This is a genomic window from Erwinia sp. GW821-FHT03D09 (genome assembly GCF_059420805.1).
This window is the reverse complement of record NZ_JBWKUK010000004.1, coordinates 57,275-275,351: the sequence shown is the minus strand read 5'-3', so window position 1 is coordinate 275,351 and position 218,077 is coordinate 57,275. Positions and strand designations below refer to the sequence as shown.

The 218,077-nt window shown below is 54.9% G+C and carries 194 protein-coding genes, 2 tRNA genes, 9 pseudogenes and 1 other annotated feature (1 of these 206 only partly in view); of the genes and pseudogenes, 99 read left to right on the top strand and 106 right to left on the bottom strand.

The genetic code is table 11. The annotated features are described in order from the left end of the window. The 3 genes from AC07U6_RS05835 to hrpA all read right to left on the bottom strand — a co-directional run. A partial coding sequence (locus AC07U6_RS05835; protein WP_494764790.1) for a two-partner secretion domain-containing protein occupies positions 1–9,063 on the bottom strand: 9,063 nt, incomplete at its 3' end. A 14-nt stretch (positions 9,064–9,077) separates the two neighbouring features. Continuing rightward, positions 9,078–10,793, bottom strand: a complete 1,716-nt coding sequence (locus tag AC07U6_RS05830) for a ShlB/FhaC/HecB family hemolysin secretion/activation protein (RefSeq protein WP_494762791.1) — start codon at positions 10,791–10,793, stop codon at positions 9,078–9,080. Positions 10,794–11,028: 235 nt separating this feature from the next. Next, positions 11,029–14,928 carry an ATP-dependent RNA helicase HrpA gene (gene hrpA, locus AC07U6_RS05825; protein ID WP_494762792.1) on the bottom strand — a complete coding sequence of 1,300 codons (3,900 nt, stop codon included), beginning with the start codon at positions 14,926–14,928 and terminating at the stop codon, positions 11,029–11,031. Positions 14,929–15,160: 232 nt separating this feature from the next. On the opposite strand from hrpA, the gene AC07U6_RS05820 reads away from it, so the two are divergent. Further along, positions 15,161–15,766 carry an FMN-dependent NADH-azoreductase gene (locus tag AC07U6_RS05820; RefSeq protein WP_494762793.1) on the top strand — a complete coding sequence of 202 codons (606 nt, stop codon included), beginning with the start codon at positions 15,161–15,163 and terminating at the stop codon, positions 15,764–15,766. A 130-nt stretch (positions 15,767–15,896) separates the two neighbouring features. Here AC07U6_RS05820 and AC07U6_RS05815 read toward each other — a convergent pair whose 3' ends face one another. The 3 genes from AC07U6_RS05815 to AC07U6_RS05805 are packed head-to-tail and all read right to left on the bottom strand — an operon-like array spanning position 15,897 to position 19,036. After that, positions 15,897–16,220, bottom strand: coding sequence for a YdbL family probable chaperone protein (locus AC07U6_RS05815; protein ID WP_494762794.1), 324 nt, complete (start codon positions 16,218–16,220; stop codon positions 15,897–15,899). A 10-nt stretch (positions 16,221–16,230) separates the two neighbouring features. After that, positions 16,231–16,422, bottom strand: a complete 192-nt coding sequence (locus AC07U6_RS05810; RefSeq protein ID WP_494762795.1) for a YnbE family lipoprotein — start codon at positions 16,420–16,422, stop codon at positions 16,231–16,233. Beyond that, entirely contained in the window at positions 16,406–19,036 is a 2,631-nt protein-coding gene (locus AC07U6_RS05805) for a YdbH family protein (protein ID WP_494762796.1), read from the bottom strand. Before AC07U6_RS05805 ends, AC07U6_RS05810 begins: the two co-directional genes overlap by 17 nt. A 194-nt stretch (positions 19,037–19,230) precedes the next feature. On the opposite strand from AC07U6_RS05805, the gene AC07U6_RS05800 reads away from it, so the two are divergent. Further along, positions 19,231–20,217, top strand: coding sequence for a 2-hydroxyacid dehydrogenase (locus tag AC07U6_RS05800; protein ID WP_494762797.1), 987 nt, complete (start codon positions 19,231–19,233; stop codon positions 20,215–20,217). A gap of 35 nt (positions 20,218–20,252) precedes the next feature. Here the strand turns inward: AC07U6_RS05800 and AC07U6_RS05795 are convergent, their stop codons facing one another. Then, the gene (locus tag AC07U6_RS05795; protein WP_494762798.1) at positions 20,253–20,519 is read right to left on the bottom strand and encodes a putative hemolysin; all 267 of its coding nucleotides are present in this window, start codon (positions 20,517–20,519) and stop codon (positions 20,253–20,255) included. A 186-nt stretch (positions 20,520–20,705) separates the two neighbouring features. Between AC07U6_RS05795 and AC07U6_RS05790 the strand changes: the two genes are divergently transcribed. Together AC07U6_RS05790 and AC07U6_RS05785 are read left to right on the top strand one after the other, a co-directional pair. Further along, a complete protein-coding gene (locus tag AC07U6_RS05790; RefSeq protein ID WP_494762799.1) occupies positions 20,706–21,362 on the top strand; it encodes an MgtC/SapB family protein in 657 nt (218 codons plus the stop codon). A gap of 104 nt (positions 21,363–21,466) precedes the next feature. After that, positions 21,467–21,754, top strand: a complete 288-nt coding sequence (locus AC07U6_RS05785) for a putative quinol monooxygenase (protein ID WP_494762800.1) — start codon at positions 21,467–21,469, stop codon at positions 21,752–21,754. A gap of 75 nt (positions 21,755–21,829) precedes the next feature. Here AC07U6_RS05785 and dbpA read toward each other — a convergent pair whose 3' ends face one another. Next, positions 21,830–23,209, bottom strand: a complete 1,380-nt coding sequence (gene dbpA / locus AC07U6_RS05780) for an ATP-dependent RNA helicase DbpA (protein ID WP_494762801.1) — start codon at positions 23,207–23,209, stop codon at positions 21,830–21,832. A gap of 139 nt (positions 23,210–23,348) precedes the next feature. Here dbpA and AC07U6_RS05775 point away from each other — a divergent pair. The 3 genes and pseudogenes from AC07U6_RS05775 to AC07U6_RS05765 all read left to right on the top strand — a co-directional run. Continuing rightward, a pseudogene (locus AC07U6_RS05775) lies at positions 23,349–23,571 on the top strand (tyrosine-type recombinase/integrase); the annotation flags it as partial. 47 nt (positions 23,572–23,618) lie between these two features. Next, a complete protein-coding gene (ttcA, locus tag AC07U6_RS05770; RefSeq protein ID WP_494762802.1) occupies positions 23,619–24,548 on the top strand; it encodes a tRNA 2-thiocytidine(32) synthetase TtcA in 930 nt (309 codons plus the stop codon). Positions 24,549–24,571: 23 nt separating this feature from the next. Beyond that, complete coding sequence (locus AC07U6_RS05765) at positions 24,572–25,267, top strand: helix-turn-helix transcriptional regulator (RefSeq protein WP_494762803.1); 696 nt, start codon at positions 24,572–24,574, stop codon at positions 25,265–25,267. Positions 25,268–25,274: 7 nt separating this feature from the next. On the opposite strand, the gene ynaL is transcribed toward AC07U6_RS05765, so the two are convergent. Together ynaL and zntB are read right to left on the bottom strand one after the other, a co-directional pair. Then, entirely contained in the window at positions 25,275–25,421 is a 147-nt protein-coding gene (ynaL, locus tag AC07U6_RS05760) for a proline-rich small protein YnaL (RefSeq protein ID WP_494762804.1), read from the bottom strand. A 275-nt stretch (positions 25,422–25,696) separates the two neighbouring features. Further along, a complete protein-coding gene (zntB, locus tag AC07U6_RS05755; RefSeq protein WP_494762805.1) occupies positions 25,697–26,680 on the bottom strand; it encodes a zinc transporter ZntB in 984 nt (327 codons plus the stop codon). A gap of 339 nt (positions 26,681–27,019) precedes the next feature. Between zntB and AC07U6_RS05750 the strand changes: the two are divergent. Further along, positions 27,020–27,223 (top strand): annotated as a pseudogene (locus tag AC07U6_RS05750) (amidase family protein); the annotation flags it as partial. On the opposite strand, the gene AC07U6_RS05745 reads toward AC07U6_RS05750, so the two are convergent. Next, entirely contained in the window at positions 27,210–27,287 is a 78-nt protein-coding gene (locus AC07U6_RS05745) for a hypothetical protein (protein WP_494764791.1), read from the bottom strand. The pseudogene AC07U6_RS05750 and the gene AC07U6_RS05745 sit on opposite strands and share 14 nt — an antisense overlap. Positions 27,288–28,033: 746 nt before the next feature. Here AC07U6_RS05745 and AC07U6_RS05740 point away from each other — a divergent pair. Next, positions 28,034–28,621: pseudogene (locus AC07U6_RS05740) on the top strand (PTS transporter subunit EIIB); the annotation flags it as partial. Continuing rightward, positions 28,608–28,967 carry a glucose PTS transporter subunit IIA gene (locus tag AC07U6_RS05735; RefSeq protein ID WP_494762806.1) on the top strand — a complete coding sequence of 120 codons (360 nt, stop codon included), beginning with the start codon at positions 28,608–28,610 and terminating at the stop codon, positions 28,965–28,967. The pseudogene AC07U6_RS05740 and the gene AC07U6_RS05735, both read left to right, overlap by 14 nt. Positions 28,968–29,412: 445 nt before the next feature. Here the strand turns inward: AC07U6_RS05735 and AC07U6_RS05730 are convergent, their stop codons facing one another. Then, entirely contained in the window at positions 29,413–31,032 is a 1,620-nt protein-coding gene (locus tag AC07U6_RS05730; RefSeq protein ID WP_494762807.1) for a peptide ABC transporter substrate-binding protein, read from the bottom strand. A gap of 206 nt (positions 31,033–31,238) precedes the next feature. Between AC07U6_RS05730 and mpaA the strand changes: the two genes are divergently transcribed. Then, complete coding sequence (gene mpaA / locus AC07U6_RS05725) at positions 31,239–31,949, top strand: murein tripeptide amidase MpaA (RefSeq protein ID WP_494762808.1); 711 nt, start codon at positions 31,239–31,241, stop codon at positions 31,947–31,949. On the opposite strand, the gene ycjG is transcribed toward mpaA, so the two are convergent. Continuing rightward, entirely contained in the window at positions 31,926–32,909 is a 984-nt protein-coding gene (ycjG, locus tag AC07U6_RS05720; protein ID WP_494762809.1) for an L-Ala-D/L-Glu epimerase, read from the bottom strand. The genes mpaA and ycjG overlap by 24 nt on opposite strands. A 118-nt stretch (positions 32,910–33,027) precedes the next feature. Between ycjG and tpx the strand changes: the two genes are divergently transcribed. Further along, a complete protein-coding gene (gene tpx / locus AC07U6_RS05715) occupies positions 33,028–33,531 on the top strand; it encodes a thiol peroxidase (protein ID WP_200543691.1) in 504 nt (167 codons plus the stop codon). 46 nt (positions 33,532–33,577) lie between these two features. Here tpx and tyrR read toward each other — a convergent pair whose 3' ends face one another. From tyrR to pspA, 7 genes are all read right to left on the bottom strand, one after another. Continuing rightward, entirely contained in the window at positions 33,578–35,143 is a 1,566-nt protein-coding gene (gene tyrR / locus AC07U6_RS05710; protein ID WP_494762810.1) for a transcriptional regulator TyrR, read from the bottom strand. 113 nt (positions 35,144–35,256) lie between these two features. Beyond that, positions 35,257–36,312, bottom strand: a complete 1,056-nt coding sequence (locus AC07U6_RS05705; protein WP_494762811.1) for a TIGR01620 family protein — start codon at positions 36,310–36,312, stop codon at positions 35,257–35,259. Further along, positions 36,309–37,706 (bottom strand): YcjX family GTP-binding protein, encoded by a 1,398-nt coding sequence (locus tag AC07U6_RS05700; RefSeq protein WP_494762812.1) that lies wholly within the window; start codon positions 37,704–37,706, stop codon positions 36,309–36,311. The genes AC07U6_RS05705 and AC07U6_RS05700 overlap by 4 nt, the downstream gene beginning before the upstream one ends. Before the next feature lie 52 nt (positions 37,707–37,758). Continuing rightward, positions 37,759–37,989, bottom strand: a complete 231-nt coding sequence (gene pspD / locus AC07U6_RS05695; protein ID WP_494762813.1) for a phage shock protein PspD — start codon at positions 37,987–37,989, stop codon at positions 37,759–37,761. Between the two features lie 26 nt (positions 37,990–38,015). Further along, complete coding sequence (gene pspC / locus AC07U6_RS05690) at positions 38,016–38,366, bottom strand: envelope stress response membrane protein PspC (RefSeq protein WP_494762814.1); 351 nt, start codon at positions 38,364–38,366, stop codon at positions 38,016–38,018. After that, a complete protein-coding gene (gene pspB, locus AC07U6_RS05685; RefSeq protein WP_105594712.1) occupies positions 38,363–38,590 on the bottom strand; it encodes an envelope stress response membrane protein PspB in 228 nt (75 codons plus the stop codon). Before pspB ends, pspC begins: the two co-directional genes overlap by 4 nt. Before the next feature lie 35 nt (positions 38,591–38,625). After that, the gene (gene pspA, locus AC07U6_RS05680) at positions 38,626–39,291 is read right to left on the bottom strand and encodes a phage shock protein PspA (RefSeq protein WP_494762815.1); all 666 of its coding nucleotides are present in this window, start codon (positions 39,289–39,291) and stop codon (positions 38,626–38,628) included. A 187-nt stretch (positions 39,292–39,478) separates the two neighbouring features. On the opposite strand from pspA, the gene pspF reads away from it, so the two are divergent. The 9 genes from pspF (at position 39,479) to AC07U6_RS05635 (ending at position 48,623) form a co-directional block, all read left to right on the top strand. Further along, on the top strand, positions 39,479–40,468 hold the full coding sequence (gene pspF / locus AC07U6_RS05675; RefSeq protein ID WP_494762816.1) for a phage shock protein operon transcriptional activator: 990 nt from the start codon (positions 39,479–39,481) through the stop codon (positions 40,466–40,468). 305 nt (positions 40,469–40,773) lie between these two features. Then, the gene (sapA, locus tag AC07U6_RS05670; RefSeq protein ID WP_494762817.1) at positions 40,774–42,402 is read left to right on the top strand and encodes an ABC transporter substrate-binding protein SapA; all 1,629 of its coding nucleotides are present in this window, start codon (positions 40,774–40,776) and stop codon (positions 42,400–42,402) included. Next, a complete protein-coding gene (gene sapB / locus AC07U6_RS05665) occupies positions 42,399–43,364 on the top strand; it encodes a putrescine export ABC transporter permease SapB (RefSeq protein WP_494762818.1) in 966 nt (321 codons plus the stop codon). The genes sapA and sapB overlap by 4 nt, the downstream gene beginning before the upstream one ends. Before the next feature lie 151 nt (positions 43,365–43,515). Continuing rightward, a complete protein-coding gene (locus AC07U6_RS05660; protein WP_494762819.1) occupies positions 43,516–43,671 on the top strand; it encodes a hypothetical protein in 156 nt (51 codons plus the stop codon). Next, positions 43,656–43,919: an MchS3 family protein gene (locus tag AC07U6_RS05655; protein WP_494762820.1), complete on the top strand. Its 264-nt coding sequence runs from the start codon at positions 43,656–43,658 to the stop codon at positions 43,917–43,919. The genes AC07U6_RS05660 and AC07U6_RS05655 overlap by 16 nt, the downstream gene beginning before the upstream one ends. A gap of 641 nt (positions 43,920–44,560) precedes the next feature. Continuing rightward, the gene (gene sapC / locus AC07U6_RS05650; protein WP_494762821.1) at positions 44,561–45,451 is read left to right on the top strand and encodes a putrescine export ABC transporter permease SapC; all 891 of its coding nucleotides are present in this window, start codon (positions 44,561–44,563) and stop codon (positions 45,449–45,451) included. Then, positions 45,451–46,443, top strand: coding sequence for a putrescine export ABC transporter ATP-binding protein SapD (gene sapD, locus AC07U6_RS05645; protein ID WP_494762822.1), 993 nt, complete (start codon positions 45,451–45,453; stop codon positions 46,441–46,443). Before sapC ends, sapD begins: the two co-directional genes overlap by 1 nt. Then, positions 46,443–47,249, top strand: coding sequence for a putrescine export ABC transporter ATP-binding protein SapF (sapF, locus tag AC07U6_RS05640; protein ID WP_494762823.1), 807 nt, complete (start codon positions 46,443–46,445; stop codon positions 47,247–47,249). Before sapD ends, sapF begins: the two co-directional genes overlap by 1 nt. 228 nt (positions 47,250–47,477) lie before the next feature. After that, positions 47,478–48,623: a CMD domain-containing protein gene (locus AC07U6_RS05635; RefSeq protein ID WP_494762824.1), complete on the top strand. Its 1,146-nt coding sequence runs from the start codon at positions 47,478–47,480 to the stop codon at positions 48,621–48,623. A gap of 147 nt (positions 48,624–48,770) precedes the next feature. Here the strand turns inward: AC07U6_RS05635 and AC07U6_RS05630 are convergent, their stop codons facing one another. From AC07U6_RS05630 to AC07U6_RS05615, 4 genes and pseudogenes are all read right to left on the bottom strand, one after another. Continuing rightward, positions 48,771–49,667, bottom strand: a complete 897-nt coding sequence (locus AC07U6_RS05630; protein WP_494764501.1) for a LysR family transcriptional regulator — start codon at positions 49,665–49,667, stop codon at positions 48,771–48,773. Between the two features lie 105 nt (positions 49,668–49,772). Continuing rightward, positions 49,773–50,024, bottom strand: a pseudogene (locus AC07U6_RS05625) (PTS sugar transporter subunit IIB); the annotation flags it as partial. 8 nt (positions 50,025–50,032) lie between these two features. Then, positions 50,033–50,158, bottom strand: a complete 126-nt coding sequence (locus AC07U6_RS05620; protein ID WP_494762825.1) for a hypothetical protein — start codon at positions 50,156–50,158, stop codon at positions 50,033–50,035. After that, positions 50,140–50,298: a hypothetical protein gene (locus AC07U6_RS05615; RefSeq protein ID WP_494762826.1), complete on the bottom strand. Its 159-nt coding sequence runs from the start codon at positions 50,296–50,298 to the stop codon at positions 50,140–50,142. The genes AC07U6_RS05620 and AC07U6_RS05615 overlap by 19 nt, the downstream gene beginning before the upstream one ends. A gap of 241 nt (positions 50,299–50,539) precedes the next feature. Here AC07U6_RS05615 and AC07U6_RS05610 point away from each other — a divergent pair, with 241 nt between their 5' ends. From AC07U6_RS05610 to pdeR, 4 genes are all read left to right on the top strand, one after another. Next, on the top strand, positions 50,540–52,846 hold the full coding sequence (locus tag AC07U6_RS05610) for an FdhF/YdeP family oxidoreductase (protein WP_494762827.1): 2,307 nt from the start codon (positions 50,540–50,542) through the stop codon (positions 52,844–52,846). A 110-nt stretch (positions 52,847–52,956) separates the two neighbouring features. Continuing rightward, entirely contained in the window at positions 52,957–54,906 is a 1,950-nt protein-coding gene (locus AC07U6_RS05605; RefSeq protein WP_494762828.1) for an exoribonuclease II, read from the top strand. A gap of 175 nt (positions 54,907–55,081) precedes the next feature. Further along, positions 55,082–57,163, top strand: coding sequence for a carbon starvation CstA family protein (locus AC07U6_RS05600; RefSeq protein WP_494762829.1), 2,082 nt, complete (start codon positions 55,082–55,084; stop codon positions 57,161–57,163). A 254-nt stretch (positions 57,164–57,417) separates the two neighbouring features. Then, on the top strand, positions 57,418–59,403 hold the full coding sequence (gene pdeR, locus AC07U6_RS05595) for a cyclic di-GMP phosphodiesterase (protein WP_494762830.1): 1,986 nt from the start codon (positions 57,418–57,420) through the stop codon (positions 59,401–59,403). Between the two features lie 19 nt (positions 59,404–59,422). Here the strand turns inward: pdeR and AC07U6_RS05590 are convergent. Together AC07U6_RS05590 and araD are read right to left on the bottom strand one after the other, a co-directional pair. Beyond that, a pseudogene (locus AC07U6_RS05590) lies at positions 59,423–60,282 on the bottom strand (crotonase/enoyl-CoA hydratase family protein). A gap of 176 nt (positions 60,283–60,458) precedes the next feature. After that, on the bottom strand, positions 60,459–61,157 hold the full coding sequence (gene araD, locus AC07U6_RS05585; RefSeq protein WP_494762831.1) for an L-ribulose-5-phosphate 4-epimerase: 699 nt from the start codon (positions 61,155–61,157) through the stop codon (positions 60,459–60,461). Between the two features lie 316 nt (positions 61,158–61,473). Between araD and osmB the strand changes: the two genes are divergently transcribed. Continuing rightward, on the top strand, positions 61,474–61,689 hold the full coding sequence (osmB, locus tag AC07U6_RS05580) for an osmotically-inducible lipoprotein OsmB (protein ID WP_494762832.1): 216 nt from the start codon (positions 61,474–61,476) through the stop codon (positions 61,687–61,689). 167 nt (positions 61,690–61,856) lie between these two features. Here the strand turns inward: osmB and yciH are convergent, their stop codons facing one another. From yciH to pgpB, 5 genes are all read right to left on the bottom strand, one after another. After that, positions 61,857–62,183 carry a stress response translation initiation inhibitor YciH gene (yciH, locus tag AC07U6_RS05575; RefSeq protein WP_494762833.1) on the bottom strand — a complete coding sequence of 109 codons (327 nt, stop codon included), beginning with the start codon at positions 62,181–62,183 and terminating at the stop codon, positions 61,857–61,859. Continuing rightward, complete coding sequence (gene pyrF / locus AC07U6_RS05570) at positions 62,183–62,899, bottom strand: orotidine-5'-phosphate decarboxylase (protein WP_494762834.1); 717 nt, start codon at positions 62,897–62,899, stop codon at positions 62,183–62,185. Before pyrF ends, yciH begins: the two co-directional genes overlap by 1 nt. A 299-nt stretch (positions 62,900–63,198) precedes the next feature. Beyond that, entirely contained in the window at positions 63,199–64,368 is a 1,170-nt protein-coding gene (lapB, locus tag AC07U6_RS05565; protein ID WP_494762835.1) for a lipopolysaccharide assembly protein LapB, read from the bottom strand. A 6-nt stretch (positions 64,369–64,374) separates the two neighbouring features. Then, entirely contained in the window at positions 64,375–64,683 is a 309-nt protein-coding gene (locus AC07U6_RS05560) for a LapA family protein (protein WP_494762836.1), read from the bottom strand. Positions 64,684–64,854: 171 nt separating this feature from the next. Further along, positions 64,855–65,616 carry a phosphatidylglycerophosphatase B gene (gene pgpB / locus AC07U6_RS05555; protein ID WP_494762837.1) on the bottom strand — a complete coding sequence of 254 codons (762 nt, stop codon included), beginning with the start codon at positions 65,614–65,616 and terminating at the stop codon, positions 64,855–64,857. A 229-nt stretch (positions 65,617–65,845) separates the two neighbouring features. On the opposite strand from pgpB, the gene ribA reads away from it, so the two are divergent. Continuing rightward, on the top strand, positions 65,846–66,436 hold the full coding sequence (gene ribA, locus AC07U6_RS05550; protein WP_494762838.1) for a GTP cyclohydrolase II: 591 nt from the start codon (positions 65,846–65,848) through the stop codon (positions 66,434–66,436). Between the two features lie 108 nt (positions 66,437–66,544). Here ribA and acnA read toward each other — a convergent pair whose 3' ends face one another. The 4 genes from acnA to topA all read right to left on the bottom strand — a co-directional run bounded on the left by acnA (position 66,545) and on the right by topA (position 74,394). Continuing rightward, positions 66,545–69,229 carry an aconitate hydratase AcnA gene (acnA, locus tag AC07U6_RS05545; RefSeq protein WP_494762839.1) on the bottom strand — a complete coding sequence of 895 codons (2,685 nt, stop codon included), beginning with the start codon at positions 69,227–69,229 and terminating at the stop codon, positions 66,545–66,547. A gap of 675 nt (positions 69,230–69,904) precedes the next feature. After that, positions 69,905–70,069 (bottom strand): YmiA family putative membrane protein, encoded by a 165-nt coding sequence (locus AC07U6_RS05540; RefSeq protein WP_494762840.1) that lies wholly within the window; start codon positions 70,067–70,069, stop codon positions 69,905–69,907. Between the two features lie 490 nt (positions 70,070–70,559). Further along, entirely contained in the window at positions 70,560–71,534 is a 975-nt protein-coding gene (gene cysB / locus AC07U6_RS05535) for an HTH-type transcriptional regulator CysB (RefSeq protein WP_494762841.1), read from the bottom strand. Positions 71,535–71,796: 262 nt separating this feature from the next. Then, positions 71,797–74,394, bottom strand: coding sequence for a type I DNA topoisomerase (gene topA / locus AC07U6_RS05530; RefSeq protein ID WP_494762842.1), 2,598 nt, complete (start codon positions 74,392–74,394; stop codon positions 71,797–71,799). Between the two features lie 398 nt (positions 74,395–74,792). On the opposite strand from topA, the gene AC07U6_RS05525 reads away from it, so the two are divergent. Continuing rightward, on the top strand, positions 74,793–75,044 hold the full coding sequence (locus tag AC07U6_RS05525; protein WP_494762843.1) for a DUF2498 family protein: 252 nt from the start codon (positions 74,793–74,795) through the stop codon (positions 75,042–75,044). Positions 75,045–75,074: 30 nt separating this feature from the next. Here the strand turns inward: AC07U6_RS05525 and sohB are convergent, their stop codons facing one another. Then, the gene (gene sohB / locus AC07U6_RS05520) at positions 75,075–76,124 is read right to left on the bottom strand and encodes a protease SohB (protein WP_494762844.1); all 1,050 of its coding nucleotides are present in this window, start codon (positions 76,122–76,124) and stop codon (positions 75,075–75,077) included. Between the two features lie 222 nt (positions 76,125–76,346). On the opposite strand from sohB, the gene AC07U6_RS05515 reads away from it, so the two are divergent. Both AC07U6_RS05515 and cobO read left to right on the top strand, forming a co-directional pair. Next, positions 76,347–77,108, top strand: coding sequence for a YciK family oxidoreductase (locus AC07U6_RS05515; protein WP_494762845.1), 762 nt, complete (start codon positions 76,347–76,349; stop codon positions 77,106–77,108). Beyond that, entirely contained in the window at positions 77,108–77,698 is a 591-nt protein-coding gene (gene cobO / locus AC07U6_RS05510; protein ID WP_494762846.1) for a cob(I)yrinic acid a,c-diamide adenosyltransferase, read from the top strand. The genes AC07U6_RS05515 and cobO overlap by 1 nt, the downstream gene beginning before the upstream one ends. 51 nt (positions 77,699–77,749) lie before the next feature. Here cobO and rluB read toward each other — a convergent pair whose 3' ends face one another. Further along, complete coding sequence (gene rluB, locus AC07U6_RS05505) at positions 77,750–78,649, bottom strand: 23S rRNA pseudouridine(2605) synthase RluB (protein ID WP_494762847.1); 900 nt, start codon at positions 78,647–78,649, stop codon at positions 77,750–77,752. A gap of 706 nt (positions 78,650–79,355) precedes the next feature. Between rluB and AC07U6_RS05500 the strand changes: the two genes are divergently transcribed. Next, on the top strand, positions 79,356–79,982 hold the full coding sequence (locus AC07U6_RS05500) for a serine protease (RefSeq protein WP_494762848.1): 627 nt from the start codon (positions 79,356–79,358) through the stop codon (positions 79,980–79,982). Positions 79,983–80,033: 51 nt separating this feature from the next. Here AC07U6_RS05500 and AC07U6_RS05495 read toward each other — a convergent pair whose 3' ends face one another. Then, entirely contained in the window at positions 80,034–80,654 is a 621-nt protein-coding gene (locus tag AC07U6_RS05495; RefSeq protein ID WP_494762849.1) for an L-threonylcarbamoyladenylate synthase, read from the bottom strand. A 52-nt stretch (positions 80,655–80,706) separates the two neighbouring features. Continuing rightward, positions 80,707–81,630 (bottom strand): RNase RNM, encoded by a 924-nt coding sequence (gene rnm / locus AC07U6_RS05490; RefSeq protein ID WP_494762850.1) that lies wholly within the window; start codon positions 81,628–81,630, stop codon positions 80,707–80,709. A 111-nt stretch (positions 81,631–81,741) separates the two neighbouring features. Next, positions 81,742–81,840, top strand: a sequence feature (Trp leader region). Between the two features lie 23 nt (positions 81,841–81,863). On the opposite strand from rnm, the gene AC07U6_RS05485 reads away from it, so the two are divergent. From AC07U6_RS05485 to AC07U6_RS05460, 6 genes and pseudogenes are all read left to right on the top strand, one after another. Continuing rightward, complete coding sequence (locus tag AC07U6_RS05485) at positions 81,864–83,426, top strand: anthranilate synthase component 1 (RefSeq protein WP_494762851.1); 1,563 nt, start codon at positions 81,864–81,866, stop codon at positions 83,424–83,426. Next, positions 83,426–85,018, top strand: a pseudogene (gene trpD, locus AC07U6_RS05480) (bifunctional anthranilate synthase glutamate amidotransferase component TrpG/anthranilate phosphoribosyltransferase TrpD). Before AC07U6_RS05485 ends, trpD begins: the two are co-directional and overlap by 1 nt. Positions 85,019–85,020: 2 nt before the next feature. Then, a complete protein-coding gene (gene trpCF, locus AC07U6_RS05475; protein WP_494762852.1) occupies positions 85,021–86,385 on the top strand; it encodes a bifunctional indole-3-glycerol-phosphate synthase TrpC/phosphoribosylanthranilate isomerase TrpF in 1,365 nt (454 codons plus the stop codon). Positions 86,386–86,472: 87 nt separating this feature from the next. After that, positions 86,473–87,663, top strand: coding sequence for a tryptophan synthase subunit beta (gene trpB, locus AC07U6_RS05470; RefSeq protein ID WP_494762853.1), 1,191 nt, complete (start codon positions 86,473–86,475; stop codon positions 87,661–87,663). Beyond that, a complete protein-coding gene (gene trpA / locus AC07U6_RS05465) occupies positions 87,663–88,466 on the top strand; it encodes a tryptophan synthase subunit alpha (RefSeq protein WP_494762854.1) in 804 nt (267 codons plus the stop codon). The genes trpB and trpA overlap by 1 nt, the downstream gene beginning before the upstream one ends. A gap of 152 nt (positions 88,467–88,618) precedes the next feature. Beyond that, positions 88,619–88,933 carry a BON domain-containing protein gene (locus AC07U6_RS05460; RefSeq protein ID WP_494762855.1) on the top strand — a complete coding sequence of 105 codons (315 nt, stop codon included), beginning with the start codon at positions 88,619–88,621 and terminating at the stop codon, positions 88,931–88,933. A gap of 52 nt (positions 88,934–88,985) precedes the next feature. On the opposite strand, the gene ompW is transcribed toward AC07U6_RS05460, so the two are convergent. Next, on the bottom strand, positions 88,986–89,618 hold the full coding sequence (gene ompW / locus AC07U6_RS05455) for an outer membrane protein OmpW (RefSeq protein WP_494762856.1): 633 nt from the start codon (positions 89,616–89,618) through the stop codon (positions 88,986–88,988). Between the two features lie 275 nt (positions 89,619–89,893). Here ompW and AC07U6_RS05450 point away from each other — a divergent pair, with 275 nt between their 5' ends. From AC07U6_RS05450 to yciA, 4 genes are all read left to right on the top strand, one after another. Further along, positions 89,894–90,313 (top strand): YkgJ family cysteine cluster protein, encoded by a 420-nt coding sequence (locus tag AC07U6_RS05450; RefSeq protein ID WP_494762857.1) that lies wholly within the window; start codon positions 89,894–89,896, stop codon positions 90,311–90,313. A 23-nt stretch (positions 90,314–90,336) separates the two neighbouring features. Then, positions 90,337–91,074 carry a YciC family protein gene (locus tag AC07U6_RS05445; protein ID WP_494762858.1) on the top strand — a complete coding sequence of 246 codons (738 nt, stop codon included), beginning with the start codon at positions 90,337–90,339 and terminating at the stop codon, positions 91,072–91,074. A gap of 75 nt (positions 91,075–91,149) precedes the next feature. Then, entirely contained in the window at positions 91,150–91,689 is a 540-nt protein-coding gene (locus AC07U6_RS05440) for a septation protein A (protein ID WP_494762859.1), read from the top strand. 13 nt (positions 91,690–91,702) lie between these two features. Continuing rightward, the gene (yciA, locus tag AC07U6_RS05435) at positions 91,703–92,125 is read left to right on the top strand and encodes an acyl-CoA thioester hydrolase YciA (protein ID WP_105595212.1); all 423 of its coding nucleotides are present in this window, start codon (positions 91,703–91,705) and stop codon (positions 92,123–92,125) included. A gap of 92 nt (positions 92,126–92,217) precedes the next feature. Here the strand turns inward: yciA and tonB are convergent, their stop codons facing one another. Next, positions 92,218–92,928, bottom strand: coding sequence for a TonB system transport protein TonB (gene tonB / locus AC07U6_RS05430; protein ID WP_494762860.1), 711 nt, complete (start codon positions 92,926–92,928; stop codon positions 92,218–92,220). Between the two features lie 205 nt (positions 92,929–93,133). Here tonB and AC07U6_RS05425 point away from each other — a divergent pair, with 205 nt between their 5' ends. Further along, positions 93,134–93,430, top strand: coding sequence for a YciI family protein (locus AC07U6_RS05425; RefSeq protein ID WP_105595214.1), 297 nt, complete (start codon positions 93,134–93,136; stop codon positions 93,428–93,430). Between the two features lie 157 nt (positions 93,431–93,587). Continuing rightward, positions 93,588–94,346: a thiol:disulfide interchange protein DsbG gene (dsbG, locus tag AC07U6_RS05420; protein WP_494762861.1), complete on the top strand. Its 759-nt coding sequence runs from the start codon at positions 93,588–93,590 to the stop codon at positions 94,344–94,346. Between the two features lie 94 nt (positions 94,347–94,440). Here dsbG and AC07U6_RS05415 read toward each other — a convergent pair whose 3' ends face one another. Next, on the bottom strand, positions 94,441–94,614 hold the full coding sequence (locus tag AC07U6_RS05415; RefSeq protein ID WP_494762862.1) for a YciY family protein: 174 nt from the start codon (positions 94,612–94,614) through the stop codon (positions 94,441–94,443). A gap of 184 nt (positions 94,615–94,798) precedes the next feature. On the opposite strand from AC07U6_RS05415, the gene cls reads away from it, so the two are divergent. Beyond that, positions 94,799–96,259, top strand: a complete 1,461-nt coding sequence (cls, locus tag AC07U6_RS05410; RefSeq protein ID WP_494762863.1) for a cardiolipin synthase — start codon at positions 94,799–94,801, stop codon at positions 96,257–96,259. Between the two features lie 51 nt (positions 96,260–96,310). Next, a complete protein-coding gene (locus tag AC07U6_RS05405) occupies positions 96,311–96,634 on the top strand; it encodes an HI1450 family dsDNA-mimic protein (RefSeq protein ID WP_494762864.1) in 324 nt (107 codons plus the stop codon). Between the two features lie 19 nt (positions 96,635–96,653). Here AC07U6_RS05405 and AC07U6_RS05400 read toward each other — a convergent pair whose 3' ends face one another. The 7 genes from AC07U6_RS05400 to AC07U6_RS05370 all read right to left on the bottom strand — a co-directional run bounded on the left by AC07U6_RS05400 (position 96,654) and on the right by AC07U6_RS05370 (position 104,718). Continuing rightward, the gene (locus AC07U6_RS05400) at positions 96,654–97,514 is read right to left on the bottom strand and encodes an ion transporter (RefSeq protein ID WP_494762865.1); all 861 of its coding nucleotides are present in this window, start codon (positions 97,512–97,514) and stop codon (positions 96,654–96,656) included. A 136-nt stretch (positions 97,515–97,650) separates the two neighbouring features. Beyond that, the gene (gene oppF / locus AC07U6_RS05395; RefSeq protein WP_494762866.1) at positions 97,651–98,652 is read right to left on the bottom strand and encodes a murein tripeptide/oligopeptide ABC transporter ATP binding protein OppF; all 1,002 of its coding nucleotides are present in this window, start codon (positions 98,650–98,652) and stop codon (positions 97,651–97,653) included. Next, on the bottom strand, positions 98,649–99,665 hold the full coding sequence (locus tag AC07U6_RS05390; protein ID WP_494762867.1) for an ABC transporter ATP-binding protein: 1,017 nt from the start codon (positions 99,663–99,665) through the stop codon (positions 98,649–98,651). The genes oppF and AC07U6_RS05390 overlap by 4 nt, the downstream gene beginning before the upstream one ends. 10 nt (positions 99,666–99,675) lie before the next feature. After that, positions 99,676–100,584 (bottom strand): oligopeptide ABC transporter permease OppC, encoded by a 909-nt coding sequence (gene oppC, locus AC07U6_RS05385; protein ID WP_105595221.1) that lies wholly within the window; start codon positions 100,582–100,584, stop codon positions 99,676–99,678. A 13-nt stretch (positions 100,585–100,597) separates the two neighbouring features. Beyond that, complete coding sequence (oppB, locus tag AC07U6_RS05380; RefSeq protein WP_494762868.1) at positions 100,598–101,518, bottom strand: oligopeptide ABC transporter permease OppB; 921 nt, start codon at positions 101,516–101,518, stop codon at positions 100,598–100,600. A gap of 86 nt (positions 101,519–101,604) precedes the next feature. After that, positions 101,605–103,245: an oligopeptide ABC transporter substrate-binding protein OppA gene (gene oppA, locus AC07U6_RS05375; RefSeq protein WP_494762869.1), complete on the bottom strand. Its 1,641-nt coding sequence runs from the start codon at positions 103,243–103,245 to the stop codon at positions 101,605–101,607. An 825-nt stretch (positions 103,246–104,070) separates the two neighbouring features. Further along, entirely contained in the window at positions 104,071–104,718 is a 648-nt protein-coding gene (locus AC07U6_RS05370; protein ID WP_105595224.1) for a YchE family NAAT transporter, read from the bottom strand. 472 nt (positions 104,719–105,190) lie between these two features. Between AC07U6_RS05370 and adhE the strand changes: the two genes are divergently transcribed. Continuing rightward, positions 105,191–107,869 carry a bifunctional acetaldehyde-CoA/alcohol dehydrogenase gene (adhE, locus tag AC07U6_RS05365; protein WP_494762870.1) on the top strand — a complete coding sequence of 893 codons (2,679 nt, stop codon included), beginning with the start codon at positions 105,191–105,193 and terminating at the stop codon, positions 107,867–107,869. Positions 107,870–108,026: 157 nt separating this feature from the next. Here adhE and AC07U6_RS05360 read toward each other — a convergent pair whose 3' ends face one another. Next, complete coding sequence (locus tag AC07U6_RS05360) at positions 108,027–108,650, bottom strand: thymidine kinase (RefSeq protein WP_494762871.1); 624 nt, start codon at positions 108,648–108,650, stop codon at positions 108,027–108,029. 299 nt (positions 108,651–108,949) lie between these two features. Between AC07U6_RS05360 and hns the strand changes: the two genes are divergently transcribed. Then, on the top strand, positions 108,950–109,357 hold the full coding sequence (gene hns / locus AC07U6_RS05355; RefSeq protein WP_494762872.1) for a histone-like nucleoid-structuring protein H-NS: 408 nt from the start codon (positions 108,950–108,952) through the stop codon (positions 109,355–109,357). Positions 109,358–109,471: 114 nt separating this feature from the next. On the opposite strand, the gene AC07U6_RS05350 is transcribed toward hns, so the two are convergent. The 5 genes from AC07U6_RS05350 to rssA all read right to left on the bottom strand — a co-directional run bounded on the left by AC07U6_RS05350 (position 109,472) and on the right by rssA (position 114,975). Next, the gene (locus AC07U6_RS05350) at positions 109,472–110,479 is read right to left on the bottom strand and encodes an NAD-dependent epimerase (protein WP_494762873.1); all 1,008 of its coding nucleotides are present in this window, start codon (positions 110,477–110,479) and stop codon (positions 109,472–109,474) included. A 13-nt stretch (positions 110,480–110,492) separates the two neighbouring features. After that, positions 110,493–111,833, bottom strand: coding sequence for a UDP-glucose dehydrogenase family protein (locus AC07U6_RS05345; protein WP_494762874.1), 1,341 nt, complete (start codon positions 111,831–111,833; stop codon positions 110,493–110,495). Positions 111,834–111,857: 24 nt separating this feature from the next. Continuing rightward, positions 111,858–112,766, bottom strand: a complete 909-nt coding sequence (gene galU / locus AC07U6_RS05340; protein WP_494762875.1) for a UTP--glucose-1-phosphate uridylyltransferase GalU — start codon at positions 112,764–112,766, stop codon at positions 111,858–111,860. Between the two features lie 191 nt (positions 112,767–112,957). Further along, positions 112,958–113,971, bottom strand: a complete 1,014-nt coding sequence (gene rssB / locus AC07U6_RS05335) for a two-component system response regulator RssB (RefSeq protein ID WP_494762876.1) — start codon at positions 113,969–113,971, stop codon at positions 112,958–112,960. 95 nt (positions 113,972–114,066) lie between these two features. Beyond that, a complete protein-coding gene (rssA, locus tag AC07U6_RS05330; protein WP_494762877.1) occupies positions 114,067–114,975 on the bottom strand; it encodes a patatin-like phospholipase RssA in 909 nt (302 codons plus the stop codon). Positions 114,976–115,138: 163 nt separating this feature from the next. On the opposite strand from rssA, the gene AC07U6_RS05325 reads away from it, so the two are divergent. From AC07U6_RS05325 to AC07U6_RS05300, 6 genes are all read left to right on the top strand, one after another. Next, entirely contained in the window at positions 115,139–115,600 is a 462-nt protein-coding gene (locus AC07U6_RS05325) for a YchJ family protein (protein WP_494762878.1), read from the top strand. Positions 115,601–115,639: 39 nt separating this feature from the next. Next, positions 115,640–116,488 carry a formyltetrahydrofolate deformylase gene (gene purU, locus AC07U6_RS05320; RefSeq protein WP_494762879.1) on the top strand — a complete coding sequence of 283 codons (849 nt, stop codon included), beginning with the start codon at positions 115,640–115,642 and terminating at the stop codon, positions 116,486–116,488. 144 nt (positions 116,489–116,632) lie between these two features. After that, a tRNA-Tyr gene (locus AC07U6_RS05315) sits at positions 116,633–116,717 on the top strand. Between the two features lie 118 nt (positions 116,718–116,835). After that, a tRNA-Tyr gene (locus AC07U6_RS05310) sits at positions 116,836–116,920 on the top strand. 166 nt (positions 116,921–117,086) lie between these two features. Beyond that, positions 117,087–117,893 (top strand): exodeoxyribonuclease III, encoded by an 807-nt coding sequence (gene xthA / locus AC07U6_RS05305; RefSeq protein WP_494762880.1) that lies wholly within the window; start codon positions 117,087–117,089, stop codon positions 117,891–117,893. Beyond that, the gene (locus tag AC07U6_RS05300) at positions 117,893–118,288 is read left to right on the top strand and encodes a pyrimidine (deoxy)nucleoside triphosphate diphosphatase (protein WP_494762881.1); all 396 of its coding nucleotides are present in this window, start codon (positions 117,893–117,895) and stop codon (positions 118,286–118,288) included. The genes xthA and AC07U6_RS05300 overlap by 1 nt, the downstream gene beginning before the upstream one ends. A gap of 124 nt (positions 118,289–118,412) precedes the next feature. Here the strand turns inward: AC07U6_RS05300 and AC07U6_RS05295 are convergent, their stop codons facing one another. The 3 genes from AC07U6_RS05295 to AC07U6_RS05285 form a co-directional block, all read right to left on the bottom strand. Next, positions 118,413–120,383, bottom strand: a complete 1,971-nt coding sequence (locus tag AC07U6_RS05295; RefSeq protein WP_494762882.1) for a DNA topoisomerase III — start codon at positions 120,381–120,383, stop codon at positions 118,413–118,415. A gap of 18 nt (positions 120,384–120,401) precedes the next feature. Further along, positions 120,402–121,448: a selenide, water dikinase SelD gene (selD, locus tag AC07U6_RS05290; RefSeq protein ID WP_494762883.1), complete on the bottom strand. Its 1,047-nt coding sequence runs from the start codon at positions 121,446–121,448 to the stop codon at positions 120,402–120,404. Between the two features lie 153 nt (positions 121,449–121,601). Next, positions 121,602–122,153 (bottom strand): NAD(P)H nitroreductase, encoded by a 552-nt coding sequence (locus AC07U6_RS05285; protein ID WP_494762884.1) that lies wholly within the window; start codon positions 122,151–122,153, stop codon positions 121,602–121,604. A 191-nt stretch (positions 122,154–122,344) separates the two neighbouring features. Here AC07U6_RS05285 and sppA point away from each other — a divergent pair, with 191 nt between their 5' ends. The 3 genes from sppA to pncA all read left to right on the top strand — a co-directional run bounded on the left by sppA (position 122,345) and on the right by pncA (position 125,940). Continuing rightward, a complete protein-coding gene (gene sppA, locus AC07U6_RS05280) occupies positions 122,345–124,207 on the top strand; it encodes a signal peptide peptidase SppA (RefSeq protein ID WP_494762885.1) in 1,863 nt (620 codons plus the stop codon). Between the two features lie 90 nt (positions 124,208–124,297). Continuing rightward, entirely contained in the window at positions 124,298–125,311 is a 1,014-nt protein-coding gene (gene ansA / locus AC07U6_RS05275; protein WP_494762886.1) for an asparaginase, read from the top strand. A 14-nt stretch (positions 125,312–125,325) separates the two neighbouring features. Then, positions 125,326–125,940, top strand: a complete 615-nt coding sequence (gene pncA, locus AC07U6_RS05270) for a bifunctional nicotinamidase/pyrazinamidase (protein WP_494762887.1) — start codon at positions 125,326–125,328, stop codon at positions 125,938–125,940. Positions 125,941–126,012: 72 nt separating this feature from the next. On the opposite strand, the gene AC07U6_RS05265 is transcribed toward pncA, so the two are convergent. Together AC07U6_RS05265 and msrB are read right to left on the bottom strand one after the other, a co-directional pair. Further along, on the bottom strand, positions 126,013–126,291 hold the full coding sequence (locus AC07U6_RS05265; protein WP_494762888.1) for a YeaC family protein: 279 nt from the start codon (positions 126,289–126,291) through the stop codon (positions 126,013–126,015). A gap of 10 nt (positions 126,292–126,301) precedes the next feature. Next, positions 126,302–126,712: a peptide-methionine (R)-S-oxide reductase MsrB gene (gene msrB / locus AC07U6_RS05260; protein ID WP_205064395.1), complete on the bottom strand. Its 411-nt coding sequence runs from the start codon at positions 126,710–126,712 to the stop codon at positions 126,302–126,304. A gap of 341 nt (positions 126,713–127,053) precedes the next feature. On the opposite strand from msrB, the gene gapA reads away from it, so the two are divergent. Together gapA and AC07U6_RS05250 are read left to right on the top strand one after the other, a co-directional pair. Further along, complete coding sequence (gene gapA, locus AC07U6_RS05255) at positions 127,054–128,049, top strand: glyceraldehyde-3-phosphate dehydrogenase (protein WP_494762889.1); 996 nt, start codon at positions 127,054–127,056, stop codon at positions 128,047–128,049. A 79-nt stretch (positions 128,050–128,128) separates the two neighbouring features. Beyond that, a complete protein-coding gene (locus AC07U6_RS05250; protein WP_494762890.1) occupies positions 128,129–129,001 on the top strand; it encodes a D-hexose-6-phosphate mutarotase in 873 nt (290 codons plus the stop codon). Between the two features lie 76 nt (positions 129,002–129,077). On the opposite strand, the gene AC07U6_RS05245 is transcribed toward AC07U6_RS05250, so the two are convergent. Both AC07U6_RS05245 and AC07U6_RS05240 read right to left on the bottom strand, forming a co-directional pair. After that, the gene (locus tag AC07U6_RS05245) at positions 129,078–129,929 is read right to left on the bottom strand and encodes an aldo/keto reductase (RefSeq protein WP_494762891.1); all 852 of its coding nucleotides are present in this window, start codon (positions 129,927–129,929) and stop codon (positions 129,078–129,080) included. A gap of 81 nt (positions 129,930–130,010) precedes the next feature. Then, positions 130,011–130,760 carry a MipA/OmpV family protein gene (locus AC07U6_RS05240; RefSeq protein ID WP_494762892.1) on the bottom strand — a complete coding sequence of 250 codons (750 nt, stop codon included), beginning with the start codon at positions 130,758–130,760 and terminating at the stop codon, positions 130,011–130,013. Positions 130,761–131,193: 433 nt separating this feature from the next. On the opposite strand from AC07U6_RS05240, the gene yeaG reads away from it, so the two are divergent. From yeaG to AC07U6_RS05220, 4 genes are all read left to right on the top strand, one after another. Then, entirely contained in the window at positions 131,194–133,128 is a 1,935-nt protein-coding gene (gene yeaG / locus AC07U6_RS05235; protein WP_105595249.1) for a protein kinase YeaG, read from the top strand. A gap of 129 nt (positions 133,129–133,257) precedes the next feature. Beyond that, positions 133,258–134,538: a YeaH/YhbH family protein gene (locus tag AC07U6_RS05230; protein WP_494762893.1), complete on the top strand. Its 1,281-nt coding sequence runs from the start codon at positions 133,258–133,260 to the stop codon at positions 134,536–134,538. 252 nt (positions 134,539–134,790) lie between these two features. Continuing rightward, positions 134,791–136,518 carry a potassium/proton antiporter gene (locus AC07U6_RS05225; RefSeq protein ID WP_494762894.1) on the top strand — a complete coding sequence of 576 codons (1,728 nt, stop codon included), beginning with the start codon at positions 134,791–134,793 and terminating at the stop codon, positions 136,516–136,518. A 110-nt stretch (positions 136,519–136,628) separates the two neighbouring features. After that, positions 136,629–137,819 (top strand): multidrug effflux MFS transporter, encoded by a 1,191-nt coding sequence (locus AC07U6_RS05220; protein ID WP_494762895.1) that lies wholly within the window; start codon positions 136,629–136,631, stop codon positions 137,817–137,819. A gap of 10 nt (positions 137,820–137,829) precedes the next feature. On the opposite strand, the gene dadX is transcribed toward AC07U6_RS05220, so the two are convergent. Together dadX and AC07U6_RS05210 are read right to left on the bottom strand one after the other, a co-directional pair. Then, positions 137,830–138,900, bottom strand: a complete 1,071-nt coding sequence (gene dadX / locus AC07U6_RS05215; protein WP_494762896.1) for a catabolic alanine racemase DadX — start codon at positions 138,898–138,900, stop codon at positions 137,830–137,832. Between the two features lie 30 nt (positions 138,901–138,930). Continuing rightward, positions 138,931–140,232, bottom strand: a complete 1,302-nt coding sequence (locus tag AC07U6_RS05210) for a D-amino acid dehydrogenase (RefSeq protein ID WP_494762897.1) — start codon at positions 140,230–140,232, stop codon at positions 138,931–138,933. A 524-nt stretch (positions 140,233–140,756) separates the two neighbouring features. Between AC07U6_RS05210 and AC07U6_RS05205 the strand changes: the two genes are divergently transcribed. Then, a complete protein-coding gene (locus AC07U6_RS05205; RefSeq protein WP_494762898.1) occupies positions 140,757–142,295 on the top strand; it encodes a SpoVR family protein in 1,539 nt (512 codons plus the stop codon). 86 nt (positions 142,296–142,381) lie between these two features. On the opposite strand, the gene fadR is transcribed toward AC07U6_RS05205, so the two are convergent. After that, the gene (gene fadR, locus AC07U6_RS05200) at positions 142,382–143,101 is read right to left on the bottom strand and encodes a fatty acid metabolism transcriptional regulator FadR (RefSeq protein ID WP_494762899.1); all 720 of its coding nucleotides are present in this window, start codon (positions 143,099–143,101) and stop codon (positions 142,382–142,384) included. A 311-nt stretch (positions 143,102–143,412) separates the two neighbouring features. Between fadR and dsbB the strand changes: the two genes are divergently transcribed. Then, positions 143,413–143,943 (top strand): disulfide bond formation protein DsbB, encoded by a 531-nt coding sequence (gene dsbB / locus AC07U6_RS05195; RefSeq protein WP_494762900.1) that lies wholly within the window; start codon positions 143,413–143,415, stop codon positions 143,941–143,943. 55 nt (positions 143,944–143,998) lie between these two features. Here the strand turns inward: dsbB and ycgN are convergent, their stop codons facing one another. The 4 genes from ycgN to AC07U6_RS05175 all read right to left on the bottom strand — a co-directional run bounded on the left by ycgN (position 143,999) and on the right by AC07U6_RS05175 (position 146,624). Continuing rightward, a complete protein-coding gene (gene ycgN, locus AC07U6_RS05190) occupies positions 143,999–144,448 on the bottom strand; it encodes a cysteine cluster protein YcgN (RefSeq protein ID WP_494762901.1) in 450 nt (149 codons plus the stop codon). Positions 144,449–144,511: 63 nt separating this feature from the next. Continuing rightward, a complete protein-coding gene (locus AC07U6_RS05185; RefSeq protein ID WP_494762902.1) occupies positions 144,512–145,171 on the bottom strand; it encodes a fumarylacetoacetate hydrolase family protein in 660 nt (219 codons plus the stop codon). A gap of 57 nt (positions 145,172–145,228) precedes the next feature. Next, positions 145,229–146,266: a lytic murein transglycosylase gene (locus AC07U6_RS05180; RefSeq protein WP_494762903.1), complete on the bottom strand. Its 1,038-nt coding sequence runs from the start codon at positions 146,264–146,266 to the stop codon at positions 145,229–145,231. Between the two features lie 82 nt (positions 146,267–146,348). After that, entirely contained in the window at positions 146,349–146,624 is a 276-nt protein-coding gene (locus tag AC07U6_RS05175) for a YcgL domain-containing protein (RefSeq protein WP_105595260.1), read from the bottom strand. Positions 146,625–146,781: 157 nt separating this feature from the next. Between AC07U6_RS05175 and minC the strand changes: the two genes are divergently transcribed. The 3 genes from minC to minE are packed head-to-tail and all read left to right on the top strand — an operon-like array spanning position 146,782 to position 148,628. Next, complete coding sequence (minC, locus tag AC07U6_RS05170) at positions 146,782–147,501, top strand: septum site-determining protein MinC (RefSeq protein WP_494762904.1); 720 nt, start codon at positions 146,782–146,784, stop codon at positions 147,499–147,501. Between the two features lie 41 nt (positions 147,502–147,542). Then, entirely contained in the window at positions 147,543–148,355 is an 813-nt protein-coding gene (gene minD / locus AC07U6_RS05165) for a septum site-determining protein MinD (RefSeq protein WP_494762905.1), read from the top strand. A 3-nt stretch (positions 148,356–148,358) separates the two neighbouring features. Then, positions 148,359–148,628: a cell division topological specificity factor MinE gene (gene minE / locus AC07U6_RS05160; RefSeq protein WP_494762906.1), complete on the top strand. Its 270-nt coding sequence runs from the start codon at positions 148,359–148,361 to the stop codon at positions 148,626–148,628. Between the two features lie 55 nt (positions 148,629–148,683). On the opposite strand, the gene rnd is transcribed toward minE, so the two are convergent. The 7 genes and pseudogenes from rnd to AC07U6_RS05125 all read right to left on the bottom strand — a co-directional run bounded on the left by rnd (position 148,684) and on the right by AC07U6_RS05125 (position 155,856). Continuing rightward, entirely contained in the window at positions 148,684–149,793 is a 1,110-nt protein-coding gene (gene rnd / locus AC07U6_RS05155; RefSeq protein WP_494762907.1) for a ribonuclease D, read from the bottom strand. Positions 149,794–149,963: 170 nt separating this feature from the next. Beyond that, positions 149,964–151,652, bottom strand: coding sequence for a long-chain-fatty-acid--CoA ligase FadD (gene fadD, locus AC07U6_RS05150; RefSeq protein WP_494762908.1), 1,689 nt, complete (start codon positions 151,650–151,652; stop codon positions 149,964–149,966). A gap of 215 nt (positions 151,653–151,867) precedes the next feature. Further along, positions 151,868–152,464, bottom strand: a complete 597-nt coding sequence (locus AC07U6_RS05145; RefSeq protein WP_494762909.1) for a Slp family lipoprotein — start codon at positions 152,462–152,464, stop codon at positions 151,868–151,870. A gap of 57 nt (positions 152,465–152,521) precedes the next feature. Then, on the bottom strand, positions 152,522–153,223 hold the full coding sequence (tsaB, locus tag AC07U6_RS05140) for a tRNA (adenosine(37)-N6)-threonylcarbamoyltransferase complex dimerization subunit type 1 TsaB (RefSeq protein WP_494762910.1): 702 nt from the start codon (positions 153,221–153,223) through the stop codon (positions 152,522–152,524). Positions 153,224–153,292: 69 nt separating this feature from the next. Continuing rightward, positions 153,293–155,191, bottom strand: coding sequence for a DNA repair helicase YoaA (gene yoaA, locus AC07U6_RS05135; RefSeq protein ID WP_494762911.1), 1,899 nt, complete (start codon positions 155,189–155,191; stop codon positions 153,293–153,295). Between the two features lie 109 nt (positions 155,192–155,300). After that, entirely contained in the window at positions 155,301–155,603 is a 303-nt protein-coding gene (locus tag AC07U6_RS05130; RefSeq protein WP_494762912.1) for a type II toxin-antitoxin system RelE/ParE family toxin, read from the bottom strand. Beyond that, positions 155,590–155,856, bottom strand: a pseudogene (locus AC07U6_RS05125) (type II toxin-antitoxin system ParD family antitoxin). Before AC07U6_RS05125 ends, AC07U6_RS05130 begins: the two are co-directional and overlap by 14 nt. 153 nt (positions 155,857–156,009) lie before the next feature. Between AC07U6_RS05125 and AC07U6_RS05120 the strand changes: the two are divergent. Further along, positions 156,010–156,354 carry a RidA family protein gene (locus AC07U6_RS05120; protein ID WP_200543865.1) on the top strand — a complete coding sequence of 115 codons (345 nt, stop codon included), beginning with the start codon at positions 156,010–156,012 and terminating at the stop codon, positions 156,352–156,354. A gap of 35 nt (positions 156,355–156,389) precedes the next feature. On the opposite strand, the gene AC07U6_RS05115 is transcribed toward AC07U6_RS05120, so the two are convergent. Continuing rightward, positions 156,390–156,620 (bottom strand): YoaH family protein, encoded by a 231-nt coding sequence (locus tag AC07U6_RS05115; RefSeq protein WP_494762913.1) that lies wholly within the window; start codon positions 156,618–156,620, stop codon positions 156,390–156,392. A 116-nt stretch (positions 156,621–156,736) separates the two neighbouring features. Here AC07U6_RS05115 and pabB point away from each other — a divergent pair, with 116 nt between their 5' ends. The 4 genes from pabB (at position 156,737) to AC07U6_RS05095 (ending at position 162,079) form a co-directional block, all read left to right on the top strand. After that, complete coding sequence (gene pabB, locus AC07U6_RS05110) at positions 156,737–158,107, top strand: aminodeoxychorismate synthase component 1 (protein WP_494762914.1); 1,371 nt, start codon at positions 156,737–156,739, stop codon at positions 158,105–158,107. Further along, positions 158,094–158,681: a CoA pyrophosphatase gene (locus AC07U6_RS05105; protein ID WP_494762915.1), complete on the top strand. Its 588-nt coding sequence runs from the start codon at positions 158,094–158,096 to the stop codon at positions 158,679–158,681. The genes pabB and AC07U6_RS05105 overlap by 14 nt, the downstream gene beginning before the upstream one ends. 170 nt (positions 158,682–158,851) lie before the next feature. After that, positions 158,852–160,216, top strand: a complete 1,365-nt coding sequence (locus AC07U6_RS05100; RefSeq protein ID WP_494762916.1) for an L-serine ammonia-lyase — start codon at positions 158,852–158,854, stop codon at positions 160,214–160,216. 300 nt (positions 160,217–160,516) lie between these two features. Further along, the gene (locus AC07U6_RS05095) at positions 160,517–162,079 is read left to right on the top strand and encodes an EAL domain-containing protein (RefSeq protein ID WP_494762917.1); all 1,563 of its coding nucleotides are present in this window, start codon (positions 160,517–160,519) and stop codon (positions 162,077–162,079) included. Positions 162,080–162,110: 31 nt separating this feature from the next. Here AC07U6_RS05095 and AC07U6_RS05090 read toward each other — a convergent pair whose 3' ends face one another. Next, a complete protein-coding gene (locus AC07U6_RS05090; protein ID WP_494762918.1) occupies positions 162,111–163,676 on the bottom strand; it encodes a TerC family protein in 1,566 nt (521 codons plus the stop codon). A gap of 570 nt (positions 163,677–164,246) precedes the next feature. Between AC07U6_RS05090 and manX the strand changes: the two genes are divergently transcribed. From manX to AC07U6_RS05070, 4 genes are all read left to right on the top strand, one after another. After that, on the top strand, positions 164,247–165,206 hold the full coding sequence (gene manX, locus AC07U6_RS05085; RefSeq protein ID WP_494762919.1) for a PTS mannose transporter subunit IIAB: 960 nt from the start codon (positions 164,247–164,249) through the stop codon (positions 165,204–165,206). Between the two features lie 56 nt (positions 165,207–165,262). Next, on the top strand, positions 165,263–166,063 hold the full coding sequence (locus AC07U6_RS05080; RefSeq protein WP_494762920.1) for a PTS mannose/fructose/sorbose transporter subunit IIC: 801 nt from the start codon (positions 165,263–165,265) through the stop codon (positions 166,061–166,063). Between the two features lie 15 nt (positions 166,064–166,078). Next, complete coding sequence (locus AC07U6_RS05075; RefSeq protein WP_494762921.1) at positions 166,079–166,921, top strand: PTS mannose transporter subunit IID; 843 nt, start codon at positions 166,079–166,081, stop codon at positions 166,919–166,921. Between the two features lie 66 nt (positions 166,922–166,987). Further along, positions 166,988–167,446 (top strand): DUF986 family protein, encoded by a 459-nt coding sequence (locus AC07U6_RS05070; RefSeq protein ID WP_494762922.1) that lies wholly within the window; start codon positions 166,988–166,990, stop codon positions 167,444–167,446. On the opposite strand, the gene rlmA is transcribed toward AC07U6_RS05070, so the two are convergent. The 5 genes and pseudogenes from rlmA to AC07U6_RS05045 all read right to left on the bottom strand — a co-directional run bounded on the left by rlmA (position 167,427) and on the right by AC07U6_RS05045 (position 170,637). Then, positions 167,427–168,281 (bottom strand): 23S rRNA (guanine(745)-N(1))-methyltransferase, encoded by an 855-nt coding sequence (gene rlmA / locus AC07U6_RS05065; RefSeq protein ID WP_494762923.1) that lies wholly within the window; start codon positions 168,279–168,281, stop codon positions 167,427–167,429. The genes AC07U6_RS05070 and rlmA overlap by 20 nt on opposite strands. A gap of 167 nt (positions 168,282–168,448) precedes the next feature. Next, the gene (gene cspE, locus AC07U6_RS05060) at positions 168,449–168,658 is read right to left on the bottom strand and encodes a transcription antiterminator/RNA stability regulator CspE (protein WP_001062678.1); all 210 of its coding nucleotides are present in this window, start codon (positions 168,656–168,658) and stop codon (positions 168,449–168,451) included. A gap of 37 nt (positions 168,659–168,695) precedes the next feature. Beyond that, positions 168,696–168,814: pseudogene (locus tag AC07U6_RS05055) on the bottom strand (DUF2627 domain-containing protein). Between the two features lie 518 nt (positions 168,815–169,332). After that, positions 169,333–170,337, bottom strand: coding sequence for an MBL fold metallo-hydrolase (locus AC07U6_RS05050; RefSeq protein ID WP_494762924.1), 1,005 nt, complete (start codon positions 170,335–170,337; stop codon positions 169,333–169,335). A gap of 24 nt (positions 170,338–170,361) precedes the next feature. After that, complete coding sequence (locus tag AC07U6_RS05045; RefSeq protein WP_494762925.1) at positions 170,362–170,637, bottom strand: YebO family protein; 276 nt, start codon at positions 170,635–170,637, stop codon at positions 170,362–170,364. Positions 170,638–170,875: 238 nt separating this feature from the next. On the opposite strand from AC07U6_RS05045, the gene AC07U6_RS05040 reads away from it, so the two are divergent. Next, on the top strand, positions 170,876–171,112 hold the full coding sequence (locus AC07U6_RS05040; RefSeq protein ID WP_494762926.1) for a YobH family protein: 237 nt from the start codon (positions 170,876–170,878) through the stop codon (positions 171,110–171,112). 45 nt (positions 171,113–171,157) lie between these two features. Here the strand turns inward: AC07U6_RS05040 and kdgR are convergent, their stop codons facing one another. Further along, a complete protein-coding gene (kdgR, locus tag AC07U6_RS05035) occupies positions 171,158–171,949 on the bottom strand; it encodes a DNA-binding transcriptional regulator KdgR (RefSeq protein ID WP_494762927.1) in 792 nt (263 codons plus the stop codon). A 188-nt stretch (positions 171,950–172,137) separates the two neighbouring features. Between kdgR and AC07U6_RS05030 the strand changes: the two genes are divergently transcribed. Continuing rightward, a complete protein-coding gene (locus tag AC07U6_RS05030) occupies positions 172,138–173,517 on the top strand; it encodes an MFS transporter (RefSeq protein WP_494762928.1) in 1,380 nt (459 codons plus the stop codon). Between the two features lie 143 nt (positions 173,518–173,660). Here the strand turns inward: AC07U6_RS05030 and htpX are convergent, their stop codons facing one another. From htpX to AC07U6_RS05010, 4 genes are all read right to left on the bottom strand, one after another. Next, positions 173,661–174,542, bottom strand: coding sequence for a protease HtpX (gene htpX / locus AC07U6_RS05025; protein WP_494762929.1), 882 nt, complete (start codon positions 174,540–174,542; stop codon positions 173,661–173,663). Between the two features lie 213 nt (positions 174,543–174,755). After that, positions 174,756–176,801, bottom strand: coding sequence for a carboxy terminal-processing peptidase (gene prc, locus AC07U6_RS05020; protein ID WP_494762930.1), 2,046 nt, complete (start codon positions 176,799–176,801; stop codon positions 174,756–174,758). A gap of 19 nt (positions 176,802–176,820) precedes the next feature. Next, on the bottom strand, positions 176,821–177,528 hold the full coding sequence (gene proQ / locus AC07U6_RS05015) for an RNA chaperone ProQ (protein WP_494762931.1): 708 nt from the start codon (positions 177,526–177,528) through the stop codon (positions 176,821–176,823). A gap of 96 nt (positions 177,529–177,624) precedes the next feature. Continuing rightward, positions 177,625–178,125 (bottom strand): GAF domain-containing protein, encoded by a 501-nt coding sequence (locus tag AC07U6_RS05010; protein WP_494762932.1) that lies wholly within the window; start codon positions 178,123–178,125, stop codon positions 177,625–177,627. A gap of 209 nt (positions 178,126–178,334) precedes the next feature. Here AC07U6_RS05010 and yebS point away from each other — a divergent pair, with 209 nt between their 5' ends. From yebS to rsmF, 3 genes are all read left to right on the top strand, one after another. Further along, positions 178,335–179,579 (top strand): membrane integrity lipid transport subunit YebS, encoded by a 1,245-nt coding sequence (gene yebS / locus AC07U6_RS05005; protein WP_494762933.1) that lies wholly within the window; start codon positions 178,335–178,337, stop codon positions 179,577–179,579. Continuing rightward, positions 179,548–182,181: a PqiB family protein gene (locus tag AC07U6_RS05000; protein ID WP_494762934.1), complete on the top strand. Its 2,634-nt coding sequence runs from the start codon at positions 179,548–179,550 to the stop codon at positions 182,179–182,181. Before yebS ends, AC07U6_RS05000 begins: the two co-directional genes overlap by 32 nt. A 118-nt stretch (positions 182,182–182,299) precedes the next feature. Further along, a complete protein-coding gene (gene rsmF, locus AC07U6_RS04995) occupies positions 182,300–183,736 on the top strand; it encodes a 16S rRNA (cytosine(1407)-C(5))-methyltransferase RsmF (RefSeq protein ID WP_494762935.1) in 1,437 nt (478 codons plus the stop codon). Between the two features lie 243 nt (positions 183,737–183,979). Here rsmF and yjbD read toward each other — a convergent pair whose 3' ends face one another. Continuing rightward, a complete protein-coding gene (yjbD, locus tag AC07U6_RS04990; RefSeq protein ID WP_494762936.1) occupies positions 183,980–184,273 on the bottom strand; it encodes a DUF3811 domain-containing protein in 294 nt (97 codons plus the stop codon). Positions 184,274–184,511: 238 nt separating this feature from the next. Here yjbD and AC07U6_RS04985 point away from each other — a divergent pair, with 238 nt between their 5' ends. Next, positions 184,512–185,306 carry a spermidine synthase gene (locus tag AC07U6_RS04985; RefSeq protein ID WP_494762937.1) on the top strand — a complete coding sequence of 265 codons (795 nt, stop codon included), beginning with the start codon at positions 184,512–184,514 and terminating at the stop codon, positions 185,304–185,306. 99 nt (positions 185,307–185,405) lie between these two features. After that, the gene (locus AC07U6_RS04980; protein ID WP_494762938.1) at positions 185,406–186,521 is read left to right on the top strand and encodes an AI-2E family transporter; all 1,116 of its coding nucleotides are present in this window, start codon (positions 185,406–185,408) and stop codon (positions 186,519–186,521) included. A 187-nt stretch (positions 186,522–186,708) separates the two neighbouring features. On the opposite strand, the gene AC07U6_RS04975 is transcribed toward AC07U6_RS04980, so the two are convergent. The 4 genes from AC07U6_RS04975 to copD form a co-directional block, all read right to left on the bottom strand. After that, complete coding sequence (locus tag AC07U6_RS04975) at positions 186,709–187,092, bottom strand: bleomycin resistance protein (protein ID WP_494762939.1); 384 nt, start codon at positions 187,090–187,092, stop codon at positions 186,709–186,711. Between the two features lie 83 nt (positions 187,093–187,175). Beyond that, positions 187,176–187,427, bottom strand: a complete 252-nt coding sequence (locus tag AC07U6_RS04970; protein WP_494764789.1) for a hypothetical protein — start codon at positions 187,425–187,427, stop codon at positions 187,176–187,178. A 603-nt stretch (positions 187,428–188,030) separates the two neighbouring features. Then, positions 188,031–188,366, bottom strand: a complete 336-nt coding sequence (locus AC07U6_RS04965; protein ID WP_494762940.1) for a YebY family protein — start codon at positions 188,364–188,366, stop codon at positions 188,031–188,033. Positions 188,367–188,420: 54 nt separating this feature from the next. After that, a complete protein-coding gene (gene copD / locus AC07U6_RS04960) occupies positions 188,421–189,299 on the bottom strand; it encodes a copper homeostasis membrane protein CopD (protein ID WP_494762941.1) in 879 nt (292 codons plus the stop codon). Positions 189,300–189,489: 190 nt separating this feature from the next. On the opposite strand from copD, the gene AC07U6_RS04955 reads away from it, so the two are divergent. The 3 genes from AC07U6_RS04955 to exoX all read left to right on the top strand — a co-directional run bounded on the left by AC07U6_RS04955 (position 189,490) and on the right by exoX (position 191,236). Further along, on the top strand, positions 189,490–189,720 hold the full coding sequence (locus AC07U6_RS04955; RefSeq protein ID WP_494762942.1) for a DNA polymerase III subunit theta: 231 nt from the start codon (positions 189,490–189,492) through the stop codon (positions 189,718–189,720). A 79-nt stretch (positions 189,721–189,799) separates the two neighbouring features. Continuing rightward, on the top strand, positions 189,800–190,558 hold the full coding sequence (locus AC07U6_RS04950) for a carbon-nitrogen hydrolase family protein (protein ID WP_494762943.1): 759 nt from the start codon (positions 189,800–189,802) through the stop codon (positions 190,556–190,558). 12 nt (positions 190,559–190,570) lie between these two features. Then, on the top strand, positions 190,571–191,236 hold the full coding sequence (exoX, locus tag AC07U6_RS04945; protein ID WP_494762944.1) for an exodeoxyribonuclease X: 666 nt from the start codon (positions 190,571–190,573) through the stop codon (positions 191,234–191,236). Here the strand turns inward: exoX and AC07U6_RS04940 are convergent. Next, positions 191,233–193,296: a S9 family peptidase gene (locus AC07U6_RS04940; RefSeq protein WP_494762945.1), complete on the bottom strand. Its 2,064-nt coding sequence runs from the start codon at positions 193,294–193,296 to the stop codon at positions 191,233–191,235. The two genes, exoX and AC07U6_RS04940, sit on opposite strands and share 4 nt — an antisense overlap. A gap of 195 nt (positions 193,297–193,491) precedes the next feature. Between AC07U6_RS04940 and AC07U6_RS04935 the strand changes: the two genes are divergently transcribed. Next, positions 193,492–194,313, top strand: coding sequence for a sugar phosphate isomerase/epimerase family protein (locus AC07U6_RS04935; protein WP_494762946.1), 822 nt, complete (start codon positions 193,492–193,494; stop codon positions 194,311–194,313). A 16-nt stretch (positions 194,314–194,329) separates the two neighbouring features. On the opposite strand, the gene AC07U6_RS04930 is transcribed toward AC07U6_RS04935, so the two are convergent. After that, a complete protein-coding gene (locus AC07U6_RS04930; protein WP_105594249.1) occupies positions 194,330–194,626 on the bottom strand; it encodes a YebG family protein in 297 nt (98 codons plus the stop codon). A 139-nt stretch (positions 194,627–194,765) separates the two neighbouring features. Here AC07U6_RS04930 and purT point away from each other — a divergent pair, with 139 nt between their 5' ends. Beyond that, the gene (gene purT / locus AC07U6_RS04925) at positions 194,766–195,944 is read left to right on the top strand and encodes a formate-dependent phosphoribosylglycinamide formyltransferase (protein ID WP_494762947.1); all 1,179 of its coding nucleotides are present in this window, start codon (positions 194,766–194,768) and stop codon (positions 195,942–195,944) included. Between the two features lie 318 nt (positions 195,945–196,262). Here purT and AC07U6_RS04920 read toward each other — a convergent pair whose 3' ends face one another. Together AC07U6_RS04920 and zwf are read right to left on the bottom strand one after the other, a co-directional pair. Then, entirely contained in the window at positions 196,263–196,901 is a 639-nt protein-coding gene (locus AC07U6_RS04920) for a bifunctional 4-hydroxy-2-oxoglutarate aldolase/2-dehydro-3-deoxy-phosphogluconate aldolase (protein ID WP_494762948.1), read from the bottom strand. A gap of 220 nt (positions 196,902–197,121) precedes the next feature. Next, positions 197,122–198,597 (bottom strand): glucose-6-phosphate dehydrogenase, encoded by a 1,476-nt coding sequence (gene zwf, locus AC07U6_RS04915; RefSeq protein ID WP_205064346.1) that lies wholly within the window; start codon positions 198,595–198,597, stop codon positions 197,122–197,124. A gap of 387 nt (positions 198,598–198,984) precedes the next feature. Here zwf and AC07U6_RS04910 point away from each other — a divergent pair, with 387 nt between their 5' ends. From AC07U6_RS04910 to AC07U6_RS04900, 3 genes are all read left to right on the top strand, one after another. Beyond that, positions 198,985–199,851 (top strand): MurR/RpiR family transcriptional regulator, encoded by an 867-nt coding sequence (locus AC07U6_RS04910; RefSeq protein WP_494764502.1) that lies wholly within the window; start codon positions 198,985–198,987, stop codon positions 199,849–199,851. Between the two features lie 121 nt (positions 199,852–199,972). Beyond that, the gene (gene pyk / locus AC07U6_RS04905) at positions 199,973–201,415 is read left to right on the top strand and encodes a pyruvate kinase (protein WP_494762949.1); all 1,443 of its coding nucleotides are present in this window, start codon (positions 199,973–199,975) and stop codon (positions 201,413–201,415) included. Positions 201,416–201,787: 372 nt separating this feature from the next. Then, positions 201,788–203,020 carry an MFS transporter gene (locus tag AC07U6_RS04900; RefSeq protein WP_494762950.1) on the top strand — a complete coding sequence of 411 codons (1,233 nt, stop codon included), beginning with the start codon at positions 201,788–201,790 and terminating at the stop codon, positions 203,018–203,020. Between the two features lie 123 nt (positions 203,021–203,143). On the opposite strand, the gene lpxM is transcribed toward AC07U6_RS04900, so the two are convergent. From lpxM to znuA, 3 genes are all read right to left on the bottom strand, one after another. Further along, the gene (gene lpxM / locus AC07U6_RS04895) at positions 203,144–204,115 is read right to left on the bottom strand and encodes a lauroyl-Kdo(2)-lipid IV(A) myristoyltransferase (protein WP_494762951.1); all 972 of its coding nucleotides are present in this window, start codon (positions 204,113–204,115) and stop codon (positions 203,144–203,146) included. A 183-nt stretch (positions 204,116–204,298) separates the two neighbouring features. Then, positions 204,299–205,624 (bottom strand): murein DD-endopeptidase MepM, encoded by a 1,326-nt coding sequence (gene mepM, locus AC07U6_RS04890; RefSeq protein WP_494762952.1) that lies wholly within the window; start codon positions 205,622–205,624, stop codon positions 204,299–204,301. A gap of 12 nt (positions 205,625–205,636) precedes the next feature. Continuing rightward, positions 205,637–206,584 (bottom strand): zinc ABC transporter substrate-binding protein ZnuA, encoded by a 948-nt coding sequence (znuA, locus tag AC07U6_RS04885; protein WP_494762953.1) that lies wholly within the window; start codon positions 206,582–206,584, stop codon positions 205,637–205,639. Between the two features lie 76 nt (positions 206,585–206,660). Here znuA and znuC point away from each other — a divergent pair, with 76 nt between their 5' ends. Together znuC and znuB are read left to right on the top strand one after the other, a co-directional pair. Beyond that, positions 206,661–207,419: a zinc ABC transporter ATP-binding protein ZnuC gene (gene znuC / locus AC07U6_RS04880; RefSeq protein ID WP_494762954.1), complete on the top strand. Its 759-nt coding sequence runs from the start codon at positions 206,661–206,663 to the stop codon at positions 207,417–207,419. Further along, positions 207,412–208,197 carry a zinc ABC transporter permease subunit ZnuB gene (znuB, locus tag AC07U6_RS04875; protein WP_494762955.1) on the top strand — a complete coding sequence of 262 codons (786 nt, stop codon included), beginning with the start codon at positions 207,412–207,414 and terminating at the stop codon, positions 208,195–208,197. Before znuC ends, znuB begins: the two co-directional genes overlap by 8 nt. Positions 208,198–208,324: 127 nt before the next feature. Here znuB and ruvB read toward each other — a convergent pair whose 3' ends face one another. The 6 genes from ruvB to aspS form a co-directional block, all read right to left on the bottom strand. Continuing rightward, entirely contained in the window at positions 208,325–209,329 is a 1,005-nt protein-coding gene (gene ruvB / locus AC07U6_RS04870) for a Holliday junction branch migration DNA helicase RuvB (RefSeq protein ID WP_494762956.1), read from the bottom strand. Positions 209,330–209,337: 8 nt separating this feature from the next. Then, complete coding sequence (gene ruvA, locus AC07U6_RS04865; protein WP_494762957.1) at positions 209,338–209,952, bottom strand: Holliday junction branch migration protein RuvA; 615 nt, start codon at positions 209,950–209,952, stop codon at positions 209,338–209,340. 83 nt (positions 209,953–210,035) lie between these two features. Next, entirely contained in the window at positions 210,036–210,560 is a 525-nt protein-coding gene (gene ruvC / locus AC07U6_RS04860; protein WP_494762958.1) for a crossover junction endodeoxyribonuclease RuvC, read from the bottom strand. Positions 210,561–210,624: 64 nt separating this feature from the next. Then, on the bottom strand, positions 210,625–211,368 hold the full coding sequence (locus AC07U6_RS04855) for a YebC/PmpR family DNA-binding transcriptional regulator (RefSeq protein ID WP_105594263.1): 744 nt from the start codon (positions 211,366–211,368) through the stop codon (positions 210,625–210,627). A gap of 180 nt (positions 211,369–211,548) precedes the next feature. Next, positions 211,549–211,983 carry a dihydroneopterin triphosphate diphosphatase gene (gene nudB, locus AC07U6_RS04850; protein ID WP_494762959.1) on the bottom strand — a complete coding sequence of 145 codons (435 nt, stop codon included), beginning with the start codon at positions 211,981–211,983 and terminating at the stop codon, positions 211,549–211,551. Beyond that, the gene (gene aspS / locus AC07U6_RS04845) at positions 211,983–213,764 is read right to left on the bottom strand and encodes an aspartate--tRNA ligase (protein WP_494762960.1); all 1,782 of its coding nucleotides are present in this window, start codon (positions 213,762–213,764) and stop codon (positions 211,983–211,985) included. The genes nudB and aspS overlap by 1 nt, the downstream gene beginning before the upstream one ends. 363 nt (positions 213,765–214,127) lie before the next feature. On the opposite strand from aspS, the gene AC07U6_RS04840 reads away from it, so the two are divergent. The 6 genes and pseudogenes from AC07U6_RS04840 to AC07U6_RS04815 form a co-directional block, all read left to right on the top strand. Continuing rightward, positions 214,128–214,694, top strand: coding sequence for a hydrolase (locus AC07U6_RS04840; RefSeq protein ID WP_494762961.1), 567 nt, complete (start codon positions 214,128–214,130; stop codon positions 214,692–214,694). Positions 214,695–214,788: 94 nt separating this feature from the next. Further along, complete coding sequence (locus AC07U6_RS04835) at positions 214,789–215,613, top strand: DUF72 domain-containing protein (RefSeq protein ID WP_494764503.1); 825 nt, start codon at positions 214,789–214,791, stop codon at positions 215,611–215,613. An 84-nt stretch (positions 215,614–215,697) separates the two neighbouring features. After that, the gene (locus AC07U6_RS04830; RefSeq protein ID WP_494762962.1) at positions 215,698–216,093 is read left to right on the top strand and encodes an MAPEG family protein; all 396 of its coding nucleotides are present in this window, start codon (positions 215,698–215,700) and stop codon (positions 216,091–216,093) included. 92 nt (positions 216,094–216,185) lie between these two features. After that, a complete protein-coding gene (gene cmoA, locus AC07U6_RS04825) occupies positions 216,186–216,926 on the top strand; it encodes a carboxy-S-adenosyl-L-methionine synthase CmoA (RefSeq protein WP_494762963.1) in 741 nt (246 codons plus the stop codon). Further along, positions 216,926–217,891 carry a tRNA 5-methoxyuridine(34)/uridine 5-oxyacetic acid(34) synthase CmoB gene (gene cmoB, locus AC07U6_RS04820; protein ID WP_494762964.1) on the top strand — a complete coding sequence of 322 codons (966 nt, stop codon included), beginning with the start codon at positions 216,926–216,928 and terminating at the stop codon, positions 217,889–217,891. The genes cmoA and cmoB overlap by 1 nt, the downstream gene beginning before the upstream one ends. 180 nt (positions 217,892–218,071) lie before the next feature. Next, positions 218,072–218,077: pseudogene (locus tag AC07U6_RS04815) on the top strand (iron-containing alcohol dehydrogenase) (it continues 630 nt past the right edge of the window).

Below are 218,077 nucleotides of genomic sequence, written 5' to 3'. Positions count from 1 at the left end.
TGTCTCCGTGTGCGTCAGGCTGCTGCCGTTCTCGTGGCCCCGGCTCCGGTCTGCGCTCGCCGAGAGGCTCAGCCCCGCTGCGCCACCGCCCACCGACAGCCCTGCGCCCACGCTACCGCCGTGGCTGCTGCTGTGCCCACTGCTCTGCGTGCTGTTTTTGCCCGAGGTCAGGCTGATGTCCCGGCTGGCTGACAGCGCCATATCCTGCCCGGCTTTCAGCTGCGCGCCCTCCACATTCAGGTCGCCCGCCGTCGCCGCAATATGCATATCGCGACCCGCCTGCAGCCGACTGCCGGAAGCGCTGTGCTCTTCCTGCCGCTGCTCCGAGGTCGATTTCTGCTTACCGTAGCTCAGCGTCAGTCCGGCGATGTTGCCGTCGCTGCTGTTGCCTGTGGCTTCCGCCGCCAGCTGCGCCGCCTGAGCGGCCTGATAGCCGGTCAGCGCCGCCTGCGTGCCCTTCAGCGCCGCCAGACGACCGCTCTCCTCTTTTTTCGCCGCCTTCACCTGATGCACCGCGGTGTTCAGCGCACTGCCCACCGTACCGGATAACCCCAGCGTCAGGCCACTGCTTTTCGACTCGCTTTTCGTCAGCGAGGTGTGGCTGTTCTCCGCCGACGTGATGCTGACGTTTTTACCCTGCACCGTCAGATCCTGACCGGCCACCAGGTCGCTGCCGTGAACGGCCGCCGCGTTCCCCGCCTGCAGCGTCAGGCTCCCCGCGCTGCTGCCCGCCACGCTGCCTTTCTGCACGTTGCTGCTGTCGTCACGGGTCAGTTTCTGCGACGAATGCCCCAGCGAGAAACCAATCCCGCCGGTGCCGCCGAAGCCGGACTTTTTCTTCTGCTCAGCCGAGGCGGAGTGATCGGACTCGGCGGCGGTGGTCAGCGTCAGGTTATTGCCCGCACTCAGCGTCACGTCGTGCGTGCCCAGCAGGTTGCTGCCCGATGCGGTCAGATCGTGGCCCGCCGTCACCTTCAGCGTGTCGCCGGAGACGGTGCTGCTGAGCGCGCTCTGCTGGTGCGTCTCGCTCTGGATCTTATGCGTGGTTTTCGACAGGAACCCGTGTTTTGTCCACTTCGCCCGGGAGGACTGATCCCACGTCTCCTCCCCGCTCATCAGGTTCAGATTATTGCCTGCCAGCAGCGTGGCGTCGCCGCCTGCCGTCACATCCGCCGCGCGCAGGTTCATATCGCGCCCCGCCTGCATCAGCAGGCTGCCCCCGGCGCTGATAACGGAACCGATCTCACGGCTTTCCAGCGTGCGGTCGTAGTTCTCGCTGTTGCGGGTGTAGTCGGTGGCGTGAGCGGTTTTCACCGTGTCCAGGGTGATATCGTTGCCCGCGGTCAGCCGGGTGGTGCTGTCGCGGCCCTGACTGCTCACCACGCTGGCCGTCAGCTGAATATCATGACCGGCGTTCAGCGACAGCAGGCCGCCGTCGTTCGTCACCCCGATCCCCGCCTGGCGGCCCCGCCAGCTCTCGCTGCCCCGCTGTTCACTGCCGGTCAGGCTGAGAATATCATTTCCGGCCTGCAGGGTGAGCTGGTCACCGCCTTTCAGCTGCCCGCCCCGGTTGACGATATCCCCGGTGGCCACCAGCTGCGTGATGTTGCCGCTGATATCGCCGGTGTTCAGCAGGCTGCCCGCCGAGACAGACGTCAGTTCGCGCCCGTTAATGCTGCCGCCGTTAATCACCTTGTCGGCGGTGTTGATGCGCACGCTGTTACCCGCCAGCAGGGTGCCGTTGCCCTGCAGATCGCCGGCCTGCACGCGGGCATACAGCTTCGGCACGCTGACCACCTGCGTGGTCCCGTCGGGCAGGGTGACCGTCTGGTTCACCATCAGCACCATATCAGCGGTCACCTGCGCCATCTGTTCCGCAGTGAGGTCCGCGCCCGGAGAAATGGTAAAGCGTTCGGTGAAGGATTTGCCGCTGCTGAGCAGCGCCCGGTACTGGCTTTCATCGTCGCTGTAGCCGGAAAGATAGCGCTGGCCGGTGGCCTTCATCACCTGATCCCGCACCAGCGACTGCTCGTAGAAACCGTCTCCCAGCCGCTTTTGCAGCTGGTCCTGGCTGTAGAAGGCGCTGCTGCTCAGCGCCTGCTTACCGTCGGTAAAGCGCGGATCGGTTTCAACCAGGTAATGGCTGTCTGAGCCAGGATGCAGGCTGAACAGGCTGTTATCCGGCAATTTCACCGGCCCGGTCACGCTGCGCAGCACCCAGTTATCCTGCGAAGGAGACGTCACCGGCAGCCCGCTGTGCGTATCATCAATCTGAGCGCCGTCCTGCGTGCTGCCGGTATTGCCCGCCGGGGTGGCCGTCAGGTCCGTTGCTCCGGTAAGCGCGGCATCCGTCATGCCGTCTGCGGTTTTCCGCATTTGCAAATCGGCAGCGCCGCTGCCGTCGGAAAGGGCATCCGACACGGGTTTCAGCTGCGTATCCCCGGACGGACCCGACGGCAGCGGCACCTCGCTAACCAGCGTCTGCTGCCCGAGCCGGGCCAGCGCTTCCGGGCCGTTCAGCCCCGATGCCTGCCCGCCCGCGCCGGAGGTTGGCTGCTGTTGGGCGATCGTCCGGCCTTCACCCGCTCCCTGCCCCTGCTGCTGAACGGTCAGATGCAGCGGCAGATCGGTTTCCTGCACCGGCGCCTGATAAACGCCTTGCCCTTCAAAGTGGGTCTGCTTGTGACTCTTGCGTTTACCCGCTCTGACAACCACGCCGTCTTTAGTGATTTCCTGCCGGACGGTGGTTTCATCATTATCGACGCTGCCGTTAATCAGCAGATCCTGCCCGGCCACCACCTGGCTGTCCTTATTGTGCAGATCGCCGTTCAGCGTTAAATCGCCGCCGCTGCGGATCACCGCGCTGTCCTGGCCGCTGACCTGCTGCTCTTTGACGCTCTGCGTATAGGAGAAAATGTCGAATCGCCGCCCGTCGCCGGAGACGCCAGGCAGATTAAAGCGGATGATATCCTTATCGTTATCCTGCCAGAGGTAGATGTACTGTGGCTTACCGTCAACGTCGATGGTGATACGGTTACCCTGCTCATCCAGCGCGTAGCTGCGCCCGTCCTGATCGAAGTCAAAGGCAACAGGGCTGGTTTCGTCCTTGTTGAATTCAACCAGATACCCTTTGAAGCTGTAGTGCTGGCCGTCCGTCCTTCCGCAGCCCTCGATCCATTTTTCCCCGGTGCACATCTCAACTTCCAGCACGTTCGGGGTAACGGAGATGGTTTTCAGATCGCTGCTAACCGTTAAGTGAATATCGCGGTTTTCCGTCTTCGCGGCGTCAATGCCAAGATCGCCCATCGCCTCTATGGTGGCGCTCAGGTTCTCAACCAGCGATGCCTGGCCGATCGGTTCGCCCGCAGCGTTCAACCTGCCGCCGATGCTCAGCCCGCCGTTACTGTAGATCAGACCGTGATCCTGATTGCTCAGCCGATCGGTGGCGATCGTCAGATCGTCGCGGGCGGCAATTGTCGCGGCCGTATCCCCTGACTTATCATTGAGCAACGTGCGCGCATCAATCACCAGCCGGTCACCGTACAGTCGCCCCGTTCCGGTGTTGTGCAGCGTGTCGGTACGCAACAGCACATCGCCACCGTCGATCAGCCCCTGATTGAGGATGCCGGACGCGTTAATGTGGGTCGTGCCCGCATTGATGTCGCCGCTCTGCTGATTGTTCAGCTGTCCGGTGGTCAGCGTCAGTTGCTTGCCCGCGCTCAGCGCACCGCTGTTGGTCAGTGCGTTGCCGTGGGTATTGAAAGTCAGATCGTCACCCGCGGCCAGCGTCCCGCTCTGGTTTACAGCGGAAGTGATATCCAGGCCAAGACTGCCGCCGCTGACGATCCGCCCTGCACCGTCAAACTGCCCAAGCCACAGGCTGGCATCGCCGTTGGCAACGATGTCGCCGCCCGCGTTGCTCAGCGCCAGTTTTGAACCCGGCTGGCCCACGGTCAGGCTGTTCTGCGATGAAATCAGGCCGTTCTGATTATTGAGCTGCTCGCGCACGTTGGCCTGCAACGTATCGCCCGCACGCAGGGCACCGTCCTGATTGTTGAGGCTGCCGGCGCTCAGCGTCAGATCCTGCGCCTCAATGCCCTGTTTGCTGCCGCGCGTATGCTGATTGTCAATCTGGCTGGCGCTCAGGTTCAGCGCCTGGCCGGCTTTAATCAGCCCCTGCTGATTCTGCACGTTCTGCCGGACCGCCAGCTGTGCATTTCCGGCGGCAAACAGCAGGCCATCGGTGTTGTCCAGCGAATCCACGTGGGCCATCAGATCCGCACCGGAGAGCATCTGGCCGTGCTGATTGTCAACGCGGCTCCCCTGTACAGTCAGACCTGCGCCCCCCTGGATCAGGCCCTGCTGATTACTCAGGCTGCCGCTGTTGATGGCAAGCGATCCGTCTGCCAACAGTTTTCCCTGCTGGTTATGCAGATCGGCACCGTGCGTATCCAGGTTAAGATCGCCGCCGGACTGGATCGCGCCATTCGTGTTATCCAGCGCGCCGCTGGCGATCTTGCTGCCCGCAGCGCTGCCGATACTTCCCGCGCGGTTACTCAGGCTCTTGAGGTTAAGATCCAGCAGCTTTCCGGCAATCAGTCCGGCCTGGTTTATCACATCGCCTGCGATCAGATTCAGCGCACCACCGCTGCGCAGACCGGTCTTCTCACCGTTGGTGTCGCTGTTGTCGAGCTGCTGGCCGTGGGTATCAATACGCAGGCCATCGCTGCCCTGAATTAATCCCGCCTGGTTATTTAACCGCTGGCTGCTCAGATCGAGGGAATCTGCCAGCAGCACCCCTTTGCGGTTATCGATATCGCCGCTGCTCAGGGTCAGCCCCCCGCTGGCGACAATGCTGCCCAGCTGGTTATCCAGAGGACCGGCGATCGTCAGCAGCCCGTCTCCCTGAGTGGACTGAAGGGTTCCGCGCACGTTGGTCAGGCTCAACGAATCAAGTGACAGATCGCCGCTGCTTTGCAGCGTTCCATCGCTATTGTCCAGGTTCTGCCCGGCGTGTACCGTCAGCGTTTCATCAACGGCGGTCACTATGCCCTGCTGGTTATTCAGCCCGTCGGCGCTCAGCGTCACGTTTTTACGGGCGGCAATGCGGCCCTGCTGATTATTCAGGCTCTGCGCGGTACTGACCGTCAGCGATTCGTTTGCCGAGAGGATTGACGCCTCACGGTTGTCGAGGCTGGTGCTGCTAATCTGTACCGGTCCGGCGGCTTCCAGCGATCCCCGCTGATTATCGATCGCGCCGCTAACCTTAACCTGGAGCGCGCCGTTTCTACTGCTGACGGCACCGTCCTGGTTGCCCAGCGATGCTGCGTGCAGCTCGGTCGCCCCGCCGCTGACAATCTGCCCCTGCGCATTATTCAGCTCGTTGCGTACGGTAATCTGATTTTTCCCTGCCACGGCCAGCACTTTACCGCTGCGGTTATCCAGCGATGCGCCGGTAAGCGCGACGCTATTTCCGCTTTGCAGCACGCCGTGCTGGTTATCAATCCCCGCATCCAGCCGGGCATTCAGCACACCGTCCACGCTGGTGATGGTCCCTTCACGGTTGTCCAGCGATTGGGCGTCAAGCTGCACATCTTTCTGCGCCGCCAGGCTGCCGAGCTGATTGTTCAGGGTTCCGGCTGAAAGGGTTAACGATCCGCTGGTTGACGCCAGCTGGCCGTTACCGTTATCAATGCTGTCAGCCTTCAGCAGCAGATCGTCTTTCGCCAGCAGTTTTCCCTGCCGGTTTGTCAACGCGTTCTGCACCTTCACGCTGGCGCTGCCGCCCGCCGCCAGCAGAGAACCGCCGTCGTTCTTCAGCGCTGAGGCCGTAACGTGCAGGCCCTGGCTGCTCTGCATCGTGCCTTGCTGATTATCGAGGGCCTGCGTGAGCGATGCCGTTAAGTCACCGTCTCCGGCGCTAATCAGCCCCCGCCCGTTACCGAGCGTGGTTCCGCTCAGGTTCAGTGTATGCAGGCTGTCGATCTCCCCGGCAAGATTGTTCCACGCCAGCCCCTGGCCAGTGAATGTCTCGCCGCTGAGTAAACCGTTATGGTTATCCACATTGCCTGCGCTCAGCGTCAACGCACCGCCGGCACGGATACCCCCGGTTTCGGTGAGCGTATCGGCGTTAATCAGCACCCCACCGTGGGTGTTAATATCCAGCGCATCGCTGGCCTGAATCAGCCCGCCCGCGTTGTTCAGCTCGCGGGTGGCAATCTGCATCGCGTCACCGGCCAGCAGCTGGCCCTGGCTGTTTTTTACGCTCGCGGCATCCAGGGTTAAGCGCTGGCTGCTTTCAATACCGCCGCCCTCGTTATTAATCTGGCCCGCCGTGTTCAGGGAGCTGTCTCCGTTGGTAGCAGCAATAACCCCGTGCTGGTTATCAACCGATCCGGCATGCAGCTCCAGCGAGGTGCCTGCCAGCAGGTTTCCCGCCAGGTTAGTCAGCGCGCCGCTGACCTGGCCGATAATCTGCGCCGTAGCCGACAGTACGGTGCCGCCGTTGTTATTAAGCGAGGCGGCCTGAAGGGTCAGCGCCTGTTGGCTTTGCAGCGTACCCAGCCGGTTGATCAGCTGGCCGGTCAGCGTCAGCGATGCCACCCCTTCGTCGGCACTTACCATGCCCTGCGTATTATCCAGTGAGCTGCCGTTCAGGCTCAGCCGGTCGCTGGCCGCCAGCACACCCGACTGGTTGTCGATATGAGCGGCGGAGAGATCCAGGCTCTGCGCCTGCAGCTTGCCCTCCCGGTTATTGAGGTCGCCGGTGTTAAGCGCCAGCGCCTTTCCGCTGAGAATACCCAGCCCGTCGGTGTTAGTTTGTGCGTTAATCAGCTCACCGCCGCGCAGATCGAGGCGGAGAGCTCCCGGCGTGGCGATGCGTCCGGCGGTGTTATCCAGCGAGGAAGCAGCCAGCGTCAGCCCGCTTCCCCCTTCCAGGGTTCCCCCGCGATTGTTCAGCGCGTCCGCACGGACGTCAAGATACTCGCCAATCAGCGTGCCTGAAGCGTTATCAAGCTGACCGGTCGCCACCCGAAGCTGACCGTTGCTTGCAATGCGTCCCCGGCTATTGTCCAGGCTGCCCGCACGCAGATCGATGGCCCCCGCGCTCTCAACCGCGCCTTCACGAGCGTTAAGATTGCCGGTCGCCTGAATCTGCATCTCACCTTTGCCGGTCTGAAGCAGCTGGACGTTCTGCATCGACAGCGTTGTTCCCTTCACGTGAACCTGCCGCCCCTGCGTCAGGCCACCGTCCAGCAGGATCTGCTGGCCGCTAAGCGTCAGATCCTTAGCCGCAAGAATTTTGCCCTGCGCGCCGCTGATATCATCGCTTTGGATTACCACGCTGCCGTTTTCGGAGCCCAGCTCGCCACCGGTATTGTCCAGAAAATGGCTGCTGAGGGAAAAGTCCCCGGCGCTGGCCAGCGTGCCGCCGCGGTTATTTATCCGCTGGCTGTTCAACGCCATGCCCTGCTCGCCGCGCGAGATCAGGGCTCCATCCGTGTTATCGATTTTTTCAGCCGCATGGATGTTCAGCTGATCCGCAGCGATGGCGCTCCGCCGCGTGGTTAAGGTGTGTGCCGTGCTCAGCGTGGCCTGCCGTGCGTCAATCAGCGCATCGTCAGCGTTGATATCCCCTTCACGGGCGGTCACGGCAACCGTTGCCGCCCGGCTCTGGCTACCGGAGAGATCCACATCGCGGCCAGAGGCGATAAAGCCGTCGTGGCTCAGATGCGTGCCGTGGCTGGCAAGCCGCTGTTCCGCATTGACCGTCAGCTGCCCGCGACGCGTTGCTTTTCCGCTGCCGTCGATCCCCGCGCCCATCACGCTGCCGGTATCCGCTTCTATGCTCCGTGCGGTGACGCTGGCGTTACCGCCCGCCGTCAGCGCCGATCCGGCCTGGCTGTGGAGCCGTCCGCCGCTGTCCAGCTGCAGATGACCGTCGGCGCTGAGCGTCCCCTTATTCGTCACATCCCCCTGGCTGGCAATCTGCAGGTTGCTGCCGGTCGAGATATGCCCCTGGTTATCGAGCTGGGCTGTTTTCAGCGCCAGATCCTGCTGCGCATAAAGCGTGCCGCTGTTGGCGATTTTCCCCTGCGCATTGAGAGTGAATTTTCCCTGCATCGCGCCGATTTCCCCGGCATTGCGCACCCCCACGCCCCGCTCGGTTCCCACCAGCGTGATGCGCCTGCCGTACATGCCGCCCAGCGACGACGTGTCTACCGCAAACTGCGGCCGGCCTTCAGCATCGTCTGCTTTCACCACCACGACGTTGCCGTCGGCATCCGTCTGGTTACGGCCGGTAGTCACCTGCAGATCGCCCGCCTGTAATCGGGCGTTCACCTCCACCGCGCGGGCAATCAGATGGGTATAATCCTGACGGCTGCCGTCCATACCGCCGCCGCTGATGGTGATCCGCCCGCGATCGACGTCATAGCCCGCCACCTGGCCGTTTTTCATCTGTACGCGCCCGGCCGCCAGGGTGTTGTGCCCGGCGTTAATAAAACCGCATCCGCTACAGGTGATCCCTGCCGGGTTAGCGATAATCACATCCGCTTTCTTGCCCGCCACCTCAACAAAACCGTGGAGCTGGCTGGGGTTCATGCTGTTGACTTCGTTGAGAATAACTTTGGCCGATCCCTTAGCCAGCCACGGGTTACCCGCGACCTGACCGGCCAGCTGGGTCTGGGTGCTGTGCTGGCTGTTATTTAAAATCGCCCCCCGTTCGCCAACGTCAAACTGGCTGTATTTATTGTGGGAAAGTCCCTGGCCGTTAGGCGTCTGAATATTGATCTGCGGCAGGCCGTTACCGGTTTGCAGTACGGTTGGTCGCTGCCCGCCGGGCGCACCGCGATCGGCGGTAATCGTGCCCGCCTGCGCGGCGCTGACCAGTCCCCCGGCCAGCCATAACGCCACGGTAAGAGGCCGCAGAACGGCCACGCAGGGAGCAATGCCGCCCGGACCTCGCGCCGTATCGCCACCGCGGCAGCGGGCCAGCTCGGAAACAACCACCAGCATGCAACGGGCGCGATTAAAAATGATGCGGTAACAGTGTTTGTTCATGATTCATCCCTGTATCAATACTGCCAGCTGACGCTGAAGCCAAAGGTTACCGGGTCGGTTTTAAAACCCTGTGGCTTATAGATCGGTATGCCGCTGAAGGCATCGTAGCTGGCTCCGAGCGCGGAGATACTGCCCCGCAGACCTGCCACGCCGCCCGCCAGCTGGTGCCCCAGCAGCGTGGAGCCGTCGCTACGGCCGCTCACTTCGCCGTAATCGGCGCCGAGATAAAACTCCTGCTGCGGCAGCGGTGTACGCCATGCCAGGGTATTTTGAACGTACCAGCCGCGGCTGGCGCTGAGGGTGCGTTCGCCATCAAAACCACGCACCGTCCAACGGTTTCCGATAGCGATTTGATCCGGCGAGGTCAGCGGCGTAGAACTGGCCTGCTGCAGGTAGTTAACCTGGTAAGAAAAGTTCTGATTTCCCACCGTAAACGGCCAGTTCAGGCCCGCCGTAAGGGTGAGGATTTTACTTTTTTCGGTGGCATCGTAACCGTCTTCATAGTGCTCTTCGTAAGCGGGCAGCGCGCCAAACCAGCGGGTACCACGCTGGAAGCTGACGCCGCCGTCAACGGTCACGTCGCCAAAGTAATGACGATGATCGAGCCCAAGCAGCCAGGCACTGGTGCGCCGGCGCTGAACTTCAATTTCGGTGCGGTCGATATAGTTGCGGATCTCGCGAACCAGCACGCTGCTGCGCATCGTCGTTTTGCCGCTGGCGTTGCGCTGGATCACACGGCTCAGGCCAACGTTCAGGTTTTTACTCTTACCCGAATAGCGAATGTCGCCATTGAATCCCGCCACGTTTTGCACATAGTTGTACTGCCCGGCGTTGACCTCAAACAGCCAGTAGCCCAACGGCAGCGAGTAGTGGCCGTTAATATTTTTGCTCTGTTCGTGGCTTTTGAAACCGAGATCGTGGCTGGCGGAAACGTACAGCAGATCGCTGAGGGCGAACGGATTATCCAGCGCCAGCATGGCGCCGCCCTGATAGCGCCCGGTGCTCTTCGTGCCGGAATCATCGGCCCACAGATTAACCCGCCAGATTTTGCTTTGTTGTCGGCTGATGATCACATCGCTTTCGCCGGGATTATCGCCGGGAACGATCTCCATATTGTCCTGTACCGTCGGCAGGCGCTGCTGATTCTCCAGCCCCTGCTCAATATCGCGCAGATCCAGCAGTGCGCCTTCACGGGCGGGAATCGAGGTATAGAGCACGGCGCGTGTATTGGAGCCGTCGGCATAGCGAATATGGCGAATCATACCCGGCACAAGGGCAACGATTAGCGTTCCGCTACTGAGATCCTGCTCGGGGATCAGCACCCGCGACGTTACCCAGCCGCGATCGACCAGCCGGTTTTGCAGCCGGCTCATCAGCTGGTTGATGCCCTTAACGCCAAGACAGTGCCCTTTCGCGCCGTCGGCCACCCGCTGTGCCGGAAACCAGTGCGGAAAGGCCTCTCTGCCCATCAGCTGAACGTGGTTAATCGGAAAACAGGGCGTTTCCTGTGGAAACGGGCCTTCGGCGTCGGGTTGCTGCTGTTCAGACAGGGTAATATCCGGCGCATCAGGGGTTAACTGCGCCTCTTTCGCCGACTGCTGGGTTTTAATGTGCTGCTGATGCTGATCGATAAACGGGGCAGCCTGAGCGGTGGAGTGAAAACAGGTGATAACAGAAAGCGTCGCCAGAATAATATGGCGACACCGAGGGGCATTTGCGATCCTTGCCAAAAGTTACAGCTCCATTGAGTACAACAAACTTGAACAAGTATTAATGTATTTAGGTTTGTGAAACCTGTACGGAGCGCAAAACACCCATAAAATCGTAATTTATCCATAAGCCAGGCAGCTGAATAGTATCCATTTGCATCAGCCGTCTCGTGCGCGGTCGCACAACGTTAAGCAGATTCAAACCCGGCAAACGTAACGAGAGCGATCGCCATCACGATCGCTCTCCCTTTAATGACTAGACGACGAGCTGTTCCATCGCCTGGGTAATCCGCTTTTCCGAAACGGGATACGGCGTGCCCAGCTGCTGCGCAAAGAAGCTGACGCGCAGTTCTTCAATCATCCAGCGAATATCCTGCACGTCGTCATCGTCGCGCCGCTGCGGCGGCAGTTTGTTAAACCAGGTGTTCCACGCCTGCTCAACGTTTTGCACCTTGATCATCCTGGCGCGGTCGCTGTGGGGGTCCACCGCCAGCTTCTCCATGCGCCGTTCAATCGCCTGCAAATAGCGCAGCGTGTCCGCCAGCTTTTTCCAGCCGTTGCCGGTGACAAAACCGCGATAAACCAGCCCGCCCATCTGCGCTTTGATATCGGAAAGCGCCAGCGCCATGGTCATATCCACGCGCCCTTTCAGCCGCTTGTTGATGTTGAACACCGCGGTGAGGATCTGCTCGACCATTTTGGCGATCTCCACCACCGTGTCGTTCAGCTCGGCGCGCACCACATCGTGCAGCCGGGTATAGCCGGATTCCTGCCAGCTCGGGCCGCCGTGTTCGGCAATCAGTTTATCAATGCCGCAGGCGATGCAGTCGTCAATCAGATCCAGCACCTTGCCGTACGGGTTAAAGTACAGCCCCAGCTTGGCCTTGTTCGGCAGCTTCTCGTGCAGGTATTTGATCGGCGACGGCACGTTCAGCAGCAGCAGGCGACGCTGGCCACGCCACATCGCTTTCTGCTGTTCGTGCTGCGAGTCAAACAGCCGGATGGCCACGCTGTCTTTTTCATCCACCAGCGCCGGCCAGGCTTTCACGCTGTAGCTGCCGCGCTTCTGCTCGAAGTGGTCCGGCAGATCGCCGAAGCTCCAGATATGCAGACCGCTCTGCTCAAGGCCGTCGTCGGCTACCTGCGACAGCGTTTCCTGCACTTTACCCTTCAGTTGCAGCTTCAGCGCATCCAGGCCTTTACCTTCCGCCAGTTTACGGTTGTTTTCATCGATCACCCGGAAGGTGATTTTAAGATGCTCGGGCACCTGATCCCACTGCCAGGCTTCACGGTCCAGCGTCACGCCGGACATGCGGCGGAATTCGCGTTCCAGCGATTCCAGCAGCGGCAGCGCCAGCGGTTCAGCGCGGCCGAGGAACGCGTCGGCGTAGTTTGGGGCGGGAACAAAGTTACGGCGTAACGGCTTCGGCAGCGATTTAATCAGCGCGATAACCAGCTCGCGACGAATCCCGGGGATCTGCCACTCAAAGCCTTTTTCTTCCACCTGATTCAGCAGCGGCAGCGGCACGTGAACGGTCACGCCGTCGGCGTCCGCGCCCGGTTCAAACTGGTAGCTGAGCTTAAGCTTCAGGTTACCCTGGTGCCAGAAGTTAGGGTAATCCAGCTTGCTGACGTTCTCCGCGCCCTGGCGTATCAGCATCTCTTTAGCAAAATTCAGCCGCTCCGGCTCCGCGCGGCTGGTATTTTTCCACCAGCTGTCGAAATGGCGGGCGGATACCACGTCGTGCGAAATACGCTGGTCGTAGAACTCGAAGAGGATCTCATCATCCACCAGAATATCGCGGCGGCGGGATTTATGTTCCAGCTCTTCCACTTCTTCACGCAGCTTAAGGTTAGCTTTGAAGAAGCCGTGGCGCGTCTGCCAGTCGCCTTCCACCAGCGCATGGCGGATAAACAGTTCGCGCGACAGCACCGGATCGATCTGGCTGTAGTTGACCTTGCGGGCCGCGACGATCGGCAGTCCGTAAAGCGTCACCTTCTCGACGGCGATAACCGTGCCCTGCGCTTTCTCCCAGTGCGGCTCGCTGTAGCTGCGCTTAAGCAAATGCTGCGCCAGCGGTTCAATCCACTCCGGCTCAATGCGTGCGGCAATGCGCCCCCACAGGCGGCTGGTTTCCACCAGCTCGGCCACAATCGTCCACTTCGGCGGCTTTTTAAACAGCCCGGAACCGGGGAAGATGGCGAAGCGGGCATTGCGCGCGCCGGTGTACTCCTGCTTGTCGCTGTCTTTCTGTCCGATATGCGACAGCAGGCCGGTCAGCAGCGCGGTATGCACTTCACGGAAAGGTGCCGGTTCGCTGTTGACCGGCAGGCCCTGTTCACGCACCACCTGACGCAGCTGGGTATAGATATCCTGCCATTCACGCACGCGCAGATAGTTGAGGTAGTCCAGCTTGCACTGGCGGCGGAACTGGCTGGATGACAGCGCTTTCTGCTGCTCCTGCAGATAGTTCCACAAGTTAACAAAGGCGTTGAAATCCGACTCTTTGTCAGCAAATCGCTGATGTTTCTCGTCCGATGCCTGCTTTTTATCTGCCGGACGCTCGCGCGGGTCCTGAATAGACAGCGCGGAGGTAATAATCATCGCCTCACGCACGCAGCCGTATTTTTGCGCTTCCAGCACCATTTTCGCCAGGCGTGGGTCCACCGGCAGCTGAGCCAGCGATCGACCGGATGAGGTCAGTTTATAGTGCTGATTATCATCCAGGGTGATCGCTCCCAGCTCTTCCAGCAGGCGAACGCCGTCCTGAATATTGCGCTGGTCCGGCGCTTCCACAAACGGGAAGGCGGCGATATCACCCAGCCCGAGCGAAGTCATTTGCAGAATGACCGAGGCCAGGTTGGTGCGCAGGATTTCCGGGTCGGTAAACTGTGGGCGGCTGAGGAAATCATCTTCGGAGTACAGACGAATACAGATCCCTTCGGAGACGCGGCCACAGCGCCCTTTACGCTGGTTAGCTGACGCCTGCGATACCGGTTCAATCGGCAGCCGCTGAACCTTGGTGCGGAAGCTGTACCGGCTGATGCGCGCCGTGCCCGGGTCGATCACGTATTTAATGCCCGGCACGGTCAGCGAGGTTTCCGCCACGTTGGTGGCCAGCACAATGCGCCGCCCGACGTGCGACTGGAAGACGCGATTCTGCTCGGCGTTCGACAGGCGCGCGTAGAGCGGCAGCACCTCGGTATGCGGCAGATCGCGCTTCATCAGCGCGTCGGCAGTGTCGCGAATTTCTCTCTCGCCGCTCATAAAGATCAGAATATCACCCCGGCTCTCCAGCCCCAGTTCGTCAACGGCGTCGAATATCGCCTGCAGCTGATCGCGGTCGGTATCGTCGGCATCTTCCACCACCGGGCGATAGCGCACCTCCACCGGGTAGGTGCGGCCGGAGACTTCAATCACCGGCGCGTTGTTGAAATGGCGTGAGAAGCGCTGCGGATCGATGGTCGCCGAAGTGATGATCACTTTCAAATCGGGGCGCTTCGGCAGCAGCTCGCGCAAATAGCCAAGCAGAAAATCGATGTTCAGGCTGCGTTCGTGCGCCTCATCAATAATGATGGTGTCGTACTGCATCAGCAGGCGGTCCTGCTGGATTTCCGCCAGCAGAATACCGTCGGTCATCAGCTTCACCTGCGTGGTGTCCCCGACCTGATCGTTAAAGCGAACTTTATAACCCACACAGCCGCCCAGCGAGGTTTCCAGCTCGGCAGCAATGCGGTCGGCAACGGTGCGCGCGGCCAGGCGACGCGGCTGGGTGTGACCAATCAGGCCACGAATGCCGCGCCCCAGCTCCATACAAATTTTCGGCAGTTGAGTGGTTTTCCCCGAGCCGGTTTCACCGGCGACAATCACCACCTGGTGGTCGCGGATGGCATTGGCGATGTCCTGCTTCTTCTGGCTGACCGGCAAATTTTCAGGGTAGTTAATGCGCGGCACGGCGGCACGGCGCTGGGCAATGCGCAGCTCGGCGGCGGTAAATTCCTGGTTTAGCTCTTCGGTAATCGCCTGTAGTGAAGCCGGGCTTTTAACCTTTTTTGCCCCGTGCAGCCGACGCTGCAGGCGCTGGCTGTCGCGCAGCATCAGCGAGTCCAGGCGCGGCCAGAACGCGGTCAGGGCAGATTGTGGTGTATCAGACATAGGTCAAACTCACTTTATTGCGCGGTTAACCGACAACATGGATGTATTGTGATAAAAAAATTTTGCGCATAGTAGCACAGACAAGAACTTAGCGTTTGACCTGCGCGACTATTCTTATTCAATATTTTCGAACATTGATAACAAAAACTCGCACTTACACTCACCAACATATCGCAGTAGAGTGTTTCACATCAGGCGGACAGCTTTCCGCGACTTAACAGGAAATAAGGACATGAGCAAAGTACTCGTTTTGAAATCAAGCATCCTCGCCGGTTATTCTCAGTCAGGCCAGTTGGCCGATCATCTGGTCTCAGAGTGGGAAGCCACTCATCCTGGCGATGAAGTCACCATCCGCGATTTAGCTGCAAACCCAATTCCGGTGCTGGACGGTGAGCTGGTTGGCGCGCTGCGCCCTTCCGACGCTGGACTGTCTCCCCGCCAGCAGGAAGCGCTGTCACTGTCCAACGAACTGATTGAAGAACTGCAGGCGCACGACACCATCGTTATCGCTGCACCAATGTACAACTTCAACATTCCTACCCAGCTGAAAAACTACTTTGACCTGGTTGCCCGTGCAGGTATCACCTTCCGCTACACCGAAAACGGTTCTGAAGGCCTGGTGAAAGGTAAAAAAGTGGTGGTTCTGACCAGCCGCGGTGGCATCCATAAAGATACCCCGAACGATCTGCTGACCCCGTACCTGACCCTCTTCCTGGGCTTCCTGGGCATGACCGACGTGCAGTTCGTGTTCGCTGAAGGTATCGGTTACGGTCCGGAAGTGGCGCAGAAAGCCGCTAACGATGCGAAAGACGCTATCTCTAAAATCGTTGCAGCCTGATTGTAAACCACCGATGCTCTGCCGCCGGTCGTGAAATGTCAACGCGATGCCCCGTGCATCGCGTTTTTTTTCGGCTCGATAGTGTCTTAACTACGGAAAGGTCTTCGCTACGATAGTGCCTTTATGACAGTTATTTTTTCAGCCACTGACCGTTAATTCCGCGCACATACTCCCCCGGCTTTGCCCGCGTTACCAGTTTCTGCCCGGCGATTCTGGCCACCTCGGCCGCCGTCATATTATTCTGCTCTGCCAGCAGCTGATACTGCCTGCTGCGGCCTTCGTTGATCTGTTTTACCAGCGTCTGAGTTTCCGCATCAGCCTGTCTGGAGGCGATATAGCCGTTAAGCGTTTCGCCCACCCGGCCCTGTTGCCTCGCTTCGTCAAGCGTCAGCGCTATTGTAGCGGAAGACATCAGCAGACAGCCCAGCAGTAGTGCTCTGTTCAGCAGTTTCATCGTTTTATCCTCAGAACAGACCGCTTTGGTTTTTTAACAGCGCTTCCACGTCTTTATCGACCTTGATATGAATTTCATGCTCGATTTTAACGTTCATATTGATGGTGATCGGTTCTTTCGGCGCCGCCACTTCAATGCGCGGAACACATCCGCACAGCGACAGCATCGCGCCAGCCATCAGCAGGCTATTCAGGGCTTTCATCACGTTTTTCCTTCTGTGGCGGCAGGGTAGCGTTGTCTTCCACCCAGGACTGCAGGTTATCGCCAAAGCGCAGGCTGCGCCAGAGTTGAAACAGGTTTTCCCGCTGGGAATAATTGAGAGCAACGCGCTGATCGCGGTTGCTAAATCGGCTGGTGCCGTCAACTTTTGCCGTCAGGCTCATCCAGCCGAGGTTATCGAGGTCAAGCGTTGCCCAGCAGCGGGAAATTTCCATATAGCGCAGCCAGTCGATAGCGGCACCGGCAGCGATGTTATTGCTGCTGATGGCATCAGCCATGTCTTTATCCATGCGCACGGTCAGCGGTCCGCTGTTGGCGATCCAGCCGTCTTTCACCAGCCACTGGCTGTTATTGAGGAACAGGGGCAGCTCGCCGTTGATATGGCCGGACAGGGCAATCTGTTTAAGCTTCATCGCCGTAATCAGCTGTGACAGCGCGAGATGCTGCACGCGGATTTTTGCCGCTTCGGTCTGTGGCATTTGCAGGCGGTCCAGGCTCAGCGTACCGCCCAGCATATCAAGGCTGACGTTGCTCAGGCTCAGCGGCTCAGCTTCGCTCCACGGATACCAGCCGCGCAGATCGGCGGTGACATTTTGCATGGTAAACTGGTTTTTGATCTCGCCAATGCGCAGCGAAACCGGGCCGTGGGTGCCAAAGTACCAGCGGTGGGGCTGTAAGCGGAACGGCAGCGAGAAATCCACGCCGTTAAATTCATTATCCGGCAGCAGCGCGCGTCCGTTGCGGACCAGCCAGTGACCACCGGCCTTCAGCCCCTGATCGGCGGCGGCAGAAAATGCCACCTGCGCCTTCAGTGTGCCGCTCTGGATCGACAGTCTGAGATCCGGGCTGAGCAGCGGCTGAAATACCCGCAGCGACTGTTCCGGCCACCAGGCCTGGCCGCGCAGGCGTTCGCCGTCCCAGCGGCCACGCACCTGCACCGGTCCGATTTTTTGCGCCTGTAATGCACCGTTAAACAGAAATGCGGTCGGATCGCGGCCCTTAACCGCCAGAGTTAAGGTTGACGGCGGCAGATACCCCCCGGTACTGAAGCGGGTTTCCCGCGCCTTTAACGCCAGTTCACCGTTAAAGGAAGCGTGTTGCTCATCGCGCTGCCAGCCAACCGGTTTCACCAGCGTCAGGCGCGGCGCAGTCATTTCAACGCTGCCGTAGCTGATACGGTCGAAGCCGGTGGATAGCGTGGAGAGTTCAATCAGCGAATCCTGCCAGCGCCCGGTGCCCGTCACATCCCATTTCGCTGCCAGCGGCTTCAGCCGTCCGTCACCCCAGTAGCGCCAGTGCCATTCGCCTTTATCCGGCCAGAAATCGCTGGCGCGACCGTCAAGGTGCAGGCGGAAGTTTCCCATCTGCACGTCGTGCGCGCTGAGTATCGCCTGCAGGCGACCCTCGATACCGGCGGAAGAAATCTTCACCCCGGCCAGTGGCCAGCGGGCTTCATCCACTTCCAGCGTCGAAAGCAGCCGGCCTTTCATTCGCAGCAGCGCACCGGGCAGCATCGCCAACTGCGGATCGACCAGCGGTCCACGAAGTTCGCCCACCAGGCTGGCGTAAAACTGCAGTGCGTCAAGTTTGCTTTCGCCATTAAGCCGCAGCGGCAGGCTGCTTTGCTGCCAGTCAAGATGCCCCGGCCCCAGCGACAGCACCACATTGCCTTTGCCACCGCGCCCGGAGGTCAGCAGATTCAGACGACCGCTGAGCCGGCTTGCCTCAAGCCCCTGCTGCCAGCCTTCGGCCAGCAGCGAGATCCCACCAGAGAGCGGCTGGCTGCCCCACGGCCAGCTCCAGCTGCCCTGCTGTATCTGAATGTTCTGCGGGGAGATTTGCCACGGCAGCTCCAGCAGCGGCCGTGGCTGATTCGCCGCACTGACCCTAAGCGTGCCGCTCTGCTGCTGCCAGTCCAGCTGCACGCTCAGCGGTTCCGCAATGGCTTCCAGCGCCAGGTTGCCGTGCAGCACGCCGCTTTGTGGCAGCGCATCGGGAACGCGCGGCAGCGTCAGCGTGCCGTCAAGCGTTACCGGCTGAGGGATACCCGGTGCCTGTACGGTCAGGGTTTTGAGCGTCAGCTGCTGCTGCCGCAGTTCAGCCTCCAAAGAGAGGTTATCGCCTGAGTAGCGCAGCTGCTGGCTGTCGGGTTCAAAATTGAGCTGGAGTTGTCCCGCCCACTGCGGCCAGGGTTTGAGGGTCAGCTGGCGGATAGTCACGCTGGCACCGGGCAACATCTGCTGCCAGTCGGCCAACGTGCGGGGGGCATCCTGCTGGTCACCGGCCGGGAGTTTGGCCGCACACTCGCTGTCGATAATCACGCTGTCAGCGTCGGCCAGCCAGCGCTGATGGCGGTAGCTGAGCGAGACGTTTTTCACCGCCACCAGTTCGCAGCCGCCGATGCTGTAGTGAACGCCGGGGAGACTCAGCGCACCGTGCTGCCAGCGCGGCACGCCATCAAGGGAAATGGTGGTATCGTTCGGCAGCCACAGCCCTGCCAACCTGGGTAGCCACTGCGTTACCGTGAGTAAAAGTCCTGTCAGCAGCAGGATCGCTGCCAGCAGCGCGGCAAGCGCACGTTTCCAACCCCTGTTCATGGCAGCAAAATCCTGTTCGGTCCGTGATTATCAACGAAATGATGGCATGGAATCGCCTTATCGTGAAGTTTTTCACCCTTTAGCGGTGATTCTGCTGCTTTTTATAGCAGTAGCCACTATCCGGTTCTCCCCCAGGTGAGAATAGTTGATAAACTGAAGCTATTCATTCTGCAGTGGAAAAAGGAACTAAAACGATGAAACTTGCGGTGTACAGCACCAAACAGTATGACCGGAAATACCTGGAACAGGTGAATCAGGATTTCGGTTTCGAGCTGGAATTTTTCGACTTCCTGCTGACTGAACGTACCGCGAAGAACGCCACGGGATGTGACGGCGTGTGTATTTTCGTCAACGACGACGGCAACCGTAAGGTGCTGGAAGAGCTGGCGGAACTAGGGGTGAAGTTTATCGCGCTGCGCTGCGCCGGGTTCAACAACGTGGATCTCGATGCGGCCAAAGAGCTGGGAATGCAGGTCGTTCGTGTGCCGGCCTATTCACCCGAAGCGGTGGCTGAGCATGCCGTCGGCATGATGATGACGCTGAACCGCCGCATTCACCGCGCTTATCAGCGCACCCGCGATGCCAACTTCTCGCTGGAAGGCCTGATCGGTTTTAATATGCATGGCCGTACCGCCGGTGTGATCGGCACCGGTAAGATCGGCATCGCCACCCTGCGCATCCTTAAGGGATTTGGCATGCGCCTGCTGGTTTCCGACCCTTATCCTAACCCGCTGGTGCTGGAGCTGGGTGCGGAATATGTTGATGTGAAAACGCTGTTTGCCCGGTCGGACGTGATCAGCCTGCACTGCCCGCTGACGCCGGAGAATCATCATCTGCTTAACGAGAGTGCCTTCACGCAGATGAAAGATGGCGTGATGATTATTAATACCAGCCGCGGCGGACTGATCGATTCTCAGGCGGCCATCGACGCACTGAAAAAACAGAAGATTGGCGCGCTGGGGATGGATGTTTACGAGAACGAGCGGGATTTATTCTTTGAGGATAAGTCGAACGACGTGATTCAGGACGACGTTTTCCGCCGTCTCTCCGCCTGCCACAACGTGCTGTTTACCGGCCATCAGGCGTTTCTGACCGCCGAAGCGCTGACCAGCATCGCACAGACCACACTACAAAATCTGCGGCAACTGGAAAAAGGCGAGCCCTGCGCTAACCAGCTCTGACCCAACGATCGCCCCCGCTGCCGACAGGCGGGGGTTTAACGGGCACAGGTGCCGTTAAGTAATGCACTCTCGCCACAGCGGCGCCCGTTCGCCAGCTGGCACATTCCTACCGAAGAGCCATCCAGCTGCCACGAAAGCGCCAGCGTTCCACCTGCATTCTCACAATTACTTGCTGCCAGATCGGCCATCTGTACTCTTGCCGGGACGTGTGCGGCGGTTGCCTGCTGTGGCGGTTCGTTGTCGCTGCTACAGGCCGACAGCACCAGCGTTGCCGCTGCAAGCAAAAAAGTGGCTGCTTTCATTGTGTAAACTCCGATCGGTGAAGGGTCAAAGGTGCCAGCCAGCATATGCCAGGTTTTGCGGCAGGTCGATAGCTGTCATCCAATTTTACAAAATCAAAATTGATAAAATATCAATACCCTCCGGTCTTAATTTACAATCGAAAAGAAAAACTCAAGGAAAGTCTAAATAATACAGGAGGATAGAAAGTGGTTCTCGACTTATTACTGCGCATCGCCCTCGCCGGTGCGCTGGGCGGTCTGATTGGCATGGAACGGCAGCTGCGCTCGAAAGAAGCCGGGCTGCGCACCCACGTGCTGGTGGGGATGGGCAGCGCGATGTTTATGATCGTGTCTAAGTATGGCTTTAACGATATTTTGGCGGCCTCGCATATCGAGCTGGACCCCAGCAGGATCGCCGCTCAGGTCGTCAGCGGTATGGGTTTTCTGGGGGCTGGCACCATCATCATTCAAAAGCAGATTGTCAAAGGACTGACAACCGCCGCCGGGCTGTGGGTCACGGCGGCTATTGGTTTAGTGATCGGCAGCGGCATGTATGAGATCGGCATTTACGGCACGTTACTGGCACTGGTGGTGCTGGAAACCTTCCGTCGCATCAGCTACCGGTTTATCGGACGCAACCTCACCCTGATCTTTCAGCTTAAACCGAAAAGCGTGCCGCTGGTGTTGATTGCCCTTCAGCACCGCGAGGTGCGCACCGGTAAAGTGATCCTCACTAATCGCGACGGTGAAACAGGATTATGCGAAATGATGGTGGAGGTGACATTGTCACGAAAAGTGGCACTGGAAAAAATGTATGACGTCCTGCTGGAGATAAACGGCGTACAGTCGCTGGAAATTCATTAGCCATAAATGCTCATGGCAAAAATAGCTGGAACGGTTACTCTTAGGGCCATGCCTGTTCGCAGCTGGTTCTGCGCCAGCAACGTTGTCTTTTAAAGGAAATTATAATGACCGAGAAATCCGTACTGATTATCGCCACTTTTTCCGCTAAGCCGGGCAAAGGCGATGCGTTATTTGACGCGCTGAATCCCTGTGTGGCACCCAGCCGCCTGGAAGCCGGTAACGTGCATTACGATCTGTACCGCAGCGTAGAAAACCCGGACGCCTTCCTGTTCCATGAAACCTGGAAAAGCCACGCGGCTATCGAAGAACATGAAAAGCAGCCGCATTTCCTGAAACTGATTGCCAGCGTTGAATCCCTGCTCGCCGTGCCGCCGGTGATTACCAAAATTTAATCGGCCTTTCGATCAGATATAAAACGGCCCCCGGATTTCACCCCGGGGGCCGTTTTTTTTGTGCGGCTGACGGCTTTACTTGACGATGCGGGCGCGGCAGGTTTTCCCTTTAATTTTCACCTGCGTAAGCTGCTGCATCACCTTGCGCACCAGCTCCTGACGAATTGCCACGTAGGCAAGCGTAGGCGCGATATCAATTTTACCAACCTGGTCGCCGCTCAGTCCGCCGTCACCGGTCAGCGCCCCCAGGATATCACCCGGGCGAATCTTGGCTTTACGCCCACCGTCGAGGCTGAGGGTGGTCATTTCTGCGCGCAGCGGTTTTGGCGCCACGGACTTCAGCTCGCCAACGTTAGCCCACGTCAGACGCTGCTGCAGGAAATCTTCCAGCGCATGGGCACGCTGCATTTCATCCGGCGCAACCAGGCTGACCGCATAACCCTCTGCACCAGCACGGGCGGTACGACCAATGCGGTGGACGTGAACTTCCGGATCGAATGACAGCTGGTAGTTCACCACCATTGCCAGCGATTTGATATCCAGTCCGCGCGCCGCGACGTCGGTTGCCACCAGCACCCGGCAGCTGCCGTTGGCGAAGCGCACCAGCACACGATCGCGCTCGGACTGCTCCAGATCGCCGTGCAGAGCCAGCGCGCTGATCTGGGCATTCTCCAGCGAGGCGGCAATGTCATCACACTCGCGTTTGGTGTTGCAAAACACCACGCAGGAAGCGGGCTGCCGCTCGCTGAGCAGGCCGATCAGCGCGCTCATTTTCTCACGCGCGCTGGCTTCATAGAAAGTCTGCTCAATGGCCGGCAAATCGGAGACGTCGCCGGTTTCCACCGTCAGCGGATCGCGCTGCACACGCTGGCTGATGCGGGCGATATCCTCAGGCCAGGTGGCGGAGAACAGCAGCGTCTGGCGCTGCGGCGGGCAGTAGCTGATGATCGCGTCGATATCATCGCGGAAGCCCATCTCCAGCATACGATCGGCCTCATCCAGCACCAGCGTAGCCACGCCGTCCAGCTTCAGGGTTTCACGCTTAAGATGTTCCAGAATGCGCCCCGGCGTACCGACTACCACATGCGGCGCATGCAGCAGCGAATCGCGCTGCGCGTTCATCGGCTGGCCGCCGCACAGCGTCAGGATTTTAATATTGGCGGTAAAGCGCGCCAGGCGACGCAGCTCTTTCGCTACCTGATCCGCCAGTTCACGCGTCGGGCACAGCACCAGCGACTGGGTAACATACTGGCTGACGTCCAGCCGGTGCATGACGCCAAGGCCAAACGCGGCGGTTTTTCCGCTGCCGGTTTTTGCCTGCGCGCGCACGTCACGCCCTTCCAGGATCGCCGGCAGCGATGCGACCTGCACCGGTGTCATGGCCAGATAGCCAAGTTCATTAAGGTTTTCAATCTGGCTGGCGGGCAGCAGGTTCAGGGTAGAAAAAGCAGTCACGGGTATAATCTCTGATAAATCGGGCGGGAATTTTGCCGCTGATTGTAGCAGATAATCCGCGGGAAACGTTACTTTCAGGGGCAAGACGGTACAGCGACAGGGTTTGAGGCCTCGCACAGTTATTATTGCGCAAATATTGTACAATGCACATGTAAAACAAGCTGGTATTCGCCGCCGGAATCCGTACCATACGCGGCATACTTTTGCCTGCTGGCTTCTTGTCAGCCGGTGCAAACCCGTCCTTTATCGCGAATCAGATGGGACATGAAAACGCGCAAATGGTGTATGAAGTTTACGGGACGTGGATTGAAGAACTTAACGGCGATCGGGTATTGATGCTGAACAATAAGTTAGCCCTGTAAAAAACTTTGCCCCTTATATGCCCCTTTTGGTTTAGAGATACTGAAAAATGAAATCAAATCAATCAGATAACAAGAAAGAGCAGTACAACCTCAACAAGCTGCAGAAGCGTCTGCGCCGTAACGTCGGCCAGGCGATTGCTGACTTTAATATGATCGAAGAGGGTGACCGGATTATGGTATGCCTTTCCGGCGGCAAGGACAGCTACACCATGCTGGAAATTCTGCGCAACCTGCAGCAGAGCGCGCCGGTTTCCTTCTCGCTGGTGGCGGTGAACCTCGATCAAAAGCAGCCGGGTTTCCCGGGGCATATTCTGCCGGAATATCTGGAAGCCCAGGGCGTGGAATATAAGATTGTCGAAGAAGATACTTACGCCATCGTTAAAGATAAGATCCCGGAAGGCAAAACCACCTGCTCGCTCTGCTCACGTCTTCGCCGTGGCATTCTGTACCGTACGGCAACCGAACTGAGCTGCACCAAGATCGCTCTGGGACATCACCGTGACGATATCGTGCAGACGCTGTTTCTGAACATGTTTTACGGTGGGAAAATGAAAGGCATGCCGCCGAAGCTGATGAGCGACGACGGTAAACATATCGTCATCCGTCCTCTGGCCTACTGCCGCGAGAAGGACATTGAGCGTTTCGCCATCGCCCGTGAATACCCGATTATCCCGTGCAACCTGTGCGGCTCGCAGCCTAACCTGCAACGTCAGGTGATTGGCGATATGCTGCGCGACTGGGATAAACGTTATCCGGGCCGTATTGAAACCCTGTTCAGCGCCATGCAGAACGTGGTGCCTTCGCACCTCGCTGATACTGAACTGTTTGACTTCAAAGGCATCGTCCACGGCAGCGAAGTCGTTGACGGCGGCGATCTGGCCTTCGATCGCGAAACCCTGCCAATGCAGCCCGCTGGCTGGCAGCCGGAAGACGAAGACGACGCGCCCGTTCGTCTTGATATCCTGCAGGTAGGCTAAGCTCAACGTTTCAAGGGGGGAGCGTGTCGCGATCGCAACGCCTGCTGGATCTGCTCCAGCTACTGCGCAACCACCGCTTCCCCGTCCCCGGCGCCCAGCTCGCCAGCACACTCGGCATCAGCCTGCGCACGCTCTACCGCGATATCGCCACGCTGCAACAGCAGGGTGCCGATATTGCCGGTGAGACGGGTCTGGGCTACGTGCTGAACCCGGGGTTTACGCTTCCCCCGCTGATGTTCAGCGAAGAGGAGATTGAGGCGCTGGTTTTAGGCTCCCGCTGGGTTGCCAGCCGCACCGATACCGGCCTGAGCCAGTCGGCAAAAAGCGCGTTAAGCAAGATCGCCGCGGTGCTTCCCACTGAGCTGCGCTACAGCCTCGACAGTAACGGTCTGATGGCCGCACCTTCTGCCAACCCGCAGGTTGAAAACGTGGATTTTGTCGCCATCCGGCGGGCAATCAGACACGAACTGACGGCCACCCTCACCTACCGTGACGGCAAGGATCACTCCTCCCGTCGTGTTATCTGGCCGTTCCTGCTGGGCTATTTCGATAACCTGCATATTCTCGGCGCGTGGTGCGAACTGCGCGGTGACTTCCGCCATTTCCGCACCGACCGCATTATCTCCCTGCAATTACACTCCACCCGCTATCCCCGCTGTCGCGCCGCGTTGATAAAGCAGTGGCGCGAACAGCAGTTCCCGGACAGGCCCGCTCAATAATCCGGCGTTAGTAACGAGCGGGAGGATCGATAATCGGCTCGGGATCGACCGGCGGCGGATCGGGCATTGGCTGCGGCGTGGGTATTGGCCCGGGAACGGGTACGGGATCGCTCAGTGGTTCAGAACCGCGAATAGCATCAGGCTGCTTAATCATTTTACTGTCCCCTCTGTTTTCAACGCGTGAACATTAAGCGTAGGACATCTGACCGGGCTGGCAAACGGGCAAAAAAAAGCCGGCTCAGAGCCGGCGTCGTACGAATTAAATGTGCTATGCATTAATTCTAAAAATGAAGTAAGACAATTATGGAGCGCAACGCCCATCGCTTGACGTTGCATTCACCTGCGGAAGAGATTTTGCCCTCAACACCGTTGCCAGTTATTGACGTCGATCAGTTTTAAACGCCTTTATCGGACAATAATTTACTCTCTTCACAGCCATTTACGTCTTCGTAACCACCACGCAACGCCCAACACCAGGACAGCTAACAACAGGCAAAACAGACCGAAGCCAAAACGCCAGCTGCCGCCCGGAATGCCGCCAAGGTTGACGCCGAACAGCCCGGTCAGGAACGTGGTGGGCAGGAAAACCACCGCCATCAGCGACATGGTATAGGTGCGGCGGTTCATCGCTTCTGCCATCACCGAGCTGATTTCATCGGACAGTACCCCGGTCCGCGCCACGCTGGCATCCAGATCGTCCAGCCCGCGCCCCAGCCGGTCGGCAATGTCCTGCATACGGCGGCGGTCGTCATCGCTCATCCACGGCAGGCGCTCGCTGGCCAGCCGCGAAAACACGTCCCGCTGCGGGGCCATATAGCGGCGCATAATAATCAGCTGCTTGCGGATCAGCGCCAGCTCGCCGCGCGGCGGCACCTGCTGGTCCACAACGGCATCCTCGAGTTCGATGATTTTATCATGCAGATCCTCAATAAATTCGCTGGTGTGATCGGTCAGCGAATCGCACACGTCCACCAGCCAGCTGCCGCCGTTGTGCGGACCGTTACCATTTTGCAGATCGGTCAGCACTTCATCAATGGCAAACACTTTGCGCCGCCGGGTGGAGACAATCAGCCTTTCGTTGATAAACACGCGGATAACCACCAACTGATCGGGCCGCGATTCGCTGTTCAGATTCACACTGCGCAGGGTGATCATCGTTCCGTCGCCAAGGCGACTGACTCGCGGGCGCATGCTGTCGCCGCCCAGTGCATCGCGTACATTGTCCGGCAGCAGCGGTGTGGTGGTCAGCCATTCGGCGCTTTCGGGATGGGTGTAATTCAGGTGCAGCCAGCACGGATGGTCACACGTGAGTACTTCGCTGTCGGCTATCGGGATCATCCCACCGTGACCATCCAGCTGACATGAGATAATCGCATCCGATACCTGTAAGGATTTACCTGCAATAACGTCCACTTTCTGCCCCGCTTTCAACATAATCAATACGATACAGTCTAGCGTGCGGACCAGCAGTTGCAAAATATTGCACGCGGTCACAATGGTTAGAAAACATGACAGCGGCAACGCCGCGTGCAACACACATCGCTGTCCTTGCACTGGCAATTCTGGCACACCCTCTGTCCGCCGTAGCATAGCCGGCTTTGTCGCCCTGATTTACGTTGGTGATAAGCGTAGTGTCTGCGTTCGCAGACATCATTCCCCTCAGGAGACCAGGCCACGATTAACAACCTGCATTATAAAAGCTTGCTGGAAACAGGCCGACTGATTCAGTCGAAAGAGATCGCATCCGTTGAAGTGACCACCGCCCTGCTGGATCGCATTGCCTCGCTGGATGCTGATTTGCACAGTTACTTTTACGTGATGCGCGACAGCGCTCTGCAGCAGGCGGCTGAAGCCGATCGCGAAATCGCGCAGGAGATAATACGCGGCCCGCTGCACGGCGTCCCCCTCGCGCTGAAGGATTTGATCTGGACCAAAGATGCCCCTACCAGCCACGGCATGCTGATCCACCAGGCGCAATTCCTGCTGCTATACCCAACGCAGATAATGCAGACCCCTGAATAAATGAACGACGACTAATAGCTATAGCGCCCTCGAAGTGAAGTAGTAAGGTTAATAAGAAGATTTACGGGTTACGGACAGAAGCAATCAGAGACACGCAGACGGCGCTGTCTGCACAGATTTGAAAGGCGGGCCACATCTTTGGGGCCGATTGTATCAAGCAATTAGCGGGCTATTTTTTGTGTTTCATGGCAAACGCAGCTATTCCGCGGCTGGATCTCGCCTGAAAATAAAGTATTTAACTGCGGAATTAAAAATGCGCACCAATAAATGACACTCAGCGCCAGGCTGGTGTACGAATATCTTTATCGAGAGATAAACGAACTGGCATTTATAACAAAAGACATGGCTAAGACAACAAAGAAAATATCACCTGAACGTCAGGGTGGAAAAATTAACCTATTTTATATTCTGCCATTTTCATCAACGAAGCCGATTCTTTTGTATTAAAAATAACTCAATGATGCTGCCGCCTGTCGTCCTCTAACAAGGCTGTTGACGGACAACAACTCTGGCTGGAAAAAGGTGAGCCCGTTCACGGAATCCAGTTTTTGCCGTTTCCCCCCCTTGTCAGCCTGCCGTAACTGAGGAACTATTTGCGTTAACAAATCAGGATTGCTACTGAATTTCAGGCAAAACCTAAACAGCTTTTTATGGACCCTGGGTCCGTCTGAAGCTGTTTAGGTTTTTTTTTGGCCTGAATTCAGTAACGGCCCGTTGACAAGATGTCAGAACCAGGAGCATACGATGAAGTACCAGGCGTTATCAGAAGAGATCCTGCAAGGGGTTGGCGGCAAGGCGAATATCAGTTCGGTGATACATTGCGCAACCCGACTGCGTTTTAAACTGAAGGACGGCAGTAAAGCCGATACTGCCGGGCTGAAAAAGAACCCGGGAGTGATTATGGTCGTGGAAAGCGGCGGCCAGTATCAGGTGGTGATCGGCAATCACGTCAGTGATGTTCATCAGGCGCTGCTGTCCGTGGCGGGTCTGGGTGACGGGAGCGGTAACGGTAGTGATGAACAAAAAGGCTCGCTGTTTGCCCACCTGATTGACGTTATTTCCGGCATCTTCACCCCGTTTATCGGTGTGATGGCCGCGTCAGGCATTCTGAAAGGCCTGCTTTCCCTCGCCCTGGCGCTGAATGTAATTAGCGAAAACGCCGGCCTGTACAAAATCCTGTTTGTCGCCAGCGATGCGCTGTTCTACTTCCTGCCGGTGGTGCTGGGCTACTGCGCGGGCAAGAAGTTCGGTGGCAATGCCTTTACCACCATGACTATCGGCGCAGCACTGGTGCACCCGCTGATGCTGGCTGCTCTGAATGCCGGGCAAAGCGGTTGGCATTCAGCCCACCGTGGGCCGCGTGCTGTCACCGGTTAACGGCACCGTTGCTTCACTGTTCCGAACCCGTCACGCCACTGGCCTTGAGGCCGATAACGGTGCGGAAGTGCTGATCCACGTGGGCATCGACACGGTGAAACTCGACGGCCTGCACTTTACCGCACACGTCCGCCAGGACGATCGCGTCAGCGTCGGCGACCTGCTGCTGGAGTTTGATATCGAGGCGATACGTGCCGCCGGTTATGACCTGACCACGCCGGTGCTGGTCAGCAACAGCGATGACTATATCGGAAAGAATTGCTCTCTGAACAATGGGAACGTGACAGTATCCAAAAGCTAACGGAACGGCTGTCGGCTGCCGGTTGTTTCTTTGATCGGCAGGGCAAGGGTAGCCATGAAATATGGTGTAACCCTGTTACACAGAAAAATTGTCTGTGCCGTTTACCATCGTTTCGAAACATACTGCAAATGGTATTTTGAAACAGGCAGGAATAGAAAAAGCATTTTGACACCAGCCCGTCCAAAACCAATTACCCGCCTGCCACCCCTCCCGGCTTTACTTCTCATCTCACCAGGTATTCCAGCCACAAGGTTCTGATACCACCCTTTAGCGGCCAACTGGATTATGCCGATGCCTGTATAGAAAGCCATCCAGCGAAGGTCACATGCTGGAAAACGTTCATTGCCCACAAGGCGGCATAATCTACGAGAAAGGCCACCAGCAAATGCTGATGGCCTCTGTGTTTTTCAATCGTTGTGGATCGTCTTTGATAACTGGTTAATCACTAGTGCTTCAGAATATACATCGTGCGGCTGTAGGCGACGTCTTCCGGGTTGGTAATGGGATAGCCCTTCACGTACGGTTTAATCAGTCGGCCATTGGTGTACTGATAAATCGGTGCAATCGGCGCGCGTTCGGCAATCATCTGCTCGGCACGGTTATAGTCGTCGTTACGCGCTTTCGCAATGGTCTCCCGGCTGGCTTTCTCCATCAGCGCATCGTATTCCGGGCTTTTAAAGCGGGCGATATTGCCGCTGTGGGCCGAGGTCAGCAGGCTGAGGAACGTAGACGGTTCGTTATAGTCACCCACCCAGGAGGCGCGGATAATATCGAAATTCCCGCTGTTCCGGCTGTCGATGTAGGTTTTCCACTCCTGGTTTTGCAGCTTAACGTTGACGCCCAGATTTTTCTTCCACATCGACGCCACGGCAATAGCGATTTTCTGATGCGTTTCCGATGAGTTATACAACAGGGTCAGGTCCAGCGGCTTCGAGGGGCCGTAACCTGCGGCCGCCAGCAGGGATTTGGCCTGTGCGTTAAGATCCGCCTGGCTGTGCTGCTGCAGGAAACTTTCCTTCGGTGCAAATCCGGCGGTCACATCCGGGGTGAAGTGCCAGGCCGGTTTTTCGCCGGTGCCCAGTACCTTTTCGGCAATGATTTTACGATCGATACTCCACGACAGCGCCTGCCGCACGCGCACGTCCGCCGTTGGTCCCTTCTGGGTATTGAAGGCGTAATAGTAGGTACCCAGCTGATCCGGGGTATACACCTCGCCCGGCAGCTGTTTTTTCAACAGCCCATACAGCTCTTTCGGGAAGGACTCAGTGATATCGATGTCCCCGGCGCGATAGCGTTTGGTGGCGCTCGACTCTTCGCTAATCGGCACAAAGGTGACTTTGTTCAGCACCGAGTGGGCGTTATCCCAGTAGTTCGGGTTGCGCACCAGCACCAGTTTTTCATTTACCACGCGGCTTTCCAGCTGATACGCGCCATTGCCCACCAGATTGCCGGGGCGCGTCCATTGATCGCCAAACTGCTCGATGACTTTTTTCGGCACCGGGAACAGGCTGAAATTCGCCGTCAGGCTGACAAAATACGGCACCGGTTTATCCAGCGTCACTTTCAGGTGGGTCGCATCGGTTGCCGTCACCCCCAGCTTGTCCGGGGTCATCGTTCCCTTGACGATCGCACCGGCGTTTTCAATACCCGCCAGTTCGGCAAACCACGCGAAGGTTGAGGTATTTTTCGGATCGACCAGACGCTGCCAGCTGTAGACGAAATCGTCGGCGGTAACCGGATCGCCGTTGGACCAGCGGGCATCTTTACGCAGGGTAAAAACCCAGGTTTTGTTATCGTTGCTTTGCCAGCCGGTGGCGACGCCGGGAATGATTTTTCCGCTGGCATCCTGGTTGGTCAGCCCTTCAAACAGATCGCGGATCACCGGGATTTCCGGCAGTCCCACAGCCTTGACCGGGTCCAGCGAAGCCGGTTCATCTTTGATATGGCGCACAATTTCCTGGCTGGCCGCCAGCGGGGTTCCGGGCGGCACGTCGGCAGCGCGCGCGGCAGAGGAAATACACAGCGCCAGAACGGCGAGCGCGGGAACAGAAAAAGCCTTCTTCATAAAGACATCCTTAGCTGTCAGCAGCAGACGATAAGCGGCGGGTCTGAAATATTGCAGAAACTGTAGCGCAGTTTGTCGCGGAACAGGCATATTTTTCAACGGGCTGTGTCAAAAGCCTCACTTTTTTCTTTTCTGCCTGCCACCCACTCTCTGCTACGCTGATTTGAGTATAGTGTCAGCATGACGCGTTTTTTCTGGAGCCCATTATGTCGTTACTTCATCCCCGCCCGCTGCGCGGCCGCCTGGACACCAACGGGAAGCAGTACGGTCAGTCGCTGCTCGGCGCGCCGCTGTTGTGGTTTCCGGCCCCGGCCGCCGATGAGAAGAGCGGGTTAATTCTTGCCGGCACCCACGGCGACGAAAACGCCGCGGTCGTCACCCTTTCCTGCGCCATGCGTTCTTTGCAGGACCAGCACCGACGCCATCACGTGGTGCTGGCGGTGAATCCGGACGGCTGCCAGCTGGGGCTTCGCGCCAACGCCAATGGCGTTGACCTTAACCGCAATTTCCCGGCGGCCAACTGGCAAAACGGTGACACGGTTTATCGCTGGAACAGCGCGGCGGAGGAACGGGATGTCGTGCTTTCCACCGGCGATCGTGCCGGTTCAGAACCGGAAACCCAGGCGCTGTGCCAGCTCATCCATCAGCTGAAGCCACAATGGATCGTTACCTTCCACGAACCGCTGGCCTGCATTGAAGATCCGCACGAAAGCCCGCTGGGGCAGTGGCTGGCGGAACAGACCGAACTGCCTCTGGTGACCAGCGTAGGCTATGCCACCCCCGGTTCGTTCGGCAGCTGGTGCGCCGATCTTAACCTGCCCTGCATTACCGCCGAACTGCCGCCGATTTCGGCCGATGAAGCTACCGAACGGTATCTGGCGGCGATGGTGGCGCTACTTTGCTGGCAGCCGCGATAGCTCGATGCGCCCGCAGCTGAACGGCAGCGCGGGCTCTGCATCCACCGCCAGCCAGGTCGGACCGTCGAGATCGACAAAGCGAGCCTGTGGTACCAGCGGTAGCGCGGCGCGAATGGCGCGTGAAGTACAAAGCATGCAGCCGAGCATGATGTCGAAGCCCTGCTGACGGGCTTCTGCCGCCAGCGCCAGCGCTTCGGTCAGGCCACCTGTTTTATCCAGCTTAATATTGACCATCTCGTAGCGACCGCGCAGCCGGGGCAGATCCTCTCGCGTATGGCAGCTCTCATCGGCGCAGATTGGCAGCGGGTGAATAAAGTTTTCGAGCGCGGCATCTTCGTCGGCGAGCAGCGGCTGCTCCAGCATCGCCACGCCGAGATCGGCCAGCAGCTGGCAGCGTGCCGCCAGGCCTTCGGCATGCCAGGACTCATTGGCGTCAATAATCAGCGTGGCCTGAGGGACCGCCGCGCGGATCGCCACCAGACGTTCAGCAATCAGATGATTGTCCAGCTTGATTTTTAACAGTCTTGCACCGTTCTGCCACAGCGCCAGCGCGCTGCTGGCCATCATTTCCGGTACGTCAATGCTGACGGTCTGCGCCATATCGATAACCTGCGGTTCCGGCTCTGCGGTCAGCTGCCACAGACTGCGCCGGGTAAGCTGCGACTCCAGCTGCCACAGCGCGCTGTCAATGGCGTTGCGCGCCGCGCCTGCAGGCAGCACCTGCTGGAGCCGGTCACGGGTCATTCCCTGTTCAAGCTGCGGGATGATACTGCTACTCAGAGCCAGCACCGATTCTTCACTCTCGCCGTAGCGTGCATAGGGCGAACATTCGCCCTGCACCCTGATGCCATGCTCTTCCATCTCTACCACTACTACGCCCACTTCATTGCGGGTGCCGCGGGCGATGACGAACGGCGTATGCAACGGCCAGCTTTCCGGGTACACCTTCACTGCTCTCATGCTCATGTCCTTATATGCCCTGGGCTTTTAATTTTGTTATCGTTTTTTACTGTCTCATAGCTCCAGCATGACATACACTGAAAGCGTTTAAACACCATTAACATTAAAAGGATAGTCTATGTCTCAGACCGTACATTTTCAGGGTAACCCGGTTTCCGTTGACGGCCAAATCCCTGGTCCAGGCCAGAGCGCGAAACCCTTTACCCTGGTCGCGAAAGACCTTGCCGATGTCTCTCTTTCGCAGTACGCAGGTAAACGTAAGGTGCTGAATATTTTCCCAAGTATTGATACCGGCGTTTGTGCGGCATCGGTGCGTAAATTCAACCAGCTGGCTAACGATCTGGACAACACCGTGGTGCTGTGCATTTCTGCAGACCTGCCGTTTGCTCAGTCCCGCTTCTGCGGTTCTGACGGTCTGAGCAACGTGGTAACCCTGTCCACCCTGCGCGGCGGTGAGTTCAAGAAAGACTACGGTGTGGCTATTGCTGAAGGTCCGCTGGCCGGTCTGACTGCCCGCGCGGTGGTGGTACTGGATGAGCAGGATAACGTGCTGTACAGCGAGCTGGTGAATGAAATCACCACCGAACCAGACTACGATGCGGCGCTGGCTGCACTGAAGTAACTGTGTTACAGGCCAGCCGCCCGGCTGGCCTTCTGTTGTTTCCCGACTACTCGCTATCCGTTTTCTTCTGGCTCAAGCCATATTCGCGCAGCTTATTGGCAATCGCGGTGTGCGATACGCCCAGCCGTTTCGCCAGCTTGCGCGTGCTGGGATAAGAGAGATAAAGACGGGTCAGAACCGACTGCTCAAAGCGGCTGGTAATTTCGTCCAGTGAACCTTCAATAGCCTCATCGCCCAGCGGCATTTCCATCGCATACTCCGGCAGCGCAATATCCTGCGGACGCAGCTCATGGCCTTCCAACTGAGCCAGCGCGCGATATAAAGCGTTTTTTAACTGGCGCACATTCCCCGGCCAGGTGTACCGCGTCAGGAAGCCGTTCAGCTGCGGCGACAGTTTCGGCCTCGCCATTCCCTGCTCGTCGGCAAAGCGGGCGACAAACATTTCCGTCAGCGGCAGGATATCCTGCGGACGGTCACGCAACGGCGGCAAATTCAGCGTCAGCACGTTGAGTCGATAGAACAGATCTTCACGGAATTCCCCACGCTGCACCAGCTCCATCAGGTTACGCTGGGTGGCGCAGATCACTCGCACATCGACGTGAACCTCATGCTCTTCCCCCACGCGGCGGAAGGTGCCGTCGTTCAGGAAGCGCAGCAGCTTGGTTTGCATACTCGGCGACATTTCACCGATTTCGTCCAGTAGCACCGAGCCGCCGCTGGCCTGCTCGAAGAAGCCTTTTTTACCTTCCAGCGCGTTCGGATAGGCGCCGGCCGCGTGGCCAAACAGCTCGCTTTCGGCCACATCGTCCGGCAGCGACGCGCAGTTCAGGGCCAGAAACGGCTTTTTACCACGCGCGCTGCGCAGATGGCAGGCACGCGCCAGCATATCCTTACCGGTGCCGGTATCGCCGACAATCAGCAGCGGCGCGTCCAGCATCGCCAGCTTGCGGGCCTGGTCAACGACCTGACGCATTTTGCTGCTGACGGCAACGATGTGCTGGAAGTCGCTGTCATCGTTCACCGCCAGGTTTTGTAACTGCTGCCCCATGCGGGCGGTGGATTTCAGCAGTACCACCGCACCCGCAGGCGTGGTGGCATTGTTTTCCTCGTCGCGGGCGTAAATCGGCGTCACTTCCATCAGGAAATCGCGCCCCTGCAACACCACATGGTGCGCCTGTGCCTCAATGTGCTCACTTTCCAGCCAGCGCTGGAAATTAAAGCCGGGGATCAGCGCGCCCGCGCTGTAGTTACGCATTTTCTCTTCATTGAGATCGAATAACGACTGCGCGGCCGGGTTCGCCAGCTCTACTTTGCTTTTTAAATCAATGGAAAATACCGGCTCCGGGAGGGCAACAAGCAGCGCGCTGAGCGCACGGTGCTCGCGTTCAGACGGCAGAAACGCGACCGTACGCACGTCGGTCACGCCGGGGATACGGCGGATTTCCGCCATCAGCTGGCTGAACTGTTCGAAGCTGATGGTAGAAAAGTTCAGATAGATGCGGCCGATGGCGGCAATTTCGATACCGCGCAGATCGATGCTGCGTTCTACCAGCAGATCCAGCAGTTCACGGGTCAGACCAATTCGGTCCTGGCAAAATACTTCGAGACGCATGGATGTAAACCCTTATTGTTGCGGTGTCTGGCACTGCCACAATAATACGCTATCCCACGGCTTCTCAGAAGTATTCTGTCAGTAAAAGTTGACAGCAACTGTAATCAGCCGTGTTATTTTTCCCGATCGGGCGAACGTTTCAGGCTCTCTTTCAGCTGGCCTACCAGTTCGCGGCGGAAATCCCCCAGGCGAGGCTTATCATCTTCAAGCCACGGCAGCGGGCGGCAGAGTTCCATCGCTTTGATCCCGAGACGCGCGGTCAGCAGTCCCGCGCCAATGCCCTGCGCGGCACGCGCCGACAGCCGCGCCGCCAAATCCTGCGACATCCAGTCCATGCCCACTTCCCGCACCAGCTCCGATGCGCCGGCGAAAGCAATATTCAGCAGCACCAGTTTAAACAGGCGCAGACGACTGAAATAACCCAGCTCAATGCCATACAGCTGAGCGATGCGATTAACCAGACGCAGATTGCGCCAGGCGATAAAAGCCATATCCACCAGCGCCAGCGGACTGACGGCGATCATCAGCGTCGATTCCGCGGCGCAGCGGCTGATTTCGCGCCGCGCCTGGCGATCCAGCTGCGGCTGCACCAGTCGGGCATAAAGCGCCACCACTTCGCTGTCGTTGTGCGTTTCATGCAGCGAAGCCTGCCAGCGCTGTAACGCCGGGTTGCCACTGTCCAGTCCGGCCTGCTGCGCCAGCTTCTCGCAGAAGGTACGGCCCTTGCCCATTCCATGGCTGTGCAGCAGCTCGCGGCCGATATCACGCTCGGTCGCCCGCTCGCGCAGGCGGTAAAGCCGACGCCACTCCACGATGAGCGAACCCGCACCGGCGGCGACTATCAGCCCGCTGGCCACGCTGCCGGCAAGGGCAATCCAGTCCTGCGCGATCCAGGCCTGATGGGTCCACTGCACGCCCTGCGCCACCACGCTGATACCAAACAGGCCCAGCCCGGCGGTGACCATTTTGCGCCACAGGCTGCGCTCAGGACGCAGCGCGGCTTCCACCGCCAGCTCGCCCGCGCCCTCTTCCTGCACGTCAACTTCCGGCTCAACGGCAATAAACCGATCCTGCTGTTCGGCAAATTCCCGCTGCTGCCGCAGGACCGTCGCCTGCTCTTTGGCCAGTGGTTCGGCAAAATCCATGCGCGGTTTAATCGGTGTATTCATCGCAGCTTATCTCCCAGTAAAAATTCCAGCGCGGCATCCATACGAATATGCGGCAGCGGTCTGTCGATATCCAGCGCCTGCGGACGGAACTGCTCAAAATGAAAACCCTGCTGCTGCCAGAAGGCACTGCCGGGAAGACGGGGCGGCACCTCGCCCGGATAGACCGTCAGCGGGACACCATCGGCCAGTCGGTGACCGCGTAACGCCGGGATGCTTTCTCCCTGATGCTCAACGTAACCGCTCTGCGTTGCCTGCACCGAGGCCAGGCCAACGCAGTCCATGGTGATACCTTCAAACGCGGCGTTTTGCCAGGCGTCCTGCACCAGCTGCTGCAGGAGTGAGACCAGATTAGCGTGCTGATCGGCGGTGACATGATCGGACTTGGTGGCGGCGAACAACAGCTTATCGATCACCGGGGAGAACATCCGGCGGAACAGCGTACGCTGGCCGTACGAGAAGCTTTGCATCAGCTGAGTCAGCGCCAGACGCATATCGTTAAACGCCTGCGGTCCGCTGTTCAACGGCTGTAAACAGTCAACCAACACAATCTGACGATCGAAACGCAGAAAATGATTCTTGTAGAAATCCTTCACCACGTGCTGGCAGTAGTATTGATAGCGCGCACGCAGCATACCGATATTACTGCCGGCATCCGCCTGCGCCAGCCGGGTTTCACCACCCTCTGCCACTTCCGGCCAGGGGAAAAACTGTAGCGCAGGGGCGCCGGCCATTTCGCCGGGCAGCACAAAGCGGCCGGGCTGAATAAAATGCAACCCCTCCTGCTTACAGCGCTGAAGATATTCGGTCCACGCGGCGGCGATCTCCGCCAGCCGGTTTTCGTCCGCCGGGGCCAGCGGGTCCAAACCGCTGCACAGCTGCTGCCATTTTTGCGACCACTGGGCACGATCACCCTGCAACAGCCCGGTCATCTGCCGCGACCAGCTGAGATAATCCTGCGCCAGCATCGGCAGGTCGAGCAGCCATTCGCCAGGATAGTCTACGATTTCGAGATACAGCGTGGAGGCATCGGTAAAATGGCGCAGCAGCGAATCACGCGAGCGGTAGCGCAGCGCCAGGCGCATTTCGCTGACGCCGCGCGTTGGGGTTGGCCAGTCCGGCGGCGTGCCGTGCAGCTGCGCCAGCCCTTCATCGTAGGTAAAGCGTGGGATGCCCAGATCGCGCTGCGGTACGCGCTTCACGCCCAGCAGCCGCTGCTCGCGCACGGCGGTAAACAGCGGCAGTCTGGCGTCGGTGTTTACATTCAGAAGCTGGTTGACCAGCGAGGTGATAAAAGCGGTTTTACCGCTGCGGCTCAGGCCGGTAACGGCGAGGCGCAGATGGCGATCCACGCCGCGATTCACCAGCGACATCAATTCATTTTGCAGTCGTTTCATCAGGAGCCAGCTACCTCAGGTGTTTGATTGTCCTTAGTTTAACACACTGGCGCTAGCGGGCAGGTTTCATCCATTTTGCTACAGCCCCCCGCATCACGCAGCGGAGCAGTGGTTCCAGCGCCCACGCCAGTAAAATTTTCAACGGTTTGCGCGCCACGGATTTTACCGCCCAGCCGCTCAGGCCCGCCGGGCCATAGGTAATGGCGCTGATCAGTATAAATTTCCCCGCCTTTTTTAGCGCGGGGGCAGCCTGATGACGCAGGATCGATTTCCCGTGACGCATAGTTTTCTCCACGTGAGTAGACACAATCAAAGCTGGCTGAAGCGGCTACGCACGGTAAAGGTTTCTGACGTGACGTAACGCTCCACCTCGCGCAGCTGCTGTTCGCCGCCGCGCAGCTCGCGGCTAAGCTCATCCAGCAGCTGGGATGCATTCAGCGACGACTGGTTGTCCAGTTCGCTCTGCGGCATCTCATCCAGCACCAGAGCCAGCGCCGCATAGGCGACCAGGGTAAATACAAACAGCCCGAAGAACATCGACAACACCACAATCACCCGTACCAGCCGCACCGGAATATCCAGATAGTTAGCAATCCCGGCGCAGACGCCCTTTAGCTTGCCCTGCTGCGGAATACGGTAAAGCTTATGGCGATGGTTCATGGCTGCCTCCAGTTCGGATGCTCGGCGTCGAGAATCGCTTCCAGCGCCTGAATGCGCTCACGCATTTTTTTCGCATCGCCGGTCAGCTGTTGCAGCCGCTGCAGGTCCCCCTGCGACAGATCGCCACCGCGGTTCTGCCGGTTGCTGTAGTGCAGCCACAGCCAGATCGGCGCGACGAACAGCACAAAAATAGTTAACGGTATAGCAAGAAATAACGCGCTCATTGATTCTCCTTAATACAGGCCCGTTGACGGTTAGCTTACTCGCTGCGGCTCATTTTAGCTTTCAGGGCCGCCAGCTGCTGGCTGATTTCATCGTCCGCCTGCAGTTCAGCAAACTGCTGGTCGAGGGTTTTCTTTTTACCAAAGCTGTGGCTTTCGGCTTCCGCTTCCATATGGTCGATGCGGCGCTCGAACGACTCAAAGCGCGCCATCGCTTCATCGATTTTACCGCTGTCCAGCTGGCGACGAACGTCACGAGAAGAAGAAGCCGCCTGGTGACGCAGAGTCAGCGCCTGTTGGCGAGCACGTGTTTCATTCAGTTTGTTCTCCAGTTCACCGATTTCGCCTTTCATGCGGGTCAGGCTCTCTTCCACCTGGCTGGATTCCTGCTGCAGCACGGCGATCAGGTCGGTTAATTTCTGTTTTTCAATCAGCGCAGCGCGAGCCAGATCTTCTTTATCTTTGCTCAGTGCCAGCTCGGCCTTATCCTGCCACTCCGCCTGTTGGGTTTCCGCCTGGTCAATGCGGCGCAGCAGCTGTTTCTTTTCGGCCAGCGCGCGGGCGGAGGTGGTACGCACTTCCACCAGCGTATCTTCCATTTCCTGAATCATCAGGCGAACCAGCTTCTGCGGATCTTCGGCCTTTTCCAGCAGCGCGTTAATATTGGCGTTCACGATGTCGGCGAAACGAGAAAAAATTCCCATAATACAATCCTCTTCAATTAGATCCCGGCGTCTGCCGTTTAAACACGTTGATCGTGCGGTACGGGATAACACTATTCAAAAGGCGTGCCAGTTTTTATATTATTGATTTTTAATGGCCATACGTATTTACAGCCGCCAGGATAAACTCTACAGTGGTTAATCTCGCTAAATCCTGGTGAATTTCATTATGAGCGATCGTTCCGACACCCTGCTGGGGGAATCAAACAACTTTCTGGAAGTGCTGGAGCAGGTTTCCAGACTCGCGCCGCTGAATAAACCGGTGCTGGTGGTGGGTGAACGTGGCACGGGGAAAGAGCTGATAGCCAGCCGCCTGCATTACCTGTCATCCCGCTGGCAGGGGCCGTTTATTTCACTGAACTGCGCGGCGCTGAATGAAAATCTGCTGGACTCCGAACTGTTCGGCCATGAGGCGGGCGCGTTTACCGGTGCGCAGAAGCGCCATCTGGGCCGCTTTGAGCGCGCGGACGGCGGTACGCTGTTTCTTGATGAGCTGGCTACCGCGCCAATGCTGGTGCAGGAAAAGCTGCTGCGGGTGATTGAATACGGCCATCTTGAACGCGTTGGCGGCAGTCAACCGTTGCAGGTCAGCGTACGGCTGGTGTGCGCCACCAACGACGATCTGCCGCAGCTGGCGCGTGAAGGGAAATTCCGTGCCGACCTGCTCGACCGGCTGGCGTTTGACGTCGTGCAGCTGCCGCCACTGCGCGAGCGCCGCAGTGATATTCTGGTGATGGCACAGCACTTCGCCATGCAGATGTGCCGCGAACTCGGTCTGCCGCTGTTCCCCGGTTTTTCATCCGGCGCGCAGCAGGAGCTGCTGGCTTACGGCTGGCCCGGTAACGTGCGCGAGCTGAAAAACGTGGTGGAGCGTTCGGTGTATCACCATGCGGACAGCGAGCGGTTGCTGGATACCATCATCATCAACCCGTTCAGCAAAACGTCACCAGGGGAACAGGCCGAAGCGGACAAAGGCGATCCCCTGCCCGACCTGCCTTTTGACCTTCGTCACTGGCAGCAGCGTCAGGAGCGCCTGCTGGTAGAAAAAAGCCTCGCTCAGGCGCGATTTAACCAGCGGCGGGCCGCAGAATTGCTGGGCGTTAGCTACCACCAGCTGCGGGCGATGCTGAAAAAGCACGCGATCGGCGGGGATGAATAACGGACAAAAAAAAGCCCACTCAAGATGGGCTGAAAAATACTGGAAGCAATGTGAGCAATGTCGTGCTCTTCTCCGGTAGAGCCACCGGTGAAGCGCAAGCCAATAATAATCATTCTCACTTCTTTTTGTAAAGTACTTTGTTGAGAATCCTTCTCATTACCGTAGTGATATTGGGTGTATTTTGAACACCCCTGGTAACAGTATGCTCTTTTGCAGGCGAATTAGCCGTCAGTTATCCTGCCGGGCTGTAGCCATACGGTGAGAGTGCGGTACACTCTGCTTATGCCTTAAATATCAGACCAATTATGCGCAAACTATTTTCCACCCTGTTACTCAGCCTCGGCGTTTTCAGTGCCCAGGCGTGGTCGGCAACGCCCGGCGATATCCGCCAGAGCGGGTTTGTCTACTGCGTTAACGGCGTTATGAACACCTTTAATCCGCAGATGGCCAGCGGCGGTCTGGTGGTGGATACCCTTGCCGCGCAGTTTTACGACCGTCTGCTGGATGTTGATCCTTATACCTACCGGCTCATCCCCGAGCTGGCTGAAAGTTGGGAAGTACTGGATAACGGCGCGACCTACCGTTTCCATCTGCGCCAGAAGGTCGCCTTCCAGAAAACCGCGTGGTTTACGCCAACAAGGCCGATGAACGCCGATGATGTGGTCTTCAGTTTCGATCGCGTGTTTAATCGCCAGCATCCCTGGCATAACGTTAACGGCGGCAGCTATCCCTACTTTGACAGCCTGCAATTTTCCGACGCGGTACAAAGCATAAAAAAACTGGATAAAAATACCGTTGAGATCCGCCTGAACAGCCCGGATGCTTCGTTTCTGTGGCATCTCGCCACCCACTATGCGCCCGTCCTTTCGGCGGAATACGCCGAAAAGCTGACCAAAAGCGATCGTCAGGAGCAGTTGGACCGCGAACCGGTCGGCACCGGGCCGTTTATGCTCAGCGAGTATCGCGCCGGGCAGTATATTCGCCTGCAGCGTAACGAAAATTACTGGAAAGGCACCCCGCGCATGTCGCAGGTGGTGATCGATCTCGGCGCGGGCGGCACCGGGCGCTTGTCCAAACTGCTGACCGGCGAGTGCGATGTGCTGGCCTATCCCGCCGCCAGCCAGCTTTCCATTCTGCGTGACGATCCGCGTCTGCGCCTGACGCTACGACCGGGGATGAATACCGCCTTTCTGGCCTTTAATACCCGCAAGCCACCGCTCGATCGCCCTGAAGTGCGCCAGGCGCTGGCGCTGGGGATTAATAATGAACGCCTGATGGAGTCGATTTTTTACGGTACGGCGGAAACCGCAGCCTCGATTTTGCCGCGCGCCTCCTGGGCCTACGACACCGATGCGCGCATTACCCCCTACAACCCGCAAAAGGCCCGCGAAGAGCTGAAAGCGTTGGGGATCGATAATCTGCATCTCAATCTGTGGGTGCCTTCCGCATCGCAGGCGTGGAACCCCAGCCCGATGAAAACCGCTGAACTGCTGCAGGCCGATCTGGCGCAGATCGGCGTGCGGGTGACCATTGTGCAGGTTGATGGCCGCTTCCAGGAGGCGCGCCTGATGGAGATGAACCACGATCTGACCCTGACCGGCTGGTCCACCGACAGTAACGATCCTGACAGCTTCTTCCGGCCGCTACTGAGCTGCGCGGCGATCGCTTCGCAGACCAACTACGCTCACTGGTGCAACCCCGAGTTCGACGATCTCGTCCACCGGGCGCTGCTTTCCCAGCAGCTGGCCACCCGTATCAACTATTACGATCGCGCCCAGGCGCTGCTGGCGAAAGAGCTGCCGGTGCTGCCGCTGGCTTATTCACTGCGCCTGCAGGCCTACCGCTATGATATTAAGGGACTGGTATTGAGTCCGTTTGGCAATGCGTCATTCGCCGGCGTCCATCGCGACAACGGTGAGGAGACTTCACCGTGATTATTTATACGCTGCGCCGGCTGGTGCTGTTTATCGTGACCCTGTTTATGCTGACGCTGATCGGCTTCAGCCTGAGCTATTTTACCCCCCATGCCCCGCTACAGGGCGCATCGTTGATCGACGCCTGGACCTTCTGGTTCAAAGGCATTCTGCAGCTGGATTTTGGCGTTTCGAGCATTAACGGCCAGTCGATTAACCAGCAGCTGCGTGAGGTTTTCCCGGCTACGCTGGAGCTGTGCTTTATGGCCTTTGCGCTGGCGATGCTGGTGGGCATCCCTCTGGGAATTGTGGCCGGTGTGATGCGTAATAAGTGGCAGGATAAGCTGCTGAGCGCCCTTGCTCTGCTGGGTTTTTCCCTGCCGGTATTCTGGCTGGCGCTGCTGCTGACACTGTTTTTCTCGCTCAATCTCGGCTGGTTGCCGGTGTCGGGCCGTTTCGATCTGCTGTATCCGGTGAAAAGTATTACCGGTTTTGCGCTGATTGATGCGTTTCTTTCCAATTCACCATGGCGACATGAGATGATTGTCAGCGCCCTCACCCATATGATCCTGCCGGTTGCCGCGCTGTCGGTGGCCCCCACCACCGAGGTGATCCGCCTGCTGCGCATCAGTACCCGTGACGTCATGGAGGAGAACTACGTTAAGGCAGCCGCCACGCGCGGGCTGTCGCTATTTACTATTATCCGCCGCCACGTGCTGCATAACGCCGTACCGCCGGTAATTCCGCGCCTCGGCCTGCAGTTCTCTACCATGTTAACGCTGGCGATGATTACCGAAATGGTCTTCAACTGGCCTGGCCTGGGCCGCTGGCTGATTAACGCCATCCGCCAGCAGGATTACGCGGCGATTTCCGCCGGGGTCATGGTAGTCGGCGCGCTGGTGATCGCGGTGAACGTGCTGGCCGATATCCTCGGGGCGATGACGAATCCGCTGAAGCATAAGGAATGGTATGCACTACGCTAGGGTATAAGTTCTGGTTACAAGTTCGCAGAATGTAAAATTCGTCGGCGGGGTAAAGTCCCGCCAATGCTATTTTAAAAACAACAACCATAGACTCGACACCAAGAAAAATATATTGATTAATTATAGTGTAAACCCGTTCAGGGAGAGCAGGATGAAATGGATAAAAATTTATTTTATTAGCACCTTTAGCATGACAACCTTATCAACGCATGCCAATGAAATAAATATAGAGAAAGAGTTAGCATCAGTTGAGGTTTTTTCTCTTGGCTTCAATGGTTTTGTAGCAAAAAAATGCCAGAACAACTGATCTATGAAAAAGTTCTTAATAACGACAATGCTGTTTTAATTTTTAAAAAAATAATACAAACCCTTGATTCCACGCCGGAAGACAAGGCCTATGCCGCCTGTGGGCTTTGGGCGAAAAATCAGTTGGATAATATTCACCCAGATAAAAAACTCGATAAAAAAACGGTTACTGTGTTAAAGGGAGACGTACTAAGAAAGGAAAAATTTAGCAGTTTAATAAATGGAATTAAAACCAATGGATGTAATTAAAGGAGTGCCATAATGGAAGTTTTAAATACGAAATCAAATGAGCAGGTATCTGGTGTAATGAATTGACAGGGTGGCAGGGAGTCAACGAATATTATAGATCTTCGCGGAAAAGATATGGGCTCATGGATCGATGCAGCAAACAGCTGCTGGAAACCGTGAACATCCTCCAGTATTATGTATCCAGCAGGGATTTATACTCTTAACTTCAGATTTTAATAACGTGACCTAAATTAAAATCATCGTTGAATTCCGCTAATTTAGGCGAAATTCAATAACTAATCATTTAAAATCTTCCTTTGCGCTGACATTCAGCCAGTCATTTCCTGAGGCCCATGCTTTCGTTGTTAGCGAACTCTGTCGCAAACAGGCCGATAAGCAGGAGCATCGCAGTCGTTTGTTTATCCGCTTCCCGTGTTGTAGGGGCTTCTTACCGTACCGTGGATTTCTGGAGGAATAACGCCCCCGTCTCTTGCTTGTGACACTGTAATAGACGGATAATCATCTATGCTGAAATGTACGGGTTCACTCTGCAATCGAATGTCACCAGAATGGGTGTGCCTTAGGCGTGATTTCAACGTAAGATGATGATATGAAAATAGAGTTTAATATAACTTCGCACAAAAAAACGCCAGCGGACACTCATGTCCGCCGATAATATCTACGCAGAGAAGCGCCCGCCCAGTCCGCTGCGCCATACGTGGCGGCTGTTCTATCACGACACCACGGCGATGATTGGCCTGTACTGCTTCGGTGCCGTCCTACTGCTGTGCATCTTTGGCAATCTGATTGCGCCTTACGGCATCGATCAGCAGTTCCTCGGCTATCAGCTGCTACCGCCGTCCTGGTCGCGCTACGGCGACGTATCCTTTTTCCTCGGTACCGACGATCTGGGGCGCGATTTGCTCAGCCGGATGCTGAGCGGCGCCGCGCCCACCGTGGGATCGGCGATTGTGATCACCATGGCTGCTGCGATTTGCGCCATGCTGTTGGGGGTGCTGGCGGGGTTGACGCACGGTCTGCGTTCGGCGGTGATGAACCACGTGCTGGATACCCTGCTCTCCATTCCTTCCCTGCTGTTGGCGATCATCGTGGTCGCCTTCATGGGGCCAAGGCTGGAAAATGCCATGCTGGCGGTGTTTCTGGCGATTCTGCCGAGGCTGGTACGCGCCATTTATAGTGCGGTACACGATGAGCTGGAAAAAGAGTACGTGGTGGCATCCCGGCTCGACGGTGCCAGCAACCTTGATATTCTGTGGCACGCGATTTTACCGAACATTCTTGCGCTGCTGGTAACTGAGTTTACCCGTGCGCTGTCGATGGCCATTCTCGACATTGCCGCACTTGGCTTTCTCGACCTCGGCGCGCAGCTGCCTTCGCCAGAATGGGGCGCGATGCTGGGGGATTCCCTCGAATTGATTTATGTTGCACCCTGGACCGTGATGTTACCCGGCGCAGCGATTATGCTTTGTGTACTGATCGTCAACCTGTTGGGTGACGGCTTGCGCCGGGCCATCGTTGCGGGAGTCGAATAATGCCGCTGCTCGATATTCGTAATCTGACCATAGAATTTATGACCGCCGACGGCCCGGTCAAGGCGGTCGATCGCGTCAGCATTACCCTGACCGAGGGCGAGATTCGCGGGCTGGTGGGCGAATCCGGTTCAGGTAAAAGCCTGATCGCCAAGGCGATATGCGGTGTGACCAAGGATAACTGGCGCATTACCGCTGACCGCATGCGTTTTGATGATATCGATCTGCTGCATCTTTCACCCCGCGAGCGGCGTAAACTCGTTGGCCAAAACGTGTCGATGATTTTTCAGGAGCCGCAGTCCTGCCTCGATCCATCCGAAAGGATTGGCAGACAGCTCAAGCAGGTCATTCCTGGTTCAACGTGGAAAGGCCGCTGGTATCAGCGTTTTCGCTGGCGCCATTATCGAGCCATTGAACTACTGCACCGGGTCGGCATTAAAGATCACAAAGATATTATGCGCAGTTTCCCCTACGAGCTGACCGACGGCGAATGTCAGAAGGTGATGATCGCGATCGCACTGGCCAACCAGCCCCGCCTGCTGATTGCCGACGAACCCACTAACGCCATGGAGCCGACAACCCAGGCGCAGATTTTCCGCCTGCTCTCAAGGCTGAATCAGAACAACAACACCACCATTCTGCTGATCAGCCACGACCTGCAGATGCTGAGCCACTGGGCCGATAAGATTAATGTGATGTACTGCGGCCAGACGGTAGAGACAGCGGTCAGCGAAGAACTGATTAGCGCGCCTCATCATCCGTATACTCAGGCGCTGATCCGCGCGATGCCGGACTTTGGCCGCTCACTGCCGCACAAAAGCCGGCTCAATACCCTACCGGGCGCCATCCCGTCGCTGGAGCATCTGCCGATTGGCTGCCGGCTGGGGCCACGTTGCCCTTACGCGCAGCGCACCTGTATTGAAACGCCGCGGCTGAGCGGTTCGAAGAATCATCTGTACGCCTGCCACTTCCCGCTGAATACGGAGCAACAGTAATGGACGAAACGCTACTGGAAGTGCGCAATCTCAGTAAAACCTACCGCTACCGTACCGGGCTGTTTCGCCGACAGCACGTTGAAGCGGTTAAAGATGTCAGTTTTACCGTGCGTGAGGGCCAGACGCTGGCGATTATCGGTGAGAACGGCTCGGGTAAGTCAACGCTGGCTAAAATGCTGAGTGGAATGATTGAACCCTCCTCCGGTGAAATGATGATTGACGATCATGCCCTGGAGTACGGTGATTATGGCTATCGCAGCCAGCGTATTCGTATGATATTCCAGGACCCCTCTAACTCGCTCAATCCTCGTCAGCGCATCAGCCAGATTCTGGATCTGCCCCTGCGACTCAATACCGAACTAAGTGCCGAGGAGCGTGAGAAGCGAATTATTGACACCCTGCGCAAGGTCGGGCTGCTGCGCGATCACGCCGCCTACTATCCGCATATGCTGGCCCCGGGGCAGAAGCAGCGTATCGGCCTGGCCCGCGCGCTGATCCTCCAGCCCCGGGTGATCATTGCCGATGAGGCGCTGGCCTCGCTGGATATGTCGATGCGTTCTCAGCTGATTAATCTGATGCTGGAGCTGCAGGATCGACATCGCATCGCCTACATCTATGTGACTCAGCACCTCGGCATGATGAAACACATCAGCGATCGGGTGCTGGTGATGCATCAGGGTGAAGTGGTTGAGCGCGGCAGCACCGCAGATGTGCTGGCCTGCCCGCTACACGAACTCACTAAGCGCCTGATTACCAGCCATTTTGGTGAACCACTGACCGCCGATGCCTGGCGCAAAGACCGTTAATCCTTCATCCCTCCTTTTATCAAATACTTTCGGACGCACGCGGTGAAACTGCCGCGTTGTCCCGGTGTCCCTGCTGTTTCTAAGCCCTTATATCTTCCAGCTATTTAATAGCACCGATCATTATTTTGCTCGCTACAGCGCTTACGTCACGATATTCATGCCATTCAGATCGGCGGAGCCTTTGACCTTAACGGCCCCGACGGTCAGTTAACTTCAAAAGGAATGACCATGGAACAACGCCGTTTTCCCGGCAACAGTCACTGGTATCATGAAACCCAGACCAGTCTGCCCGCTCAGCGCAGTGCGCTGGTGCCTGAGGCCGCCGATATTACAGACCGTTTTTTACTTGGTCTGACCCAGCAGGCGGAAGGAGAATTAAAGACTATCGTGCAGCGCGCGCAGGCGCTGCATCTGGCGTCGCGCGATCTGTATCAGCTGCTGTTTCCCAGCCAGCTGCCCACCAGTCTGACGCATACCCTGACGCTGTACGACCGCATCAGTACCGCGCTGACCGTGGCGCAGGTCGCGGGAATTCAGCGCCTGTGCAACCACTATGCGGCGCGTCTGAACCCGCTGCCGGGGCCGGACTCCTCGCGCGAAAGCAATCGCCGCTTAACGCAGATCACCGAATATGCCCGCCAGCTTGCCGGGCAACCGACGCTGATTGATTCCGCGGCTCTTCAGCGCCTGGATGAGGTGGGGTTAACCGCGCCAGATATCATTACCTTCAGCCAGATTATCGGCTTCGTCAGCTACCAGGCTCGGGTTGTAGCGGGTATCCATGCGCTAATGGCACTGCCGGTGCGCTGGATGCCGGGCGTGAGCGTCCCGCCCGATGCGGATTCACTCTCGGCCGGAGAATGGCAGCCCGCACTGGCACCGCTCGAACCGCGCTATGCCGCTGCCGACCAGCTTGAAGCACTCACCTTCTGTTCGCCGCTGATCCAGCCTGAAAGTTTTGTCTGGCTGCTGGCACAGGATGGCGACGTGCTGAACGGCTGGGGACATCTGCTGTCGGCACTGGAGAAACAGCACGCGTCGGATGATACCGCTCTTGCGGCCGCGGTGGCTGCACGTATTAACGGCAGCAGCGTTTGCTTTGCTCACTATCCGCCAGGAGAGCTGCGCGATGCGCTGTGGGAAAATGTCGATCGGGCGTTAAGCATCGCCACTGAACGGCAAAAAGCGATTATTCTGCTGGCATCCCAGCTGACCCGGGCACCCGAACGCTTTAGCGCTGCGCATGTACAGCCGCTGCGCGAGGCTGGTTTATCCAGCGCAGAGATTTTCGACGCGATTCTGAGCGTGGCCGCCGCAGGCTGGTCAAATCGTCTGATGCAGAGCCTGGGTACCGTCAGTCTGGAAAATCACTGATGTCTCAGCGGCTTGATGCAGACCTGATGGCAATCATAAGATTCAACCGCAGATGCCGTAACCTGATGGCCTTCCCGAACCCCAGCAAGCGACGTTAACAAGCCGATAGCACTCTGAAATTCAGTAAAAGATGTTGCCGGCCTGCTATCAGCCAACCAGCAGATGCCGGACTTCATCAAAGAAGTGCTGCGCCAGCGGCGTGGCCCGTCCCGGCTCAGCAATCACCACCGCGCCGTGCCGCGACATCGGCGGCATTAGCAGCGGGCGCCGACTGAGATCGCTGATTGCTTCCGGGATCAAATGCCCGACCGGGGAAATCAGGCAGCCCAGCCCCACCTGCACGCCCTGAATTAACTGGAAGATAGAGGTTGTTTCCATTACCACGCGTAAATTAATCCCGGCGTCGAGGAAGTGGCTGTCCAGATAGCGGCGGAAATAGCGCGTGCGGTCAGCCAGGCACAGCGGCAGCGACCCCATCTCTTCCAGAGCCAGCGGCGTGTCTCCCGCCAGCCGAGGGAAATGCTGCGGATGCCAGATAACCTCAACGCCGCGATCGTCGAGCATCTCTGCCTGGAAATGCAGTTCACGCAGCGTTGCCAGCTCAAAGAAACCGATGCCGACATCCACCGTATGGCTGTTCAGTGCTTCCAGCAGCTGGTCTGCGCTGAGCACCGCGATACGATAATCGAGCTGGGGGTAGCGATCGGATATCACCTTCAGCAGCTGCGGCAGGGAAATACTGCACTGCGGTACCACACCGATACGCAGCGTGCCGCTGACGCCGTGCTTCAGCGATTCCACTTCCAGCTTCAGCCCCTGATAAACCGAAACGATTTCCCGCGCCCACGACAGCACGCGCTCGCCCTCTGGCGTAAAACCGTCAAAGTTATTGCTACGATTGATCAGCGAAAGCCCAAGCTCGCGCTCCAGATTTTTCAGGCGCATGGAGAGGGTCGGCTGGCTGACAAAACTGGCCTCGGCGGCACGGCCAAAGTGGCGTTCACGCTCCAGATTACACAGGTAAATGAGCTGCTTAATGTCTATTTTCTTTATATTCCATAGAGATATAAAACTAAGTATTATCCGGAAGTATAGCGACGTACTATTCCAGGTACAAACACAACCTTTCCGGTTAATCATACTGGCACGTCAGGCCATCCCCAGCGCGCTTTTCACCTCTCCGGCGATTTTCTCCACCTGCGGACCGTAGATCACCTGCACATCCGTATCGCTGACGCGGTTCACGCCGTTGGCCCCGGTGCTCATCAGCGTGGCGTCCACCACCTCTTTCATATCTTTTACCCGCACGCGCAGACGGGTAAAGCAGCAGTCAACATCTTCGATATTTTCCGCACCGCCCAGGCCGCTGATAATCACTTTGATCCGCTCTGCGGCCTCCACCGGCGGCGTCACACAATGCCGAGGCCGACGGTGGGCCAAATAACCGCCAGCAGCACGCCCACCAGCGGCAGGTTGGCGAACAGCGCGCCCGCAACTTTACGGATAAAACCGATGATCAGCTGCGGCACCTGCATCGCGGAAAGGCCTCGCCGGTGATGGCCGGATTTTGCATCGCCGCCACCACGCCCAGAAAGATCCCGGCGGCAGCAATCACCGAAATCGGCATCATTAGCGCTTTACCAAATGCATGAACGCTGCTGGCAATTTTTTTCATCTGGCCTCTCCCGCCCGGCTTAGTGAACGCTAAGTATTAGACGACAGCGGAGGGATCGCCGTACCGCAGGGAAAAACCGGCGACTATTTTTTGAACAGCATCGCAATTTTAACAATTCCACGATAAATACTAACTATCGCTTCATCGCTGCAATCAATTAGACAATTCCGCCTCCTGACATCACACTTAGCCAAAAGCAGTCATAACTTCTTAACATCATTTCAACATAAGCCTGCATATCATGAAATTTAAAGAAGCGATTAAACCCTACCAGGCCGCGGCCGGTGGTTGGGGTTCACTGGAAGCCACCACCCGTTTTGTCTTCGACAGCAAACAAGTGTTAAAAAACATGCGCAACCTGATGCGCATGAACAAGGCAAAAGGCTTCGACTGCCCCGGCTGTGCCTGGGGCGATGATAATAAAAGTACCTTCAGCTTCTGCGAAAACGGGGCCAAAGCGGTCACGTGGGAAGCCACCCGCCGCAATATTGGTGCCGACTTCTTTGCGCAGTACAGCGTGACGTCGCTCTATCAGCAGAGCGACTACTTCCTGGAGTATCAGGGCCGCCTGACCGAGCCACTGCGCTATAACCGCCAGACCGACCGCTACGAGCCAATTAGCTGGGAAGATGCGTTTGCCCTGATCGCCCGTCATATTAAAGCGATGGACAATCCGCACCAGATGGAGCTGTACACCTCTGGACGCGCCAGTAATGAAGCGTCCTGGCTTTATCAGCTGTTTGGCCGCCTGAACGGCAGTAACAACTTCCCCGACTGTTCCAATATGTGCCATGAGGCCAGCGGCAGCGGCCTGAAGCGCAGCATCGGCGTAGGTAAAGGCACCATTCGCCTTGATGACTTCGATCATGCCGATGCGATTTTCGTCTTTGGCCAGAATCCGGGAACCAACCACCCGCGTATGCTGCACAACCTGCGCCACGCCGCCGATCATGGCGCCAGGATTGTCACCTTCAATACCCTGCGCGAGCGTGGCCTGGAGCGTTTTGCTGACCCGCAGAAGCCGCTGGAAGTCGTGACCAGCATGGCCGGTCAGATCAGTTCCACCTACTACCAGCCGAATCTGGGCGGCGATATGGCAGCCGTTCGCGGTATGGTAAAAGTGCTGGCGGAAAATCACCGTGCGCTGATCGCCGCCGGTGAGAAAGGGCTGTTTGATGAAGCCTTTATCAATGCCAAAACCGAAGGCGTGGATGCCTACCTGGCCGAAGTGGAGGCCACCGAATGGCCGCAGATCGTCCAGCAGTCCGGCCTGAGCGAGCAGCAGATCCGCGAAGCGGCGGCGATTTATCAGAGCGCCGATCGGGTGATCTGTACCTGGGCGATGGGTATTACCCAGCACAAACACTCCGTCGATACGGTGCGTGAAATCGTCAACCTGCAGCTGCTGTTTGGCCAGCTGGGTAAAAAAGGTGCGGGGCTTTGCCCGGTGCGCGGCCACAGTAACGTTCAGGGCAACCGTACGATGGGGATTGACGAGAAGCCGCCAAAAGCGTTCCTCGATAGCCTGGGCGAGCATTTTGGTTTTGAGCCACCGCGCGAACCCGGCCACAACACCGTGGAAGCGTTGGAAGCGATGCTGCGCGATGAAATTAAGGTTCTGATTGCTCTGGGCGGTAACCTCGCCGCTGCAGCACCGGACAGCCCGCGCACCGAAGAAGCACTGCGCCGCTGTGGCCTGACCGTGCAGATCAGTACCAAACTGAACCGCAGCCACCTCTGCCCGGGCGCGGTTGACGCACTGATCCTGCCGACGCTGGGCCGTACCGAGCAGGATATTCAGGCAACCGGTCCACAGTTTATTACCGTAGAAGACTCGTTCAGCATGGTGCATGCTTCGGAAGGCGTCGGTAAACCGATTGCTGATACCCAGCGTTCTGAAACCTGGATCGTCGCCGGTATCGCCAACGCGGTGCTGGGCAATGAGAAAGTGGACTGGCTGGGTCTGGCGGCGGATTATAATCTGATCCGCGAACATATCGCCGCCACTATTCCTGGCTTCGCGGATTTCAACGCGAAATGCGATATCAAAGGCGGCTTCTATCTCGGTAATGCCGCCGCGGAGCTGCGGTTTAATACCCCGCATGAGAAGGCGCAGTTCAGCAATGCAGCACTGCCGGCTTCGCTGTTCCCCCCGCTGGATGCCGAGGTGCCGTTCACGCTGCAAACTCTGCGTTCGCACGACCAGTACAACACCACTATTTACGGTCTGGACGATCGCTATCGCGGCGTTTACGGCCAGCGTGAGGTACTGTTTATCAATGCGCAGGACATGGAAAAACTGGGCTTTGCCGCCGGGGATAGTGTCGATATCGAAACCGTGTGGAACGACGGTATTACCCGTAAAGTTCATGGCTTCAAGCTGGTGCCCTACAACATTCCTGCCGGGAATCTGGCCGCCTACTATCCGGAAACTAACCCGCTGGTGCCGTTATCCAGCTTCGGGGATATCAGCGGTACGCCAACCTCGAAGTCGGTGCCGGTGAAAATTTCTCTGTCACCGATTAAGCACAAGCTGCGGATTGCGTAAGTGCGGGGGCGGCCGGAAAAATGGCCGCCCTTTTCATGCCGGACTTGCCGCGAAGCGGTTAATCGCGTAAAACTGTCTGCCGCTCTTAGGCCACGAAAACTGTTGAAATTATGTTCCAGGATAACCCGCTGCTCGCGCAGCTTAAAGAGAAACTCCACTCCCAGACACCTCGCGTTGAGGGTGTGGTAAAAGGCACGGAAAAAGGCTTTGGCTTCCTGGAAGTCGATGCTCAGAAAAGCTACTTTATCCCGCCACCGTTCATGAAAAAAGTGATGCACGGTGACCGCATTTCAGCGGTTCTGCAAACCGATAAAGATCGTGAAGTGGCCGATCCGGAAACCCTGATCGAGCCGTTCCTCACCCGCTTTGTTGGCCGGGTGCAGCGGAAGGACAATGACGACCGTCTGTCTATTATTCCCGATCATCCTCTACTCAAGGATGCTATCCAGTGTCGCGCCGATCGTAGCGTGAAACATGATTTCCAGAACGGTGACTGGGCGGTAGCCGAGATGCGCCGCCATCCGCTGAAAGGCGACCGCACTTTCTACGCCGAGCTGACCGAATTTATCACTACCGGCGATGATCATCTGGCCCCGTGGTGGGTGACACTGTCACGTCACAATCTGGAGCGTGAAGCGCCGGATGTCGCGACCCCGGAAGACATGCTGGACGAGAATCTGCAACGTGAAGATCTCACCGCCCTGAATTTCGTGACTATCGACAGCGCCAGTACCGAAGATATGGACGATGCGCTGTACGTGGAAGAGACCAGCGATGGCGAACTGCTGCTGACGATTGCCATTGCCGACCCCACTGCCTATGTGAAACCGGGCAGCAAGCTGGATAAAATCGCCGCCGAACGTTCGTTCACCAACTATCTGCCGGGCTTCAATATCCCGATGCTGCCACGTCAGCTGTCGGACAATATCTGCTCGCTGCGCCCGAGCGAACGCCGCCCGGTGCTGGCCTGTCGCGTGAAAATCGCCGCAGACGGCACACCGGCCAGCGACATTCAGTTCTTCGCCGCCTGGATCGAATCCAAAGCCAAACTGGCTTACGATAACGTTTCAGACTGGCTGGAAAATGACGGTGCCGGTGAATGGCAGCCGGAAAATGAAGCAATTGCTCAGCAGATCCGCCTGCTGCATCGTCTGTGCCTGGCACGCAGTGAATGGCGTCAGACCCATGCGCTGGTGTTCAAGGATCGCCCTGACTTCCGCTTCCTGCTGGGCGAAAAAGGCGAAGTGCTGGATATCATCGCTGAACATCGTCGCATCGCCAACCGCATCGTTGAAGAGTCCATGATTCTGGCCAATATCTGTGCCGCTACCGTGCTGCGCGATAATCTGGGCTTCGGCGTTTATAACGTGCATTCAGGCTTCGACCTGGTTAACGCCGAGCAGGCCGCTGCCGTGCTGGCCAACCACGGCATTACCGCCAACCCGGCGGCGATTGCCACGCTGGAAGGCTTTCGCGAGTTGCGTCGCGAGCTGGATGCCCTGCCTACCCAGTTCCTCGACAGCCGCATTCGCCGCTTCCAGTCGTTTGCCGAAGTCAGCATTGAACCCGGCCCGCATTTTGGTCTGGGTCTTGAGGCGTACGCAACCTGGACATCACCGATTCGTAAGTTCGGCGATATGATCAACCATCGCCTGCTGAAAGCGATTATTAAAGGTGAAGCGGCTGAACGCCCTGCTGATGAACTGACGGTAAAAATGGCCGAGCGCCGCCGCCAGAACCGCATGGCGGAACGTGATGTGGGCGACTGGCTCTACTCGCGTTTCCTGCAAAAAGCGGTGGGAACCGACCAGCGTTTCAGCGCCGAGATTATCGACGTCTCGCGTGGAGGTATGCGCGTTCGCCTGCTGGACAACGGTGCAGTCGCGTTTATCCCGACTCCGTTTATTCACGCGGTGCGTGATGAGCTGGTGTGCAGCAATGAAAACGGCTCTGTGATGATTAAAGGCGAAGTGGCTTATCGCGTTACCGACGTTATTGAGGTCACCATCGCCGAAGTGCGTATGGAAACCCGTAGCGTGGTAGCACGCCCGGCAGCTTAAAGCTGACTGCGGGATAACTGACCCGGTTATCCCGCATTATTTCTCTCTTCCCTGCGTAAAAAAATCCCCGACAGTTCACACTTCCCGATTGATAACCTTTCTTTTACATTTAATTACACTATTTTTAACTTGCTGATTCCCTCTCCCCTTTGCGGTTCTTACAAGGAGTAATGTGATGAAAAACGTCAAGGCAAGTTTGCTCTGGATTGCCGTGGCCATCGTCGGTGCCTGCGCATTTGCCATGCTGGCATTGAATCGAGGCGAACCGGTTAACGCACTTTGGCTGGTGGTGGCTGCCGTTGCCTGCTACAGCATTGCTTATCGATTCTACAGTCTGTTTATTGCCCGCAATATTTTTGAGCTGGACGATCGTCGCATGACCCCCGCCGAGCGTAAAAACGACGGTCTGGACTACGTTCCCACCAATAAATGGGTGCTGTTCGGGCATCATTTCGCCGCGATTGCCGGCGCCGGGCCGCTGGTTGGGCCGATTCTGGCCGCCCAGATGGGCTTCCTGCCCGGTACGTTGTGGATCTTGATCGGTGTAATGCTGGCCGGTGCGGTGCAGGACTTCCTGATCCTGTTTATCTCCACACGCCGCGACGGACGCTCGTTAGGGGAAATGGCCCGCCAGGAACTGGGCGCGTTCGCCGGGGTAATCACCATGCTCGGTGCGCTGGGCGTGATGATTATTATTCTTTCCGCGCTGGCGCTGGTGGTCGTGAAAGCACTGACCGACAGTCCGTGGGGCATGTTTTCTATCGCCGCCACCCTGCCGATTGCCCTGTTTATGGGCATCTATATGCGCTTCCTCCGCCCCGGCCATGTCGCCGAAGTGTCGCTGATAGGCTTCGTACTGATGATGGCGGCGATTATTTACGGCGGTGATATCGCCCTGCATCCTTTCTGGGGGCCGTTCTTTACCCTGAAAGGCACCACCCTGACGCTGGTGCTGGTGATCTACGGCTTCGTGGCTTCAGTTTTGCCGGTGTGGCTGCTGCTGGCACCGCGCGACTATCTTTCCACCTTCCTGAAAATCGGGGTAATTGTTGGTCTGGCAGTGGGGATTATTTTTGCCATGCCGGAAATGAAAATGCCGGCGGTAACGCGCTTTATTGACGGCAGCGGACCGGTATTCTCCGGCGGACTGTTCCCGTTCCTGTTTATCACCATTGCCTGTGGTGCGATCTCGGGCTTCCACGCGCTGGTTTCCAGCGGCACAACGCCGAAGCTGGTGGAACGTGAAAGCCATATTCGCATACTCGGCTACGGCGCGATGCTGATGGAGTCCTTTGTGGCCATTATGGCGCTGATCTGCGCCTCGGTGCTGGACCCGGGCATCTACTTTGCGATGAATGCCCCGGCGGCGCTGATTGGCACCACGGTAGAAAGTGCGGCGCAGGCGATTAACGGCTGGGGCTTTGTCATCACGCCGGAGATGCTGACCGCGATTGCCCGCGACGTAGGAGAAACCTCGATTCTTTCCCGTGCAGGTGGCGCACCGACCTTTGCCGTTGGCATGGCGCATATCATCACCGAGGTATTTAACAGTCGGGCGATGATGGCCTTCTGGTATCACTTTGCCATCCTCTTTGAGGCGCTGTTTATCCTGACGGCGGTTGATGCCGGTACTCGTGCCTGCCGGTTTATGGTGCAGGACCTTGCGGGTACCGCTATCCCGGCGCTGGCGAATAACCGCTCCTGGTTCGGCAATATTATCGGCACGACGGTGGCCGTTTCCGGCTGGGGCTTCTTCGTCTACCAGGGCGTCATCGATCCGCTGGGCGGCATTAATACCCTGTGGCCGCTGTTCGGCATCGGCAACCAGATGCTGGCTTCGATGGCGCTGATTCTGGGTACCGTGGTGCTGTTTAAGATGAAAAAACAGCGCTATGCCTGGGTGACTATTTTGCCGACTGCCTGGCTATTCGTTACCTCAATGACTGCCGGATGGCAGAAAATCTTCCACGAAAAACCATCGATTGGTTTCCTCGCCCAGGCGAAGAAATTCTCCACCGGTATCGATCAGGGCGTGGTGATTGCCCCGGCGAAAAGCGTGGCGGATATGCAGACTATCGTGATGAGTAACCAGATTAACGCTGCGCTATGCGGCTTCTTTATGCTGGTTGCTGCCACCATGTTGATTTCGTCCTTCTTTGTTATCCGTCGTGCGCTGCAAAACAGTCAGCCGACCACGCACGAAAGCGAGATTGTTCTGCGTAGTGAAACGGCACAGAGTACGGCAAATCGTCTCTGACTTCACCGGCCAAAACGCTGTCCATGCCCGGCATTTATTGCATTATTTTTCTGAGGGCATGTTAAACAATCTGCCAATTGCGTTATTGCTAATGATGAGTTTCCCCGATCTAACGGTCGGGGAGATTTTTTATTTATCCTGATTTAATCAGCCTGGATTAATTGCTATTGTGTCTCGGGATTCTGCAACCGGCTAATAGTGTTGCTAAAATAAGAAGATACCATCTGCACTGCATCACCAAGGAGAAAGAATAAATGACCGATGAACGGGGGCAAACGCTGCTATACGCCTGGTTTGGCACCAGTAGCCCTTATTGGCATTTACGCTCTGACAGCGATGCGCTGCACTTCGCCCAGGAAGAGAATGGCGAAATCAATATCGCCATACCGCTGGATGCCGCACAGGCCCGCATGATTCGCGAGATGACGGTGGTCACATCCAGCATTAACCTGACGCTCTCACTCTACGGCACTGCGCTGTCCATGCATCTGGTCGGCCGCAAAGTGAGTCTGTCCCAGTGGGCGGGCACCGCCTCGGCCTGGGGGGACACCTCAGCGGTGGCGCGCGATCTCGCACTCGGGCTGTCCTTCGCCGAGCAGGTAGTGTCCGAAGCCAATTCGGTGATCGTCATCCTCGATCAGCACGGCAATATCCAACGCTTTAACCGCCTGAGTGAAGAGTATGCCGGCCTGAAAGAGCAGGAAGTGATCGGTTGTAACGTGTTCCAGCTGTTTATGACACGACAGGAAGCCGCGTCTTCTCGCCGCAATATCAGCACCTTCTTTCGGGAAGGCAGCTCCTATGAAGTCGAACGCTGGATCAAAACGAAAATGGGCCAGCGTTTATTCCTGTTCCGCAATAAATTCGTCCACAGCGGCAGCGGAAAAAATGAAATTTATCTGATCTGTTCGGGGACGGATATTACCGAAGAACGCCGGGCGCAGGAGCGCCTGCGTGTTCTGGCCAATACCGATACGATTACCGGCCTGCCAAACCGTACGGCGATTAACGATCGTATTACGGAGGTACTGGAGAATCGCGCAAACGAACAGGTGGGCGTGGTGTATCTGGATCTGGATAATTTTAAAAAGGTTAACGACGTTTACGGCCATATGTTTGGCGATCAGTTGCTCCAGGCTGTTTCACTGGCCATTCTGAGCTGCCTCGAGAAGAATCAGACTCTGGCCCGCCTCGGCGGCGATGAGTTTATTGTGCTGGCCGAAGATACGACTCAGGCTGCGCTGGAAGCCATCGCTTCACGTATTATCGACCGGCTGAAGCAGACCTTCCGCATCGGTCTGATTGAGGTTTATTCCGGCTGCTCAATCGGTATCGCCATTGCTCCACAGCACGGCGAGGATCGTGACAATCTGATCCGCAACGCCGATACGGCGATGTATACCGCCAAAGAGAACGGTCGCGGCCAGTTCAGCGTATTCTCTACCGAAATGAATCAGCGGGTGTTTGAATACCTCTGGCTGGACACCAACCTGCGCAAGGCGCTGGAGCTGAGCCAGCTGGTGATCCACTATCAGCCGAAGCTGGATGCCGACGGCACGGTCAGCAGCGTTGAGGCACTGGTCCGCTGGCTTTCTCCGGAACGCGGCCTGGTTCGCCCCGATCGCTTTATCTCCTACGCCGAGGAGTCCGGGCTGATTGTACCACTCGGCCGCTGGGTGATGCTGACGGTGCTGGAACAGATCCTTGAATGGCGCAAGCAGGGGATTTTCCTGCGTGTGGCGGTCAATGTTTCCGCCCGGCAACTTATCGATCAGAGTATTTATACCGACCTCAAGCTGGCGCTGGACGAAGCCGGGCTGGAGAGCTGTCCGATTGATATCGAACTGACCGAAAGCTGCTTGATGGAAAATGAAAGCCAGGCGCTGGTGCTGATGGCTGAATTCCAGCAGCTGGGCGCGTCGGTGCATCTTGATGACTTCGGCACCGGCTATTCATCACTATCGCAGCTGGCGCGCGTGCCGATTGATGCCATCAAGCTCGACCAGAGTTTTATTCGTGATGTAAACGAGAAATCCATTTCACAAACGCTGGTTCGTGCAATTGTTGCCGTTGCCCGTGCGCTGGATTTACAGGTCATTGCCGAAGGAATTGAAACCGAAGAAGAAGAGGCATTCGCACTGGCCTGCGGCGTTGACGTGCGTCAGGGTTATCTGTACGCGAAGCCAATGCCCGTTGATGAGCTCGAGCACTGGCTTACGCAATATCTTGTTAAAGCCTGATTACTGTTGATTAACGCACTTAACCCGCTTTCAACAAGGTTTGAGCGCTGCGGCGGTTTTGTAAATTAACCAAACGCTCCATATAGGCGATATCCTTTGGTTCCAGGCTGAAGGCGAAATCAACCCAGTCTTCCGTGATGTCCATCAGTTCGGCACGAGTTAGCTGAAGCACGCGCGGCCGCGCTTTCAGCATTGCCCGCACCCCGTTCAGTTTCGGCCGCAGCGTGTCAATAAAGGTACGCGTGCTGCGATAAGCCTCGTCCGGCTGGAACAGACGATCAACCAGCCCGCGCGTTTCAAACCACTCTGCGGTGTGCGACTCGCCTTCACAAATCAGCTCCTCTGCCAGCTTCATGCCCGCCCGGCGGGCAACCAGCGAATAGCCGCCCATGCCCGGGAACAGGTTAAAGGCGATTTCAGGGAAGCCCATCCGCGCGGTGTTCTGCGCCAGAATAAAGTGATGCGCCAGTGCCGCTTCAAATCCGCCGCCCAGCGCACTGCCCTCATAGTTACCGCACCGGTATCAAAGCCTCTTGCCGCCGCGTGAATGCAGTCCACACCGGCGCGCGCATAAGCCCGCAGCGCCTCGCGGCGGCCATTTTTGATCGACTCGACAAAAAAACTGAGATCGCCACCGGCATTAAACATGCCGGGGACCAGTGAGCCGGTAACCCAAAAATCGATAGCCAGTCCCGAGCGCTGTGCCGCATAGCTGAGATCCATGATCTCCTCTATCAGCTGATGGTTGAAGCTCGGGCGCGGCTGCGCCCGCAGCAGCATCCACATGGTCCGGCGCTCCTCCTCATAGTAAGCGGAGAGCTGGGTCATCTGTCCGGCTTCACTGAACAGTCTGCAGGTAGTCTGGTTTACAACGGTCATATTATTATCCTCGATTAGTCATGCGTTAACTACGCAGATCCAGCCTAATCGACAGGATGTTTACACTAAATGGCTGTTTGATTATTAAAGTAAATCAGTAAATTTTCAGACAAAAAGTGACAATAAACCGCCAGATAAATTGAGTAACCTCACTCTTAAATCACCGGCGATGAACATCACTTCTGGCCGTAGTAGGCCCCGGCACCGTGTTTACGCAGGTAGTGTTTATCCAGCAGGGTTTGCTGCATCACAGGCAGCTCGGGCGCAAGCTGCTGGCTGAAGATCCCCATACAGGCAACTTCTTCCAACACGACGGCACTGTGTACAGCATCGTCTGCGCTTTTTCCCCAGCAAAATGGGCCGTGCGAGTTGACCAGCACGGCGGGAATAGCCAGCGGATCGATTTCACGGTCGCGCAAAGTTTCAATAATGACCTGCCCGGTTTCCCACTCGTACCGTTCTTTGATTTCAGCATCGGTCATCTTGCGCGTGCAGGGTACGGCACCGTAGAAGTCATCGGCATGCGTTGTCCCCCAGGCGGGAATATCCCGGCCGGCCTGCGCCCAGATAGTGGCATGGCGGGAGTGAGTATGGACAATCCCACCAATATCCGGCCATGCCAGATACAAAGCGCGGTGAGTATCGGTGTCTGAAGATGGCCGTTTAGCACCTTCAACCGCCCTGCCGCTTTCCAGTTCCACCACCACCATATCGTCACGCTGCATCTGCTCGTAGCTCACCCCGGAAGGTTTAATCACCACCAGCCCCTGCTGGCGATCGATGGCGCTGACGTTGCCCCAGGTGAACGTGACCAGGCCGTAGTGCGGTAGCGCGAGATTAGCTTCCAGTACCTGCTGTTTCAGTTGTTCAAGCATCGTTGACTCTCCGATTAGGTCCGTGAGTCATTGTCGGCGCAGGCGATAAAAGCGGGTATGGGGATAATAGCTGGATAAAGGCAGTTTCCGGCTGTCCGCAGCGTTCTGTGCGGCAGGGCAGCGGTAATATTCGGAATTATTACCTCGGCAGTAAAGCAACAGCTTCTATAATTAATACAGATAGCTAGCTGTAGTGATAGTCAGCTCACTAACTAATAGCAGGATCGCCGGAATAATCGACGGTTCCAGGCCGAAAATCCGGGTATCCACTATACTTGATCGGGTAATCAGTCGCTGCAATTGAGGAGTATTCACAATGATAAATACGACAAAGCGCATTACCGCCGCGATGCTGGCGGCAACTCTGGTTCTTTCTCTCAGTGCCTGTTCAAACTGGTCTAAGCGCGATCGCAACACGGCAATCGGCGCAGGTGCCGGTGCAATAGGTGGTTCGATTCTGACTAACGGTAGCGGCTTAGGTACCGTGGGTGGCGCGGCCGTCGGGGGTATTATCGGACATCAGATCGATTAATTCGCTTGCACACAATATCTCTGGCTACCGCAGCGAAAAGGAAACATTTGAGGCCGCATTTGCGGCCTCATGTTTGCTGAATCTGCATCTTGCTTAAACACTGCTTTCCACTTTGACGCTAACGGCAGGCCTTTGATCAGATGATGCTCAGCATACAAGACCGTGCATCAGCCTCCAGCGAGTTTAACCTTATGGCCTTTGGCTTCCAGCAACGTTTTCAGCAAATCGCGCTTGTCACCCTGAATTTCAATCACACCGTCTTTCACCGCACCGCCGCAGCCGCATTTTTTCTTTAGTTCGGCAGCCAGCTTTTCCAGCTCGGCATCGTCCACATCAATCCCCGAGATCAGACACACGCCCTTCCCTTTACGACCGCTGGTCTGACGCTGGATGCGAACAATGCCGTCACCTTTAGGGCGCTGCGGTTTCTCTTTAACTTCGTCAATACGGCCGGTTGTGGTTGAATAGACCAGCCTGCTGTTATCGTCAGCCATTATGCCTCCTGAAGTGAGGAAAGGATCGCTTGCAGCGTCGCCGCCGGATTAGCCGCCAGGGTAATCGGACGCCCGATCACCATATAATCAACGCCGGCCTGCACCGCCTGCTGCGGAGTCATAATGCGGCGCTGATCGCCCGCATCGCTGCCCGCCGGGCGTATCCCCGGGGTAACCAGCTTAAATTCCTGACCGATAACCTGCTTAAAGCGGCTGGCTTCCTGCGCTGAACACACTACGCCATCCAGCCCACATTGATGGGTCAACCGTGCAAGGCGCTCGGCCTGATCGGCAGGAGACAGCTCAATCCCCAGACCGCGCAGGTCGTCCGCATCCATACTGGTCAGCACGGTTACAGCGATCAGCAGCGGGGCTTCTTTGCCAAACGGCAGCAGTGCTTCGCGAGCCGCATTCATCATCCGGGCGCCGCCGCTGGCGTGAACGTTGACCATCCACACGCCCAGATCCGCTGCTGCGGCCACCGCATGCGCCGTGGTATTCGGAATATCATGGAACTTGAGGTCCAGGAAGACGTCGAAACCGCGCTGCTGCAGATCGCGCACCAGCTGCGGACCGAACAGGGTAAACATCTCTTTCCCCACTTTCAGGCGGCAGCTGCCGGGTTCAATCTGGTCAACAAAGGCCAGTGCAAGGTCGCGATCGGCATAATCTAACGCTACCACAATCGGTGAGCCGGTAAGCTGAGGTGAATGCATCAATAAACCCTCTTTAAGTGGAGCACCGCATGGCGCAAACAGGATAGTCGCAGGAATTCAGCCAGGCATTACAGGCTGTTGGCTGAAAACGGAAACGGCAGGCATTTTACCTGCGGATAGCGCAAATTCACAGTTAACCCCTTGAGAATTATTAGCGATGGGCGACGACTATCTCTTTCCGCCCTGCCAGGCTTTACGCCTCCAAGGTTACTGGCATCGTACAACTGCAGAAAGAATTAGTATGTTGTAACTAAATAAAGATCAGAATGAGGACAATTAATTGGCGCTAAGCGCCAGAATTATTGTCCATCCAGGCCGCGAATCGGCTTCACCGAAGACCAGGTACGACACGACGGGCAGTGCCAGTAAAGCGCATGGGCGGTGAAACCGCATTTGTGGCAGCGATAGCGCGGCTTGGTGCGGATTTGCTCGCCCACCATATCGCGCAGCACCGTCAGACTTTCTTTCGCCCTGCCGTCTTCGGCTTCCTGCAGGTTAAAATCCATCAGCCGGTGGAAGACGCGCATAGTAGGATGCCGCTGTAGCTGGCGGGTGATATAGGTTTGGGCCACGTCCGCCCCTTCATCGCAGTCCAGGATGCCAGCAAGGTAGAGTTCAGCGGCCGCACCGGTATTCTCCTCCACGCAGCGCTTAAGGTAATCGCTCCAGGCCTTCGGCTGGTTGAGGTGTTCGAAGCAGGTTTCCAGCATTTCCAGCGTCTCACTGACCAGTTCCCGATCCTGTTCGATAACCCGCTGCAGGTGCACCACGGCTTTGGCATAATCGCCTTTCGCCATAAAAATACGCCCCATCATAATGGAGATGCGGGCGCTGTTGCGATCGGCAGCCTCACCCTTTTTGAGCAGGTTCATCGCACGATCAAGATCGTCACTGCCCATGGCCTGTAGCGCCAGCTCGCAGTAGAAATGGGCGATTTCCATTTTCTTCTGCTCCTTGCCCAGCTTCACCAGCCGTTCCGCGACTTCGATCGCATTCGGCCAGTCGCTGGTGGACTGATGGATGATCAGCAGCTGCTGGAGCGCGCCAATGCGAAAATCGGTTTCTTCAACCAGTTGCCCAAACATCTGTTCAGCACGATCGTACAGCCCGGCCACCATGTAATCACGCCCAAGCTGCTGGATCGCAAGCAGCCGTTGATCGTAGGTCAGAGAAGCACTTTCCATCAGGGACTGGTGGATGCGGATGGCGCGATCAACTTCACCACGGGAACGGAAAAGGTTGCCCAGCGTCAGATGAGCCTCAACCGTACCGCTGTCTTCCTTGAGCATGTCAAGAAACAGATCGACGGCTTTGTCCTGTTGATTCGAAAGCAGGAAGTTCACCCCGGCCACATAGTCACGTGACAGGCGACTCGCCTCCTGTTGCTTATCCTGTTGCGCACTTCTGCGCCCCATATACCAGCCGTAGGCGGCGGCTACGGGGAGTAACAGAAACAACAGTTCCAACATAAATGATTATTCCTTGACGGCTGACGTTCTTGACGCCGTCCCGGCAGCATCCATCTGCCCGATCTGATGCTGCAGTCGCTTAAGCTTACGCTGGCTGTTAGCCAGTGCTACGCGAATACGTAGCCAAAACAGACCACATATTGCCCATCCCAGCAGGAAGCCCACGGCAAACAGCGAAGCCAGCAGTGTAGAGATACGGAATTCACCCTGCGCCAGCAGATAGTTGAAGGTGACGACCTGATCGTTGTGCGCACCTAAAGTGACTGAAATGACGAAGATCGCCAGAACCACTAAAAAAATCAGCAAATATTTCACAGTTCATCCCGTAATCTGATGTTAATCAGATGAATTATGCCAAAAAAAACGCCCTGATGCTTGTGTTGATACTCGCAGATTTTAGGCGCCGCACTAATTCCCTGCCCCCATCACGCCGTTTTGCAAAGTCGTTGATCGTTATGGGGGTAAAAAGTCGGTTTACAATCAGCGTCACTCATTTTCTCGCTGGTTGATTTCCTGCTGCTCCTGCGGCAGCACGCTTAGCGAACCACAGAAGCGCTGCGCAAGCCATGTCGCCAGGGTAATAAACAGCCAGCTTAACAGCGTGGATACGATAAGATCCTGCGGCCAGTGCATCCCCAGCATCAGCCGGCTGCCCATCACCAACGAGGCCCAGCACAGAAGCAGTGCAATAGTGACATAGCGGCGACGCGGCCACAGCAATCCTACACCAAGCAGTGCCCAGCTGGCAGCAAACATGGTGTGCCCGGAAGGGAACGAAAATCCGGTTTCAAACGCCCAGTGCCGCTTCAGCCAGCCGGGCAGCAGTATGTTATCGGCCACCGCCTCTTCGACCAGGTGGCTACGCTGTTTGCGCTTTAATTCATAAAAGTATTCATTGCTTACACCCTCAGCCTTTTCCAGCCACAAAACGTAAGGCCGAGGCTCCTGCACCCGCTCTTTGATCAGGCTTTTGGTGTACTGGCCCACGAGAATAGTACCGACCAGAATGGCCAACAGAAATACCGCTGGCTTGAAGCGGAAACGCAGGCACCAGAGAAACCAGCCGCACAGCAACATGCTGGTAATAACGCCCCACGGACGGGTGACGGTCTCGGTAAACCAGAACAGGATCAGATATCCCCAACCCATTTCGCCGGGCTGCCACTGCCAGTCGGAAAGCGCGACCAGTACGGGCATTATCAGCAGGAGAAGCATCCCGATTGTGGTTCGTCTGAGAATTTCAGGCATATTTCTTCCTTAAAAAGTTCGGTTATTGATCTTAATTGATATAACAATAGTAATAAAAATAATAACATATACGTTGCGATGGTGATAATTGTGCGTTATCACTGGATAGCTCAAACATGTTAACCTTCGCACCGCGGGTTATGGCAAAATACCACGCATTGTTAGCCGTCAGGCAACTGACACCGCGCCATCTGATGATAGCGTACACCTGAAGTTTCTGGAGAGTCACATGCAGCTTAAACGGGTGGCAGAAGCCAACCTGCCCACGCCCTGGGGCGATTTCCTCATGGTCGGTTTTGAAGAACTGGCAACCGGGCACGATCATGTTGCGCTGGTTTTTGGCGATGTTTCTAACAGCGAGCCGGTACTGGCGCGCGTTCATTCCGAATGCCTTACCGGTGATGCGCTGTTCAGCCTGCGCTGCGATTGCGGTTTCCAGCTGGAAGCCGCACTGACGCATATTGCCGAGCAGGGCCGCGGGATTCTGCTTTATCACCGCCAGGAAGGGCGCGGTATTGGTTTGCTGAATAAAATTCGCGCCTATGCTTTGCAGGATAAAGGTTACGATACAGTAGAAGCCAATCACCAGTTAGGTTTTGCCGCCGATGAGCGCGACTTTACCCTGTGTGCCGATATGTTCAAGCTGTTGGGCGTTGATGAAGTGCGGTTGCTGACCAACAATCCACGCAAGGTAGAAATTCTGACTGAAGCGGGGATCAATATCGTTGAGCGCGTTCCGCTGATTGTGGGCCGCAATCCGAATAATGCCCACTACCTCGATACCAAAGCCGAGAAGATGGGCCATCTGCTGTCGAAGTAATACCGGATGCGGAGCACATTGCTCCTCATGACGTAAAAAGCCGCTACTTTTGATAGCGGCTTTTTTTCTTCTACCCTCAGTCGATATGACCAGGCCGGCTTCAGGCGCTTAGTCGCGAAGCATATTACGGATCACGTAATGCAGAATGCCGTCATTCTGGTAGTAGGTCAGCTCGTTGCCAGTATCAATACGGCAGCGCGTATCCAGAACGTCTTTACTGCCGTCCGCCCGCGTTAGCGTCACTTTTACCGTCATTCCGGGTTTCAACTGCTGGAGATGAGCCACATCGATCAATTCATCGCCGGTGAGCTTCAATGTTTTACGGGTCACGCCCTGCGGAAACTCCAGGGGTAGTATCCCCATACCGATCAGATTTGAACGGTGAATGCGCTCAAACGATTCGGCAATAACCACCCTAACGCCCTGCAAACGCGGCCCCTTCGCCGCCCAGTCGCGGCTGGAACCGGAGCCGTACTCTTTCCCGGCAATGATGGCCAGAGGGATGCCCTCTTCCCGGTAGCGCATAGCGGCGTCGTAAATCGCCAGCTGTTGATTGCTGGGAATATGGCGCGTAATCCCCCCTTCCACTCCCGGGACCATTTCGTTGCGGATGCGAATATTGGCAAAGGTTCCACGCATCATCACTTCATGATTACCGCGCCGCGAACCATAGGAGTTAAAGTCGGTACGTTCAACACCGCGATCCAGCAGATAACGCCCCGCCGGACTTTCTGCCTTAATGCTGCCCGCAGGGGAGATGTGGTCGGTAGTCACAGAGTCACCGAGCATCGCCAGAATACGCGCGCCTTTGATATCTTCCACCGCCTTCGGCTCTTTCTCCATGGTGTCAAAGAACGGCGACAGCCGAATGTAGGTCGAGTCGTTATCCCACGAATAGGTTGCCGCCTCGCTGACCTGAATTTGCTGCCACTCAGGCGTCCCGGCGAACACTTCTGCATACTCTTTATGGAACATTTCGGTCGAAACCAACTGCACCGCAGCGGCAATTTCTTCCGGCGACGGCCAGATATCCTTCAGATAAACCGGCCTGCCGCTGGCATCCTTACCGAGCGGATCGGTTTGCAGGTTCAATTTCATATTGCCGGATAGCGCGTAGGCCACCACCAGCGGTGGTGACGCCAGCCAGTTGGTTTTCACATACGGATGGATACGGCCTTCAAAGTTTCGGTTACCCGACAGCACCGCGCCGACGGTCAGATCGCCCTGCCGGATGGCATTTTCAATCTCTTCCGGCAGCGGTCCTGAATTACCGATGCAGGTCGTACAGCCGTAACCCACCAGGTTGAATCCCAGCCGATCGAGATAAGGCGTCAGGCCTGCGGTAGCGAGGTAGTCAGAAACCACTTTCGATCCCGGCGCCAGCGAGGCTTTGACCCAGGGTTTGCGCTGCAGTCCGAGCGCGGCGGCCTTTTTCGCCAGGAGTCCGGCGGCCATCAGCACGCTGGGATTCGAGGTATTGGTACAGGAGGTGATGGCAGCGATGACCACCGCGCCGTCTTCCAGCTGATACTGTTCTCCGCTGCGGGCGTCGCGATAACTGACCGCCTGATGATCTTTCTGCGCGTGATTGACTTCCAGCTCGTTGCTGGCGCGGAAGGCAGCAGGAACATCACCCAACGCCACGCGGTCCTGAGGACGCTTAGGTCCCGCCAGGCTTGACTCCACTTTCCCCATGTCGAGTGAGAGGCTGCTGGTAAAGACCGGTTCGTCACCGGTATGTCGCCACATCCCCTGCGCGCGGGCATAGGCTTCCACCAGCGCCACCTGCTGGTCGCTGCGCCCGGTCAGCCTCATATACTCCAGCGTGACGCTATCAACCGGGAAGAAGCCGCAGGTTGCACCATATTCCGGTGCCATATTGGCAATGGTCGCACGGTCCGCCAGCGGCAGATCCTTCAGGCCATCACCGTAAAACTCAACGAACTTGCCAACCACGCCGTGCTTGCGCAGCATCTGGGTAACGGTCAGCACCAGATCAGTGGCGGTGATCCCGGGTTTCAGCTTGCCGGTCAGCTTGAATCCGACAACGTCCGGGATCAGCATGGAAACGGGCTGACCCAGCATAGCGGCTTCAGCTTCAATACCACCAACGCCCCAGCCCAACACGCCGAGAGCGTTAATCATCGTGGTGTGGGAATCGGTGCCGACCAGCGTATCGGGAAACGCCACCTCATTGCCGTTTTGCTTCTCATGCCAGACGGACTTCCCAAGATACTCAAGATTCACCTGGTGACAGATGCCAGTCCCCGGCGGCACCACGCTAAAGCGATTGAAGGCTTTCTGTCCCCAACGAAGGAAAACGTAGCGCTCATGGTTACGCTCCATTTCCAGCTGCACGTTCTCTTCGAAAGCGTCGTCATCGCCAAAGCGATCGACGGTAACGGAGTGGTCGATCACCAGGTCCACGGGCGAAAGCGGGTTCACCTTCGCCACATCGCCTCCCAGACGTTTCACCGCTTCACGCATTGCGGCGAGGTCCACCACCGCCGGTACCCCGGTAAAGTCCTGCATTAAAACACGTGCCGGTCGATAGGCAATTTCTCGATCGGCATGGGCATCCTTCAGCCAGTCAGCAATGGCATGGATATCTTCCCCGGTGACGGAGTCTCCATCCTGCCAGCGCAGCAGATTCTCCAGCAGTACCTTCATTGATTTCGGCAGGCGATCAATATCGCCCAACTTAGCGGCGGCTTTGGCCAGACTGAAGATGTGATACGGTTGGCCGTTAACGTTCAGCGTATCCTGGCTGATTTCGCGTAGGGTGCTCGACATTGCTCCTCCTTTATTGTTTTGATTGCTCTACCTGCTGCATAACCTGACTAAATGCAGGGTTTGCTTTAAAGATAGTACAAAAAGGAGGTAACATTTTGATAAAAACACAAAATGCCAAGTCGAAAAACGACAAACGCCCCGCCAGGATTGTTGGCGGGGTTTCAGATTAATCACTCAGGTTATTTATATTCATGCGATTATTCTGCATCAGCATGCTAACGGGCAGGGTATTATGATAAGAATTCATAATTCGAATCAAACGCTAATTACGGATAATCTCCGTAGAATTATTGAGCTGAATTCATCTTTGTTGATAACTGTATCACGCGTTATTATTTACAGAAAAAGCATCTATCTACCATGAGTACAAATACTCCCCATAGTAATTACATCTCACATTAATTGTTTGCCAGAAGTAACTATTGATAATTGGAATCAGTCAGAAAAGCAGAAGCCGGATATGAAAATTTTCATTACCCGGCTTGATTTAATTGGCTTTTCCATCTTTAATTATAGATCGGATAAATATTAGCTGCATTTCATTCAGGCACCAGGCTGCAGGGAGGCACCAGGCTGCAGGGATAATCACCTGGGAAATCTTCTTATCATTGCCAAAATCGTCATCAATTTCGGCAATGCTACTGCTGTTCAGCTTGCCATTCAGGAGCTGCATAGTTAGTTCCAAAGGTTCCAGGCCATTGTAACGACCAGTACCCAAAACAGGAAAGAGCCCACGAAGAGCGCCAGCCAGGCGTTACGCTTCAGTTTATCGCTGCCGCTATGCTCAGCATCCTGTGACTCGTGACCGAAATTGGACCGTGCAGATAATCTAGTAGCCATAATTGATACTCTCTCTCACTAACACAATGTTTCAACCAGTAATTGGCACAAATCCTAATCAGCCGGTTGCCCAAGATCCAGTCATTTTCATTAAACTAAACGCTTAAAAACATTAGTAAGTCACTGAAGAACTTTAATAATATTTTTTAAGTTAATCATTCAGCATAAAAACTTTATCACTCTGATATGTACCCGGCATTCAGCCTTGCAGTTTCCGATATCAGAGCCCCCTTTACCTGGCTAACCAACGCAATCCTCTGCTCATTGGCGTTGGATGTATTATGGGAATTGTCTTAATTTTTCGCAAAGTTTGACGACGAAAAATGTGTACTATTTCTCACTTCATAAATAACAATGAGTGAACATGTGATAGAGATTTCATTTATTGCACAGAAAGGAAAGAAACTAACGATGGCAGTGAAAGGCAGGAGCTTTCATTAAGTTCAGATCGGTTACAATCTGAACTTAAGATAATTAGAAAAAAATGTAACTATTTAGCCGGTAATTTAATATCTTTAAACATCGCTTCAATATCTTCATTTGAGCGCAGTCCAACGGCTGTATCGACCACCTCACGCGTCAGGTGTGGGGCAAAACGCTGGATAAAGTCATACATATAGCTACGCAGGAAGGTACTGCGACGGAAGCCGATTTTCGTGGTGCTGTAGGTGAATACGTCGGTCGCTTCAATTCGCACCAGATCGGGATCGGATATCGGATCTACTGCCATGCTGGCAATCACCCCAACCCCCAACCCCAGACGCACATAGGTTTTGATAACGTCGGCATCGGTCGCGGTAAAAACGATACGCGGCGTCAGACCTGCGCGGTTAAATGCCGTATCCAGCTCAGAGCGCCCGGTGAAGCCAAAGGTATAGGTGACCAGCGGGTATTCAGCAAGCTCTTCAATCGACACTTTTGATTTACCGGCCAGGGGATGATCCGGCGTAACCACGATTGCACGATTCCAGTGATAGCACGGCAGCATGATCAGATCGTCGTAAAGATGCAGCGCCTCGGTGGCAATCGCAAAATCCGCATTACCCTTAGATACGGCTTCTGCAATCTGAGTTGGCGACCCCTGGTGCATATGCAACGAGACGCGCGGATAGCGTTCAATAAAGCCTTTGATCACATTGGGCAATGCATAACGCGCCTGGGTGTGGGTGGTGGCAACGTACAGTGAACCTTTATCCGGCCAGGTATGCTCGCCGGCAACCGATTTAATCGCATCGACTTTTGACAGCACTTCGCGGGCAATACGGATGATTTCCTGCCCGGCGGGTGTCACCTGAGTCAGGTGCTTACCGCTTCGGGCAAAGATTTGAATGCCCAGTTCATCCTCCAGCATGCGAACCTGCTTACTGATGCCGGGTTGAGAGGTGTACAGCCCTTCGGCCGTTGAAGAGACATTGAGGTTGTGGTTAACCACCTCAACGATGTACCGCAGCTGCTGCAATTTCATTTTTCATTCCGTCCAGGGTCTGAAGCAACGTGCCGAAAACCATACAGAAGAAGACACCAGAATTCTGGTCAGCGTCAGGTTAGCGGTCTAATGCGATTTAATAATAAGAAGAGGGATATCTATAACAACTATATCAAAAATGTGGGATATGTATAGCGTTAGCAGGGAAACATTCATCAACAATCGGTTAGAATATCATCGAAGTGATAATTCAGGGGCAAACCGGAACGGCCTGCCCCTGTACGGGCGAAATCAGCGCGGCTTACTTCTTGCTGACTTCCCATTTGCCATCAACGAATAACGCCGACCAGCCGGTGGCTTTGCCGTCTTTTTCTGTGCTGACGTACTGCTGTTTGGTTTTACGACTGAAGCGAACGACAGCCTTGTTGCCTTCCTCATCCGTCGCTGGCGCATCGGCCAGATAACGGAGCTTTTCAGGCAGACGGTCACGGAAGCGCTGCAGCTCTTCAACCTGAGGCGCACGGGTTTCGCGCGATTTGGGGAAGGTATTCGCTGCCAGGAATACGCCCGCCGCACCGTCGCGCAGAACGAAGTACGCATCTGATTTTTCGCAAGGCAGCTCCGGCAATGGAACCGGGTCTTCCTTCGGCGGGGCAACTTCACCGTTACGCAGAATTTTGCGCGTATTCTTACAGTCGTCATTGGTACAGGCCATGTACTTGCCGAAGCGCCCCATTTTCAGGTGCATTTCGGAACCACACTTCTCGCACTCCACGATCGGGCCATCATAGCCTTTGATGCGGAATTCGCCCTGTTCAATCTCGTAGCCGTCACACTCCGGGTTACTGCCGCAAACGTGCAGCTTACGCTGATTATCAATCAGGTAGCTGTCCATCGCCGTGCCGCATTTTTGGCAGCGGCGACGCGCACGCAGCGCGTTAGTTTCCGCATCATCGCCCTCAAGAATGTTCAACACTTCATTCTCAGGGATCAGATTAATAGTCTGCTTGCAGCGCTCTTTCGGCGGCAGCGCATAGCCCGAGCAGCCGAGGAACACGCCGGTGCTGGCGGTGCGGATACCCATCTGGCGCGAACAGGTCGGGCATTCGATCGAAGTCAGCACCATCTGGTTAGGCTGCATGCCGCCCTCTTCCGGGTCCTTTTCCGCCTGCTCGAGCTGCTGGCTGAATTCGCCGAAGAATTTATCCAGAACCGCCTTCCACTGCGCTTCGTTATTCGCAACCTTGTCGAGGTTATCTTCCATATTGGCGGTGAAATCATAGTTCATCAGTTCGCGGAAGTTCTCTTCCAGGCGATCGGTAACGATTTCCCCCATCTTCTCGGCATAGAAACGACGGCTTTCCACTTTAACGTAGCCGCGATCCTGAATGGTCGAGATGATCGATGCATAGGTAGAAGGACGACCGATACCGCGCTTTTCCAACTCGCGCACCAGAGACGCTTCGCTAAAACGCGCAGGCGGTTTGGTGAAGTGCTGGCTTGGCGTCAGCTGCTGCAGGCTCAGCTCGCTGCCCACCTCAACCGGAGGCAGGGTGCGATCTTCATCGCCCTTACGCAGCGCCGGCATCACGCGGGTCCAGCCGTCGAAGCGCAGCGTACGGCCCTTCGCTTTCAGTTTGAAATCACCGGCCTCTACGATCAGGGTGGTAGAGTCATACTGCGCAGGCATCATCTGACAGGCAACGAATTGACGCCAGATCAGCTGATACAGCTTCTGCGCATCCGCTTCCATGTCTTTCAACTGTTCGGACTGAATATTCACGTCGGAGGGACGAATCGCTTCGTGCGCTTCCTGCGAGTTGTCTTTGCTGGTATAGACGTTTGGCGATTTCGGCAGATACTTCGCGCCAAATTCTTTTTCGACATAGCCGCAAACCATGCTTACCGCATCCTGACTCAGATTGGTCGAGTCGGTACGCATATAGGTGATGTGACCCGCTTCATACAGGCGCTGAGCCATCATCATGGTTTTTTTAACGCCGAAACCAAGACGGGTGCTTGCCGCCTGCTGTAGCGTCGAGGTGATAAACGGCGCGCCGGGCTTGCTACTGGTCGGTTTGTCTTCACGATCGGCAACGATATAGCGCGCTTTTTCCAGCAGGCTGACTGCAGCATGCGTTTGCTCGCCGTTGACCGGACGGAAGGGTTTGTCACCCTGATGCGTTACCTGCATCGGCAGGTCCACGCCTTTCGGCGTAGTCAGAGCGGCATTCAGCTCCCAGTACTCTTCCGGCACGAAGGCTTTAATTTCACGTTCGCGCTCAACCACCAGACGCACGGCAACGGACTGAACGCGGCCGGCAGACAGGCCACGGGCCACTTTTTTCCACAGCAGTGGTGACACCATATAGCCAACCACACGGTCCATAAAGCGCCGCGCCTGCTGGGCATTGACCCGGTCAATGTTCAGTTCGCCAGGCTTTTCGAACGCCTGACGAATCGCGTTCTTGGTAATTTCGTTAAAGACCACGCGGCTATAGCGTGAATCATCGCCACCGATCACTTCCCGCAGGTGCCATGCAATGGCCTCCCCTTCGCGGTCAAGGTCCGTTGCGAGATAGATATGGTCAGCGTTTTGCGCCAGTGATTTCAGTTCAGCAACCACTTTTTCCTTGCCCGGCAGGATTTGATAGTTCGCTTCCCAGCCGTGATAAGGATCGACGCCCATGCGGTTAACCAACGCCGCCTTTTCGTCTTTTTTGACCTTCTTCGTTGTTTTACTGGTTGTAGAGTCAGCGCTCTTTTTAACCGTTGATCCACTCGTCGGCAAATCGCGGATATGACCCACGCTGGATTTAACCACGTAGTCATTGCCGAGATATTTATTGATCGTTTTGGCTTTTGCCGGGGACTCAACTATTACGAGAGCTTTTCCCATAGTTACCTTTACCTGATTAAAACATCCGAGAGTAAGTAGTACCGTCCAGGCCTGCATTGCACATTGAAGATAGAGCTATCGGGAGAATGATACCAATCCCGGTTAACTTTTTATCAATTTTCGTGCCATTACAAGTCTTTTAACACATTGATAAACGGTACTATTTACTACCTGTTAAGCGAATCTCTAACAAAGCGTAAACTCACTTTTACGCCCGGAACCCGAAAAGCCCACACTCTACCTGATAAAATCTGTTACGCAACTTAATTAACATCAAGCACAGATTTCCGCCAGAAAAGGCTGTAAAAAGAAACAGTTTTCTAAACCAGCACCAAGATTGCGGATTTATCAGTCAGGCGTACAATACCCCGCTGCGGGATCACTATAAAGGAGGGAATATGGATCGGGACCAGCAAACTATCGATCGCAGCAGCCTGCTGGCAATCGCCAATCAGATGATTGCTGAGCACAAAGATTTTTTTGACGGAATGGCCACAACCGGCGTGGAGCAAAAGGGCGAAGTGCTGATTTTTACCGGTGACTACTTTTTGGACGAACAGGGCCTGCCCGGTCCCCGCAGCACTGCGGTGTTTAATGTGTTCAAATTTCTGGCGGTCGAGCTTTCACCGAAATACCGACTCGACGTATAGCGCCCGTCTTAGCGGGCGCTATCTTACGAATTACAGCAGCGGTTTTTCGCCGCGCTGCCAGAGGCGAAGCAGCAGACGTTCAGCGCTGGCCATTGCGCTTTGCGTAAACCGATCCATCATGCGTTTGCGCTGGGCAAAGCGCACGCCGATCACCTGGCGCTTCTCAATATGTTCCAGCACCAGATCGTCACTGGTGCCAATCGCATCAACCAGCCCTTTGTCCAGTGCCTGGCTGCCGTACCAGTGTTCGCCGGTGGCCACGCTGTCAATATCCAGTGACGGGCGCATCTGATGAACAAAATCTTTGAACAGCTGGTGGGTTTCATTGAGATCCTGACGGAATTTTTCGCGCCCGGCTTCGGTGTTTTCCCCCAGCATGGTCAGCGTACGCTTATATTCCCCGGCGGTATGCAGCTCAAGGTCAATATCGTTGCGCTTCAGCAATCGGTTGAAGTTAGGGATCTGCGCCACCACACCAATCGAACCGATAATCGAGAACGGCGCGGCAACGATACGCTCCGCCACGCAGGCCATCATGTAACCGCCGCTGGCCGCCATTTTATCAACGGCAACGGTAAGCGGGATGCCCTTGTCACGCAGGCGCTGCAGCTGGGATGCCGCCAGGCCATAGCCGTGCACCACACCGCCCGGGCTTTCCAGGCGCAGTAACACTTCATCACCGCTGCGGGCAACGGCGACCACTGCCGATATCTCTTCGCGCAAAGAGGTCACTTCTCCGGCATCCATACTGCCTTTGAAGTCGAGCACAAACAGCGTCGGCTTGCTTTCCGTCTTCAGACCGCCCTGTTTTGTCTGCTGCTTAGCCAGCTTGTGTTTCAGTTTTTCTGCCTTCTTTCGCTCCTTGATCCACTGCTTCTGCTGCTCTGGCTCTACCTTAGCCAGTCGCAGCTCGTCACGCATTTTGCGGTAACGGTCACTCAGATGCGTCAGCCGGAGCTGGCCGGTCTGGCTTCGCTTGCGGGCTGCGAGATTGGTAATAACCAATGCAATGGCGGCAATAGCCACCACTACGGTGACGGTTTTCGCTAAAAAGAGTCCATAATAAGAGAGTAGTTCCACTCAATCCGCCTTAATTAACATTGTATTAGTGTTGATCCAGTGTAACCGACTCTCGACGATTGGTCGCCTGCAACCCGGTAACATGGCATTAACGGACAGCCCATAGGATTGCACTCACCGCATTTTTCAGGCATAAAGCAGTTAATTCTATGTTCTGCAAGAACTTACGCCGACTTTCGTACCGGCGACGCTGCAGACACTTCATCGCCAGAGGATTCTATCGTGCATTATCAACCGAAAAGCGATTTGCTCAACAACCGCATTATTCTTGTTACCGGTGCCAATACCGGCATCGGCCGCGAAGCCGCCCTCACCTACGCCCGCTATGGCGCGCAGGTCCTCCTGCTGGGCCGCAATTCCGCACAGCTCCAGCAGGTTTGCGATGAGATTAATCAGCATGACCGCCAGCCAGCCTGCTGGTTCCCGTTAGATTTGGAAACGGCCACGCCGGAAAGCTGCCGGCAGCTGGCTGAGGATATCGCGCGCGTGGTGCCGCGGCTGGACGGCGTGCTGCATAACGCCGGTTTGCTCGGCGAAGTGGTGCCGATGACTGAACAGAGCCCGGCCGTATGGCAGCAGGTTATGCGCGTGAATATTGACGGCACCTTTTTCCTGACCCAGGCGCTGATCCCGCTGCTGCTGAAATCCTCTTCAGCGTCGCTGGTGTTCACTTCATCCAGTGTCGGCCGCCAGGGGCGTTCCGGGTGGGGAGCTTATTCCGTGTCTAAATTCGCCACCGAAGGCATGATGCAGGTTCTGGCGGAAGAATATGACAGCCGCCAGCTGCGCGTAAACTGCATCAACCCGGGCGGAACCCGCACCCGCATGCGCGCCAGCGCCTTTCCGCAGGAAGATGCAATGAAGCTGAAAACGCCCGCCGACATTATGCCACTGTATCTGTGGCTGATGGGCGACGACAGCAAGCGCAAAACCGGTATCAGCTTTGACGCCCAGCCGGGACGGAAACCGGGGGCGGCTGAATAATGTCGGAAGATCGCCACCAGCAGCGCCAGCAGCGGCTGAAAGAACAGATCGATGCACGTATTGCCGCCGCCACGGAAACCCGTGGCATCCTGATGGTCTTCACCGGCAACGGCAAAGGGAAAACCACTGCCGCTTTCGGTACCGCAACGCGCGCAGTCGGGCATCAGAAACGCGTCGGTGTGATCCAGTTTATTAAAGGTGAATGGCCTAACGGTGAGCGCAATCTTCTGGAAACGCACGGCGTTGAATTTCAGGTCATGGCCACCGGGTTTACCTGGGACACGCAAAACCGCGCCACCGATACTGAGGCCTGTCTGAAGGTCTGGCTGCATGGCAAGCGGATGCTGCAGAATGCAGCGTTGGATCTGGTGGTTCTGGATGAGTTGACCTATATGGTCAGCTTTGATTATCTGCCTCTCCAGGAGGTGATTGATGCACTGCAGCAACGGCCTGCTCATCAGAGCGTGATTATTACCGGACGAGGCTGCCACCGAGAACTGCTCGAACTGGCGGATACGGTAAGTGAAATGCGCCCGGTTAAACATGCATTTGATGCCGGAATTCAGGCGCAGCAGGGAATTGACTGGTAAATATAGCGTATAAAAAAAGGGCCATCAGGCCCTTTTTATTCGCAAGACAGCTTACGGCTTGCCCTGCTGACGTTTTGAACCCGGCCGGCGGCTGCCGCCCGGTTTCGCCGCTTTAGTGGTGGTTGTATGACGTTTCACCGCACGACGAATTTGATTCGCCTTAGTGCGGCGGCGATCTTTCTCAACCGGCACTTTACTAACGGTTTCCGCTTCCAACCCAACCAGCTCACGCAGATAGTTAGTTGGCTGCAGATCCAGCTCGGTATACCCGCCACGCGGCAGACCTTTCGGCAGATCGATATCGCCATAGCGGACGCGGATCAGACGGCTGACCTGCACACCCACTGCTTCCCACAGGCGACGGACCTCACGGTTACGCCCTTCCGTCAGGGTTACGTTGTACCACTGGTTAATCCCTTCACCGCCGGTGAATTTGAGGGTCTTAAATGCTGCCGGACCATCTTCAAGCTGCACGCCACGGCTCAGCTGTTTGATTTTCTCGTCATCCACCTGGCCGAATACGCGTACCGCATATTCACGTTCAACTTCGCGACTTGGGTGCATCAGTCGGTTAGCCAGTTCACCGTCGGTGGTGAACAGCAGCAGGCCGCAGGTGTTCACATCCAGACGGCCTACAGCAATCCAACGCGCGCCGCGCAGCTTCGGCAGGCGATCGAACACCGTTGGGCGACCTTCGGGATCGCTGCGAGTACACAACTCGCCTTCGGGTTTGTAGTAAGCCAGAACGCGGCAAACTTCAGTAATGGATTCACTGACCGGCACAACGTGCCCGTCAATACGAATTTTCAGGGAACTGTCTGGCTCAACGCGGTCACCCAGCGTGGCCAGCTTGCCGTCAACGCTGACGCGTCCGGCGGAGATCATGGTTTCGATTTCACGACGGGAACCGTGCCCGGCGCGTGCTAAAACTTTCTGTAACTTTTCGCTCATGGAGCTGCCTCTTTGTCGCCTTCCCAGGCGTCATGGTGAAAATAAAAATTCTTTTACTTTCAATAACTTATTTTCAAATCCGGGGGATATTATACAGACTTTTACCCCCACTGTAACCTGTTTGTTAGCAGGTGGGTGCCCTAATTTTAGCCTGGCTGAGCGAGAATTGCAGAAACGGTTTCTCGCAATATTTTAAAATTTATTCTCCTGCACTGAATAAAATTAACCTTTTTCAAACAAAGATTAACAAAAAGTCAGAAACAGCGTTATCAGCCGATTAAAAATCTTATTTCTACATACTTAAAATATTAAAATAAGGCATTAGTACTCGCCAGATCTGAAATGCTAAAAAGATACAAAAAAGAGAGATAATAACTCAAAAAAAACATCAATTTACATGAAGTCAGAAATTCAGAAAGAAATTAAAATACAATTATTCTGTAATGTTTATTATTATAAAACATTGCTTTAAGGATGAATAATTACCCTTCATAACAGTTCAGCGAATAAGATTTTTCCAGGAAAAAGGCAGATAGACCAGCTGTTTTCGTTTATCTACCCCGCTGTTCCTCTCCCGCAGAAATAATAGCGCACTGACGTCGTTATTTCTTTTGTTATTAATCCGTCGGGTCATCACCCGGCACAGGATCACCCGCGTCTTTACCGTGCAACGGCGCATAAGCGACGTGGCTGATATGTGAATAAAATGGATATTAAAAAGTGTCTGCTGACGCTGTCGCTGCTGGCATTAACCGGTTGTTCCGTAGGTAGTTACAACTACAGTCGCGAAGCGATGAAGCGGGTCGATATGAATTTTGTCGGCATCCCTACCATTCTTGGCGTGGGCGCATTAGGCACCAGCATTCCGATTACGCCAGAATACAGCCTGACGGCAGCCCACGTGGCGCGCTGGACAATGCACCGGGTGAAGGCTTATCACCCCTACTGCGATCTGGCGATCATTTACCACAAAAATAACCTGAAGAAACTGCCCGAGTTTCGCACCACCAAAGCGGGCGAGCCGGTGCGAATGTATGGCTACAGTTTCTTCTCGGCGATGCCGGTTGAATCATCCGGTAATAATCTGGCAATGACGGCAATCCGCAACGGCTGGAACAAGAAGCCCTGCGTAGCCATGGCGTCGAACGCCGGGGCGGTACAGGGCATGTCAGGGGGTGCGGTATATCACAGCGATGACAGCATCGGCGGTGTGCTGGTCGGTTACAGCAGCGAAGTTAAAAACACCGCGACGCGGGAGACGAAATTAAAAGACGTGTCTCTCTACATCCCTTATCAGGTATTCCAGAAGTGGCTCGAGGAATCCACCTCGTAAGATGAAAGAGAGATATGGTCAGGAGATCGCTGACATCCTGCCTTTGTATCGCTAGAGGAACGGCTGAATATCACCCACGCCCTCACGGATCACCACCGGTGAATCATCCGTCAGATCAATCACGGTCGTCGGCTGCTGTCCCAGGTAGCCACCGTGAATAATCAAATCGACCAGTTTGCCGATTTCATCCTGAATGGCTTCCGGGTCCGACTCGGTAAAATCATTGCCCGGCAGCATGAGCGAGGTTGACATCATCGGCTCGTTCAGTGCTTCCAGCAGCGCCAGCGCAATCGAATTCGACGGCACACGCAGGCCGATGGTTTTACGTTTTTCACTCATCAGCCGGCGCGGAACTTCTTTCGTCGCCTTGAGAATAAAGGTGTAGTTGCCCGGCGTGTTGTTTTTGATCAGGCGAAATGCGCTGTTATCGACGTGCGCATAGGATGACAGTTCGGACAGATCGCGGCACATCAGGGTGAAGTTGTGATTACCATCGAGCTGACGTATACGGCAGATACGCTCCAACGCGTTCTTATCTTCCAGCTTGCAGCCCAGCGCGTAGCCGGAGTCCGTGGGATAGACGATCACGCTGCCCTTATTTAACATCTCCACCGCCTGCTTGATCAGTCGCGGCTGCGGATTATCCGGGTGAATGTAGAAAAACTGACTCATAGAAACCTCTTATCCGTACATCAGCAATGACATTGGCGTCGCCTGCTTCAGGCTATTGCTTAACGATTTCTGGAAAACGCTGCCACACGGCGTCAACACCACCGGGTAGCCATAATTTTTTGCCCAATTCAATCCACGCACAGGGCTGATGAAAATCAGATCCCTGCGATCCCGCCAGTTGATACTCCTGCGCGTATCGCGCCAGCTGCGTCCGTTCCTGTGGAGCCTGCTGACACTGCGCCACCTCCATCGCTTCACCGCCCTGCTCGCTGAAGTGGGCAATCAGGCGTTTCAGCCACTTGGCAGACAGCCCGTAGCGGCCTGGATGCGCCAACACCGCTCGCCCGCCAGAATCATGAATCGCATCAACGGCTTGTTTAATTGTACACCACTGTGGCGGAACGTATCCGGTTTTACCGCGCGCCAGATAGTTTTTAAACACCTTCTGCATCGTGTCGGCTTTACCGGCGGCGATCAGAAAACGGGCAAAATGTCCGCGCGTTACCGCTCCGCCCCGCGCCATCTCAAGGGCAGCCTCCAGCGCACCGGGTATCCCTGCTTTATCCAGTCGTTCCGCGATCATCCGCGCGCGCGCCATCCGTCGTTCGCCCTGTTCGGCCAGAAAGGCCACCAGTCCCGGGTGGGCGATATCAATACCGAGTCCGACAATATGGATCTCATGGTTTTCCCACAGCGATGACACCTCAACGCCGGCAATAAGCTGCAGCGGAAGCTGGTGCCGCGCTATCGCCTCACGCGCGGGCTGAACGCCGTCGGTGGTGTCGTGGTCGGTGACGGCCAGTACACCGACGCGATGCTCTACCGCGCGCAGCACCAGCTGCTCCGGGGGGAGTAACCCGTCAGATGCAGTGGTGTGACTGTGAAGATCGAAGATAGGAAAAGAACTGATTGATGTGGCTGCTACTGTCAAAACGGCTCCGGCATTGGCGGGAATATCGCAGCATGATAACGTCATTCCTTGCTAAGGGAAAAAGAGTATTGACTTTTTTTCCGCGTTCCAGTTAACTAGTACGCAAGTTCACGAGCATAAGGTATCTGTATCATGTCATATTCACTCTCTCTGATGACTGGTTGGTGGCGCACTTCTCCCTGAACGGGCGATGTCGTCGTGCACAGTTAATACGTTGTGCAGATACTCAGGCCCGCTAAATGCGGGCTTTTTTTTGAGCAAAAAACAGAGATCAAACCATGTCGAATGCCAAACCTACAGTGAAGTTGATTACCGGCAATGCACCCTACCGTGAAGATCCGGCCGCCGTTTTTCACCAGCTCTGCGGCGCACGTTCCGAAACGCTGCTGCTGGAGTCAGCGGATGTTGATAGCAAGCGCAACCTGAAAAGTCTGCTGATTGTCGATAGCGCCCTGCGCATCAGCGCGCTGGATAAAACCGTGCATATTCAGGCACTGTCTGAAAACGGACGCGCCCTGCTGACGCTGCTGGACGCAGCCCTGCCTGCATCGGTGCAGAATCACATTCGCCCCGATGGCCGTGAACTGGTCTTCCCGCACAACACCGAAATTCAGGATGAAGATTCCAACCTGCGCGCGCTGTCGGTGTTCGATGCGCTGCGCCTGATCCCGCAGCTGATCAACGTCCCGGCGGAAAATCGCGAAGCAATGCTGCTCGGCGGGCTGTTTGCCTACGACCTGGTCGCCGGCTTTGAATCGCTGCCAACGTTAAAAAACGAGCAGCGCTGCCCGGACTACTGCTTCTACCTGGCGGAAACGCTGCTGGTCATTGATCATCAGCAGCAAACCGCTCGCCTGCAGGCCAGCCTGTTTACCTCTTCTCCGGCGGAGTTTCTCCGCCTGCAGAGCCGCATCGAACAGTTAAACAGTCAGATGCTGCAGCCAGCGCCCTCGCTGCCGGTGCAGACCGTTGACGGCATGGCGCTCAACGTCAGCCAGAGCGACGAGGACTATTGCCAGGTCGTTCGCCAGATGCAGGAAGCCATTCGCATCGGAGAGATTTTCCAGGTAGTACCGTCACGCCGCTTCTCGCTGCCGTGCCCTTCACCGCTGGCCGCCTACGATACGCTGAAAAACAGCAATCCCAGCCCGTATATGTTCTTTATGCAGGACCGCGATTTCAGCCTGTTCGGCGCTTCGCCGGAAAGCTCACTGAAGTACGACGCAGAAAGCCGCCAGATTGAAATCTATCCGATTGCCGGTACCCGCCCGCGCGGCCGCCACGCGGATGGTTCTCTGGATCGCGATCTCGACAGCCGTATTGAACTGGAAATGCGTACCGACCACAAAGAACTGGCCGAGCATCTGATGCTGGTTGACCTGGCGCGTAACGATTTGGCGCGCATCTGTGAACCCGGCAGCCGCTACGTGGCAGACCTGACCAAAGTGGATCGCTATACCTTCGTTATGCATCTGGTTTCTCGCGTTGTTGGCAAGCTGCGCGGCGATATCGATGTGCTGCACGCCTACCGCGCCTGCATGAACATGGGCACTCTGAGCGGTGCGCCGAAAGTGCGCGCCATGCAGCTGATTGCCAAAGCCGAGGGCACCCGTCGCGGAAGCTATGGTGGCGCGGTGGGCTATTTCACTGCCAGCGGCGACCTGGATACCTGCATTGTTATCCGCTCCGCGTGGGTGGAAGACGGCGTTGCCACCGTGCAGGCCGGTGCCGGCGTGGTTCTGGACTCGAACCCGCAGGCGGAAGCTGACGAAAGCCGTAATAAAGCCCGTGCCGTCCTGCGTGCCATTGCCACCGCTCACCACTGCCAGGAGATTTTCTGATGGCCGATATTCTGCTGCTCGATAACTTCGACTCCTTCACCTATAACCTCGTCGATCAGTTACGCACCTTTGGCCATCACGTGGTGGTTTATCGTAACAACGTTCCTGCCGCCACGCTGATTGCGCGCCTGCAGGAGATGGAAAACCCGGTGCTGATGCTGTCACCGGGCCCTGGCACACCGTCAGAGGCCGGCTGTATGCCGGAAATGTTGCAGCAGCTGCGTGGCCGACTGCCAATTATCGGTATCTGTCTCGGTCACCAGGCGATTGTGGAAGCTTACGGCGGCCATGTAGGCCAGGCCGGTGAGATCCTGCACGGCAAAGCCTCGGCGATTACCCACGATAATGAAGGCATGTTCGCCGGTCTTAGCAACCCGCTGCCGGTCGCCCGCTATCACTCGCTGGTGGGCAGCAATATTCCTGACGGTCTGACGGTTAACGCCACGTTCAATGGCATGGTGATGGCCGTTCGCGACGACGCGCAGCGCGTTTGCGGCTTCCAGTTCCACCCTGAATCCATTCTCACCACCCAGGGGGCCCGCCTGCTGGAACAAACCCTGGCCTGGGCGCTGGCGTAACCGAGGAGAAGCTTGATGAACACTATTTTGGAAAAATTATTTCAGGCTGAAACCCTGACGCAGGCGGAAAGCCACCAGCTGTTTTCTGCGATTATTACCGGACAGCTGGAGCCAACTCAGCTGGCAGGCGCGCTGATTGCGATGAAGGTTCGCGGCGAGCGCCCACAGGAAATCGCCGGGGCGGCGACCGCTCTCCTGGAAGATGCCAAACCGTTCCCGCGCCCGGACTATGATTTTGCCGATATTGTCGGCACCGGCGGCGACGGCAGCAACAGCATTAATATCTCCACTGCCAGCGCCTTTGTCGCTGCCGCGTGCGGATTAAAAGTCGCTAAACACGGTAACCGCAGCGTCTCCAGTAAATCTGGCTCGTCCGACCTGCTGGCAGCGTTCGGCATCAGTCTGGATTTACCCGCGGAACAGGCACGCCAGGCGCTGGATGAACTTAACGTCTGCTTCCTGTTTGCACCGCAGTATCACAGCGGATTCCGCCACGCGATGCCGGTACGCCAGCAGCTGAAAACCCGCACCATTTTCAACGTTCTGGGCCCGTTAATTAACCCGGCCCGGCCGCCGCTGGCGGTGATTGGCGTATACAGCCCTGAGCTGGTTCTGCCGATTGCTCAGGCGCTGAAGACATTAGGCTATCGCCGCGCGGCGGTCGTTCACGGCGGCGGCATGGACGAAGTGGCGCTACACAGCGTGACCCACGTGGCCGAGCTGCGTGAAGGTGAGATCACCAGCTACCAGCTGACGCCGGATGACTTTGGCCTGAGCTATCACCCGCAGGAGGCGCTGGCTGGGGGTTCACCGGAAGAAAACCGTGACATTCTTGCGCGTTTACTTCAGGGTAAAGGCGAGCTGGCTCATGAAGAAGCCGTGGCGGCTAATGTCGCTCTGTTACTGAAGATTTTTGGCCATGAAGATTTGCGACAGAACGCTCAGCAGGCGCTGGAAACCATCCGCAGCGGCCAGGCTTATAAACATGTGGTCGCACTGGCAGCAAGAGGATAATCATGCAGCAGGAAACCGTACTGAATAAGATCGTCGCGGATAAAACCATCTGGCTTGCCGCCCGTCAGCAGCAGCAGCCGCTGGCCTCGTTCCAGAATGATATCGTCCCGTCTACCCGCAGCTTTTATGATGCGCTGAGCGGCACGCGTACGGTGTTTATTCTTGAATGTAAAAAGGCATCGCCCTCTAAAGGGCTGATCCGTGACGATTTCGACCCGGCCACCATCGCCGGCGTGTATAAAGACTATGCCTCCGCAATATCGGTGCTGACCGACGAGAAGTATTTCCAGGGCAGCTTTGATTTTCTGCCGATCGTCAGTTCGGTCGTTACCCAGCCGGTACTGTGCAAAGATTTTATTATCGACCCTTACCAGATTTATCTGGCCCGTTACCATCAGGCAGATGCAATTCTACTGATGCTTTCCGTGGTTAGCGATGAGCAGTACCGCCAGCTTTCCGCCGTAGCGCACAGCCTGAATATGGGGGTACTGACCGAAGTCATCAGCGATGAAGAGCTTGAGCGCGCCACCGCACTGGGTGCAAAAGTGGTGGGAATTAACAACCGCGACCTGCGCGATCTCTCTATTGACCTCGATCGCACCCGCCGTCTGGCGCCGAAAGTGGCACACGGCGTGACGGTAATCAGCGAATCCGGTATCAACAGCTACGCCCAGGTACGCGAGCTGAGCCATTTTGCGAACGGCTTCCTGATTGGCTCTGCGCTGATGGAAGAGAACGATCTTGCCGCAGCGGTACGCAGGGTGATTATCGGCGACAATAAAGTGTGCGGCCTGACCCGGCCGCAGGATGCGCAAAGCGCGCTGGTGGCCGGAGCGATTTACGGTGGACTGATTTTTGCCGAAGGCTCTCCGCGTAAAGTAGACCTCGCCGTGGCACGGTCAGTGATTGCCGCAGCCGCGCTGAAGTATGTTGGCGTATTCCGCAATCAGACAGTGAGTGACGTTGTCACCACAGCTCGTGAACTGGCGCTGGCAGCGGTGCAGCTGCACGGTGATGAAGACCGCCAGTACGTCAACCAGCTGCGCGATGCGTTGCCTGCCGAAGTGCAGATCTGGAAGGCATTCAGCATTCGCGACAGCCTCCCGCAGCGCGACTGGGCGCACGTTGACCGCTATGTGTTCGATCACGGTAACGGCGGCAGCGGCCAGGCATTTGACTGGTCACTGCTGCAGGGCCAGGCGTTGAATAACGTGCTGCTTGCCGGCGGACTGAGCGCGGTTAACTGCGTTGAGGCCTCCCGCCTCGGCTGCGCCGGGCTGGACTTCAACTCCGGAGTGGAAAGCGCACCGGGTATTAAAGATGCCGACAAAATTGCCTCAGTATTTCAGACGCTGAAAGCTTACTGAAACGGTCAGATGCTGAAGCCGACCGGCATAATCATTTTCGTCGGGCGTGATCCACGCCCGCGCTGAGAGAAGATAAAGAGACGCAATATGACCAGATTAAACCCCTATTTTGGCGAGTTTGGCGGTATGTATGTGCCGCAGATCCTGATGCCCGCGCTGCGCCAGCTGGAAGACGCTTTTATCAGCGCCCAGAGCGATCCGGAATTCCAGGCTGAATTTACCGGCCTGCTGAAAAACTATGCCGGTCGCCCTACCGCGCTGACGCTATGCAACAACCTGACCAAAGGCACTAAAACCCGTCTGTACCTGAAGCGCGAAGATCTGCTGCACGGCGGCGCGCACAAAACCAACCAGGTACTGGGACAGGCTCTGCTGGCAAAACGCATGGGCAAAAAAGAAATTATCGCTGAAACCGGCGCCGGTCAGCACGGCGTGGCGTCGGCGCTGGCCAGTGCCCTGCTGGGCCTGAAGTGCCGCATTTATATGGGCGCAAAGGACATCGAGCGCCAGTCGCCGAACGTCTTCCGCATGCGTCTGATGGGTGCGGAAGTGATCCCCGTTCATAGCGGTTCGTCCACGCTGAAGGATGCCTGTAATGAGGCGCTGCGCGACTGGTCCGGCAGCTATGAAACCGCTCACTATATGCTGGGTACCGCGGCCGGCCCGCATCCGTTCCCGACTATCGTTCGCGAGTTTCAGCGCATGATTGGTGAAGAAACCAAGGCGCAGATCCTTGAGCAGGAAGGTCGCCTGCCGGATGCGGTGATTGCCTGCGTCGGCGGCGGTTCGAATGCGATTGGCATGTTTGCCGACTTTATTGATGAAACCAGCGTAGGCCTGATCGGCGTGGAACCGGCCGGTCACGGCATTGAATCCGGCGAACACGGTGCGCCGCTGAAGCATGGCCGCGTAGGCATTTATTTCGGCATGAAAGCGCCGATGATGCAAACCGAAGACGGCCAGATTGAGGAGTCCTACTCCATTTCTGCCGGACTGGACTTCCCGTCAGTTGGGCCTCAGCATGCCTATCTGAACAGCATTGGCCGCGCGGATTACGTTTCGATTACCGATGACGAAGCGCTGGATGCTTTCCAGGCCCTCTGCCGCAATGAAGGTATTATCCCGGCTCTGGAATCGTCACACGCCCTCGCCCATGCGTTGAAAATGATCCGTGAGAACCCGGAGAAAGAGCAGCTGCTGGTAGTGAATCTTTCCGGCCGTGGCGATAAAGACATATTCACCGTACATGACATTTTCAACGCCAGGGGAGAAATTTGATGGAACGTTACGATCGTTGTTTTAAGCGCCTGGCAGAACGTAAAGAAGGTGCCTTTGTTCCCTTCGTCACCCTGGGCGATCCCAACCCGGAGCTGTCGCTGCAAATTATTGATGCGCTGGTTGCAGGTGGCGCAGATGCCCTTGAGTTAGGTATCCCGTTCTCCGATCCGCTGGCCGACGGCCCGACGATTCAGAACGCCACCCTGCGCGCGTTTGCCGCAGGCGTCACGCCGGCGCAGTGTTTCGAAATGCTGGCGGCGATTCGTCAGAAATACCCGGAACTGCCGATTGGTTTGCTGATGTATGCCAACCTCGTCTTTTCCAACGGCATCGATAACTTCTATGCACGCTGCCAGGAAGTGGGGGTTGACTCAGTACTGGTCGCGGATGTGCCGATTGAAGAGTCTGCACCGTTCCGCCAGTCCGCCATGCGTCACAATGTAGCACCTATCTTTATCTGCCCGCCAAATGCTGAAGACGATCTGCTGCGTGAAATCGCCTCGCACGGTCGTGGATACACCTATCTGCTGTCACGTGCTGGCGTCACCGGTTCTGAAACCCGCGCAAATCTGCCGCTGAAGCATCTGATCGACAAACTGAAAGAATATCATGCCGCGCCACCGCTTCAGGGGTTTGGTATCTCAGAAGCCTCTCAGGTTGAAGAAGCGATTAGTGCCGGTGCCGCCGGAGCCATTTCAGGTTCAGCTATCGTTAAAATTATCGAACAGCATCACAAGAATCCATCCGTAATGCTGACGGAACTCACCGCTTTTGTGAGTAAACTAAAAGCCGGAACGCGCTGATAAACCTGCGCCAAAAACGTGCCTTATCTGTCAGATAAGGCATTATTTTCTTTCTATTTTTAACATTCTGAACTTGCAGAATCACCGTCTGTGTCTAAGAATTATTTAACGCCGCCATTTCTGCGGTTTACACTTGGACAGGGAGAATTGCTATGAAGCTGTTGAAAACGATATCAGGAATGATTGCCGCTGCTGTAGTTGCTTTGAGCGTTAGCGCCTGCGCACCTACCGCAACGCAGGAAGGAACCGGTGGCTATATTGACGATACAGTGATTACCACCAAGGTGAAGGGCGAACTGCTGCACGACCAGTCGCTGAAATCCACCGCTATCAGCGTGGAAACCTTCAAGGGGCGCGTACAGCTAAGTGGCTTTATCAGCTCGCCGCAGATGGCAAACCGGGCGGTTGAAATCACGCGCGGCGTGGCCGGGGTTAAATCGGTAGTGAATAACCTGCAAATTAAGTAATGGTTAAGACGAAAAAAGGCGCGAATTTCGCGCCTTTTTTCGTTTAGCAGGCTTAGAAGCGGTAGCCTGCACCAAAGAAGAACACAAACGGGTTAACGTGGGTGTCAATGCTCTGACGATCTTCCCCGGCGTTAAAGCGAACTTTGGTATTGATATCGATGTACCACAGCGAGGCGTTGATCATCCAGTCAGGGGTCAACTGGTAGTCCAGACCCACCTGGCCAGCAACACCCCAGGTATTTTTCACGCTCAGATTGCTCAGGCCCGCATCGCGACCGGTCTGGTTAAAGTCAGTGTTATAAAACATGGTGTAGTTCACACCCACGCCGGCATAGGGCTGCCATTTGCTGGTGTTCCCCATGAAGTACCACTGAGCCATCAGCGTTGGCGGCAGCTGATGCACGGTCGCCAGCGTGCCGGTGGCACGCAGCCCAACTTTGTGACGGAACGGCGTCGCGCCAAGAAGCTCAATACCGATATGGTCAGTGGCCATATAGGTGAATGTCAGCCCCAGCTGCGTGTTGTTGTTGACGTCGAATTCGCCGAGGCCGAGGACGTTATCGGAACCGCCAGTAGGCCGCACGGTGGCGGAACCCGCGCGCATAAAGAAATCCCCTGCTTCATGCGCCGATGCGGCGACCGGTAACAGGGTAACGACAGCCAGTGCTAATGCTCTCAGTTTCATGACCACTCCTTTTAAAATTAAAATCGTATGTAAACATCTGTGTCCTACTGCGAGGACTTGTGCGATGTAAGGACACATATTTACGCTGATTTACTGGAAAGGTCATGCGAATCATTTTTTTCATTCTTCTTATAAAACAATGGTTTGATTTAGATCAATTTCCTACGATTTCGGCATTTGAAAAATCCGATTGACCATTTTTTTTGGAAGCCTTAATTTCCTATTCTCCTTCAATGTGATTTTGGTTCGAAGCCTCAGGAGGGGTGGGCAATCAGATGAGCGATACTCTTAATCCTTGTGTCAGTTGCGGCGCGTGCTGCGGTACGTTTCGCGTTTCTTTTTACTGGTCAGAAGCTGAAGACGGCGGCGGCATTGTGCCGGTTGATCTGACTGAACCCCTGAATCTTTTTATGCGCAATATGCGCGGTACCAACGATCGCGCTCCACGCTGTGTCGCTTTACAGGGCGAGATTGGCGGCTGCGTTTCCTGCGGAATTTATGAACAGCGGCCAACGCCCTGCCGCGAGTTCGATATGTCAGGGGAAAATGGCATTTATAATGAAGCCTGCGACCGCGCCCGGGCAAAATATGGTCTTCCGCCTCTGTTTAACCCGGTAATACCTTCTTTAATCGAAAGTTATGTCAATCTGAGTGCCAGCACCCTACAGGAACATGTACAATCTCCCGGTCTATAAAATCGGCTTTCCAAGGAGTTTACATGTCTATCACGGCGGCTTCGCTATACCGTGACACGGGGAATTTTTTCCGCCATCAGATACTCACCATCGTGCTGATGGCACTGCTGACCTCGTTTATTTCCGTGTTGATAGGTCACGGACTGACGCCGGGTGCGGATCAGATATCGATCCTGAATGACGGCGCGGCCGGTTCAGCCACCAGTCTAATGGAGATGGTGCAGAATATGTCGCCGGAGCAACAGCAGGTTCTGCTGCGTGCTTCAGCGGCAGGAACGTTTGCCGCGCTGGTTGGCAATACGCTGTTACTGGGCGGCATGCTCAGCCTGATCCCAATGGCGTCTGCCGGGCAGCACGTCAGTGCCCTGCGCGCTATCGGTGCGTCCGCGCCAAAGCTGCTGTCGCTGCTGCTGCTGACGTTCTTAATGACACTGGTTATCCAGCTGGGCTTTATGGTGCTGGTGGTGCCTGGGGTACTGCTGGCGATTACGCTTTCGCTGTCGCCAATGCTGCTGGTGAATGAGAAGGTTGGCGTGTTTGGCGCCATGCGCGGCAGTATGCGTCTGGCCTGGGGACATATGAAGCTGGTCGCTCCGGCGGTTCTTTTATGGATTATCGCCAAGCTGATCGTGCTGCTGATGGCATCGTCAATGACCGTGCTGCCGGCGAATGTCGCCTCGGTAGTGCTGAACGGATTGAGCAATCTGGTCTCAGCGCTGTTGATTATTTATCTGTCTCGCTTATATATGTTGTTACGCTAATTAACCATGAATGCCTCGACAGAGGCATTCACTGGATGATTTCATTACATACTGATCTGATATCTGGAAGCAGCTATGAAGCAGTTACTCGACTTTCTTCCCCTCGTGGTCTTTTTCGTTTTTTATAAACTGTACGATATTTTTATTGCCTCCGGTGCGCTAATCGTCGCCTCCGTTGTCGCTCTGGCCGCAGGCTGGTTTATCTACCGCAAAGTAGAAAAAATGAGTCTGGTGACCTTTGCACTGGTCGCGGTGTTCGGAACCTTAACCATTGCCCTGCATAATCCTGACTTCATCAAGTGGAAAGTGACGATTATCTATGGCCTGTTCACCCTCGCACTGCTGTTCAGCCAGTGGTTTATGGAAAAACCGTTAATCCAGAGAATGCTGGGTAAAGAGATTCAGCTGCCTGCATTTGCATGGCGTCGTCTGAATATCGCCTGGGCGCTGTTTTTCTTCGTCTGCGGTCTGGTAAATATCTACGTTGCCTTCTGGCTGTCTCAGGACGCCTGGATGAACTTCAAAGTGTTTGGTCTGAGTGCGTTAACCCTGCTGTTTACCCTGCTGAGCGGCGTCTATATCTACCGTTTAATGCCGCAGCAGGAAGAAAAATAACGGAAGCAAAACAATGAGCGAACAACAACGAGTGCCGCAGGGCGAGATGGTGTTACGCACCCTCGCTATGCCTGCGGATACTAATGCCAACGGTGATATTTTTGGCGGCTGGCTGATGTCTCAGATGGATATGGGCGGCGCTATTCTGGCCAAGGAGATCGCCGAAGGACGCGTGGTTACGGTCCGTGCGGACGGCATGACCTTTCTGAAACCGGTTGCCGTGGGTGACGTAGTGAGCTGCCACGCCCGCTGCATCCGTACCGGCACCAGCTCCATCACCATTAACATCGAAGTGTGGATTAAAAAGGTGTCTTCAGAGCCGATTGGCCAGCGCTACTGCACCACCGAAGCGGTATTTATTTATGTAGCGGTGGACCCGGAAGGCAAACCGCGCCCTCTGCCCGCGGATAAAATCAACTTCACCGCGGAAGGCTGATTCTCTCCCCCGCCGTCTCGGAACTTTCCCGGAACAGGCTGACTTCGCGAGCTGGGGTTTTAGCGAATAAAAAAAGGGCTTTCGCCCTTTTTTTATTCGATGCTACTGCCACCGTCGATTTTAAACACGATGTTCATGGTGACATCTTTACCTGGTTTGTTCGGTTCGTAGCGCCATCTGCGCATCGCCTGTTTGACTTCACGCTCAAACATATTGCGCGGCTCGGCGGAAAGAATACGCACGTTGTCTACCTGACCGGAACTGTCTACGTCAAACTGCACGCGCACGCGCCCTTCTATACGCAGGGCAAAGGCACGCTGAGGATAGGCCGGTTTGCTCTGGTTTAACGCACGCGGACCGCTGGATACGGCGGTAGACGGTGCCTGAGACAGCTTCGGCGCGGTGGACGGCTTAGGCGGCTGCGGGTTGGTCACTGGCTGAGCCTGACGCGTTTCCTGCGGTTTCACCTCTTTCTTCGGCTTCACCACCTCTTTCTTCACCGGTTTAGGTTTCGGCTTCGGTTCAGGTTTAGGAATCGGCACCGGCTCCGGAATCGGTGGTTCTGGCACCGGTTCAGGTTCCGGTTCGGGTTCCGGCTCCACCTGCGGTGGCACTGGCTCAGGTTCAGGTTGCACCTCAGGCGCGACCAGCGAGACACTTATAGGCTGAGACGCTTTAGGCATATCAACCGCCTGATGAAAAGAGGCATAAAGCAGTGCTGCGATAACCGAGCCATGCAGTACAACTGAAATCAGCAAAGGCAAAGGAGCGCGGCGTGGTAATGATGTTGTCAGCGTCGTCATAATCTTTCTGGTCAAAATGTGAAGCACCGAGTTTAAATGCAAATAGCAATCAGTTTCAACAACCTCTCACGGCTTATCCGCGATTTCCCGCTTAAAGTTTAACAAACTGGCCTTTATCAAGGGTGAATTATCTTTTAATTGCACAAAAGTTATCGATCACTTAACGTGATGCCCGAATCTCAATCCCCGACAGGAGTGCTTAAAGGTGCTTTATGTAATTTACGCTGAAGATCACGCGGATTCTCTGGAAAAACGCACGGCGGTTCGCCCTGCCCACCTCGCTCGTTTGCAGCTTTTACGTGATGAAGGACGTTTGATCGTTGCCGGTCCAATGCCCGCAGTAGACAGTAATGAACCCGGCGTGGCGGGCTTCACCGGTTCGACGGTGATTGCCGAATTTCCATCACTGGAAGCCGCACAGTCCTGGGCTCAGGATGACCCTTATATCGCCGCCGGCGTGTATAAACAGGTCGCAGTTAAGCCATTCAAAAAAGTTTTCTAAAACAAAAAATTTATTTAAATTCAGTTTATTATATTTACACCAGTGGGCAGATCATCTTAAACGGTACGTAAAAAAGTACACAAAGTTTTCTGCTCATTCTTCTTCCATTCTGGCAGCCATTCTCTCCCCAACAAAACTCCCTACGACGAGGCGATCGATGAAATCTACTTTGCTACTTGCCACCTGCCTGCTTCCCGGCCTGGCTTACTCTGCGGAAGTTCTGCCTCCGGTGGTCAAAACCTTTAGCGAACAGCAGGGCATCAAAATCGTTAAAAAAATCGATGCACCGGGCGGCGTACAGGGCTGGGTGGGCCAGTATCAGGATATGGGTGTGACGCTGTTTCTGACGCCGGACGGCAAACACGTTATTTCCGGTTATCTGTATGACGAAAAAGGCAAAAACCTCAGCGAGGGTTATTTCCAGCAGGAGATCTACGTTCCCCTCGGGCGCGAGATGTGGAAAACGCTGAACGCGGCGCATCCGATCAAAGAAGGGCCGGATTCCGCAGCCAGAAAAGTCATCGTTTTCGCCGATCCGTTCTGCCCCTGGTGTAAGCAGTTCTGGTCAGCGGCGCAGCCGTGGGTGGATACCGGCAAGGTGCAGCTCAATACGTTACTGGTGGCGTTCCTTAACCCGCAAAGCGGCAGATATGCCACGGCGATACTGAATGCGGCGGACCCGGTGCAGGCGTGGAAGGAATACGAACTGTCGGGCGGGAAAAAGCTGCCGCAGTTTGACGGTGTCACACCACGCGAGACGTTCAACCTGCTCCAGCGGCATCAGAAACTGATGGACGATCTCGGTGCCAGTGCTACGCCAGCTATCTATTACATGAATGAAAAAAATGAGCTGCAGCAGGTTGTCGGCATGCCGGACGAAAAGCAGATGGCGGAGATGTTCGGACCGAAGCCCTGACGGTTAGTAGCGCACGGGAAGCCGGGAGACGTTCAGGCCCGGTTGCCCCTTACGATGGAGGCGAGGCTCAACTTTCTGGCAAAAGACCCGACGTTCAGAGAATCTGGGTAAGAAACAGAATTGAGCGACGCTGCTTCTGACTGACCATATGACGGAAGGAGTGCATTCGCCCGTAGCGACGCGACTGCCCTTCTAACCAACGTGACCTGCGACGCTGTACCTGACGCATCATGCGCCAGCGCGCAACTTCATTTCTGCTCCGTTTCATTACACCCTCGGTCTGATATCTGTCGCTTCAAATGTAGCCAAAAATCTCGCGCAGCATTATAGACCTTTCCGTTGCCCGACCAGGTCCGATCTCTTTGCTGCTGAAAATTTCCTTAAAGGTTTCCAGAGCTGCCATCAACACGTAAACTTCTTCTTAACTCGAGCGTGAACAGGATTTCCACTTAATGACCACTTTTTACACCGTGATGAGCTGGCTGCTGGTTTTTGGATACTGGTTACTGATTGCCAGCGTTACGCTGCGCATTCTGATGAAACGCCGCGCGGTGCCCTCCGCAATGGCCTGGCTGTTGATTATTTATATCCTGCCGCTGGTCGGGATTATTGCCTACCTCTCATTTGGTGAACTGCATCTTGGTAAGCGCCGCGCAGAGCGAGCGCGAACCATGTGGCCTTCCACCGCGCGCTGGCTGAAGGATTTGAAGTCCAGTCAGCATATTTTCGCCGACAGCAACAGCGATGTTGCGCGCTCGCTTTTCCAGCTGTGTGAAAATCGCCAGGGGATTGCCGGGGTTAAAGGCAACCAGCTTCAGCTGCTGACCAGCAGCGACGACACCATGAAAGCGTTGATTCGTGATATTCAGCTGGCTCGCCACAATATTGAGATGGTGTTTTACATCTGGCAGCCCGGCGGTATGGCGGATGAAGTAGCCGAATCACTGATGGCTGCCGCGCGTCGCGGCGTTCACTGCCGACTGATGCTTGATTCCGCTGGTAGCGTGGCCTTTTTCCGCAGCCCCTGGGTGGCGATGATGCGCAACGCCGGCATCGATGTGGTGGAGGCGCTGAAGGTCAGCCTGCTGCGCGTATTCCTGCGCCGTATGGACCTGCGTCAGCATCGTAAAGTGGTGTTGATTGATAACTATATTGCCTACACCGGCAGCATGAATCTCGTCGATCCTCGCTTCTTCAAGCAGGACGCTGGCGTTGGCCAGTGGGTGGATCTGATGGCGCGCATGGAAGGACCAGTGGCGACTACCATGGGTATCGTTTACTCCTGCGACTGGGAGATTGAAACCGGGAAGCGCATTCTGCCGCCGGCGCCAGATGGCAACATCATGCCGTTTGAACAGGAGAGCGGCCATACTATTCAGGTGGTCGCTTCGGGTCCCGGCTTTCCTGAGGATATGATTCACCAGGCGCTGCTGACCGCCATCTATTCGGCGCGGGAGCAGCTGGTGATGACCACGCCATATCTGGTACCCAGCGATGATCTACTGCACGCCATCTGCACCGCCGCGTTTCGTGGGGTCGATGTCAGCATTATCGTTCCGCGCCACAACGATTCCATGCTGGTTGGCTGGGCAAGTCGCTCGTTTTTTAGCGAGCTGCTGGAAGCGGGCGTTAAAATTTACCAGTTTGAGGGTGGCCTGTTGCATACCAAAAGCGTGCTGGTTGACGGTCAGCTAAGCCTGGTCGGCACGGTTAATCTGGATATGCGCAGCCTGTGGCTGAATTTCGAAATCACGCTGGTGATCGATGACGACGGGTTTGGCGGCGATCTGGCCCGCGTTCAGGATGATTATATCGCCCGTTCCCGCCTGGTTGATGCTCAGCGCTGGTCGCGCCGTGCTTACTGGAAGCGTATCGTTGAACGACTGTTTTACTTCTTCAGTCCATTGCTGTAAAACGAGCGGAACTGAAATGCGACATCGCCCGTCGGCGGAACAGGAAACATTATGGATTTAAATAACCGTCTTACCGAAGATGAAACGCTGGAACAGGCTTATGATATTTTCCTTGAGCTAGCCGTGGATAATCTCGACCAGGCTGATGTGATTTTATTTAACCTGCAATTTGAAGAACGCGGCGGCGCGGAGCTTTACGATCCCTCCGAAGACTGGGCTGAACACGTAGATTTTGACCTCAATCCTGACTTCTTCTCTGAAGTGGTGATCGGACTTGGCGACGCTGACGGTGAGCCGATTACCGATGTTTTCGCCCGCGTGCTACTCTGCCGCGAAAAAGACCACAAGCTCTGCCACATTCTGTGGAAAGAGTAACGCTGTGAAATAGCCCGATTTAATCGGGCTTTTTTTCATCCGGTTCGGGCGGTAACCCCGAGCCACAGCTTTTGCAAAATTGTGCATCGTTTTCATGGCCGGACTCTTTACAGTGCGGGCAAATACGCTGCTTGCGCCGCCGCTGCATGACCTCAGTCATATACGAACTTATCACGCCGGTCGGAATGGCTATCAGCGAGTAACCCAGCAGGATAAGTATTGACGAAACAATGCGGCCCAGCCCGGTATGCGGTGTGATATCGCCGTAGCCAACGGTAGTGAGCGTGACGGTCGCCCAGTAGAGGGAAACCGGCAGGCTGGTAAAGCCGTGCTCCGGCCCTTCAATCACGTACATCAGCCCGCCAAACAGGCACAGCAGGATAATCAGCACGCCGAAAAACAACATCAGCTTTTTACGTGCGCTGTACAGGCTGTTCCACATTACGCTGGCAGAGCCGATATAGCGCAGCACTTTGATCAAACGCAGCAGCCGCAGCACTCGCAGCAGGCGTAGTGCCATCATGTACTGTAGGGCGATTTCCGGCCAAAAGAAGTAGATATACAGCGGCAGCGTGGTTATCAAATCGACAACGCCGAAAAAGCTGCATGCGTAGTGCAGAGGATGCCGCGAGGTTATCAGGCGCAGCAAATATTCAATGCTAAACACGGCGGTAAAAAGATACTCGAGCAGCAAAAACAGCGAGGTTTCAGCATCACCTTCCGCTATCACATTCGGGGTCCCCGACTCCACAAATACCAGCACCACGCTAATTAGCGATGATAGAATCCAAAATCGTTCAGCATAGTGGCCGCTACGGGTGTGAATATCAAACAACGCCGCATAAATGCGACCGCGCAATCCCTGGCTGTAATCCGGCACACAACCTCCTGTAATCCTTTACGATGCGCTATTACTAAGGTCCTGCCGAGATAATATCAAGCATTAACCCGAGACATAAAAAAAACCCGCATTGAAAGTTCAAAACGGGTTTTGCCATCGAAAGGTCGCGCTTTGCTTACATCGGATCGACCTTCAGGCAGGACACCGCATGGCGGAAACTGCCTTCCAGCAGCGGCCGTGTTTTGGCGCATTCCGGCCCGGCAATCGGACAGCGGGTGCGGAACACGCATCCCGAAGGTGGATTGATCGGCGATGGCAGCTCACCGTCCAGCAGCTGGATGACTTTGTTTTTCTCCAGGTCGGGATCGGGGATCGGCACGGCGGACATCAGTGCGCGGGTATAGGGGTGCTGCGGATTCTGATAAACCCGATCGTAGGTGCCCAGCTCCACCGCGTGCCCTAAATACATCACCAGAACGCGGTCGGAGATGTGTTTCACCACCGCCAGATCGTGAGCAATAAAGATCAACGACAGGCCCATTTCTCGCTGCAGCTGTTGCAGCAGGTTAACCACCTGCGCCTGAATTGACACATCCAGTGCGGATACCGGCTCATCGCAGATTATCAGCTTCGGCTCAAGGATCAGCGCGCGGGCAATTCCGATACGCTGGCACTGACCGCCGGAGAACTCGTGCGGGTAACGGTTAATCAGATTTGGCAGCAGCCCCACCTTCAGCATCATCGCCTTGACGCGATCCTTCACTTCCTGCCGCGCCATTTTCGGATGATAGGTACGCAGCGGCTCCGCGATAATTTCACCGATAGTCATACGGGGATTCAGCGAGGCCAGTGGGTCCTGGAATATCATCTGAATATCGCTGCGCGCAGCACGCCATTCATCCGCCGTTTGCCCGAGCAGGTCGCGGCCCAGCCAGGCGACGCGGCCTTCGGTGGCTTTTACCAGCCCGATAATTGCCCGCGCCAGGGTGGATTTACCGCAGCCGGATTCACCGACGACGCCGAGGGTTTCCCCCTCATACAGCCGCAGGCTCACGCCATCCACCGCCTTCAGCGTTTTTGGCGGCTGCCAGAACCACTGACGGCCATCTTTGATGTCGAAGTGCACCTTCAGGTCGGCGATTTCCAACAGGACCTTCTTTTCAGCAACCGTTGTCATACCAGCTCCTCCACCGGTTTGAAGCAGGCGCGCAGGCGCCCTTCACCAAATCCCGCCAGCGGCGGCGCGGCGCTGCAAATTTCCATCGCATGCGGGCAGCGAGGCTGGAACGGGCAGCCCTTCGGCAGGCGCAGCAGATTAGGCGGATTGCCCGGAATGGTCATCAGCGTATCGCCCTCTTCACCATCAAGACGTGGAACGGCATTAAGCAGGCCAATCGAGTAAGGGTGGGAAGGATGGTAGAATACATCGCGCGCGTTGCCGTATTCCATGGTACGCCCGGCATACATCACCAGTACCCGATCGCAGATCCCGGCCACCACGCCGAGATCGTGGGTGATCATAATAATCGCGGTATTAAACTCCCGCTTCAGCTCGTTCAGCAGCGTCATGATCTGCGCCTGAACGGTCACATCCAGCGCGGTGGTCGGTTCGTCGGCGATCAGCAGTTTGGGCCTGCACAGCAGCGCCATGGCAATCATCACGCGCTGGCGCATCCCGCCGGAAAATTCATGCGGGAACATTTTCATGCGTTTCCGCGCTTCCGGCATTTTTACCGCATCCAGCATACGTACCGATTCTTCAAACGCCTGGGCGCTGCTCATCCCTTTATGCAGCTGTAACACTTCCATCAGCTGTTCGCCCACGCGCATATAAGGGTTCAGCGAGGTCATCGGGTCCTGAAATATCATCGCAATCTGTTCGGCGCGCAGCCGGTTCAGCTTTTTCTCCGGCAGATTGAGGATTTCGCTACCGTCAAAGCGCGCCGATCCGCCAATCCGACCATTGCTGGCCAGCAGCCCCATCAGCGCAAACGCGGTCTGCGACTTGCCGGAGCCAGATTCGCCGACGATCCCCAGCGTTTCTCCCGCACGCAACGTGAAGTTAAGATCGTTGACCGCCGTGACGTCGCCGTCCGGGGTACCGAAGGTTACCCGCAGATCCTTCACGTCCAGCAGTGCCCCGGCCTGTTTGCTCTGTGTTCTGACCGTTTCCAGTTCAATTACGCTCATCGTTATCTCCTTAGCGGTCTTTCGGGTCGAGGGCGTCACGCAGGCCATCGCCAATAAAGTTAAAACAGAACAGGGTAATCACCAGAAAACCGGCCGGATACAGCAGCAGCCACGGAGAAACCTCCATGGAGTTGGCACCGTCGCTCAGCAACGCGCCCCAACTGCTCAGCGGTTCCTGAGTGCCAAGCCCGAGGAAGCTAAGGAACGACTCAAACAGGATCATGCTCGGTACCAGCAGTGAGGCGTACACCACCACTACGCCCAGCACGTTGGGTACGATATGGCGCAGCACAATATTCATGGTCGATACGCCGCCGACCTGAGCCGCTTCAATAAACTCTTTGCGCTTCAGGCTAAGCGTCTGCCCGCGCACGATACGGGCCATATCCAGCCAGGAAACCATGCCGATGGCGACAAAGATCAGCAAAATATTCTGTCCGAATAGCGTCACCAGCAGGATCACGAAGAACATGAACGGGAAGGAGTTAAGGATTTCCAGCAGGCGCATCATTACCGAGTCGGTTTTGCCGCCCAGGTAGCCCGCCAGCGTGCCGTAAAGCGTGCCGACCACCACCGCCACCAGCGCAGCGGCGATACCCACCATCAGAGAGATGCGCCCGCCGATAGCCACGCGCACCAGCAGATCGCGCCCCGACGAGTCGGTGCCAAAATAGTGGCCGCTGCTGAACTCCGGTGCCGCGGACATCATCGCCCAGTCGGTATCATCGTAGGTAAACTGCGATAGCATCGGCGCGAAGGTGACGAACAGCGCGATCAGCACCAGCACAAACAGACTGGCGACCGCCGCACGGTTATGAATGAAGCGACGGCGGGCATCCTGCCACAGGCTGCGCCCTTCAATTTCCAGCTTTTCAGTGAAATTTTCCAGAGCTTCGCTGTTTTTCTTACTTAAAATCATTTTCAGCTCCTGCTCAGTAACGAATTTTCGGATCGATAACGGCATACAGCACATCAACAATCGCGTTAAACAGAATCGTCAGCGCCCCGACGAGAATAGTCAGGCTTAATACCAGCGAATAATCGCGGTTCAGCGCTCCGTTAACGAACAGCTGACCGATACCCGGCAGGCCGTAAATTGTTTCAATGACCATTGAACCCGTGATAATGCCGACAAAGGCCGGACCAAGGTAGGAAAGCACCGGCAGCAGCGCGGGCTTAAGCGCGTGGCGCAATATAATGCGGCGCATCGGCAGGCCTTTGGCGCGAGCCGTACGGATAAAGTTGGAGTGGAGGACTTCAATCATCGATCCACGGGTAATACGGGCGATACTGGCGATATAGGCCAGCGAAAGTGCAACCATCGGCAGGATCATATATTGCAGCGCCCCGCCGTTCCAGCCGCCTCCGGGCAGCCACTTCAGGGTGATTGAGAAGAGTAAAACCAGCAGCGGTGCCACGACGAAGCTGGGAATAACAATTCCGGTCATTGCCACCCCCATGACCGCATAATCCCATTTACTATTCTGCTTCAGTGCCGCAATGACACCGGCGGTCACGCCAAATACCAGCGCCAGCAAAAATGCCGCGGCGCCCAGCCTGGCCGAAACCGGGAACGAGGAGGCAACCAGATCGTTAACCGTATAATCTTTATATTTAAAGGAAGGACCGAAATCGCCGTGCGCCAGCTGCTGAAGATAGTTGAGATACTGCTTCCACATCGGATCGTTGAGGTGATATTTGGCTTCGATATTCGCCATGACTTCCGGCGTTAATGCGCGCTCGCCAGTAAACGGACTGCCGGGGGCAAGGCGCATCATAAAGAATGAGATGGTGATCAAAATAAACAGCGTTGGTATCGCTTCAAGGAAGCGACGAAATATAAATTTTAACATTGCCCGTACCTGCTGGCTCTAAGCCGCAGAGGCAGAACCTCTGCGGTGACATTGCTTCAAATGGGCAGCAGAACTGCCCGTCGTACTTAGTGTTTAATAATGTAGAGATCTTTATTGTGGCTGTTATCCAGCGGATCTTTGCCGGTGTAGCCGCCCACATAAGGCTTCACTAACCGCAGATTTTTATAGTAATAGACCGGAACAATAGCGGAGTCGGCATCGAGGATTTTTTCAGCCTGCGCGTAAACTTCCGCGCGTTTGCCTTCATCTCCGGCAGCCAGCGCCTCTGCCATCACCTTATCGAACTCAGGATTCTTATAATGTGAGGTGTTGTTACTGCTGTCCGACAGCATGGTATTCAGGAAGCTGGTAGGTTCATTATAGTCCGCACACCAGGCCGCGCGTGCCACGTCGAAATTACCCTGATGCCGAGTATCCAGGAAGGTTTTCCACTCCTGATTTTGCAGCTTCACGTTGACGCCCAGATTTTTTTTCCAGATAGACGCTGCAGCAATCGCCAGTTTTTTATGCAGATCGGAGGTGTTGTACAGCAGGTCGAAGGTCAGCGGTTTGTCCGCGGTGTAGCCCGCTTCAGCCAGCAGCTTTTTCGCTTCTTCATTACGTTTTTCCTGCGACCAGCCGAACCACTCCGGCGGCGTCAGCTTAATGCCATCGGTAAACGGCGGCGTATAGCTGTAGGCCGGATCTTCATCCTGTGCCTTCACTTTATTCACCATGATGTCGCGATCCAGGCCGAGCTTCAGTGCGGTGCGAACGCGCGGATCGTTAAACGGCGGCTTCTGATTGTTGATTTCGTAGTAGTAGGTGCAGAGGTACGGATCGGCGTGAATTTCGCCCGGGATCTCTTTTTTCAGCTTCTGATACAGCTCAATCGGCAGATAGTTATAGGTCATATCGCTGCCGCCGCTGCGGTAGCGGTTGGTGTCGGTCACTTCTGAAGAGATTGGCAGGAACGTGACCTGGTTCAGAATGGTATGGGCGTTATCCCAGTACTGCGGGTTGCGTTCAACGACGATTCGCTCGTTAACCACCCACTCTTTCAGCTTAAATGCGCCGTTGCCAACAAAGTTGGCGGGCTGGGTCCACTTATCACCAAATTTTTCCACCACCGGCTTATAAACCGGAGACATGGATGGGTGGATCAGCAGCTTGTAGAAATAAGGAACCGCGTCGCTGAGGGTCACTTCCAGCGTATGGTCGTCAATGGCTTTTACGCCCAGGGTATCGGCAGGTTTTTTACCGCCGATGATGTCATCAACGTTAAGTAAATGACCGTATTGCAGATAGCTGGCATAAGGCGATGCCGTTTTCGGATCGGCCAGGCGCTGCCAGCTGTAGACGAAATCCTGCGCGGTTACCGGCTCGCCGTTTGACCATTTGGCCGTGTTGCGCAGGTGGAAGATCCATACCTTCCCACCGTCTTTACTTTCCCATTTTTCCGCTACGCCGGGAATAATCTTGCCATCGGCGTCGTTAATCACCAGGCCTTCCAGCACGTCGCGGTTAACGTTAGATTCCGGCACGCCTTCGATTTTGTGCGGGTCAAGGGATTGCAGTTCTGCACCGTTACCACGGATCAATTCCTGCTTGTCGGCCAGCTGCACGCCAGCGGGTACATTTGCCGCGAAGGCATTATTAAGCATCAGTGAACCCATAGCCGCCATGACGCCCAGGGCGATGAGACTTTTTTTCGTGATGTTGGTCATTATTTACCTACTCCAGTTTTTAATATTACCTGCGGATCTTCGGCCCGCGGCGATAGCCCTGTATACGGGAAACCTTGCCAAATGGCGGAACGACGCCTTTTGGTTTGTTGATAAATCAGTACTTCTTTCTGCTACCGCTTTGCGAAGCACTTCTGCGTTACCGAACAGTCCGTCGGGCTGACGATCGGAACATCACATAGGCAATTTGCTGCTGTTCAGTTAGACCCTGCTGCCATCCCTCAAAGTTACGGCGTAATACACTGCACATCCGGTGCCAGTTTTCACGAGTCACCTGAAAAATTATCAGAAGGGGTAAGTTTGCGCTAAAGCTAAATAACAAAAATGTTAACCATTTCTACTTTATCATGATAAATCGTAGGGGGAATGAGTTATTACACACCGATAAATAACGGTTAATTTGTTGATTATATTTAACAAATAGCCAAAAACACCTAATGAAGCTCACAAATCAACCATTCTGGATGAAAATCACATTCTTATCGCAAAATACTCACGATCAAACAAAAACTATCGCTGACCATTGTTTTAATAGCAGTATATATGGCTGGATAAATACGTTTTTGCAGACGTTAATATATGTTAAAATTGTAACATATCATGCTCTGATTTCAGGATGAAAAGCGTTTGCAGTAATTACATTAATAATCTTAGATGCAAAGTAAGAATGATGAATAATTGTCGTAAATTGGGGCGCTTATTCGATCTGATGCACTATTTTCGTGCGATTGATGGCTTGAGGTAAAAAAAAAGCGCATATCATGCGCTTTTTAATATTTATTTCAGGATGAAATCATCTCAGACGATTCAGCTGGTTAATCCCGGGAACAGTGACCGAATGCCGGTAACCACAAACTCAATGCCCAGCGCCATCAACAACAGTCCCATAATACGCGTGACCACGTTAATGCCGGTCTGGCCCAACACACGAACCATGATCGGCGCCGCGCGGAATAACAGCCAGCAGCAGAAAGCGAAGAGCGCAATCGCCAGCGAGAAACCAAGCAAGTTTTGCCAGCTGTGATAGCGGGTGCTCCAGACGATTGTGGAACTGATCGCACCTGGCCCTGCCATCAGCGGCAGGGCCAGCGGCACCACGCCGATGCTTTCGCGGTTGGCCGTTTCTGATTTTTCCTGCTTGTTCTGCTTATCTTCACCCAGTTTACCGCTGATCATCGACATGGCGATGGTGACCACCAGGATGCCCCCCGCGATGCGGAATGAATCAATAGAAATGCCGAAAATATGCAGAATACCGTCGCCTAAAAACAGGGCGGTCCACAGAATAATCGCTACGGAGACGTTGGCAGTAAGATTGGTTTTATTCCTTGCGGCGGCAACCTGATAACTGGTCATACTGATAAACACCGGGATGATGCCGATGGGATTGACCAGTGCAAACAGGCCGACAAAGAATTTAATGTAACCTGAAAGATCTAATAGTGCTGAATTCACCCTGCTCTCCTGTGGGCGTCATGGTGGCGCTAATGTAATAGAATTCATCCGCAGTCACCATCCTGCCTGTCGCAATAATCACCCGCTTTCTCGCTAAAAACGGATCAATAAACTCAGTGTTACCGGAATGTTTAGAGCATTATTCCATTGTTAAAACCTGTCATGATTTAATGCACATAAGTTAAACAAAAGCATTATCCCACTCAAGCTGAAAGGTGTCAGCTTGCAGAAAAGATGATCTAAATCATCATTTTCCTTAGCGACTCCCGTTATGCTCAATGTCATCAGAAGGAGCTGATAACACACTGAAAGTGACAGTCTGTTTTAAGATGCATTAAGACTCTGTCAGTAAACCATTAGAACGTTTTGCGCATTATCGCAAGCCCGCGTCCGGCAGCTGCAGTGTCGATGACTATACTTGCAAGTTCTGACTTGTTTACTAATAGAGTTTAACTTCCTCAGGAGAGCATTTATGGCCGTTACTAATGTTGCTGAACTTAACGCACTGGTTGAACGTGTTAAAAAGGCACAGCGTGAATACGCCAATTTCACTCAAGAACAAGTAGACAAAATCTTCCGCGCTGCCGCTCTGGCCGCTGCCGATGCCCGAATTCCACTGGCTAAAATGGCCGTTGCAGAGTCAGGAATGGGCATTGTTGAAGATAAGGTGATTAAAAACCACTTCGCTTCAGAATATATTTATAACGCCTACAAAGATGAAAAAACCTGCGGCGTTCTGGCTACCGACGATACATTCGGAACCATCACCATCGCTGAACCTATCGGCATTATCTGCGGTATCGTTCCAACCACTAACCCAACTTCTACCGCAATTTTCAAGGCGTTGATTAGCCTGAAAACCCGTAACGGTATTATCTTCTCCCCACATCCGCGCGCCAAAGACGCCACTAATAAAGCCGCTGATATCGTTCTGCAGGCCGCTATAGCCGCCGGTGCACCAAAAGACATTATTGGTTGGATCGATGCACCTTCCGTCGAGCTGTCAAATCAGCTGATGCATCACCCTGATATCAACCTGATCCTCGCTACCGGTGGCCCTGGCATGGTTAAAGCGGCCTACAGCTCCGGTAAACCCGCTATCGGCGTGGGTGCCGGTAATACACCGGTCGTGGTAGATGAAACGGCAGATATTAAACGGGCAGTGGCGTCAATTTTGATGTCGAAAACCTTCGATAACGGTGTTATCTGCGCTTCTGAGCAGTCGGTAATCGTCGTTGACAGCGTTTATGATGCAGTCCGCGAACGTTTCGCCAGCCACGGCGGCTACCTGCTGCAGGGTAAAGAACTGAAGGCCGTACAGGACATGATCCTGAAAAACGGCGCGCTTAACGCCGCTATCGTAGGTCAGCCAGCGGTAAAAATCGCCGAAATGGCCGGCATAACCGTTCCGGCGAGCACCAAAATCCTGATCGGTGAAGTCAAACTGGTTGATGAATCCGAACCATTTGCCCACGAAAAACTGTCTCCAACGCTGGCCATGTACCGCGCCAAAAACTTCACCGATGCGGTAGATAAAGCCGAGAAGCTGGTAGCCATGGGCGGTATTGGCCACACTTCCTGCCTGTACACCGACCAGGACAACCAGCCTGAACGCGTCAACTACTTTGGCGACAAAATGAAAACCGCGCGTATTCTGATTAACACGCCGGCTTCACAGGGCGGTATCGGTGACCTGTATAACTTCAAGCTGGCCCCGTCGCTGACGCTGGGCTGTGGTTCATGGGGTGGTAACTCCATTTCTGAAAACGTCGGACCTAAACATCTGATTAACAAGAAAACCGTGGCTAAGCGAGCTGAAAATATGTTGTGGCATAAACTTCCTAAGTCTATCTACTTCCGCCGCGGTTCGCTGCCAATAGCGCTTGAAGAAGTGGCAACCGATGGCTACAAACGTGCGTTTATCGTCACCGACCGCTTCCTGTTCAATAACGGTTATGCTGACCAGATTATCCGCGTGCTGAAGTCACACGGCGTGGAAACCGACGTATTCTTCGAAGTTGAAGCGGACCCAACGCTGAGTATTGTGCGTAAAGGCGCTGAGAAGATGAATTCTTTCAAACCGGACGTGATTATCGCGCTGGGCGGAGGTTCTCCGATGGATGCGGCGAAAATTATGTGGGTAATGTACGAGCACCCGGAAACCCACTTCGAAGAGCTGGCGCTGCGCTTTATGGATATCCGTAAACGCATTTACAAGTTCCCGAAAATGGGCGTGAAGGCCAAAATGGTGGCGATCACCACCACCTCCGGTACCGGTTCAGAAGTCACGCCGTTCGCCGTGGTGACCGACGACGCCACCGGCCAGAAATACCCACTGGCGGACTACGCCCTGACCCCGGATATGGCGATTGTTGATGCCAACCTGGTGATGGATATGCCGAAATCACTCTGTGCCTTTGGTGGACTGGATGCCGTAACCCACTCGCTGGAAGCCTATGTGTCAGTCATGGCAAACGAATTCTCCGATGGCCAGGCGCTACAGGCACTGAAACTGCTGCGGGAAAACCTCCCCGCCAGCTATCGCGACGGTGCCAAAAATCCGGTAGCTCGTGAACGCGTTCATAACGCCGCCACCATCGCCGGTATCGCCTTCGCCAACGCCTTCCTTGGGGTTTGCCACTCAATGGCGCACAAGCTGGGCTCTGAGTTCCACATTCCACACGGTCTGGCCAATGCGCTGCTGATTTGTAATGTGATTCGCTACAACGCCAACGACAACCCAACCAAACAGACAGCCTTCAGTCAGTATGACCGTCCACAGGCACGCCGTCGCTACGCTGAAATTGCTGACCATCTGGGTCTCAGCGCACCGGGCGACCGCACTGCGCAGAAAATTGAGAAACTGCTTGCCTGGCTTGAAGAGATGAAAGCTGCCCTGGGTATTCCAAAGTCGATTCGCGAAGCCGGGGTTCAGGAAGCCGATTTCCTGGCGAAGGTAGATAAACTGGCTGAAGATGCCTTCGATGACCAGTGTACCGGTGCCAACCCGCGCTATCCGCTGATTGCTGAGTTAAAGCATATTATGATGGATACATTCTACGGTCGCGCATTTACCGAATCTGGTAATGCAGCTACCGAAGCCGTGCAGGAAACCGAAATCAAAAAGGTTGAAAAACGCGCAAAGAAGTAACAGCGCACTAACGGATATAGCACTACGGTAAGAAACAATGCCGGTTACTTTACGTAACCGGCATTATTTTTAGCGGTAATAAATAGTTTGCCAGACAGAACGATTAGTTTGTCTTAACATCCCCTAGGAATCTTCTCAAGCCGGAAAAAAACCGGCTTTATCCTTCTGTGCTCTGCTGATTACCAAAAATAGCATGAGAGGAACCGCTTTCCAGCGCTTCGTAGTAATGCTTGCGGCAGACAGAAACATAACTTTCATTTCCTCCTACCTGTACCTGTACTCCCTCTTTAAACGGCTTACCCTGTTCATTAAGACGCAGGACCATTCCGGCTTTTCTGCCACAGTGACAGACAGTTTTTAATTCCACCAGCTTATCAGCCCACGCCAGCAGGTACTGGCTACCGCTAAATAATTCCCCACGAAAATCAGTACGCAGGCCGTAGCAAAGTACGGGGATATCCAGAAGGTCTACAACGTCGGCAAGCTCTTTGACCTGGGCACGCGTGAGAAACTGGCTTTCGTCCAGCAGGACACAATGAACGGCTTCGAGAAGACTCTCAGCCTTAATTTCACTGAATAGTGAAGTCTGGTTACTATAAAGCCTGGCGGGTGAAGAAAGGCCAATTCGTGAGCCAATCCGTCCGATACCGAAACGATTATCAAATTCAGCGGTATACACCATCGTACGCATCCCGCGCTCTTGATAATTATAAGAAGATTGCAACAAAGCCGTGGATTTACCGGCATTCATCGCCGAATAATAGAAATAAAGTTGAGCCATTGGCCCTTACTCCGCAGGTCATAAACGTAGGCGCGAAGTGTAACATAAACTTTGCATTCTGATGGTAATAAGCTAATTATTATTAGGTATTTAACGGCAACATAGGCCTGTTGGTTTGATATCCAATATCGATTTTATTTCTGCCATAATCGATAATCATCCGGCTTTTAAACTGTGTAATATGTGTCTATTAGTTGTTTTCTATTCCTCAGGCAATTAGCTATTGCAGTTCGCTATCGTCACCACTATTATTATCGGGCAAGAAGTATTCCTATCAATATAAATTAGAGAAGTGGACAATGAGCGAAGCACTTAAAATTCTGAACAACATCCGTACGCTGCGTGCACAGGCGAGAGAATGCAGCCTGGAAACTCTGGAAGAAATGCTGGAGAAACTGGAAGTTGTGGTTAATGAACGCCGCGATGAAGAGGATCAGGCGCAGGCCGAAGTTGAAGAACGCACTCGCAAACTGCAGCAGTACCGCGATATGCTGATCGCTGACGGTATTGACCCGAACGAATTACTCTCCAGCCTTGCAGCGGCCAAAGCACCAGGTAAATCCAAGCGTGCGGCGCGCCCAGCTAAATATCAATATGTTGAAGAGAACGGCGAAACGAAAACCTGGACTGGCCAGGGCCGTACCCCGGCAGTGATCAAGAAAGCAATCGAAGAACAAGGTAAGCAACTGGACGATTTCCTGCTGTAATTACTCCTGGAGTCCGCCTCTAATGCCACACATTATGTGTGCTTATTTAGTTTTATTATTTTATCACCAGGCATCAATAAAAAAGGAAGCGTAAGCTTCCTTTTTTATTGGTCATCAAACCTGATAAAAGTCTCTGTACCATCCCACAAAGCGCGCGACCCCTTCATCGACTAACGTCTGCGGCTTAAATCCGATAACCTCATACAGCGCGCGAGTATCTGCACTGGTATCCAGTACATCACCCGGCTGCATCGGCAACATATTCTTACTGGCCGTCTGACCCAGTGTATTCTCCAGTGCTTTTATATAGTCCATTAACATCACCGGCTGGCTGTTACCGATATTGTAGACACGATAAGGTGCTGAGCTGCTGGCCGGATTTCCCATTTCAACTGTCCAGCTTTCATCACGCTGAGGAATAACGTCCTGCAGGCGGAGGATGGATTCGGCGATATCATCGATGTAGGTGAAGTCTCGACACATTTCGCCATTATTATAAACGTCGATACTTTCACCCGCGAGAATAGCGCGAGTGAACTTAAACAACGCCATATCCGGGCGGCCCCAGGGGCCATAGACGGTAAAGAAACGCAGTCCGGTAGTGGGAATACCGTACAGATGAGAATAGGTATGAGACATCAGCTCATTGGCTTTTTTGGTTGCCGCATACAGCGATACCGGATGATCAACGGAATCATCCGTAGAGAATGGCAGTTTGCGATTCAGGCCATATACCGAGCTGGAAGAGGCATACAGTAAATGCTCAACCTGATTATGGCGACAACCCTCAAGTATATTTAAATGGCCGATAAGATTTGCGTCCGCGTACGCCAGAGGATTTTCCAGTGAATAACGCACACCGGCCTGAGCGGCAAGGTGAATTACGCGCTGGAAACGCTGCTCGCGAAACAGACTGGCAATACCTTCCCTGTCGGCAAGGTCAATTTTGATAAAGGTAAATCCGGGATGGTTGTTAACCAGATCGAGCCGGGCAGTTTTCAGATTAACATCGTAATAATCGTTCAGGTTATCGATACCGATAACCTGGTGACCGGCATCAAGCAGGCGTTGAGTGACGTGAAAGCCAATAAATCCTGCTGCGCCGGTAACCAGATATTTCATACTTGCCTCTTAATTATGCAATGTTTAGAGATGCTCCGCGGCCAATTGCATAATAGACAAAACCGCGTTTGCTGATCCTTTCTGGATCATACAGGTTACGACCATCAAAAATCACGGCTTCTTTCAGGGCATCTTTAATCACATCAAAATCAGGTGCGCGGAAGTTCTGCCACTCGGTGCAAATCACCAGGCCATCAGCACCCTGCAACGCTGCTTCTTTGGTTCCCATCAGCTTCAGATCGCTGCGGTGACCGTAGATACGCTGGGCTTCATCCATCGCTTCCGGGTCGAACGCTTGTACGGTCGCCCCCGCCTGCCACAGTGCTTCCATCAGCACCCGGCTTGACGCTTCACGCATGTCATCGGTGTTAGGCTTAAATGACAGGCCCCACAGAGCGAAGGTTTTGCCCTGAAGGTTGTCACCGAAATGACGTTTGATGAAGCTCGGCAGCTTGTTCTTCTGCGAATCGTTAACATCCTCTACTGCCTGCAGCAGACGCGGCGTGTAGCCAATCTGCTCGGCGGTACGGATCAGCGCCTGCACATCTTTCGGGAAGCAGGAACCGCCATAGCCGCAGCCAGGATAGATAAAGGAGTAACCGATACGCGAATCTGAACCGATCCCCTGACGAACTTTCTCAACGTCAGCGCCCAAAAGCTCGGCCAGGTTGGAGATTTCATTCATAAAGCTGATCTTGGTTGCCAGCATGCAGTTTGCCGCATACTTGGTCAGCTCGGCACTGCGGATATCCATCAGGATCATACGATCGTGATTGCGGTTGAATGGCTCATAAAGCTCACGCAACAGCTCAACAACTTCATCGTTGTCGGTACCAATAACAATACGTTCAGGACGCATACAGTCGTTGACTGCCGCACCCTCTTTCAGGAATTCCGGGTTAGACACAACATCAAAGGTCTGTTCAACACCGCGTCCTTTCAGCGTCTCTTCCATCACCTGACGCACGCGGTCAGCTGTCCCTACCGGTACGGTAGATTTATCCAGAACCACTTTGTGCGAAGTCATGTGCTGGGCGATGGTACGCGCCACGGCAGTGACATACTTCAGATCGGCAGAGCCGTCTTCGTCCGGCGGCGTTCCCACGGCGATAAACTGCATCACACCGTGCTTCACCCCTTCCTCGGCGTTCGTGGAGAACTTCAGGCGGCCAGCCTCATAATTCTGCATCACCAGCGGAGTCAACCCTGGTTCAAAAATTGGAATTTGGCCTTTCTTAAGATTTTCGACTTTATTTGCGTCAACATCAATGCAGAGAACGTCATGTCCAACTTCTGCCAGAACAGCAGCCTGCACCAGTCCGACGTAACCGATACCAAATACGGTGACTTTCATTATGTTGTCCCGGTTAAAATGAAATTATTTTTTACTGCCTACTGTGCTTTCCAGCCACGCTTTGAAATCACTGCCCAGCGTGTTGTGGCGAACGCCGTACTCAACGAATGCCTGCATGTAACCCAGTTTGTTACCGCAGTCGTGGCTGACGCCTTTCAGATGATAGGCTTCAACGGTTTCTTTTTCCATCAGCATAGCGATAGAGTCGGTCAGCTGGATCTCATCACCGGCACCCGGAGGGGTTTTCGCCAGCAGTGGCCAGATGTCCGCAGACAGAACGTAACGACCCACTACCGCCAGGTTAGACGGAGCCCGATCGGCTTTAGGCTTCTCAACCACACCCACCATCGGCGCGCTTTCACCAGCTTTCAGCTCGGCACCTTTGCAGTCAACAACACCGTAAGCGGTTACATCAGCAACCGGCTCAACCATGATCTGGCTGTTTCCGGTTTCATCGAAGCGGCGGATCATGTCGGCCAGGTTATCTTTCGACAGGTCGGATTCATATTCGTCCAGAATCACGTCCGGCAGGATCACGGCAACAGGCTCGTTACCCACCACCGGCCACGCGCACATCACCGCATGTCCCAGACCTTTGGCCAGCCCCTGACGAACCTGCATAATGGTCACGTGCGGTGGGCAGATTGACTGAATTTCTTCCAGCAGCTGGCGCTTAACGCGTTTTTCCAGCATGGCTTCCAGTTCAAAACTGGTGTCAAAGTGGTTTTCGATGGAATTTTTAGAAGAATGCGTAACCAGCACAATTTCAGTAATTCCTGCCGCGATACACTCGTTAACGACATACTGGATTAACGGCTTATCAACCAGCGGCAGCATCTCTTTCGGGATCGCTTTGGTTGCTGGCAACATACGTGTTCCCAAACCCGCAACCGGGATTACCGCTTTTTTTACTTTGGACTTATAGGCAGACATCGAAGTACCTCTCATTAGGCCGTTCAAGTTATTACTTGATATATCGAGTTTAAAAACAGAGTGAGTATACCAGTTAGACCCGCGCGGATTTATCCTGGTAAATTCATTTATGCAAAAATAAGACTATTACCCAAGTGTAAAGCTTATCAATGCCTCTGTCTTGCCGGGCGAATAGAAAAGAGCGTGACTGGTTAATCCGTACTCAGCATTAATCGCAGCCGGCCACCAGCGCCCCACACCTGGCACTGCCAGGCATCACAACGCTGGCTGATTTGATTAAGATGCGTACTGCCCAGCGTGCCGAGCGGCACACCGTTGCTAAGTTGAATTTGCTGGCTGTGGATACTGAGTGCGGCATTCAGCCCGGCGGAAACCAGAATCAGATTTTTCAGGTCGCGGTTATAATAACCAACCAGTAAAGGAAATTGTCCTTCCAGATTTACCTGACGTAATAATTGATTAACCTGAGTAAGCAATCCGCTTAACTCAGGTAAGCGCTGAGACTGACCGGACAATTGCTCCTGAATCAGGCCGTTAAATAATGCACGCAATAAAAGTGCGGCCAGCACGCCATTATCTCCGGCACGGGTCACATCCAGACAATAAAATGCCAGATCCTTCTCTGATAATGCCGCCACATCAAGCACCAGACCCGGCTGTTCGGCCATCGTCAGCTGCCGATAGTTTACGCGACAGTGGGCGATGGTCTGCTGGACCGGCGGCTGTAATTGTTGCAAAAGTTTAGCGGCGGCAGAAGGGTCGCGTACCAGCGCATCCCAGTCCTGGAACAGCTGTTCATCCTCTTCAACTTTTGAGGTGAACATGGAAGGGTAGAGGCACTCGAAGACAACCTCTCGCAGACGAGCCAGATCTTTAACCGGCTTCAACAGCACATCCTGTACACCAAGCCGCAGAACTTTGGCAATGTCAGACATGTTTTCAGTGGCGGAAATCACCAGAATGGGCAGAGTCTGGCCTTTACTGCGCAGGTGGCTGACCAGCGTTAAACCATCCATATTCGGCATGGCAAGATCGCAAATCATCATATCCGGCTGACTTCGTCCAAGAAGCTCGAGAGCCTGAACGCCGTCATCCGCCAGGCTTATTTGCGCGCCGAGTGAGCTGAGGAAGTTATCAAGCAGGGAGCGGAAAACAACTTCGTCCTCAACGATGAGAATGCGTTTTCCACTTAACGGTTTTTCCATTGTTCTCCCCAGCAAGACAGATACCTCAATAGTGGTCTATAAATCGCAGATTTGCCTCTCTGAATTGGCTCTCTCCGCACGATAAATTGATTACGCTATTGTCTGTCGCGTACAAGTGGCAGTAATTCATCCATTTTCTTTTCTACTGACAGTCTTCCTGCCTCAATGGCTTCATCGGCGCGATGAAAATCCAACGTGGATATTTGAGGGCAGAACGGCTGTAGTAGCACATCCGGCGGGTCGCCTGCCATACGGTTGCGCTTCAGGCGATTCTCTAACACCTGTATCGAGGTTGACATAATTTCCATTGCGCTCGGGGAGTGATTCACTTTTCGCTGCACTAACCGCCCCAGTCCCTGGCGAAGCCGCCCGCCCCAGCTGTGCGGCTGGATAACCTCTTCTTCTCCTTCGGGTTGCGGCGTGACGGAAAACAGATCCTGCTGCATAAGGTGCGCATCGTGCTGCAGATCGACAGCAATTACAATATCGGCCCCCAGGGCACGCGTTAAGGAAATCGGCACCGGGTTGACCACTGCACCATCAACCAGCCAGTACCCGTTCCAGGCAACCGGAGACAGCAGGCCGGGGATACTGCACGAGGCTCTGACAGCCTGATGGAGATCGCCTTCCGTCAGCCAGAGTTCTCGCCCGGTGCTTAGATTCGTGGTCACTGCGCCAAACGGCAGACTGCACTGTTCAATATTATCTTTTTTAATCAGTCGCTTAACGTGACTGAACACACGTTCCCCACGCAGAAGGCCCCCGCGCTGCCACGAAAGATCCATCAGGCGAATTACCTGCCAGTAGCTGAACGAGCGTACCCAGGATTCCATTAGGGGCAGCCTTCGGCTGGCGTAGGCAGCGCCTACCAGCGCGCCAACGGAACAGCCCGCGACAACATCAACACGAATACCAGCCTGTTCGAGGGCGTTAATCACACCGATATGCGACCAGCCCTTCGCCGCACCCGAACCCAGCGCCAGTCCGATTTTAATCTTTCTCATTCCACCTCTGGCATGAATATCTGCATCCATTTTACTACCACACCCCAGCGGTAAACAGACTCAACAGAGGGTTCAGAACGATCAAAATGGCATCGCTGCCTCTGGTCGGTTACCATCAGCTCACAAATTCTGAATTAACCGTATTGAGTGAGCTGGAGCCAACGTGTCTGAACCTTGTCCATGCGGTAGCGGAGTACATTATAGCTTATGTTGTGAATCGTATCTAAAAGGTGCGTCACTCCCTGCAACACCGGAAGCATTAATGCGTTCCCGCTACTGTGCCTACGTCAAACGTAACACTCGCTATCTGATCGATAGCTGGCACCCTTCCTGCCATGCAGAGCGCTTTGCAGAGAGCATCGAAGAGAGCTATGCCGCCACAGAATGGCGTGGACTTAACGTGATCGACAGTGAAATCATGGCTGATTCTGCCCAGGGATATGTCACGTTTTTCGCGCGCTTTACGGAAAATAAACGCGAAAGCTTTATTCATGAACGTTCGCGCTTTCTTCGTGAGGAGCAACGCTGGTACTATATCGACGGAACCTTCCCGCCAATCGGGCGCAACGATCAGTGCCCTTGTGGCTCTGGCAAAAAATACAAGAAATGCTGCGGTCACAACTGACCCTGATTTCCCTTTTGTATCGACAGGATTACCATCGTAATGCAAGCGCAAACACTGCAACGAAAAGTTTTACGCACCATCTGCCCGGATGCTAAAGGGCTGATCGCGAAAATTACCAACATCTGTTACAAACACGAACTGAATATCGTCCAGAACAATGAGTTCGTCGATCACCGTACCGGGCGCTTCTTTATGCGTACCGAACTGGAAGGCATCTTTAACGACACCACCCTGCTGGCCGATCTCGACAGCGCACTCCCTACCGGATCGGTTCGCGAGCTGCAGCCAGCCGGCCGCCGCCGCATTGTTATTCTGGTGACTAAAGAAGCCCACTGCCTCGGCGATCTGCTGATGAAAAGCGCCTACGGCGGACTCGATGTCGAGATTGCTGCCGTTATCGGCAACCACGAGACGCTGCGCACGCTGGTTGAACGTTTTGATGTACCGTTCGTGCTGGTCAGTCACGAAGGACTGACGCGTGAAGAACACGACAATAATATGGCGGCGGTCATCGATCGCTATCAGCCGGACTATGTGGTGCTGGCGAAATATATGCGCGTGCTGACCCCGGCGTTTGTTCAGCGCTACCCGAACCAGATTATCAATATTCACCACTCGTTCCTGCCGGCTTTTATTGGTGCCCGTCCTTATCACCAGGCCTATGAGCGCGGCGTAAAAATCATCGGTGCAACCGCGCACTACGTGAATGATAATCTGGATGAAGGCCCAATCATCATGCAGGACGTGATCCACGTGGACCATACCTACACCGCCGAAGATATGATGCGCGCGGGCCGCGACGTGGAGAAAAACGCGTTAAGCCGTGCGCTATATCAGGTGCTGGCACAGCGCGTATTTGTTTACGGCAACCGCACGATTATTTTGTGATGCCGATACTGCTGTTTTGCCTTACAAAACAGCAGTTCGGGCAAAAAATCGGCGAACGCGCTATTTTATGAATAACGGGGCTTTACAGCGTCAGTTCATTTGTTATGATGCGCCCCGCTTAACGAGCACAGTAGTAAGGCCAGTGGTGGGGTTCCCGAGCGGCCAAAGGGAGCAGACTGTAAATCTGCCGTCATCGACTTCGAAGGTTCGAATCCTTCCCCCACCACCATTTCAACCACGCTTTTTGGCTGAAATACGTCTTCACTTCCTCTGCGACTGAAGAAGTGATAGGAAAATGACATCTGTTTTGTTTTCTCTTTACTATACATTGTTAAGACGCTTCCCCTGGTGGGGTTCCCGAGTGGCCAAAGGGAGCAGACTGTAAATCTGCCGTCATCGACTTCGAAGGTTCGAATCCTTCCCCCACCACCATTTCGAGCTTCATCTTTGTTCCCCCTGTTTTTCATTCCATCACCTTAAGATGACTGCTGGCATCTCGTCATCGTTCAGTGCGCCTTTTCATCCAGGCAACAGATGACATTTCTGCCAGATTTCTGCTAACATTCCGCCATCTTTTCGCCACGAAATGACCTACGCTATGAAATTTGTCTCCTTTAATATCAACGGGCTACGCGCTCGTCCGCACCAGCTTGCCGTCATTGTTGAACAACACCAGCCGGACGTTATCGGCCTGCAGGAAACCAAAGTTCACGATGATATGTTCCCGCTGGAAGAGGTTGCGAAGCTCGGCTACAACGTGTTCTATCACGGCCAGAAGGGCCACTACGGCGTTGCCCTGCTCTGTAAAGCGCCGCCGGTTGCCGTGCGCCGTGGTTTCCCCGGAGATGATGAAGACGCTCAGCGCCGTATTATTATGGCCGACATCGAAACGCCATCGGGGCTGCTGACGGTCATTAACGGTTACTTCCCTCAGGGGGAGAGCCGCGATCACCCCATCAAATTCCCGGCAAAAGAGAAATTCTATCGCGATCTGCAAAGCTACCTCGAGCAGGAACAGAGCCCGACCAATCCGGTGCTGATTATGGGCGATATGAATATCAGCAGCAGCGATCTGGATATCGGCATCGGCGAAGACAACCGCAAGCGCTGGCTGCGCACCGGGAAATGTTCGTTCCTGCCGGAAGAGCGTGAATGGATGGATCGCCTGATGAACTGGGGGCTGGTGGATACCTGGCGCGCGGCAAATGCCGAAGTGAACGACCGTTTCTCCTGGTTCGACTACCGCTCTAAAGGCTTCGATGACAATCGCGGTCTGCGCATCGATCTCCTGCTGGCCAGCCAGCCGCTGGCGGAGCGCTGTACGGCAACCGGGATTGACTATGACATTCGCAGCATGGAAAAACCGTCCGATCATGCGCCTATCTGGGCACAGTTTGAATTCTGATGACCAACATTAACGAGCTGGAAGTGGTGGCGGCGCTAATCCTGCGCGACGGCAAGATCCTACTGGCTCAGCGCGGGCTGCAGGGCGATCAGCCGGAGCTGTGGGAGTTTCCCGGCGGTAAGGTAGACGCCGGGGAAAGCCAGCAGCAGGCGCTGACCCGCGAGCTTAAGGAAGAGCTGGCGATCGATGCCGTGATTGGTAATTACATCGCCAGTGAAAGCCGGGTGATTGGAGAACGCAAAATCAATTTGCATGCGTGGCTGGTGACCGACTTCAGCGGAGAACCGACGGCTCTCTGCCATCAGGCACTGAACTGGGTTAAACCGGCAGAGGCCTTCAGCTTTGCGCTGGCCCCTGCCGATATTCCGCTACTTCAGGCTTTTTTGGATCGCTAAGCTTTACGGCCCGTTACTCCTGATTGCCTGATTGCCTGATTGCCTGATTGCCTGATTGCCTGATTGCCTGATTGCCTGATTGCGGGAGTTTATCGCGAATATCCCCCAACGGAATGCCAAAAGGTCAGACTTGATCCTGGCCAGAGTCCACATTGCCCGACCGCCCTGCCTTGCCGCTTCCTGCTTTAGACGAAGCCGCTTTATGACGCGGCTTCTTCGCCTGGCCTGACGACGGCGCGGGCAGTCCGCGGAAGGCATGCGCCGCAGGCTGCTGGCGAGCCTGATGGATCAGCGAGTGCAGCGTATCTACCAGCGGCTGCATAAAGTCCTGATAGCGGCACTGCTTCTCGCTGATTTTGGTCAGCGTCGATTCCCAGTGCGCGGTCATATCCGGCCGGGCAGCCATTTCAGGTAAGGAGTGGATCAGCGCCCTGCCCGCCGGGCTGGAGTGAATATAGCGCCCTTTCTTGAACAGGAAGGTGCGTTTAAACAGCAGTTCGATAATACCCGCCCGCGTCGCTTCAGTGCCCAGACCGTCGGTGGCGCGCAGCACCTTTTTCAGATCTTTATCCTGTACAAAACGCGCAATCCCGGTCATCGCCGACAGCAGTGTAGCATCGGTAAAGGGGCGCGGCGGCTGGGTCTGTTTCTCCACCACTTCACCGCGTTCGCACAGCAGTTCATCACCCTTAGCAACCACCGGCAGCGGCGTGCCGTCGTTTTCTTCGTCGCGCTCTTTGCTGCCAAGCAGCGCGCGCCAGCCCGCTTCCGCCAGGAATCGCGCTTTGGCGATAAATTTTCCCCCGGCGATATCCAGCTCAATCACACATTTACGGTAAACCGCATCAGGGCAAAACTGCATCAGATACTGGGTGGCGATCAGCCGGTAGATACGCTGTTCGTTCTCATTCAACGAAACGCGGCTGCTGCGCGCGGTCGGCACTATCGCGTGGTGCGCGTCCACCTTTTTGTCATCCCAGCAGCGGTTACGAATATCACTATTAAAATCGACGGGCGGCGTCAGGTCCGGCTGATGGCTGCTAATCGCGTTCAGCACCGCGTGCCTGCCGGAAAAATGCTCATCAGGCAGATAGCGGCTGTCCGAACGCGGATAGGTGATCAGCTTGTGGGTTTCATACAGCCGCTGGCAGGTATCCAGCACCATCTGGGCGCTCAGGCCAAACCGCTTACCGGCTTCAATTTGCAGACTGGAAAGCGAAAACGGCAGCGGCGCGGTGTCATTTTCACGTTTGTCGTTATAGCTGCTGACCAGCGCAGGCTGACCGCCAATGCGCGCGACCACATGATCGGCAAGCGGGCGATGCAGCAATCGCCCCTCTTCATCCTGATACGGTTCGCAGGACTCACTGGGCTGCCACAGGGCAACGAAACGCTCGTCCTGCGGGGTGACGATGTGCGCCTTCACCTCGAAGAAATCTTTCGCCACAAAGTTTTCAATCTCTTCATCGCGGCGAACCACCAGCCCCAGCACCGGAGTTTGCACTCTGCCGACCGACAGGACGCCATCATAGCCAGCGTTGCGCCCCAGCAGCGTGTAGGCGCGGGTCATATTGATACCGTACAGCCAGTCGGCGCGTGAACGCGCCAGCGCCGAAACACACAGCGGAATAAATTCACGATTCTGCCGCAGTCGGCCAATGGAACGCTCCACCGCCTGCGGGTTGAGGTCGTTAATCAGACAGCGCTGCACGGCCGCACGTTTTTCCGCCGGTAAGGTCAGGTAGTCCAGTACTTCATCCACCAGCAGCTGACCTTCACGGTCCGGGTCACCGGCATGAACCACTTCGCTGGCTTCATCGAGCAGCTTTTTTATCACGTTAAGCTGCTTCGCCACCGACGGGCGCGGCTGCAGCTGCCACTTTTCCGGCACAATGGGTAAATCGACCAGTGACCAGCGGGCAAAACGGCTGTTATAGCTGTCTGGCTGCGCCTGCTCTAACAGGTGGCCCACGCACCAGGTCACGACCTGATCATTTCCGCAGGCGATAAATCCATCACCGCGGCGGTGAGGTTTAGGCAGGACATCCGCAATCGCGCGGGCAAGGCTGGGTTTTTCGGCAATAAACAGACGCATCCGGGACTCAATTCCTGCTCAGGGTTTAATTTCAATCATGGCTCGTCCGGTTTGAGCCTTTTTCAGTTCACCAATTGCGGTCAGTGAAACCGCATGTTTTTCTGCGGCGGCGAGCAATGCCGCTTCCGCTTCGGGTAATACCGCCATCAGCAGACCACCCGACGTTTGCGGATCGCACAGCAGGCTGCGCTGTGTCTGGCTCATCTCGCCAATAAGCTGACCATAGCTGGCAAAATTGCGCGCCGTTCCCCCCGGCACGCAGCCCAGCTCGATATAGTCATCAACACCGGGCAGCCGCGGTATCGCACTGAACTGCACGTCGGCCTGCAAACCCGCGCCCTGACACATCTCACTGAGATGGCCAAGCAGACCAAAACCGGTGACATCGGTCATTGCGCAGACGCCGGTGATCCCTGCGGCATCCGCGCCCAGCAGGTTTAGCCGGCACATCACCTCCGTCGCCAGCCCCTGATGTTCCGGCCGCAGCAGCGCTTTCTTTTCCGCGGTGGTCAGTACGCCAATACCGAGCGGCTTGCTGAGCCACAGGCGGCAGCCCGCCTGCGCCTCGCTGTTTTTCTTCACCTGGCTGGAATCAACCACCCCGGTGACCGCCAGGCCGAAGATCGGCTCCGGCGCGTCGATCGAATGCCCACCAGCCAGGCTAATCCCGGCCTGCTCGCAGACGCTGCGCCCGCCTTCAATCACCCGCCGGGCAATTTCCGGCGATAAAACGTTTACCGGCCAGCCCAGAATGGCAATCGCCATAATCGGTTTTCCGCCCATCGCCCAGACATCGCTGATTGCATTGGTGGCGGCAATGCGTCCGAAATCGAAAGGATCGTCCACGATCGGCATAAAGAAATCGGTTGTGCTGACCACCGCTGTACCGTTACCCAGATCGTACACGGCCGCATCATCCCGGGTTTCATTGCCGACCAGCAGATTAGGATCGCGCCTGAGTGGATGATCGCTATGCAGAATGGTATCTAAAACCTGAGGAGAGATTTTGCAGCCACAGCCTGCACCATGGCTGTACTGCGTCAGGCGGATGGCATTCTGATTCATGAAGGAGGTCCCTTTTAGCTTCACCAGATATTATGGTAGCGGATTGGGCAGACGGGTGTAAGCCTGCCGACCTTAATCGCGGACCATTCGCTTATTATCCCGGCGAATTGCAGGGCCGCTCACAACCCTGACGGTAAAAAGGACCTGATTCAATCAGAAATAGCTGACAAACGGCGCGCTCTCGACGGGCAATACGGTGGTCGCTGCTTTCAGCTGCGGAGTACCCAGATAGAGGAAGCCGACAATGGCATCCTGCGGGCGGCAGCCGAAGGCCTGGCGAACGGATTCATCTTCGGTCCAGGCACCGCTGCGCCAGATACCGTTGAAGCCCTGAGCAGCGGCAGCCATCTGCATGGCCATCACCGCACAGCCCGCCGAAACGACCTGTTCCCAACGCGGTACCTTGGGATGGTCCTCGCAGCGGGCAACGACGGTGATGATCATCGGGGCGCGATACGGTGCCTGTTTCGCTTTTTCGATCGCTTTATCGTCCAGACAGGCTTCACGCGACAGGTTTTCCAGCAGCGCACTGAGGCGATCGCGACCTTCGTTTTCAACGATGATAAAACGCCACGGTTGCAGCGTGCCGTGGTCGGGTGCGCGCATACCGGCACGCAGAATATTGTCCAGCGCTTCGCCCGCCGGAGCGGGATCGGCCAGGCGTGAGGCCGAACGTCGATTAACCAGTAAATCCAGAGCGTCCATAATTTCCTCCTGATGGGGGCGTAAAGTGGACTGAAACTAGCACAGGATGATGTTTTGTTACAGCATTGTCCTTTTTCCTGCTGACAATTCAGCCCCTGCTATTTAGGATGTTGAACGTTACTGTCTGTTAAGGAGCGCGTTAACTTTAACCCTGAACCCTGACGGGCATTTGTTGCGATTACGGAGAGTCTATGCGCATGTTGTGGCGAGCTATCGCTGGTATTTTTAAGTGGACGTGGCGGGGACTGAATTTTGTCCGCGAATTTATCCTCAATCTGTTTCTGATCCTGCTGATCCTGGTCGGTGCCGGGATTTGGTTCCAGATGAGCAGCAGCTCATCCACGGCAGAAGTGAAGAAAGGTGCGCTGATTGTCGATCTCAGCGGCGTAGTGGTGGATAAACCTTCCGTCAGCAACAAATTCAGTAAGCTGAGCCGTCAGTTGATCGGTGCCAGCAGCGATCGCCTGAAAGAAAATTCACTGTTTGACGTCGTGGATGCCATTCGTCAGGCAAAAGAGGACAGCCGTATTACCGGTATTGTGCTGGATTTGCGCAGTTTTGCCGGCGGCGATCAGCCTTCGCTGCAGTATATTGGTAAGGCCCTGCGTGAGTTCCGCGACAGCGGCAAACCGATCTTTGCAACCGGTGACAGCTACAGCCAGTCGCAGTATTACCTTGCCAGCTTCGCCAACAAAATCTACCTTTCCCCTCAGGGAACGGTTGACCTGCACGGCTTCGCCACCAACAGCCTGTACTATAAAACCCTGCTGGACAAGCTGAAGGTGAATTCCCATGTCTTCCGCGTTGGTACCTATAAGTCGGCGGTCGAGCCTTTCCTGCGTGATGATATGTCACCGGCCGCTCGCGATGCCGACAGCCGCTGGGTTGGCGAACTGTGGCAAAACTACCTCAATACGCTGGCCGCTAACCGCCAGATTACCGCCGATCGGGTCTTCCCCGGCGCCCGCGGCGTGTTGGACGCTCTGCAAAAGGTAGGCGGTGATACCGCCCGGTACGCCAAAGAGAGCAAGCTGGTCGATGAACTGGCTTCGCCGTCCGTGGTGAATCAGCAACTGGTGAAAACCTTCGGCTGGGATAAAGAGGCAAAGGACTACACGGGGATCAGTATTTATGACTATCCGCTGAACAATACCGAAACCACCGAAAGCAACAGCAAAGGCAACATCGCGGTTATCGTTGCCAACGGGGCGATAATGGACGGTGAAGAAACGCCGGACAGCGTCGGCGGCGATACCACCGCCGCCGAAATTCGCCGGGCGCGCCTGGATGACAATATCAAAGCCATTGTGTTTCGCGTGAACAGCCCGGGCGGCAGCGTCACCGCATCTGAAACCATCCGTGAAGAGCTGGCTGCGGCAAAAGCGGCAGGTAAACCGGTAGTGGTTTCCATGGGGGGGATGGCCGCATCCGGTGGCTACTGGGTATCAACCCCGGCCAACTACATTATTGCCAGCCCGAACACGCTGACCGGTTCTATCGGCATCTTTGGCGTGATCAACACGGTGGAAAACTCGCTGGACAGCATTGGCGTTCACACGGACGGGGTTGCCACCTCGCCGCTGGCCGACGTGACGCTGACCAAAGCACTGCCGCCGGAAGTGCAGGAAATGATGCAGTTAAGCATCGAGTACGGCTACAAAAACTTCATCAGCCTGGTGGCGAAATCACGTAACAAAACCCCTGAGCAGGTTGACCAAATCGCCCAAGGCCACGTCTGGACCGGCAGCGATGCCAAAGCCAACGGCCTGGTCGATGCGCTGGGTGACTTTGACGATGCCGTGGCGAAAGCCGCCGAACTGGCAAAAGTGAAGCAGCCACAGTTGGACTGGTATCAGGAAGAACCGGGGCTGCTGAATACGCTGTTCAGCCAGATGGATATTCGTGCCTCGCTGCCGGCGTCGCTTAAGGCGCTGCTGCCGGCACCGCTGCTTGACGTGGTTTCCGCAATGAAAAAACAGCCGGGGCTCATGGGCGAGCTTAACGATCCGCAAAACCGCTACGCGTTCTGCCTGAACTGTGGTGATGTGAAGTAGTTCACTAAGCAGCCCGACCGCTACCGGTTGGGCTGCTTTTCACCCGCTTTCCCCTTATACTGCGCGTTTTCGGCAAGTCTGAGTTTACCTATGCAAAAAAAATCGATTTATGTCGCCTATACCGGCGGAACCATCGGCATGCAGCGTTCTGAGCACGGCTACATTCCCGTTTCAGGCCACCTGCAGACCCAACTGGCGAACATGCCCGAGTTCCATCGTGCTGAGATGCCCGATTTCACCATCCATGAGTATCAGCCACTGATTGACTCGTCGGACATGACACCGGAAGACTGGCAATCGATTGCTGACGATATCCAGAAGAACTACGATCGCTATGACGGCTTCGTCATCCTCCACGGCACTGACACCATGGCATTCACCGCTTCCGCACTGTCGTTTATGCTGGAAAATCTGGCCAAACCGGTGATTGTGACAGGGTCACAAATTCCGCTAGCGGAACTGCGTTCTGACGGCCAGCAGAATCTGTTGAACTCGCTCTTTGTTGCGGCAAACTACCCGATTAACGAAGTGGCGTTGTTCTTCAACAACACGCTGTATCGCGGCAACCGTACCACCAAGGCCCACGCTGATGGTTTCAGCGCCTTTGCCTCGCCTAACCTTGCGCCATTGCTGGAAGCCGGTATTCACATTCGCCGCCTGAATACCCCACCCGCTCCAGCGGGCAAAGGTGAGCTGATCGTTCACCCGATTACGCCACAGCCGATTGGCGTGGTGACGATTTACCCGGGCATTTCCGCTGAAGTGGTGCGTAACTTCCTGCGCCAGCCGGTAAAAGCGCTGATCCTGCGTTCTTACGGCGTCGGTAACGCACCGCAAAATAAAGAGTTCCTTGCAGAGCTGAAAGCCGCTTCCGATCGCGGTATTGTGGTGGTGAACCTCACGCAGTGCATGTCCGGCAAAGTGAATATGGACGGCTATGCCACCGGTAACGCACTGGCACACGCCGGTGTCATTAGCGGGGCCGATCTGACCGTAGAAGCGACGTTGACCAAACTGCACTATCTGCTCAGCCAGGATTTAACCAGTGATGAGATCCGCCAGCTTATGCAGCAAAATCTGCGCGGTGAGCTGACCGAGGACTAACCGGAGAAAAAGGCATGAGCGTACGTCAGGCACTGGTATTGATCGATTTACAAAATGACTTTTGCCCCGGCGGCGCGCTGGCGGTGGCTGAGGGTGATGCGACGATAAGCGTCGCTAACCGCCTGGCGGCGGAGTTCAGGCAGCGCGGTGAACCGGTGATCGCCACCTGTGACTGGCATCCTGTCGGGCACGGCAGCTTTGCTTCAACCTGTGGAAACGCCCCCGGCACCTGCGGGGAGCTGGACGGTTTGCCGCAGGTCTGGTGGCCGGATCACTGCATCCAGCACAGTCGTGGAGCCGAGCTGCATCCGGGGCTGGAGCAGTCCGCTATCACCCTGCGTGTCTACAAGGGGGAAAACCCTTTGGTGGACAGCTACAGCGCCTTTTTCGATAACGGCAAACGTCAGGCAACGATCCTGGAACGCTGGCTGAAGGGGGAAGGGATTACCTCACTGACGGTCATGGGCCTGGCGACCGACTACTGCGTTAAATACAGCGTGCTGGATGCGCTGTCGCTGGGCTTTAAGGTCACGGTCATAGCGGAGGGTTGCCGCGGCGTGAATTTGCACCCGGATGACAGCACTGAGGCGCTGAAAGCGATGCAAAATGCCGGTGCGGTCATTCAGTAAACGCCAAAATCAGGCAGATGTGCTGAACGCTCAACTGCCTATTCTTTGAACGAATTATTCTTGCAGGAATAATTACTGTAATTGGATACGCGTTACATCTTCATCGCCGATACCGAACTCTTCTTTCAGCTGTTTTTTACTCTTCATTACGATTTCCCCGCCCTTCGCTACGCTCATATGCTGCGGGTCGTCGTTATGCTTTGCCTGCCACAGCAGCACCAGCTGCAGGCTGTTTTCCTTCTGCTCCGGCGTCAGGGCGACACCGTCAGCCCATTTACCGGTTTCAACCGCAGTGGCCAGGCGCTGATAAATTTCCGGAGTCATACCGGCAATGATTTCATCGAGTTCCATTACAGTTCCATTAACCTTTAGTGATGTTACCGTCATCGTCGCTAAAACTCAGCGATGCGGAATTAACGCAGTAACGTTCGCCGGTTGGCTGCGGGCCGTCCGGGAACACATGGCCCAGGTGGGCGTCACAACTGCCGCAACGAATCTCAACACGCTGCATTCCGTGAGTATTATCATCAAGATAGCGAATGGCCTCGTCGCTATAAGGTTCGTAAAAACTCGGCCAGCCGCAGCCTGAATCGTACTTTGACGCGGACAGAAACAGTGGAGCCTGGCACACCAGGCAGTGATACAGACCTTGCTCTTTGTTATGCAACAGTTTACCCGAATACGGTGGCTCGGTACCACGCTGCTGGGTCACGTAACGTTGCATTTCGTTGAGTTCATTTTCGGGTGAAATAGGGGATTTCTCATTAGCCATGGTAGACTCTCTGGCAGTGTTATTTATGAAGACTTCGCTTAGCATTCTAACAAATACTTAACAAGATCAGGTGAATTTTTCTCTTAAGGTGCGGGAGAGGAATCGTTCAGAGACATAATTGCGACTCAGATCACCTTTTACAATATGCTCCCCTTTATATTCGGGTTAAGTGCCTTAAGATCACGGTTGTGTCGGCGTCAGGAAATGGACTTTTTTTGAATAATTCCTGGTCATGAGTTTGACCTGTAGCAATAATTGACACGATTCCGCTTGACGCCTGGTAAGCTTTTTGTAATTTTACTGCCAACCTTTTATTCACTATCAACTAGCTGGTGGAATATATGACTATCAAAGTAGGTATCAACGGTTTTGGCCGTATCGGTCGCATCGTTTTCCGTGCTGCTCAGGAACGTTCTGATGTAGAAATCGTTGCGATCAACGATCTGCTGGACGCAGAGTACATGGCTTACATGCTGAAGTATGACTCAACTCACGGTCGCTTCAACGGCACTGTAGAAGTCAAAGACGGTCAACTGGTTGTTAACGGTAAAACCATCCGTGTTACCGCTGAGCGCGATCCTGCTAACCTGAAATGGGACGAAGTGGGCGTTGACGTTGTTGCTGAAGCAACCGGTATCTTCCTGACCGACGAAACCGCGCGTAAACACATCCAGGCTGGCGCCAAGAAAGTTGTCCTGACTGGCCCATCTAAAGATGACACCCCAATGTTCGTTATGGGTGTAAACCATAAGTCTTATGCTGGCCAGGATATCGTTTCTAACGCTTCCTGTACCACCAACTGCCTGGCACCGCTGGCGAAAGTGATCAACGACAAGTTCGGCATCGTTGAAGCATTGATGACCACCGTGCACGCAACTACCGCAACTCAGAAAACCGTTGATGGCCCGTCTCACAAAGACTGGCGTGGCGGCCGCGGCGCAGCTCAGAACATCATCCCTTCATCTACCGGTGCTGCAAAAGCCGTAGGTAAAGTGATCCCTGAGCTGAACGGTAAACTGACCGGTATGGCGTTCCGTGTTCCTACCCCTAATGTTTCCGTAGTTGACCTGACTGCACGTCTGGCTAAACCTGCTTCTTACAAAGAAATTTGTAATGCAATCAAAGCCGCTTCTGAAGGCGAACTGAAAGGCGTTCTGGGCTACACCGAAGACGAAGTGGTTTCTACCGATTTCAACGGTGAAAAACTGACTTCAGTATTCGATGCTAAAGCAGGTATCGCGCTGAGCGACACCTTTGTTAAACTGGTTTCCTGGTACGACAACGAAACCGGTTACTCTAACAAGGTACTGGACCTGGTTGCTCACATCGCCAAATAAGGCGTTCTGAACAGAACCAGAAAAGTAAGGGCGACTCAGGTCGCCCTTTTTTTATCTCTCTATTTCAGAAGGACCGCTAATGAACGAAAAACTCTTCTCGCTGCCGGTGCTTAACCAGATTTCCCCGTACATCACTCAGCGCCAGATTGGCGAACTCCCGGTGGTGGTCATCACCCACCCTAAGGTCCGCGCAGCCGTCACGCTCCAGGGCGCACACCTGGTGGCATGGCAGCCTGCAGCTGAAAAACCGGTTGTCTGGCTGAGTGAGAAAACGGCCTGGACCCCGGGTAAAGCCATCCGCGGCGGTGTGCCAATCTGCTGGCCGTGGTTTGGCCCGGCGGATGAACCGGCGCATGGCTTCGCCCGCAATCTGCCGTGGAAGCTCTCCGCGCATGATGAAAACGAGCAGAGCGTGATGCTGACTTTCGTTCTGGAAAGCAATGAGCAAACTAAAAAACTCTGGCCGCATGACTTCACCCTCTTCGCCCGCTTCCGCTTCAGCGATACCTGCGAAATCGAACTTGAAGCTCATGGCGATTTTGAGGCGACTGCCGCACTGCACAGCTACTTTAACGTTGCCGATAATGCATCAGTGACAGTTAGCGGCCTGGGGCCGGACTACATCGACCAGGTGCTGAAAGGCGCAACCGGCAACTCACCGGACGGCAAACAAACCTACGAACAGCGGGTCGACCGTATTCATACCCAGCCTGCTGAATGCAGCGTGCTGGAAGACCGTGCCGGCAAGCGTGTTATTGAAGTGCATCATCACTATCAAAGTGACGTTGTCACATGGAACCCGGGTGCCGAACTGTCGTGCAGCATGGGGGATATGGCGAATGAAGGCTATAAAACGATGGTGTGTGTGGAAACCGCGCGCATTTCCCGCCCGTTAGTCAGTTCCGGCGAGCAGCCAGCACGTCTGGCGGTCACCTTCCGTATTCAGAAGTAATCAGCCTGTCTTCGGCAGTGCGACCGGCCAGCCCGGTCGCCTGCGGCTATCACGCCGCGTTCGGACTCGTAACGGGCTACACCACATCCAGCGGCAGTTTTGCCGACGGTGGGGGGAATGCCTGATTAATCAGCATCAGATCTTCGCTGCTTAGCATCACCGCCAGCGCTGCCGCGTTTTCCTCTACGTGAGCAATCGAGCTGGCTTTCGGGATAGCAATCACCCCTTCTTTACGGATCGTCCATGCCAGCAGCAGCTGCGCCACGCTGATGCGCTTGCGTTGTGCAATCTGAACGAGTACCGGGTGATCCATCAACGCACGACGCAGCCGACCCGCCTGGGCTAACGGGCAGTAGGCCATCACCGGCATCGCCAGCTGCTGGCACTGCGGCAGCAGATCGTATTCTATGCCGCGTGAGGCGAGATGATACAGCACCTGATTCGTCGCGCAGTGTTTGCCGCCCTCTTCCAACAACAGTTCGCTGAGGTCGTCAGTATCAAAATTGGACACGCCCCAGCGCCGAATTTTTCCCTGCTGCTGCAGATTTTCCATCGCGCGAATTGTCTCTTCCAGCGGAATATTGCCCCGCCAGTGCAGCAGGTAGAGATCGATATAATCGGTTTTCAGACGGCGCAGGCTACGTTCACAGGCTTCAGCGGCATCCACTTCGCTGGCATTCCAAGGATAGACTTTTGAGACCAGCCACGCGCGATCCCGTCTCCCTACCAACGCTTCGCCAACAATCAGCTCCGCGCCACCGTCCGCATACATTTCCGCGGTATCGATAAGCGTCAGGCCTGCATCAATTCCGCACTGTAATGCGGCAATCTCCTGATGACGTAATGCAGGATTTTCGCCCATATGCCAGGTCCCCTGCCCGATAGCGGGCAGGAGGATTCCATCATTAAAGGTCACGGTCCAACTCATTCCTCTCTCCCTGCATCATTATTGCGCCCCGAAATAGCACAAAAGGGCGCAATGCGCCCTTTTGTGGTGCAGATCGCGGCATCAGAAGGTGTAGCTGATCCCACTCCAGAGCAGAACCTGAGAACTTTTATCGACCATCGGGCTGTCTTTAATTTCATCGCCCAAACGGACATAGCGACCGGAAACGGTAGCGTTCCAACTGTCACTAATTTTCCATCCGCCCGTCAGCTCCAGGTAAGGGCTCCAGCTGTCATCCGGATCGTAGCGATTCAGGCCGCTGCGATCGGACTCTACAGAAGAAATACCATAATAGTATTTGTTCTGATTAGAGCTGTTCCACAATGCACCAATACCCGGCGTCAGACTGAACTGGCCGAATTCGAAACGGTAAAGGTAGGTCAGGTCCCAGATAATGCCATTGCTGTTATCGAGTACATCGCCCGCCAGCGTGGTGCGAACGATCCCCCAGTCAGCCATATGGCGATAGGATAACCCGCCCATCAGCGTCATACGGCGTTTGTTTAACGACTTCATATCACCGTCATCAACATCGTCAGGATCGTAGTTCTGGGGTGAACCCAGCACCGTCAGCGACAGCTGGTCCTGGCTGTCTTTCCACAGGTAATAACCTGCCTGCAGGGTGTTCAGATAGAAACTGTCACCGTCATAGTTAACGATGGGCACAGGATAGTATCGGTCCTGACCACTTTTATACGGGCTCTGGCTGTAAATTACGGAGGCACCCAGCGTAAGCGGGTTGGCCTGTGCGACAGGGGCCACAAAATACAGAGGTAAAAATGCAGCAAGGGCGGTAAGTTTGAAATGGTTCACAAATAAATCGTTCCCTAAATATAACAATCAGGCTGGTAAGTTTAACCGTGATATCAATACGCGATCGTAAATTTACATAACCTGTAGCACTTATAATCAATTTTTAAGCACGAAATATCCATTTGTTTTGTACTGGGGTATTTTCGACCCGCAGTACCCGGCTAGCCCGGAAAGCGATCTGCTTAGCGCTTTTCTAACTTTGTTATTGAAATTTCATCGAAAATGCTTGCTGCTTCAGGAAATTTTTTAATATGCGATCTACGCTTAATCGTAAGACCTAAATTTTAACGAGCAGAGTAACCAAAGAAGTGTGTTTCCCGATAAAAAAAGTCAGGTTGGCATAAGGGTTGCTGTACTCATTAATAAGTTCCTTCAGGGGCTATCGCGTTAGGCTCCTGGTACCTGTGCTAAAAACGAAAGGACGGGCATCGCTATGAATATATTCGATCACTATCGTCAGCGTTATGAAGCAGCCAAGGACGAAGAGTTCACACTGCAGGAATTTCTTACCATTTGTCGGCAGGATCGCAGTGCATACGCCAACGCGGCGGAACGATTGCTGATGGCAATCGGTGAACCCGTAATGGTCGACACCGCTCAGGAGCCTCGCCTTTCCCGGCTGTTCTCTAACCGTGTGATTGCACGCTATCCGGCGTTTGAAGAGTTTTATGGTATGGAAGAAGCGATTGAGCAGATCGTCTCCTACCTGAAGCACGCTGCGCAAGGGCTGGAAGAGAAGAAACAAATTCTGTACCTGCTGGGCCCGGTCGGTGGCGGTAAATCCTCTCTCGCTGAGCGCCTGAAATCGCTGATGCAGCGAGTGCCTATCTACGTGCTGAGCGCAGACGGCGAGCGCAGTCCGGTCAACGATCATCCGCTGTGCCTGTTTAACCCGCAGGAGGACGCCAATATTCTGGATAAAGAGTACGGCGTTCCGCGTCGCTATCTTGGCACGATCATGTCGCCGTGGGCGGCGAAGCGCCTGCATGAATTTGGCGGAGATATCACCCGCTTCAAGGTCGTTAAGGTCTGGCCTTCTATTCTGGAACAGATTGCGATCGCTAAAACCGAACCGGGTGATGAAAACAACCAGGATATCTCCGCGCTGGTGGGTAAAGTGGATATCCGTAAGCTGGAAAATCACGCCCAGAATGATCCTGATGCCTACGGCTATTCCGGCGCGCTGTGTCGGGCGAACCAGGGGATCATGGAATTCGTTGAGATGTTTAAAGCGCCGATTAAAGTGCTGCACCCGCTGCTGACCGCTACGCAGGAGGGCAACTATAACGGTACTGAAGGCATCTCTGCCCTGCCGTTTAACGGTATTATTCTGGCGCACTCAAATGAATCTGAGTGGGTTACCTTCCGCAACAATAAAAACAACGAAGCGTTCCTTGACCGCGTGTACATCGTCAAGGTGCCTTACTGCCTGCGCGTTTCTGAAGAGATTAAGATCTACGAGAAACTGCTGGTTAACAGTGAGCTGACCCATGCACCCTGTGCACCAGGGACGCTGGAAACGCTGGCACGCTTCTCGATTCTTTCTCGTCTGAAAGAGCCGGAGAACTCCAGCAGCTACTCAAAAATGCGGGTCTACGACGGTGAAAGCCTGAAAGATACCGACCCGAAAGCCAAGTCGTACCAGGAGTACCGTGACTACGCCGGCGTGGATGAGGGGATGAACGGGTTATCCACCCGCTTTGCCTTTAAAATCCTCTCCCGCGTGTTTAACTTCGACCACGTGGAAGTAGCGGCCAACCCGGTTCACCTTTTCTATGTGCTGGAACAGCAGATTGACCGCGAGCAGTTCCCGCAGGAACAGGCTGAGAAGTACCTTGAGCACCTGAAAGGCTATCTGATCCCGAAATACGCCGAGTTTATTGGCAAAGAGATCCAGACCGCCTACCTGGAATCTTACTCCGAGTACGGCCAGAATATTTTTGACCGCTACGTGACCTACGCTGATTTCTGGATACAGGATCAGGAATACCGTGACCCGGATACCGGGCAGCTGTTCGATCGCGAATCGCTGAACGCCGAGCTGGAAAAAATCGAGAAGCCCGCCGGGATCAGCAACCCGAAAGACTTCCGTAACGAAATCGTCAACTTCGTGTTGCGTGCGCGGGCACATAATAACGGTCGTAATCCAAACTGGACCAGCTACGAGAAGCTGCGTACCGTGATCGAGAAGAAAATGTTCTCCAACACGGAAGAGCTGCTGCCGGTCATTTCGTTTAACGCCAAAACATCCACTGATGAACAGAAAAAACACGACGACTTCGTCGATCGCATGATGGAAAAAGGCTATACCCGTAAACAGGTTCGCCTGCTGTGCGAATGGTATCTGCGCGTAAGGAAGTCATCCTGACGTTTGCGCAAGTGCTTAACCCTGTGGGCCCGACAGTAACTACCCTGTCCGGGCCCGCAACGGTAGCAAAATCGCAACGAGTGCATCAGCACGGGCTCAGGCCCGTCTGCAACGTAGTATGGGGGAGCTATGGCCTATTTTATCGATCGGCGTCTTAACGGCAAAAATAAGAGCGCGGTGAACCGCCAGCGCTTTTTGCGCCGCTATAAGTCGCAAATCAAACAGTCGATCTCCGAGGCCATCAACAAGCGTTCGGTTACCGACGTAGAAAGCGGCGAATCCGTCTCAATTCCCGTTGAAGATATCAACGAACCGGCTTTCCATCAGGGGCGCGGTGGCCTGCGTCACCGTGTACATCCAGGCAACGATCACTTTGTGCAAAATGACCGCGTTGAGCGCCCGCAGGGCGGTGGCGGCGGAAGCGGAAGTGGTCAGGGTAATGCCAGCCAGGACGGTGAAGGTCAGGATGAATTTATCTTCAATATTTCAAAAGATGAGTACCTTGACCTGCTCTTCGAGGATCTGGCCCTGCCAAATCTGAAAAGGAATCAGCATCGCCAGCTCAATGAGTATAAAACCCACCGTGCGGGCTATACCGCCAACGGCGTTCCTGCCAATATCAGCGTCGTCCGTTCGCTGCAAAATTCCCTTGCGCGCCGCACGGCGATGACCGCCAGCAAACGCCGCACGCTGGCCGAGCTGGAAGAAACGCTGAAAACAGTGGAGAACAGTGAACCGGCCCAACTGCTGGAAGAGGAGCAACTGCGCAAGGACATCGCCGAACTTCGCGCCCGCATCAAGCGCGTTCCGTTTATCGATACCTTTGATTTACGCTACAAGAATTTTGAAAAGCGTCCTGAGCCTTCCAGCCAGGCGGTGATGTTCTGTCTGATGGACGTTTCAGGCTCAATGGACCAGGCCACGAAGGATATGGCAAAACGCTTCTATATTCTGCTGTATCTGTTCCTTAGCCGAACCTATAAAAACGTGGATGTGGTTTACATTCGGCATCACACGCAGGCGAAAGAAGTTGATGAGCAGGAATTCTTTTATTCACAGGAAACGGGCGGTACGATCGTTTCCAGTGCGTTAAAACTGATGGATGAGGTGGTGAAAGAGCGTTACGACCCGGCTCAGTGGAATATCTATGCCGCGCAGGCCTCGGATGGCGATAACTGGGCCGATGATTCGCCGCTTTGTCACGAGCTGCTGGCAAAAAATATCCTGCCGGTGGTGCGTTACTACAGCTATATCGAAATCACCCGACGTGCTCATCAAACCCTGTGGCGTGAGTACGAGAATCTGCAAACCCGATTCGACAACTTTGCTATTCAGCACATACGAGAACCCGAGGATATCTATCCGGTGTTCCGTGCCCTCTTCCAGAAGCAGGTTGAGGAAAATTACTAAACCCGTTTGCGTCGGTAGCGCCCTGCTACCGGCATAAAATTTCGGGTTCGACTGTTCTTTTGGCCCGATTAGGGCCTTAATCTGTGCCAGTCAGCAGAAAAATTCCCTTTAGCGCACTCAGCGGTATTCATCGCAGCGGTTTTTACGCTATTTTATCCCCTGAATTCAATCGAGTGAACTCGATTCTAAATTTGTTGCTCTGTTATGCACACTCTGTAAAAAAGTATTTTAATCTGTTAGGAGAAACGCCTTTTGGAAGCCAGCGCGATTTACAATTTATTCATCATTGGTTCAGTGCTGGTTGCCGCAAGCATACTCCTGAGTTCCTTTTCCTCCCGTCTGGGTATCCCTATTCTGGTTATCTTCCTCGCGCTCGGTATGCTGGCGGGCGTTGACGGCATCGGCGGCATTATCTTTAACAATTATCCGGCGGCCTATCTGGTCAGTAACCTTGCGCTGGCGGTAATCCTGCTGGATGGCGGTATGCGTACCCAGGCCAGCTCATTTAAGGTTGCACTTGGCCCTGCACTGTCGCTGGCGACAGTGGGGGTGCTGATCACCGCCGGTCTGACAGGCATGGCCGCCGCCTGGCTATTTGATTTGAATATGATGAACGGCTTCCTGATTGGGGCGATTATCGGTTCGACGGATGCGGCAGCGGTGTTTTCGCTGCTCGGTGGTAAGGGGCTTAACGAACGCGTCAGCGCCACGCTGGAGATTGAATCAGGCAGCAACGACCCGATGGCGGTGTTTCTGACCATAACCCTGATTGATATGATCCTTAAAGGTCAGTCCGGACTGGATATGATGTTCTTTGTGCATCTGATTCAGGAGTTCGGCCTCGGAATTGCGCTGGGCATTGGCGGCGGCTGGGGCCTGTTGCAGCTTATCAACCGCATTTCTCTGCCGGCAGGGATGTACCCGCTACTGGCGCTGAGCGGCGGCATTCTGGTGTTTTCCCTGACCACCGCGCTCGAAGGCAGCGGTATTTTGGCCGTGTATCTCTGCGGGTTTGTCCTCGGCAACCGGCCGATCCGCAGCCGCCACGGTATTCTGCAAACCTTTGACGGCATGGCCTGGCTCAGCCAGATCGGAATGTTCCTCGTGCTGGGTCTGCTGGTCAACCCCCTCGACCTCTGGCATATCGCGGTACCGGCGATGCTGCTGTCACTTTGGCTGATACTGCTGGCGCGCCCGCTTTCGGTTTTAGTTGGGCTGCTGCCGTTTCGCGGCTTTAATATCCGTGAACGCTTCTTTATCAGCTGGGTTGGGCTGCGTGGCGCGGTGCCGATTATTCTTGCCGTCTTCCCGATGATGGCGGGGCTACCCCACGCCTCGCTGTTCTTTAATATCGCTTTCTTTGTTGTGCTGGTATCGCTGATCGTTCAGGGCACCTCGCTAGGTTTTGCCGCCCGGAAGGCCAGGGTGATCGTACCGCCCATGGCTTCACCTGTTTCACGTATCGGGCTGGATATTCACCCTGAAAACCCATGGGAGCACTTTGTTTATCAACTCAGCGCGGATAAATGGTGCGTCGGCGCGGCCCTGCGCGATCTGTATATGCCACGGGAAACTCGCATTGCCGCGCTGTTTCGCAATAACCAACTGTTGCATCCAACGGGTAACACCCGTCTGCGCGAAGGGGATATTCTGTGCGTGATTGGACGCGAGCGAGACCTGCCCGCATTGGGCAAACTGTTCAGCCAGTCACCGCCGGTAGAGCTCGATCAGCGATTCTTTGGCGACTTTATTCTTCAGGCTGATGCACGACTGCAGGATGTTTCTGAAATCTATGGCATCGATCTGGATGAAGAACATGACCGACAGCAAACGCTCGGTCAGCTGGTTTCTGACATTATTGGCGGTGCTCCGGTCGTAGGCGATCAGGTTGAGTGGAAGAATCTGATCTGGACCGTGGCGGAAAAAGAAGACAACACAATCATTAAAGTTGGCGTTCGCGTACAGCAGGATAAAGAATAGTTTCCACTCTGAGGAGATAAATCCCCTGTCTCCTTACATTTTATGCTTTTCTTTTCCGTGGGTAATCTCTACCCTGTAGGGCTTGCTTTAATTTGGATCTTATTTCTGCCATGCAAAAATTCACTCTGCTGTTGCTCAGCCTGGTACTGCTCGCCCCGCTGGGCATCGATCTGTATCTACCCACTCTGCCAGACATTGCCGTTGGATTAAATACTCCCGTGGCCAATATCCAGACCACGATCCCCCTGTTTCTGCTGGTGATGGGCCTTGGGCAGATTGTCGCCGGGCCGCTGGTAGATAATCTGGGGCGCAAACCGATCGCCATTATCGGGCTGCTGCTTTACATTGCCGGTAGCGTGATGGCAGCCACCGCTGACGTCTGGCTGCAGTTCCTGGCCGCGCGTATTATTCAGGGCTGTGCCGTTTGCTGCACGGCGGTGGTGGCCTTTAGCGGCGTACGCGATCGTCTGAATGGCGATGATGCTGCCCGCGCCTACGGCTTCCTTAACGGCGCGCTGAATATCGTTCCGGCGCTGGCCCCGCTGCTGGGCGGCCTGCTGGCTGAAGCCTTTAACTGGCGTGCACCGTTCTGGTTCCTGGCTCTCTACGCGCTTTTTATCGGCCTGCTGGTGGTGTTCTTCCTGCCGGAAACGCGCCCGGCGGATACTCAAAAAGTGAAAGGACTGCCGTTGCGGCAGTACTGGCAGATCCTGCGCCAGCCGCGCTTCCTGGCCTTTGCTTGCGCTAACGCCGGTGCGCTGGGCATGGTGCTGACCTACGTTTCACTGGCGCCTAACGTGCTGATGACCGAAGGCCGCCTGACCGCTTTACAGTTCTCGATTGCGTTCGGTGCGAACGGTTTCTGGATTATGCTGGTCAGCGTACTGGTCAATAAGGTTATCCGCAAGCTGGGCCGACCGATCTGTCTGGCGATTGGTGCACTGGCGATGACCACAGGAGCCGTGATGCTGACGGCAGGCGTATGGATGCTGCCCGAGGCATGGCAGACGCACTGGGCACTTTACATGTTACCTGTTGCGGTGTCGGTTGCCGGTCTGGCCTTTACCATGGGCCCGGCCACCAGCTATGCGCTTGAGCCTTACCAGCAGCAGGCTGGTGTGGCTTCCGCGCTGGTGGGCTTTATTCAGATGGCGGGGGGATCGTCAGCGGGGCTGTTAATGATGGCTCTGCCGCTAGCCGAAAAGTCGGCACTGGCGTTGATGATGATGGCGGGTGCGCTGCTGGTATTTATCGCCTGGCGCTTCAGTAAAAAAGTGCGCGGCACGCTGACCGCGCTCTGATTTCAGACGATTACACCACAACAACCGGCACTCTCGGTGCGAGTGCACACATCAGCTCATACCCGACGGTGCCGGACGCCGCAGCAACATCATCTATCTTGACATGATTACCCCATAGCTCCACCGCGCTACCGATGCCGGCCTGCGGGCAAGGCATTAAGTCTACGGTGATCATATCCATGGAAACGCGGCCAACGATGCGGGTCATTACGCCATCGACCATCACCGGGGTACCGGTTGGCGATATACGCGGATAACCGTCCGCATAACCGCAGGCAACCACGCCAATACGCTGTTCCTCACTGGCGCGATAGAGACCGCCATAACCCACTCGAGCCCCCACGCCCAGCTGCTGTACGCCGATAATCTCACTGGTTAAGGTCATCACCGGCTTCAATCCGTTACCGGCGATATCCTGCCACTGGCCGCTCGGTGAAGCACCATAGAGAATAATACCCGGGCGCACCCAGTTGTGGTGGGTTTGTGGATGCCACAGCGTGGCGGCTGAATTAGCCAGACTTCGCGGGCAGTCCAGCCCTTCCGCCGCCTGCTCTATGCGTTGCAGCGGTTCGGCAATTCCTTCCGCCGTTTCCGCTTCAGCGAAGTGCGCCATCAGGGTGATTTCACCCACGTTAGGCAGTGAACGCAGTTTCTGCCATGCGTTATGTACCTGATCCGGCTGAAAGCCAAGCCGGTTCATGCCACTGTTCATTTTGAGGTAAATATCCAGCGGTGCGGAGAGTTTCGCTTTTGCCAGCGCCTGAATCTGCCAGTTACTGTGCACGCTGGTGGTCAGGCGGTAACGATCGAGAATATCCAGATCTTCCGGATGGAAAAATCCTTCCAGCAGCAGGACGGGTTTCTTCCATCCCCGTTCGCGCAGCAGGATCGCCTCCTCCAGATTCAACAGCCCAAAACCGTCCGTTTCCTGCAGGCTCTGCCAGACGCGCTCAATGCCGTGCCCGTAGGCATTGGCTTTAACCACTGACCACAGACGCGAACCGCCTGCTGCCTTGCGGGCAACGGCCAGGTTTTGCCGCAACGCGGCGGTATCGATCGTTGCGACAATCGGACGCGACATACTCTCTCCTTGTACTTTCAATACGGTAAGTTAATGGATACTCGCACCGTGCAATGATCGGGCCGGTGTCGGCGTATAGCCCGGTAAATAGCGCATTACCGACAGATCTTCCGCCATAATTGCCGGCGTTTTACCCGTAATAATATCCGCCAGAAGCTGGCCGGAGCCGCAGGCCATCGTCCAGCCCAGAGTACCATGACCGGTATTAAGATACAGGTTTTTCAATGGGGTACGACCCACGATCGGTGTGCCGTCCGGAGTCATCGGGCGCAGCCCGCTCCAGAATGTTGCCTCGGCAACATCACCACCGTGCGGGAAGAGATCGCGCACCACCATTTCCAGCGTACCGCGGCGTGCCGGTAATAATTTTGTATTATAGCCAACAATTTCCGCCATTCCGCCGACGCGGATACGATTATCAAACCGTGTGATCGCCACCTTATACGTTTCATCCAGCACGGTAGAAACCGGCGCGGCGCTCTCATCGATAATGGGTACGGTCAGCGAATAGCCTTTCAGCGGATAGACCGGGATTTTGACGATATCGTGCAGCAGCGCGGTGGAGAATGAACCGAAAGCCACCACGTAGGCATCGGCAGTAATCACCTCATCTCCGCACTTCACGCCGCGGATCTGGTTCCCTTCCTGCAGCAACGCATCCACCTGCATGTTGAAGCGGAAGTTCACCCCTGCTTCTGCCGCCATTCTGGCAAGGCGCTGAGTAAACAGCTGACAGTCACCGGTTTCATCATTCGGCAGGCGCAGCCCCCCGGTGAGTTTATGCTGCGTGGTGGCCAGTGCAGGCTCAACGCGCGCCAGATCGGCCGCTTCCAGCAGTTCATAGGGCACGCCCGCTTCTTTCAGCACGGCAATATCTTTAGCCGCGCTTTCATACTGCTGCGCAGTGCGAAACAGCTGTAGCGTGCCACCCTGACGGCCTTCGTAAGCGATACCGGTGTCCTGACGCAGCGCTTTCAGGCAGTCACGGCTGTATTCGGACAGGCGAACCATACGGCTTTTATTCTGCTGGTAATGGCGCATGTCGCAGTTGCGCAGCATCTGCCACATCCACTCGAGCTGGAAGCGGCTGCCGTCAAGGCGAATCGCCAGCGGCGCATGACGCTGAAACATCCATTTAACCGCTTTCAGCGGCACGCCCGGCGCTGCCCACGGTGCGGCATAGCCCGGAGATATTTGCCCGGCGTTGCCGGCACTGGTTTCCAGCGCCGCATCGGGCTGGCGATCGATAACCGTAACCTCGTGGCCCGCCTTCGCCAGGTACCACGCACTGGCCACGCCGACCACCCCACTACCGAGAATGACAACACGCATACTGAACCCCGCCTGGATTTCAAAAGAACATTACACTACGTGATAGCTTTTATTGCCGAGTAAACCACCAGGAAAAGCACTCACGCCCCGCTGACAAATTTCACATATTTTTCACCCAACCAGCGAATAAAAACAAGATATCACTACGAATACAGTTAAAAATTCTTCATTTTTTATAATTATAGCATCTTAAAAACCTTTTTTGGAATAAAACGCCTGTTGACAGCACAAACCTTTTACATCATATCTTTTGGTTATAAACAGAATTTAATCCTGAAAAATCGTTACTTTTGGACATTTCCCATCATGGAAATATCTTTTTTTAAATCAGGCTCTATTTTCTGTCGAAGATTTCATTTGTTTTCCCGGGAGGGATAAGAGACAGTGAACTATCATTGAGATATTGGCTTTTATTCCAGGCTTATCAACGCGGCACAAATGCGGGGATGAGTTGACATGAAAACGGACATTTTGTCGCTACGTGCTGTATCGCCAGAAACCGGTTTTATAAAAAGGGGTGCGCTATGACAACGATCTTTGACGTTCCAATTATGGACAGCAAACGACTCAATGATGGACCAGACTGGACGTTCGACCTGCTTGATGTGTATTTGAAAGAGATCGATCGTGTTGCCAAATCCTACCGGCTGGATACCTACCCTCATCAGATTGAGGTCATCACCTCAGAGCAGATGATGGATGCCTACTCCAGCGTGGGGATGCCAATCAACTACGCGCACTGGTCGTTCGGCAAAAAATTTATCGAAACCGAACAGCGCTACAAGCACGGTCAGCAGGGCCTGGCCTACGAAATTGTCATCAACTCCAACCCCTGTATCGCCTACCTGATGGAAGAGAACACCATGACCATGCAGGCGCTGGTGATGGCGCACGCCTGCTATGGGCACAACTCTTTCTTTAAAAATAACTATCTGTTCCGCAGCTGGACCGACGCCAGTTCCATCGTTGATTATCTGATTTTCGCCCGTAACTACATCAGTGAATGTGAAGAACGCTACGGTCTTGAGCAGGTTGAGCGGCTGCTGGACTCCTGCCATGCGCTGATGAACTACGGCGTTGATCGTTACAAACGACCGCAAAAGATTTCGCTACAGGAAGAGAAAGCACGACAGAAGAGCCGCGAGGAGTATCTGCAAAGCCAGGTCAATATGCTGTGGCGTACCCTGCCGCGCCGTGAGCGCGAGGAAATACAGTATTCAGCCGCACGCTATCCGTCTGAGCCGCAGGAAAATCTGCTGTACTTTATGGAGAAAAATGCGCCGTTGCTGGAGCCCTGGCAGCGAGAATGCCTGCGTATCGTCAGAAAGGTTAGCCAGTACTTTTATCCGCAAAAACAAACTCAGGTGATGAACGAAGGCTGGGCGACATTCTGGCACTACACCATCCTGAATCATCTGTATGACGAAGGAAAAGTCTCTGAGCGCTTTATGCTGGAGTTTCTGCACAGCCATACTAACGTGGTGTACCAACCGCCATATAACAGCCAGTGGTACAACGGTATTAACCCTTATGCACTAGGCTTTGCCATGTTCCAGGATATTCAGCGCATCTGCCAGCATCCGACCGAAGAGGACCGCTACTGGTTCCCGGATATTGCCGGTAAAGACTGGCTGGAAACTCTGCATTTTGCCATGCGTGAATTTAAGGACGAGAGCTTTATCAGCCAGTTCCTGTCACCGAAGGTGATGCGTGATTTCCGCCTGTTCACCGTACTCGATGACGATCGCAACAACTATCTGGAGATTGCAGCAATTCATGATGAGGCAGGCTATCGGGCCATTCGGCAGCAGCTTTCCGCGCAGTACAATCTGAGCAATCTGGAGCCTAACATTCAGGTTTACGATGTAGACCTGCGCGGTGACCGTTCGCTGACGCTGCGTTACGTGCCGCAGAATCGCGCACCTCTGGATAAAAGCCGCCGCGAAGTTCTTAAGCACGTTCATCGGCTTTGGGGCTTTGACGTTACGCTTGAACAGCAGAATGAAGATGGCAGCACCGAAATTCTTGACCGCTGCCCGCCGCGGCCGAGTACTCCACTCTGACGACATGTTTTCCTGACGTGTGCTCAACTAAAAACGCCCCCCGAAGAATTGATTTCATTCGGGGGCGTTTTACATTGATCTGACCGTCAGCGGCGCGGCGGCGGCAGATCCGTTGGCATACTGACATGCATAGCATGCCAGATTTCACCGCTGCGGCGACCATAGTCACGCACGATATCGGCGATCTGTTCGTGCTCGTGAGAATGGCAGATATGCAGCAGGTGCTGATAAAAATCCTGCGCCACGCGGCGAGCTTCAGGGTTGGAGAAATAGTGGCGGCCAACACGGGTGTATAGCCCTCTCAGCCCGTTCAGTATTAAACCGTAAATCGGATTGCCGGAAGCAAAAGCAAGACCGCGGAAAATACTGTAATCCAGCTCGGTGTAGGCTTCCGCGTGGTCGTCAATATCACGGGCAGTTTCCAGCACTTCTTTCGCCTTTTCCGGGTAACTGCGAATCGCCCGTCGAATAAAAATTGAGGAGATATCGGTACGGACGGAAAGCAGGTTATCAATCAGCTGGGGCACACTGTCATGATCAAGCCTGGCGAGCGTTTCGAGAATGCTCAGACCCGAGGTTTCCCAGAAGTTATTCACTCGCGTGGGTTTACCGTGCTGGATAGTCAGCCAGCCATCGCGCGCCAGACGCTGTAATACTTCGCGAAGCGTGGTGCGCGTAACGCCAATTAACTCGGAGAGTTCACGTTCAGCAGGCAGTATCGAGCCAGGGGGAAAACGGTTATTCCAGATACTTTCTATTATATATTCTTCCGCGAAACCCGCAGGGCTCTGTGCCTTGATGACCATAAGCTTTTTGTTTCCATTGCGTTCATAACTGCAAAAATTGATCTCATCATACCAGAGGCCCCAGGCTTCACATAGCTTATGGCAAGAGTAAAATGTCGATCCCCAGCAAAAAAATAAGCTTTATCCTGGCCTTTTTCCGGCGTTTTTTTCTTTTCACCCTTCGAATTGAACACGCGTCTTCGTCAGCGTCTTTTTTCGTACCAGTTTTAATTCAAGTCATTTTATTGCCTAAATTTTTCTTGTCCCGAGGCTGGAATACGGCGGCATTTGGTTTACACTGCCGAATCAACGCTTACTACACGGATAGACTTATGTTGAGATACCTGAATCGCTGTTCTTATGGCCGTGGTGCCTGGCTGTTAATGGCGTTTACTGCTTTTGCCCTCGAATTGACGGCGCTCTATTTTCAGCATGTGATGTTGCTTAAACCCTGCGTAATGTGCATTTACGAACGTTGCGCGCTGTTTGGCATTATGGGCGCTGGGATCGTAGGCGCTATCGCGCCAAAAACACCGCTGCGCTGGGTGGCTATTTTGATCTGGCTTTACAGTGCGTGGGAAGGTGTACGTCTGGCCTGGGAACACACCATGCTACAGTTGCATCCGTCACCCTTCGTGACCTGCGACTTTGCGGCGCGTTTCCCGTCCTGGCTGCCGCTGGATAAATGGCTGCCTTCGGTATTCGTTGCCGGCGGCGACTGTGCGGAACGTTCATGGACGTTGCTGAATATGAGTATGCCGCAGTGGCTGGTAGGCATTTTTGCTGCCTATTTGTTAGTGGCCGTCCTGGTGCTGATTGCCCAGGCATTTAAACCGAAAAAACGCGATTTGTTCTCGCGCTAAATGATAAGGCCAGCAACTATGCTGGCCTTATTCTCTTTATACGAATGACTGACGCTCAGTTCCCGTACCCACGTGGACGATTGATGATGTGCTCTTCCCAGTCCACCACTTCACTTTCATGTACGGCAATATGACGCACTGAGATCCTTGCCGCATGCATCGCCGCACGTGAACCCTTCCGTAAAGGATGCCAGACCGGCAGCGTTTTGCCTTCGGCCAGCACGCGATAGGCACAGCTTGGCGGCAGCCACGAAAAGGTTGGCAGATTTTCGCGCGTCAGTTTGATGCAATCCTCTTCCAGCTCAAAACGGTGCTCATAGTTGCGGCACTGGCAGGTTTTGATATTCAGCTGGTTACAGGCGACATTGGTAAAGTAAATCTCATCCGTGTCGGCATCCTGCAGCTTGTTCAGGCAGCACTGACCACAGCCATCGCACAGGGATTCCCATTCCTCATCGCTCATCTGCTCCAGCGTTTTTTGCTGCCAGAAAGGGTTCTCAGTCATGTCGGTGTCCGGTAAAAGTAAAAACCCGCACCTTATAAAGGGTTTGGGCTGAGTATGCAAGTTTTACAGTACCCGGGTAGCAATACCGTGGCCGCCGAGCGACAGTTCCAGTTTATCGCCAGAGACTATGGGGCCCACGCCTTCTGGCGTACCGGTCAGGATCACATCGCCGGCGCGCAGGGTGAAAAACTTGCTCATATAGGCAATCAGCGGCAGGATTTGGTGGATCATATCGGCGGTACTGCCGTGCTGGCGAACTTCACCGTTGACGATCAGCTTGAGCTCAACGTTTTGCGGATCGGCAGTAAACTCGCTACGCGGGATGAAACCGGAGATTGGGCAGGAGTTATCAAATCCTTTCGCCTTCTCCCACGGCTGACCGGCTTTCTTACAGCCCGCCTGCACATCACGCAGTGTTAAATCCAGCGCTACGCCGTAGCCTGCAATCGCCTGAGCCACATGCTCTTCACTGGCATGCTTTAACGTGGCACCAATCAGTACCGCCAGTTCCACTTCATGATGTACGGCCCCGAGACCCTGCGGGATGGATAGCGGCTGACGAATATCACACAGCGCAGTTTCCGGCTTGATAAACAGTACAGGTTCGGTCGGTGTCGCGCTGCCCATCTCTTTTATATGTTTGGCGTAGTTACTGCCAACGCAAACCACTTTATTGACCGGAAGATCTAACAATGCGCCTTGCCAGTTGTGATGCTGATACATGTTTTTCCCCTAGTTTGTTGTACGGCAGCCTCGACTATAAACCGAGAACACTCCGTTTTACTGTGCGATCGCATCGGCCATCATGCCAATACTAATGGCAAAATAATAAGATCGATTCCAGTGCATTAGCGTACGGAAATTGTCATAAACCATAAATGAACGACCGTCACCATCTTCAGGCGTGATGATCCACGCGCGTCCAGGTGCATTTCCCTGCGATGCCGTTTTGATGGTTACACCAAGCTGCTGCCACTGTAGTGGCGTTTTCGCCTGCACGTTTTTCAGACCGCTTAATTCGGTATCAAATCCCTGCGGCAGTGTGACTTCCGTTCCCCATCCCTGCCCGGCTTTCCAGCCTTCTTTCTGCAGATAGTTAGCGATGGAGGCGAACACGTCGTCAACATTACTCCAGATATCGATTTTACCGTCGCCGTCGCCGTCCTTACCGTAGTTCAGGAACGAACTGGGCATAAACTGGCTTTGCCCCATCGCACCCGCCCACGATCCCTTCAGCTCATCTGCTGTCATGCCCTGCTGCTGAATGATTTTCAGCGCGGCCATCAGCTCTTTTGTGAAAAACGCTTCACGACGTCCCTCAAAGGCTAATGTCGCGAGTGCGGAAATCACGTCCTCTTTGCCCTGAATGGTGCCGAACTGACTCTCCATCGCCCACAGCGACACGATAAACGAAGGCGAAACGCCAGATCCTGCCGCAACGTTATCGAGCTGCGTGCGGTACTCGGTGAGCTTGTCACGCCCCTTTTCAATTTTGCCCAGGGTCAGTACGCGGCTGAGGTAATCGTTAAGCGTTACTTTATGTTCAAGCTGGTTGCGGTCGGATTTTATCGCGCGGTCAACAAAATGGATTCCGGTAAAGGCAGTATCGATTGTCGCCGGGCTAAAACCCTGCTGGCGAGCGGAGGCTTTAAGCTGTTCAACATAACTGGGGAACTGTGCGGGATCGCGCCCCTTCTGTGACAGCGGAGTATTGCCCGTAGAAGATAATGCGCCGGGTGGGATTGCAGCATAACTTATACTCATACTGCTCGAAATAGAGAACAAAGTTAACAGCGTGGTAAGGAGTGGCAATTTCATGCATGCATCCTTTAATCACTCACCCGCGCCGGATTTAAATGCTCAACCTGACGCTGGCGATATATTTACAGACGATTCCTAGTTATACTTTTTTATGGTTTTCCAGATGCATCTTAAGCAGACTTTCCGGTGGCGGCGGCATTTGTAAATAAAATCCTTCATCACGTAATGCGGCTTTAACTTTCTCGATATCAGCGCCTACCAGCTTCTTACTGCCGTCCAGTGGCAGCAGCATCGCCAGCTGCGGTTTGCCGAAGCCATTCATGAGTGCTTCTGGCACCCGGGAGAAATCGTCTTTTTTTTCGACATAAAGATAAGTCTGGTCGCGTTTGGTACTTCGATAGATCACACAAAACATATTTTTTACTCGAATTAACCCGGAAGGTAGCTTGCCTCGATATTACAGTAACTATAACATGTTTGCAGAACTTCGGAATATTGTCCTGATTTGATTAACCAGCACAATGTGCGGCTATTTTAGACGGGATGATAAATAACAGGACTGAACGGGACAGATGCCACAATCGCCAATTGAGTTAAAGGGCAGCAGTTTTACACTTTCTGTCCTACATTTGCACCATACCGATCCTGCCACCGTCCGCAAGGCGCTGGCAGAAAAGGTCAGCCAGGCTCCGGCCTTTCTGAGAAATGCGCCCGTCGTTGTCAATGTCTCAGCATTAACCCGCGATGTTAACTGGCGGCAGATGCAGCAGGCCATTGTGGGTTCAGGCCTGCATATCGTCGGCGTCAGCGGCTGTAAAGACGAGCAGTTAAAACGCACGATTTCACGTTCAGGGCTGCCATTATTAACCGAAGGGAAAGAAAAAAAACCCGCGGGCGATGTGCAACCCGAAGTTCCGGTTGTCGTACCCGCAGTTGCAGCCGTAGCGGTTGAAGCCTCCATCGAGAGAACACGAGTGATTTCCGCGCCTGTGCGCTCCGGGCAACAAATCTATGCCAAAAACTGCGATCTCATCGTCACCAACAATGTCAGTGCGGGTGCCGAACTGATTGCGGATGGCAATATCCATATTTATGGCATGATGCGCGGCCGTGCCCTCGCCGGAGCCGGTGGCGATAAAGGCAGCCAGATTTTTTGCACTAATTTATCAGCGGAGCTGGTTTCCATAGGCGGTGTGTACTGGATTATGGACCAGATACCGAACGAGTTTTTCGGAAAAGCGTCTCGTCTTTGTCTCAAAGACGGTGAGCTGACCATCCAGACATTGAACTGAGCCATGCTCGCAAGCCCTTTCTTTTCTAAGGAAATTACTATATGGCACGCATAATTGTTGTTACATCGGGTAAAGGAGGCGTTGGTAAAACCACGTCCAGCGCGGCCATCGCTACCGGTTTAGCGCAAAAAGGAAAAAAGACGGTTGTTATCGACTTTGATATCGGCCTGCGTAACCTCGATTTGATAATGGGCTGTGAGCGCCGCGTTGTTTATGACTTCGTCAACGTGATCCAGGGTGATGCCACGCTGAATCAGGCGTTAATCAAAGATAAGCGCACTGAGAATTTGTTTATTTTGCCCGCATCACAAACCCGTGACAAAGATGCACTGACCCGCGAAGGCGTGGAAAAAGTGCTGAACGATCTTGCCGTAATGGAGTTTGACTTTGTCATTTGTGATTCACCGGCAGGTATCGAAACCGGCGCGCTGATGGCACTTTATTTCGCTGATGAAGCGGTGATTACCACCAACCCGGAAGTGTCTTCCGTGCGTGACTCCGACCGTATCCTCGGTATTCTGTCGTCGAAATCTCGCCGGGCAGAAAATTCACAGGATGCGATTAAAGAGCATTTACTGCTGACCCGCTACAATCCAGGCCGCGTGAGCCGTGGCGATATGCTGAGCATGGAAGACGTGCTGGAAATTCTGCGTATTCCGCTGGTCGGGGTGATCCCTGAGGACCAGTCCGTACTGCGCGCCTCAAACCAGGGCGAACCTGTCATCCTGGATACTGAATCCGATGCAGGCAAAGCCTATGCTGATACCGTTGACCGCCTGCTTGGAGAAGAACGCCCCTTCCGCTTCATTGAAGAAGAGAAGAAGGGATTCCTGAAACGCCTGTTTGGGGGATAAACCATGGCCTTACTCGACTTCTTTTTATCCCGAAAAAAGAGCACTGCTAACATAGCCAAAGAGCGGCTGCAGATTATCGTGGCAGAACGCAGGAGGGGGGACAGTGAACCCCAGTATCTGCCTCAGTTAAAAAAGGATCTTCTGGAAGTCATCTGCAAATACGTAAAAATCGATCCGGAGATGCTCAGCGTCAAACTGGATCAAAAAGAAGGTGATATTTCTATTCTGGAGCTGAACGTTACGCTACCTGAGTCTGAAGAAGCCGAGAAATGATCCTTTCCTGCTCATAATCTTCCCCTGCGCAAAGGCAGGGGAAGATTGTTTGCCATCAGTCCGCGTTAAGAATTTCGTTAATCCCCGCCTCCAGCAGCGCACCCCGCCAGCCATCGATCAGTTCCGGTTTACGATCGCGCGGTTTTAATTGCCAGTACCAGCTCAGCAGCTGATTAATCTGACGGCGCGAAGCCAGCAGCTCCTGGCTGACGCCATACTGTTCCGCCGCGCTGGCTACCAGCGCTTTAATCGCTTTGAAAACTGACTTGTAGCGCGGATGGTCAACCAGATTAGCAACCGGTTCCGGCAGTTCACTCTCTTCCATCGCTTCGGCTTTCGCGACCATTGCCAACAGCGCCCGTCCGTGGAAACGGATCTCCTGCCCCGGCACACCAAGATGTTCAAGTTCTCCCAGGGAACCCGGCAGATAGCGCGCAATTTTCCATAGATTTTCTTCACGCACCACGAAATTTACCGCCATATCCTTTTCGCGTGCCGTCTCCAGACGCCAGGCGGCCATCAGACGTAAAGCGGCCAGCTGGCGTGGACGCAGCTGCCAGGCGTTGGTAATTTCACGATAAGCATCCTGCGGGTCAAGCTGTGCGGTACGACGCTGGCAAAGCAGACGGCATTCATCCAGCGCAGCAGCCATCTGCCCGGCAGTTTCCGTTTCAGCCATCAGCTTGTGTGCGATGGGCAGTAGATAGAAAACGTCAGCTGCGGCGTACTGGCACTGTTTTTCCGTCAGCGGGCGCGCCATCCAGTCGGTACGGGATTCGCTCTTATCCAGTTCGATACCGGTAAAGGATTCCACGATCGTGGCAAAGCCGCAGGAAAGGGGACGACCGGAAAATGCAGCCAGGATCTGAGTATCGATCATCGGGTCAGGCAGCGCGCCAAACTCATGCAGGAATACTTCCAGGTCTTCGCTCCCGGCGTGCAGAAACTTAACGATTTCGCGATCCTGCAACAGCTCTCGGAACGGTTTCCAGTCTCCGATGGTCAGCGGATCGATCAGCGAAATCGTCTCACCATCGAACAGCTGAATCAGGCCCAGTCGGGGATAGTAGGTGCGCGTACGAACAAATTCGGTATCCAGCGCCAGTGCCGAAACCTGACGGGCGCGCTGGCAAATCTCGGCCAGCGCTTCATTGCTGGTAATCATGGTGTAATTCAAAATAACAGTCTCTTGTCGCAGACAGCATCGCGGCCTGCCTGTGGAGGTATTAGAAAAAAGAATGCCGGGAGCATCCCGGCATTTTTGTCCACGCCATCATGGCCCAATCATCGAGTGGCCGGATAGCAACGGAGTATCGATATCACGCAGCCGTTTCCTCAGACTGCCGTTTTTTGTGCTGCATTAATCGCTTCATCGCGCAGTTCCCGGCGCAGAATTTTTCCGACGTTGGTCTTCGGCAGCTCTTCACGAAACTCCACAATTTTCGGAACTTTATATCCTGTCAGGTACTTTTTGCAGTGCGCAATCAGCTCTTCTTTGGTCAGGGAAGCATCCTTCTTCACCACACATATTTTCACCGACTCGCCGGTTACGTCGTTAGGTACACCGATTGCGGCAGCTTCCCGCACTTTCGGATGCAGCATCAGCACATCTTCGATTTCATTAGGATAAACATTAAACCCGGAAACCAGAATCATGTCTTTTTTGCGGTCAACGATGCGAAGAAAGCCTTCATGATCAACGGTAACAATATCGCCGCTGCGAAGCCATCCATTTTTTAAAACTTCATCCGTCGCGTCAGGGCGCTGCCAGTAGCCCTGCATCACCTGCGGTCCTTTAATGCACAGCTCGCCCGGTTCACCCGGCGCAACTTCATTACCCTCGTCGTCAACCAGCTTCACATCGGTCGATGGCACCGGCAGGCCGATACTGCCGTTGTGGCACTGAATATCGTAAGGATTGACAGAAACCAATGGAGAGCACTCCGTCAGACCGTAACCTTCCAGCAGATAGTGCCCGGTCAGTTTTTCCCAGCGCTCGGCAACCGACTTCTGTACCGCCATCCCGCCCCCTGCCGAAAGGCTGAGGCTGGAGAAATCCAGCATGTTAAAGCCTTCATCGTTCAGCAGCGCGTTGAACAGCGTGTTAACGCCAGTAATGGCGGTGAAGGGGTATTTTGCCAGCTCCTTAACCAGGCCCGGAATATCACGCGGGTTGGTGATCAGCAGGTTGGCACCGCCGAGATCGATAAACAGCAGGCAGTTAACCGTCAGCGCAAAAATATGGTACAGCGGCAGTGCCGTGACCACCGTCTCCTGCCCTTCTTTCAACAGAGAACCGTAGGTGGCACGGGTCTGTTCGAGGTTGGCCTGCATATTGCGGTGGGTGAGCATCGCACCCTTGGCCACGCCGGTGGTCCCCCCGGTGTACTGCAGAAACGCCAGGTCATCATTAATGACGTCCGGCTTGGTATAATCCAGACTCGCCCCGCGCTGCAGTGCCTGTTGGAATGAAATCGCCCCGGGCAGATGATACTTGGGCACCATCTTTTTGATGTACTTAACAACAAAGTTGACCAGCGTACCTTTCGCCGTTGACAGCTGGTCGCCCAGCCGGGTGAGGATCACATGCTTAACCTGCGTTTTCGCGACGACTTTTTCCAGCGTGTGGGCAAAGTTGGAGACGATAACGATGGCACTGGCACCGCTGTCATTCAGCTGGTGTTCTAATTCTCGGGGAGTATAAAGCGGGTTCACGTTGACCACCGTCATTCCCGCTCGCAGTATGCCAAACAGGGCGATGGGATATTGCAGCAGGTTGGGCATCATCAGCGCCACGCGGTCGCCTTTTTTCAGCCCCAGTTCCTGTTGCAGATAGGCGGCAAACGCCCGGCTGCGAATATCAAGCTGTCGATAAGACAGGCTCTGCCCCATATTGATGAACGCCGTCTGTTCGGCATAACGCAGTACCGCGTGTTCAAACAGATCGACGAGGGAGCGGTAACGGTCCGCATTAATTTCTGCCGGAACATCGGCCGGATAACGGTTAAGCCAGACCTTTTGCAAGGAGTCACCTCGAAAATGAGTATTAGTAGTCATCGCAGCTCAGCCTCCGATTTTTGTTAACATTATTTTAACTCAGCGTACCAGTTTGCTCAGTTCTCCGTTTTGAGGTTGCGAAGCCCATCACTAAAAATTTCTCACCGGGAGAAAAGTAACCAAAAAAAGGCATATCCGCTGAAACACAGCGGATATGCCGTGAAAATTTCGCTACAACATGACTACTCGGTCAGGATTGTCTGAACCTGCGCCGGTGCCGGGGAGTAATAGCCCCACGGCGGTGGGCCCCAGTATCCGCCATGACGGCGACCATAGCCCGGGCCATACCAGATCCACGGATCAATCGGCTGCGGCGCCGAAACGACTTGCTGTACCCTATGCCAGCGCTGGTAACCTGTTACTTTCACTACAACGAAGTTGTAGTTAGCATCACCAATTTTGCCTTTTTCAATCCCGGCTATCGGCCCGACCACGGTGACCATTTGGTCATTGAAGTTAATCGGGTCAACAAAGCCATTTACATCAGCGAACACGCGCCCAATCGTTGCCGACCCTAAAATCGGTCGCGCCGTATCATCCAGACGCATTGCGGCAATCTCAAGACGGGTCCTGCCGTTCTTGTTACTGACGCTAATCACTTTACCGCCGAAGCGCGATTCCTGCCCGACATAGAGCTGCGGCGCATTGAGAACTCGCACCAAATCCTGCTGCGGCATTGCCGAGGTTCCTTTCACTGAATCAGGCACGGTCACGCAGCCTGAAAGCAATAAGGACGTTAAGAACAAACCACTCAACTGCCAAAAACGAGATTTACGCATAAGATTCTCCCAGGTACTGTTAATTTGACTGCACCGTGGCGAAATAGTTGCTGCGACTCACTCGCGGCCCGGTAATTTTTTCCATGTCACTTCATTACGTAAATAAGTAGGTTCTGCATGCTCCGGAGCGACAGTTTCCCCCGCTGCCAGCGCCTGCGAGGCAAGAATCAGCATGTCCTCAGCGGCAGGCAATTCCACCTCACTGACAGTTAACACCAGTTGGCTATTTTCAGCCAGCTCAGGCCATGCTTTCCAGCCGGTACCAACACAGGACCACTCACCGCTTAACGCTGCCATGCGCTCACTTGCTGCCTGAGGGCTGAGCACGGCTTCGCTCTCTTCGCCATGCCAGATGCCCTGTTCATCGCGCTGGTATTCTGCCCAGTAAACTTCGCCCATGCGGGCATCAATAGCGGCAAGAACCCGCGTTGCGCCGCTCAGTCGCCAGGCACCCTGCGCCATCGTTTTCAGGGTGGAAACGCCAACCAGCGGCAGCTCAGCACCCAGCGACAGCCCCTGCGCAATGCCGATGCCGATGCGAACACCGGTGAAACTGCCCGGCCCGCGACCAAAAGCCAGAGCATCGAGATCCTTCAGCGCCACAGCGCCCTGCAGCAGGATGTCCTGCACCATCGGGAGAATGCGCTGGGTATGTTCCCGCGGACAGAGTTCAAAATGAGCCAGTCGTTGCTGGTTATTCAGCAGGGCAACCGAGCAGGCTTCCGTGGCCGTATCAATGGCTAAAATTCGCGTGGGCATTGCAACCTCAGGGAGAAAAATTTCGGCGCGAATAATAGCACAAAGCGCGGCGAATTGATGACTGTCGCGTTATGGCTTGAGAAACGCCGCCGCCCGGCTGATGTCTCGCGTGCGCGGGGTAGGCGGTAAGCTGTTCAAAAACACCGCGCCGTAGGGCCGCATCACCAGCCGATTATCACAAATCACCAACACACCGCGATCGTCAACGTCGCGGATCAGGCGGCCAACGCCCTGCTTTAGCGTGATAACGGCATCCGGAAGCTGTACCTGATCGAACGGGTCGCCACCGCGCAGTTTACAGTCTTCCATTCTCGCTTTAAGTAATGGATCGTCGGGCGAAGTGAACGGCAGCTTATCGATAATCACCAGCGACAGCGTATCGCCCCGCACATCCACCCCTTCCCAAAAGCTGCTGGTGGCCACCAGCAGCGCATTGCCAGCGGCAATAAACTGCTTCAACAGCTGGCCTTTGCTGGTTTCTCCCTGAAGCAGCACCGGCAATGTCAGCGTTGCGCGAAACTCCGCGGCCAGATCGCGCATCACCTGATGAGAGGTGCAGAGGAAAAAGCAGCGACCGTTGTTGGCTTCGATCAGCGGACGCAGCATGCGCGCCAGCTGGCGAGCACCACCGGGTTGATTAGGCGAAGGCAGATTACGCGGAACGCACAACAGCGCCTGGCGGGAATAGTCAAACGGACTGTCGAGGATCAGCGTTTCGGCCTTTTCCACGCCCAGGCGCTCAACGAAATGGGTAACCTGTTCGTTCACCGCCAGCGTGGCAGAGGTGAAGATCCAGCTGGCCGGGCGCTCTTCCATCACCTCGCGGAAACGATCCGAGACGGAAAGCGGCGTCAGAGCCAGAATAAAATGGTGAGAGTTGCATTCATACCAATAGCTGAAGCCAGGCTGCGAAACATCCTTCAGCCGTTTGAGTCTCCCGCGATAGAGCGCCGCGCGCTCAAACGCCGCATCCAGCAGCGCCGAACGCCCCAGCGACAGCTTAGCCACGTCATGACACAGCTCCAGCGCGTCATCGAGCAACAGCAGCGCTCGCTGCACATGCGAATCGCTCAGCAGCTCGCGCAGGTTGCCGCGAAAGCCCGGATCGCCCAAAGCCAGGCGAAAATCCTGCGCGCTCTGCGCCAGACGGTCGGCTGATTTTTGCAGCTGCTGCACATCGCGGACTTCGGTACGGTAAGCAATGGTAATGTCTTTGGCCAGATCCAGCAGCTGGCGGCTGGAGAGCTGCTGGCCAAAATACTGGCTGGCAATATCCGGCACCTGATGCGCCTCATCGAAAATCATGACATCGGCTTCAGGTATCAGTTCAGCAAAACCGCTCTCTTTCACCACCATATCGGCGAGGAAAAGATGGTGGTTAACCACCACCACGTCGGCATCCATCGCTTTGCGACGCGCTTTCACCACAAAGCAGTCTTTATACTGCGGGCAGTCGCTGCCCAGACAGTTATCGTTAGTGCTGGTAACCAGCGGCCAGATGGTGCTGTCCTCCGCCACCCCGCCGCAGGTACTGGTATCGCCGTCAATGGTTTCGCTGGACCAACCGCGCAGATGGACCAGATCGCTCATCGCCTGCACGGCGAGTTCACCTCCGGCCATCGACTGTTGCTCAAGCCGCTCAAGGCACAGATAGTTAGAACGGCCTTTGAGCAGCGCCAGCGTCCCTTTAAACTTCAGCGCCTTTGCCACCGTGGGCAGATCGCGGCTGTAGAGCTGATCCTGCAGGGCTTTCGAACCCGTAGAGACGATCACTTTCTTCCCGGAGCGCAGTGCGGGTGCCAGATAGGCATAGGTTTTACCGGTTCCGGTACCGGCCTCAACGACCAGTTCACCGCGCATATCGATGGCTTTCGCCACCGCCGCAGCCATTACCCGCTGCGGTTCACGCGGTTTAAAACCGGGGATCGCCTGCGCCAGAGCGCCATCCGCTGCAAAATCGTCTGCCACATATCCTCACTACCGGAAAGAAACTACTGTGATTATATCAGTATTAGGGGGGTGATACAAAAAGCGAACCCGCGGAGTTTGCGAGAAGAGCCGCGGATAAAACATCCCCCTATGCAATGAACGTAGGCAAATGGCGAATGACATCTACAGACTGACTGAGGATGCGAACGACTGTGATGGCTAATCGGCTTGAAATAAAAAATACAATATGTTTTTCAACCGGTAATGAATCCATCCGCTCGCCAGGTTCCGGTCGAAATGTACCAATCTGATGTGTAGCCAACATGTTGAAAGCTGCTGAGAACCGGCCAATATAATCATCGGCCTTCTTCAAGCCGTAGTGTTCCTGGCCGTAATACCAAATAGCTTCCCGGTCTTCTGTTGCTTCAGGCAACAATTCAATCCTTCTCATCGGCAATCCGTGCCATCCCTTTTACTCGTTGCAAAAATGCATCCCGCTCCCACAGCTTAGCGTTGCCACTGTTAAGCCCCTCGTCCAACAGGCCGTGAAGAGTATGTAAATTAGAAGCCGCTTCTTTCTCACGAAGTAAACGCAGTGCATCGCGCAACACTTCACTCTGTGTGCGATAACTGCCTGACTACACCATCAAATCAATAAATTCTCGCAGTTCATCCCCGATATTAACCGCGATCGTTCTCGCCATTTCCCCCCCCTGGATAAGATCTAATCTTACAATATACTTCCCCCCTGTCGATTGCCAGCCAGCACAGTTGCAAGAAGCCTCACAGCAGGTGACTACCGTAGTGGTTTATGCCAGGCTAGCGCCGGTTAATTTAATGTGCAAAAAGGAAAACTCATGACTATTGAACGTATTGATCCGGAACACCGCATGTCGGAAGCCGTCATTCATAATGACGTGGTGTACTACACCAGCGTGCCGGAAAATCTGGATGAAGATGCTGAGGCACAGACGGCGAATGCGCTGGCGGTAATCGATCGCATTCTGACGCGCGTAGGTTCGGATAAGAGCCGCATCCTGGATGCCACTATTTTCCTGGTCAATAAAGACGATTTTGCCGCGATGAACCGCGCCTGGGATGCGTGGGTGTCGCCGGGGAATGCGCCGGTTCGCTGTACCGTTCACGCCGGGCTGATGAATCCGAAGTATCTGGTTGAAATCAAAGTAGTCGCAGCAAGATAATCAGCGCCCCTGCCCTGACGGCAGGGGGCTTTACATCAGTACTCGTCTTCTTCGTCGTCTTCATCATCGTGACGATCGGCGTGATGTTCGTCATCTTCATCATCAAACATCACCGCAACGTGGCCGCCGGTATGCGTGCTGCGGATCTCTTCCGCCACCATGGCAATGGCCTGGCCGCTGGTTAAGCCTTCAGACATCAACTGGTGAATGCGTTCTACGGCCTGCTGCTGCTGTTCATGTGTCAGCGCGGGTAATCCTGTAAACATAGTGGCTCCTGGGTGCTCGGGCGGCGCGGATTATTTCACGGGTGACAAAGAGATGCCAGCACCAGAAAAATATGCCAGGCTTGCACCCCTGTAACTGATCACCCTGCTGAAGAATTATGCTGCCTGTTTTACATTCACTGAAGTATACGCCGGATGCCGTCGAGCATCAGTTTGCCGCGCTGGCTCATCTGCCGTGGGCGATGCTGCTGCACTCCGGCTTTGCCGATCACAGCGACAACCGCTTCGATATCCTGGTAGCCGATCCGTGCTGTACGCTGACAACACGCGGTGAGCAGACCATCATCGACGAAAACGGCGCTGTCAGCCATTCTGCAGAGGACCCGCTCAGCCTGCTGACCGCGAAACTGGGGCGTGCTGCGATGCAGGCCAAACCGCGTGATGATTTACCGTTCCAGGGTGGTGCTCTTGGGCTTTTCGGCTATGACCTTGGCCGCCGTTTTGAAACACTTCCCGAGCTCGCCGATAGTCAGTTAACCACGCCGGATATGGCCGTCGGGATTTATGACTGGGCGCTGATCGCCGATCATCATCTGCAAAGGCTGACGCTGGTTGCTTACGGTGATATCAAACAGCGTCTCAGCTGGCTTGAGGCTCAGCGCCCCGCAGCGGCAGAACCGTTCCGTCTGACCGGCAGCTGGCAGGCGAATATGTCGCGTGAAGAGTACGGCGAGAAATTCCGGCAGGTACAGCAGTGGCTGCTCTCCGGGGACTGCTACCAGGTTAACCTGGCACAACGCTTCCAGGCCAGCTACCAGGGCAGTGAATGGCAGGCGTTTATCCGCCTTTGCCGTGCTAATCGCGCTCCATTCAGCGCCTTTATCCGTCTGCCCGGCAGCGCGATTCTCAGCCTGTCGCCCGAACGTTTTATCCGCCTGCAGGACGGTGATATTCAGACCCGCCCGATCAAAGGCACGCTGCTGCGACTCGCCGATCAACAGGCCGATCGCGAGCAGGCAGCCAGGCTGGCCAACTCCCCGAAGGATCGCAGTGAAAATCTGATGATCGTTGATTTACTGCGCAATGATATTGGCCGGGTTGCGGTGCCGGGCAGTGTCAAGGTACCTGAACTGTTTGTAGTGGAGCCGTTCCCGGCGGTACATCATCTCGTCAGTACCATTACCGCGCGGTTGAAAGCAGGACTGTCAGCCTGCGATCTGCTGCGCGCCAGCTTCCCAGGCGGTTCAATAACCGGGGCACCAAAAGTTCGCGCAATGGAAATTATCGAAGAGCTTGAACCACAGCGTCGTAACGCGTGGTGCGGCAGTATTGGCTACCTCAGCGCCTGTGGAAATATGGATACCAGCATCACTATCCGCACGCTGATTGCCGAGCAGGGGAATCTCTACTGTGCAGCGGGAGGCGGTGTGGTAGCCGACAGTGAAGAAGCCGCGGAGTATCAGGAAACCTTCGATAAGGTCAACCGCATTTTGCCCTGCCTTGAGGAGCCATTGAATGAGCAGCAGTAATCCTCAACTGCAACGCTTTTTATCGCGTTTTATTTTACAGCCGCCGCCGTCAGAAAATATTGCCCTACCGCGCCGTCAGGCGGCAGTGCTGGTGCCGATCGTCGCTCACCCCTGCCCGACCCTGCTGCTTACGCGACGTGCGGCCACGCTGCGTAAACACGCCGGTCAGGTTGCCTTCCCCGGCGGCATGCGCGATGTGGAGGATGAATCACTGGTGATCACCGCACTGCGCGAAGCCGAGGAAGAGGTCGCTATCCCGCCCGAGGCCGTAGAGGTAATCGGGGTTCTGCCGCCGGTCACCAGCAGCACAGGATTTCAGGTCACGCCGGTGGTGGGCATTATCCAGCCGGGACTGCGCTGGCAGCCCAACGAGGGCGAAGTTGAGTCGGTATTCGAAATGCCGCTGGAAGAGGCACTGCGCCTGGGTCGCTATACCCCACTGGACGTGCATCGTGGCGGGCTTCACCACCGCGTCTGGCTCTCCTGGTTTGATGACTATTTTATCTGGGGAATGACCGCCGGAATTATTCGCCGCCTCAGTCTTCAGGTGGCAAAACCTGCGCAAAACGACTAAAATACAGCCTCATATCGGTCTAAATTTCGCCATTACATTATTTTTAACTGCTTTTTTGCAGGATGACGATCCAAATCACTGCAAGGCGGCGGCTTTTCATTTATATTTCACCCAATTCACCATTTCTGTGAACATCGTCCAGTGAGTAATCTTGTAAAGGAGCGTGTAGCGTGATTAGCGTTTTCGACATGTTTAAGATCGGCATCGGCCCGTCGAGTTCCCATACGGTTGGTCCAATGAAAGCCGGTAAACAGTTTGTCGACGATCTGCTGGCCAGCCGCCAGCTCTCCTCCGTTACGCGTATCGCGGTGGACGTTTACGGCTCGCTGTCGCTGACCGGGAAAGGGCACCATACCGATATCGCCATTATCATGGGCCTGTCGGGTGCTTCACCGGAAAGCGTCGATATCGACACAATTCCGGCGTTTATTCGTGATGTGGAGGATCGTCAGCGACTGCTGCTGGCTAACGGTGCCCACGAAGTTGATTTCCCGCGAGAAGGCGGCATGGTATTCCGCAGCGACAACCTGTCGCTGCATGAAAACGGCATGAGTATTCATGCTTATGCCGGCGATCTAAAAATCTACAGCAAAACCTACTACTCGGTGGGCGGCGGCTTTATCGTCGATGAAGAGAGCTTCGGCAAAACCGTGCTGAATGAAGTATCAGTCCCCTACCCGTTTAACTCAGCGAAAGAGATGTTAAACCACTGCCAGCAGACCGGTCTTTCCCTCTCCGGGATGGTGCTGAAAAACGAACTGGCAATCCACTCCCGCGCGGACATCGAACGCTATTTCTCCGATGTCTGGCAAACCATGCGTGACTGTATCGATCGTGGCCTGAATACCGAGGGCGTACTGCCGGGTCCGCTGCGCGTTCCGCGCCGTGCCTCAGCGCTGCGCCGGCTGCTTGTTTCTTCCGACAAGCTTTCCAGCGATCCGATGAATGTTATCGACTGGGTGAATATGTTTGCCCTTGCGGTTAACGAAGAGAATGCCGCCGGTGGACGCGTGGTAACCGCACCCACCAACGGTGCCTGCGGCATCGTACCTGCGGTACTGGCCTATTACGATCATTTCATTGAGTCGGTCAGCCCGGATATCTTCACCCGTTACTTTATGGCCGCCGGCGCGATCGGCATTCTGTATAAGATGAATGCCTCGATTTCCGGCGCAGAAGTCGGTTGCCAGGGGGAAGTCGGCGTGGCCTGCTCCATGGCGGCAGCCGGTCTGGCCGAGCTGCTGGGTGCCAGCCCGGAGCAGGTGTGTGTGGCGGCGGAAATTGGTATGGAACACAATCTGGGTCTGACCTGCGATCCGGTTGCAGGACAGGTTCAGGTACCGTGCATCGAGCGTAATGCCATCGCCTCGGTCAAAGCCATTAACTCGGCGCGCATGGCGATGCGCCGTACCAGCGAAGCGCGCGTGTCGTTGGATAAAGTGATCGAAACCATGTACGAAACTGGTAAGGACATGAACGCCAAGTATCGCGAGACATCTCGCGGCGGCCTGGCAATCAAAGTTCAGTGCGACTAATGAAATCTGGCGTAAGTGTCTGAGAACCAGCTCTGGTTCGCATTTCCGTCAAGTACCATAATTAACTAAGCGCCATCTATCGGATGGCGCTTTTTCTTTCCTATACTTCAAAATAGTTTAGCTGACGGCTATCCCCAAATTCAGGAAACGGCTAGAGTGTCTCGGCACGTTCTGTGAGAGTAAGTTCCTGTTTTTGTGACATTCCGCTTTTCTCTTCGGTGCTACTACACTAAATGTCTGCTTTGCCCATTAACGGTGTTCATTCTCTGTATACGCGACTGGCTTATAAGATGGTTACTAATGCAAATGTCCCAGGAAGTATTAGGACAGTTCCGCCGCAAGCGATTGCTTATCGCGGCGGTCGTTGCAGCACTGGTGCTCATTCTGACCTTAACCTTCAGGTTTGTGGAAGAAAAGAACCGTATAGAGCAGCAATCTCACAGCTTTGCTAATAACGCCATTCAGCGCTTTGACCGCATGTTTTCCCCTCTGGATGTTGCCGCCGATAACGCCCTTGCCTGGGTCGGCATCGACTGTGGACTTATCCGTTTTAAACTGATTGAGAAACTGGCCGTTCTGCAAACCGTCAGGTCGATCCTGCTGGTCGATAACGATCGTATCTACTGCTCAAGTATCTTCGGTCCGTCAGATCTCACCTTCAGTAGTAATTATCCCGAGCTTTTGGTGAAAAATCAGCGGATGCAGCTGGCGATAGATAATCATTTGCTTAAGGGTTCACCGATTCTGCTGCTGTGGACGCCGGGTAATCAAGACAACCGCGCGGGTGTTCTACAGGTCATTAATATCGAACTGATTACTAGCTATCTGCTGGAACCCACATTACCCTGGGTTGAGCGAGCAATACTGAACGTCGGCAGCCAGAGCCTGGAATACGGCAACCCGCTGATTCAACCTGCTACGCCTGCCGAAGACCAGGTAACCATCGTAGAATCCTCCCTGCGCTATCCTTACTCAATTACCCTTTTCGGCCCCTCGCCCTCCCGGCTGGCGCTGATAACCGTGCCCTCACAGCTGCCGCTGGCGCTGCTGCTTAGCCTGCTGATGGGCTATATTGTCTGGCTGGCCACCGCAAACCGCATGAGTTTGTCCTGGCAGATCAGCTATGGCATTACCGCGCGTGAATTTATGGTTTACTGCCAGCCGCTGATTAATGCCCGTAACGGCCAGTGCGACGGCATTGAAATGCTGCTGCGCTGGCACAATCCGCGCCAGGGATGGATACCGCCGGACGTTTTCATTCCGCTGGCCGAACGCCAGAACCTGATCGCTCCGCTGACCCGATTTGTGATAAGCGAAACGGTCAGACATTTGCCAGACTTGCCGATGCGCTCCTCATTCCATATTGCGATTAACGTCGCCGCTAGCCACTTTCGCGAGCGGGAGATTATTGACGATTTACAACGCCTGTGGTGGCCGGCTAATCCCCAGCTGCAGCTGGTGGTGGAACTGACCGAGCGAGATTCACTGCCGGTAGTTGACCAGCGGGTCGTTTCTCATCTGCATAACGTCGGGGTTAAGCTGGCGATTGATGATTTTGGTACCGGGCACAGCTCACTGTCCTATCTGAAAACACTGAGCCCTGACGTGCTGAAAATCGACAAAGTCTTTACTGCAGCTATTGGCACCGATGCGATTAACGCCACGGTGACGGATATGGTGATTTCACTGGCGCAGCGGCTGAACATCGGACTGGTGGAGGAAGGTGTTGAAACGGCTGAACAGGCGGAGTATCTGCGCGAACGCGGAGTGGATGCACTGCAGGGTTATTACTATGCGCGCCCTATGCCGTTAGGTGATTTCCCAGCCTGGCTGGCTAACCATAACGCTTTCTGCCCGGCATAAAAAAGGCCGGGTTTCCCCGGCCCGTGTACTGTTAACCTTCTTCTTCGTCGTGCTCGTTACGTTCAAGAGTCACGCGCACCAGATCAACGCGGTAGTCGGTCGCCTCGATAATCTGGAAACGCAGCGGCGGCATCTCGAATACCTCACCCGCTTTTGGCAGTTGCCCTTTCTGGGCAATCAGCAGACCCGCCAGTGACGCGTGATCGTCTTCCGTACGAACCAGTTCCTGAGTATCAAACAGCTGCTGGAGCGAGTGCAGGTCGGTACCACCTTTAACCAGCCAGCCGTCACCGTCAGCAATAATATCCGGGGTTTCATCCTCATCCGGGAATTCACCGGCAATCGCTTCCAGCACGTCCAGCGGCGTCACCAGCCCCTGTACCACACCAAACTCGCTGGTGACTACGACAAAGCTGCCTTTGGCACGGCGCAACACGCTCAGCAGGTTGAGCGGGTCCAGCGTTTCCGGAATGATGATCGGTGGCGTCGCGGAGGCAAACGTGGCCACATCTACACCGTGGTCCAGCGCCACCAGCAGCTCTTTCGCCCTGACTACGCCAACAATTTCATCCAGTTCACCACGACACACGGGGAACAGACTGTGCGGCGTATCCAGCAGTTGAATCCGAATTTCGTCCAGCGGGCGTTCGATATCAACCCATGAAATGTCACCGCGCGGCGTCATGATGCTGCGAATGGAACGGGAGGCCAGAGTCAGAACGCCGTTGATCATATAGCGCTCTTCATCTTTAAATGCTTCCTGCGGCAGGATCGCTGCCACTTCACTGCTTTCGCTACCGCTGCTCTCAGTACTATTACGACGGCCACCCATCAGACGCTGGATCGCCTCAGCGGTACGCTCACGCATCGGCCTTCTCGCCTGATGACGCATAAAGTTACGGCGGGCAATCTGGTTAAACAGCTCAATAAGGATTGAGAAGCCGATCGCCGCATACAGATAACCTTTTGGAATATGGAAGCCGAGGCCTTCCGCCACAAGGCTGAGACCAATCATCAGCAGGAAGCTCAGACACAGTACAACCACCGTCGGATGCGCGTTAACGAAATTAGTCAATGGCTTGGAGGCCAGCAGCATCACGCCCATGGAGATAATCACCGCCGTCATCATGACCGCCAGGTTATCCACCATACCCACGGCGGTAATCACCGCATCGAGGGAGAAGACGGCATCCAAAATAACGATCTGTACCACAACCGCCCAAAAACTGGCGTATCCCCGGTTTGCTCCATTATTATGTTCGCGATTTTCCAGCCGTTCATGCAGCTCCATCGTAGCCTTGAACAACAGGAACAGTCCCCCGAACAGCAGAATCAAATCCCGCCCGGAGAAGCTAAACTCGCCGACGCTGAACAGCGGACGCGTCAGTGTGACCATCCACGAGATAAGCGACAGCAGGCCCAGACGCATAATCAGCGCCAGCGAAAGCCCGATCAGACGCGCTTTATCACGCTGCTTCGGCGGCAGCTTGTCAGCCAGGATAGCAATAAAGACCAGGTTATCGATGCCCAGGACGATTTCAAGAACAATCAGCGTGAGCAGACCAGCCCAAATTGATGGGTCTAAAAGAAATTCCATGACAGACTCCGGAAAAAGGAACGGGAAAACGCAGCAAACGTTCGGCTGAGCGTGCGGCAGAAATAACGACGAGTGGAAGCAGAGATGACGTCAGAAGACGTTGAAAGCGATACCGGATAGCCCGGCGGCATAATTAAGCAACTTCGGTGGCAGTCCATAGGGAGGGCTGAGGCCCGTTACTCCTGTATTAGAAAAGGATCACTACTCTAGCAGCAGAAACATTGCCGTCAAAATGGTTTCTTACACTTGGCTGGCATCATTGCAGAACTTTACGCTTTGCTGACCGCGCGTATTTATCAATGACGGTCTAAATTACTGAGCAAGGTCACATAATTTATTCTTTCACGTACTAAAATAAATCGTGTTAACTGGTGTGTTAAGCGTGCCATTGCAAGTCTACCGGCACGAAGTAGAAAAATAAGTGTGACCTCTTTCATGCTGAATCACGCAAATACCTTAAGTATCCGACGTTGGCGAAGATTAAATTTCGGATAGTCAGGGTATCGATCGGCTGAGCCTCGCGCGGCTTGAACTCCAGAGAGCCGTCGTCAACTGGATAAGGAGTAGCAAGTGACTATTGCTATTATCATCGGCACACACGGCTGGGCAGCGGAACAGCTGCTGAAAACGGCCGAAATGCTCCTGGGTGAGCAGGATAACGTCGGTTGGATCGACTTTGTCCCGGGGGAAAATGCAGAAACGTTAATCGAAAAGTATCAGGTGCGAATAAACGACCTCGACGTGAGTCAAGGTGTGTTGTTCCTGGTTGATACCTGGGGCGGCAGCCCGTTTAACGCCGCCAGTCGTCTGGTGGTTGATAAAGAACATCACGAAGTCGTTGCCGGGGTGAATATCCCGATGCTGGTCGAAGTGCTGATGGCCCGCGATGACAATCCGTCCTTTGACGAGCTGGTAGCGCTGGCGGTTGAAACCGGCCGCGAAGGCGTCAAGGCGCTCAAAGCCAAACCACCTCAGGCAGCCCCGGCACCCGTGGTTAAAACTCCTGCCCCTCCTCCTGCCCCGCTCAAACCCGGCGAACATATGGTGATTGGCCTGGCGCGTATCGATGACCGCCTGATTCACGGCCAGGTCGCCACCCGCTGGACCAAGGAAACCAACGTCACGCGCATCATTGTGGTCAGTGACGAAGTGGCCGCCGATCACGTGCGTAAAACGCTGCTGACCCAGGTTGCTCCTCCCGGTGTGACTGCACACGTAGTGGATGTTGCTAAGATGGTCCGCGTGTGGAACAACCCGAAATATGCCGGTGAAAAAGTGATGCTGCTGTTTACCAACCCGACCGATGTCGAAAGGCTGGTGGAAGACGGTGTTGGCATTACCAGCGTCAACATCGGCGGAATGGCGTTCCGACAGGGGAAAACCCAGGTTAACAATGCCGTATCGGTTGATGCAAAAGATATCGAGGCGTTTAACAAACTCAACGCGCGCGGAATAGAACTGGAAGTGCGTAAAGTTTCCAGCGATCAGAAACTGAAAATGATGGACCTGATCGCCCGTCTGAATCAGTAGCCCGTGGCCTGAAAGTTCAGGTTGAACTCCGTTCTGTATCTAAGAGGAAAAATGTAATGGAGATTTCCACGCTGCAAATTGTTCTGATATTTATCGTCGCCTGTATCGCGGGCATGGGCTCAATCCTCGATGAATTTCAGTTTCACCGGCCCCTGGTGGCCTGTACGTTAATCGGTGCGGTTTTGGGTGATATCAAAACCGGGATCATCATCGGCGGTACGCTGGAGATGATCGCACTGGGCTGGATGAACATCGGTGCCGCGGTTGCACCAGATGCGGCTCTGGCTTCCATCATCTCAACTATCCTGGTCATTGCCGGTGGGCAAAGCGTCGGAGCCGGTATTGCGCTGGCGATTCCGCTGGCTGCGGCAGGCCAGGTGCTGACCATTATCGTTCGTACCATCACCGTCGCCTTCCAGCACGCAGCGGATAAAGCCGCGGAAAAAGGCAATCTCACCGCCATATCCTGGATACACGTTTCGGCACTGGTTCTGCAGGCAATGCGTATCGCCATTCCGGCATTGATTGTGGCGATTTCGGTCGGCACCAGCGTGGTCCACGACCTGCTGAACTCGATTCCTGAAGTGGTAACCAACGGCCTGAACATCGCCGGTGGCATGATCGTCGTTGTGGGTTACGCGATGGTAATCAACATGATGCGCGCGGGCTACCTGATGCCGTTCTTCTACCTTGGCTTTGTAACGGCCGCATTCACCAACTTCAACCTGGTGGCACTGGGCGTTATCGGCGTGGTAATGGCCATTCTGTACATCCAGCTGGCACCAAAATATAACCGCGTTGCCGGTGCGCAGACTGCAGGCCCGGTAAACAACGACCTTGATAACGAACTCGATTAAGGAAAGGTGAGAAAAATGGTTGAGACAACAACACAAAAGAAACTGACTCCCGGTGATATCCGTGGAGTGTTCTTACGCTCAAACCTGTTCCAGGGTTCGTGGAACTTCGAACGTATGCAGGCTCTGGGCTTCTGCTTCTCGATGGTGCCGGTGATTCGTCGCCTCTATCCCGAGAATAACGATGAACGCAAGCAGGCGATTAAACGCCATCTGGAGTTCTTCAACACCCATCCTTACGTGGCGGCCCCGGTATTGGGTGTAACCATGGCGATGGAAGAGCAGCGAGCTAACGGTGCGCCGATTGACGATGCGGCCATCAACGGCATCAAGGTTGGCCTGATGGGACCGCTGGCAGGCGTAGGTGACCCGATTTTCTGGGGCACCGTTCGCCCGGTTTTCGCGGCGCTTGGTGCAGGGATCGCCATGAGCGGCAGCCTGCTGGGTCCGGTACTTTTCTTCGTACTGTTTAACCTGGCTCGTCTGCTGGTGCGCTACTACGGTGTGGCCTACGGCTATCGCAAAGGGGTGGATATCGTCAGCGATATGGGCGGTGGCTTCCTGCAGAAACTGACGGAGGGCGCGTCGATACTCGGCCTGTTTGTCATGGGGGCACTGGTTAACAAGTGGACGCACGTTAACGTGCCGCTGGTGGTGTCGCGCATCACCGATCAGACCGGTAAAACCACCGTCACCACGGTGCAGTCAATCCTCGACCAGCTGATGCCTGGGCTGATCCCGCTGCTGCTGACCTTCGGCTGTATGTGGTTGCTTCGCCGCAAGGTGAACGCGCTATGGATTATTATGGGCTTCTTTGTTATTGGCATCTTTGGCTACTGGGTTGGCCTGCTCGGCGTCTAAGCCTGACCTTTAGCATCATTAACTTTAAGGGCCAGCACAGTCTGGCCCTTCTTTTCGGACGGGATTATGCAGCTGACTGATTACCTGATTTTGCTGTTTATTGTTCTGATTCTGCTCTATGCCATTTACGACGAGCTAATCATGCCGCGCCTGAATGGGCCAACGCAGCTGAAAATTCTGCTTCAGCGGCGTACCAAACTCGACAGCGTGATATTTATCGGCCTGCTGGCCATCCTGCTATATCAGAATTTACGCGTACAGGGCCCTCAGCTAACGACGTTGCTGCTTTTGGCGCTGGGTGCAATGGCGGTATGGCTGTTCTGGGTCCGCGCGCCCAAGCTGCTGCTGAAGGAGCAGGGATTCTTTTTTGCTAACGTTTTTATCACCTGGGACCGCATCAGCGCGATAAATTTGTCGGAGGATGGCGTGCTGGTGATTACGCTGGAAAATCGCCGCCTGCTAATCTATGTCCGCAGGCTGGACGATCTGGAGACAATCTATAAATTTATGCTGGAGAGTCGCTAAAGGCGGTTTCTCCGGCATCCTGACGCTGCCACAGCCGCAGGGTGAAATCCGTCTCGCAGGCAAATTCAGGGGTGGTGGCAAGTATCCCCCACACTTCGGGACGGGCACGCCACGCAAACGGCGTCATTTGCAGCAGCGCTGCGGACTCTTCACTGTTTAGCGTCATCGAATACCCCAACGACTGCTCCTCGACAAGCGTAAATCCAGGCATCTCTTCCGGCGTGTTGTCATGCAGTTTCACATCCTGATAGATCAGTGCTTTAAACTGCATTAAGTGGCGCGGGCCTGGCGTCACGGTCAATACGTATCCCTGCGGCTTGACCACCCTTGCCAGCTCAGCGGCTTTACAGGGTGCATATATACGCAGCACCGCATCAAACCGATCGTTACCAAACGGCAGACGATGGCTGGACGCCACGCAGAACTCGACGTTGCCGTAGCGCTTAGCACCGTAGCGGATGGCAATTTTCGCCACATCCAGTCCGTAAACCAGCGCCTGCTCGCGTTCTCCCTGCAGCCGGGTGGCAACTGCCTGAGTGTAATAACCTTCGCCACAGCCGATGTCCAGCACGCTCAGGGTGCTATTTGGCAATGCGGCATCAAGCATATCGCACACTCGCTGTTGCAGAGGCTGGTAGTGGCCTGCATCAAGGAAGTTGCGCCTTGCCTGCATCATCTCAGCGCTGTCACCCGGCTGCTTAGAACGCTTGTGCTGCACCGGCAGCAGATTGATATACCCCTCTTTTGCCAGATCGAACTGATGCTGGTTCTCGCAGCGCAAAACGCGTTGCTGGGCGAGTAAAGGCTGCTGGCAAAGGGGACACAGGTAGGACATAACAACTCTCCGCTATCAAGGACGGCGGCAGTGTACTTGAAAGTGTGCCGCAGCGGCAGCACTTCTTGCCGCAAACAAAAAAGCTCTGCCATTGCTGACAGAGCTTTAGTATTCAGATTTCAGGCTGCACGACGCAATAGGGCGTTGGTAACAGTCTCAAATCGAAATCAGATTGCGGTAACGTTCACAGCAGCAGGGCCTTTCTGGCCGTCCTGAATTTCGAACTCAACGTTCTGGCCTTCAGCCAGAGTTTTGAAGCCGTTACCCTGGATTGCAGAGAAGTGTACGAACACATCTTTGCTGCCGTCAGCAGGAGTAATGAAACCAAAACCTTTAGACTCGTTGAACCACTTAACCTGACCTTTAATCTTTGCCATTTTGCAAATTCCTTAGAGTGTTTATTAGCCCGTAGGCCTAACGTACAGAAAAACCAGAGACATTACTGCATGAGGCATTAATTTAGGCTCGGCAAGGAAGCGGTATTCAACGACAACGTCTTTACTCGGAACTTCTTTACTGAAGATGCCACACATAAACAGAACTGTACCTCGTTTAACTCAAAAGCGTTTATCACATATCCGCTAATTAATGGCAAGTTATTTTTAGGCAAGCATTGAGATGTCGCACACAATTGAAACAGCAAACGAGGTAAATGTCACTTTTATGCCAGCGTAAGAGTAAATGCTGCACATATTTTCATCCTCGGTAAACCCAAGGCCTGCATGGGCTTCAGCCACATAAAATGCTGACAAATAGCGGGCATAATACGATAATAAACTGCAAACATTACGTAATTATGGCAAAGTATTGTCAAATAAAATCTATGGGCCTCAATGACTTTTTCATCACCACAGCCTTTATGCCAGCGAACAATGTACCACTTGTTTCATCCCATAATTACACTGCACCAAAAACAGGAGATTCGCCATACCCCTGCCCCATTTAAAGGCATTACAACAAATTTTTAAATTAACCTTATTTTTTCAATTTAATTACTCTATTAGACGCGGCTCTCATTATTAGCTATTACATATAGAAAAATACATTAGGATTAATCTTGAAACATATTGTTGAGCGATAATCTGGCACCTATTCGCCACGCCTGAAAGCGCTCGGTCGTCACCCCAACACGCGTTATTGCCTGCTGTAAAACCTGCGGTGGTTCATCCAGTGATTCGTCAGCCAGTTCAAATACCCCCCAGTGTATTGCTACAGTCTGAGGCTGCCCCATTGCCTGATGAAGTGAAACGGCCTGATCGGGGTCCATGTGCTGCCCACGCATGAACCATTTTGGTGCATAAGCACCGATGGGCAATGCTGCCAGGTTAAATGGCCCCAACCTGCTGGGGATCTCGAGCAGATTATCGGAGTATCCACTGTCACCACAGAACCAGAAGTTGAGTCGCGAATGCGTCACCACCCAGCCACACCACAAAGAGCGGTTGCGATCGCGCAGCGAGCGCATACTCCAGTGGCGAGCGGGGACGGCATGGATGGTGAGCGCTCCCACGCGGGTGCTTTGCCACCAGTCAAGCTCCTCAACGTGAGCCGCTCCAAGGCGAATAAACCACTTCGCCAGCCCCAGTGGCACCACAAATCGAACCTGGGGGAAGCGACGAAGCATTTTTTTGATAGTCGGTCGATCAAGATGGTCGTAATGGTTATGGGAAATCAGCACGCTATCCAGCGACGGTAAATCGTCAATCGTCAGCGCTGGGGGCGTTTTGCGCTGCGGTCCTGCAAAAGGCAGAGGCGAAGCGCGCGAAGACAGTGCCGGATCGATCAGCGTATAGCGACCATCCAGGCGCAGCAACAAACAGGCATGCCCCAGCCACCACACGGCATCCTCGCTGCCGCTGAGATCCGCTGACTGCCACCACTGGCGGATAAACTGTTCATATCCCGCAGCAGGCGGCTTAGGCAAACCCTGCGCCCTGCGCTCGCGACGCCAGCGCTGCAAATCCCCCGGCTGTTGCAGTTCGGGCTCCGGATTACAAAAACCATCAGGGGTATGGTGAGAAAGAGCAGGATCGTACCAGGGATTTTTCCAGGCCATTGCGTTCACCTTATTTTTACAGAATTAGCGCTCAGGGATCATACGTATAAAGTCTTTTTCGGCATCTTCTTCCGATATCTGCTCCGGTTGAGTTTTGTCTGAGGCATTTTCGCTCAGTTTTCGCAGCAGCACATTCTGGCGTTTCTGCTCTTCAAGCAACGCCTCCAGCAGGTGAATCTGCTGATTGGCTCGCACGCTGGCGCGATTCACAAAAAACCACACCATCAGACCGATGATAATCAGAGCCATGATCAGCGCGGTCGATGTCAGGCCCTGCATGTCATTTACCATTTCGTTCATACCAACCTCAAAACTGAATTTACGCCGCCGATTATCCGGCGACACTGCGGGTGTAGATTCTACCCGCTGCCGCGCCAATTGATAGCTACCTCACAAAATTTACGCAGTCGCTGCACAGAATAAGACGAGATGTTTCAGTATCCTCTTATCGCTTTGCGAGGCATGTCGCGGCATGCTGAACTCGCAGCGCCCTGATATCCAGGCCAGGCTGCTGATAAACAAAAATAAAGGGGATAGCATGAAAGTATTAATGCGGCTCATTGCTTTACTGGTGATTATCTGGCTGGCCATGCTGGTTACTGGCTATGGTGTCTTGACCGGCAGCAATAAGAACGTGGCGGGAATGGGCCTGCAGTGCCAATATCTGACGGCGCGTGGCGTGGTGATTGCGCAGTATCTGCATACCGACAGCGGTATTATCGGCGTGACCGATTGCCCTCTTCTCAGAAAAAGTATCGAAGTGGTTGACAACTAAAATCAGTCGTGCCGTCGGCCCACGAATTAAAATAAAACACGCAGCCTAGAATGGATAGTCGTGATAGCCCAGTTGGGCGGAGATCGTCCTGGCCGCACGATGCAGCATAGAGACATAGTGCTGCCTGTTCTCTTCTGCAAAACGGATCGTCGGGAAGGAGATGCTCAGCCCGGCGATAACCACGCCAAAGCGGTCAAAGACCGGCACTGCAATGCAGCGAATCCCTTCTTCCTGCTCTTCATTATCTTCGCCAAAGCCCTGCGATCTGACGCGATCGAGCGCGGATAGCAACTCATCGACTCCGTTCAGCGTTTTTGCCGTACTGAGAACGAACTCCACATCGGCGAGGATCTCGCGCACCTCATCATAATTTCGCCACGCCAGCAACACTTTGCCAATCGCCGTGCTGTAGAGCGGATTGCGTCGGCCAATACGCGAATACATCCGCAGATTGTAGAGCGAGTCAATTTTATGGATATAGACAATACTGTCCTCTTCCAGTGCGCCCAGATGAATAGTTTCCCGGGTCAGACGGGAAATCTCACGCATCTGAATATCGGCACTGCGGATCAGGTCCACGTTTTGCAGCGCTTTTGCTCCCAGCTCAAACAGTTTCAGCGTCAGGGCATATTTTTCCGACTCACCTTCCTGCGACACATAGCCCAGCGTTTTCATGGTCTGTAAAAAACGATAAACGGTGCTTTTCGACATCATCAACCGCTGGGACAGTTCGGTAATACCGTTTTCCCGCTCTTCTCCCAGCGCCTGTAAAATACCAAACACTTTCATCACCGAAGAGACGGCATCCGGTTGCTTATCTGATTCGGTACTGGCCATTGCACTTTACCTTTGTGTTTTATAAAAAATGGAACGCTATTTCCAGTATACGATCCCCCCCGATACGCTGCAACGACAGCGGTCGGTAAGCCGACACATCTGGTGATAGTTTTCAGTCGTTTACCTCTGGCAAAAATCGTAAAAAGCATTAGCATGGTAATATTCACCTCTTACATTACCATCCCGCTATGTCTGCAATTTCTGTCAACGACGGGCTGCCCGCTCCGCAGCGCTACGGCGCAATTTTAGCTATCGCACTGGGCATAACCGTCGCCGTGCTTGATGGCGCGATTGCTAACGTCGCGCTGCCAACCATCGCTCGCGAGCTTAATGCCAGCCCGGCAGAGTCAATCTGGATTGTAAACGCCTACCAGCTGGCAATCATTATCTCTCTGCTTTCTCTGTCTTTTATCGGCGATATGATCGGCTATCGCCGTGTCTATCAGTGTGGTCTGGTGCTGTTTACCTGTACGTCGCTTTTTTGCGCGCTGTCCGATTCGCTGACCATGCTGACCACTGCACGCGTGCTTCAGGGTTTCGGCGGTGCGGCGCTAATGAGCGTTAATACGGCGCTGATCCGCATTATTTATCCGCAGCGCCACCTGGGCCGCGGTATGGGTATCAACTCGCTCATTGTGGCAGTTTCCAGTGCGGCCGGGCCTACGATAGCCGCCGCGATTCTTTCCGTCGCCTCATGGCAGTGGCTGTTTCTGATTAACATTCCGGTAGGTATCGCCGCGTTATGTCTGGCCCTGCGTTTCCTGCCAGATAATCCGCAGAAATCCCAGGGCCAGCGTTTTGATATCCCCAGCGCGGTGATGAACGCCCTCACCTTTGGTCTGCTGATCTCACTGCTGAGCGGCTTTGCACAGGGGCAAAACGGCACGCTGCTGCTGGTTGAACTGGTGCTGTTGTTGATTATCGGAACGCTGTTTATTCGCCGCCAGCTGCGCCTGCCGTTCCCACTGTTGCCGGTCGATCTTCTGCGCATCCCTATTTTTGCCCTGTCGCTCGGGACCTCAATCTGCTCGTTCTGCGCACAGATGCTGGCGATGGTATCGCTCCCGTTCTATCTGCAAAGCGTGTTGGGCCGCAGCGAAGTGTCAACAGGACTGCTGCTGACGCCCTGGCCGCTGGCTACCATGGTGATGGCACCGATTGCCGGACGGCTGATTGAACGGATGCATGCTGGTCTGCTCGGTGCGATTGGCCTGGCGATGTTTGCCAGCGGTCTGTTTGCGCTGGCGCTGCTTACCACCACGCCAACGGATGCCGACGTGGTGTGGCGGATGATGCTGTGCGGAGCGGGCTTTGGGCTGTTCCAGTCGCCGAACAATCACACCATTATCTCTTCCGCACCGCGCAACCGCAGCGGCGGAGCCAGTGGGATGCTCGGCACCGCTCGCCTGCTTGGGCAAACCAGCGGAGCGGCGCTGGTCGCACTGATGTTTAATCTGTTCGCCAACCAGGGAACACATTTTTCCCTGCTGCTGGCGGGAAGTTTTGCCACTGTTGCCACGGTGGTCAGCGCGCTGCGTATTCGTCAACCACGTAATCTTCACGAATAAATTCTGCGCGGAGGGGATGTCCTTCAGGCGGTAATGCCCCGGAGAGTAATGTCGAGAGGATAAAAAAAGCCACTGTCGTGCAGACCGTGGCTTTTTACGTTAACGTAGCGGCACCCTTCGTTTTTCAGGGTGCTGCGGGAGAATTACTTCAGATATTCACCGGTGCGCAGCGCTTCAATACGCTTATCCAACGGCGGATGCGACATAAACAGCTCGCTCATCGACTTGGATTTACCGTTGATGCAGAAGGCCATCATGCTGCTGGCTTCCTGCGGCTCATAGCTGGTTTTCAGACGCTGTAGCGCGGCAATCATCTTCTCGCGACCGGCCAGACGCGCCGCGCCGGCATCCGCATGGAACTCACGATGACGGGAGAACCACATGGTGATAATGCTGGCCGCAATACCGAACACCAGTTCCAGCACCATCGACACGGCAAAATAAACCAGCGGGTTACCGTTACTGCTTTCTTCATTGTCGCGATTCCCGGAGAGGAATCCGGCGGCCAGCTGGGCCAGAATGCGCGAAATAAAGATCACAAAGGTGTTCACAATACCCTGAATCAGGGTCATGGTCACCATGTCACCGTTGGCAATATGGCTAACTTCGTGAGCCAGAACCGCTTCGGCCTCATCGCGGCTCATGTTCTGCAACAGCCCGGTAGAAACCGCAACCAGCGAGGCATCGCGGCGCGCACCGGTAGCGAAGGCGTTGATGTCCGGCGCGTGATAAACCGCAACCTGCGGCATAGCAATACCCACCTGCTGTGCCTGACGGGCAATCGTGTCGATCAGCCAGCGTTCAGTCTCATTACGAGGCTGTTCAATCACTTCACCGCCTACGGAACGCAACGCAATCCATTTCGACATCAGCAATGAAACGAACGCACCGCCGAAGCCAAACAGACCCGCCATGATCATCAGGCCCATTACACTGCTTGACTGGATCCCTGTCAGGCTGAGGATCAGCCCGAAAACCACCATAACGCCCAGGTTGGTCAACAGGAAAAGAGCAATACGCATCATATGATTTAATCTTCCTCGGTTATTTACTCACTGTACGCAGGGGTACAAAGGTGTATTAATATCGTAAGGTCAACGCAGCACATTTCAAGTCCTGTGATTCGTTAAGTGTTTAAAAAAACATAACTTTACATTTTCGGCGGGTTTTAAATGCAGTTTCTGACGCAGCATATACACGGATAAAAAAAGGCACAGCATTTGCTGTGCCTGTTGGTCTTAGTTGACCGCTGCCGGTGTGACCGCGGGCTGCTGTTTTTCCAGCTGAGCCAGGTCATTGGCAATCTTGACCGTTTCATCAAGATACGGATCGGGTTCTTTATAGTCCTTAGGCAGATCGTCCAGCTTGGCCAGCGGCTTCTTACCTTCCGCTTTCAACCGGGCGTTAATCCGCTCCAGGCGCAGCGCATCTTCTTCGCGATTCTCTTTTTCACGCTCGGCCAGGTTCAGCGAAATAATATTACGCTTATCCTTATTGGCGTTGAAACGCGCGATATCCTTGATGATGTATTGGAACTCAGCATCTTTCGCAATGCGGTCCTGGTGATCTTTCAGCAGCTGCGATTCCAGCGGCTTCAAATCGCCAATCTTGGCGTAGGTTGCGGCATTCACGCTATCCCACGGCAGCGCGTTGTCCTCAAACTTCTCACCGGTTTCAATGGCTTCTACGCCGGTTGGCATCAGCAGGTCAGGCGTCACACCTTTACGCTGCGTGCTGCCGCCGTTGATGCGGTAGAACTTCTGGATGGTGTACTGTACGGAGCCCAGCGCAGGCCATTCAGGGCGCAGCATCTGATCGTAAATGCGGTTCAACGAACGATACTGCTGCACGGTACCTTTACCGAAGGTCGGCTCACCAACAATCAGCGCACGGCCATAGTCCTGCATCGCCGCAGCAAAAATTTCTGAAGCTGACGCACTGAAGCGGTCAACCAGCACCACCAGCGGCCCTTTGTAGTAGGTAATACCGTCGTTATCACTGTCTTCACGCACCTTGCCATTATTGTCACGTACCTGAACGACCGGGCCGCCTGGAATGAACAGGCCGGAGAGCGAAACTGCTTCGGTCAGGGCACCACCGCCGTTAGTACGCAGGTCAATAACAATGCTGTCAACGTTCTGCTTCTGCAGTTTTTGCAGTTGTACTTTCACGTCGTCGGTCAGGCCAACGTAGAAGCCTGGAATATCCAGCACGCCGACTTTCTCTTTGCCGACGTTGTGCACGGACATTTTCACCGCGCGGTCTTCAAGGCGGATTTTCTCACGCGTCAGTGTAATAATTCGGGTTTTTGTCCCCTTACCCGCTGGCAGCACTTCCAGGCGAACTTTACTGCCCTTCGGCCCTTTAATCTGCGCAACGACGTCGTCCAGACGCCAGCCGATAACGTCCACGATAGGTTTACCCGGCTGACCGACGCCAACGATGCGGTCGCCAACGGTAATGGCTTTACTTTTCGCCGCCGGACCACCGGCAACCATGGAGTTGATTACAGTGTAATCATCATCCATTTGCAGCACAGCACCGATACCTTCCAGAGAAAGGCTCATCTCAGTGTTAAACTGTTCGGTATTGCGCGGGGAGAGGTAGTTCGTGTGCGGATCGATTTCGTGAGCAAAGGCGGTCATCGCCAGCTGGAAAACATCTTCGCTGTTGCTTTGTGTCAGACGACGCTCGGCAAACTGATAACGTTTGGTAAGAACCTCGCGGATCTCTTTCTCATCTTTGCCTGTCAGCTTCAGGCTCAGCTCATCGTATTTGACCTTGGCATCCCACAGCGCATTGAGTTCGTCGGTGGTTTTCGGCCAGGCGGCCTTGCTACGGTCAATATCGATAGTGTCGTTACCGGTGAAGTTCATCGGTTTATTCAGGACCGACAATGCATACTGATAACGTTCGAAGCGGCGTTTCTGAGTCAGATTATACAAATCGTAGAACACAGAAAGCTGGCCTGTTTTTAATTCTTCGCCCAGGGTTGTTTTTTTATCCGCGTACTGCGCAATGTCAGACGCTAACAACACGTTGTGGCTGTAGTCGAGCAGATTCAGATAGCGGTCGAAGATTTTTGCTGAAAAATCTTTGTCGAGATCGAACTGACGATAGTGGGAACGGGTAAAGCGCGAAGTCACACGTTCGCTTACGGTAGCGTGTTGGGCTTCCTGATGCAGCTGCGGGATCTGATCGACGCGGGTAATGTTATCTGCGGCGTAAAGATTACCTGCAAACAGCAGGCCCGCAATGATGGTGCTTTTAAAAAGAGTGTTCATGCCCTGATTAGCCTCCGTATCAGAACTGCAAGTGTTCTGCGCGTACTATCATTGCCAGGCCGGAAGCCAGCTGTACCCGAACGCCATCTTTGGTGATTTCAAGAATGGTCGCATCCATGGCATTTTTGCCCGCAGTAACTTTAATGCTCTGGCCAACTTGCAATGCTGAGGTGTCGGTAACGGGTTTGCTACGCGACGGCTGACGCTCTTCACGTGCAGCGGCGGCTGCCACCGGAGCAGGAGTGCGGTCGGCCTGCGGGCGGGCAGGTTTGCTGCGCGGCTTGCGCGGCTGCTCACCTTCGGCTGCAGATTTGCGGGCAGGCTTGCGAGGACGACGCGGAGCGGTTTCTTCACCGGCTTCACGTTTTTTCGCCTGCTGCTGCTCGCGCTGTGCCTGAACGCGCGCTTTCGCTTCTTCAAGCTGTTTATGGGCATGTTCAACATGCTGCTCATCGAGCTGTCCACAGGCATTACCGTCCAGATCCACACGGTCGGCACCGGCTTTAATGCCGTACAGGTAACGCCAGCTGGAGGTATAAAGACGCAGTGCAGAACGAAGCTGAGTTTTGCTTAAACCCATTTCACCCTGAACGCGGTCAACTAAATCCTGAAAGATCCCAATCTTTAATGGGCGCGCTTCGCCTTCAGCGCTAAAGCACTGAGGGAAACGCTCTGCCAGAAAGGCAATTACTTCTTTAGTACTGTTCAACTTAGGTTGATTTTCCATGAAATTTCCTGATTACAACGGGTTTGCCAATCAGCGCAGGCATGAACAGGCGTCATTATAATGACCCCATCAACAATTGCTACGTGATCCAGCGCTTTAGGTGCGTTTCATGCGAATAAATTTTTCCACATCGGTGCCGGCCAGCACCTCGCATAGCCCGTCAGTTAAGGCTTTCAGCCCAATTTCATCCTCAATATCGAAACGGTTATACTCCACGCTGTCAATATCTAACACGCCAATAACGCTACCGTTAACCACCAGGGGTAGCACGATTTCAGCGTTGCTGGCGGCATCACAGGCGATATGACCGGGGAATAAGTGCACATCGTCAACGCGCTGTACGGCATTTTCCGCCACCGCCGTTCCGCACACGCCACGCCCCACGGGAATACGCACACAGGCGATTTTTCCCTGGAAAGGACCCAGCACGAGGGTATTTTCTTCCGTTAACAGATAGAAACCGGCCCAGTTAACCCCATCAAGACGTTCAAACAGGAGCGCGCTACAGTTACCCATGGCGGCCAGGAAGCTGGTTTCACCCGTCAATAAGGCGCGCATATCCCGATTAAGGTCGGCATAGAATTCTGTTTTTGTCATTGTTTAACCATTATTAAATCTGTCGCGAAGCCCACAGACGCTTCGTTGAGTAAATTTGTGATAAATGCCAGCGAGACAGGATGATTCATGTCGTTAGTTAATATAACCTTAGAGATGTATGAAACGATCTGCACGATTCAAACGAGTCAAGTGACTTGCCTAAACCCGCCCTGCATCTGCGCTGTTTGGGCCTAAGCACGACCAGGAATATGAAAATACACGCCATCAGTCATGCTCTGCCACAGGCACGTTATCAGCGATGTCCGCAATGCGATACCCTTTTTTCCTTACCAGATGTGAAATCCAGACAGTCCGCGCACTGCCCGTGCTGTAACGCTCGTATTCTGAATGGACGCGACTGGTCAATGACCCGTTTGACGGCGATGGCGGTCACAATGATGCTGCTGATGCCCTTCGCCTTTAGCGTACCGCTGATGACCGTCCACCTGCTCGGTACCAATATTCGCGCCAGCCTGCTGGGCGGCATCATGCAGATGGCGCAGCAGGGCGACGTCATTACCGCTTCAATGGTGGCCTTCTGCACGATTGGCGCCCCGGTCACGCTGGTGGCTTCGATCAGCTACCTCTACTTTGGCGAAAAGCTGGGAATGAATCTGCGCCCGGTGCTGCTGATGCTCGACAGGCTGAAAGAGTGGGTGATGCTGGATATCTACCTGGTCGGTGTTGCCGTAGCGTCTATCAAAGTACAGGATTATGCGTCGATCGATCCTGGCAGCGGGCTGGTGGCGTTTATTTCGCTGACCCTGCTCAGCCTGCTGACGCTGATCCACCTTAACGTAGAACAGCTGTGGCACCGTTTTTATCCGCAGCCGGCACAGCATGCACCACCGGCGTCACTGCGCGTCTGCCTGAGCTGCCATCATACCGGGGTAGCCGACGACCGTGGGCGATGCCCACGCTGTCATACGCCGCTCCCCTTTCGCCGCCACTTCAGCCTGCAAAAATCCTGGTCGGCCCTGATTGCATCGATTGTTTTGCTGATCCCGGCCAACATGCTGCCGATTTCGATTATTTATCTTAACGGCGCGCGCCAGGAGGACACCATACTCTCCGGCATTATGTCCCTCGCATCCGGAAATATTCCGGTGGCAGCGGTGGTGTTTATTGCCAGTATTCTCGTGCCGTTTACGAAAGTGATCGTGTTGTTCAGCCTGCTACTCAGCATCCATTTCAACTGCGAACAGGGGCTAAAAACCCGTATCCGCCTGCTGCGCGTGGTGAAGTGGGTTGGCCGCTGGTCGATGCTGGATTTATTCGTTATTTCACTGACCATGTCGCTGGTTAATCGTGACCAGCTTCTGGCTTTTACTATGGGACCGGCAGCCTTCTACTTTGGCTCTGCGGTTATACTGACTATTCTTGCCGTTGAATGGCTTGATAGCCGTTTACTTTGGGATGCTCATGCAACAGGAAACGCCGACTACACCGACTAGCGCACGCGTCGTCAACCGGAGAAAAATTTCGCCTTTCTGGCTGCTGCCGATTATAGCTCTGCTGATTGCCGGCTGGCTGATCTGGACCAACTACCAGGAGCGCGGCACGACGGTGACTATCGATTTTGCCACCGCTGACGGTATTGTTCCCGGCCGCACCCCTGTTCGCTACCAGGGTGTTGAAGTCGGCCTGGTGCAGGGGATCAGCATGACTGACGATCTGCGCACCATTAAAATCAAAGCCAGCATTAAAAGCGATATGCGGGATGCGCTACGCGAAGATACCCAGTTCTGGCTGGTCACACCGAAAGCCTCACTGGCGGGGGTGTCCGGGCTGGATGCGCTGGTAGGCGGTAACTATATCGGCATGATGCCGGGGAAAGGCGAACCGCGGGAAAACTTCGTGGCGCTGGATACCCAACCGAAATATCGCGTTAACACCGGCGAAATGTTGATTCATCTTCACGCGCCAGACCTGGGATCGCTGAATAGCGGGTCGCTGGTCTATTTCCGTAAAATCCCGGTGGGCCGGGTTTACGATTACAGCATTAATTCCGGCAATCACAACGTCACCATTGATGTGCTGATTGAGCGCCGCTTTACCAATCTGGTGAAAAAAGACAGCCGGTTCTGGAATGTCTCCGGCATGAAGGCCGATGTCGGGCTGAGCGGCGCGAAAGTTGAACTGGAAAGCGTCGCGGCGCTGGTCAATGGTGCTGTCGCATTCGATTCACCGGAGTCATCAGAAAATGCGAAGAGCGAAGATAGCTATACGCTCTATCCCGATCTGGCGCACAGCCAGCGCGGCGTAGCAATTACCCTCGATCTGCCGGATGGTAAAAATCTGAAGGAAGGCAGCACCCCACTGATCTACCAGGGCCTGGAAGTCGGAACGTTAACCAAACTCACCCTGCTTGACGGCGGTAAAGTGTCCGGCGAACTGACGCTGGACCCATCCGTGACCGGGCTGATGCGCAGCGGAACCCGCATTGAAATGCACAGCCCGAAAATCAGTCTGAACGACAGTTCGTTAAGCAGTTTGCTGACCGGTAACACACTGGAGCTGGTGCCTGGCGAGGGCGAACCACAAAGCCATTTCGTGGTGCTGCCGGACAACGAATCATTGTTACAGCAGGCCAATACGCTGGTCCTGAAACTTACCGCACCGGAAAGCTACGGCATTGAGGCCGGGCAGCCACTGATGCTACACGGCATGCGTATCGGCCAGGTGCTGAGCCGTACCCTGACGGAAAAAGGCGTGAACTTCAGCCTCGCGGTGATGCCGGAATACCGACAGCTGGTCCACGGCGACAGCAAATTTATTATCAACAGCCGCCTGGACGTGAAGCTGGGTATTGACGGGATGGAAGTGCTGGGTGCCAGCGCGCGCGAATGGGTTGACGGCGGAATTCGGCTCGATCCCGGCGGTAAAGGCGAGGTGAAAGAAGTTTATCCGCTTTACGCCAACAGCGAAAAAGCGCAGGAGGGGATCACCGGCGATCAACTGCCGACCACGCTAACGCTGGTGGCCAACAGCCTGCCGGATATTCAAACAGGTTCCGTGGTGCTCTACCGTAAGTTCCAGGTGGGTGAAATTATTAATGTGACCCCGCGTGCCGATGCCTTTGACGTTAGTGTGCACATAAAACCGGAGTACCGCCGCCTGCTGTCGCAAAACAGCGTGTTCTGGGCCGAAGGCGGCGCACGAGTGCAGCTGAACGGCAGCGGCCTGACCGTGCAGGCTTCTCCTCTGAACCGGGCGCTGAAAGGTGCCATCAGCTTCGATAATCTCAGCGGAGCCGGCGCGGACCTGACGCGCGGAGACAAACGTATTCTGTACGATTCAGAAACCGTTGCACGTGCGGTAGGCAGCCAGATCACTCTGCAAACTTACGATGCCAGCAAGCTGGCAGCAGGCATGCCGATCCGCTATCTGGGTATTACCATTGGCCAGCTGGAGTCCCTGGCGCTGGGTGCGGATAACAACCAGGTGATTGCCAAAGCGGTGCTCTATCCCGAATACGTGGAAAACTTTGCCCGCCTCGGCAGTCGCTTCTCGGTCGTCTCACCGCAGATCTCTGCTGCCGGCGTCAACCATCTGGAGACGCTGTTGCAGCCCTATATCAACGTCGATCCCGGCAAAGGCCGTGCGCAGCGCACCTTCGAACTGCAGGAGTCAACCATCACCGATGCGCGCTATCTTGATGGCCTGAATGTGGTGGTAGATGCGCCGGAAGGTGGCTCGCTCTCGGTCGGAACACCTGTGCTGTTCCGCGGTATTGAAGTGGGTACCGTCACTGGTACAGCGCTGGGCAGCATGGCCGATCGCGTACAGATCACCCTACGTATCAGCAAGAAATACCAGCATCTGGTGCGCAGTAACTCGGTGTTCTGGCTGGCATCCGGCTACAACCTGAAATTCGGGCTGATTGGTGGCGTGGTGAAAACCGGCACCTTCCAGCAGTTTATACAGGGTGGAATTGCCTTTGCCACGCCGCCAACGGTTCCCCTCGCGCCTCGCGCAACCTCCGGCAAGCATTTCCTGCTGGAAGAGGAAGAGCCGAAGGACTGGCGGAAATGGGGCACCGCAATGCCGCAATAAACTCACTCTCGGGCAGCGCAAGCTGCCCGTTTTTTTGGAACGCTTACCCTAAATTTCTGGCATTTATAAGAAAAGTCTGTGTTAAACTGCGTCCACTTTTATCTAGTGGACCCAGCCCGTGCCTGACTCTTCCCGCGCCTATTTTCCACCTGCCTTTCTCAGCCTGATGCAGCAGATGCTGCCTGATACGGCCGAATTCGACCAGTTTATTGCCATAAGCCAGCAGCCACTGCGCCGCAGCCTGCGTGTTAACACCCTGAAAATCAGCGTTGAGGATTTTCTCCAACGGGTGGCGCCGATGGCGTGGTCGCTGACGCCGATCCCCTGGTGCCCTGAGGGCTTCTGGATCAGTCGTGACGACGGCGATGCGCTACCGCTGGGCAGTACGGCGGAACATCTGGCCGGGCTGTTTTATATTCAGGAAGCCAGTTCAATGCTGCCGGTAGCGGTACTGTTCGAAGGTTGCCCGTCCCCCCAGCGGGTGATGGACGTAGCCGCTGCACCGGGTTCCAAAACCACCCAGATTGCTGCCCGCATGCATAACGGCGGTGCGATTCTGGCCAATGAATATTCGGCCAGCCGGGTGAAAGTGCTGCACGCTAACCTCAGCCGCTGCGGAGTCAGCAATACGGCCATGACCCATTTTGACGGCCGCGTCTTTGGCGCGGCACTGCCGGAATCGTTTGACGCTATCCTGCTGGATGCCCCCTGTTCGGGCGAAGGCGTGATCCGCAAAGATGCCGACGCGCTGCGCAACTGGTCGGAAGCCAGCAACGCGGAGATCGCCGCCACTCAGCGTGAACTGATTGACAGCGCCTTCCATGCGCTGCGCCCCGGCGGCACGCTGGTTTATTCCACCTGTACCCTGAATCGGGATGAGAATCAGCAGGTTCTTGCCTGGCTGCTGGCGCGATACCCGAGTGCGGTAGAGGTTGAGCCGCTCAACCAGCTGTTTGCCGGGGCGGAAAAAGCCACTACCGCCGAAGGCTACCTGCACGTATTCCCGCAGATTTTTGACAGCGAAGGGTTCTTTGTCGCCAGACTGCGTAAAACGGCCAGCATCCCCGCCCTCCCGCAGCCAGGATACAAACTCGGCAAGCTACCATTCAGCCCGATGAGCCAAGCCCAGCAGCAGGAAGTGGCCGCTGCAGCGGCGAAGTACGGGCTGCGCTGGGATGACCAACATACACTGTGGCAGCGTGACAAAGAGATCTGGCTATTCCCGGCGGCAATTGAGCCGCTGCTGTCACGGGTTCGCTTCTCACGTATTGGCCTGAAACTGGCGGAAACCTTCCCGAAAGGCTATCGCTGGCAGCACGAAGCGGCACTGGCGCTGGCCGATCCCCTTGCCGCCAATGCGGTTGAACTGAGCAGCATCGAAGCTGAAGAATGGTATCGTGGACGCGATATTTATCCGGAACGCGACCTGCCGCTCGGAGAGCTGATTATCTGCCACCAGCAGCAGCCGATCGGTATCGCCAAAACCGTAGGATCGCGCATCAAAAATAACTACCCGCGCGATCTGGTGCGCGACGGCAAACTGTTTAACGCCTGAAGTTATTGGCCCGGTAGCGGGCCATTTAGCGCACAAATTCATTAGTTTCGGAAAGTATTGAACTCCGGTTTAGCCGATATGGTCTACAGTGCTTCACTGACCTCTCGCTGCAGGGATTCAGCCTCCATGAAAAACCGTTATCAGTTTTATTTTACACTTGCCTTAATCACCATTGGCTGCCTGCTAATTATTGAAGTGCTGGCCCGCCTGGTGCATCTGATCGTTGTTGGCTAGCTGTTCAGGCTACTTCATCGCCCGCGGATTTTTACGCAGTGAACCTGTCCAGCTAAAGTCTTTCACTTCGCTCTCTTTCGCCGCCGACGGTTTTCGCGGTTTTTTGACTTTGACCACCTGGGTACTTTCACGCACGACCCTCTCCTTCATCACCAGCCGCTTTGCCTCTTTCAGGATCTCTTTTTCTTCTTTTTTACTGGCGACATGACCGAGTTTCGTGGTCAGGGTTTTCACCCGTAGCTCAACCAGAACTTTCTCTTCTGTCGTGAACTGGTCGATCGAAATCTCTTTATCGTTTTTCATCGTTCGAGCTCCTTGCCGGCAGCACCGCTGACGGATCTCCGCTGCGGTGGGGCAGCTTTTATCGTAAAGTGCGCAGGCACAGCACACAAGCATCGATCGCAGAAAACATCATTCTGGCCTTGCCTTGCTGATTGCGTGCCTGTGTTTATCCGCTGTGTTACCCTCGTGCTGCACGCGCAGCCGCGAGGATCGTTCCCGGCAGCAACAATGTTCGTGAACCGTAGAAAAAGGAGTTCATATGACTGACGTGGAGCAGGCAAGCTCTGTTTCGATATTCCGTATTCGTGGCGATATTGTCGCCAGTACCCGTGACGAGCATGGGCAGATTACGGTGATCGAGAATAAAATTTACCGCATCCTCACTTTCGACCGCATGTGCGAACAGAGCAAAATGCAGAAGAGTGAACCTGCACTGCCGGTGCACAATTATATCCGTGCCATGCTGATGGCCGTGGCGTTGAAATCGCCGAAAAAAGCGCTGATCCTCGGGCTGGGCGGCGGCTGCCTGCCAAGAGCAATCAGTACACGCGATGCGGATTGCGCGATGGATATCGTTGAACTGCGCCCGGCGGTAATCGACGTTGCGCGGCAGCACTTTTCTCTGCCGGAAGGCGAACATATTCACTATCACGCCGCCGATGCCGATAAGTTTATCGCCTCGGCAGCAGGCAACCTCTATGACCTGATTTTCTCCGACCTGTACGCCGCCGATACCATGTCGCCGCTACAGGAGATGGAAACCTTCCTCCAGCACGCTAAGCGCAGCCTAAAAGCGGATGGCTGGCTGGTGCTGAACTATCCACAGCGCCCTGCTGCCAACGGCTCGCTGCTCCAGATACTACAAAGGCAGTTTTCCACCCTGCTGCGCTGCGTGGTGCCCAGCGGCAACGTAGTGATTTATGCCAGTAACATCTCGTTTGATCTGCCGTTACGTGAACTGCAACGCAGCGCAAATCGCGCGGGAAACGAGTTCGGCACTGATTTCTCCAGCCTCACCCCTAAGCTTGCGGTTTTAAGCGGCAGGCAGCCGTAGCGGGATCTCAGCCGTTTTTTTAGCTGTTAAGTTGCCGGTTTACCGATGCTGTGCCAGATTTACTCCGTTATTCAGGACGTTAAACAAAGAGAACAAAGTATGATGATTAAAGGCATTGGTAAGGGATTCTTTATTTTGATCCTGGCAGTAACAACGCTGGGTTTCTTCCACATCCTTGGACCCTATTTTTCCGCAATCCTCTGGGCGGCGATTCTGGCGGTTATTTTCCACCCGTTAAAAATGCGCATCAGAAAACAGCTTAACGATAAAAATGGCATTTCGGCGCTGATAACGCTGCTGATAATCTGCATTATTGTCTTTATTCCGCTCGCCGTGGTGGCCTCTTCACTGGTGGTTGAGTGCAACGCACTATATAACCGGCTGCAAAACAACCAGACCGAACTGGCTACGGTGGTCAGCGGCGTGGTCAATCATCTGCCGGAATGGGTGCGTCATTTCCTGGCGGAAAACGACCTGAATAATGCAGACCAGATACAGCAGCAGCTGTCCGGTGCGGCAATGAAAGCTGGACAGTTCTTCGCCGGTAGCATCATGCTGATCGGTAAGAGCACCTTCAGCTTTACCATCGGTTTTGGCGTCATGCTCTACCTGCTGTTCTTCCTCTTGAAGGATGGCGCCTATCTGGTCGGATTGATTTTTACCGCCGTGCCGTTGTCGGATCACGTGAAACATCATCTTTTTGTGAAATTTGCGGCGGTATCGCGCGCTACAGTGAAAGGCACGGTGGTGGTTGCCGTCGTTCAGGGAGCCCTGGGCGGCATCGCATTTTACTTCGCCGATATCCAGGGCAGTATTCTTTGGGGCTCGCTGATGGCATTCCTGTCGCTGATCCCGGCAGTCGGTTCCGCGATCATCTGGCTGCCAGTAGTGCTCTTCTTCCTGTTCTCCGGCGCTGTGGTAAAAGGCCTGGTGCTGGCCTTCTTCTTCGTGGTGGTTGTCGGGATAATTGATAACATTCTGCGTCCGCTGCTGGTGGGTAAAGACACCAAAATGCCGGACTACCTGATCCTGATCACCACACTCGGCGGCATGGAAATCTACGGCATTAACGGCTTTGTGATTGGCCCATTGATTGCCGCGCTGTTTATTGCCAGCTGGAACCTGTTCTCTGGTAAAGAACATCGGGACAATACTGAAGAGATCGACCCGGAATTTATCGAGGAAGGTCTGAGCCAGTCTGAAAAGAGTGAATAATGCTGGCATAGCCGGTGAGCGAAAACGCCCTGTTGATTATCGCTGGGAAAATCGATCGTTAAAAAACGCTGCTATTCAGCATTGAACAGGCCAATTGATAACAAGCCATGTTATGCGTTGCTGAATTAGCCGATTGGTTAAGCATTCTTTTTCGCATCGCCGGGCCAGATATATGGCCCGGCATTTTTTATGCCTGAGAACTCCCTTTCCGTTCATTCTCAATCAGTCTGATTAACGTACCGTCGGGATCGACCAGCGCGCCCATCTTCAGCCCCCACGGTTGCATTTTGGGCGGATGGATACGCGGGAAGTCAGTGCATTTTTCCGGGATACCCGCCGCCTGAAGCAGTCGATAAAACGCCTCAACATCATCCAGCCTCAGGCAGCAGCTGAACCCGCTGTTGTAGGGGTCTAACTCGGGGTGCGGGAAAAACTCCAGCACCACGCTACCGGAAACCATAATCATCCAGTGCTCATCCTGCCAGGTGGTGCTAAAACCCAGTGCGGCATAAAACTGCTGGGTGGCGCTGAAACTGCGGGAAGGAAGATTGGGGGTAGCATAATCGGTCATGATGGTGGCTCCTGGTGATTGGGGCCTGTCCGCCCCACATTATTATTACCGTTAACGGCTTGAGTTTCTGGCATTCAAATGAGCTACGCAGCATCGCCAGAACGCTGGTATTTTCGATTGCAGAAATACTGCACCGCGCCACCTACAAGCACCAGGACTAACGCAAGGGGTACTTTACTTTCATCTTCTGCACCCAGGCCCCCCACTCCAAGGAAAAAGACAGCGGCAAACAGAGATTTCGCGATCTTCCCTGCATATGGAGCCTGTTTGATGCATATACTGCGCACGGACCATGCGCCCATTATTAATCCTAACAGCGCCAAAGCGGTTACCATCTACAGCCCCTTATCAAAATATCTTTCACTCTTTCTACTCGCTGGCAGAAAAAACTGTTAAAGCGAGGACAACAGTATCGCCACGCCTGCGTGCTCATACTCCTGTCCATCTGTGGCACAATATGTTCGCTTAGCGTTCCCACCTGCGTTGTCATGATTGCACATCATCCTACAGATTATCTCATTCGGGTACAGTAGGCAGGACACTCGGCGGAACGACATTATTTCAGGTAGGGGTGGGTGCGTATGAAGGATGGTTTGATTTACACCAAAAGGCTGGAACGCCACGGGAGATCACGACTGGCACATGGCTTTTAACATTGAACATCTTCCAAAAAAAGACCGAAGACGATTCCTGTCTTCGGTCCAGGGAAATGGCTCTTCTCAGAGCCGTGCGCTAAAAGTTGGCATTAATGCAGGCTTGTTGCCTGACTCTTAAAAGATAGACGAAATGCAGGGGATTGCCAGATCACTTGTTGCAAATTAGTTACGAGTTGTTAGCATTGTGATCGAAGTGGCAGAAACGGCGAGTTTCCGCAGAATACGCAGACTGATGCGAAAATAAGGGATGCACCAGGACTGTCCCCGCGCATCCGTCAGATATCAGTTACAGAGCTTTTCGGCGCGGGCGATAATCGGTGCCAGGCTTTTTTTATGGCCCGGATTGGTCGGATCGTCAGCCAGCATCTTATCGATAGGAAAACCCTTAATCCGGCCGGCTTTCACACTCTCTTCCGCCGCCGCATTGAGCGGATACTGCACCAGCGTACCGTCGTTGATCGCTAACAGCACGTTGCCTTTTTCGCAGCTGAGCATCATCTCTTCACGCGTGAACGGCCAGTTGTCTTTACCTATATCGAAACGGCTGACGGTTTCAATACCGGCCAGCGCGCTGGTGCTGACGCTCAGTACAGCAAACATTAATGCCAGTTTTTTCATGACTTTTCATACCTTCAAACAGTGCTTAAACAGTGTACCAGCGCCGGCCGTTGATCATGATGGTTCCAGCGTGGCAAACAGGCTGACGGAGAGCAACGCCAGCGCCGCCAGCGCCACTTCCACCAGCGTGGCGATCACAAAATTATGCTGCGCACCCTCTCCGCTGCGCTGAAAGCGCGGCAGCAGCCAGTAACGGTTAAACAACGCGATGGCGACCATCGCAGCAACCAGCAGCGTTTTCAGCAGCAGCAGCTGGCTGTAAAGCCGGAAGCTGACCAGCGGCCATCCAAGCAGCAGCAGAGCGGCAATCACGCCGCTGATAATCGCCAGCGCAACGGCAAGATGCCCGTAGCGCGAATAGCGCATCATGGTTTTAATCGCCTCGTAGCGCCAGGTGGCATCGCGAGCTTCCCGCATCAACAGCGCCACAGGCCACAGGCCCCCCGCCCAGAATGCTGCCGCCAGCAAATGGACGATCTGATTGCCGCGTTGAAGCGTGCCCAGCCAGCCGTCGAGTATCGCCGCGTGGCCGACAAAAGCCAGGCCGACAAGCTGCAGCAGCGCAATGATTAATACCATTTGCTGACGAAGCCTGCCCTGTAGCAACAGTATCAGGCAGCCAGTCATTGCCAGCACACACTGCCACTGCCAGACCCGGCCAAATCCGGTTTGCAGCACGGCGGACCAGACGTCGGCATTGATCATATCCCGCCAGCCGTCGCCCATAAGCCCGGTTTGTACGCTCAGCAGCAGTAGCGTGGTGAATAGCGTCAGCCAGCAGGATGTCTGCATCAGCGGACGGAACCGTTCGCTGAGACGCGCGCGGTATCGTGCCGGGGCCAAAAGCGTGGTGAAAATCCCCACCCCTGCCAGCGACATCAGCGCGCCAAAATGCAGCCAGCGGCATAAAATATAAAAACCAGTTAGCGACATATTACTTCAGGGTGTTGTTATGCATCGTGCTCAATCATCCTTGCGAATAGCGGCGTCGGGCGACCAGAGTCCGAAAGAATACCCCGCCTGAATAGCAGTGTCGAGGTGATAACGACTATCGATTAGCCGGTAAACTTGCTAATCCGTGCCTTCTGCTTTATTTTTTGCGGCAAACAGTCTGGAGAACACCATGAACAACAATCTGGCCACGCTGCCGCAGGAAGAAAAAGACAAAATTAACGTGGATCTGGCCGCTGCCGGTGTGGCGTTTAAAGAACGCTATAATATGCCGGTCATTGCCGAAATGGTCGAACGCGAACAGCCGGAAACGCTGCGCGACTGGTTTCGCCAGCGGCTGGCGCACTATCGCCAGCTTTCACTTTCCCTTTCGCGCCTGCCGTACGAACCCAAGCAAAAATAATGACTTGTCATTTCACCGGGCATCGGTTGAGATAGCCAGCAGAACATCTCTGCACCCAATCTCAACCATGGGAGTCACTATGTCCGGCTGGAACGTTGCTGCAGCGCAGTCAGGGTCTCGCCCTGGCGATATCACCTGGAATATCCAACACCACCTTGAGTTTGTTCGCCTTGCCGCCTCCCGGCATGTGGATTTACTAATGTTTCCCGAACTCTCCCTCACCGGTTATGAACTGCCGCTGATGGCAGAACTGGCCCTGGCCCTCGACGATCCCCGGCTGCAGGTTTTTGCCGAGGCCGCCGTAGAATATCAGATGGGTATCAGCATCGGGCTGCCGCTGATCGGTGAAAATAACGTACGGCTGTCGGCGGCAACGTTTCTGCCCGACTGCACCCGTTTCGCCTACAGCAAACGCAATCTGTACGGAGAAGAAAAGCAGATTTTTACTCCGGGCGTGGCCGTGCCGATGTTTGGACATCAACGCCACAACGTGGTGCTGGCGATCTGCGCGGATATCAGCGTGGAGAAATTTGCCCAGGATGCCGCACGCCAGGGTGCCGATCTCTATGCGACCAGCGTGCTGGTGTCCGAACAGGGCTATCAGCAGGACTGTGAGTATCTGGCGCGCTGGTCACGGGACTACAGGATAGCGGTGATGATGGCCAATCACGCCTGGCCGACCGGCGGTTTTGAAAGCGCAGGAAAAAGTGCCTTCTGGGGTCCGGACGGCCACCGGGTCGTGCAGGGAGGGAGCGGAGAACAGCTGATTATTGCCCGCCGCAGTGGTAATCATTGGCAGGGGGAGGTTCATCCGTTACCCTGCACCTCGGTTCTGTAAACGGGAGAGAGTATGTTACGTGTAATTGACACGGAAACCTGCGGCCTGCAGGGTGGTATTGTCGAAGTGGCATCGGTGGACGTGGTCGATGGACAGATTATCAACCCGATGAGTGACCTGATCTCCCCGGATCGTCCTATCAGCCGACAGGCGATGGCCATCCATCGAATCACCGAAGAGATGGTGCTCGGTAAACCTACCATAGAACAGGCGGTGGGGCGTTATCAGGGTAGTGCTTATTATGTGGCGCATAACGCCAGCTTTGATCGTCGGATGCTGCCGGAAATACACGGCGAGTGGATTTGCACCATGACGCTTGCCCGCCGCCTGTGGCCCGGCCTCAAGTACGGAAATCAGGCGCTGCGCGATGCGCTGAATCTTGAGGTGATTACCCCATCCGGCCTGCACGCGCACCGGGCGCTGTACGACTGCTACATCACCGCTGCGCTGCTGGTCCATATCATGGATACCAGCGGCTGGGACGCAGCGGAGATGGTCCGCCGAATGCAGACTAAAGGTCTGGAAAGCGCGTTTCCGTTCGGTAAATATCGTGGACAAGCCATTGATTCCGTGGCGAAGAAAGATCCGGGATATCTGCACTGGATGTTGAAAAACATCCCGGATCTTAAGCCCAATCTGCGTATTGCCATGCAGCGGGCCTTAGGCATAGATGATTAGTGAGCAGAACTGCTGGTGAGCGTGCCGTTCGCCAGCCCAATCAGAAACGCGTACTCCAGCGCCACCTCTTCCCACACTTTATAACGGCCTGATTTACCACCGTGTCCGGCATCCATATCGGTATGCAGTACCAGCAGGTTCGCGTCCGTCTTCAGTTCCCGCAGTTTTGCCACCCATTTGGCCGGTTCCCAATACTGCACCTGCGAATCATGCAGGCCGGTCGTGACCAGCAGATGCGGGTAGTGCCGGGCTGTGACCTGGTCGTACGGGCTGTACTGCTTAATGTAGTGATAATACTGCTCGTCGTTGGGGTTACCCCACTCGTCATATTCCCCGGTGGTCAGTGGAATACTCTCGTCCAGCATGGTGGTGACCACATCAACGAAAGGTACCTGTGCCACCACGCCGTGGAAGCGTTCCGGTGCCATATTGATCACCGCTCCCATCAGCAAGCCCCCGGCGCTGCCGCCCATAGCGTAAAGCCTGGACGGATCGCCATAGCCTTTTTCCACCAGTGCATCGGTGATATCGATAAAGTCGTAGAACGTGTTCATCTTATTCAGCAGACGGCCATCATCGTACCACTGCTGACCCATTTCACCGCCGCCGCGAATGTGGGTTAAGGCGAAGACGAAGCCGCGGTCCAGCAGGCTGAGCCGGCTGGCGCTGAAATCGGGGTCCATGCTGCTGCCATACGAGCCGTAGCCGTAGACCAGCAGCGGGTTGCTGCCGGGGCGATAGCTGTCCTTGCGATACACCAGCGATACCGGTACGTCAACTCCGTCACGCACGGTAATCCAATGACGTTCACTGCGATAATGACCGGCATCAAACCCTTTTACTGCCGTCTGCTTCAGCACCTGCCGCTCGCCGCTGTCCATATCCACTTCATAGAGCGTATCCGGCGTGGTCATTGAGGAATAGCCATAGCGCAGTTTGCCAGTTTCCGGCTCCGGGTTATGGCCCAGCCAGGTGACGTAGGTCGGATCGTCAAAGGCAATCGCCCGATCTTCCCCACTCTGCCAGTTAATCTGGCGCAGGCGGGTGAGGCCGCGCTGGCGCTCTTCCACCACCAGCCAATCGCGGAACAGCGAGTAGCCTTCCAGCACGATATCCGCACGCGGCGCAATAATCGCCTGCCAGCTGTTTTCATCAACGGTGTCGGTGCGATAGAGGCCGAAGTTTTTACCGTCGCGATTCGAACGCAGATAAAAGTGCTGCTGATAGTGATCGACGCTGTATTCATGGTCTTTGCGGCGCGGACTGAACAGGACCGGTTCTGCATCCGGCACATTCGCATCCAGCAGCAGAATTTCACTGGTGGTGCTGCTGTTCAATGAGATCGCAATAAACTGCTCGGAGGTGGTTTTATACAGGCCAACGTAGAAGGTATCGTCCAGCTCCTCATAAACCAGCCGATCGCTTTCCTGCGTGGTGCCCAGCGTATGTCGCCATACCTGATAAGGCAGCAGCGTCTTCGAATGCTTGCGCACGTAGTAAAGCGTTTGCGAGTCATTCGCCCAGGTCATCCCCGCCGTTACGCCTTCCAGCACGTCGTCATAGACGCGCTCGTCGTGCAGGTTGCGGAAATGGATGCTGTAAATGCGGCGCGAGAGAAAATCTTCAGCCAGCGCAAGGATCTGGTTATCACGGGTAATCGCCAGGCTGCCGAGCGCATAGAACTCACTTTCTGCTGCGCGTTGATTAGCATCAACCAGCGTTTCCCACTGCTCGGGTGTAGCGGTTTCCGCTGGCTGGCGGCTATAAATGGCGTACTCGTTGCCCTCTTCATAGCGGCTCTGGTAGCGATAGCCATTTTTTACATAGGGAACCGACTGATCACGTGGCGGGATGCGATCGACGATTTCCTGCAACAGCTCCGCCTGAAGCGCCTTTTGTGGCTCAAGCAGTTTGTCGCCGTACTCATTCTCTTCCTGAAGCCACGCAATAATCTCCGGATCTTCCCGTTGATCATCGCGCAGCCAGTAATAGTTATCGCAGCGCGTGTCACCGTGCTGAGTCATCACATGGGGGACTTTCTTTGCTTTTGGTGGTGTCATGATATTTTCATGGTTGCTGTGCCTGCCTGTAAGACTGGCAGTAAGATGCCTGATTGCCAATAGCAGACGGCACGACCGGTGGAAAATTAGCCTTTATTTTGAGTCGATAGTCGCCATGGCATTCCTGGCTATGGGAGTTGTGAGGTGAAACTTTTGTTTCTACCTTTGTATTGCCGACTTTTTTAAGGAGCTGAAATGGCCTTTGCAAGAAATCCGTTATTTATAAATACCATTTTGCTGGGTGAGTCCCCCGAACAAAAACTACAGGCAGCCTTTCAGGCCGGTTTCAATCAGGTTGAGCTATGGCAGCAGGACGTAGAGGCCGCAGGAGCCGGTCTTCACGGACTGCAAAACGTGCTGAGAGATCTCCCGCTGGCGCTGACTGATTATCAGGTGCTGTTGGATTTTGATGGCGCCCCGGACGCGCTGCGAAAGGATAAGTATCAAGAGGCCGAAAAAATGATGCAGGCGGCCTGTCTTCTGGGGGCGTCAACGTTGCTGGTTCCGGCTTCAACCGATAGGCGCTGCCAAGCTGAGAGGATAGAGGAAGATCTGCGCTGGCTGGCAGATCGGGCACAGCAACGAGGGCTGAGCATTGCCTATGAAGCGATGGCCTGGAGCTGCATAATAAACAATACCGTAGATGCATGGCAACTGATTAAAAAAATAGATGCCCCCAACCTCGGGCTGGTCGTGGATGCTTTCCATATTTTTGTTCGCCAGCGCAGTGTTAATGACCTGGCAGGCATACCGGTGGAAAAGATTTTCCTGGTGCAGCTTTCCGATCTGGCGCAACTGCCAGTAAAGGGAAAACTGGTGGAAACAGCTCGCCACCACCGCCTGTTACCCGGAGAAGGCAATTTCCCTTTAGCTACCCTGTTGCAGCATCTGCATCAGATTGACTATCGCGGGCCGTTGGGGCTTGAGGTATTCAATGACGATCTTCATCAGGCAGATCCTGTGAAAACCGCGCGCAGGGCAATGCATGCACTTAGCCAACTGCTGGCATCGCAGTGATGCCTGCCCTCGGGAATCACACCGCGCGCAGTTTACCCTCAGCTTCGGCCGTTTCATCTTCTGATGCAGCCGCCTCTTCCGGCATCTTACCGGTGCGCAGAATGTGCTGCAGCGCATCTTTGTTTTCGGCAAGATACAAGCCCAGTGCTTCACCCTGCTGCTCATCAAGCGCAAGCGGACTGGTGGTCAGCCATTCAGAAAAAACTTCGGCCATATCGAGCATTTTGTCGTAGGCATCGGCTTCTTTTTTGCTGGCAAACGTCATCTTTTCCTCACCTTTTCTGACGACTACGTATTGAATTTCAACAGCCATAATTTTCTTCTCGCTATACTGTGTTTATATACAGCCTATCACTGAAGCGGATTTGACTCAAGTTTAGCGTTCAGGATGAATACGCAAACGTTTTCGTTTATACTGCGCGCGTTTTTTTCCATTCAATCAGGTAGAGATTATGACGACTCTTGGAACCGCACTGCGCCCACAGGCGACCCGCGTAATGCTGTTAGGATCAGGTGAACTGGGCAAGGAAGTGGCGCTGGAATGTCAGCGTCTTGGCGTGGAAGTGATCGCAGTCGATCGCTATGCCGATGCCCCTGCCATGCACGTTGCCCACCGCAGTCATGTGATCAATATGCTTGACGGTGCCGCACTGGCCGAACTGATCGCTCGGGAAAAACCGGACTTCGTCGTGCCCGAAATCGAAGCCATCGCCACCGACATGCTGGTTGAACTGGAAAAACAGGGCCAGCATGTAGTACCTACCGCACGCGCGGCGAAATTGACCATGAACCGTGAAGGCATCCGCCGCCTCGCCGCTGAAGAGCTGTCGTTACCTACTTCAAGCTACCGCTTCGCCGACAGCCGTGAAGCATTCTTTGCCGCCGCCGATGAAATTGGCTTCCCGTGCATCGTTAAGCCAGTCATGAGTTCTTCCGGTAAAGGTCAGAGTTTTATCCGCGAAGCTCCACAGCTGGAAGCGGCCTGGGAATATGCCCAACAGGGCGGCCGCGCCGGTGCGGGCCGGGTGATTGTTGAAGGCGTGGTGAAATTCGATTTTGAAATCACCCTGCTGACTATCAGCGCCGTTGACGGCGTTCATTTCTGCGCCCCGATCGGTCACCGCCAGGAAGATGGCGACTACCGCGAATCCTGGCAGCCGCAGCAGATGAGCGATCTGGCACTGCAGCGCGCGCAGGATATCGCTCGTAAAGTCGTTGAAGCCCTCGGCGGACGCGGTCTGTTTGGCGTGGAACTGTTTGTGTGCGGTGATGAGGTGGTGTTCAGCGAGGTTTCCCCTCGCCCACACGATACCGGTATGGTGACGCTGATTTCGCAGGATGTTTCCGAGTTTGCCCTGCATGTTCGCGCGTTCCTCGGCCTGCCGGTTGGGGGGATTCGTCAGTACGGACCGTCTGCATCTGCCGTTATTCTGCCTCAGCTGGACAGTGATAATGTTCAGTTCGGTAATTTGCAGGCGGCAGTCGGTGCCGGTTTGCAGGTTCGTCTGTTCGGTAAACCGGAGATCCGCGGTCAGCGCCGTCTTGGCGTGGCACTGGCGACCGGTGCGGATATTGATGACGCGGTGCAGCGTGCGGTTGCTGCGGCGGCTGGCGTGAAAGTTAGCGGGTGATTTAACGTTACCTGCGTGGGCTGGGACAGTAGTGTTAATGCTGGCTGGTGGTTCCCCCGTTCGGGCGGGTCCTCGCACCACCCTATGTGGGACGCAGGTCATCCGAGTTGCATAGAGGATGCGCCCCGGGCGCCACAGCCACAGCCACAGCCACAGCCACAGCCACAGCCACAGCCACAGCTACAGCTACAGCTACAGCCAGCCAAATAGCGCGTTTCCCCACATATAAAAAAGCCGCGATCCCAACGAGATAGCGGCCTCAAATTTATAACCTGATGCCAGGCAAACAACGTGTTTACCGTAGCCCACTGCCTTGCATCAGCGTGCGCCAGCCACCGCTTCCTGCGCCAGACGGGTAATACGATCGTAATCGCCCGCTTCCAGCGCATCGGCAGGCACCAGCCATGAGCCGCCAATACACAGCACGCTCTTCAGCGCCAGATAGTCACGGTAGTTTGCCGGGGAAATGCCTCCGGTCGGGCAGAAACGCACCTGCGGGAATGGCCCACCAATGGCCTGCAATGCCTTCACGCCGCCGTTAGCTTCAGCCGGGAAAAATTTAAACTCACGCAGGCCGTAGTCCAGCCCGGTCATCAGTTCTGATACGGTGCTAATACCCGGAATCAGCGGTACCGGACCGTCTACCGCGGCGCGCAGCAGCGGTTCGGTCAGACCCGGGCTGATAACGAACTGCGCGCCGGCATCGGTGACTTCCTTCAGCTGCTGTGCATTCAGCACCGTACCCGCACCAACGATCGCCTCCGGCACTTCTCGCACCATCGCTTTCAGTGCATCCAGAGCACACGGGGTACGCAGCGTCACTTCCAGAACGCGCACGCCACCGGCAACCAGCGCTTTAGCCATGGGTACCGCGTGTTCCAGCTTACTAACGACAATCACCGGAACAACCGGGCCGGTGGTCAGGATCTGTTCTGCGCTTGTTTTCCAGTTACTCATCAATAACCTTCTCCTGTCTGACCTGCCATCCCTGTCATGCAGAGCGCAGGCATAAATGACGCCGGGTGTCAGGAATTCTGTCTGTGGGCATTACCATACCGCAGAATCAGCGCCAGCGTCCAGGCTTGATTTTAATTTTTAAAATGGCGGTTCATTTTTATTGAATGCGAATTTTAAGTAAAAAAAAGCCCGCCGAAGCGGGCCTTATAGCAACAATCAATTATTCGATTTCATTCCAGGAACGGCCATCGCGCGTAATCATCGCTACGGAGGCAACCGGCCCCCACGTACCCGCCTGATACGGCTTAGGTGCATCTTTGTCGGCAGCCCAGGCTTCCATAATGGAGTCAACCCACTTCCAGGCTTCTTCCACTTCATCACGGCGCACAAACAGTGCCTGAATGCCGCGCATTGTCTCCAGCAGCAGGCGCTCATAGGCATCCGCCAGATGTGACTGGTTGAAGGTTTCAGAGAAGCTCAGATCCAGCTGGGTGGTTTGCAGATTGTGTTTATGATCCAGACCCGGAACCTTGTTCAGGATCTCGATTTCTACACCCTCGTCCGGCTGCAGACGGATAGTCAGCTTGTTCTGCGGCAGCTCAGGCCAGGTATCTTTGAACAGGTTCAGCGCCGGGTTTTTGAAATACACCACCACTTCAGAGCACTTGGTCGGCAGACGCTTACCGGTACGCAGGTAGAACGGAACACCGGCCCAACGCCAGTCATCAATATCCACACGGATTGAAACGAAGGTTTCAGTACTGCTCTGCTTGTTCGCGCCCTCTTCTTCCAGGTAGCCAGGCACTTTTTTGCCCTGAACGAAACCGGCGGTGTACTGACCACGTACGGTCTTCTCACGCACGTTGGTCTGATCGATGCGGCGCAGGGAGCGCAGCACTTTCACTTTCTCATCGCGGATACGGTCAGCGGACAGATCGGCCGGCGGTGACATGGCGATCATGGTCAGAACCTGCAGTAGGTGGTTCTGGATCATATCGCGCATCTGGCCCGCTTTATCGAAGTAGCCCCAACGGCCTTCGATACCCACTTCTTCCGACACGGTGATCTGCACGCTGTCGATGGTGCGGTTATCCCAGTTGGAAGCGAACAGGGAGTTGGCGAAGCGCAGCGCCAGCAGGTTAAGAACCGTTTCTTTACCCAGGTAGTGGTCGATGCGGAATACCTGGCTTTCTTCGAAGTATTCACCAACCTGGTCGTTGATCTCCTGGGAGGTCACCAGCGAGGTACCTAATGGTTTTTCCATGACCACGCGAGCAGGCTTGGCGTTAAGTTTCGCCTGGCCCAGCCCCTGACAGATTGCGCCGAAAGTGCTTGGCGGCATAGCGAAGTAGTTGATGGTCACACGTTTTTTCTGGTCAAGCATTTTGCCCAGACGCGGGAAATGGCTGCTGTCATTCACATCCAGGTTGCAGAAATCGAGTCGGCTGCTGAGTTTATCCCACAACGCTTCATCAATTTTTTCCTTCATGAAGGTTTCCAGCGCTTCACGCACGACTTTGGTATAGGCTGCTTTGTCCCATTCCGCACGGCCTACGCCGATAATGCGTGATTCTTCATGGATCTGGCCCGCTTTTTCTAACTGGTACAGAGAGGGCAACAGTTTCCGGCGCGCCAGGTCGCCCTTGGCGCCGAAAATCACCAGATCGCATGCCTGGGCTGTTTGTGTAACCGCCATTTCATTCTCCTCGTTGCAGGATTAGACTGTCCATGTAGGTTCCGTAGTTGGACAGATCTTATTGTAATTTTATTTCAACACACTGTACTTCGTTTGCCCGGCCCACGTAAACCAGGTGAGGTGACTCTGGCACAATGTATTCAATTCGATGGCTAAATAACTGGCAAAACCAGCCCGTCTGCGTCTAAGCTTTGCGTAATAAACCATCAGTTCTGATGTTGTTATTACCGTTCTGAAAACCTGACACAGCTCAAACTATGGTAAAAAATGTAAAGATTTATCTTTATGCTACTGCCGTCTTTACCGTAGCGCATTGTATATTCTCTACAAAATGACATCGATTTCTCCTTTGATTGAAATCGTCAGAATGTATGAGTGATTAGTCCTATGAATATGCTGGAAAAAATTCAATCCTGCCTGGAAAATTTGAGCAAATCCGAGCGCAAAGTTGCCGTCGTTATCCTTGATTCCCCTACCACCGCGATGCATTCCAGCATTGCTCTGCTGGCAAAAGCCGCAGGCGTCAGCGAACCTACCGTAAACCGCTTCTGCCATCGACTGAACACCAAAGGCTTCCCGGACTTTAAACTCCTGCTGGCGCAAAGCCTGGCCAACGGCACGCCGTATGTCAGCCGTAATGTTGAACAGGAAGATAGCGTAGAGTCCTATTCCGGTAAAATTTTCGAGTCGGCCATGGCCGGGCTGGATCGGGTGAAACAGAGTCTGGACACCAGCGCCGTCAATCGTGCCGTCGATTTACTGACTCAGTCAAAGAAAATCGCCTTTTTTGGTTTGGGTGCGTCGGCAGCCGTGGCACATGATGCGATGAATAAATTTTTTCGCTTCAATGTGCCAGTGATCTATTCCGATGATATTGTGATGCAGCGCATGAGCTGCATGAACAGCAATGAGGGAGATGTGATGGTGCTGATCTCCCATACCGGGCGCACCAAATCAATGGTTGAGCTGGCAAGACTGGCACGGGAGAATGACGCCACAGTGGTGGCGATTACCTCGCCTGACTCGCCGCTGGCGCGTGAAGCGACGCTGGCGCTGACCCTTGATGTACCGGAAGACACCGATATTTATATGCCGATGGTTTCACGCCTCGCGCAGCTAACGCTGATCGATGTGCTGGCCACCGGTTTTACCCTGCGGCGCGGCGCGAAGTTTCGCGATAATCTGAAACGGGTAAAGGATGCATTGAAAGAGTCGCGTCTGGAAAAGGAAGGCCAGGTTAACATCAGTCATTAGCAGTTTTACTTAGTAACGACGATGAAGGTTCGGAATTATCCGTTCCTTATCATATACCCAGAGATAAAACCTGGTAGTGCTTGCACTTGCAACACCACACTAAAAGTCAACGGAGTTATACATGTCAAGACGTCTCAGAAGAACCAAGATTGTAACCACACTGGGGCCTGCTACGGATCGCGATAATAACCTTGAGAAAATCATCGCAGCAGGTGCCAATGTCGTTCGTCTGAACTTCTCACATGGCACAGCGGAAGATCACCAGAAACGCGCAGACAGCGTTCGCGCTATTGCCGCTAAACTTGGCCGTCACGTTGCCATCCTGGGCGACCTGCAGGGACCGAAAATTCGCGTTTCCACGTTTAAAGAAGGCAAAGTCTTCCTGAATATCGGTGAGCGCTTCCTGCTGGATGCCAGCCTGGGTAAAGGCGAAGGCGACAAAGAAAAAGTCGGCATCGATTACAAAGGCCTGCCTGCTGACGTGGTGCCTGGCGATATCCTGCTGTTGGATGACGGCCGCGTACAGCTGAAAGTGTTGGAAGTTCAGGGGATGAAAGTCTTCACCGAGGTGACCGTCGGTGGCCCGCTTTCCAACAATAAAGGCATTAACAAACTGGGCGGCGGCCTGTCAGCCGAAGCGCTGACTGAAAAAGATAAAGCCGACATCCTGACCGCGGCGCAGATCGGCGTAGACTATCTGGCCGTATCCTTCCCTCGCTGCGGTGAAGACCTGAACTACGCTCGTCGCCTGGCGCGCGAAGCAGGCTGTGAAGCGAAGATTGTCTCTAAAGTGGAACGTGCTGAAGCGGTTGCCACTCAGGAAGCCATAGATGACATCATCCTCGCCTCCGACGTGGTGATGGTAGCAAGGGGCGATCTGGGCGTTGAGATTGGCGATCCGGAGCTGGTCGGTATTCAGAAAGCGCTAATCAGCCGCGCACGCCAGCTTAACCGTTCCGTGATCACCGCCACTCAAATGATGGAATCGATGATCACTAACCCAATGCCAACCCGCGCAGAGGTCATGGACGTGGCCAACGCCGTCCTGGATGGTACCGATGCGGTTATGCTGTCCGCGGAAACCGCGGCGGGTCAGTACCCGGCTGAAACCGTGTCTGCAATGGCAAAAGTGTGCCTGGGCGCGGAAAAAGTGCCAAGCATCAACGTTTCCAAGCACCGTCTTGACGTGCAGTTCGATAACATCGAAGAAGCGATCGCCATGTCCGCGATGTACGCCGCTAACCACCTGCAGGGTGTGACGGCGATTATTACCATGACCGAGTCTGGCCGTACCGCACTGATGACCTCGCGCATCACTTCAGGTCTGCCAATCTTTGCGATGTCCCGCCACGAAAGCACCCTGAATCTGACCGCTCTGTATCGCGGCGTGACCCCGGTGTTCTTCGACAGCCACAACGACGGCGTTGCCGCCGCGCACGATGCGATTAGCCTGCTGCGCGAGAAAGGTTTCCTGGTTTCCGGTGACCTGGTCATCGTTACCCAGGGTGACGTGATGAGCACCACCGGCACCACCAACACCAGTCGCGTGCTGCGCGTAGAGTAATCTCCCGCTCGCTGCAGAATCACTACAGGGCCTGGCAACGGGCCCTTTTCTATATCAGCTGCAGTCTCACGGCATTCAACTGTTATGCTGCATAACGACCACCTGCTGACTAACCAGCTCGCCTCTTATCCCACAGCTCGCACATCAGCACATCAGCACATCAGCACATCAGCACATCAGCACATCAGCACATCAGCACATCAGCACATCAGCACATCAGATCAACATTCGAAGGCATCTGAAACACCGACAACCCGACCAGTCTATTTTTAAGATAATTCATAATTGTGCAGCGTAAACTCTTAAAAATGAGATAGATTAGCGAGCCGCTCAAGCGGAGAATGCATTCACAATTTACTGGAAGGAGCCAGCATGGCGTCATTTACTCCTATGTCGAGTCTTACACCGCGACATTTGATTTTTCCTCTGTCGCTGGTGCTGTTTGAATTCGCCACCTATATCGCTCATGACATGATCCAGCCGGGCATGCTGCTGGTCACTGAAGAATTTAGCGTCGGTCCGGAATGGGTTTCGGCGTCGTTAACCGCCTATCTAATCGGCGGCATTACGCTGCAGTGGCTGCTCGGCCCGCTGTCGGACAAGCTGGGCCGCCGTCCGGTAATCCTCAGTGGCGTCGCATTCTTTATGCTGACCTGTATGGCAACGCACTGGGTGCAAAGCATCGAGCAGTTTGTGCTGTTGCGATTCCTGCAGGGCACCAGCCTGTGCTTTATCGGCGCGGTGGGATACGCCGCTATTCAGGAAGCCTTTGATGAAGCGCTGAGCGTTAAGATGATGGCCCTGATGGCGAATGTCGCCCTGCTGGCTCCGCTGGCTGGCCCGCTGGCGGGGGCGGCATTCCTTGAGTTCAGCGACTGGCGCACCATGTTCTGGTTGTTTGGCGCACTGACGGCGATATCGCTGGTTGGTTTGTGGCTGACGATGCCTGAAACTTCCGGCGATCCCCAGATGTCACTGTCGCTGCCGTCGCTGGCGAAGGGTTATGCGGTGCTGGTAAAAGACCGCCAGGTGATGAGCGGTTCGCTGGCTATCGGCCTGGTGACTATCCCCTGCCTTGCATGGGTTGCGCTGTCGCCGGTGATCCTGATCCACGATGAGGGGCTGACGCGTATGGATTATGCGCTGCTACAGCTGCCGGTGTTTGTGGCGATGATTATCGGTAACCTGACGCTGGGCAAGCTGGCCTCACGCCTGCCGATCGATAAGCCGCTGCGGTTGGGTGCCTGGCCTATTCTGCTGGGGCTAACGATTTCTACCGTTGCCACGCTTATTGATAACCACAGTTATCTGTGGCTGACCGCCGGTCTGAGTGTTTACGGATTTGGCACCGGGCTGGTGAATGCAGGCCTGTACCGTCTGACGCTGTTCTCCAACGACTCAGGTAAAGGCAGCGTGGCGGCGATGCTCGGCATGGTCAGTATTCTGGTGTTCGCGCTGGGGATTGAGCTGGCGAAATTTGCCTACTTCAGCGACGGATCTCGGGCGTTCAGCCTGGTGAATCTGGCCTGTGGCGTTATCTGGTTCCTTCTGGTACGGGCCTTCCTGCGCGAGTGGCAGCGTCGCTCCACGTTAGTCGCGCACTGATCATCACTTTTAGTGCAGCCTGTCGCTGAAAGCTTGCAGGCTGGCGCATAAAAAAGCCGCTGTCCATAAAGGATTGCGGCTTTTTTTACCAGTCGCGGCCTGACGTCAGCCGCAGTCAACATGCTATTTCTTAGGATACAGTTCCTGACGATCGTAGGGCTCTGTTTCACCCGGCCTGCGGGTTTTCAGCAGCTTCAGAATCCAGGTGTACTGTTCCGGATTCGGGCGAACAAAGATTTCAACTTCTTCATTCATTCGCCGCGCCAGCGTCACATCGTCAGCATCCAGCAAATCGTCCATTGGCGGACGTAGATGAATGGTCAGACTGTGGCTCTGACTGTCATACACCGGGAACAGCGGCACCACTTTCGCGCGGCACACCTTCATCAGGCGACCAACGGCGGGCAGCGTGGCTTTGTATGTGGCGAAGAAATCAACGAATTCGCTATGCTCCGCGCCGTGATCCTGATCGGGCAGATAATAACCCCAGTAACCCTGCCGTACCGAGCTGATGAACGGTTTGATACCGTCGTTGCGCGCGTGCATACGGCCACCAAAGCGGCGGCGTACCCGGTTCCACACATAGTCCATCACCGGATTACGCTGATTGTGGAACATCGCGGCCATTTTCTGCCCTTCCGAAGCCAGCACCATGGCCGGGATATCCACCGCCCAGCCGTGCGGCACCAGGAAAATCACATTCTGCTGCGCCTCTCGCAGCTGGTCGATCAGCTCGCGGCCCTGCCAGTGAATACGCGGCTGAACCTTGTGCGGACGTAGAGCCAGCTCCGCCATCATCACCATTGATTGTGGTGCGGTCGCGAACATCTCATCAATTATTTTCTCCCGCTCTGCCTCCGAAACCTCCGGCAGGCAGTAAAGCAGGTTGATCTGCGCACGGCGGCGTGCGCTGCGGGCCAGTTTACCGGCCAGACGTCCCAGCAAACCCAGGACCGGATCGCGTAAACGGGGAGGAACCACAGCAATCGCAGCAAAGGCACCTACCGCCAGCCAGCTGCCCCAGTAGCGAGGTTGTAAAAAGGATTTCTTAAAAACGGGAATAAATTCAACGTGACTTTTTTTTATGTTTTCCATGCACCGGCCTCTACAATAACGGGCTAATGATAGTGCTGGCAGGTATTTTTGCAATGCATTAACCTGGAATTTTCCGGTAAAAGGCCAGTATTCAGACCGCTTTTATCCGTATTTTCTGCACTCCGGCAATAAAAAAGCCGATGGACTGTGTGTTCCATCGGCTCTGTAAAGCAACAGTGGCCCCTACTTGAAGCGCAGCTGCGGCACCACTTCGCGGACCTGAGCCAGATAGTCGCTACGCTCTTTACCCGCCAGGCCTTCCATCCGCGGCAGCTTGGCCGTTAATGGGTTAACCGCCTGATTGTTAATCCAGATTTCATAATGCAGGTGCGGGCCGGTTGAACGGCCGGTACTGCCTGAAAGGGCAATGCGATCGCCCCGTTTCACTTTCTGGCCCGGTTTGACCAGCAGTTTCTTCAGGTGCATATAACGGGTCATATACTGGCGGCCGTGACGAATCGCCACGTAGTTGCCGGCACCGCCGCTGCGCTTGGCGACGATCACTTCACCATCACCCACTGCCAGCACCGGAGTGCCCAGTGGAATAGCAAAATCGACACCTTTGTGCGGCGCGACGCGTCCAGTCACCGGATTCATGCGGCGCGGATTGAAGTTAGAAGAAACGCGATACTGCTTAACGGTCGGGAAACGCATAAATCCGCGTGCCAGACCGGAACCGCTGCGGTCGTAAAACTTACCGTCTTCGGCACGGATGGCGTAATAATCTTTATCGCCGCTGCGCATGCGCACGCCCAGCAGCTGACTTTGCTCGCTCTTGCCGTCCAGCATTTCGCGGGACATCAGCACGGAGAACTTATCGCCCTTGCGCAGCTTGCGGAAATCCATCTGCCACTGTAGTGACTTGATCACCGCACTGATTTCCGCGCTGGTCAGCCCGACCGCTTTGGCACTGGTCACGAAACTACCGTTGACTTCACCGCTCAGTACGTTGTTTTTCCACTCCCCTCTCTGCATTTCAGCAGAAGATTTAAAACTATCGCCTGAGCGATCGTAAGTGCGGGTTTCACGGCGGGAGACTTCCCAGGTCAGACGCTGCAGCTGCCCATCGTCGGTCAGCGTCCAGGAAAGCTGCTGCCCGATTTGCAGGTTACGCAGGTCTTTATCACTTTTCACCAGCTGGGTAATGTCCGACATATCAATGCCGTACTGGTTAAGAACGCTGCTTAAGGTGTCGCCAGTAGAGACCACGTAATCATGCGTCCCGGCTTCATCCGGTACATCCTGATCGATCTCATCTTTTGGCGTGTCATCATCTGGTGAAGGCGTATCCTGGTCGATGGGTTCACTGGCTTCGGGAAGCAGCGTACGCAGTTCGTTTTTATCCAGTTCGATTGTTTTAACAATCGGGCTTTCTGTGCCAGGATGATAGGTGTGAGGCCGCCAGACAGTGACGGCCAGAGTAACGACGGTAAGTGACCCCAGCATGATGCGGTGAGGTCGGGGTAAGTTATTGAACGCCATGGCGACAGCGCGGGCTATCTGCTGCAATTAAGTCTTCCTCTATTCTCCTTTCAGGCAGCTCGTATACTGGCTGGACAGCTGTGAGAGGAATTTCACATAGCTGTCTCGTGCTGGAGTGATGTCAGTACCAAGAGGATCAAGTGTGCCTGAACGCACGCTGGTTCCTCTGGCTACCGCATCGATCACGGCTGGCCTGAATTGTGGTTCAGCAAAGACGCATGTGGCCTTCTGCTCAACCAACTGTGTTCGTATTTGATGTAAACGCTGTGCGCCGGGTTGGATCTCAGGATTGACGGTAAAATGACCCAGTGGAGTCAGCCCGTAGTGTTTTTCAAAGTATGTGTAAGCATCGTGAAAAACGAAATATCCTTTCCCTTTTACCGGGGCCAGCTGATTACCAATTATTGCATCGACAGACGCCAATTCTGACTCAAAATGCTGCAGGTTGGCATCTAGTTTGTCCTTGCTTTGCGGCATAAGTTCCAATAATTTTGCGTGAATTGCAACCGCAGTTTTCTTAGCAATCTCCGGTGACATCCACAGGTGCATATTGTATTCACCGTGATGGTGGTGATCGTGGTCATGTGCCTCGCCGTGAGCATGGTCTTCATGCTCCTCTTCTTCCTCTTCCCCACCCTTCAGCAGCAGCGAATGGACGCCGTCAATGCGGCCCATTTCAAGGTTCTTTTGTGGCGGCAAACCGGCGGCCATTTTAGCCATAAATGCTTCCATTTCAGGGCCAACCCAAACCACTAAATCCGCGCCCTGCATGCGTTTTACATCCGATGGACGTAATGCATAATCATGCTCTGATGCACCATCAGGTAGCAGAATTTCTACAGGTGTGACACCATCAGCAATCGCGGACGCAATAAAGCCAACTGGCTTAACGGAAGCCACAACGGCCGCCTGTGCTGGAAGCGCAAAATAAGCAGCAACGCCAAGCCCGGCAAGTGCTGAAAAGAGACATGATTTTTTATGTAACATAATGATTCAATCCATCGTGATAAGCTGGTGGGTTGTGATATTATAACATCATAAAACTTCTGCAATCGTAATCGACATGTCATCCCTGATCTCCCTTGAAAATGTAGCTGTGAACTTTGGTCAACGCCAGGTACTTTCCGATGTTTCGCTGAAACTGGAACCCGGGCGAATTCTGACCCTGCTGGGCCCCAATGGCGCAGGAAAATCAACGCTGGTGCGCGTAGTGCTTGGTCTGATTGCGCCCAGCTCCGGTTCGGTGCATAAACCTGTCGGCCTGCGCATCGGCTATGTCCCGCAAAAAATCCACCTTGATGTCACTCTGCCGCTGACGGTGGACCGCTTTATGCGCCTGCGCCCAGGCGTGAAGCGAGAGGATATTTTGCCCGCCTTAAAACGCGTACAGGCTTCGCACCTGTTGAGCTATCCGCTGCAAAAACTTTCCGGTGGTGAAACCCAACGCGTGCTGCTGGCGCGGGCGCTGCTGAATCAGCCGCAGCTGCTGGTGCTGGATGAACCCACCCAGGGCGTTGACGTTAACGGCCAGGTTGCCCTGTACGACCTGATCGATCAGCTACGCCGCGAGCTTAACTGCGGCGTATTAATGGTTTCGCACGATCTTCATCTGGTGATGGCCAAAACCGATGAGGTACTGTGCCTGAACCACCATATTTGCTGCTCCGGTACACCTGAAGCCGTTTCAAAACATCCGGAATTTATCTCCATGTTTGGCCCGCGCGGCGCTGAGCAGCTGGCCATCTACCGCCATCACCATAATCATCGTCACGACTTAAAGGGACGAATCATTTTACGTAAGGGACCCGGTCGTTATGATTGAACTGTTGTTACCCGGCTGGCTGGCGGGCATTTTACTGGCGCTGGCCGCGGGGCCGCTGGGCTCGTTTGTGGTCTGGCGTCGCATGTCTTACTTCGGCGATACGCTGGCCCATGCTTCTCTGCTCGGTGTGGCTTTTGGCCTGCTGCTCAACGTCAGCCCGTTTTATGCCGTGATTGCGGTGACATTAATCCTGTCGCTGGTGCTGGTCTGGCTGGAACGTCGCCCCCATCTGGCAATTGATACCCTGCTCGGGATTATGGCGCACAGTGCGCTTTCTCTCGGTATGGTGGTCGTCAGCCTGATGTCGGACGTTCGTGTTGATCTGATGGCCTATCTGTTTGGCGATCTGCTGGCGGTCACCCCGGCCGATTTATGGACCATTGCGGCCGGCGTGGCGGTGGTACTGATTGTCCTGGGCTGGCAGTGGCGCGCTCTGCTGTCGATGACTATCAGCCCGGAAATGGCTCAGGTGGATGGCGTTAATATCCAGCGCAGCAAACTGATCCTGATGCTGGTGACCGCACTGACCATCGGCGTAGCGATGAAATTTGTCGGCGCGCTGATTATTACTTCACTGCTGATTATCCCCGCGGCCACGGCACGCCGTTTTGCCCGGTCACCGGAGCAAATGGCCGCGTTTGCCATCGTGGTCGGCATGCTGGCGGTCACCGCCGGGCTGACCTTCTCGGCGTTTTACGATACGCCTGCCGGTCCGTCGGTGGTACTCGGCGCGGCATTATTGTTTATTCTGAGCATGGTGAAAAAACCGGCGGTCTGAATATCCGGTAAATGTGCAGTACCGTTCTCTCATCCCGATTGAGCCGCCAAAAAAACAGCCCCGAAATGTCAGACATTCCGGGGCTGTGATGATTCTTCCGCAGGCAAGCCTGAATCAGATAGCTTTCTCAGACTTCGCGATCGATGCCAAAATGCTTATAGGCGTGCTGTGTCGCCATACGTCCGCGCGGGGTGCGCTGAATAAAGCCCTGCTGGATCAGATAGGGCTCCAGCACATCCTCAATCGTTTCACGCTCTTCGCCGATAGCCGCGGCCAGATTATCCAGGCCAACCGGTCCCCCGGTAAACTTATCGATAATCGCCAGCAGCAGCTTACGGTCCATATAGTCGAAGCCTTCGCTGTCCACGCTCAGCATATCCAGCGCGCGTGAGGAAACTTCGCCGGTCATCTCGCCGTCGGCTTTCACTTCGGCGAAGTCGCGAACACGGCGCAGCAGGCGATTGGCAATACGCGGCGTGCCTCGGGCGCGGCGGGCAATCTCCAGCGCACCCTCTGGGCTCAGCGGCAGCCCCAGGCAGGCAGCGCTGCGGCTGACAATGTGCTGCAGATCTTCAACGCGGTAGAACTCCAGACGCTGCACAATGCCGAAGCGGTCGCGCAGCGGTGAGGTTAGCGAGCCTGCGCGGGTCGTTGCACCGATCAGAGTAAAGGGCGGCAGATCCAGCTTGATCGAACGTGCGGCCGGGCCTTCTCCAATCATGATATCCAGCTGGTAATCTTCCATCGCCGGATACAGCACCTCTTCCACCACCGGAGAGAGGCGGTGGATTTCATCGATGAACAGCACGTCGTGCGGTTCAAGGTTGGTGAGCATTGCGGCCAGATCGCCCGCCTTTTCCAGCACCGGACCGGAAGTGGTGCGCAAATTCACGCCCATCTCATTGGCAACGATATTGGCGAGTGTGGTTTTACCCAGCCCCGGCGGGCCGAAGATCAGCAGATGATCGAGCGCATCGCCGCGCATCTTCGCGGCCTTGATGAAAATTTCCATCTGCTCGCGCACCACCGGCTGCCCGACATACTCTTCAAGCAGTTTGGGGCGGATAGCGCGGTCAATGACCTCTTCTTCGGTGATAACCCCGGCGGAGACCAGGCGATCGGCTTCAATCATGCTCTACCTCAAATAGCAGCGCGCAGCGCTTCGCGGATCAGAGTTTCGCAGTCAGCGTCGGGTTTGCCCACCTTGCTGACCATGCGGCTGGCTTCCTGAGGTTTATACCCCAGCGCCACCAGCGCAGCAACCGCTTCGCCTTCGGCATCATTGACCGCCGTATTCTGCACTTCGCTGGTCAGCGCAAACGGCGCATCGGTAGCGAACAAATCGCCGTGCATACCCTTGAAGCGGTCCTTCATCTCGACAACCAGACGCTCGGCGGTTTTCTTGCCAACGCCGGGCAGTTTCACCAGTGCGGCAATCTCTTCACGCTCAACGGCGGTAACAAACTGCTGTGCCGACATGCCGGAAAGGATGGCCAGCGCCAGTTTTGGCCCCACGCCGTTCACTTTAATCAGTTCACGAAACAGCGCGCGTTCCTGCTTGCTGTTAAAGCCAAACAGCAGCTGGGCATCTTCACGCACCACAAAATGGGTAAAGATAATCGCTTCATGATTCAGTTCAGGAAGCTCATAAAAACAGGTCATTGGCATTTGCACTTCATAGCCAACTCCGCTGGCTTCAATCAGCACCACAGGCGGCTGTTTTTCCAGAATGATGCCTCTCAGACGACCTATCACATTAGCTTCCTTCAGATAAGAATAGTGGGGATGAGTACAGGGATAAATGTTATAGCATAAAAAAGGCTGGATGGATATCCAGCCTAGGAGCGCAGTCGGCCGCGTGCCAGGGTGAGCTTACCTTCTGCAATTCGCGCAACGTTTTGGCTTAAATGGCAGTGGGTAATGGCGATAGCTAACGCATCGGCCGCATCGGCCTGCGGGTTGGCAGGCAGCTTCAGTAGCGTACGCACCATATGCTGTATCTGGCTTTTTTCGGCGCTGCCGATGCCGACCACGGTCTGCTTAACCTGACGAGCCGCATACTCAAACACCGGCAGGTCGTGGTTCACGGCGGCAACGATAGCCACGCCACGCGCCTGGCCCAGCTTAAGCGCCGAGTCGGCGTTTTTCGCCATAAACACCTGTTCAATGGCGAAAAAGTCCGGCTGAAACTGAGTGATGATTTCACTCACCCCGGCGTAAATCAGCTTGAGGCGCGGCGGCAAATCGGTGGAGCTGGTACGAATACAACCACTGCCCAGATAGGTAATCTGCCGCCCAACCTGGCGAACCACACCATAACCCGTGATCCGCGAACCGGGATCGATACCCAGAATAACCGTCATGTCGCGTTCCCCGGGTTGATGGTATTTTTACGATAACTCACAGCATACAGGATGCAGTGAGAAATCATAAGGTCGCCGCAACCTCATCAGAAATTTCACCGTTATGGTAAACTTCCTGCACATCGTCACAGTCTTCCAGCATATCGATCAGGCGCAGCAGCTTCGGTGCGGTTTCCGCATCCAGTTCGGCTTTGGTCGATGGGATCATAGTGACTTCAGCGCCTTCCGACTTGAGGCCAGTGGCGTCCAGAGCATCTTTAACCTGGCCCAGCACTTCCCAGGCGGTGAAGACGTCAATTGCACCGTCATCGTAGGTCACCACGTCGTCAGCACCGGCTTCCAGCGCCGCGTCCATCACTGCATCTTCTTCCAGGCCCGGAGCGTAAGAGATCACCCCTTTCTTGGTGAACAGATAGGCAACGGAGCCATCGGTCCCCAGGTTACCGCCGGTTTTGGTGAAGGCGTGACGCACTTCAGAAACGGTACGGTTACGGTTATCACTCAGGCACTCAACCATCACCGCGCTGCCGCCAGGACCGTAACCTTCATAAATGATGGTTTCCATGTTGCTGTCGTCATCGCCGCCCACGCCGCGTGCAATCGCACGGTTCATGGTATCGCGCGTCATGTTGTTTGCCAGCGCCTTATCCATCGCAGCACGCAAACGCGGGTTAGATCCTGCATCACCGCCGCCCAGTTTGGCAGCCGTCACCAGCTCACGAATAATTTTGGTAAAAATTTTACCGCGTTTAGCATCCTGAGCAGCCTTGCGGTGCTTGGTATTCGCCCACTTACTATGTCCTGCCATTTTACTCTTGTCTCCAAATTAACACCGGACAGGCTATCGTGCTGGCGATTTTCTCCCCTGGCAGTGCTCGCAATGCTCACGTACATGAGTACGCTCCGCTTTCTGCGCGCTGGCGGTGAAGAAACTCGCTGCGCCGATAACGCCTGAACGTTTGGTTAAGTTCAAAATATAAAAACAAAATTAGACTACAAATTCTTCAATTGCCTGGCGATTACTCCAGGACTTGGTAAGCGCAGCGGCCTCGGCTGGCGCAAGCCAGCGAAAGGCCAGATGCTCGCTCAACACGATGTCTCTTTCTGTCGGCAGCGCCAGGGTAAACCAGTGTTCGCGGTTATGAGTGATACCCGGCGCGTAGCGATGACGGAAGTGCGCAAAGATTTCAAATTCTATATGACGCTGGCGATCCACTAATGTGAACTGCCCGGCGTTAATATCAATTCCCGTCTCTTCCCACACTTCCCGCCGCGCGGTGTCTTCCCGGCTTTCGTCCGGCTCCTGACTGCCGGTAACCGACTGCCAGAAATCGACATCATCGCGCCGCTGCAGCATCAGCACCCGTCCGGTGTCCTGCGCATAAATCACCACCAGCACCGAAACCGGATGCTTAAACGTCATTATTCGCTCTCAGCCGGTTTTTCTTTTTTCACCACGTCAATACCCAACTCGGCGAGTGACGCCGGGTTAGCAAAGCTTGGCGCTTCGGTCATCAGACAGGCCGCAGCGGTGGTTTTCGGGAAGGCGATAACGTCACGGATATTTTCGGTGCCGGTCAGCAGCATGGTCAAACGATCCAGGCCGAAAGCCAGGCCGGCATGCGGAGGCGTACCAAACTTCAGCGCATCCAGCAGGAAGCCGAACTTCTCCCGCTGTTCCTTTTCAGCAATGCCGAGAATGCCAAATACGGTCTGCTGCATCAGGCCGTTGTGGATACGCACGGAACCGCCGCCCACTTCATAACCGTTGATCACCATATCGTAGGCGTTAGCGATAGCCGTTTCCGGTGCCGCTTTCAGCTCGTCCGGGGTCATCTCTTTCGGCGCGGTGAACGGATGGTGCATGGCGCTCAGGCCGCCCTCACCGTCTTCTTCGAACATTGGGAAGTCAATAACCCACAGCGGTTTCCACGCGGCTTCGTCGGTAATTTTCAGGTCCCGGCCCAGCTTCAGGCGCAGCGCACCCAGCGCATCGGTCACCACTTTGGCACTGTCGGCACCGAAGAAGATCATATCGCCGTCGGCGGCCTGAGTACGATCCAGAATAGCTTCAACGATCTCAGCGGTCAGGAACTTGGCAACCGGGCTGGTAATGCCTTCCAGGCCTTTCGCGCGTTCGTTGACCTTGAAGTAGGCCAGGCCTTTCGCGCCGTAGATTTCGATAAACTTGCCGTACTCATCAATCTGTTTACGGCTCAGCTGGGCTCCGCCCGGCACGCACAGTGCGGCAACGCGGCCTTTGGCATCGTTAGCCGGGCCGGAGAAGACTTTAAACTCCACGTCTTTCAGCAGATCGGCAACGTCCACCAGCTCCATCGGGTTACGCAGGTCCGGCTTATCGGAACCGTAGCGACGCATCGCTTCTGCGAAGGTCATCTGCGGGAAGTCGCCCAAATCAACGGACTTCACGTCCTGCCACATATCGCGCACCAGACGCTCCATGATCTCACGCACCTGTGGCGCGGTCATAAAGGAGGTTTCGACGTCGATCTGGGTGAATTCCGGCTGACGATCCGCGCGCAGGTCTTCATCACGGAAACATTTTACGATCTGATAGTAGCGATCGAAGCCGGACATCATCAGCAGCTGTTTAAACAGCTGTGGCGACTGCGGCAGCGCATAGAATTTACCTTTGTGGACGCGACTTGGCACCAGATAGTCACGCGCGCCTTCCGGCGTAGCTTTGGTCAGCATCGGCGTTTCAATATCCAGGAAGCCGTGATCGTCCATAAAGCGGCGAACAAAACTGGTGATCTTCGCACGGGTTTTCAGGCGATTTGCCATGTCCGGGCGGCGCAGATCCAGATAGCGATACTTGAGACGCGCTTCTTCGCTGTTAGTCTGGTTGGAATCCAGCGGCAGCGGCTCAGAGCGGTTGATGATGGTCAGGTCGGTGGCAAAGACTTCGATCTCACCGGTAGCCATATCGCTGTTTTTGTTTTTTTCGTCACGCGCACGCACAGTGCCGGTGATCTGAATACAGAATTCATTACGCAGCTCGGAAGCCTGGCGGAACGCATCCTGACGATCCGGGTCGAAGAACACTTGAACGATGCCTTCACGGTCACGCATATCAATAAAGATCAGGCTACCCAGATCGCGGCGGCGATTAACCCAGCCGCACAGTGTCACCTGCTGCCCTACATGAGACAGGTTGACCTGTCCACAATACTTAGTACGCATAACGATATCCTTTTAACTTCACCGCTGCGGGCACGGCATCTTAAAGAAAACCCGGCCCGGAGGGGGCTGCTGCCGCGAAAAATGGCGGCCATTATAATGGAAAACAGTGCACAGGATAAGTGCTGTCGAGAAGGCAAAGCGGCAGAAAAGCAGCAAGATGCGTTGATACCGGCTAAAGCGGTCAACAAAGCAACGGTCGCCGCGTTTAGCCGAAGAATCTTCGTGCTGAAATATCGGCAACCGCCCCGGTCGATGACATACACGTTAACAAATTCCCCCGCGCTCCCCACACAGTTATAGTCGCGCAGCAGGCACATTGCTTTGTATTCTTTCTGATTTCCCCCACTCTTCCGGAGAATCACGATGTTTAAACTTAACCCACAGACTACCGCGCTGGTACTTATCGATCTTCAGGAAGGTATTCTGCCCTTCGCCGGTGGCCCGCACAGTGCTGACACGGTGGTAGCCAAGGCCGCAATGCTGGCAGAAAAGTTCCGCGCGCTAAACGCACCGGTCGTGCTGGTTCGCGTGGGCTGGTCGGCCGATTTTGCCGAAGCGCTGAAACAGCCGGTGGATGCGGCCGCTCCGGGCGGCACGCTACCGGAAAACTGGTGGACCTTCCCACCCGCACTGGGCACGCAGCCCGGTGACATTCAGGTGACCAAACGCCAGTGGGGGGCCTTCTACGGCACCGATCTTGAGCTACAGCTGCGCCGCCGCGGTATCGATACCATTGTGCTTGGCGGCATCTCCACCAATATCGGCGTGGAATCCACCGCACGTAACGCGTGGGAGCTGGGCTTTAACCTGGTGATCGCCGAAGACATTTGCAGCGCCGGCAGCAGCGAGCAGCACCGCAGCAGCGTTGAATGGATCTTCCCGCGCATCGCCCGGGTTCGTCAGTCTGATGAAGTGATCGCCGCGCTGTAACCTGTCCGCGACCGGAGAGATCCGTTCCTGCCAGATTTGCACTCCGCCCGCCGCACCGCTACAGTCGCTCAATCAAAATGTAACAGGATTTATGATGACACCGCTCTATCTTGGGCTGCCGCAGTGGCAACATCCGCAGTGGAAAAAGCTGGGTATGGCCACGCTGGAAGATTACGCCCGCTATTTTAACTGCGTGGAGGGGAACACCACGCTGTACGCCCTGCCGCGCCCGGAGGTGGTTCAGCGCTGGCGTGCCATGACCCACGATGATTTCCGCTTCTGCTTCAAGTTTCCGGCCACCATCAGTCATCAGGCGGCGCTCAGGCAGTGCGGCGACTTAACGGCGGAGTTCTTCGCGCTGATGGCACCACTGGCCGGTCGCCTGGGCCAGTACTGGCTCCAGCTGCCCGCCGCCTTCTCTCCTGCCGATTTGCCCGCACTGTGGGCCTTTCTGGACTCGCTGCCCTCGGAGTTCCATTACGGGGTGGAAGTGCGGCATGCTGAATTTTTTACTAAAGGCGAAGCTGAACGCGCGCTCAACCGGGGGCTGCATCAGCGCGGCGTTAACCGGGTGATTCTGGATACCCGCGCGGTACACGCGGCAAAACCCTCTACTCCGGCCATCGTTGACGCGCAGCGGAAAAAACCCAAACTGCCGGTCCATGCGGTGATCACCGCCGGCGAGCCGATGATCAGGTTTATCGGCGGCGACAATCCGCAGGCGAATCTGCACGACTTCCGCGCCTGGCTTTCCCGTCTGCCGGAATGGTGCCAGACTACCCGTCCGTGGCTGTTTATTCATACTCCGGATATCGCCTTTGCCCCGGATCTGGTGCGCTATCTGTGGCCCGACCTGCAAAAAGCGCTACCACCGCTGGGGGATGTTCCCAACTGGCCGCAGCAGGAAACGCTATTCTGAGCAATTGGACAGCAGACGAGAAGACAGTCTTAACATTGCCCGCTATGATAGCCGCAAGATAATTCTTACATCATGGAGTGAGTCATGGTCAGCGCTCTCTACGTCGTTTTTGGTGCGTTGTTGATTATTAAATTTTCACTGGACGTGGTGCGGCTGCGCAGGCAATACCGCATATCGATTGGCGACGGTGGGGTATCGGATTTACAGCTGGCTATCCGCATCCACGGTAACGCCGTTGAGTATATTCCGCTGGCGGCACTGCTGCTGGTGGTCATGGAGATGAACGGTGCCGATATCTGGTTGATCCACCTGCTGGGGCTGTTTTTCTTCTTTGGCCGCCTGCTGCATGCCTGGGGGCTGCGCAGCCGGACGATGCTGTGGCGCCGCAACGGCATGATCCTGACTTTACTGACCCTGCTGGGGATGATTATCGTCAACCTGATCTTCCTGCCGTGGGACCTGGTACTGACTCTTCATTAACGATTTAATACGCCGCTGGCAGAAAAGATGCAGCCCGCATCGCTTTCTGCCAGAATATGCGCTTTCCGTTAGCTTCCTCCGGACTTACCACTATGTCTAACCGCGATACGCTGTTCTCAGCGCCCGTTGCCAAACTCGGCGACTGGACCTTTGACGAACGCGTTGCTGAAGTCTTTCCAGACATGATTCAGCGTTCCGTGCCCGGCTACTCCAACATTATTTCGATGATTGGTATGTTGGCCGAGCGATTTGTTCAGCCCGACACCCATGTCTACGATCTGGGCTGCTCGCTGGGCGCTGCCACGCTGTCAGTACGGCGTAACATTCAGGTCCCCGGCTGCAAAATCATTGCCGTAGACAACTCCCCGGCAATGGTCGAGCGCTGCCGCCGCCATATCGATGCCTTCCGCGCCGAGACGCCGGTAGAAGTGATTGAGGCCGATATCCGCCAGATCCCACTGGAAAATGCCTCGCTGGTGGTGCTGAACTTCACCCTGCAGTTCCTCGCGCCCGAAGAGCGTCAGCAGCTGTTAAACACCATTTATCAGGGGCTGAAGCCCGGCGGTGCGCTAGTGCTGTCGGAGAAGTTCAGCTTCGAAGATGCCGATGTTGGCGAACTGTTGTTCAACATGCACCACGACTTTAAGCGCGCCAACGGCTACAGCGAACTCGAAATCAGCCAGAAGCGCAGCATGCTGGAAAACGTGATGCTGACCGACAGCGTGGAAACCCATAAAGCGCGCCTGCGTCAGGCCGGTTTTCAGCACGCCGAAGTCTGGTTCCAGTGCTTTAACTTTGGCTCGCTGGTCGCACTGAAGGCGGGTGATGCCTGATGGATTTTGGAAACTTTTATCAGCTTATCGCCAAAGGCCCGCTGGCTCCGTGGCTCGAAACGCTGCCCGCGCAGATCGCCACCTGGCAACGTGAATCGCTGCACGGGCATTTCAAGAACTGGGATCGTTCGGTGGAATACCTGCCTTCACTGACGCCGGAAACGCTGGATCTGCTGCATAGCGTCACCGCCGACAGCAGCCAGCTGACCGAACGCCAGCGCGGTGGAATCGAAAAACTATTGCGCAATCTGATGCCGTGGCGCAAGGGCCCTTACTCGCTGTACGGCGTCAATATTGATACCGAATGGCGTTCAGACTGGAAGTGGCAGCGCGTTCTGCCGCATATTTCGCCGCTGGCCGGGCGCACGGTGCTGGATGTGGGCTGCGGCAGCGGCTATCACATGTGGCGCATGATCGGGGCCGGCGCCCATCTGGTGGTGGGCATTGACCCGATGCAGCTGTTCCTTTGCCAGTTCGAGGCGGTACGCAAGCTGTTAGGCGGCGATCAGCGCGCACATCTGCTGCCGCTTGGTATTGAACAACTTCCTGAACTGAAGGCATTTGATACCGTGTTTTCGATGGGCGTACTCTATCACCGCCGCTCCCCGCTCGATCACCTCTATCAGCTAAAAAACCAGCTGGTCAGCGGCGGCGAGCTGGTGTTGGAAACGCTGGTGATTGAAGGCGATGACCAACAGGTACTGGTACCGGGTGAGCGCTACGCGCAGATGCGCAACGTCTACTTCATTCCGACCACCGGCGCGTTAAAAAACTGGCTGGAGAAGTGCGGTTTTACTGACGTGCGCATTGCCGATTATTCGGTTACCAGTACCGACGAGCAGCGCCGCACCAGCTGGATGACCAGCGAATCACTGGCCGAATTTCTTGACCCCAACGATCTCACCAAAACCGTTGAAGGCTATCCGGCTCCGCTGCGTGCGGTGCTGGTGGCGACCAAACCCTGAGTGAATAACAGGCCCGCTCGGCGGGCCTGTCGCAGCACGCCGCACCGTTTCCGGCAATCCCTTCCCGCATTTACTCTGATCTGGCTCAATGCGAATGATAACTTTATCGGAAAGCATATTTTTCAATAACATTACAATTGCCAAAACGTTACGGTAGTGGACAGAAACAATTTCATTCACCTGAAC

Excerpts from the sequence above, each read along its gene's own strand:
- hrpA (WP_494762792.1), bottom strand. The coding sequence starts at position 14,928 with ATGTCTGATACACCACAATCTGCCCTGACCGCGTTCTGGCCGCGCCTG.
- AC07U6_RS05820 (WP_494762793.1), top strand. The coding sequence starts at position 15,161 with ATGAGCAAAGTACTCGTTTTGAAATCAAGCATCCTCGCCGGTTATTCT.
- AC07U6_RS05815 (WP_494762794.1), bottom strand. The coding sequence starts at position 16,220 with ATGAAACTGCTGAACAGAGCACTACTGCTGGGCTGTCTGCTGATGTCT.
- AC07U6_RS05810 (WP_494762795.1), bottom strand. The coding sequence starts at position 16,422 with ATGAAAGCCCTGAATAGCCTGCTGATGGCTGGCGCGATGCTGTCGCTG.
- AC07U6_RS05805 (WP_494762796.1), bottom strand. The coding sequence starts at position 19,036 with ATGAACAGGGGTTGGAAACGTGCGCTTGCCGCGCTGCTGGCAGCGATC.
- AC07U6_RS05800 (WP_494762797.1), top strand. The coding sequence starts at position 19,231 with ATGAAACTTGCGGTGTACAGCACCAAACAGTATGACCGGAAATACCTG.
- AC07U6_RS05795 (WP_494762798.1), bottom strand. The coding sequence starts at position 20,519 with ATGAAAGCAGCCACTTTTTTGCTTGCAGCGGCAACGCTGGTGCTGTCG.
- AC07U6_RS05785 (WP_494762800.1), top strand. The coding sequence starts at position 21,467 with ATGACCGAGAAATCCGTACTGATTATCGCCACTTTTTCCGCTAAGCCG.
- ttcA (WP_494762802.1), top strand. The coding sequence starts at position 23,619 with ATGAAATCAAATCAATCAGATAACAAGAAAGAGCAGTACAACCTCAAC.
- ynaL (WP_494762804.1), bottom strand. The coding sequence starts at position 25,421 with ATGATTAAGCAGCCTGATGCTATTCGCGGTTCTGAACCACTGAGCGAT.
- AC07U6_RS05735 (WP_494762806.1), top strand. The coding sequence starts at position 28,608 with ATGCCGGGCAAAGCGGTTGGCATTCAGCCCACCGTGGGCCGCGTGCTG.
- AC07U6_RS05730 (WP_494762807.1), bottom strand. The coding sequence starts at position 31,032 with ATGAAGAAGGCTTTTTCTGTTCCCGCGCTCGCCGTTCTGGCGCTGTGT.
- mpaA (WP_494762808.1), top strand. The coding sequence starts at position 31,239 with ATGTCGTTACTTCATCCCCGCCCGCTGCGCGGCCGCCTGGACACCAAC.
- ycjG (WP_494762809.1), bottom strand. The coding sequence starts at position 32,909 with ATGAGAGCAGTGAAGGTGTACCCGGAAAGCTGGCCGTTGCATACGCCG.
- tpx (WP_200543691.1), top strand. The coding sequence starts at position 33,028 with ATGTCTCAGACCGTACATTTTCAGGGTAACCCGGTTTCCGTTGACGGC.
- tyrR (WP_494762810.1), bottom strand. The coding sequence starts at position 35,143 with ATGCGTCTCGAAGTATTTTGCCAGGACCGAATTGGTCTGACCCGTGAA.
- AC07U6_RS05705 (WP_494762811.1), bottom strand. The coding sequence starts at position 36,312 with ATGAATACACCGATTAAACCGCGCATGGATTTTGCCGAACCACTGGCC.
- AC07U6_RS05700 (WP_494762812.1), bottom strand. The coding sequence starts at position 37,706 with ATGAAACGACTGCAAAATGAATTGATGTCGCTGGTGAATCGCGGCGTG.
- pspD (WP_494762813.1), bottom strand. The coding sequence starts at position 37,989 with ATGCGTCACGGGAAATCGATCCTGCGTCATCAGGCTGCCCCCGCGCTA.
- pspC (WP_494762814.1), bottom strand. The coding sequence starts at position 38,366 with ATGAACCATCGCCATAAGCTTTACCGTATTCCGCAGCAGGGCAAGCTA.
- pspB (WP_105594712.1), bottom strand. The coding sequence starts at position 38,590 with ATGAGCGCGTTATTTCTTGCTATACCGTTAACTATTTTTGTGCTGTTC.
- pspA (WP_494762815.1), bottom strand. The coding sequence starts at position 39,291 with ATGGGAATTTTTTCTCGTTTCGCCGACATCGTGAACGCCAATATTAAC.
- pspF (WP_494762816.1), top strand. The coding sequence starts at position 39,479 with ATGAGCGATCGTTCCGACACCCTGCTGGGGGAATCAAACAACTTTCTG.
- sapA (WP_494762817.1), top strand. The coding sequence starts at position 40,774 with ATGCGCAAACTATTTTCCACCCTGTTACTCAGCCTCGGCGTTTTCAGT.
- AC07U6_RS05660 (WP_494762819.1), top strand. The coding sequence starts at position 43,516 with ATGAAATGGATAAAAATTTATTTTATTAGCACCTTTAGCATGACAACC.
- AC07U6_RS05655 (WP_494762820.1), top strand. The coding sequence starts at position 43,656 with ATGCCAGAACAACTGATCTATGAAAAAGTTCTTAATAACGACAATGCT.
- sapC (WP_494762821.1), top strand. The coding sequence starts at position 44,561 with ATGTCCGCCGATAATATCTACGCAGAGAAGCGCCCGCCCAGTCCGCTG.
- sapD (WP_494762822.1), top strand. The coding sequence starts at position 45,451 with ATGCCGCTGCTCGATATTCGTAATCTGACCATAGAATTTATGACCGCC.
- sapF (WP_494762823.1), top strand. The coding sequence starts at position 46,443 with ATGGACGAAACGCTACTGGAAGTGCGCAATCTCAGTAAAACCTACCGC.
- AC07U6_RS05635 (WP_494762824.1), top strand. The coding sequence starts at position 47,478 with ATGGAACAACGCCGTTTTCCCGGCAACAGTCACTGGTATCATGAAACC.
- AC07U6_RS05620 (WP_494762825.1), bottom strand. The coding sequence starts at position 50,158 with ATGCAGGTGCCGCAGCTGATCATCGGTTTTATCCGTAAAGTTGCGGGC.
- AC07U6_RS05615 (WP_494762826.1), bottom strand. The coding sequence starts at position 50,298 with ATGAAAAAAATTGCCAGCAGCGTTCATGCATTTGGTAAAGCGCTAATG.
- AC07U6_RS05610 (WP_494762827.1), top strand. The coding sequence starts at position 50,540 with ATGAAATTTAAAGAAGCGATTAAACCCTACCAGGCCGCGGCCGGTGGT.
- AC07U6_RS05605 (WP_494762828.1), top strand. The coding sequence starts at position 52,957 with ATGTTCCAGGATAACCCGCTGCTCGCGCAGCTTAAAGAGAAACTCCAC.
- AC07U6_RS05600 (WP_494762829.1), top strand. The coding sequence starts at position 55,082 with ATGAAAAACGTCAAGGCAAGTTTGCTCTGGATTGCCGTGGCCATCGTC.
- pdeR (WP_494762830.1), top strand. The coding sequence starts at position 57,418 with ATGACCGATGAACGGGGGCAAACGCTGCTATACGCCTGGTTTGGCACC.
- araD (WP_494762831.1), bottom strand. The coding sequence starts at position 61,157 with ATGCTTGAACAACTGAAACAGCAGGTACTGGAAGCTAATCTCGCGCTA.
- osmB (WP_494762832.1), top strand. The coding sequence starts at position 61,474 with ATGATAAATACGACAAAGCGCATTACCGCCGCGATGCTGGCGGCAACT.
- yciH (WP_494762833.1), bottom strand. The coding sequence starts at position 62,183 with ATGGCTGACGATAACAGCAGGCTGGTCTATTCAACCACAACCGGCCGT.
- pyrF (WP_494762834.1), bottom strand. The coding sequence starts at position 62,899 with ATGCATTCACCTCAGCTTACCGGCTCACCGATTGTGGTAGCGTTAGAT.
- lapB (WP_494762835.1), bottom strand. The coding sequence starts at position 64,368 with ATGTTGGAACTGTTGTTTCTGTTACTCCCCGTAGCCGCCGCCTACGGC.
- pgpB (WP_494762837.1), bottom strand. The coding sequence starts at position 65,616 with ATGCCTGAAATTCTCAGACGAACCACAATCGGGATGCTTCTCCTGCTG.
- ribA (WP_494762838.1), top strand. The coding sequence starts at position 65,846 with ATGCAGCTTAAACGGGTGGCAGAAGCCAACCTGCCCACGCCCTGGGGC.
- acnA (WP_494762839.1), bottom strand. The coding sequence starts at position 69,229 with ATGTCGAGCACCCTACGCGAAATCAGCCAGGATACGCTGAACGTTAAC.
- AC07U6_RS05540 (WP_494762840.1), bottom strand. The coding sequence starts at position 70,069 with ATGGCTACTAGATTATCTGCACGGTCCAATTTCGGTCACGAGTCACAG.
- cysB (WP_494762841.1), bottom strand. The coding sequence starts at position 71,534 with ATGAAATTGCAGCAGCTGCGGTACATCGTTGAGGTGGTTAACCACAAC.
- topA (WP_494762842.1), bottom strand. The coding sequence starts at position 74,394 with ATGGGAAAAGCTCTCGTAATAGTTGAGTCCCCGGCAAAAGCCAAAACG.
- AC07U6_RS05525 (WP_494762843.1), top strand. The coding sequence starts at position 74,793 with ATGGATCGGGACCAGCAAACTATCGATCGCAGCAGCCTGCTGGCAATC.
- cobO (WP_494762846.1), top strand. The coding sequence starts at position 77,108 with ATGTCGGAAGATCGCCACCAGCAGCGCCAGCAGCGGCTGAAAGAACAG.
- rluB (WP_494762847.1), bottom strand. The coding sequence starts at position 78,649 with ATGAGCGAAAAGTTACAGAAAGTTTTAGCACGCGCCGGGCACGGTTCC.
- AC07U6_RS05500 (WP_494762848.1), top strand. The coding sequence starts at position 79,356 with ATGGATATTAAAAAGTGTCTGCTGACGCTGTCGCTGCTGGCATTAACC.
- AC07U6_RS05495 (WP_494762849.1), bottom strand. The coding sequence starts at position 80,654 with ATGAGTCAGTTTTTCTACATTCACCCGGATAATCCGCAGCCGCGACTG.
- rnm (WP_494762850.1), bottom strand. The coding sequence starts at position 81,630 with ATGACGTTATCATGCTGCGATATTCCCGCCAATGCCGGAGCCGTTTTG.
- AC07U6_RS05485 (WP_494762851.1), top strand. The coding sequence starts at position 81,864 with ATGTCGAATGCCAAACCTACAGTGAAGTTGATTACCGGCAATGCACCC.
- trpCF (WP_494762852.1), top strand. The coding sequence starts at position 85,021 with ATGCAGCAGGAAACCGTACTGAATAAGATCGTCGCGGATAAAACCATC.
- trpB (WP_494762853.1), top strand. The coding sequence starts at position 86,473 with ATGACCAGATTAAACCCCTATTTTGGCGAGTTTGGCGGTATGTATGTG.
- trpA (WP_494762854.1), top strand. The coding sequence starts at position 87,663 with ATGGAACGTTACGATCGTTGTTTTAAGCGCCTGGCAGAACGTAAAGAA.
- AC07U6_RS05460 (WP_494762855.1), top strand. The coding sequence starts at position 88,619 with ATGAAGCTGTTGAAAACGATATCAGGAATGATTGCCGCTGCTGTAGTT.
- ompW (WP_494762856.1), bottom strand. The coding sequence starts at position 89,618 with ATGAAACTGAGAGCATTAGCACTGGCTGTCGTTACCCTGTTACCGGTC.
- AC07U6_RS05450 (WP_494762857.1), top strand. The coding sequence starts at position 89,894 with ATGAGCGATACTCTTAATCCTTGTGTCAGTTGCGGCGCGTGCTGCGGT.
- AC07U6_RS05445 (WP_494762858.1), top strand. The coding sequence starts at position 90,337 with ATGTCTATCACGGCGGCTTCGCTATACCGTGACACGGGGAATTTTTTC.
- AC07U6_RS05440 (WP_494762859.1), top strand. The coding sequence starts at position 91,150 with ATGAAGCAGTTACTCGACTTTCTTCCCCTCGTGGTCTTTTTCGTTTTT.
- yciA (WP_105595212.1), top strand. The coding sequence starts at position 91,703 with ATGAGCGAACAACAACGAGTGCCGCAGGGCGAGATGGTGTTACGCACC.
- tonB (WP_494762860.1), bottom strand. The coding sequence starts at position 92,928 with ATGACGACGCTGACAACATCATTACCACGCCGCGCTCCTTTGCCTTTG.
- dsbG (WP_494762861.1), top strand. The coding sequence starts at position 93,588 with ATGAAATCTACTTTGCTACTTGCCACCTGCCTGCTTCCCGGCCTGGCT.
- AC07U6_RS05415 (WP_494762862.1), bottom strand. The coding sequence starts at position 94,614 with ATGAAACGGAGCAGAAATGAAGTTGCGCGCTGGCGCATGATGCGTCAG.
- cls (WP_494762863.1), top strand. The coding sequence starts at position 94,799 with ATGACCACTTTTTACACCGTGATGAGCTGGCTGCTGGTTTTTGGATAC.
- AC07U6_RS05405 (WP_494762864.1), top strand. The coding sequence starts at position 96,311 with ATGGATTTAAATAACCGTCTTACCGAAGATGAAACGCTGGAACAGGCT.
- oppF (WP_494762866.1), bottom strand. The coding sequence starts at position 98,652 with ATGACAACGGTTGCTGAAAAGAAGGTCCTGTTGGAAATCGCCGACCTG.
- AC07U6_RS05390 (WP_494762867.1), bottom strand. The coding sequence starts at position 99,665 with ATGAGCGTAATTGAACTGGAAACGGTCAGAACACAGAGCAAACAGGCC.
- oppC (WP_105595221.1), bottom strand. The coding sequence starts at position 100,584 with ATGATTTTAAGTAAGAAAAACAGCGAAGCTCTGGAAAATTTCACTGAA.
- oppB (WP_494762868.1), bottom strand. The coding sequence starts at position 101,518 with ATGTTAAAATTTATATTTCGTCGCTTCCTTGAAGCGATACCAACGCTG.
- oppA (WP_494762869.1), bottom strand. The coding sequence starts at position 103,245 with ATGACCAACATCACGAAAAAAAGTCTCATCGCCCTGGGCGTCATGGCG.
- adhE (WP_494762870.1), top strand. The coding sequence starts at position 105,191 with ATGGCCGTTACTAATGTTGCTGAACTTAACGCACTGGTTGAACGTGTT.
- AC07U6_RS05360 (WP_494762871.1), bottom strand. The coding sequence starts at position 108,650 with ATGGCTCAACTTTATTTCTATTATTCGGCGATGAATGCCGGTAAATCC.
- hns (WP_494762872.1), top strand. The coding sequence starts at position 108,950 with ATGAGCGAAGCACTTAAAATTCTGAACAACATCCGTACGCTGCGTGCA.
- AC07U6_RS05350 (WP_494762873.1), bottom strand. The coding sequence starts at position 110,479 with ATGAAATATCTGGTTACCGGCGCAGCAGGATTTATTGGCTTTCACGTC.
- AC07U6_RS05345 (WP_494762874.1), bottom strand. The coding sequence starts at position 111,833 with ATGAAAGTCACCGTATTTGGTATCGGTTACGTCGGACTGGTGCAGGCT.
- galU (WP_494762875.1), bottom strand. The coding sequence starts at position 112,766 with ATGTCTGCCTATAAGTCCAAAGTAAAAAAAGCGGTAATCCCGGTTGCG.
- rssB (WP_494762876.1), bottom strand. The coding sequence starts at position 113,971 with ATGGAAAAACCGTTAAGTGGAAAACGCATTCTCATCGTTGAGGACGAA.
- rssA (WP_494762877.1), bottom strand. The coding sequence starts at position 114,975 with ATGAGAAAGATTAAAATCGGACTGGCGCTGGGTTCGGGTGCGGCGAAG.
- purU (WP_494762879.1), top strand. The coding sequence starts at position 115,640 with ATGCAAGCGCAAACACTGCAACGAAAAGTTTTACGCACCATCTGCCCG.
- xthA (WP_494762880.1), top strand. The coding sequence starts at position 117,087 with ATGAAATTTGTCTCCTTTAATATCAACGGGCTACGCGCTCGTCCGCAC.
- AC07U6_RS05300 (WP_494762881.1), top strand. The coding sequence starts at position 117,893 with ATGACCAACATTAACGAGCTGGAAGTGGTGGCGGCGCTAATCCTGCGC.
- AC07U6_RS05295 (WP_494762882.1), bottom strand. The coding sequence starts at position 120,383 with ATGCGTCTGTTTATTGCCGAAAAACCCAGCCTTGCCCGCGCGATTGCG.
- selD (WP_494762883.1), bottom strand. The coding sequence starts at position 121,448 with ATGAATCAGAATGCCATCCGCCTGACGCAGTACAGCCATGGTGCAGGC.
- AC07U6_RS05285 (WP_494762884.1), bottom strand. The coding sequence starts at position 122,153 with ATGGACGCTCTGGATTTACTGGTTAATCGACGTTCGGCCTCACGCCTG.
- sppA (WP_494762885.1), top strand. The coding sequence starts at position 122,345 with ATGCGCATGTTGTGGCGAGCTATCGCTGGTATTTTTAAGTGGACGTGG.
- ansA (WP_494762886.1), top strand. The coding sequence starts at position 124,298 with ATGCAAAAAAAATCGATTTATGTCGCCTATACCGGCGGAACCATCGGC.
- pncA (WP_494762887.1), top strand. The coding sequence starts at position 125,326 with ATGAGCGTACGTCAGGCACTGGTATTGATCGATTTACAAAATGACTTT.
- AC07U6_RS05265 (WP_494762888.1), bottom strand. The coding sequence starts at position 126,291 with ATGGAACTCGATGAAATCATTGCCGGTATGACTCCGGAAATTTATCAG.
- msrB (WP_205064395.1), bottom strand. The coding sequence starts at position 126,712 with ATGGCTAATGAGAAATCCCCTATTTCACCCGAAAATGAACTCAACGAA.
- gapA (WP_494762889.1), top strand. The coding sequence starts at position 127,054 with ATGACTATCAAAGTAGGTATCAACGGTTTTGGCCGTATCGGTCGCATC.
- AC07U6_RS05250 (WP_494762890.1), top strand. The coding sequence starts at position 128,129 with ATGAACGAAAAACTCTTCTCGCTGCCGGTGCTTAACCAGATTTCCCCG.
- AC07U6_RS05245 (WP_494762891.1), bottom strand. The coding sequence starts at position 129,929 with ATGAGTTGGACCGTGACCTTTAATGATGGAATCCTCCTGCCCGCTATC.
- yeaG (WP_105595249.1), top strand. The coding sequence starts at position 131,194 with ATGAATATATTCGATCACTATCGTCAGCGTTATGAAGCAGCCAAGGAC.
- AC07U6_RS05230 (WP_494762893.1), top strand. The coding sequence starts at position 133,258 with ATGGCCTATTTTATCGATCGGCGTCTTAACGGCAAAAATAAGAGCGCG.
- AC07U6_RS05220 (WP_494762895.1), top strand. The coding sequence starts at position 136,629 with ATGCAAAAATTCACTCTGCTGTTGCTCAGCCTGGTACTGCTCGCCCCG.
- dadX (WP_494762896.1), bottom strand. The coding sequence starts at position 138,900 with ATGTCGCGTCCGATTGTCGCAACGATCGATACCGCCGCGTTGCGGCAA.
- AC07U6_RS05210 (WP_494762897.1), bottom strand. The coding sequence starts at position 140,232 with ATGCGTGTTGTCATTCTCGGTAGTGGGGTGGTCGGCGTGGCCAGTGCG.
- AC07U6_RS05205 (WP_494762898.1), top strand. The coding sequence starts at position 140,757 with ATGACAACGATCTTTGACGTTCCAATTATGGACAGCAAACGACTCAAT.
- fadR (WP_494762899.1), bottom strand. The coding sequence starts at position 143,101 with ATGGTCATCAAGGCACAGAGCCCTGCGGGTTTCGCGGAAGAATATATA.
- dsbB (WP_494762900.1), top strand. The coding sequence starts at position 143,413 with ATGTTGAGATACCTGAATCGCTGTTCTTATGGCCGTGGTGCCTGGCTG.
- ycgN (WP_494762901.1), bottom strand. The coding sequence starts at position 144,448 with ATGACTGAGAACCCTTTCTGGCAGCAAAAAACGCTGGAGCAGATGAGC.
- AC07U6_RS05185 (WP_494762902.1), bottom strand. The coding sequence starts at position 145,171 with ATGTATCAGCATCACAACTGGCAAGGCGCATTGTTAGATCTTCCGGTC.
- AC07U6_RS05180 (WP_494762903.1), bottom strand. The coding sequence starts at position 146,266 with ATGAAATTGCCACTCCTTACCACGCTGTTAACTTTGTTCTCTATTTCG.
- AC07U6_RS05175 (WP_105595260.1), bottom strand. The coding sequence starts at position 146,624 with ATGTTTTGTGTGATCTATCGAAGTACCAAACGCGACCAGACTTATCTT.
- minC (WP_494762904.1), top strand. The coding sequence starts at position 146,782 with ATGCCACAATCGCCAATTGAGTTAAAGGGCAGCAGTTTTACACTTTCT.
- minD (WP_494762905.1), top strand. The coding sequence starts at position 147,543 with ATGGCACGCATAATTGTTGTTACATCGGGTAAAGGAGGCGTTGGTAAA.
- minE (WP_494762906.1), top strand. The coding sequence starts at position 148,359 with ATGGCCTTACTCGACTTCTTTTTATCCCGAAAAAAGAGCACTGCTAAC.
- rnd (WP_494762907.1), bottom strand. The coding sequence starts at position 149,793 with ATGATTACCAGCAATGAAGCGCTGGCCGAGATTTGCCAGCGCGCCCGT.
- AC07U6_RS05145 (WP_494762909.1), bottom strand. The coding sequence starts at position 152,464 with ATGCGTAAATCTCGTTTTTGGCAGTTGAGTGGTTTGTTCTTAACGTCC.
- tsaB (WP_494762910.1), bottom strand. The coding sequence starts at position 153,223 with ATGCCCACGCGAATTTTAGCCATTGATACGGCCACGGAAGCCTGCTCG.
- AC07U6_RS05130 (WP_494762912.1), bottom strand. The coding sequence starts at position 155,603 with ATGAGAAGGATTGAATTGTTGCCTGAAGCAACAGAAGACCGGGAAGCT.
- AC07U6_RS05120 (WP_200543865.1), top strand. The coding sequence starts at position 156,010 with ATGACTATTGAACGTATTGATCCGGAACACCGCATGTCGGAAGCCGTC.
- AC07U6_RS05115 (WP_494762913.1), bottom strand. The coding sequence starts at position 156,620 with ATGTTTACAGGATTACCCGCGCTGACACATGAACAGCAGCAGCAGGCC.
- pabB (WP_494762914.1), top strand. The coding sequence starts at position 156,737 with ATGCTGCCTGTTTTACATTCACTGAAGTATACGCCGGATGCCGTCGAG.
- AC07U6_RS05105 (WP_494762915.1), top strand. The coding sequence starts at position 158,094 with ATGAGCAGCAGTAATCCTCAACTGCAACGCTTTTTATCGCGTTTTATT.
- AC07U6_RS05095 (WP_494762917.1), top strand. The coding sequence starts at position 160,517 with ATGCAAATGTCCCAGGAAGTATTAGGACAGTTCCGCCGCAAGCGATTG.
- AC07U6_RS05090 (WP_494762918.1), bottom strand. The coding sequence starts at position 163,676 with ATGGAATTTCTTTTAGACCCATCAATTTGGGCTGGTCTGCTCACGCTG.
- AC07U6_RS05080 (WP_494762920.1), top strand. The coding sequence starts at position 165,263 with ATGGAGATTTCCACGCTGCAAATTGTTCTGATATTTATCGTCGCCTGT.
- AC07U6_RS05075 (WP_494762921.1), top strand. The coding sequence starts at position 166,079 with ATGGTTGAGACAACAACACAAAAGAAACTGACTCCCGGTGATATCCGT.
- AC07U6_RS05070 (WP_494762922.1), top strand. The coding sequence starts at position 166,988 with ATGCAGCTGACTGATTACCTGATTTTGCTGTTTATTGTTCTGATTCTG.
- rlmA (WP_494762923.1), bottom strand. The coding sequence starts at position 168,281 with ATGTCCTACCTGTGTCCCCTTTGCCAGCAGCCTTTACTCGCCCAGCAA.
- cspE (WP_001062678.1), bottom strand. The coding sequence starts at position 168,658 with ATGGCAAAGATTAAAGGTCAGGTTAAGTGGTTCAACGAGTCTAAAGGT.
- AC07U6_RS05050 (WP_494762924.1), bottom strand. The coding sequence starts at position 170,337 with ATGGCCTGGAAAAATCCCTGGTACGATCCTGCTCTTTCTCACCATACC.
- AC07U6_RS05045 (WP_494762925.1), bottom strand. The coding sequence starts at position 170,637 with ATGAACGAAATGGTAAATGACATGCAGGGCCTGACATCGACCGCGCTG.
- AC07U6_RS05040 (WP_494762926.1), top strand. The coding sequence starts at position 170,876 with ATGAAAGTATTAATGCGGCTCATTGCTTTACTGGTGATTATCTGGCTG.
- kdgR (WP_494762927.1), bottom strand. The coding sequence starts at position 171,949 with ATGGCCAGTACCGAATCAGATAAGCAACCGGATGCCGTCTCTTCGGTG.
- AC07U6_RS05030 (WP_494762928.1), top strand. The coding sequence starts at position 172,138 with ATGTCTGCAATTTCTGTCAACGACGGGCTGCCCGCTCCGCAGCGCTAC.
- htpX (WP_494762929.1), bottom strand. The coding sequence starts at position 174,542 with ATGATGCGTATTGCTCTTTTCCTGTTGACCAACCTGGGCGTTATGGTG.
- prc (WP_494762930.1), bottom strand. The coding sequence starts at position 176,801 with ATGAACACTCTTTTTAAAAGCACCATCATTGCGGGCCTGCTGTTTGCA.
- proQ (WP_494762931.1), bottom strand. The coding sequence starts at position 177,528 with ATGGAAAATCAACCTAAGTTGAACAGTACTAAAGAAGTAATTGCCTTT.
- AC07U6_RS05010 (WP_494762932.1), bottom strand. The coding sequence starts at position 178,125 with ATGACAAAAACAGAATTCTATGCCGACCTTAATCGGGATATGCGCGCC.
- yebS (WP_494762933.1), top strand. The coding sequence starts at position 178,335 with ATGAAAATACACGCCATCAGTCATGCTCTGCCACAGGCACGTTATCAG.
- AC07U6_RS05000 (WP_494762934.1), top strand. The coding sequence starts at position 179,548 with ATGCAACAGGAAACGCCGACTACACCGACTAGCGCACGCGTCGTCAAC.
- yjbD (WP_494762936.1), bottom strand. The coding sequence starts at position 184,273 with ATGAAAAACGATAAAGAGATTTCGATCGACCAGTTCACGACAGAAGAG.
- AC07U6_RS04985 (WP_494762937.1), top strand. The coding sequence starts at position 184,512 with ATGACTGACGTGGAGCAGGCAAGCTCTGTTTCGATATTCCGTATTCGT.
- AC07U6_RS04980 (WP_494762938.1), top strand. The coding sequence starts at position 185,406 with ATGATGATTAAAGGCATTGGTAAGGGATTCTTTATTTTGATCCTGGCA.
- AC07U6_RS04975 (WP_494762939.1), bottom strand. The coding sequence starts at position 187,092 with ATGACCGATTATGCTACCCCCAATCTTCCTTCCCGCAGTTTCAGCGCC.
- AC07U6_RS04970 (WP_494764789.1), bottom strand. The coding sequence starts at position 187,427 with ATGGTAACCGCTTTGGCGCTGTTAGGATTAATAATGGGCGCATGGTCC.
- AC07U6_RS04965 (WP_494762940.1), bottom strand. The coding sequence starts at position 188,366 with ATGAAAAAACTGGCATTAATGTTTGCTGTACTGAGCGTCAGCACCAGC.
- copD (WP_494762941.1), bottom strand. The coding sequence starts at position 189,299 with ATGTCGCTAACTGGTTTTTATATTTTATGCCGCTGGCTGCATTTTGGC.
- AC07U6_RS04955 (WP_494762942.1), top strand. The coding sequence starts at position 189,490 with ATGAACAACAATCTGGCCACGCTGCCGCAGGAAGAAAAAGACAAAATT.
- AC07U6_RS04950 (WP_494762943.1), top strand. The coding sequence starts at position 189,800 with ATGTCCGGCTGGAACGTTGCTGCAGCGCAGTCAGGGTCTCGCCCTGGC.
- exoX (WP_494762944.1), top strand. The coding sequence starts at position 190,571 with ATGTTACGTGTAATTGACACGGAAACCTGCGGCCTGCAGGGTGGTATT.
- AC07U6_RS04940 (WP_494762945.1), bottom strand. The coding sequence starts at position 193,296 with ATGACACCACCAAAAGCAAAGAAAGTCCCCCATGTGATGACTCAGCAC.
- AC07U6_RS04935 (WP_494762946.1), top strand. The coding sequence starts at position 193,492 with ATGGCCTTTGCAAGAAATCCGTTATTTATAAATACCATTTTGCTGGGT.
- AC07U6_RS04930 (WP_105594249.1), bottom strand. The coding sequence starts at position 194,626 with ATGGCTGTTGAAATTCAATACGTAGTCGTCAGAAAAGGTGAGGAAAAG.
- purT (WP_494762947.1), top strand. The coding sequence starts at position 194,766 with ATGACGACTCTTGGAACCGCACTGCGCCCACAGGCGACCCGCGTAATG.
- AC07U6_RS04920 (WP_494762948.1), bottom strand. The coding sequence starts at position 196,901 with ATGAGTAACTGGAAAACAAGCGCAGAACAGATCCTGACCACCGGCCCG.
- zwf (WP_205064346.1), bottom strand. The coding sequence starts at position 198,597 with ATGGCGGTTACACAAACAGCCCAGGCATGCGATCTGGTGATTTTCGGC.
- AC07U6_RS04910 (WP_494764502.1), top strand. The coding sequence starts at position 198,985 with ATGAATATGCTGGAAAAAATTCAATCCTGCCTGGAAAATTTGAGCAAA.
- pyk (WP_494762949.1), top strand. The coding sequence starts at position 199,973 with ATGTCAAGACGTCTCAGAAGAACCAAGATTGTAACCACACTGGGGCCT.
- AC07U6_RS04900 (WP_494762950.1), top strand. The coding sequence starts at position 201,788 with ATGGCGTCATTTACTCCTATGTCGAGTCTTACACCGCGACATTTGATT.
- lpxM (WP_494762951.1), bottom strand. The coding sequence starts at position 204,115 with ATGGAAAACATAAAAAAAAGTCACGTTGAATTTATTCCCGTTTTTAAG.
- znuA (WP_494762953.1), bottom strand. The coding sequence starts at position 206,584 with ATGTTACATAAAAAATCATGTCTCTTTTCAGCACTTGCCGGGCTTGGC.
- znuC (WP_494762954.1), top strand. The coding sequence starts at position 206,661 with ATGTCATCCCTGATCTCCCTTGAAAATGTAGCTGTGAACTTTGGTCAA.
- znuB (WP_494762955.1), top strand. The coding sequence starts at position 207,412 with ATGATTGAACTGTTGTTACCCGGCTGGCTGGCGGGCATTTTACTGGCG.
- ruvB (WP_494762956.1), bottom strand. The coding sequence starts at position 209,329 with ATGATTGAAGCCGATCGCCTGGTCTCCGCCGGGGTTATCACCGAAGAA.
- ruvC (WP_494762958.1), bottom strand. The coding sequence starts at position 210,560 with ATGACGGTTATTCTGGGTATCGATCCCGGTTCGCGGATCACGGGTTAT.
- AC07U6_RS04855 (WP_105594263.1), bottom strand. The coding sequence starts at position 211,368 with ATGGCAGGACATAGTAAGTGGGCGAATACCAAGCACCGCAAGGCTGCT.
- nudB (WP_494762959.1), bottom strand. The coding sequence starts at position 211,983 with ATGACGTTTAAGCATCCGGTTTCGGTGCTGGTGGTGATTTATGCGCAG.
- aspS (WP_494762960.1), bottom strand. The coding sequence starts at position 213,764 with ATGCGTACTAAGTATTGTGGACAGGTCAACCTGTCTCATGTAGGGCAG.
- AC07U6_RS04840 (WP_494762961.1), top strand. The coding sequence starts at position 214,128 with ATGTTTAAACTTAACCCACAGACTACCGCGCTGGTACTTATCGATCTT.
- AC07U6_RS04835 (WP_494764503.1), top strand. The coding sequence starts at position 214,789 with ATGACACCGCTCTATCTTGGGCTGCCGCAGTGGCAACATCCGCAGTGG.
- AC07U6_RS04830 (WP_494762962.1), top strand. The coding sequence starts at position 215,698 with ATGGTCAGCGCTCTCTACGTCGTTTTTGGTGCGTTGTTGATTATTAAA.
- cmoA (WP_494762963.1), top strand. The coding sequence starts at position 216,186 with ATGTCTAACCGCGATACGCTGTTCTCAGCGCCCGTTGCCAAACTCGGC.
- cmoB (WP_494762964.1), top strand. The coding sequence starts at position 216,926 with ATGGATTTTGGAAACTTTTATCAGCTTATCGCCAAAGGCCCGCTGGCT.